Source organism: Candidatus Tachikawaea gelatinosa (genome assembly GCF_000828815.1).
GTDB lineage: Bacteria > Pseudomonadota > Gammaproteobacteria > Enterobacterales > Enterobacteriaceae > Tachikawaea > Tachikawaea gelatinosa.
Genome location: NZ_AP014521.1, coordinates 230686 through 461371, shown reverse-complemented (window position 1 = coordinate 461371; position 230686 = coordinate 230686). Strand labels below are relative to the sequence as shown.

Annotated in this window: 202 protein-coding genes, 13 tRNA genes, 3 rRNA genes, 1 other RNA gene and 2 pseudogenes (2 of these 221 running past the window's edge); 123 read left to right on the top strand and 98 right to left on the bottom strand. The window is 25.1% G+C overall.

What is annotated here, in order from left to right; genetic code table 11:
* From ffh to tyrA, 8 genes are all read left to right on the top strand, one after another.
* On the top strand, positions 1 to 734 hold the 3' portion of the coding sequence (ffh, locus tag TGUWTKB_RS02175; RefSeq protein ID WP_041063131.1) for a signal recognition particle protein. It extends 601 nt beyond the left edge of the window; the window shows 734 of its 1335 coding nt (coding positions 602–1335); its start codon lies off the left edge, out of view; the stop codon is at positions 732 to 734.
* A 40-nt stretch (positions 735 to 774) separates the two neighbouring features.
* Positions 775 to 1035 carry a 30S ribosomal protein S16 gene (gene rpsP / locus TGUWTKB_RS02170; RefSeq protein ID WP_041063128.1) on the top strand — a complete coding sequence of 87 codons (261 nt, stop codon included), beginning with the start codon at positions 775 to 777 and terminating at the stop codon, positions 1033 to 1035.
* Positions 1032 to 1211, top strand: coding sequence for a hypothetical protein (locus TGUWTKB_RS03395; protein WP_052459560.1), 180 nt, complete (start codon positions 1032 to 1034; stop codon positions 1209 to 1211). Before rpsP ends, TGUWTKB_RS03395 begins: the two co-directional genes overlap by 4 nt.
* Positions 1151 to 1579 (top strand): ribosome maturation factor RimM, encoded by a 429-nt coding sequence (gene rimM / locus TGUWTKB_RS03365; protein WP_082018169.1) that lies wholly within the window; start codon positions 1151 to 1153, stop codon positions 1577 to 1579. Before TGUWTKB_RS03395 ends, rimM begins: the two co-directional genes overlap by 61 nt.
* 27 nt (positions 1580 to 1606) lie before the next feature.
* Positions 1607 to 2353 (top strand): tRNA (guanosine(37)-N1)-methyltransferase TrmD, encoded by a 747-nt coding sequence (gene trmD, locus TGUWTKB_RS02160; RefSeq protein ID WP_041063609.1) that lies wholly within the window; start codon positions 1607 to 1609, stop codon positions 2351 to 2353.
* A 55-nt stretch (positions 2354 to 2408) separates the two neighbouring features.
* Positions 2409 to 2756: a 50S ribosomal protein L19 gene (rplS, locus tag TGUWTKB_RS02155; protein ID WP_041063607.1), complete on the top strand. Its 348-nt coding sequence runs from the start codon at positions 2409 to 2411 to the stop codon at positions 2754 to 2756.
* Between the two features lie 138 nt (positions 2757 to 2894).
* Positions 2895 to 3968 carry a 3-deoxy-7-phosphoheptulonate synthase gene (locus TGUWTKB_RS02150; RefSeq protein ID WP_041063125.1) on the top strand — a complete coding sequence of 358 codons (1074 nt, stop codon included), beginning with the start codon at positions 2895 to 2897 and terminating at the stop codon, positions 3966 to 3968.
* Positions 3969 to 3980: 12 nt separating this feature from the next.
* Positions 3981 to 5099 (top strand): bifunctional chorismate mutase/prephenate dehydrogenase, encoded by a 1119-nt coding sequence (tyrA, locus tag TGUWTKB_RS02145; protein WP_041063122.1) that lies wholly within the window; start codon positions 3981 to 3983, stop codon positions 5097 to 5099.
* A 10-nt stretch (positions 5100 to 5109) separates the two neighbouring features.
* Here tyrA and TGUWTKB_RS02140 read toward each other — a convergent pair whose 3' ends face one another.
* Positions 5110 to 6132, bottom strand: a complete 1023-nt coding sequence (locus TGUWTKB_RS02140; protein ID WP_052459558.1) for a prephenate dehydratase domain-containing protein — start codon at positions 6130 to 6132, stop codon at positions 5110 to 5112.
* A gap of 111 nt (positions 6133 to 6243) precedes the next feature.
* Positions 6244 to 6933: an outer membrane protein assembly factor BamD gene (gene bamD, locus TGUWTKB_RS02135; protein WP_052459557.1), complete on the bottom strand. Its 690-nt coding sequence runs from the start codon at positions 6931 to 6933 to the stop codon at positions 6244 to 6246.
* 122 nt (positions 6934 to 7055) lie between these two features.
* Here bamD and rluD point away from each other — a divergent pair, with 122 nt between their 5' ends.
* Together rluD and pssA are read left to right on the top strand one after the other, a co-directional pair.
* Positions 7056 to 8021, top strand: a complete 966-nt coding sequence (gene rluD, locus TGUWTKB_RS02130) for a 23S rRNA pseudouridine(1911/1915/1917) synthase RluD (RefSeq protein ID WP_041063119.1) — start codon at positions 7056 to 7058, stop codon at positions 8019 to 8021.
* Positions 8022 to 9671: 1650 nt separating this feature from the next.
* Complete coding sequence (gene pssA / locus TGUWTKB_RS02125) at positions 9672 to 11033, top strand: CDP-diacylglycerol--serine O-phosphatidyltransferase (protein ID WP_041063601.1); 1362 nt, start codon at positions 9672 to 9674, stop codon at positions 11031 to 11033.
* A gap of 20 nt (positions 11034 to 11053) precedes the next feature.
* On the opposite strand, the gene minE is transcribed toward pssA, so the two are convergent.
* Genes minE through minC form a run of 3 tightly spaced genes read right to left on the bottom strand, consistent with a single transcriptional unit; the run spans position 11054 to position 12827 of the window.
* On the bottom strand, positions 11054 to 11320 hold the full coding sequence (gene minE / locus TGUWTKB_RS02120) for a cell division topological specificity factor MinE (protein ID WP_041063116.1): 267 nt from the start codon (positions 11318 to 11320) through the stop codon (positions 11054 to 11056).
* Positions 11307 to 12137, bottom strand: a complete 831-nt coding sequence (gene minD, locus TGUWTKB_RS02115; protein ID WP_041063114.1) for a septum site-determining protein MinD — start codon at positions 12135 to 12137, stop codon at positions 11307 to 11309. Before minD ends, minE begins: the two co-directional genes overlap by 14 nt.
* Before the next feature lie 21 nt (positions 12138 to 12158).
* Positions 12159 to 12827, bottom strand: a complete 669-nt coding sequence (minC, locus tag TGUWTKB_RS02110; RefSeq protein WP_041063111.1) for a septum site-determining protein MinC — start codon at positions 12825 to 12827, stop codon at positions 12159 to 12161.
* A gap of 342 nt (positions 12828 to 13169) precedes the next feature.
* On the opposite strand from minC, the gene gndA reads away from it, so the two are divergent.
* Positions 13170 to 14576 (top strand): NADP-dependent phosphogluconate dehydrogenase, encoded by a 1407-nt coding sequence (gene gndA / locus TGUWTKB_RS02105; RefSeq protein ID WP_041063108.1) that lies wholly within the window; start codon positions 13170 to 13172, stop codon positions 14574 to 14576.
* 44 nt (positions 14577 to 14620) lie between these two features.
* Here gndA and tpiA read toward each other — a convergent pair whose 3' ends face one another.
* The 5 genes from tpiA to pepP form a co-directional block, all read right to left on the bottom strand.
* Entirely contained in the window at positions 14621 to 15400 is a 780-nt protein-coding gene (gene tpiA, locus TGUWTKB_RS02100) for a triose-phosphate isomerase (protein ID WP_041063106.1), read from the bottom strand.
* Positions 15401 to 15455: 55 nt separating this feature from the next.
* Positions 15456 to 16202 carry a ferredoxin--NADP(+) reductase gene (locus TGUWTKB_RS02095; RefSeq protein ID WP_041063104.1) on the bottom strand — a complete coding sequence of 249 codons (747 nt, stop codon included), beginning with the start codon at positions 16200 to 16202 and terminating at the stop codon, positions 15456 to 15458.
* A gap of 91 nt (positions 16203 to 16293) precedes the next feature.
* Positions 16294 to 17625 (bottom strand): HslU--HslV peptidase ATPase subunit, encoded by a 1332-nt coding sequence (gene hslU, locus TGUWTKB_RS02090; RefSeq protein ID WP_041063101.1) that lies wholly within the window; start codon positions 17623 to 17625, stop codon positions 16294 to 16296.
* A gap of 19 nt (positions 17626 to 17644) precedes the next feature.
* On the bottom strand, positions 17645 to 18169 hold the full coding sequence (gene hslV, locus TGUWTKB_RS02085; protein WP_041063099.1) for an ATP-dependent protease subunit HslV: 525 nt from the start codon (positions 18167 to 18169) through the stop codon (positions 17645 to 17647).
* A 426-nt stretch (positions 18170 to 18595) separates the two neighbouring features.
* A complete protein-coding gene (gene pepP / locus TGUWTKB_RS02080) occupies positions 18596 to 19882 on the bottom strand; it encodes a Xaa-Pro aminopeptidase (RefSeq protein WP_041063096.1) in 1287 nt (428 codons plus the stop codon).
* Between the two features lie 187 nt (positions 19883 to 20069).
* Between pepP and grxD the strand changes: the two genes are divergently transcribed.
* Entirely contained in the window at positions 20070 to 20414 is a 345-nt protein-coding gene (gene grxD, locus TGUWTKB_RS02075) for a Grx4 family monothiol glutaredoxin (protein WP_041063093.1), read from the top strand.
* Between the two features lie 5 nt (positions 20415 to 20419).
* On the opposite strand, the gene rnt is transcribed toward grxD, so the two are convergent.
* Positions 20420 to 21091 (bottom strand): ribonuclease T, encoded by a 672-nt coding sequence (rnt, locus tag TGUWTKB_RS02070; protein ID WP_041063090.1) that lies wholly within the window; start codon positions 21089 to 21091, stop codon positions 20420 to 20422.
* Between the two features lie 1575 nt (positions 21092 to 22666).
* On the opposite strand from rnt, the gene lepA reads away from it, so the two are divergent.
* The 6 genes from lepA (at position 22667) to acpS (ending at position 28157) form a co-directional block, all read left to right on the top strand.
* Complete coding sequence (lepA, locus tag TGUWTKB_RS02065) at positions 22667 to 24463, top strand: translation elongation factor 4 (protein WP_041063087.1); 1797 nt, start codon at positions 22667 to 22669, stop codon at positions 24461 to 24463.
* A gap of 10 nt (positions 24464 to 24473) precedes the next feature.
* Complete coding sequence (gene lepB / locus TGUWTKB_RS02060) at positions 24474 to 25385, top strand: signal peptidase I (protein WP_041063085.1); 912 nt, start codon at positions 24474 to 24476, stop codon at positions 25383 to 25385.
* A 77-nt stretch (positions 25386 to 25462) separates the two neighbouring features.
* Positions 25463 to 26149 (top strand): ribonuclease III, encoded by a 687-nt coding sequence (gene rnc / locus TGUWTKB_RS02055; RefSeq protein WP_041063083.1) that lies wholly within the window; start codon positions 25463 to 25465, stop codon positions 26147 to 26149.
* Positions 26146 to 27009, top strand: a complete 864-nt coding sequence (era, locus tag TGUWTKB_RS02050; RefSeq protein WP_052459556.1) for a GTPase Era — start codon at positions 26146 to 26148, stop codon at positions 27007 to 27009. The genes rnc and era overlap by 4 nt, the downstream gene beginning before the upstream one ends.
* A 33-nt stretch (positions 27010 to 27042) precedes the next feature.
* A complete protein-coding gene (gene pdxJ, locus TGUWTKB_RS02045; protein WP_041063081.1) occupies positions 27043 to 27777 on the top strand; it encodes a pyridoxine 5'-phosphate synthase in 735 nt (244 codons plus the stop codon).
* Entirely contained in the window at positions 27774 to 28157 is a 384-nt protein-coding gene (gene acpS / locus TGUWTKB_RS02040; protein WP_041063079.1) for a holo-ACP synthase, read from the top strand. The genes pdxJ and acpS overlap by 4 nt, the downstream gene beginning before the upstream one ends.
* 7 nt (positions 28158 to 28164) lie before the next feature.
* Here the strand turns inward: acpS and folB are convergent, their stop codons facing one another.
* Positions 28165 to 28503 (bottom strand): dihydroneopterin aldolase, encoded by a 339-nt coding sequence (gene folB / locus TGUWTKB_RS02035; RefSeq protein WP_041063077.1) that lies wholly within the window; start codon positions 28501 to 28503, stop codon positions 28165 to 28167.
* 295 nt (positions 28504 to 28798) lie between these two features.
* On the opposite strand from folB, the gene TGUWTKB_RS02030 reads away from it, so the two are divergent.
* A complete protein-coding gene (locus TGUWTKB_RS02030; protein ID WP_041063075.1) occupies positions 28799 to 29512 on the top strand; it encodes a Bax inhibitor-1/YccA family protein in 714 nt (237 codons plus the stop codon).
* A gap of 81 nt (positions 29513 to 29593) precedes the next feature.
* On the opposite strand, the gene rpoD is transcribed toward TGUWTKB_RS02030, so the two are convergent.
* From rpoD to rpsU, 3 genes are all read right to left on the bottom strand, one after another.
* Positions 29594 to 31423, bottom strand: a complete 1830-nt coding sequence (rpoD, locus tag TGUWTKB_RS02025; protein WP_041063073.1) for an RNA polymerase sigma factor RpoD — start codon at positions 31421 to 31423, stop codon at positions 29594 to 29596.
* A 202-nt stretch (positions 31424 to 31625) separates the two neighbouring features.
* Positions 31626 to 33440, bottom strand: coding sequence for a DNA primase (gene dnaG, locus TGUWTKB_RS02020; protein ID WP_052459555.1), 1815 nt, complete (start codon positions 33438 to 33440; stop codon positions 31626 to 31628).
* An 83-nt stretch (positions 33441 to 33523) separates the two neighbouring features.
* Entirely contained in the window at positions 33524 to 33739 is a 216-nt protein-coding gene (gene rpsU / locus TGUWTKB_RS02015) for a 30S ribosomal protein S21 (RefSeq protein WP_041063071.1), read from the bottom strand.
* A gap of 136 nt (positions 33740 to 33875) precedes the next feature.
* Here rpsU and tsaD point away from each other — a divergent pair, with 136 nt between their 5' ends.
* Positions 33876 to 34883 carry a tRNA (adenosine(37)-N6)-threonylcarbamoyltransferase complex transferase subunit TsaD gene (gene tsaD, locus TGUWTKB_RS02010; protein WP_041063069.1) on the top strand — a complete coding sequence of 336 codons (1008 nt, stop codon included), beginning with the start codon at positions 33876 to 33878 and terminating at the stop codon, positions 34881 to 34883.
* 15 nt (positions 34884 to 34898) lie between these two features.
* Here the strand turns inward: tsaD and bioD are convergent, their stop codons facing one another.
* Genes bioD through bioB form a run of 4 tightly spaced genes read right to left on the bottom strand, consistent with a single transcriptional unit; the run spans position 34899 to position 38492 of the window.
* Positions 34899 to 35579: a dethiobiotin synthase gene (gene bioD / locus TGUWTKB_RS02005; protein ID WP_041063067.1), complete on the bottom strand. Its 681-nt coding sequence runs from the start codon at positions 35577 to 35579 to the stop codon at positions 34899 to 34901.
* Positions 35576 to 36331, bottom strand: coding sequence for a malonyl-ACP O-methyltransferase BioC (gene bioC, locus TGUWTKB_RS02000; RefSeq protein ID WP_041063065.1), 756 nt, complete (start codon positions 36329 to 36331; stop codon positions 35576 to 35578). The genes bioD and bioC overlap by 4 nt, the downstream gene beginning before the upstream one ends.
* Complete coding sequence (locus tag TGUWTKB_RS01995; protein ID WP_041063062.1) at positions 36315 to 37469, bottom strand: aminotransferase class I/II-fold pyridoxal phosphate-dependent enzyme; 1155 nt, start codon at positions 37467 to 37469, stop codon at positions 36315 to 36317. The genes bioC and TGUWTKB_RS01995 overlap by 17 nt, the downstream gene beginning before the upstream one ends.
* A gap of 42 nt (positions 37470 to 37511) precedes the next feature.
* Positions 37512 to 38492, bottom strand: a complete 981-nt coding sequence (gene bioB, locus TGUWTKB_RS01990) for a biotin synthase BioB (RefSeq protein WP_052459554.1) — start codon at positions 38490 to 38492, stop codon at positions 37512 to 37514.
* A 77-nt stretch (positions 38493 to 38569) separates the two neighbouring features.
* On the opposite strand from bioB, the gene bioA reads away from it, so the two are divergent.
* The 3 genes from bioA (at position 38570) to panB (ending at position 41257) form a co-directional block, all read left to right on the top strand.
* Positions 38570 to 39865, top strand: a complete 1296-nt coding sequence (gene bioA, locus TGUWTKB_RS01985) for an adenosylmethionine--8-amino-7-oxononanoate transaminase (protein ID WP_041063060.1) — start codon at positions 38570 to 38572, stop codon at positions 39863 to 39865.
* A 75-nt stretch (positions 39866 to 39940) separates the two neighbouring features.
* Complete coding sequence (gene folK / locus TGUWTKB_RS01980; protein ID WP_041063057.1) at positions 39941 to 40423, top strand: 2-amino-4-hydroxy-6-hydroxymethyldihydropteridine diphosphokinase; 483 nt, start codon at positions 39941 to 39943, stop codon at positions 40421 to 40423.
* 39 nt (positions 40424 to 40462) lie between these two features.
* The gene (gene panB / locus TGUWTKB_RS01975; protein WP_041063054.1) at positions 40463 to 41257 is read left to right on the top strand and encodes a 3-methyl-2-oxobutanoate hydroxymethyltransferase; all 795 of its coding nucleotides are present in this window, start codon (positions 40463 to 40465) and stop codon (positions 41255 to 41257) included.
* Positions 41258 to 42082: 825 nt separating this feature from the next.
* Here the strand turns inward: panB and ychF are convergent.
* The 5 genes from ychF to TGUWTKB_RS03390 all read right to left on the bottom strand — a co-directional run bounded on the left by ychF (position 42083) and on the right by TGUWTKB_RS03390 (position 45777).
* Positions 42083 to 43174, bottom strand: a complete 1092-nt coding sequence (ychF, locus tag TGUWTKB_RS01970; protein WP_041063051.1) for a redox-regulated ATPase YchF — start codon at positions 43172 to 43174, stop codon at positions 42083 to 42085.
* Between the two features lie 43 nt (positions 43175 to 43217).
* A complete protein-coding gene (pth, locus tag TGUWTKB_RS01965) occupies positions 43218 to 43808 on the bottom strand; it encodes an aminoacyl-tRNA hydrolase (protein WP_041063593.1) in 591 nt (196 codons plus the stop codon).
* A gap of 89 nt (positions 43809 to 43897) precedes the next feature.
* On the bottom strand, positions 43898 to 44845 hold the full coding sequence (locus TGUWTKB_RS01960; RefSeq protein WP_041063048.1) for a ribose-phosphate pyrophosphokinase: 948 nt from the start codon (positions 44843 to 44845) through the stop codon (positions 43898 to 43900).
* Between the two features lie 69 nt (positions 44846 to 44914).
* The gene (gene ispE, locus TGUWTKB_RS03360; protein WP_232501634.1) at positions 44915 to 45493 is read right to left on the bottom strand and encodes a 4-(cytidine 5'-diphospho)-2-C-methyl-D-erythritol kinase; all 579 of its coding nucleotides are present in this window, start codon (positions 45491 to 45493) and stop codon (positions 44915 to 44917) included.
* A 32-nt stretch (positions 45494 to 45525) separates the two neighbouring features.
* A complete protein-coding gene (locus TGUWTKB_RS03390) occupies positions 45526 to 45777 on the bottom strand; it encodes a 4-(cytidine 5'-diphospho)-2-C-methyl-D-erythritol kinase (protein ID WP_052459552.1) in 252 nt (83 codons plus the stop codon).
* Between the two features lie 597 nt (positions 45778 to 46374).
* On the opposite strand from TGUWTKB_RS03390, the gene prfA reads away from it, so the two are divergent.
* The 7 genes from prfA (at position 46375) to TGUWTKB_RS03385 (ending at position 51627) form a co-directional block, all read left to right on the top strand.
* Positions 46375 to 47460: a peptide chain release factor 1 gene (gene prfA / locus TGUWTKB_RS01950; protein WP_041063045.1), complete on the top strand. Its 1086-nt coding sequence runs from the start codon at positions 46375 to 46377 to the stop codon at positions 47458 to 47460.
* On the top strand, positions 47457 to 48290 hold the full coding sequence (prmC, locus tag TGUWTKB_RS01945; RefSeq protein ID WP_041063042.1) for a peptide chain release factor N(5)-glutamine methyltransferase: 834 nt from the start codon (positions 47457 to 47459) through the stop codon (positions 48288 to 48290). The genes prfA and prmC overlap by 4 nt, the downstream gene beginning before the upstream one ends.
* A gap of 52 nt (positions 48291 to 48342) precedes the next feature.
* Complete coding sequence (cobA, locus tag TGUWTKB_RS01940) at positions 48343 to 49155, top strand: uroporphyrinogen-III C-methyltransferase (RefSeq protein WP_052459551.1); 813 nt, start codon at positions 48343 to 48345, stop codon at positions 49153 to 49155.
* A 142-nt stretch (positions 49156 to 49297) separates the two neighbouring features.
* Positions 49298 to 49370: transfer RNA gene (locus tag TGUWTKB_RS01935), tRNA-Lys, on the top strand.
* Positions 49371 to 49662: 292 nt separating this feature from the next.
* Positions 49663 to 50694: a UDP-N-acetylmuramate dehydrogenase gene (gene murB, locus TGUWTKB_RS01930; protein ID WP_041063589.1), complete on the top strand. Its 1032-nt coding sequence runs from the start codon at positions 49663 to 49665 to the stop codon at positions 50692 to 50694.
* Positions 50672 to 50908: an HTH domain-containing protein gene (locus TGUWTKB_RS03320; RefSeq protein ID WP_052459550.1), complete on the top strand. Its 237-nt coding sequence runs from the start codon at positions 50672 to 50674 to the stop codon at positions 50906 to 50908. The genes murB and TGUWTKB_RS03320 overlap by 23 nt, the downstream gene beginning before the upstream one ends.
* Complete coding sequence (locus TGUWTKB_RS03385) at positions 50902 to 51627, top strand: biotin--[acetyl-CoA-carboxylase] ligase (RefSeq protein WP_082018166.1); 726 nt, start codon at positions 50902 to 50904, stop codon at positions 51625 to 51627. Before TGUWTKB_RS03320 ends, TGUWTKB_RS03385 begins: the two co-directional genes overlap by 7 nt.
* 44 nt (positions 51628 to 51671) lie before the next feature.
* Here TGUWTKB_RS03385 and coaA read toward each other — a convergent pair.
* A pseudogene (gene coaA / locus TGUWTKB_RS01920) lies at positions 51672 to 52591 on the bottom strand (type I pantothenate kinase).
* Positions 52592 to 52869: 278 nt separating this feature from the next.
* On the opposite strand from coaA, the gene TGUWTKB_RS01915 reads away from it, so the two are divergent.
* The 13 genes from TGUWTKB_RS01915 to rpoC all read left to right on the top strand — a co-directional run bounded on the left by TGUWTKB_RS01915 (position 52870) and on the right by rpoC (position 66522).
* Positions 52870 to 52942: transfer RNA gene (locus tag TGUWTKB_RS01915), tRNA-Thr, on the top strand.
* Positions 52943 to 52948: 6 nt separating this feature from the next.
* Positions 52949 to 53031 (top strand) — tRNA-Tyr (locus TGUWTKB_RS01910).
* Positions 53032 to 53122: 91 nt separating this feature from the next.
* Positions 53123 to 53194: transfer RNA gene (locus TGUWTKB_RS01905), tRNA-Gly, on the top strand.
* Between the two features lie 19 nt (positions 53195 to 53213).
* Positions 53214 to 53286 (top strand) — tRNA-Thr (locus tag TGUWTKB_RS01900).
* 65 nt (positions 53287 to 53351) lie between these two features.
* A complete protein-coding gene (gene tuf / locus TGUWTKB_RS01895) occupies positions 53352 to 54536 on the top strand; it encodes an elongation factor Tu (protein ID WP_041062952.1) in 1185 nt (394 codons plus the stop codon).
* 81 nt (positions 54537 to 54617) lie between these two features.
* Positions 54618 to 55004 (top strand): preprotein translocase subunit SecE, encoded by a 387-nt coding sequence (gene secE, locus TGUWTKB_RS01890; protein ID WP_041063039.1) that lies wholly within the window; start codon positions 54618 to 54620, stop codon positions 55002 to 55004.
* Between the two features lie 3 nt (positions 55005 to 55007).
* Complete coding sequence (gene nusG, locus TGUWTKB_RS01885) at positions 55008 to 55553, top strand: transcription termination/antitermination protein NusG (protein ID WP_041063036.1); 546 nt, start codon at positions 55008 to 55010, stop codon at positions 55551 to 55553.
* Positions 55554 to 55605: 52 nt separating this feature from the next.
* The gene (rplK, locus tag TGUWTKB_RS01880; protein ID WP_041063033.1) at positions 55606 to 56037 is read left to right on the top strand and encodes a 50S ribosomal protein L11; all 432 of its coding nucleotides are present in this window, start codon (positions 55606 to 55608) and stop codon (positions 56035 to 56037) included.
* A gap of 2 nt (positions 56038 to 56039) precedes the next feature.
* Positions 56040 to 56744 carry a 50S ribosomal protein L1 gene (gene rplA, locus TGUWTKB_RS01875; protein WP_041063030.1) on the top strand — a complete coding sequence of 235 codons (705 nt, stop codon included), beginning with the start codon at positions 56040 to 56042 and terminating at the stop codon, positions 56742 to 56744.
* A 231-nt stretch (positions 56745 to 56975) separates the two neighbouring features.
* The gene (gene rplJ, locus TGUWTKB_RS01870; protein ID WP_041063027.1) at positions 56976 to 57467 is read left to right on the top strand and encodes a 50S ribosomal protein L10; all 492 of its coding nucleotides are present in this window, start codon (positions 56976 to 56978) and stop codon (positions 57465 to 57467) included.
* A gap of 73 nt (positions 57468 to 57540) precedes the next feature.
* A complete protein-coding gene (gene rplL / locus TGUWTKB_RS01865; RefSeq protein WP_041063023.1) occupies positions 57541 to 57912 on the top strand; it encodes a 50S ribosomal protein L7/L12 in 372 nt (123 codons plus the stop codon).
* Between the two features lie 269 nt (positions 57913 to 58181).
* Positions 58182 to 62216 (top strand): DNA-directed RNA polymerase subunit beta, encoded by a 4035-nt coding sequence (gene rpoB / locus TGUWTKB_RS01860; protein ID WP_041063020.1) that lies wholly within the window; start codon positions 58182 to 58184, stop codon positions 62214 to 62216.
* A 70-nt stretch (positions 62217 to 62286) separates the two neighbouring features.
* The gene (gene rpoC, locus TGUWTKB_RS01855) at positions 62287 to 66522 is read left to right on the top strand and encodes a DNA-directed RNA polymerase subunit beta' (protein WP_041063017.1); all 4236 of its coding nucleotides are present in this window, start codon (positions 62287 to 62289) and stop codon (positions 66520 to 66522) included.
* Between the two features lie 335 nt (positions 66523 to 66857).
* Here the strand turns inward: rpoC and purD are convergent, their stop codons facing one another.
* Positions 66858 to 68138 (bottom strand): phosphoribosylamine--glycine ligase, encoded by a 1281-nt coding sequence (purD, locus tag TGUWTKB_RS01850; RefSeq protein ID WP_041063014.1) that lies wholly within the window; start codon positions 68136 to 68138, stop codon positions 66858 to 66860.
* A 26-nt stretch (positions 68139 to 68164) separates the two neighbouring features.
* The gene (gene purH / locus TGUWTKB_RS01845; protein WP_041063012.1) at positions 68165 to 69730 is read right to left on the bottom strand and encodes a bifunctional phosphoribosylaminoimidazolecarboxamide formyltransferase/IMP cyclohydrolase; all 1566 of its coding nucleotides are present in this window, start codon (positions 69728 to 69730) and stop codon (positions 68165 to 68167) included.
* Between the two features lie 282 nt (positions 69731 to 70012).
* On the opposite strand from purH, the gene TGUWTKB_RS01840 reads away from it, so the two are divergent.
* The 8 genes from TGUWTKB_RS01840 (at position 70013) to TGUWTKB_RS01805 (ending at position 76197) form a co-directional block, all read left to right on the top strand.
* A 16S ribosomal RNA gene (locus TGUWTKB_RS01840) occupies positions 70013 to 71570 on the top strand.
* Positions 71571 to 71627: 57 nt separating this feature from the next.
* Positions 71628 to 71701: transfer RNA gene (locus TGUWTKB_RS01835), tRNA-Ile, on the top strand.
* A 4-nt stretch (positions 71702 to 71705) separates the two neighbouring features.
* A tRNA-Ala gene (locus tag TGUWTKB_RS01830) sits at positions 71706 to 71781 on the top strand.
* Positions 71782 to 71888: 107 nt separating this feature from the next.
* Positions 71889 to 74801 (top strand): 23S ribosomal RNA (locus TGUWTKB_RS01825).
* Between the two features lie 91 nt (positions 74802 to 74892).
* Positions 74893 to 75008: ribosomal RNA gene (gene rrf / locus TGUWTKB_RS01820) — 5S ribosomal RNA — on the top strand.
* The 16S, 23S and 5S rRNA genes sit together here with 4 tRNA genes alongside, the layout of an rRNA operon.
* A gap of 77 nt (positions 75009 to 75085) precedes the next feature.
* Positions 75086 to 75162 (top strand) — tRNA-Asp (locus TGUWTKB_RS01815).
* 9 nt (positions 75163 to 75171) lie between these two features.
* Positions 75172 to 75245, top strand: a tRNA-Trp gene (locus tag TGUWTKB_RS01810).
* A gap of 67 nt (positions 75246 to 75312) precedes the next feature.
* The gene (locus TGUWTKB_RS01805) at positions 75313 to 76197 is read left to right on the top strand and encodes a homoserine O-succinyltransferase (RefSeq protein ID WP_041063010.1); all 885 of its coding nucleotides are present in this window, start codon (positions 75313 to 75315) and stop codon (positions 76195 to 76197) included.
* Positions 76198 to 76209: 12 nt separating this feature from the next.
* Here the strand turns inward: TGUWTKB_RS01805 and plsB are convergent, their stop codons facing one another.
* Positions 76210 to 78630, bottom strand: a complete 2421-nt coding sequence (gene plsB / locus TGUWTKB_RS01800; protein WP_041063008.1) for a glycerol-3-phosphate 1-O-acyltransferase PlsB — start codon at positions 78628 to 78630, stop codon at positions 76210 to 76212.
* A gap of 376 nt (positions 78631 to 79006) precedes the next feature.
* On the opposite strand from plsB, the gene dnaB reads away from it, so the two are divergent.
* The 4 genes from dnaB to cspE all read left to right on the top strand — a co-directional run bounded on the left by dnaB (position 79007) and on the right by cspE (position 82089).
* A complete protein-coding gene (gene dnaB, locus TGUWTKB_RS01795; RefSeq protein ID WP_052459585.1) occupies positions 79007 to 80359 on the top strand; it encodes a replicative DNA helicase in 1353 nt (450 codons plus the stop codon).
* 110 nt (positions 80360 to 80469) lie between these two features.
* Positions 80470 to 81093, top strand: a complete 624-nt coding sequence (locus TGUWTKB_RS01790) for a YitT family protein (protein WP_041063002.1) — start codon at positions 80470 to 80472, stop codon at positions 81091 to 81093.
* Positions 81094 to 81220: 127 nt separating this feature from the next.
* Positions 81221 to 81730, top strand: coding sequence for a single-stranded DNA-binding protein (gene ssb / locus TGUWTKB_RS01785; protein WP_041062999.1), 510 nt, complete (start codon positions 81221 to 81223; stop codon positions 81728 to 81730).
* 149 nt (positions 81731 to 81879) lie between these two features.
* Entirely contained in the window at positions 81880 to 82089 is a 210-nt protein-coding gene (gene cspE / locus TGUWTKB_RS01780; RefSeq protein WP_041062996.1) for a transcription antiterminator/RNA stability regulator CspE, read from the top strand.
* 51 nt (positions 82090 to 82140) lie between these two features.
* Here cspE and tsaB read toward each other — a convergent pair whose 3' ends face one another.
* From tsaB to TGUWTKB_RS01760, 4 genes are all read right to left on the bottom strand, one after another.
* Positions 82141 to 82827, bottom strand: a complete 687-nt coding sequence (gene tsaB, locus TGUWTKB_RS01775) for a tRNA (adenosine(37)-N6)-threonylcarbamoyltransferase complex dimerization subunit type 1 TsaB (RefSeq protein ID WP_041062993.1) — start codon at positions 82825 to 82827, stop codon at positions 82141 to 82143.
* Between the two features lie 82 nt (positions 82828 to 82909).
* A complete protein-coding gene (gene sucB, locus TGUWTKB_RS01770; RefSeq protein WP_041062990.1) occupies positions 82910 to 84082 on the bottom strand; it encodes a dihydrolipoyllysine-residue succinyltransferase in 1173 nt (390 codons plus the stop codon).
* A 17-nt stretch (positions 84083 to 84099) separates the two neighbouring features.
* Positions 84100 to 86853, bottom strand: coding sequence for a 2-oxoglutarate dehydrogenase E1 component (locus TGUWTKB_RS01765; RefSeq protein WP_041062987.1), 2754 nt, complete (start codon positions 86851 to 86853; stop codon positions 84100 to 84102).
* A 315-nt stretch (positions 86854 to 87168) separates the two neighbouring features.
* On the bottom strand, positions 87169 to 87918 hold the full coding sequence (locus TGUWTKB_RS01760; protein WP_041062985.1) for a Nif3-like dinuclear metal center hexameric protein: 750 nt from the start codon (positions 87916 to 87918) through the stop codon (positions 87169 to 87171).
* Between the two features lie 1738 nt (positions 87919 to 89656).
* On the opposite strand from TGUWTKB_RS01760, the gene fldA reads away from it, so the two are divergent.
* Complete coding sequence (fldA, locus tag TGUWTKB_RS01755; protein WP_041062982.1) at positions 89657 to 90175, top strand: flavodoxin FldA; 519 nt, start codon at positions 89657 to 89659, stop codon at positions 90173 to 90175.
* Between the two features lie 29 nt (positions 90176 to 90204).
* Here fldA and glnS read toward each other — a convergent pair whose 3' ends face one another.
* The 4 genes from glnS to rpmE all read right to left on the bottom strand — a co-directional run bounded on the left by glnS (position 90205) and on the right by rpmE (position 94549).
* Positions 90205 to 91851 (bottom strand): glutamine--tRNA ligase, encoded by a 1647-nt coding sequence (gene glnS / locus TGUWTKB_RS01750; protein WP_041062979.1) that lies wholly within the window; start codon positions 91849 to 91851, stop codon positions 90205 to 90207.
* Positions 91852 to 91953: 102 nt separating this feature from the next.
* Positions 91954 to 92850 carry a methylenetetrahydrofolate reductase gene (gene metF, locus TGUWTKB_RS01745; protein ID WP_041062976.1) on the bottom strand — a complete coding sequence of 299 codons (897 nt, stop codon included), beginning with the start codon at positions 92848 to 92850 and terminating at the stop codon, positions 91954 to 91956.
* Positions 92851 to 92992: 142 nt separating this feature from the next.
* Positions 92993 to 94138, bottom strand: a complete 1146-nt coding sequence (gene metB / locus TGUWTKB_RS01740; protein WP_041062973.1) for a cystathionine gamma-synthase — start codon at positions 94136 to 94138, stop codon at positions 92993 to 92995.
* A 189-nt stretch (positions 94139 to 94327) separates the two neighbouring features.
* Positions 94328 to 94549, bottom strand: a complete 222-nt coding sequence (rpmE, locus tag TGUWTKB_RS01735; protein ID WP_041062970.1) for a 50S ribosomal protein L31 — start codon at positions 94547 to 94549, stop codon at positions 94328 to 94330.
* Between the two features lie 128 nt (positions 94550 to 94677).
* Between rpmE and TGUWTKB_RS01730 the strand changes: the two genes are divergently transcribed.
* A complete protein-coding gene (locus TGUWTKB_RS01730; RefSeq protein WP_041062967.1) occupies positions 94678 to 95100 on the top strand; it encodes a primosomal protein N' family DNA-binding protein in 423 nt (140 codons plus the stop codon).
* On the top strand, positions 95034 to 96692 hold the full coding sequence (gene priA / locus TGUWTKB_RS01725) for a replication restart helicase PriA (RefSeq protein WP_320408542.1): 1659 nt from the start codon (positions 95034 to 95036) through the stop codon (positions 96690 to 96692). Before TGUWTKB_RS01730 ends, priA begins: the two co-directional genes overlap by 67 nt.
* A gap of 370 nt (positions 96693 to 97062) precedes the next feature.
* On the opposite strand, the gene TGUWTKB_RS01720 is transcribed toward priA, so the two are convergent.
* Entirely contained in the window at positions 97063 to 97455 is a 393-nt protein-coding gene (locus tag TGUWTKB_RS01720; protein ID WP_041062964.1) for a ZapG family protein, read from the bottom strand.
* Positions 97456 to 97795: 340 nt separating this feature from the next.
* Between TGUWTKB_RS01720 and rplM the strand changes: the two genes are divergently transcribed.
* The 3 genes from rplM to TGUWTKB_RS01705 all read left to right on the top strand — a co-directional run bounded on the left by rplM (position 97796) and on the right by TGUWTKB_RS01705 (position 99040).
* On the top strand, positions 97796 to 98224 hold the full coding sequence (rplM, locus tag TGUWTKB_RS01715; protein WP_041062961.1) for a 50S ribosomal protein L13: 429 nt from the start codon (positions 97796 to 97798) through the stop codon (positions 98222 to 98224).
* 21 nt (positions 98225 to 98245) lie between these two features.
* Positions 98246 to 98638 (top strand): 30S ribosomal protein S9, encoded by a 393-nt coding sequence (rpsI, locus tag TGUWTKB_RS01710; protein ID WP_041062958.1) that lies wholly within the window; start codon positions 98246 to 98248, stop codon positions 98636 to 98638.
* A 72-nt stretch (positions 98639 to 98710) separates the two neighbouring features.
* On the top strand, positions 98711 to 99040 hold the full coding sequence (locus TGUWTKB_RS01705; protein WP_052459547.1) for a TusE/DsrC/DsvC family sulfur relay protein: 330 nt from the start codon (positions 98711 to 98713) through the stop codon (positions 99038 to 99040).
* Between the two features lie 149 nt (positions 99041 to 99189).
* Here the strand turns inward: TGUWTKB_RS01705 and TGUWTKB_RS01700 are convergent, their stop codons facing one another.
* The 13 genes from TGUWTKB_RS01700 to ftnA form a co-directional block, all read right to left on the bottom strand.
* On the bottom strand, positions 99190 to 99405 hold the full coding sequence (locus TGUWTKB_RS01700; RefSeq protein ID WP_041062955.1) for a TraR/DksA C4-type zinc finger protein: 216 nt from the start codon (positions 99403 to 99405) through the stop codon (positions 99190 to 99192).
* Between the two features lie 70 nt (positions 99406 to 99475).
* Positions 99476 to 100660, bottom strand: coding sequence for an elongation factor Tu (gene tuf, locus TGUWTKB_RS01695; RefSeq protein WP_041062952.1), 1185 nt, complete (start codon positions 100658 to 100660; stop codon positions 99476 to 99478).
* Between the two features lie 55 nt (positions 100661 to 100715).
* Complete coding sequence (gene fusA / locus TGUWTKB_RS01690; protein WP_041062949.1) at positions 100716 to 102824, bottom strand: elongation factor G; 2109 nt, start codon at positions 102822 to 102824, stop codon at positions 100716 to 100718.
* 47 nt (positions 102825 to 102871) lie between these two features.
* The gene (gene rpsG / locus TGUWTKB_RS01685) at positions 102872 to 103342 is read right to left on the bottom strand and encodes a 30S ribosomal protein S7 (RefSeq protein ID WP_041062946.1); all 471 of its coding nucleotides are present in this window, start codon (positions 103340 to 103342) and stop codon (positions 102872 to 102874) included.
* Between the two features lie 68 nt (positions 103343 to 103410).
* Positions 103411 to 103785: a 30S ribosomal protein S12 gene (gene rpsL / locus TGUWTKB_RS01680; RefSeq protein ID WP_041062943.1), complete on the bottom strand. Its 375-nt coding sequence runs from the start codon at positions 103783 to 103785 to the stop codon at positions 103411 to 103413.
* Positions 103786 to 103840: 55 nt separating this feature from the next.
* Positions 103841 to 104128 carry a sulfurtransferase complex subunit TusB gene (gene tusB, locus TGUWTKB_RS01675; RefSeq protein ID WP_041062940.1) on the bottom strand — a complete coding sequence of 96 codons (288 nt, stop codon included), beginning with the start codon at positions 104126 to 104128 and terminating at the stop codon, positions 103841 to 103843.
* A gap of 9 nt (positions 104129 to 104137) precedes the next feature.
* A complete protein-coding gene (tusC, locus tag TGUWTKB_RS01670; protein WP_041062938.1) occupies positions 104138 to 104515 on the bottom strand; it encodes a sulfurtransferase complex subunit TusC in 378 nt (125 codons plus the stop codon).
* The gene (gene tusD / locus TGUWTKB_RS01665; protein ID WP_041062935.1) at positions 104515 to 104916 is read right to left on the bottom strand and encodes a sulfurtransferase complex subunit TusD; all 402 of its coding nucleotides are present in this window, start codon (positions 104914 to 104916) and stop codon (positions 104515 to 104517) included. Before tusD ends, tusC begins: the two co-directional genes overlap by 1 nt.
* 13 nt (positions 104917 to 104929) lie before the next feature.
* Positions 104930 to 105931: a tryptophan--tRNA ligase gene (gene trpS / locus TGUWTKB_RS01660; protein ID WP_041062932.1), complete on the bottom strand. Its 1002-nt coding sequence runs from the start codon at positions 105929 to 105931 to the stop codon at positions 104930 to 104932.
* Positions 105932 to 106038: 107 nt separating this feature from the next.
* The gene (gene rpe / locus TGUWTKB_RS01655) at positions 106039 to 106707 is read right to left on the bottom strand and encodes a ribulose-phosphate 3-epimerase (RefSeq protein ID WP_041062929.1); all 669 of its coding nucleotides are present in this window, start codon (positions 106705 to 106707) and stop codon (positions 106039 to 106041) included.
* A 121-nt stretch (positions 106708 to 106828) separates the two neighbouring features.
* A complete protein-coding gene (gene aroB / locus TGUWTKB_RS01650) occupies positions 106829 to 107917 on the bottom strand; it encodes a 3-dehydroquinate synthase (protein WP_041062926.1) in 1089 nt (362 codons plus the stop codon).
* Between the two features lie 31 nt (positions 107918 to 107948).
* Positions 107949 to 108473, bottom strand: a complete 525-nt coding sequence (gene aroK, locus TGUWTKB_RS01645; RefSeq protein ID WP_041062923.1) for a shikimate kinase AroK — start codon at positions 108471 to 108473, stop codon at positions 107949 to 107951.
* A gap of 495 nt (positions 108474 to 108968) precedes the next feature.
* Positions 108969 to 109469 carry a non-heme ferritin gene (ftnA, locus tag TGUWTKB_RS01640; RefSeq protein WP_041062920.1) on the bottom strand — a complete coding sequence of 167 codons (501 nt, stop codon included), beginning with the start codon at positions 109467 to 109469 and terminating at the stop codon, positions 108969 to 108971.
* Between the two features lie 114 nt (positions 109470 to 109583).
* Here ftnA and TGUWTKB_RS01635 point away from each other — a divergent pair, with 114 nt between their 5' ends.
* Positions 109584 to 110438, top strand: coding sequence for a Cof-type HAD-IIB family hydrolase (locus TGUWTKB_RS01635; protein WP_082018164.1), 855 nt, complete (start codon positions 109584 to 109586; stop codon positions 110436 to 110438).
* 28 nt (positions 110439 to 110466) lie between these two features.
* Here the strand turns inward: TGUWTKB_RS01635 and folD are convergent, their stop codons facing one another.
* A complete protein-coding gene (gene folD / locus TGUWTKB_RS01630) occupies positions 110467 to 111327 on the bottom strand; it encodes a bifunctional methylenetetrahydrofolate dehydrogenase/methenyltetrahydrofolate cyclohydrolase FolD (protein WP_041062917.1) in 861 nt (286 codons plus the stop codon).
* 138 nt (positions 111328 to 111465) lie between these two features.
* On the opposite strand from folD, the gene TGUWTKB_RS01625 reads away from it, so the two are divergent.
* A tRNA-Arg gene (locus TGUWTKB_RS01625) sits at positions 111466 to 111539 on the top strand.
* Between the two features lie 797 nt (positions 111540 to 112336).
* Here the strand turns inward: TGUWTKB_RS01625 and argH are convergent.
* The 4 genes from argH to argC are packed head-to-tail and all read right to left on the bottom strand — an operon-like array spanning position 112337 to position 116812.
* Entirely contained in the window at positions 112337 to 113707 is a 1371-nt protein-coding gene (argH, locus tag TGUWTKB_RS01620; protein WP_041062914.1) for an argininosuccinate lyase, read from the bottom strand.
* A gap of 47 nt (positions 113708 to 113754) precedes the next feature.
* Positions 113755 to 114981: an argininosuccinate synthase gene (locus tag TGUWTKB_RS01615; protein WP_041062911.1), complete on the bottom strand. Its 1227-nt coding sequence runs from the start codon at positions 114979 to 114981 to the stop codon at positions 113755 to 113757.
* Positions 114982 to 115001: 20 nt separating this feature from the next.
* On the bottom strand, positions 115002 to 115790 hold the full coding sequence (gene argB, locus TGUWTKB_RS01610; protein ID WP_041063577.1) for an acetylglutamate kinase: 789 nt from the start codon (positions 115788 to 115790) through the stop codon (positions 115002 to 115004).
* Positions 115791 to 115804: 14 nt separating this feature from the next.
* On the bottom strand, positions 115805 to 116812 hold the full coding sequence (gene argC / locus TGUWTKB_RS01605) for an N-acetyl-gamma-glutamyl-phosphate reductase (RefSeq protein WP_041062908.1): 1008 nt from the start codon (positions 116810 to 116812) through the stop codon (positions 115805 to 115807).
* A gap of 133 nt (positions 116813 to 116945) precedes the next feature.
* Between argC and argE the strand changes: the two genes are divergently transcribed.
* Together argE and metC are read left to right on the top strand one after the other, a co-directional pair.
* On the top strand, positions 116946 to 118088 hold the full coding sequence (gene argE, locus TGUWTKB_RS01600; RefSeq protein ID WP_041062905.1) for an acetylornithine deacetylase: 1143 nt from the start codon (positions 116946 to 116948) through the stop codon (positions 118086 to 118088).
* A gap of 122 nt (positions 118089 to 118210) precedes the next feature.
* The gene (gene metC, locus TGUWTKB_RS01595; protein ID WP_041062902.1) at positions 118211 to 119401 is read left to right on the top strand and encodes a cystathionine beta-lyase; all 1191 of its coding nucleotides are present in this window, start codon (positions 118211 to 118213) and stop codon (positions 119399 to 119401) included.
* Positions 119402 to 119589: 188 nt separating this feature from the next.
* On the opposite strand, the gene TGUWTKB_RS01590 is transcribed toward metC, so the two are convergent.
* The 3 genes from TGUWTKB_RS01590 to rfaE1 all read right to left on the bottom strand — a co-directional run bounded on the left by TGUWTKB_RS01590 (position 119590) and on the right by rfaE1 (position 122458).
* Positions 119590 to 120312 carry a 1-acylglycerol-3-phosphate O-acyltransferase gene (locus TGUWTKB_RS01590; RefSeq protein ID WP_041062899.1) on the bottom strand — a complete coding sequence of 241 codons (723 nt, stop codon included), beginning with the start codon at positions 120310 to 120312 and terminating at the stop codon, positions 119590 to 119592.
* A 30-nt stretch (positions 120313 to 120342) separates the two neighbouring features.
* Positions 120343 to 120978, bottom strand: a complete 636-nt coding sequence (gene ribB / locus TGUWTKB_RS01585; protein WP_041062896.1) for a 3,4-dihydroxy-2-butanone-4-phosphate synthase — start codon at positions 120976 to 120978, stop codon at positions 120343 to 120345.
* 496 nt (positions 120979 to 121474) lie between these two features.
* Complete coding sequence (rfaE1, locus tag TGUWTKB_RS01580) at positions 121475 to 122458, bottom strand: D-glycero-beta-D-manno-heptose-7-phosphate kinase (protein WP_052459546.1); 984 nt, start codon at positions 122456 to 122458, stop codon at positions 121475 to 121477.
* A gap of 443 nt (positions 122459 to 122901) precedes the next feature.
* Between rfaE1 and TGUWTKB_RS01570 the strand changes: the two genes are divergently transcribed.
* Positions 122902 to 124140 carry a multifunctional CCA addition/repair protein gene (locus tag TGUWTKB_RS01570; RefSeq protein WP_041062890.1) on the top strand — a complete coding sequence of 413 codons (1239 nt, stop codon included), beginning with the start codon at positions 122902 to 122904 and terminating at the stop codon, positions 124138 to 124140.
* Between the two features lie 17 nt (positions 124141 to 124157).
* Here TGUWTKB_RS01570 and bioH read toward each other — a convergent pair whose 3' ends face one another.
* Entirely contained in the window at positions 124158 to 124934 is a 777-nt protein-coding gene (bioH, locus tag TGUWTKB_RS01565) for a pimeloyl-ACP methyl ester esterase BioH (protein ID WP_041062887.1), read from the bottom strand.
* A gap of 130 nt (positions 124935 to 125064) precedes the next feature.
* Between bioH and TGUWTKB_RS01560 the strand changes: the two genes are divergently transcribed.
* Together TGUWTKB_RS01560 and gap are read left to right on the top strand one after the other, a co-directional pair.
* Entirely contained in the window at positions 125065 to 125637 is a 573-nt protein-coding gene (locus TGUWTKB_RS01560) for a NifU family protein (RefSeq protein WP_041062884.1), read from the top strand.
* Positions 125638 to 125839: 202 nt separating this feature from the next.
* Positions 125840 to 126838 (top strand): type I glyceraldehyde-3-phosphate dehydrogenase, encoded by a 999-nt coding sequence (gene gap, locus TGUWTKB_RS01555; RefSeq protein WP_041062881.1) that lies wholly within the window; start codon positions 125840 to 125842, stop codon positions 126836 to 126838.
* 94 nt (positions 126839 to 126932) lie between these two features.
* On the opposite strand, the gene glyA is transcribed toward gap, so the two are convergent.
* From glyA to TGUWTKB_RS01535, 4 genes are all read right to left on the bottom strand, one after another.
* Positions 126933 to 128192, bottom strand: coding sequence for a serine hydroxymethyltransferase (glyA, locus tag TGUWTKB_RS01550; RefSeq protein WP_269763740.1), 1260 nt, complete (start codon positions 128190 to 128192; stop codon positions 126933 to 126935).
* A gap of 92 nt (positions 128193 to 128284) precedes the next feature.
* Positions 128285 to 132187, bottom strand: coding sequence for a phosphoribosylformylglycinamidine synthase (gene purL, locus TGUWTKB_RS01545; protein WP_041062875.1), 3903 nt, complete (start codon positions 132185 to 132187; stop codon positions 128285 to 128287).
* A gap of 155 nt (positions 132188 to 132342) precedes the next feature.
* The gene (tadA, locus tag TGUWTKB_RS01540; RefSeq protein WP_041062872.1) at positions 132343 to 132786 is read right to left on the bottom strand and encodes a tRNA adenosine(34) deaminase TadA; all 444 of its coding nucleotides are present in this window, start codon (positions 132784 to 132786) and stop codon (positions 132343 to 132345) included.
* 13 nt (positions 132787 to 132799) lie between these two features.
* Positions 132800 to 133450 (bottom strand): haloacid dehalogenase-like hydrolase, encoded by a 651-nt coding sequence (locus TGUWTKB_RS01535; RefSeq protein ID WP_041062869.1) that lies wholly within the window; start codon positions 133448 to 133450, stop codon positions 132800 to 132802.
* 461 nt (positions 133451 to 133911) lie between these two features.
* Between TGUWTKB_RS01535 and TGUWTKB_RS01525 the strand changes: the two genes are divergently transcribed.
* The 3 genes from TGUWTKB_RS01525 to queE are packed head-to-tail and all read left to right on the top strand — an operon-like array spanning position 133912 to position 137607.
* Complete coding sequence (locus TGUWTKB_RS01525; RefSeq protein WP_041062866.1) at positions 133912 to 135552, top strand: CTP synthase; 1641 nt, start codon at positions 133912 to 133914, stop codon at positions 135550 to 135552.
* A 39-nt stretch (positions 135553 to 135591) separates the two neighbouring features.
* Positions 135592 to 136893 carry a phosphopyruvate hydratase gene (gene eno / locus TGUWTKB_RS01520; protein ID WP_041062863.1) on the top strand — a complete coding sequence of 434 codons (1302 nt, stop codon included), beginning with the start codon at positions 135592 to 135594 and terminating at the stop codon, positions 136891 to 136893.
* A 48-nt stretch (positions 136894 to 136941) separates the two neighbouring features.
* A complete protein-coding gene (gene queE, locus TGUWTKB_RS01515) occupies positions 136942 to 137607 on the top strand; it encodes a 7-carboxy-7-deazaguanine synthase QueE (protein WP_041062860.1) in 666 nt (221 codons plus the stop codon).
* A gap of 48 nt (positions 137608 to 137655) precedes the next feature.
* Here queE and queD read toward each other — a convergent pair whose 3' ends face one another.
* Positions 137656 to 138009 carry a 6-carboxytetrahydropterin synthase QueD gene (gene queD, locus TGUWTKB_RS01510; RefSeq protein WP_041062857.1) on the bottom strand — a complete coding sequence of 118 codons (354 nt, stop codon included), beginning with the start codon at positions 138007 to 138009 and terminating at the stop codon, positions 137656 to 137658.
* 112 nt (positions 138010 to 138121) lie between these two features.
* Here queD and TGUWTKB_RS01505 point away from each other — a divergent pair, with 112 nt between their 5' ends.
* From TGUWTKB_RS01505 to ispF, 10 genes are all read left to right on the top strand, one after another.
* The gene (locus TGUWTKB_RS01505; RefSeq protein ID WP_052459545.1) at positions 138122 to 139942 is read left to right on the top strand and encodes an assimilatory sulfite reductase (NADPH) flavoprotein subunit; all 1821 of its coding nucleotides are present in this window, start codon (positions 138122 to 138124) and stop codon (positions 139940 to 139942) included.
* On the top strand, positions 139942 to 141648 hold the full coding sequence (cysI, locus tag TGUWTKB_RS01500; RefSeq protein ID WP_041062854.1) for an assimilatory sulfite reductase (NADPH) hemoprotein subunit: 1707 nt from the start codon (positions 139942 to 139944) through the stop codon (positions 141646 to 141648). The genes TGUWTKB_RS01505 and cysI overlap by 1 nt, the downstream gene beginning before the upstream one ends.
* A gap of 4 nt (positions 141649 to 141652) precedes the next feature.
* Complete coding sequence (locus TGUWTKB_RS01495) at positions 141653 to 142387, top strand: phosphoadenylyl-sulfate reductase (RefSeq protein ID WP_041063569.1); 735 nt, start codon at positions 141653 to 141655, stop codon at positions 142385 to 142387.
* Positions 142388 to 142463: 76 nt separating this feature from the next.
* The gene (locus TGUWTKB_RS01490; RefSeq protein ID WP_052459544.1) at positions 142464 to 143873 is read left to right on the top strand and encodes a siroheme synthase family protein; all 1410 of its coding nucleotides are present in this window, start codon (positions 142464 to 142466) and stop codon (positions 143871 to 143873) included.
* Positions 143874 to 144080: 207 nt separating this feature from the next.
* On the top strand, positions 144081 to 144986 hold the full coding sequence (gene cysD, locus TGUWTKB_RS01485; protein WP_041062851.1) for a sulfate adenylyltransferase subunit CysD: 906 nt from the start codon (positions 144081 to 144083) through the stop codon (positions 144984 to 144986).
* Positions 144987 to 145001: 15 nt separating this feature from the next.
* Positions 145002 to 146435 carry a sulfate adenylyltransferase subunit CysN gene (gene cysN / locus TGUWTKB_RS01480; protein ID WP_041062849.1) on the top strand — a complete coding sequence of 478 codons (1434 nt, stop codon included), beginning with the start codon at positions 145002 to 145004 and terminating at the stop codon, positions 146433 to 146435.
* Complete coding sequence (gene cysC / locus TGUWTKB_RS01475; RefSeq protein WP_041062846.1) at positions 146425 to 147021, top strand: adenylyl-sulfate kinase; 597 nt, start codon at positions 146425 to 146427, stop codon at positions 147019 to 147021. The genes cysN and cysC overlap by 11 nt, the downstream gene beginning before the upstream one ends.
* 78 nt (positions 147022 to 147099) lie before the next feature.
* Complete coding sequence (locus tag TGUWTKB_RS01470) at positions 147100 to 147297, top strand: septum formation initiator family protein (protein ID WP_052459543.1); 198 nt, start codon at positions 147100 to 147102, stop codon at positions 147295 to 147297.
* A gap of 58 nt (positions 147298 to 147355) precedes the next feature.
* The gene (gene ispD, locus TGUWTKB_RS01465; RefSeq protein WP_041062843.1) at positions 147356 to 148063 is read left to right on the top strand and encodes a 2-C-methyl-D-erythritol 4-phosphate cytidylyltransferase; all 708 of its coding nucleotides are present in this window, start codon (positions 147356 to 147358) and stop codon (positions 148061 to 148063) included.
* 7 nt (positions 148064 to 148070) lie between these two features.
* The gene (ispF, locus tag TGUWTKB_RS01460; protein WP_198407584.1) at positions 148071 to 148562 is read left to right on the top strand and encodes a 2-C-methyl-D-erythritol 2,4-cyclodiphosphate synthase; all 492 of its coding nucleotides are present in this window, start codon (positions 148071 to 148073) and stop codon (positions 148560 to 148562) included.
* A gap of 8 nt (positions 148563 to 148570) precedes the next feature.
* Here the strand turns inward: ispF and mutS are convergent, their stop codons facing one another.
* The 12 genes from mutS to TGUWTKB_RS01400 all read right to left on the bottom strand — a co-directional run bounded on the left by mutS (position 148571) and on the right by TGUWTKB_RS01400 (position 158715).
* Entirely contained in the window at positions 148571 to 151120 is a 2550-nt protein-coding gene (gene mutS, locus TGUWTKB_RS01455) for a DNA mismatch repair protein MutS (RefSeq protein ID WP_052459542.1), read from the bottom strand.
* 79 nt (positions 151121 to 151199) lie between these two features.
* Positions 151200 to 152486 (bottom strand): 16S rRNA (cytosine(967)-C(5))-methyltransferase RsmB, encoded by a 1287-nt coding sequence (gene rsmB / locus TGUWTKB_RS01450; protein WP_041063558.1) that lies wholly within the window; start codon positions 152484 to 152486, stop codon positions 151200 to 151202.
* A gap of 31 nt (positions 152487 to 152517) precedes the next feature.
* The gene (gene fmt / locus TGUWTKB_RS01445; protein WP_041062836.1) at positions 152518 to 153468 is read right to left on the bottom strand and encodes a methionyl-tRNA formyltransferase; all 951 of its coding nucleotides are present in this window, start codon (positions 153466 to 153468) and stop codon (positions 152518 to 152520) included.
* A gap of 30 nt (positions 153469 to 153498) precedes the next feature.
* Positions 153499 to 154014 (bottom strand): peptide deformylase, encoded by a 516-nt coding sequence (gene def / locus TGUWTKB_RS01440; protein WP_041062833.1) that lies wholly within the window; start codon positions 154012 to 154014, stop codon positions 153499 to 153501.
* Between the two features lie 103 nt (positions 154015 to 154117).
* Complete coding sequence (gene aroE / locus TGUWTKB_RS01435) at positions 154118 to 154945, bottom strand: shikimate dehydrogenase (RefSeq protein ID WP_041062830.1); 828 nt, start codon at positions 154943 to 154945, stop codon at positions 154118 to 154120.
* A gap of 10 nt (positions 154946 to 154955) precedes the next feature.
* Positions 154956 to 155492, bottom strand: a complete 537-nt coding sequence (locus TGUWTKB_RS01430; protein ID WP_041062827.1) for a Sua5/YciO/YrdC/YwlC family protein — start codon at positions 155490 to 155492, stop codon at positions 154956 to 154958.
* 109 nt (positions 155493 to 155601) lie between these two features.
* Positions 155602 to 156075, bottom strand: a complete 474-nt coding sequence (locus TGUWTKB_RS01425) for a DUF494 family protein (RefSeq protein ID WP_041062824.1) — start codon at positions 156073 to 156075, stop codon at positions 155602 to 155604.
* Positions 156076 to 156295: 220 nt separating this feature from the next.
* The gene (ybeY, locus tag TGUWTKB_RS01420) at positions 156296 to 156751 is read right to left on the bottom strand and encodes an rRNA maturation RNase YbeY (RefSeq protein WP_041062821.1); all 456 of its coding nucleotides are present in this window, start codon (positions 156749 to 156751) and stop codon (positions 156296 to 156298) included.
* A 158-nt stretch (positions 156752 to 156909) separates the two neighbouring features.
* On the bottom strand, positions 156910 to 158244 hold the full coding sequence (gene miaB / locus TGUWTKB_RS01415; RefSeq protein WP_041062818.1) for a tRNA (N6-isopentenyl adenosine(37)-C2)-methylthiotransferase MiaB: 1335 nt from the start codon (positions 158242 to 158244) through the stop codon (positions 156910 to 156912).
* Positions 158245 to 158462: 218 nt separating this feature from the next.
* A tRNA-Gln gene (locus tag TGUWTKB_RS01410) sits at positions 158463 to 158533 on the bottom strand.
* Positions 158534 to 158546: 13 nt separating this feature from the next.
* Positions 158547 to 158632 (bottom strand) — tRNA-Leu (locus TGUWTKB_RS01405).
* A gap of 9 nt (positions 158633 to 158641) precedes the next feature.
* Positions 158642 to 158715: transfer RNA gene (locus tag TGUWTKB_RS01400), tRNA-Met, on the bottom strand.
* Positions 158716 to 158888: 173 nt separating this feature from the next.
* Between TGUWTKB_RS01400 and nth the strand changes: the two genes are divergently transcribed.
* The gene (gene nth, locus TGUWTKB_RS01395) at positions 158889 to 159521 is read left to right on the top strand and encodes an endonuclease III (protein WP_041062816.1); all 633 of its coding nucleotides are present in this window, start codon (positions 158889 to 158891) and stop codon (positions 159519 to 159521) included.
* A gap of 8 nt (positions 159522 to 159529) precedes the next feature.
* Here the strand turns inward: nth and tyrS are convergent, their stop codons facing one another.
* The 4 genes from tyrS to TGUWTKB_RS01375 form a co-directional block, all read right to left on the bottom strand.
* On the bottom strand, positions 159530 to 160798 hold the full coding sequence (gene tyrS, locus TGUWTKB_RS01390) for a tyrosine--tRNA ligase (protein ID WP_041062814.1): 1269 nt from the start codon (positions 160796 to 160798) through the stop codon (positions 159530 to 159532).
* 60 nt (positions 160799 to 160858) lie between these two features.
* Positions 160859 to 161515: a pyridoxamine 5'-phosphate oxidase gene (gene pdxH / locus TGUWTKB_RS01385; protein WP_041062812.1), complete on the bottom strand. Its 657-nt coding sequence runs from the start codon at positions 161513 to 161515 to the stop codon at positions 160859 to 160861.
* Positions 161516 to 161568: 53 nt separating this feature from the next.
* Positions 161569 to 162387: an ammonia-dependent NAD(+) synthetase gene (gene nadE, locus TGUWTKB_RS01380; RefSeq protein WP_041062810.1), complete on the bottom strand. Its 819-nt coding sequence runs from the start codon at positions 162385 to 162387 to the stop codon at positions 161569 to 161571.
* 78 nt (positions 162388 to 162465) lie between these two features.
* Positions 162466 to 163062: a metal-dependent hydrolase gene (locus tag TGUWTKB_RS01375; RefSeq protein WP_052459540.1), complete on the bottom strand. Its 597-nt coding sequence runs from the start codon at positions 163060 to 163062 to the stop codon at positions 162466 to 162468.
* Between the two features lie 318 nt (positions 163063 to 163380).
* On the opposite strand from TGUWTKB_RS01375, the gene thrS reads away from it, so the two are divergent.
* The 7 genes from thrS to TGUWTKB_RS01340 all read left to right on the top strand — a co-directional run bounded on the left by thrS (position 163381) and on the right by TGUWTKB_RS01340 (position 171482).
* Complete coding sequence (gene thrS, locus TGUWTKB_RS01370; protein ID WP_041062807.1) at positions 163381 to 165303, top strand: threonine--tRNA ligase; 1923 nt, start codon at positions 163381 to 163383, stop codon at positions 165301 to 165303.
* Between the two features lie 16 nt (positions 165304 to 165319).
* Positions 165320 to 165859 (top strand): translation initiation factor IF-3, encoded by a 540-nt coding sequence (gene infC, locus TGUWTKB_RS01365; protein WP_041062804.1) that lies wholly within the window; start codon positions 165320 to 165322, stop codon positions 165857 to 165859.
* A 97-nt stretch (positions 165860 to 165956) separates the two neighbouring features.
* Positions 165957 to 166154 carry a 50S ribosomal protein L35 gene (rpmI, locus tag TGUWTKB_RS01360; protein ID WP_041062801.1) on the top strand — a complete coding sequence of 66 codons (198 nt, stop codon included), beginning with the start codon at positions 165957 to 165959 and terminating at the stop codon, positions 166152 to 166154.
* A 39-nt stretch (positions 166155 to 166193) separates the two neighbouring features.
* Entirely contained in the window at positions 166194 to 166556 is a 363-nt protein-coding gene (rplT, locus tag TGUWTKB_RS01355) for a 50S ribosomal protein L20 (RefSeq protein ID WP_041062798.1), read from the top strand.
* Between the two features lie 104 nt (positions 166557 to 166660).
* Positions 166661 to 167644: a phenylalanine--tRNA ligase subunit alpha gene (pheS, locus tag TGUWTKB_RS01350; RefSeq protein WP_041062795.1), complete on the top strand. Its 984-nt coding sequence runs from the start codon at positions 166661 to 166663 to the stop codon at positions 167642 to 167644.
* Between the two features lie 13 nt (positions 167645 to 167657).
* Positions 167658 to 170093: a phenylalanine--tRNA ligase subunit beta gene (gene pheT, locus TGUWTKB_RS01345; RefSeq protein WP_041062792.1), complete on the top strand. Its 2436-nt coding sequence runs from the start codon at positions 167658 to 167660 to the stop codon at positions 170091 to 170093.
* Positions 170094 to 170273: 180 nt separating this feature from the next.
* Positions 170274 to 171482, top strand: coding sequence for a cupin domain-containing protein (locus TGUWTKB_RS01340; protein WP_041062789.1), 1209 nt, complete (start codon positions 170274 to 170276; stop codon positions 171480 to 171482).
* Positions 171483 to 171603: 121 nt separating this feature from the next.
* Here TGUWTKB_RS01340 and speD read toward each other — a convergent pair whose 3' ends face one another.
* From speD to aceE, 5 genes are all read right to left on the bottom strand, one after another.
* Positions 171604 to 172443 (bottom strand): adenosylmethionine decarboxylase, encoded by an 840-nt coding sequence (gene speD, locus TGUWTKB_RS01335; RefSeq protein WP_041062786.1) that lies wholly within the window; start codon positions 172441 to 172443, stop codon positions 171604 to 171606.
* A gap of 30 nt (positions 172444 to 172473) precedes the next feature.
* A complete protein-coding gene (gene speE, locus TGUWTKB_RS01330; RefSeq protein WP_041062783.1) occupies positions 172474 to 173337 on the bottom strand; it encodes a polyamine aminopropyltransferase in 864 nt (287 codons plus the stop codon).
* 82 nt (positions 173338 to 173419) lie between these two features.
* A complete protein-coding gene (lpdA, locus tag TGUWTKB_RS01325) occupies positions 173420 to 174856 on the bottom strand; it encodes a dihydrolipoyl dehydrogenase (RefSeq protein WP_041062780.1) in 1437 nt (478 codons plus the stop codon).
* A 101-nt stretch (positions 174857 to 174957) separates the two neighbouring features.
* Positions 174958 to 176448, bottom strand: coding sequence for a 2-oxo acid dehydrogenase subunit E2 (locus tag TGUWTKB_RS01320; RefSeq protein WP_052459539.1), 1491 nt, complete (start codon positions 176446 to 176448; stop codon positions 174958 to 174960).
* An 18-nt stretch (positions 176449 to 176466) separates the two neighbouring features.
* The gene (gene aceE / locus TGUWTKB_RS01315) at positions 176467 to 179133 is read right to left on the bottom strand and encodes a pyruvate dehydrogenase (acetyl-transferring), homodimeric type (RefSeq protein ID WP_041062778.1); all 2667 of its coding nucleotides are present in this window, start codon (positions 179131 to 179133) and stop codon (positions 176467 to 176469) included.
* A gap of 692 nt (positions 179134 to 179825) precedes the next feature.
* Here aceE and serC point away from each other — a divergent pair.
* The 19 genes from serC to TGUWTKB_RS01225 all read left to right on the top strand — a co-directional run bounded on the left by serC (position 179826) and on the right by TGUWTKB_RS01225 (position 203843).
* Positions 179826 to 180914 carry a 3-phosphoserine/phosphohydroxythreonine transaminase gene (serC, locus tag TGUWTKB_RS01310; protein WP_041062775.1) on the top strand — a complete coding sequence of 363 codons (1089 nt, stop codon included), beginning with the start codon at positions 179826 to 179828 and terminating at the stop codon, positions 180912 to 180914.
* Between the two features lie 78 nt (positions 180915 to 180992).
* Positions 180993 to 182288 (top strand): 3-phosphoshikimate 1-carboxyvinyltransferase, encoded by a 1296-nt coding sequence (gene aroA, locus TGUWTKB_RS01305; RefSeq protein WP_041062772.1) that lies wholly within the window; start codon positions 180993 to 180995, stop codon positions 182286 to 182288.
* 55 nt (positions 182289 to 182343) lie between these two features.
* On the top strand, positions 182344 to 183054 hold the full coding sequence (gene cmk / locus TGUWTKB_RS01300) for a (d)CMP kinase (RefSeq protein WP_041063551.1): 711 nt from the start codon (positions 182344 to 182346) through the stop codon (positions 183052 to 183054).
* 65 nt (positions 183055 to 183119) lie between these two features.
* On the top strand, positions 183120 to 184835 hold the full coding sequence (gene rpsA, locus TGUWTKB_RS01295; protein WP_408605737.1) for a 30S ribosomal protein S1: 1716 nt from the start codon (positions 183120 to 183122) through the stop codon (positions 184833 to 184835).
* Between the two features lie 244 nt (positions 184836 to 185079).
* Positions 185080 to 186825 (top strand): lipid A ABC transporter ATP-binding protein/permease MsbA, encoded by a 1746-nt coding sequence (msbA, locus tag TGUWTKB_RS01290; protein ID WP_041062769.1) that lies wholly within the window; start codon positions 185080 to 185082, stop codon positions 186823 to 186825.
* The gene (lpxK, locus tag TGUWTKB_RS01285; RefSeq protein ID WP_052459537.1) at positions 186785 to 187810 is read left to right on the top strand and encodes a tetraacyldisaccharide 4'-kinase; all 1026 of its coding nucleotides are present in this window, start codon (positions 186785 to 186787) and stop codon (positions 187808 to 187810) included. Before msbA ends, lpxK begins: the two co-directional genes overlap by 41 nt.
* A gap of 61 nt (positions 187811 to 187871) precedes the next feature.
* Positions 187872 to 188039 (top strand): Trm112 family protein, encoded by a 168-nt coding sequence (locus TGUWTKB_RS03445; RefSeq protein WP_148310633.1) that lies wholly within the window; start codon positions 187872 to 187874, stop codon positions 188037 to 188039.
* A gap of 797 nt (positions 188040 to 188836) precedes the next feature.
* Complete coding sequence (locus TGUWTKB_RS01280; protein ID WP_041062766.1) at positions 188837 to 190054, top strand: acetylornithine/succinyldiaminopimelate transaminase; 1218 nt, start codon at positions 188837 to 188839, stop codon at positions 190052 to 190054.
* Between the two features lie 442 nt (positions 190055 to 190496).
* Positions 190497 to 193100 carry a leucine--tRNA ligase gene (gene leuS / locus TGUWTKB_RS01275; protein WP_041062763.1) on the top strand — a complete coding sequence of 868 codons (2604 nt, stop codon included), beginning with the start codon at positions 190497 to 190499 and terminating at the stop codon, positions 193098 to 193100.
* A gap of 142 nt (positions 193101 to 193242) precedes the next feature.
* Positions 193243 to 194196, top strand: coding sequence for a DNA polymerase III subunit delta (gene holA / locus TGUWTKB_RS01270; protein WP_041062760.1), 954 nt, complete (start codon positions 193243 to 193245; stop codon positions 194194 to 194196).
* A complete protein-coding gene (gene nadD, locus TGUWTKB_RS01265) occupies positions 194189 to 194836 on the top strand; it encodes a nicotinate-nucleotide adenylyltransferase (protein ID WP_041062758.1) in 648 nt (215 codons plus the stop codon). Before holA ends, nadD begins: the two co-directional genes overlap by 8 nt.
* A gap of 158 nt (positions 194837 to 194994) precedes the next feature.
* Entirely contained in the window at positions 194995 to 196875 is a 1881-nt protein-coding gene (mrdA, locus tag TGUWTKB_RS01260) for a penicillin-binding protein 2 (protein WP_052459536.1), read from the top strand.
* Between the two features lie 54 nt (positions 196876 to 196929).
* Positions 196930 to 198036 (top strand): rod shape-determining protein RodA, encoded by a 1107-nt coding sequence (rodA, locus tag TGUWTKB_RS01255; protein ID WP_041062756.1) that lies wholly within the window; start codon positions 196930 to 196932, stop codon positions 198034 to 198036.
* A 119-nt stretch (positions 198037 to 198155) separates the two neighbouring features.
* Entirely contained in the window at positions 198156 to 199379 is a 1224-nt protein-coding gene (locus tag TGUWTKB_RS01250) for a serine hydrolase (RefSeq protein ID WP_041062753.1), read from the top strand.
* Positions 199380 to 199471: 92 nt separating this feature from the next.
* Positions 199472 to 200128: a lipoyl(octanoyl) transferase LipB gene (gene lipB, locus TGUWTKB_RS01245; protein WP_070104513.1), complete on the top strand. Its 657-nt coding sequence runs from the start codon at positions 199472 to 199474 to the stop codon at positions 200126 to 200128.
* 80 nt (positions 200129 to 200208) lie between these two features.
* Positions 200209 to 201102, top strand: a complete 894-nt coding sequence (lipA, locus tag TGUWTKB_RS01240) for a lipoyl synthase (protein ID WP_041062747.1) — start codon at positions 200209 to 200211, stop codon at positions 201100 to 201102.
* Between the two features lie 160 nt (positions 201103 to 201262).
* Positions 201263 to 201757, top strand: a complete 495-nt coding sequence (locus TGUWTKB_RS01235) for an Hsp20 family protein (protein ID WP_041062744.1) — start codon at positions 201263 to 201265, stop codon at positions 201755 to 201757.
* A gap of 263 nt (positions 201758 to 202020) precedes the next feature.
* Positions 202021 to 202887 (top strand): protease HtpX, encoded by an 867-nt coding sequence (gene htpX, locus TGUWTKB_RS01230; protein WP_041062742.1) that lies wholly within the window; start codon positions 202021 to 202023, stop codon positions 202885 to 202887.
* Positions 202888 to 203087: 200 nt separating this feature from the next.
* Entirely contained in the window at positions 203088 to 203843 is a 756-nt protein-coding gene (locus TGUWTKB_RS01225; protein WP_052459535.1) for a TerC family protein, read from the top strand.
* A 63-nt stretch (positions 203844 to 203906) separates the two neighbouring features.
* On the opposite strand, the gene TGUWTKB_RS01220 is transcribed toward TGUWTKB_RS01225, so the two are convergent.
* The 4 genes from TGUWTKB_RS01220 to nadK form a co-directional block, all read right to left on the bottom strand.
* Complete coding sequence (locus TGUWTKB_RS01220) at positions 203907 to 205409, bottom strand: MFS transporter (protein WP_052459534.1); 1503 nt, start codon at positions 205407 to 205409, stop codon at positions 203907 to 203909.
* Between the two features lie 125 nt (positions 205410 to 205534).
* Positions 205535 to 205911: a transfer-messenger RNA gene (ssrA, locus tag TGUWTKB_RS03355) on the bottom strand.
* Positions 205912 to 205954: 43 nt separating this feature from the next.
* Entirely contained in the window at positions 205955 to 206425 is a 471-nt protein-coding gene (smpB, locus tag TGUWTKB_RS01215; protein WP_041062740.1) for an SsrA-binding protein SmpB, read from the bottom strand.
* Positions 206426 to 206588: 163 nt separating this feature from the next.
* Complete coding sequence (gene nadK / locus TGUWTKB_RS01210; protein ID WP_041062738.1) at positions 206589 to 207482, bottom strand: NAD(+) kinase; 894 nt, start codon at positions 207480 to 207482, stop codon at positions 206589 to 206591.
* Between the two features lie 124 nt (positions 207483 to 207606).
* Here nadK and grpE point away from each other — a divergent pair, with 124 nt between their 5' ends.
* Complete coding sequence (gene grpE, locus TGUWTKB_RS01205) at positions 207607 to 208191, top strand: nucleotide exchange factor GrpE (RefSeq protein ID WP_041062736.1); 585 nt, start codon at positions 207607 to 207609, stop codon at positions 208189 to 208191.
* Between the two features lie 116 nt (positions 208192 to 208307).
* Here the strand turns inward: grpE and ung are convergent, their stop codons facing one another.
* Positions 208308 to 208910: a uracil-DNA glycosylase gene (ung, locus tag TGUWTKB_RS01200; RefSeq protein WP_232501630.1), complete on the bottom strand. Its 603-nt coding sequence runs from the start codon at positions 208908 to 208910 to the stop codon at positions 208308 to 208310.
* A 199-nt stretch (positions 208911 to 209109) separates the two neighbouring features.
* Between ung and tusA the strand changes: the two genes are divergently transcribed.
* Positions 209110 to 209358: a sulfurtransferase TusA gene (gene tusA, locus TGUWTKB_RS01195; RefSeq protein ID WP_041062734.1), complete on the top strand. Its 249-nt coding sequence runs from the start codon at positions 209110 to 209112 to the stop codon at positions 209356 to 209358.
* A 74-nt stretch (positions 209359 to 209432) separates the two neighbouring features.
* Here tusA and asd read toward each other — a convergent pair whose 3' ends face one another.
* Positions 209433 to 210548, bottom strand: coding sequence for an aspartate-semialdehyde dehydrogenase (gene asd / locus TGUWTKB_RS01190; protein ID WP_041062731.1), 1116 nt, complete (start codon positions 210546 to 210548; stop codon positions 209433 to 209435).
* A gap of 165 nt (positions 210549 to 210713) precedes the next feature.
* Between asd and TGUWTKB_RS01185 the strand changes: the two genes are divergently transcribed.
* Complete coding sequence (locus tag TGUWTKB_RS01185; protein WP_041062729.1) at positions 210714 to 211304, top strand: YhgN family NAAT transporter; 591 nt, start codon at positions 210714 to 210716, stop codon at positions 211302 to 211304.
* A gap of 54 nt (positions 211305 to 211358) precedes the next feature.
* Here TGUWTKB_RS01185 and rpoH read toward each other — a convergent pair whose 3' ends face one another.
* Both rpoH and ftsY read right to left on the bottom strand, forming a co-directional pair.
* Positions 211359 to 212216 carry an RNA polymerase sigma factor RpoH gene (gene rpoH, locus TGUWTKB_RS01180; protein WP_041062727.1) on the bottom strand — a complete coding sequence of 286 codons (858 nt, stop codon included), beginning with the start codon at positions 212214 to 212216 and terminating at the stop codon, positions 211359 to 211361.
* Positions 212217 to 212294: 78 nt separating this feature from the next.
* Positions 212295 to 213230: pseudogene (gene ftsY, locus TGUWTKB_RS01175) on the bottom strand (signal recognition particle-docking protein FtsY); the annotation flags it as partial.
* Between the two features lie 249 nt (positions 213231 to 213479).
* Here ftsY and rsmD point away from each other — a divergent pair.
* Genes rsmD through lolE form a run of 4 tightly spaced genes read left to right on the top strand, consistent with a single transcriptional unit; the run spans position 213480 to position 217305 of the window.
* Positions 213480 to 214073 carry a 16S rRNA (guanine(966)-N(2))-methyltransferase RsmD gene (gene rsmD / locus TGUWTKB_RS01170; protein WP_041062725.1) on the top strand — a complete coding sequence of 198 codons (594 nt, stop codon included), beginning with the start codon at positions 213480 to 213482 and terminating at the stop codon, positions 214071 to 214073.
* Positions 214074 to 214131: 58 nt separating this feature from the next.
* Positions 214132 to 215328 (top strand): FtsX-like permease family protein, encoded by a 1197-nt coding sequence (locus TGUWTKB_RS01165; protein ID WP_041062723.1) that lies wholly within the window; start codon positions 214132 to 214134, stop codon positions 215326 to 215328.
* Positions 215321 to 216022, top strand: a complete 702-nt coding sequence (lolD, locus tag TGUWTKB_RS01160; RefSeq protein WP_041062721.1) for a lipoprotein-releasing ABC transporter ATP-binding protein LolD — start codon at positions 215321 to 215323, stop codon at positions 216020 to 216022. Before TGUWTKB_RS01165 ends, lolD begins: the two co-directional genes overlap by 8 nt.
* Before the next feature lie 20 nt (positions 216023 to 216042).
* On the top strand, positions 216043 to 217305 hold the full coding sequence (gene lolE / locus TGUWTKB_RS01155; protein WP_052459532.1) for a lipoprotein-releasing ABC transporter permease subunit LolE: 1263 nt from the start codon (positions 216043 to 216045) through the stop codon (positions 217303 to 217305).
* 27 nt (positions 217306 to 217332) lie between these two features.
* On the opposite strand, the gene TGUWTKB_RS01150 is transcribed toward lolE, so the two are convergent.
* From TGUWTKB_RS01150 to leuA, 5 genes are read right to left on the bottom strand one after another with little or no spacing between them, the layout of a single operon-like run.
* On the bottom strand, positions 217333 to 218418 hold the full coding sequence (locus TGUWTKB_RS01150; protein ID WP_041062719.1) for a D-alanine--D-alanine ligase family protein: 1086 nt from the start codon (positions 218416 to 218418) through the stop codon (positions 217333 to 217335).
* A gap of 59 nt (positions 218419 to 218477) precedes the next feature.
* Complete coding sequence (gene leuD, locus TGUWTKB_RS01145; RefSeq protein ID WP_041062716.1) at positions 218478 to 219104, bottom strand: 3-isopropylmalate dehydratase small subunit; 627 nt, start codon at positions 219102 to 219104, stop codon at positions 218478 to 218480.
* Between the two features lie 2 nt (positions 219105 to 219106).
* Positions 219107 to 220510, bottom strand: a complete 1404-nt coding sequence (gene leuC, locus TGUWTKB_RS01140) for a 3-isopropylmalate dehydratase large subunit (RefSeq protein ID WP_041062713.1) — start codon at positions 220508 to 220510, stop codon at positions 219107 to 219109.
* Positions 220503 to 221600, bottom strand: coding sequence for a 3-isopropylmalate dehydrogenase (leuB, locus tag TGUWTKB_RS01135; RefSeq protein WP_041062710.1), 1098 nt, complete (start codon positions 221598 to 221600; stop codon positions 220503 to 220505). The genes leuC and leuB overlap by 8 nt, the downstream gene beginning before the upstream one ends.
* Before the next feature lie 17 nt (positions 221601 to 221617).
* Positions 221618 to 223174 (bottom strand): 2-isopropylmalate synthase, encoded by a 1557-nt coding sequence (gene leuA, locus TGUWTKB_RS01130; protein ID WP_041062707.1) that lies wholly within the window; start codon positions 223172 to 223174, stop codon positions 221618 to 221620.
* Between the two features lie 340 nt (positions 223175 to 223514).
* Between leuA and ilvB the strand changes: the two genes are divergently transcribed.
* From ilvB to murF, 8 genes are all read left to right on the top strand, one after another.
* Positions 223515 to 225233: a biosynthetic-type acetolactate synthase large subunit gene (gene ilvB, locus TGUWTKB_RS01125; RefSeq protein WP_041062704.1), complete on the top strand. Its 1719-nt coding sequence runs from the start codon at positions 223515 to 223517 to the stop codon at positions 225231 to 225233.
* A 2-nt stretch (positions 225234 to 225235) separates the two neighbouring features.
* The gene (gene ilvN / locus TGUWTKB_RS01120) at positions 225236 to 225733 is read left to right on the top strand and encodes an acetolactate synthase small subunit (protein ID WP_041062702.1); all 498 of its coding nucleotides are present in this window, start codon (positions 225236 to 225238) and stop codon (positions 225731 to 225733) included.
* 168 nt (positions 225734 to 225901) lie between these two features.
* Positions 225902 to 226843 carry a 16S rRNA (cytosine(1402)-N(4))-methyltransferase RsmH gene (rsmH, locus tag TGUWTKB_RS01115; RefSeq protein WP_041062699.1) on the top strand — a complete coding sequence of 314 codons (942 nt, stop codon included), beginning with the start codon at positions 225902 to 225904 and terminating at the stop codon, positions 226841 to 226843.
* A complete protein-coding gene (locus TGUWTKB_RS01110; protein ID WP_041062696.1) occupies positions 226840 to 227133 on the top strand; it encodes a cell division protein FtsL in 294 nt (97 codons plus the stop codon). The genes rsmH and TGUWTKB_RS01110 overlap by 4 nt, the downstream gene beginning before the upstream one ends.
* A gap of 5 nt (positions 227134 to 227138) precedes the next feature.
* Positions 227139 to 228845, top strand: coding sequence for a penicillin-binding transpeptidase domain-containing protein (locus tag TGUWTKB_RS01105; RefSeq protein ID WP_052459531.1), 1707 nt, complete (start codon positions 227139 to 227141; stop codon positions 228843 to 228845).
* A gap of 24 nt (positions 228846 to 228869) precedes the next feature.
* Positions 228870 to 229133, top strand: a complete 264-nt coding sequence (locus TGUWTKB_RS03380) for a Mur ligase domain-containing protein (RefSeq protein ID WP_052459530.1) — start codon at positions 228870 to 228872, stop codon at positions 229131 to 229133.
* Positions 229121 to 230362: a UDP-N-acetylmuramoyl-L-alanyl-D-glutamate--2,6-diaminopimelate ligase gene (locus tag TGUWTKB_RS01100; protein WP_082018162.1), complete on the top strand. Its 1242-nt coding sequence runs from the start codon at positions 229121 to 229123 to the stop codon at positions 230360 to 230362. Before TGUWTKB_RS03380 ends, TGUWTKB_RS01100 begins: the two co-directional genes overlap by 13 nt.
* Positions 230359 to 230686: the 5' portion of a UDP-N-acetylmuramoyl-tripeptide--D-alanyl-D-alanine ligase gene (gene murF / locus TGUWTKB_RS01095; RefSeq protein ID WP_052459528.1), read on the top strand. The gene runs 1070 nt beyond the window's last position; 328 of the gene's 1398 nt are visible here — the first part of the coding sequence; it begins with the start codon at positions 230359 to 230361; the stop codon falls past the right edge of the window. Before TGUWTKB_RS01100 ends, murF begins: the two co-directional genes overlap by 4 nt.

The following is a 230686-nucleotide window of genomic DNA, read 5'->3' as shown; positions in this document are numbered from 1 at the left end:
TGATTGAAATTAAAGAAATTAGTAATGTATTAAAACCTATTGAAACTTTATTTATTCTTGATGCAATGACTGGACAAGATGCAATTAACACAGCAAAAGAATTTAATAGAATAATACCTTTTACAGGTATAGTACTTAATAAAACTGATGGAGATGCAAGAGGAGGATCAGCTCTTTCTGTACAACAAATCACAGGAAAACCTATTAAATTTATGGGAACAGGCGAATATATTGATGAAATAGAAATTTTTCATCCTAAGCGTATTGCTTCGCGTATTTTAGGTATGGGAGATGTGGTTTCATTGATTGAAGAAATTGAAAGTAAATTTGATCAAAATCAGGTAAAAAAACTAGCAAAAAAAATTAAGGATGGCAATAAATTTAATTTCAATGATTTTCTTATACAAATTAGACAAATAAGAAAAATGGGAAATATTAATAGTTTAATAAAAAAAATACCAGGCGTTAATAATTTATTTTCTTCTATGCAAGAAGATAATAGACAAATTATTAAAATGGAAGCTATTATTAATTCAATGACTCTAAAAGAAAGGAAAAAACCAGAAATAATCAAAAGATCAAATAAATGTCGTATTGCAGCTGGTTCAGGTTTGAAAATACAAGACGTTAATCAATTAATCAAACAATTTGAAATAATACAAAAAATGATTAAAAAAGGAGGATTTCAAAAAATAATAAAAAACTTTAATTTTATGAGTAAATTAAAAAGATAGTAAATAAATTATTTTAAAATTTTAAAAATGGAGTCAAGTTATGATTACTATTCGATTAGCACGTCATGGAGCAAAAAAAAAACCATTTTATCAAATTGTTATAGCTGATAATCGTTTTTCTAGAAATGGTCGTTTTATTGAACGTTTAGGATTTTTTAATCCTATTGCATCAATTAAAGAAAAAACAATCATAAAAATAGATACAGAACGTGTCAACTACTGGATAAAAAATGGTGCAAATATGACAAATCGTGTACGAACATTAATTAAAAAATTAACAAAAAACAATTTAAATAAATGAATAAAGAAATTTTTAAATTATATCCAAAAAAACCTATTGCATTAGGTGAAATAAAATCATCTTATGGTATTTATGGATGGGTAAAGTTATGTTCTTGGACTGAAAAAAAAAAAATATATTTTTTTATAAACCTTGGTTTATTAAATATAAGAATAAATGGAAAAATATACAAATAAAACAATGGAAAAATTATCTCAATTTTTTCATTATAAAGATAAAAGGATTTAACAATCCAGAAGATGTTAAAATTTTAACGAATGTTAAAATTTTTGTAGATTCAAAAGATATTGTTTCATTAAACGATAATGAATATTACTGGAAAGATATCATAGGTTGTCAAGTAATAAATTTACAAAACTATAATATGGGAAAAATTTATAAAATTATTGAAACTGGATCACATGATGTTCTTGAGATTACTTCTCAAAAAAATGATTTTTTTTTAAAAAAAAAAAGATTAGTACCTTTTATTTATAAAATAATTATAAAAAAAATTAATTTAAAAAAAAAAATTATTCAAATTGATTGGGATCCAAGTTTCTAACCTACTAATATAATGAATAAAAAAAAAATATGGGTTGGTATTATTAGTATATTTCCAGATATGTTTCAATCAATTACAAAATATGGCATAACTAGTCGAGCAATAAAAAATGGTTTTCTTAATATACAATTTTGGAATCCTCGTTTTTATACAAAAAATTTGCATCATACTATAGATGATCGACCATATGGCGGTGGCCCAGGCATGGTGATGATGTTTGATCCATTAAAAAAATCTATTATATCAGCAAAAAAAGTAATCGGAAAAAATAGTAAAGTAATTTATTTATCTCCTCAAGGAACAAGACTTACTCAAAAAAACGTTTTGAATATTTTACAATATAATAAATTGATTTTAATTTGTGGGCGATATAGAGGTATTGATGAAAGATTATGCCAACAATATATTGATGAAGAATGGTCAATTGGAGATTATGTTTTAAGCGGAGGAGAATTACCAGCAATGGTATTAATCGATACTATAGCTCGATTAATACCAGGTGTACTTAGAAGAGAAGAATCAACACATGATTCTTTTTCGCAAGGATTATTAGATTATCCATGTTACACTAGACCTCGAGTAATTGATAATCTAGAAGTTCCTAAAATCTTATTATCTGGTAATCATAAATTAATTGATTATTGGAGAAGAAAGCAATCTTTAGGTAGAACATGGACAAAAAAACCAGAACTTTTAAAAAATAAACTAAATTCGGAACAAGAACAATTATTGTATGAATTCCAAAAAGAAATAAAAGATTCTGAAAAAATATAAACAAACATCATTTAATATTTTTATTATATTCACTTTTATTTAGATAAAAACTATGATTAATTCTATTATAAAAAAAATTGAGCAAGAACAAATAAAAAAAGATATTCCTATTTTTCGTCCAGGTGATACTATAGAAGTTAAAGTATGGGTTATGGAAGGCTCTAAAAAACGGTTACAAAGCTTTGAAGGAACAGTTATTTCGATTCGTAAATTTGGTTTAAATTCTTCATTTACTGTTCGTAAGATGTCACATGGAGAAGGCATTGAAAGAGTTTTTCAAACACATTCTCCAATTATTGCAGATATTCAAATTAAACGCTTAGGTTCTGTACGTAAGGCAAAATTATATTATTTACGTGATAGAACCGGAAAGGCAGCTAGAATAAAAGAACGTACTCTTTAAAAAAGTTTTTTATAGAAAAATTTTATTAAATAATTCACAAGATAATGAGCTGACATTTTATGGCAGCTCTTTTTTTATTTATAAAAAAAAATTTCATAATTTTAAATATAAATAATACTTAAAAGGATTCATATTAATATGAAAAAAGACATGTTAAATAATGTTCATATCTCTAAAGAACAAGTTTTAATTACTCCTAAAAAACTAAAAAAGCATTTCCCATTAACAAAAAATCAAATCAACCAAATTTCAGACTCACGCAAAACTATCTCAAATATAATTTCTGGAAATGATTACCGTTTATTAATAGTCTGTGGACCATGTTCTATTCATGACCCTAAATCAGCAATAGAGTACGCACTTCTTTTAAAAAGAATCGCAAATGAATTAAAAGATCAAATTTATGTAGTTATGAGAGCATATTTTGAAAAACCAAGAACAACGGTTGGTTGGAAAGGTTTAATAAACGATCCATTTATTAATAATTCCTTTGATATGGAAAAAGGTTTACATATTGCACGAAAATTATTAATCAATATTATTAATCTTGGTTTACCTTTAGCAACAGAAACATTAGATCCAAATAATCCTCAATATTTAGGAGATCTTTTTAGCTGGTCAGCTATTGGAGCTCGAACAACGGAATCACAAACACATCGTGAAATGGCTTCTGGTCTTTCTACACCAGTTGGTTTTAAAAATGGTACAGATGGTAATTTAGAAACAGCTATTAATGCTATGCGGGCAGCTGCTATGCCTCATCGATTTGTTGGAATTAATCAATCAGGACAAGTATCATTATTACAAACAGATGGTAATCCTGATTGCCACATTATTTTAAGAGGAGGAAAAACACCTAATTATCAACCAGAAGATATTAAAAAATGTGAACATGCAATGATATCATCAGGATTAATACCAAAACTTATGATAGATTGTAGTCATGGAAATTCAAATAAAAATTTTTTTTTACAAAAAAAAGTAGCAAAGTCAATAGTAAATCAAATAAATCATGGCAACACTTCCATTATTGGTTTGATGTTAGAAAGCCATATTCATGAAGGCAATCAATCTTCTGAGCAACCATTTGAAAAAATGAAGTATGGAATATCTATTACAGATCCATGTATTAACTGGAAAACAACTGAAAAATTATTATATGAAATTTACAAAAATGTTAAAAATATTTTATCTTTACGCTTTTTAAAATAGGTAACATAAAATATGTTAGATGAATTAAAGAAATTAAGAAAAAACATTGATGTTTTAGATAAAAAATTTATTAAATTAATTACTAAACGCTTAAAAATAGTAACTGAAATTGGCAAAATTAAGAAAAAACATGGTTTGTCAATTCATGATCCTATACGTGAAAAAAAGATGTTATCTTCACGATGCGAAGAAGCTAAATTAAATGGAGTATCTTCTTGTTTAGTTAAAGATCTTTTAAAAAGAATCATGCGTGAATCTTATTTCAATGAAAACCAAGAAGGTTTTAAAAAAATTTGTTTGAATTTACGACCTATTATTATAATAGGCGGTTTAGGAAAGATGGGTCAATTATTTAATAAAATGCTAAAACTTTCTGGTTATAAAGTTCATATCTTAGAAAAAAATGATTGGCATAATGCAAAAAAAATATTAAATAACCCTATGATGGTTATAGTAAGTATACCTGTTCTCTTAGTAAAACCAATTATTTTAAAATTATCATCTTTACCTAAAGATTGTATTTTAATTGATTTAACATCTATTAAACATCGTCCTTTAAATGTTATGTTAAATGTACATTCAGGACCTGTTTTAGGATTACATCCTATGTTTGGTCCTGAATGTAAAAACTTAGTAAAACAATTAATTATTGTATGTCATGGTCGTTATCCGGAAAAATATGAATGGTTTTTAGAACAAATGCGCATTTGGGGCGTAAAATTATATGTAGTAAATGCTATTCAACATGATTATTATATGAATTTTATTCAAATATTACGTTATTTTATCACTTTTTCTTATGGATTAAATTTTTTAGAAGAAGATGTAAATTTAAAAAAAATGTTAGATTTATCATCACCTATTTATCATATTGAAATCGCTATGATAGGACGATTTTTTAATCAAAATCCAGAATTATATGCAGATATTATGATGTCTTCAGGTAACAATATTTTTTTTATTAAAAGATATTATAAAATTTTATCAAAATTAATTACTATTTTAGAAAAAAAAGATAAAGAAAAATTTATTGATTATTTTAAAAAAATTAAAACATGGTTTAAATCTTATGCAAAAAAACTTTCTAAAAAAAGCGATGATATATTAGGTCAATTAAACGATAACATTTAGTATTTTTTTGTTAAATTACTATGGATGTATTCGGATAACAACCTAATATTTTAATAAAATACACAAGGTTTTTTATTTTTTCTAATATATTTTTCATTAAATTTGAATGCATATTACTTTTTATATCTATGAAGTAAATTTTTTTTAACCGATTATTATGAATAAATCTTGAATCTATTATATGAAATATAATATTATATTTTTTAAAAATTAAAAATATCTTCAATAAAGTTTGTTTTTCTGAATCTGCAATAAACATAAAAGTTGTTTTTGCAGAAATTTTATAGGGTACTGAAACTGAATTACGAGAAAGTACAACAAATCTTGTAAAATTTTTGACATCGTTGTTTAAAAAACGTTTTAAAACTTTAAGTTTATAGATTTTTCCACCATATTCACTACCAATTGCAGCTATTTTCGATGAGTTTATTAATTTAATTTTTTTCATAGCAATTGCAGTGCTTTCTGTATATTTAATTTCCCAATGCGAAAAATTTTTAATAAAATTGCTGCATTGTTTAAATGGTTGAGGATGACTATAAATTTTTTTGATATTATTTAAATCACTATCCTGTGAAACTAAAATACAATGATTAATACACATATTAACTTCTGCGATAATAAAAAGTTTTGTTTTTCTTAATAAATGATAAACATCGTGAATTAAACCGGAATTTGTATTTTCTAAAGGGACAATACCGAAGTCAGATTCACCATCTTCTACGTTTTTAAAAATATCTTTAAATTTTAAAAATTTTTTTTCAGAAAAAGAAATGTTTTTAAAACAATTCATATAATGACGTGTTACTAAATGAGAATAAGTTCCTTCTGGACCAAGAAATGCTATTTTTTTAGTTTGTTGATGAAGTTTATTATTTTTTTTTTTAGAAAAAAAATTAATAGATTTTTTAGAAAAAAAATTATTAATCGAAAATAAAATATATGTTTTAAAAAAATTTTTATAATTAACAATAATATTTTTAGAAAAAAACAATACTCGCAAGATATCATATAAAAGAAAAAATTTATTCATAATCACTACTCATTGCAATGTAAAAAGAAAAAACCTCCAAAAAATCGGAGGTTTTTTGTTAAACTTTAAAAATGTTTTTTATATTAATAATTAACAAAAATCAATCATATTTTAATGTTTTTTTATTTCTAAATTAAATTCAAGTTTATCGTATGATTTTTTCATTAACTTAATCGCATATGTTGTTAATCTAATATTAGGATATTTTTTAATCATTTCTTTTACACGATTTATAACTGAACGATATTCTTTATGTTTATAATAAAAATTTATAATAGCATAATCATGCCTTGCTAACCTATATTCTAATAAACGTAAATAATTTTTTGCAATAGGTTTATAATTACTATATGGATAATTAGTAATTAAATAATGAAAATAAAAAACTGCACGTTTTGCATATTTTGGATCTGTTTCAAAGTTTTTTAAAAAAAATAACTTATGTAAAATGTTATTATCTAATGAAACATTAATTAAACCTTTCATGTAAAAAATGTAATCAATATTTTTATGTCCTTGATGAAATTGAATGAATTGTTTAATTAATTGTTGTGCTTTAAAAAAATTTTTTTTTTTATAATATTCGTTTATAAGACTGATTTGTATTTGATCGGAACAAGGATGAAAATAATTTTGATTGATTTGTTCTAATTCTGAAATGTTTATTTTTTTTATGTGTAATTTTTTTTTATTTAGACAAACAATTAATTGTTTATTCGTTATTGCTTCTTTTGAATAAACACAATTAGTTATTGTTATACTTAAAAGACTAATAATGAAATATTTAATAAATTTGATCATAGATAACATTTAATGTTTAAAAAAATTGATGTAAAATTAAAACTTATATAAATTTAACTGTCTATAATAACACTTTATATTAAATAATATAGAATTAAGTATTAAAAAATTGTTTATAATTTATGATAAAAAAAATAAGATTTACTACTAAAGTATTACATGAACATTCTGGTAAACGTTTGGATCATATTCTACATATATTAATGAATAATTATTCACGTTCTCTTATAAAACAATGGATTATTAAAAATTTCGTACAAATCAATAATAAAAATATTAGTAAGCCAAAAAAGACAGTTTTTAAAAATGATATTATTTTTGTTAAAGTAGACGTCGAAGAATATAATTATTATAAATCTCAAAATATTAGTATAAACATAGTTTATGAAGATAAAGATCTAATTATAATTAACAAACCGCCAAACTTAGTTGTTCATCCTGGAGCAGGAAATCAAGATGGTACTCTTTTAAACGCTTTGCTATATCATTTTCCGAAACTTATTCATGTTCCACGTGCAGGCATTATTCATCGACTTGATAAAGATACAACTGGACTCATGGTAATAGCAAAAAATATTCTTGCACAAACAATATTGATTAATGATTTAAAAAAAAGAAAAATTATACGTAAATACCAAGCAATAGTGAAAGATTCTGTTATAGTTAGCGGAAAAGTTAATCAACCGATAAAACGTCATTATTATAAAAGAACTCAAATGATGATTCATCCTATGGGAAAATCAGCAGTTACTTATTATAGTATCATTGAAAATTTTCATTTTTGTACTCGTTTAAGATTAGTTTTACAAACAGGAAGAACACATCAAATTCGTTTACATATGGCATCTGTTAATCATCCAATTATTGGTGATCCAGTTTATGGAAGAAATCATAAAGTTTTCAATAAAAAATTTTCAAAAATATTAAATCATTTAACAAATAACTTTAAGAGACAAGCTTTGCATGCTGATATACTAAGTTTTATTCATCCAATTACAAAAAAACTAATGGAATGGAAAATCTCTCTACCTAAAGATATAAAACTATTAATTGATTTAATAAAAATAAATTTTAAAAAAAAATCATGAATTCTAAAAATTATATATTATTTAGAATAAACCAAAGTAGATATTCAACAAAATAACTTTGATATAAAGTTTAGTATAAGAAATAATGAATTGAGGAGTATTATGAGTTTAAAAAAACTAATTAATATATATTAGTTTTTTAATATCTCAATTAAAATATCAGCAATATTTTGAAAAATAATTAAAAAATGTTAAATATATTAAAAAAAATTAAAAATTTTTGTTAATAAATTCAATATTGTTGTAGATAAGATAGACATCTCAGGAATTCTAAAAGAACGTAATGAACTCACTAATTGTGTCTAATCTCTAGACGTTATGATTTTTATTAATTCGATATATCTTTATAGAAAAACTTTAAAAAAACTTTGTTAATATAATTAATATGCAATATATTAAATAAAAATTGAAAAAAAACCATGTTTTTGGTTAAAATATTACAAATACTTATGAATTTATTAAAAATATTTAAGTTATAACATGAAAGAATTCTTGTTCTTAAAGAGAGTTAAAAGAATCTAGTATTTTAATAAACAATAAAATAAATCTTTTTAAAAGATTGCATTAATAATTTTAAAATTTGGAATGTTTTTAAAAAAACAAATATTTTAATTAGTAAAAGTCTTAAAAATAAAATATCAAAAAATCATAAAAATGAAAAATTTTTCAGATGAACGTATTTTAAAAAATATAAATTTATAAAAATTGCTTTAAATAAAATTACACGAGATAAATATGAATAATTTATTTTTATATCCCCCCTCATTAATTATTTTTTATTTTAGGTCTAATAGAAGAAGAAATAAAAAATTCTGTAAGTATTTAACAGATTTTTCATTGAAAAATGCTAATATAAATAACAATATAGAATATTAAAATTTATGAAAAAAATCTGATTTTTATTAATTAATTTCTTTTATAAGACAAATTATATTTGAAGAATGTAAACAATTCTAATTAATTCATTAAAAATTTTTAAAATAAATTTATTTTTATAAAATTCTTATATAGTATTTTTCATTAAATTTTTACTATATCAGTAACATATTACTTTTTATAGATGAAAACAAATAATTTATTAATACATTCAATAAATTCAGGAAATTAATAATTTGATATTTTGTTTAACATTAAATTATTAATTTTTTAATATTATAAATATTTAAAATTTTTTTTAAAAAATATTTAATTTAATACTAGATATAATTAGCCATAATGAAATTATGAAAATTTATTATTTTGTTGACAATTATAGATAAAATCACTAATTTTTTTAAAAATTACAATAACATTACTATAAATATTTTTATGTTCTGTATATTTATCTAACAAAATGATAAAAAAAAGATAATAATAAGTTAATTCAGTTAGATCTTGTAAAAAGATGAATACTATCTAATATATCAAAAAATATTATTAAAAATTTTTTTTAATAAAACTTAAAAAGTTTTTTGTTATAGAGACTTTATCAAGTTCTTTAGTTATCAATAAAATCATTAATATTAATAAGCAAATAAAAAAAACAATATTTTATTAGTAGATATATTTAACCTGATCAAAAATATGTATATATATAATATAACTAAATAATCTTCATATTAAAAACTATAATAACATATTAATCTTATTTCAAAGAGAAAATAAAAAGTGATACTTTCTAGATTTTATTTTAATCAAAATAAAATAAATTTATTAACATTACCAAAAATAAAACAATCTTCTTCTGATTTTTTGATTATTTACTCTGCATATAAATTTAAAAAAATTTTATTAAAAATGATTAACAAAGCTAAAAAAAGAATCTATATTGTGGCTTTATTTTTAGAAAATGATTCCGCCGGACAAACTATTCTTAATGCTCTTTACAAAAAAAAACATGATTTTCCAAATATCGAAATCATTATTTTAGTAGATTGGTATCGAGCTCAAAGAGGAAGAATTGGAAAAGAATCTCACGAAAACAATGCTTATTGGTATAGAGAAATGGCAATAAAAAATTCTAATATTGAAATACCTATTTATGGGATTCCTATAAATTTTATTGAAGTTTTAGGTATTTTTCATGTCAAAGGATCTATTATCGATAATACTTTATTATATACTGGTGCAAGTTTTAATAATATTTATTTACATGAAGACAAAATATATCGCTATGATCGATATCAATTAATTAAAAACACCTTATTAGCTAATAGTATGTCAAAATGGATTAAATCTTGTGCAAAAAAAATGAAAGATTTTAATCGTTTTGATAAAGAATCAATATTTAACAAAAAAAAAAAAAATGTAAGAAAAAAAATACGATATTTTCGTCATTATTTACGTAATTCCTCTTATAATTTTTGTAGCAATGGAAAAAATAATGAACTAACTGTTACACCTTTATTGGGATTAGGAAAAAAAAGTTTATTAAATAATACTATTTCCCAATTAATACAACATACAAGAAATAAATTAATTATTTCTACTCCTTACTTTAATTTTCCTAAAAAATTATCTAATTATGTTAATAATTTATTAAAACAAGGAAAAAAAGTAGAAATTATTGTTGGTGATAAACAAGCAAACGATTTTTATGCTGAATCAGAAAAAGATTTTCAAATGATCAACATTATTCCATATATTTATGAAATAAATCTTCGAAATTTTATGATTTCTTATCAATCTTATATAAATAATAATCAACTAACTATTTATGTTTGGAAAAATGGATCAAATAGCTTTCATTCAAAAGGTTTATGGATAGATAAAGAATGGATGTTGATTACTGGAAACAACCTTAATATTCGTGCTTGGAAATTAGATTTAGAGAATGGCATATTGATTCACGATCCATTATTAAAAGTTTTTAAAAAACGTGAAAAAGAGTTAAGCATGCTTCGATTATATACAAAAAAAATACAACACTTTTCGGAAATAGAAAACATAGACAGTTATCCTGTAAGAATAAAAAAAATAATTTATCGATTAAAACGTACATATATTGATTTTTTTATTAAAAAAATTCTTTAAAATAAAATAACGAGAGTATTTTATTTTTTATTATCTAATAAAATTATATTGAAATTCAATATACAGCTATTCTGTTTTTTTTTTTCTATTTGAAATGTAATTTTATGAGACTCCACTATAACATATTGATTTATTGCTTTTAAAATGTCTTTTTTAAAACTAGGGAGAAAATTTAAGAAATCTTTATTGTTTTTTTTTCTTTGTGTTACTATGCTTTGTAATCTTTTCTTTGCAATATCAGCAGTATTGCTTTTTTTACGGGATAAAAAAAAATTAATTAGTATCATATTTGTTCCCAAAAAAAAATCTTCTAAAAAATCCTTTTTTTTGTTTTTTAATAAAACGTAATGGAAGTTTTTTACCAAGCAATCGATCAACTGTATCAGAATAAGCTAATCCAGCTTCAGAATCTCTATTAAGTATCACTGGATCACCTTTATTAGAAGACCTTAAAATTGAGGAATCTTCTGGGATAACTCCAATTAAGGGGATATGCAATATTTCTGATACATCTTTTACGCTTAACATATCTCCTTTAAGAACGTGTTGAATGTTGTATCGAGTTAGTAATAGATGTTCTTTTACAGGTTCTAATGCATTAATTGATCGGAACGATTTAGAATTTATCATACCGATCATACGGTCAGAATCTCTTACAGAAGATATTTCCGGATTCGCAATTATGATTGCTTCATCCGCAAAATAAAATGCCATTAAAGCTCCTTTTTCAATACCTGCAGGTGAATCACAAATAATAAAATCAAATTTCATTTTTTTTAAATCATTAAAAATTTTTTCAATATTTTGACAAATCAATGAACTTTTATCACGAGTTTGCGAAGCAGGTAAAATATAAAGTTTTTCTATACGTTTATCTTTAATTAATGCTTGATTTAATTTTGCATCTCCTTGTATAACATTAACGAAATCGTAAACAACACGCCTTTCACAACCCATAACTAAATCAAGATTTCTTAATCCAATATCAAAATCAACTACAACGGTTTTTTTACCTTTTTGTGCTAAACCAGTTGCAATAGCTGCACTTGAAGTAGTTTTTCCTACACCTCCTTTACCTGACGTAATAACAATAATACGTGTCATAAATTTTTTTTACCTAATTATTCAGTTTAATTGTTGAATAGAAAGTATATCTTTTTTTAAAAAGATGCGTGCAGATTTTCCAAAAAAATCGATAGGTATATCGTCCATGCTCCAATATTTTCCAGCAATAGAAACTAATTCAGCTGATAAGTTAGTGCAAAAAATTTGACGTTCTTGATCGCCATTAGCTCCAGCTAAAGCTCGTCCATACATATTACCATAAATATGTATGTTACCATCAGCTATTAATTCTGCTCCAAAACTTACGTGTGTAGTCACAACTAAATCAGCATGTTTTGCGTATATTTGTTGTCCAGAACGAATAATATTATTAATAATATGTGATTTATTTTTATATATAATTTTTTTTTTGATAATTGACTCTTTTCCTTCTTTGAGTATTGCTATACCTCCTTCTAGGATCATATTTTTTAAACGTAAATTTTTACAACCGCTTACTCCAACAATACGTAACCCTGTAGAAATAAAAACATTTTTAATTTCTTTCCAATTTATTTGATTATCATTTACATTAGATATATTAATAACTACTGGTGCGTTTTTAAAAAAACTGGGCGCTTGATTAATTTTTTTTTTAATTGCTTGATATAATATTGATGGTTCTAAACGATTTAAATAAATAACAAAAAGAGTAAAATTACTACCTTTAAATTGTACTGGAATTTGCATATAGAATATTTCGAGTAACTTTTTTTAAAAAAATATTTATATATAATTAATTTTATTATATTTGTTTCTAACAAACTACTAGAAAAATTACGAAATTAACTAATTATATAAAATAAAAATTTTTCTCTACTAAAAAAATATTTTTTGAAAACAGAAAAATTAAATTATATAAATATAACACAAAAATTCATTAATATAGAATATATATATTTTTTATATTCATAAATTTTATTTTAAAATTTTTTTTTTAAAATTAACTAATTATAATATTAAAATAATAAATACATAGTCATTTCAAATATAAAAATATATAGAAACTAATTTTTCAAAATAGAGGAAAAAATGTTTAAACAACAAATAGGTGTAGTAGGAATGGCTGTTATGGGACGTAATTTAGCAATTAATATAGAAAGAAATGGATATACAGTGTCTATTTTTAATCGTTCAAAAGAGAAAACAATAGATATAATTAAAAAAAATTATGGAAAAAAACTTTTTCCTTTTTATTCTTTAAAAGAATTTGTAGAATCTCTTAATAAACCTAGAATTATTCTAATAATGGTAAAAGCTGGAAAAGCAACTGATTCAACAATTAAAGAATTAACATGTTATTTAAATAAAGGTGATATTTTAATAGATTGTGGAAATACATTTTATAAACATACTATAATTCGTAATGAAGAATTATCTAAAAAAGAATTTCATTTTATAGGAACAGGAATATCTGGAGGCGAAGAAGGTGCTTTAAAAGGTCCATCTATAATGCCAGGAGGAGAAAAATTAGCATATAAATTAGTTGAACCAATTTTTAAAAAAATAGCGGCATATAAAGGTTCAGAACCATGTGTTACTTATATTGGACCAAACGGATCAGGTCATTATGTAAAAATGGTTCATAATGGAATAGAATATGCTGATATGCAATTAATTGCTGAAGCTTATTTTCTATTAAAAAATTTTTTAAGATTGAATAATCAAGAAATTTCATTAGTTTTTGATGAATGGAATAATGGAGAATTAAATAGTTATCTTATAGAAATTACAAAAAATATAGTTGTTAAAAAAGATGAATGTGGTCATTATCTAATAGATTTAATTATAGATTCAGCAGATAATAAAGGAACAGGAAAATGGACTTGTCAAGATTCCTTAGATTTTGGAGAACCTATTTCAATTATTGCGGAATCTTTATTTACACGTTATTTATCTTCCATGAAAAATCAACGAATGATTGCTGCTAAAAATTTACATGGCCCTTGTATAAATAAGTTTTATGGCAATAAAACTAAATATATTGAAAAAATAAGAAAATCTCTTTATTTTAGTAAAATAATTGCATATGCACAAGGGTTTTCTCAAATGAGAACTGCCTCTAAATATTATAAATGGAACATAAACTGTGCAAATATAGCAAAAATTTTTAGAGCTGGTTGTATCATTCGAGCACAGTTTTTAGAAAAAATAATAGAAGCTTACGAAAACTGTAAGGATATTAAAAATTTATTATTAACTCCTTATTTTCGAGATATTTCTAGTAAATATCAAAAAGATGCTAGAGATGTTATTTCTAACGCAATTAAAAATGGAATTCCTGTACCGACATTTTCTTCTGCTATTACATATTACGATAGCTATCGTGCATCCTTTCTTCCAGCAAATCTTATTCAAGCTCAACGAGATTATTTTGGTTCTCATACTTATCGACGTATTGATAAAGAAGGAATCTTTCATACTAATTGGAAAAATTAGTTAAATAAAAGGCTTCTATTAGGAGCCTTTTTATAAAAAAAATATTAATTATTGTTTTTATTGTAATAAGAAATTTCATTAATTATTCTAGAAAATATTTTTGTTTCTAATGCAGCATTACCAACTAATAATCCATCTACATCTTGTTTTTCGAAAAATTTTATAGCATTTTTTTCGTTTATAGAGCCACCATATAGAATCTTTACTTTTTTTGCAGTTTGGCTATTTTTTTTAAAAATAAATTGACGAATAGATTCATGTATTATTTGTACTTCATTTGGGTTAGCAGCTTTTCCAGTTCCTATAGCCCAAATAGGTTCATAAGCAATTATTGAATCATTTAAAGATTCAACACCCATTTTTTCAATAATACTATTTAATTGTTTATAACAGATAACATCTATTGTTTTATCTTGTAGTTTTTCTGTTTTTGTTTCACCTATACAAATAATAGGAATTAATCCAATTTTTTTTAAAGATGAAAATTTTTTAGTGATAACTTGGTCATCTTCTTTATGATAAAAACGACGCTCTGAATGACCAATAATGACGTATTTTACACCAATATCTTTTAACATCAAAGGAGAAGTTTCTCCAGTAAAAGATCCGTAATTATTAAAATCAACATCTTGTGCACATAAACTAATTAAATTTTTATTAAATAATATATTTTTGAAAAAATCTAAATATATATTTGGTGGTGCAATAATGATATTGCATTTTTTAAAATTTGATAATTCTTTAAAAAAATTTCTAACAAATGTTTGAATCGAATACTTGCTTCCATTTAACTTCCAATTACCAATAATTATTGGTTTATTCATGATTTTCCTTATAAATATTATATATAATAATACATATACTCAATTTCTTAAAAGTTTACCAATACCGTTCAGTAGTAATATGACCTAATCTGTTTTTTAAATTTATTATCATATTTTTTTCATGTTCTAAAACTTTTTTTGTATCATAAACCATTTGAGGATTACCACATATCATTACATGACTGTTAGTATTATCTATAGGTAACTGAATTGCGTTTTCTAATTTTTTATTTTTTATTAGTTCTGGAATACGGCCAAATAAAGTATTATTAATTTTTTCTCGGCTAGTCACAATTTTTATATGTAATTTATTTTTGTATTGTTGTTCTATTTTTTTCATTAAAGATAGATAACTTAAATCTTCATAATAACGCACAGCATGAACTAAAATAATTTTTTTAAAACGATCCATGTTTTTTTTATCTTGTAAAATGGACAAATAAGGACCTATAGCTGTTCCTGTAGATAACATCCAAAGGTTATCGCAATGTGGTATATTATTTATTATAAAAGATCCTTTGGCATGTTTACTTATAAAAATTTTATCACCTTTTTTCATTTGATATAAATAAGGACTAAAAATACCATTTTTAATTAAAACTAGATAAAATTCTAAATTTTTGTTATTAGGTGCATTTACATAAGAATAAGCACGTTGTATAGATTTATTATTAATTTTTAATGATAACTTTGTAAATTGACCTGCAATAAATAAAGATATAGGTGCATTTATAATTAAAGTAAATAGTGAGTTATTCCACTTTATTACTTTCTTAACTTCTGCGGAAATCCAATCTGTCATATTTTTTCTTCTTATATATTTATTTTAATAAAATTATAAATTTTATACTAATTATGAGCAAGATGTTATCTTATAATATTTATATAATTTTTTATAAAATAAATCTGCTTAAATCTTCATCATCAACTAATTCATCTAAATGTTTTGACACATATTCTAAATCAATACTAATATTTTCTCCTTTTTTTTCATTAGCGTTATAAGAAATATCTTCCATTAGTTTTTCTAAAACAGTATGTAATCGTCTTGCTCCTATATTTTCAGTTGTTTCATTAACTTTCCATGCAGATTCTGCAATACGACGAATACCATTTTTTGTAAAATCAACTATTACTCCTTCAGTAGCCATTAGTGCTTTATATTGCATAGTTATAGAAGCGTTAGGTTCAGTAAGAATTCGTTCAAAATCATCAATAGTTAATGCTTGTAATTCTACTCGAATAGGAAGACGACCTTGTAGTTCTGGTATTAAATCAGATGGGCTTGTAACTTGAAATGCACCAGAAGCAATAAATAGGATATGATCCGTTTTAACCATTCCGTGCTTAGTTGATACTGTACATCCTTCGACTAGAGGTAAAAGATCCCTTTGCACTCCTTCTCTTGATACATCTAAACCAGTTTGCCCACTGTTTTTACAAATTTTATCAACTTCATCAATAAAAACTATACCGTTTTGTTCAACAGCGTCAACTGCAGAATGTTTTAATTCTTCTAAATTAATTAACTTAGCTGCTTCTTCTTCAATTAATAATTTCATTGCATCTTTAATTTTTAATTTTCTTGTTTTCTGTTTTTGACTTCCTAAATTTTGAAACATTGACTGTAATTGATTGGTCATTTCTTCCATTCCTGGAGGAGCCATAATTTCTATTCCCATAGGAGCAATAGCTAGATTAATTTCAATTTCTTTATCATCTAATTTACCTTCACGTAGTTTTTTTCTAAAAGTTTGACGCGCTAACGAAGGTTCTAAATTACTTTCAGATTTTCCCCAAGTATTTTTAACAGGCGGAATTAATACATCTAATACTCGTTCTTCTGCTATTTCTTCAGCTCTATATTTATTTTTTTCTATTGCTTGTATTTTAACCATTTTAACTGCTGCATCAGTTAAATCACGAATAATAGAATCAACTTCTTTACCAACATAACCTACTTCAGTAAATTTAGTAGCTTCCACTTTTATAAAAGGTGCATTTGCCAGTTTAGCTAATCTACGCGCAATTTCAGTTTTTCCAACTCCTGTTGGACCTATCATTAAAATGTTTTTCGGTGTAATTTCATAACGTAAATCTTCTGTTAATTGCATACGACGCCATCGATTTCTTAAAGCAATTGCTACAGCACGTTTTGCATCTTCTTGTCCAATAATAAAACGATTTAATTCATTAACAATTTCAGGTGGAGTCATTTTAGACATAATTAAAATCCTTGTGCTCTTAGAGTATTAGTTCTTCAATATTTACATTATAATTAGTATATATACAAATATCAGCTGCAATTTTTAATGATTTTTCGACAATTTCACGAGCATTTAATGCAGTATTTTCCAATAAAGCACGAGCAGCAGATTTCGCATAAGGTCCACCAGAACCAATAGCAAGGAGATTATTTTCGGGTTGTATTACATCACCGTTTCCACTGATAATTAAAGATGCAGATTTGTCAGAAACTGCCAGTAATGCTTCTAAACGACGTAACATTCTATCAGTACGCCATTCTTTAGCTAATTCTACTGCTGCTTTTGTTAATTGTCCTTTATGAATATCTAATTTTTTTTCAAATAATTCAAATAATGTAAAAGCATCAGCGGTACCTCCTGCAAAACCAGCAATAACTTTGTCATCATATAAACGACGAACTTTATTTACGTTATTTTTCATTACTATTTCGCCTAGTGTAGCTTGGCCATCGCCTCCAAGAGCAATGTGGTCTTCTCTTCGTACACTAATTATTGTTGTCACAAAAAGTTCCTTATTTTATTTAAAAACCTGTTATATGCATCTAATTTATTTTGATTTGTTTAAGCCGATATGGGGTATGATTATATAGTTTCAACCCCTTTTTATAGTTATACTTTTTTAGAAAATATTTTTATTTAATTTCTCTAAAAAATTATTAATAATAAAACAAACATAAAAAAATTATTCTTAAAAAAAGTAAATAAAAATTGTTTATTTCTTTGAAGAAAAGAGGATATAAATTAAATAATGCAATTTTTTGTAAAATTTTTTAAAAAGATTAATTAAATATAATGTTTTTCTATATTTTTTTAGATGAGTATAAAATATTTTTAAGATATTTTTATAAATATTAAATATCAGTAAAAACTTTAACATATAACTACTTTTTTTGAAATGATTCAATATATAATTTTAAATATAAGTATATTAACACATAATATTCTCAATATTTATTGGATCTTTTAAAAGATCAGACGTAAAGTTTTCATAACCACTTTCGTTAATTAATATTGTATCTTCAATTCTAATACCTATCCCTTGATATTCTTTTGGTACTTTTTTATTAAAATTAATATAAATACCTGGTTCTACCGTTAATACCATACCAGGTTTTAAAATATAGTCTTGTTTATTAAGATTATTACTATAAACATCATGAACATCTAATCCAATAAAATGACTAATATTATGCATATAAAATTCGCGATAATCATGATTTCTTATTAAAGAATTGATGTTACCATTTAAAATTCCTAACTTTATTAATCCAGTAACTATAACCTTAATTACTGCATTATTAATACTTTTGACAGTAACATTTGGACGAAACATTGAAAGTGCTTTATAAAGAGCAGACAAAACTATTTTATAAATAGATAATTGTACAAAATTAAATTTACCATTAGTAGGATAAGTACGCGTAATATCGCTTGCATATCCATAATATTCACATCCTGCGTCTACTAATACTAAATCTCCTGATTTTAATTTATTTTTATTTTCATCATAATGTAAAATGCACGCATTGTTTCCTGAAGCTACAATAGTACTGTATGATTGAAAACGTGCTCCTCTTTTATTAAATTGATAATGAATGATTCCTTCTAAATGATATTCAAAAAGTCCTGGCCGACATTTAATCATAGCTATTTGATGTGCTTTTGTACTAATTTTTGCAGCATGACGTAAAATTTTTATTTCTTCTTTACTTTTAATTACACGCATTTGATGTATCCATGATCTACAATCAAAAATTTTAGTAGGTGTTTTTAATTTGAATTTTTCTATTTTTTTTAACGTATCAAATAATATTTGATCTGCTTGAGAAAATAATCCTGTTGCATGATATATAACATCTAAACCACTTAAAAATTGATATAATGTATCATTAATAAGATTCCATGAAATAACTTGGTTTACTCCAGTTAAATCTAAAGCTGATTGACCTAAACAATTTCCGAAATAAATTTTTTCTAAATAGTTATAATCACGATTAAATAATATACTATAATTTTTATTTTTTATTAAAAGTAATAAAGAATTTGGTTCATTAAATCCAGTTAAATACCAAAAGTCACTGTTTTGGCGAAATGAATAATGTGTGTCATTGCTACGTATCATAGTAGAAGCAGAAAAAATCAAAGCAGCACTATTTCTCTGCATATGATTAAATAAAGTTTTTCTTCTTTTTATAAAAGTTTTTGCTTTAAACATATCGTTTTTATAAACAATTAAATTAGTGAGAAATTTTATACAAAAAATAAATCTTGAATTAACATAATTCTTAGTTTATATATGCTCAAAAAAGTCTTTTTAATGAATTTTAACTATTTATTATGTAAGATGATATAATATCATTAAAATTTAAAAAAAACATTCTTGAAGAGTAGAGAAAAATTTTATGAATCTTATTTTTAAAAAAATTGAATCACAAATTTTAAGTTATCCTGTTTTAATTTATATGAAAGGTTCTCCAAATTCACCAAGTTGTGGATTTTCTGCTCAAGCAATAAAAATATTATCAACTTGCATTAAAAATTTTAAATATATTGATGTATTAAAAAATACAGATATTCGAAAATCATTACCTCACTATGCAAAATGGCCAACTTTTCCTCAGCTGTGGGTTAATGGAAAACTAATTGGAGGATGTGATATAATGTTAGAAATGTTTCGCAAAGGGACATTACAAGAAATAATTAGAAACGCTGTAGAAAAAAAAAATAAAAAAATCAATAAAATTTGATATGATCAGTCACTGACTTTATTACTTTTATTATACGTATCGTTTTTTAATAATGGCCATCCTCCTAATCTTTTCCATTTATTTACTAATACACAAAAAAGATTAGCTGTTTGTTGTGTGTCATACAATGCTGAATGTGCTTTATTATTATCAAAGTTTATTCCAGCTGCTAAACATGCTTTTGAAAGCACTGTTTGCCCAAAAACTAAACCACTTAATGCAGCTGTATCAAAAGTTGAAAAAGGATGAAAAGGATTGTTTTTTATTTCACTACGCTGAGTAGCAGCCATTAAAAACTTATGATCAAATGCTGCATTATGAGCTACTATTATAGCTCGGTTACATTGATTTTTATCAATTTCTTGTTGTACCATTGCAAAAATTTTGTTAAGTGCATCATATTCTTGAATAGCGCTACGAAAAGGATTATATGGATCAATACCAGTAAAAGATAAAGCTTCTGATTGTAAAGACGCTCCTTTAAAAGGTTTTATATGAAAATGTAACATTTTTTTACAGTGTAACCATCCTTCTTCATCCATTTTTAATGTTATAATTCCAATTTCTAATAAAGCATCTGTAGTTTCATTAAATCCCGCTGTTTCAATATCAACAACTACAGGATAAAAACCACGAAATCTTTTATTCATTTTATTTAATTGAATTAACTGAGACATAAAATTCCTATGGGGGGATAAGATTTTTTGAGATTAATTCATTTTTATAAATAAATATTTATTAATATTTTTTTATAAAAATGAATTTTTCATCGAATTGTACTGCATTTTTAATTAATATTAAAGAACTAATTAGATTTGGATATTGAAAGCAAAGATTAAGAAATATGGTTATGATAATTGATAAAAACTATTTTTTACAAAAAATTTTTACAAACTTTTGGATAAACATGTTATTCAAAAATGAAATAAATAAATACATTAATACTTCTTGAGCGTTGATCAACATAATTTAAAAAAAATCATCAAATTTATACTTATAACGTTATTAATTTTTCTTGTAGATATGACAGATTTTGTTTTAATTTATTGTATATAAGCAGTTTTTTTAATTTTTTTAAAAATTTTATTTTACTTTTGTAAAAAGCTACTTTAGTTTTATTAGTTTATAACTATTAGACCTTTAATAACAAGATCAATTTTTAATTTTATTGAATGAAAATAAAGGATAGCTGCTTTTTTAATGTTTATATCTTTCTTTACGATCATTATAATAATAACATAAAAATACAATCATACTTTATTAATGAGAAGTGTTGTAGGGTTGTAATAATTTAATTTAACAGCAATAAGTGTAATCTATTTTATAATTCCAATACTTTACTATTTTTTATAAGATTATATATTAGCAGTAATTTTATTTAAAAAATTATTAGTTATATTTTAATTAATTTTTTAATTGATATTTTATCTTAGATAATTGCTTTTATTATAATTAATATATTGTCTTTTTTGGTTTTGTTTTTGTTTTAAAGATTTCACTGTAATTTAAAATTTTTAAATTAACTATATGAAAAATAAAAATTTTTTTATATTTTTATATCTTTATCTTTAAAAAAAATTTGTTCTTACTTTTTTTAGAAAAATTGTATTAATAGGATCTTTTTTTAAATTATTTAATTATATAAGTAATAGTTAATTATATAGTCTATAATTAGTACTTTTTAAAAAGTGATGTTTTTATCTTTATTTTGTTTACTTAGTTATTTGATTTCATCCAATATTAGCAAAACTATTTATGAATTTAGTCAAAAAAAACTATTAATTCCTTTAAAATTAACGATTTTTTTGAAAAATTGCTAACATTTTTTATAATATTACTAGCAATTTTTTAGGAATTATGATGTTGGTAATATCGCTTTTATCCACATATTATATCGCAAATATTTCTATTAGTATTATTAAATTGCATGCTAGATCACAAAAAAAATCTCTTATCTCTTGGTTGTTATATTGATTCAACATTATTTTTATAAAAAACAGTTCATCTTTTAATAAATACACAAAGAAAATTTTAAATTTAGTATTACTTTATTTTTTACTATTATATTAACTCTTAAATTAAATAAAGAAGAAAACTGTGTTATTAATAAATAGTCAATTTTTAATAAATTGTTCATTACATTGAATGTAGAGTGTAGTAAATAGTTTATTTATAATAATAAATATTTACTATAAAACTACAAAAAAATATATAATTAAATAAAAATTTTTTACTTAAAGAAATGCATGTTTATGAAGTATATAAGAAACTTTTCTATTATTGCACATGTTGACCATGGAAAATCAACGTTATCTGATCGTATTATACAATTATGTAACGGTATAGATAATTCTATAAAAGGTGTTTCACAAATTCTAGATTCTATGGATATTGAAAGAGAAAGAGGTATTACTATAAAAGCACAAAGTGTTACTTTATTTTATAAGTCATTAGATGGCTCTAAATATCAGCTGAATTTAATTGATACTCCTGGTCATGTTGATTTTTCATATGAAGTCTCTCGTTCTTTGTCTGCTTGTGAAGGTGCATTATTAATTGTAGATTCTAGTCAAGGTGTTGAAGCACAAACGTTAGCAAATTGTTATACAGCAATAGAAATGGATTTAGTTGTAATACCGGTTGTAAATAAAATTGATTTGTTATCTTCAGATCCTGAACGTGTAATTAAAGATATTTCTAATATCATAGGAATTGATGTAACAAATACAATTAAATGTTCTGCAAAAACAGGTATTGGTATTCGTGATATTTTAGAAAAAATAGTAAAAAATATTCCTATGCCTTTAGGCGATCCTCATAATCCTTTACAAGCTTTGATTATTGATTCTTGGTTTAATAATTATTCAGGAGTAGTTCTGTTACTTCGAATAAAAAATGGATGCTTAAAACAAGGCGACAAAATAAAAATTATGAGTACAAAAAAAATTTATACTGCAGAAAAATTAGGAATTTTTACACCTAAAAAAATTACTTGTAAACAACTTAGTTGTGGAGAAGTAGGATGGATTATTTGTTCGATAAAAGATATTCATGGAGCACCAGTCGGAGATACAATTACTCATTTAAAAAATCCAGCAAAAACTGCATTGATTGGATTTCAAAAGATAAAACCTCAAGTTTATTCTTCAATTTTTCCTGTTTCTTCTGAAGATTATAAATTATTGCAATGTTCTTTAGAAAAACTTTGTTTAAATGATTCATCACTTTTTTATGAAAAAGAAGTATCAGAAGCATTAGGTTTTGGATTTAGATGTGGATTTTTAGGTTTGTTACATATGGAAATAATTCAAGAAAGATTAGAAAGAGAATATAATTTAAACTTAATTGTTACTAATCCAACAGTAGTATATGAAATAAAAACTTTACAAGAAAAAATTATATATATAGATAATCCATCTAAATTACCATCAATAAATTATATTAAATATTTTAAAGAACCCATTGCTGAATGTTACATGCTTTTTCCAAAAAAGCATTTGGGAAAAATTATTCAATTGTGTATTGAAAGAAGAGGTATTCAAAAAGATATAAAATATTATGATAATCAAGTCGCATTAATTTATAATATTCCAATGGCAGAAATTATTGTTGATTTTTTTGATAAGCTTAAATCTTTTTCGCATGGATATGCTTCTTTAGATTATCAGTTTAAAAATTTTCAAAAAGCAGATCTAATACGTTTAGATATTTTAATCAATTCTATTAAAGTTGATGCTTTATCAATTATTTCTCATCGTTCAAACATGCGATATCGAGCAAAAAAAATTGTTGAAAAAATGAAGAATTTAATTCCACGTCAACAATTTGATATTGTTATCCAAGCAGCAGTACATAAAAATATTATTGCTCGATCTACTATAAAACAATTACGTAAAAATGTATTAGCTAAATGTTACGGTGGAGATGTTACTCGTAAAAAAAAATTATTACAAAAACAAAAAGAAGGAAAAAAACGCATGAAAAAAATAGGTAATGTAGAGATTCCTAAAACGGCTTTCTTAAGTATTTTACATATTAATAAAAATTAAGGAAAAATTTATGATTTATACATTTTCTATTATTTTAACAATTTTAACATTGTTAACAGGTATATTTTGGGGCATAAATTTTGTTAAATCAAAAATTTTTCTTCAACCAGAAAAAAACAGCGGGTTAATTACAATTAAATCAATTGGATCATTTTTTCCAGTTTTAATTACTGTACTTATTATACGTTCATTTTTTTTTGAACCTTTTCAAATACCATCTGGTTCTATGATGCCTACATTGTTAGTGGGAGATTTTATATTTGTTAAAAAATATTTATATGGAATTAAAGATCCAATTTTTAATAAAACAATAATAAAAACCGGACATCCAAAACGAGGAGATATTGTTGTTTTTCAATCTCCCACAGACAAACGAAGTAACTATATAAAACGTGTAATCGGTATACCTGGTGACAAAATAATTTATGACAATGAAAAAAAAGAACTAACTATTTTAAGAAAAAATAGTGCAGATGGTAAATTTTGTCAAATACCTATCAAATATTATGATATAAAAAATGAGAATAATCTCAATCAAAAGAAAAATAATGAAAAATTAAAAGATTTTTATGAATCTCCTCAATTTCAAAATTTAAAAAAATTTTTTGATGTTTCTTTAAAAAAAGAAAAGATAAATAAAAATATTAATCATAATATTTTGTTATTAAATCCACAGACAGATGATTTAAAGAAAATTTATAGTAATCAACAAACAAAAAAAATCACTACTTGGATTGTACCAGATAAACAATATTTTGTAATGGGAGATAATCGTGATGATAGTTTTGACAGTCGTTATTGGGGTTTTGTGCCAGAAAAAAATTTAATTGGCAAAGCTGTTACCATTTGGATGAGTTTTAAAAAACAAGATAAAAAATTTCCAACAGGAATTCGTTTAAATCGTCTTGGACGAATTTATTAAAATAGTAAATAATTACTAATTTTAGTAAACATTTTTTCTATAAAAATGTTCAAAAGTAGGAAAAGAGGTATGTTAACATGAATTCTATTCTGATAAATAGTCTTCAAAAAAAAATTGGATATACTTTTAATCATCAATCATTATTGCTACAAGCACTAACTCATCGTAGTGCTTGTAGTAAGCATAATGAACGTCTTGAGTTCCTTGGTGATTCAATTTTAAATTATGTAATAACCAAAACTTTATATGATAGATTTCCTTACATAAATGAAGGTAATATGAGTCGCATGAGATCATCTTTAGTTTGTGGTAGCACTTTAGCAGAAATAGCACGTGAATTTTCCTTAAGTAAATTTTTACGTCTAGGAATTGGAGAATTAAAAAGTGGGGGATTATATAGAGAATCAATTTTAGCTAATGCTTTTGAAGCTTTAATAGGCAGTATTTTTTTAGATAAAAATGCTGATATTAAAATCATTGAGCAACTTATTTTAATTTGGTATAAAAATCGTTTAGAGACAGTAGTTCCTGGTGATACACAAAAAGATCCAAAAACTAGATTACAAGAATATCTTCAGGGAGAATATCTTCCTTTACCTTCATATTCAGTTGCAGAAATTTCTGGAGAACCTCATGATCAAAAATTTACAATTAATTGTAAAATTAGTAAAATAAATTATCCAATTAACGGTGTTGGTTCTAGTAGAAGAAAAGCAGAACAAAATGCTGCTGAAAAAGTGTTAACAAAGTTAGGTTTAAAATGAATGAAAAATTATGTCAATGTGGTTTCGTTTTAATAGTAGGTCGATCTAATGTTGGTAAGTCTACTTTGTTTAATCGATTAATAGGAAAAAAAATATCTATTACTTCACATAAAATACATACAACTCAAAAACCAGTAATAGGTATTTATAATAAAAATGTATATCAATCAATATATATTGATACACCAGGTTTTTTTAATAAAAAATATATGGACACAAATTTTTTATTAAAAAAAAAAACAGATACTTCATTTAATGAAGTAAACTTAATTCTTTTCATCATTGAAAAAACAATTTGGACTGAAGAAGATGAAAATATGTTTGATACTTTAAATCATACTGATATTCCTACTATTTTAGTAATTAATAAAATTGATAAAATTCATGATAAAACTAAATTATTACCGTTTATTAAATATTTATCTAAAAAAAGTAAAAATGATATTATTCCTGTTTCAGCAAAAAAAAATGATAATATATCCTTATTATTTAATAGAATCTGTAAGTATTTATCTATAAAAAAACGTTTATTTTCTGGAAATAATGTTATTCATCAAACAAAAAAACACTTTATTTCGGAAATTATTCGTGAAAAAATAATGCGTTTTTTAAATAAAGAGTTACCTTATTTAGTTAATATAAAAATAAATTCATTTCTTTTTAAGAATAAACAAGATATTTTTTACATTAACAGTACTATTTGGATTAAAAAAAATAGACAAAAAAAAATCATCATTGGAGAACATGCAAATGTTATAAAATTAATTAGCAAAGCAGCAAGAAAAGATATAGAATTTTTTTTAAAGAAAAAAGTGTATTTAGATCTTTGGGTTCAATCAAAAGAATTTAAAAAAACATAATATTTATTATTGTATATAGACAGGAACGATTTTATGCAAAATTTATTATTAGGAGTCAACATAGACCATGTTGCTACATTAAGAAATGCTAGAAAAACAAGTTATCCTGATCCAATACAAGCTGCATATATTGTAGAACAAGCAGGAGCGGATAGTATAACTTTACATTTACGCGAAGATGAACGTCATATCTCTCAAAGAGATGTTTTTTTATTACGTGATACTATTCAAACAAAAATGAATTTAGAACTTTCTTTAAATGAAAGAATTTTAAATATTGCTTATCAAGTAAAACCTGATTTTTGTTGCTTAGTTCCTGAAAAACGTAATGAACTAACTACTGAAGGTGGATTAAATATTCTTATTCATAAAAAAAGAATTATTAGTGCTATAAAAGAATTTAATAAGTTAAATATTAAAACTTCTCTTTTCATTGAACCAACATTTGAACAAATTGAAGCTGCTGTTAGTGTCGGAGCTTCTATTATTGAGTTACATACAGGTAGTTATGCTCAAAAAATTATACAAAAAAAAGAAATAAAAGAACTAAAAAAACTTCAAGACATGGCAATTTATGCAAAAAAATTAGGATTAGTAGTCAATGCAGGTCATGGTCTGGATTATCATAACGTATGTGCTATTGCAAAAATAAAAGAAATTAATGAGTTAAATATTGGACACTCAATTATTTCACGTGCTATTTTTCATGGATTACATAATGCTGTAAAAGATATGAAATATTTAATGAAAGAAGCAAGAAATACATGACTATTATTGGCATAGGTAGTGATTTAATAGAAATTAATAGAATTGCTTACTTAATTAAAAAATACAATTCTAGATTAGCTAATCGTATTCTTCATGAGAATGAATTAAAAGAATATAAAAATAAGAAAAATAAACTAATATCATTCTTAGCTAAACGTTTTGCAGTAAAAGAAGCTGCATCGAAAGCGTTGGGAACCGGTATAAAAAATAATATTAGTTTTAAGCAATTTGAGTTGTTTCATGATAAACTAGGAAAACCTAAGTTAAATTTTTTTTTAGAAGCAAAAAAACTAGCAAAAAGTCTAGGTGTTAAGTCAATTCATGTTACATTAACTGATGATTCTTTGTACGTTTTTGCTATAGTTATAATTGAAAATTAAAAAAAATTTAAAAAATACCTCGTTTTATACGAATACCGGCGTTTTTTGCTTGAATTATTGCATTTGGTTTTCTAACTTTTATACATACTCCTAAAATTTTAAAAGACTGCATTAATAATGCAGCTATTTCTTCTGCAAAACTTTCTATTAAAGAAAATTTTTTATTAGCAATATAAATTAAAATTTTTGAAACAATATGTGAATAATTAATATATTTTCTATCTAATTCGTTTTTACGCCACGAAATTTTAATATCTAATATAAGTTTTTGTTGAATTTTTTTTTCCCATGCATATATACCAATTTTAGCAAACACAACAAGTTCTTCAATAAATATTATATCCATTTTTATCTTTAATATGTTAAAAAGTTATAAAAAATTAATGTTTATCTTATTTATATGAACACAATCCTAAAGATTGTGTTACAAATTTATTATAAAATAAGTGTACTAAAATATATAATCTTATTTAAGATATTCTTCACTAGAATTTTATTTCATTTATTATCATAAATAAAGTAACTACGCAAGTATTACTATGTATTCAATAATTTTTTTATATTTAATATTGAGAATAAAAATTATATATTATTGATATAAAATTAATTGTTTAAAATTTTATTGAACAAGGAAAAATTACATGAACTTCAAACAAATAATAAAAGATTCTATAATAGAACAAAATACTTCTTCAAACTTAAAAGTTTATTTAAATCAAGTATATGGATGGATGACTTGTGGTTTATTGCTTACTGCTTTTGTATCATTTTATTTAGCAAAGTATTCGTCCTTTTTACAAATTGTTTACACTCATCCTTATATTATAATTTCACTTGTTATTGTTCAACTGATTACTTTTATTATATTATCTAGCTTTATTACGAAATTAAATAGTACATTGCTTACTGCTGGGTTTATGTTTTATTCTTTCATTACTGGAGTTACTATTACTAGTATTTTTTCTGCTTATCACTACTATGATATTGCTAATGCTTTCTTTATTACTGCTAGTATGTTTGGTGTAACGAGTATTTATGGATATACAACAAAAAGTAATCTTGGACGATTTAGCAATACATTAATTATGGCTCTAACAGGAATAATTATAGCTTCAATTACTAACATCTTTTTAAAAAATTCAATATTATATTTAATTATTAATTATGTAAGTGTTGTTGTTTTTATAGTATTAATTGCTTATGATACTCAACTCTTGAAAAAAATTAGCGAAGAAGTTGATTTTCAGGATCCTAGTAGCATACGTCGTTACTCTATTTATGGAGCATTAAGATTATATCTTGATTTTATAAATCTATTTTTAACAGTATTAAAAATAACTGGAGACCGTAAATAAAGCAAAATAATAATAAGAAAAGACTAAAAAATAAAACCTCTTTTTCAAAAAAAAAGCGAGGTTTTATTTTTTAGTTAAAAATTAATCATCCAAAAAACTTCTAAGTAACTCTGATCGACTTGGATGTCGAAGTTTTCTTAAAGCCTTTGCTTCTATTTGTCGAATTCTCTCTCTTGTAACATCAAACTGTTTTCCAACTTCTTCTAAAGTATGATCGGTGCTCATATCAATTCCAAAACGCATTCGTAAAACTTTTGCTTCCCTTGCTGTTAATCCTGATAGAATGTCATGTGTTGCAGATTTTAAATTTTCAGAAGTAGCTGAATCTAAAGGTAAATCAAGTGTTGTATCTTCAATAAAGTCACCTAAATGTGAATCTTCATCCTCACCAACTGGTGTTTCCATAGATATTGGTTCTTTTGCAATTTTTAAAACTCGACGAATTTTTTCTTCTGGCATTAGCATTTTTTCTGCTAATTCTTCAGGAGTTGGTTCTCTTCCTATTTCTTGCAAAATTTGTCGAGAAATACGATTTAGTTTATTAATTGTTTCAATCATATGTACAGGAATACGTATAGTTCTTGCTTGATCAGCAATTGATCTTGTAATTGCTTGTCTAATCCACCATGTTGCATATGTAGAAAATTTATATCCACGTCGATACTCAAATTTATCTACTGCTTTCATTAAACCAATATTACCTTCCTGAATTAAATCTAAAAACTGTAGTCCTCTATTTGTATATTTTTTAGCAATAGATATAACCAAACGTAAATTAGCTTCTACCATTTCTTTTTTTGCTCTTTTAGCTTTGGCTTCACCAATAGACATTCTTCGATTTATATCTCTAACTTGATTAATAGTTAAACCAGTTTCTTTTTCAATTTGAATTAATTTTTCTAAGCAAAAATGCATATCTTTTTTTACTTCATATAGTTTTTTTGACCAAGATTCATTCATTTCTAGTGCACTTTTAAACCAACTTAAGTTTGTTTCATTACCTGTAAATGAATTAATAAAAATTTTTTTTGGCATTTTACTTTTTTCAATGCATAATTTCATTATAATACGTTCTTGAAAACGTACTCTATCCATCATTTTACGCATATTATTTACTAAATAATCAAATTGTTTTGGAATTAATCTGAATTGCTTAAAAATATTAGATAAATCTTGAATAGCTGATAAAGCATCAACGTGATTACGTCCCTTTTTTTTAATACAATCACATGCAATTTCATAATAATTACGTAATTCAAGAAACTTTTCTCTTGCTAATTCTGGATCAATAGAATTATCTTCTTCATCGTTTTCATCTGAATTTTCATTAATATTATCTTCTTCAGAAATCTCTGTAATGATTTTTCCGTTTATAGAATTTAAATTTTGAGGAATATTAGAATCAACGAAACCAATAATTAAATCAGATAATTTTGATTCTCCTAATTGCACTTTTTCATATTGATTCAATAAATAGGTAATTGCTTCAGGATATTCAGCAACGGAACATTGAACTTGATTAATACCATCTTCAATTCTTTTTGCAATATCTATTTCTCCTTCACGAGTTAATAATTCTACAGTACCCATTTCTCTCATATACATGCGTACAGGATCTGTTGTTCGTCCAATTTCTGATTCAACACTAGACAATACTTGAGCCGCTACTTCAGCTGCATCTTCATCAGAAGTTTCTGTGTTATTTTCGTTTAACATTAAATCATCAGAATTAGGTGCATCTTCTAAAACCTGAATTCCCATATCATTAATCATTTGAACAATGTCTGAAATTTGATCAGAGTGTACAATATCATCAGGAAGATGATCATTAACTTCTGCATAAGTCAAATAACCTTGTTCTTTTCCACGAGAAACAAGCATTTTAAATTTTGATTGCGGGTTTTGTTCCATAAGAAATAATCCCACATTTCTGTTAATTAGTTTAAATTGTATATTTATTCATAAAATTGTAATGTCTTTTAAAATAAATAGTGGTGATTTTTTAGTAATTTTTTAAATTTATTTTTTAAAATATGCTTTTTTAGAACTCCTTTTTAATCAAAGGATTAATTTTTTATTAATATATCTATAAAAAAAAAAATCAATATTTATTTTATAATAAATCTATATAACTATTATTTTTCAATAAATTTTTTGAATCTTTTGTAATCCAATTTTTAATTTTGTTGTTTAATAGCATTTGTTTTAAAACCCAAAATTTTTGTTTATCAGATGCATTTAAACCATATTTTCGATCATTAGCAATTAAAATCTCAAGATGACGATTAATTAATAAATGTAAAATGTTTACTAATGAATCTTGAAACACAGTTTTTATTTTTTTTTTATCAATCATATGATCATAAATAGAAAGTTTTTCAATAGTTTTTTTTAAATTTGTTTGACGATATAGTTCTAATAAATTAGCTGTTTTTAAATTATCATTATCTTTACAATGTTTTACTATTTGCATAAATAAAGATAAACCAACAATTTTTGAAGTATCAATTATATTTAATGATGGAACTATTTTTGATAAATATGGATTCTGTATTAATAAAGCTACTAATAAACGTATAGTATTAGATTTAATATCAGAATTCTCTTTAATTTTTTTTTCATAATTTTTTTTGATATTTAAGGTATTAAGTTTATTTTCATCAAAAATACCCAGTTTATTTTTTAACGTTTGATATAACAAATTATATAATGTTTTTGATTGTACTTGATCAATTAAAGGTTGAGCTAATGTACTTAAACGCATTTTTCCTTCATCCGTACTCAAGTCTATTTTTGATAATAACGAATCAAAAAAGAATTTTGTTAAAGGAATAGCTTGTTTAATTCTTTTTTTAAAAATTTTATTTCCTTCTTGATGTATAAGACTATCGGGATCTTGACCAAGTGGCAAAAAAACAAAATACATTTGTTTAGTATTTCTAATATAAGATAAAGCTAACGTTAATAATCTCCAAGCTGCTTTCTTTCCAGCAAAATCTCCATCATAACAACAAATAACTTTGTCTACAACTTTAAAAATATTTTGAATATGGTTTACTGTAATCGAAGTTCCTAAAGACGCAACAGAGTAATTTATTCCAAATTGATTTAAACTTATAACATCAAAGTATCCTTCCACAATTATTAAACAATTTTTTTTTATGTAATTTGTTTTTTGTTCAAAAAAACCATATAACTGTTCCTTTTTATGAAAAATACAGGTTTCTGGAGAATTTAAATATTTTGGAAAATTCTTGTTAATTACACGACCACCAAAACCTATGATTTTTCCATATTGATCTCTTAATGGAAACATAATTCTGTTTCTAAAACGTTCATAATATTGATTTTTTTTATTTTTTATTAAAACTCCTGTTTTTACTAGTAAATTGCATTCTTCTATGTTTAATTTTAAAAAATGTCTTATATGATTCCAATTTTCAGGAGCATAACCAATAGAAAACGTTTGAATACTTTTTTTATTAATGCCACGTGTTTCAAGATATCTATAAGCATGATGTGATTTATTCTTTATAAGAAAAAGTTGATAAAAATTTTTGACTTTTTCCATTAATTCATAAAGTTTTTGACGTTCTTCAAGTTGTTTATTATAAAAATCATTGTTTTTTTCATAAATTACTGATTTTCCTTGTATGCTAGCTAGTTCTTGAATAGCTTCAACAAAATTAATATGTTCATATAACATTAAAAAATCAATAACGTTTCCATGTACACCACATCCAAAACAATAATAAAATTGTTTATCTTCATTAACAGTAAAAGAAGGGTTTTTATCATCATGAAAAGGACAACACGCTAAAAAATTTTTTCCTTTTTTATTTATTGGAATTTTGTTCTTTATTAAATCTATAATATTCGTTTGAGAAATTAAATCATTAATAAATGAGCTTAAAATTCTTTTAGCCATATCGATAACGTATATATAAAAAATATATTGTTTGTTAAAATTTTATTATATCCTCAATTATTTCTTTATTACGTAATATATTATTAATATAATCTTGTTCTTTTTGTATTATCTCGAGCTAATTTTTTTATATGTCTTTTTATTGCTGATGCTTTAGCTCTTTTACGTTCAGTCGTAGGTTTCTCATAGAATTCACGTCGACGAACTTCTGCTAAAATTCCTGCTTTTTCACAAGCTCGTTTAAACCGTCGTAAAGCAACTTCGAATTGTTCGTGTTCACGTATTTTGATGATTGGCATTTTTTTTCCTATATATAATAAATTGGTATTTTTTTATTAAAAATAACTTTAAAACAAATATTGAAATTAAATATTCAATTAAGAACTTATATAGTATAATTTTAAAAAAGTAAATATATGACTAAAAATATGAGTTATGCAAATTTTAGGAATTGAAACATCTTGCGATGAAACAGGTATTGCTGTTTATGACGATAATGTTGGTATTATATCAAATAATCTTTATAGTCAAAAAAAAATTCATAATAAATATGGTGGTGTTGTTCCCGAGTTAGCATCAAGAGATCATATAAAAAAAATAATTTTTTTAATGAAAAAAACTTTAAAAGATATTAATTTTGATATTAGTAAAATAGACGCTATTGCTTATACTGCAGGCCCAGGTTTAGTTGGATCTTTATTAGTTGGTGCTACTTTTGCAAATGCTTTATCTTTTGCCTGGAACATTCAGTCAATTCCTATTAATCATATAGAAGGACATATATTATCACCAATGTTAGAAAAAAAAAAACCATCTTTTCCTTTTTTAGCGTTATTAGTGTCTGGTGGTCATACGCAACTTATTCTTGCAAAAAATTATGGTCAATATTTGTTACTTAGTGAATCTTTAGACGATGCCGTTGGTGAAGTATTTGATAAAATTGCTAAATTATTAGGATTAAATTATCCAGGTGGATCTTTGTTATCAAAATTAGCAAAAAATGGTAATCCTAAACGGTTTTTTTTTCCTCGTCCTATGACTAATAAATCTGGGTTAGAATTAAGTTTTTCTGGTCTTAAAACTGCGGTTATGCAATCTTTTAAAAAAATTAATACTCATGATCAACAAACATATGCAGATATAGCATGTGCATTTGAAGATGCTATTATAGATACTTTAATAATAAAATCTGAAAGAGCTTTAAATATAACAGGATTATCAAATTTAGTTATTTCTGGAGGAGTTAGCGCTAATCATAAATTACGTAAAAAAATGAAAAAAATGATGTCTGATCGTGGTGGTTATGTATTTTACCCTCGTAAAGAATTCTGTACAGACAACGCAGCTATGATAGCTTATGCTGGAACATTTAAAAAACAACGTACTGTTAAAAATTTAAAAATTAATGTGTATCCACGATTACCTATTAATAACACATTTTAATTGTTAAAAAATTATCTATTTAAACTGAAAATTAATATATTTAATATTTTCTGCTATATTTTTTTTGTTTTTTAAAAACGGAACTATTCCTAATAGTTTTGTAGGCAATAATCTTTTCTTTAAATCTATAAGGTATTCTTTATGATAGAGTTTTTTTTTTTGGAAATTATTAGCAATCCATCCTACTAAATTTAAATTATCATTTTTAATAGCTTTTTTAGTTAAAATAGCATGATTTATACATCCAGTTTTTAGATATACTATTAATATAATTGGTAAATTTTCAGTTTTTACCCAATCAGCAAAAGTTTTTGTTTTTGTGATAGGAGTATACCATCCACCGACACCTTCTATTATTATTAAATTTGCTTTTTTTTTTAAAAAATTAAAATGTTTTGAAATAGTTTTAGTAGAAATTTTTCTATTATTTATTATACTTGCAATGTAAGGAGATGTTTCTTCTGTAAAAGAAAAAACATTAACTTCTTTTTCCGTTAATTCAATTGAGCTATTTTTTTTTAAAAATAATACATCTGAATTATATATTTTACCCCCCTTTTTTTTTTTAATACCTGAAGCGATAGGTTTAAATCCAGCCGTTTTATATCCCATAGAACTAGCTAAATTTAATAGTATTCCACTAATAAACGTTTTTCCAACTGATGTGTCTGTTCCCGTAACTAAATAACATTTCATTTTTTTTTAATTAAACCATATATTATATAATAACTTAGACGATATCCAAAACTATCATACGCCCAATATTTTTTTAAATCATTAATTCTTTTTTTAGTAAGAAAAACATAATTTTTTTTATAAAGATATGTAGCACCAACATTTTTTATAGATTTCATCGCATCTAAAGGCGTAGAAAAATAAAAAACAATTTTTTGATATTGAAAAAAAGTATTTAAATTAGCACATGAATTAATTATTGTACATTTTTTAGTAAAATTATTAGTATGATAATTTCTATTTAATTTTTTCCAAGCGTTTTTCATTTCTTTTAAAGAACCATCAATTAAGGTAGAAAACATTATATATCCTTGTGGTTTAGCAACACGCATAAATTCTTGTAAGACATTTTGAAAACTATAACTCCATTGTATTGATAAATTACTCCATATCAAATCAATACTACTAGTAGTAATCGGTAAAAAATCAATATCTCCAATTAGATAATAATCAGCAGTTTTTAACTGACGCGCTTTTAATAACATTTTTTTAGATATATCAAGTGCTATAACTTTATTACCAATACTTAACCATTTTTTGCTATATAATCCAGTACCACAACCAGCATCAAGAATATTTTTTCCTGAAATTTTTGGTTTAAATTTCCATAATGTATCTCCAGTTTTCTTTTGTAACTTTGCATATTCATTATATGAATTAGCTACACGATCAAATGATTTTGCAATAGCTAATTTATCAAAATTTTGTTGCATAATGTAATGCCTTAATTAGATGTAAGATATCTTTTTTTTTGTGAGCAGCAGTAATTGTAATACGTAAACGAGATGTTTTTTCAGGAACAGTAGGTGGTAATATTGGTGTAACCCAGCAATCTAAAGATCTTAAAATAGATGCTAACTGAATTGTTTTATCTTTTTTTCCTATTATTAAAGGCTGAATAGGACTATCATATCCATATAATTTTATTGGTAATTTTTTTAGCATATTTTTAAAAAAATGAATGTTATTGTAAAGTTTTTTACGTAAACTACCGCTTTTTTTTATCATAGATAATGACTTTAATAATGTATATACATGTGCTGGAGAAATAGCTGTACTATATATTAAATGTCTCGAGAACTGTAAGAAATAATCTGCGACATCGTTATCGCATAATAAGGCTGCTCCACTAAGCCCAAACGCTTTTCCAAAAGTAATAATTTGTAATTCAGGTTTTACTTTTTGTAAAAAACAACTACCTCTTCCTTGTTTTCCAATTATTCCAATTCCATGTGCATCATCAACTAATAACCATTCTTTATTTTTTATTTTTTTTACTATATCTTTTAGTGGAGAATAATCTCCATCCATACTAAATAATCCTTCAGTAATTATTAAAGTATTATTTGTATTATTGTTTTTTTGAATTAATTTTTCTAAACTATTCACATCATTATGTAAAAAACGATATAATTTAGCTTGACTATTTTTTGCCGCTTCTAAAAAAGAAGCATGTATTCGTTTATCTGCTAATATACAATCTGATTTTTTCATCAATAGTTGAATAACAGCTTGATTAGCAGAATATCCCGAATTAAATAATAAAGCACGCGAATATCCTAACCATTTAGCTATTTTTTTTTCTAATTCTGCATGTAAATAACTATACCCAATCATATGAGTAGATGCAGATGCACCTACTCCTGTAATTAGGCTACCTTTTTTCCAAGCATGAATAATTTTTTTATTTTGACTAAATCCTAAATAATCATTACTTGAAAAATTATAGTAACGCTTTCCTTTAATGGTTAAAAAACGTGTATTATTATTTTCTACTATTGTACGATTACGCCATAATTGTAAATTTTTTTGTTCTTTTAATTTGTTTTTAATTTGTTCTTTCCAATTCATTAAACTACCGTAGTTTCTTAAAATAAACAATTATTATTAATTTTATATATATTTTTCTTGAGTTTTTTTATCAAAACATGAAAATATTGTTTTTATATTTAATTTTTTAAATAAAATTAGATCTTTACTTTTTTTAGAATTTAATGTTGTTAGTAGTTTGTTACCATAAAAAATAGAATTTGCACCTGCCATAAAACATATAGCTTGCATTTCTTCACTCATTTTATTACGTCCTGCAGCAAGACGAATATACGATGTAGGCATTATAATACGTGCTACTGCAACTGTTCGAATAAATTCAAAAACATCTATTTTTTTTACAGTATCATTATTTAATGGAGTGCCTTTTATTTTTACCAACATATTAATAGGCACACTTTCTGGTGGTACAGAGAGACTAGAAAGTTCTAGTAATAAATCAATACGATCTTTCATATTTTCACCTAATCCTAGAATTCCTCCAGAACAAACCTTTATGCCTGCTTTTCTAACAATATTAATTGTATTGATTCTATCTTGGTATGTGCGTGTAGTGACGATTTTTTTATAAAAATTAGGAGAAGTATCAAGATTATGATTATAAAAATTTAGTCCTGCATCAGCTAAAACTTTTGCTTGTTTTTCGTTTAAAAAACCTAATGTCATACAGGTTTCCATCCCTAAAGATTTTATTTCTTTTATTAATTTTTGTAGATATAATAAATCTTTATCTTTTATATTTCTCCAAGCTGCTCCTATACAAAATCGACTAACACCTTCTTGTTTAGCAATTTTAGCTGCTTTTAATACTATGTCTATATCTATTAACTTTTTACTTTTTAATTTAGTGTTATATTTTGCACTTTGAGCACAATATTTACAATCTTCTGCGCATAAACCAGTTTTAATTGAAAACAAACTACTAATTTGTAAAAAATGTGGATTAAAATTTTTACGATGTACATTTTGTGCTTTAAACATAAGATCAAAAAAAGGTGTTTGAAACAAATCTTTTATTTTTTTGTATGTCCACTTTTTTTTCATATATTTTTTCTCATTTTTAGAAGATTATAATTACTTCTATACTATTAAAAACTACATAATTTTTGGTAAAAATATAAATGTTTACTAACAAAGATTACAATTTTGATCGAAACCATATATGGCATCCTTATACTTCAATAAAAAAACCTTTACCATGTTATCCTGTAAAAAAAGCTTATGGTTGTAAACTAGAACTATTTAATGGTAAATTGTTAATTGATGGTATGTCTTCATGGTGGACTGCTATACATGGATATAACCATCCAAGATTAAATAATGCTTTAAAAAAGCAAATAAATAACATGTCTCACGTAATGTTTGGAGGAATAACTCATATCCCAGCTATTCATTTATGTAAAAAAATTTTAAGTATTATGCCAAAACCGCTTTCATGTATTTTTCTTGCAGATTCAGGTTCAATAGCTATCGAAGTATCTATGAAAATGGCGTTTCAATATTGGATGGGTAAAAAAAGAAATAAAACACGTCTTTTAACTATTAAAAATGGATATCATGGTGACACGTTTGGTGCTATGTCTATATCAGATCTTAATAATTCAATCCATTCATTTTGGAATAAATATTTTCCCTGTCATATTTTTGCTGAATCTCCGAAATCTGCATTCCATAAAAAATGGAAAAATTCTGATATCGATGATTTTTTTAGACTAGTTAAAAACAATCATTCGGAAATAGCAGCTGTAATTTTAGAGCCTATTTTCCAAGGTATTGGTCGTATGTATTTTTATCATCCAAATTTTTTAAAAAAAGTACGTGAAATATGTAATGATTATGATCTTTTATTAATTTTTGATGAAATTGCAACTGGTTTTGGAAGAAGCGGGAAAATGTTTGCTTATCAACATGCTGATAATGTAATACCAGATATTATCTGTATTGGAAAAGCTTTAACAGGAGGTAACTTGACTCTTGCTGCAGTTGTCTGTAAAAAAGAAATATCTGATGGTATTGATGCAAGTATACCAAAAAGTTTTATGCATGGTCCTACTTTTATGGGAAACCCTTTAGCTTGCGCAGTTTCACTAGAAAGTATTAATTTGTTAATAGAAACAAATTGGGAAAAAAAAGTCAAGCATATTGAAAATATATTACAAAAAGGTTTGATTCCTTTATTAAAATATCCTCAAGTTAAAGATATACGTGTATTAGGTGCTATAGGAATAGTTGAATGTAAAAAAATAATAAATATAGCTAAAATACAAAAATTTTTTGTAGAAAAAGGTGTGTGGATTCGTCCATTTTTTAAATTTATTTATCTTGTTCCTCCCTATATAATCACTACACAAGAACTTTTAATATTGATTGAAACTATTGAAAAAGCAGTAGAAAGAAGAGATTTTTTTGCAATATAAAATATTGTATTTTAATTATATTGAATACATAAAATATTTAATGAAAAAATGTTTTATTTTTAATACATTAATATTATGACATATACATACATTGCTCTTGGTAGCAACCTTAATAATCCATTACAACAAATAAAAAAAGCTATTAAAAGTATAGATCAAATTTCTTTAACTAAAAGAATAAAAACATCCTCTTTTTATCAAACTAAACCATATGGTTTTCTTAATCAACCAGACTATATTAATGCTGTTGTTCTATTAAAAACCGAAATAAATGTATATCATTTCATGCAAAAAATTCAAACTATTGAACTTAAACAAGGACGTGTAAGAAATTTATCAAATAAATGGCATTCACGTATTATTGATATTGATATTTTATTATTTGGAGATTTAAAAATTTGCACATCATATTTAACAATACCGCATTATGATATTTATAATCGTAATTTTTTTTTGATACCTTTGTATGAAATCACTTCAAATTTAGTTTTTCCAGATGGAAATAAGCTTTCAGAAATTTTAAAAAAAACTAGTACTAATGATATTAAAATAATTTAGTATTATTTTTATATATATAATAATTAATAAGAGAAAATAATGGATAATATAACAATTTCAAAAATATATCAGTGGAAAAAAGAAAAAATTAAGTTTGCTGCTCTCACTGTATATGATTTTAGTTTTGCTCGACTCTTTTTTGAAGAAGGTATACAAGTAATGTTGGTAGGCGATTCATTAGGTATAACTATACAAGGGCATAATTCTACTATTCCAGTTACAGTAAAAGATATAGTATATCATGTTCGTGGTGTTAGAAAAGGAGCTCCTAATTCGTTAATTATTGCTGACTTACCTTTTATGAGTTATACTTGCCCTAAAAAGGCTTTTAAAAATTCTAAAAAAATTATACAAGCTGGTGCTAATATAATCAAAATAGAAGGTGGCCATTGGTTAAAAGATATTGTATCTTTGTTAACAGAACGATCCATTCCAGTATGTGGACATATCGGTTTAACCCCACAATCAATTAATTTATTTGGAAAATATAAAGTACAAGGACGTGCCCAAGAGCAATTCCATCAAATTTTATCAGATGCAATTATCTTAGAAAAATCTGGACTAAAAATGATAGTAGTTGAATGTATTACTTCTGAACTTGCAAAACAAATGACAAAGGAACTAAAAATTCCAATAATTGGCATTGGATCTGGTAATAAAACTGATGGACAAATTTTAGTTATGCATGATGCATTAGGAATTACTAGCGGGAATATCCCAAAATTTGTAAAAAACTTTCTTATAAAAAATAATAATATACGTTCTGCTATTCGTGCTTACGTTTATGAAGTAAAAAATAGTATATTTCCTTCTTTAGAACATACGTTTTTATAAATTTAACCGTTAAAATTTTTTATTATTAATAATATATTAGTATTAAAACAATTAATTATTAATTAGCATAAAGAAAATAAGGATATTGGTCTAGTTCCTAGAATAGAAAAATATTTATAACAGATATTTACAATTAAATTAAAAAACTCATTAATATGTTAACATCATTTTTTTTTAAACTTTTATGAATCTAATTCAATCTAGTTCCTTTTACGGTTTTTAATGATACTCAAAACTCTATAAAGAAGATTATAAACATTGAAAACTTAAAAATATTGATTTATTTTTTAAGTTTTTTATTAATAAAATATTCTTTTAAAATTTAATAAAATCTTTATTAGAAACCTTTTATTCAATTCTTAAAGTTAAAAATTGTCTTATTTTTGAAAATTGTTACTACTCTTATAATTAAGTTATTTAATACTCCCAATTTTTTTTGGAGAAAAAGACTTTCAACAATTATGAATAATTCTTAAAATAATCATGGACCTAAATGATGATGTTAAAATTATTACTGTGCCTACAGTACATAATCAAGATATTTTTAAATTAAGTTCAAAAAAACTAATTTCTAACAAAATATGAATTAACATATGCTAAAAATTTGTATAAAACAATTAATTAAATAAAGTAATAGTACTTTAAAAAAAATAAAAAAAATTGTTACTTTTTATAAAAAAAACTAAAAATAAAAGAATTTATTTTATATTATTCAAATATTTATGACATAAAAAATCTAAAAAGTTTATTTCTAGTGAAAAAAAATATATTATATTAGTTTTAATGTAAACGAGTTAAATTATATTAACCGATCATCTAAAATAATTAAATATTAAATAGAAATCTAACAATATCACCATCTTTTATAATATATTTTTTACCTTCTAATTTCATTTTTCCTAATGATTTTATTTTATTTTCACTTTTATATAAGATAAAATCTTGATAAGCAATAATTTGAGCTCTAATAAAACCTTTTTTGAAATCGCTATGAATTTTTCCAGATGCTTCTAAAGCATTTGTTCCAATTGGTACTGTCCATGAATGAATTTCTTTTTTACCTACAGTAAAATATGTATGTAAGTTAAGCATTTTATAACTAGCTTGTATAATTTTATCAAGACTTGATCTTTGAGTGTCAAAAGATTGGCTTAATTTTTTATATTCTTTAGAATTAAATTGCATTAAGTCAGATTCTTTTTTTATGCATAATTTTAAAATTTTTGAGTTTTCTTTTTCTATAAAACATAAAACTTTTTGATAATAATCACTATTTTTTTGATTATCTTCACTAATATTAGCTAAATAAATAACAGGTTTAAGAGTTAAAAAGTTCCAACGAGATATAATATTTTTTTCATCTGCACTTAAATTTAAAATACGTAATGGAGAGTTTTTTATTAAATGTTTTAAGCATTTGTCTAATGTTATTAATTCTAAATTAGAAATGTTTTTTTTATTTCTATTTTTTTTTTGTATTTGATTAATAGCTAATTCACATATTTCGAAATCTGAATAGATCAATTCAGTATTCACTATTTTAATATCTTCTATTGGATTTACATCTCCTGTAATATGTGTAATTTTTCTATCATTAAAACAACGTACTACATGAATAATAGCAGTTGTCTCACGGATATTATGTAAAAATTGATTTCCCAATCCTTCACCTTTATGAGCTCCCTTAACTAAACCTGCAATATCTACAAATTTTATTGTGCTATGTATAACTTTTTTAGAATTTACAATGTCTTTAAGTTTTTGTAATCTATTGTCAGGGACAGGAATAATGCCAATATTTGGTTGTATAGTACAAAATGGAAAATTTTTTGCTTCAATATTTAAGTTAGTTAATGAATTGAATAGACTAGATTTACCAACATTAGGAAGACCAATAATACCTACTTTTAGTTCCACATTTTCCCTCTCTTATAAATAAATTGTAATAATAATAATAAATTCAGTCAATTGAAGCTTTAAAAGCGTGTAATTTATCCATTGCTTTTAATGGATTATTTAAAAAATCTTCAGTACAATTTATAGCTTTATCAATAGATTTATCAATTAATTTCTTTTCAAAAAAAGATGGTTTATTTAATACAAATTTGTTAATTTTTTCATTATTAATGGGTCTGCCTATACCAATTCTTAATCTATAAAATTTAAAAGATAAACCTAATTCTGTACTTATATTTTTTATGCCATTATGACCGCTATAGCTGCTTTTTATTTTAAATTTTGCAATACCTGGAACAAAATCTAATTCATCATGAACGATTAGTACTTCTTCTGATTTAATATGATAAAAATTTACAATTTTAGCTACTGATTGTCCGCTAAAGTTTATAAAAGTAGAAGGAATTAAAAGATGTAATTTGCTGTCGCAGCAATTAATTATTGTAGTATATCCTAGGAATTTTTTTTCTTCTTTTAAAATTTGATTGTATTTTTTTGCTAATTTTTTTAAATACCAAGAACCTACATTATGCCTGGTTTGGGTATATTCTTTTCCTTTATTAGCTAGTCCTACTATTAGTTTAATTTTTTTCACAGTAAATTTTTTGATAAAATACATATATTATTGTAAAAACATTTTAAACTAAAAAAAAAAATATTAAATCAAAATTTAACATTTTTATATTAATGTTCAAACATTACTGAAATGGATTCTTCATTACTAATACGTCGAATAGTTTCTGCTAACATTGCTGAAAGAGTTAAAACTCGTACCTTTTTTAAAGACATGATTTCATTAGATAACGGTATTGTATCACATATAACAACTTCATCAATCACTGATTGAGACAAATTATTAATAGCATTTCCAGAAAAAACTGGATGTGTTGCATATGCAAATACTCTTTTTGCGCCATTTAATTTTAGAGCTTCAGCAGCTTTATATAAAGTACTTGCAGTATCAATCATATCATCTACTAATACGCAATCACGATCTTTAACATCTCCAATAATATTCATTACTTGCGCTATATTAGCACGAGGGCGTCTTTTATCAACAATTGCCATATCAGTATCATTTAATAATTTAGCTATTGCACGTGCACGCACTACTCCTCCAATATCAGGGGAAACAACTACTGGATTTTCTAATCCAATTTGTAACATATCTTCTAATAATACTGGACTACCAAAAACATTATCAACGGGGACATCAAAAAATCCCTGTATTTGTTCAGCATGTAAATCTACTGTTAATACTCTATCTATACCTACACTAGAAAGAAAATCAGCAATTACTTTTGCGCTAATTGGTACACGAGCAGATCTTACACGTCTATCTTGACGTGCGTATCCGAAATAAGGAATTACAGCAGTAACACGTGCAGCTGAAGCTCTTCGTAAAGCATCAACCATAACTATTAATTCAATTAAATTATCATTAGTTGGAAAACAAGTGGATTGAATAATAAAAATATCATCACCGCGAACGTTTTCATTAATTTGGACGCTTACTTCTCCATCACTAAAACGGCTAATTTTAGCATTTCCTAAATTAGTATATAGTTTACTAGCAATACGTTTTGCTAATTCTGGAATAGCGTTTCCAGCAAAAATTTTCATTTCAGGCATAAACCCTCACTATCTGATAATAAAATAATTTTTATTAAAAACTTTATATTTTCATGAATCTCAAAAAAATTAAAATGTATTTTTTTGTGAATTACATAATTTTTTTAAAGGAGAAGCATTAATACCCTTGCTAATAAAACCCTCTGTCCATTTTGGAATTAATAAAAGTACATTTTCAGCATGTTTTTTTTTATTAAAAATAGCAAAAACACACGAACCAGTACCAGTAAGATTTGGAGTAGCATATTGAGATAACCATAAAAAGAGTTTATTAATTAAACTATATTTTTTTCTTACTATTTCTTCACAATCATTTTTAAATGGTTTATTAAATAACGAAGATAATGAAGAAAAACTTTTATTATGATTTTTGATCGAATATTCTTGAAAAATTTCTTTAGTAGATATTTGAATATTAGGATATAAAATTAAATACCATTTTGTTTTTAATAAACAAAATGGTTTTAATCTGTCACCTTTACCTTCTCCAAAAGAGGTATGTCCTCTAATGAATAATGGAATATCACATCCTAAATTTGCCCCTATTTTTTCTAAAAAATTACTAGAAAAATGAATTTTACATAAATAATTCAAAGCAACTAAGGTCGTAGCTGCATTAGATGACCCACCTCCTAATCCACTTCCAATTGGAATTTTTTTTTTTATTTTAATAGTAGCTCCTAATTTAAATATTTTTTTTTTTCTGCGAAAAAAAATAATATTTTTGCTGCATGCAAAATTAAATTTTTTTCTAATGGAATTTTGTTAGATTTATCAATTATATTTATTTTTTCACTATGATTTACTGAAATAGATAAAGTATCATTGTAATCTAATATTTGAAACAATGTTTTTATATTATGATAACCATGTTTTTTATTATTAATATAAAAAAATAAATTTAGTTTTGCTGGAGATAACCAATTTTTCATTATATTTCTTCAAATTTTGAGATAAATTATTTTTTCTTTATTGCAAAATATATACATTATAGAATAAAATTACTAATTTTATTAACAATTCATTTTATTTAAGGTATAAAATTTTATAACAAAATGTATAACTAATCTTTAATACGAATTATAATTTTATAGTTAACATTATAAATATTTTAAAAAAATATTTTTATGAAATAAAAATTTTATTCTAATAAAATTAGAATAGTATAAAAAATTATGTAACACTATAATTCTTATAAAGAATAACTTATATTAACTAACCATTCACTAATCACAAACGTTGATTATATAAAAATTTGTGCAATGTATATTATTTACGAAAAATTATTTAAAAATTTTTTATAAAAAATATTATATATCTAAAAAATAAAAAATTAATTTTTTATTTTTATAAAAAAATATATTAAAAATATCAGAAAAATTAACATAAAAACTTATAAAATGTTTAATATATGTATCAATTATATTAACGTTTAATTTAATGTTTTTAAGAAAAGATAATAGTTACAAAGTTTTTATAAAATAATTTAATAAAATAAAATTCACTAATTTACCTATAAAAAATCAAATATGAAAAAAGCTATTATCGAAAAATTAAAACAAATAGAGCTAAGACATAAAAAACTAGAAAAATTATTAAGCAAACAAGAAATTATTTTAAATAATGAATTATTTTATAAATATTCTAAAGAATATACAAAAATTAGCAAAATATATAACTTTTTTGTTAAGTGGCAAAATCAACAAAATAATATTGATGAAATAAAATCGCTTCTGCAAGATTCAGAAATTTATGAGATAGCACAAGAAGAATTAAATAAAGAATTAAAAAAAACTAAATTATTAGAAAAACAAATTCATTATTTACTTTTACCTAAAGATGATGATGATAAACGTAATTGTTTTATTGAAATTAGAGCTGGTATTGGAGGAAATGAAGCTGCTATATTTGCAGGTGATTTATTTAAAATGTATACAAAATATGTCGAAAATAATACATGGAAAATAGACATAATGAGTTTTCATGAAGGAGAACATGGAGGTTTTAAAGAAATAATTGCTAAAATAATTGGTAAAAAAGTATATGAAAAACTAAAATTTGAATCAGGAGGACATCGTGTGCAACGTGTCCCAGAAACAGAATCTCAAGGAAGAATACATACCTCAACATGTACAGTTGCAGTTATGCCTATCTTACCTAAATCTAATTTGCCTGAAATAAAATCTAACGATTTAAAAATAGATACTTTTCGTTCATCAGGTGCTGGTGGACAACATGTAAATACTACAGATTCTGCTATACGTATAACTCATTTACCTACTGGTATTGTTGTTGAATGTCAAGCAGAAAGATCACAACATAAAAATAAAGCAAAAGCTCTTGAAGTACTTGTTATGCGTATTAATGCTGCAGAAATTAAAAAACGTCAATCTATAGAAACTTCTATAAGAAGAGAATTATTAGGTAGCGGTGAACGATCAGATAGAATTCGAACATATAATTTTCCAAAAAATAGAATTACTGATCACCGAACAAATTTAACTTTATATCAATTATATGAAATTATGAATGGAAAACTTGATTCCTTAATTAATCCTATTATTCAAGCATATCAAGAAAAACAGTTATTAAAACTAATAAATCAAAAGATATGAAAATCTATATATGGCTTAAAAACGCTATTAAATTTTTAAAAAATGTAGAAAATCCAAAATGCGAAGCTTTATATTTACTTTCCCAAGTGACTGGAAAGAAATATAGTTGGTTAACTGTTTTTGATGATAAAATATTAACCAATAAACAAATTAAAAATCTTAATTATTTATTAAAAAAAAGGATAAAAGGAATACCTCTTCAATATATATTGAAAAAATGGGATTTTTGGTCATTAACTCTTCATATGAATAATAAAGTATTTATTCCAAGGCAAGATACAGAAATTTTAGTAGAAAATACTTTAAATAATATACCAAAAAAACCATCTTCTATATTGGATTTAGGTACAGGATCTGGTGCAATAGCTTTAGCTATTGCTCACGAAAGACCAGATTGTAAGATTTTTGGTATTGATTGTTCAAAATATTCAATAATGTTAGCTCGTAAAAACGCATATACTTTAAATATTAAAAATGTTTTTTTTTTTTTAAGTAATTGGTTTTCTAATGTTCCTTATATGTTATTTGATGTTATTATTAGTAATCCTCCTTATATTGACAAAAATGATCTTTTTTTTAAAAAAAATAATTTTGAACCATTGCATGCATTAATATCTAAAAATAATGGTTTTCAAGACTTATTTTTTATAATACAAGAATCAAAAAAATGGTTAAAATCACATGGATTATTATTTTTAGAACATGGATTTCAACAAGGAAAAAAAATCAATAGTTTTATAAGAAAACAAGGTTTTACTAATGTACAGACCATAAAAGATTATAATCAACTACCTAGAGTGACATTTGGAAAATTTTTTAATATAAAATAAAATTTTATAAAAATATATATATAACAATAATATTTAAAAAAAATGAGATTACATATGCTTTTTCTTAAAAAAGAAAAATATAAAAAAAAAAATAAAAAAAGGATGTGTTTGGTTAGTTGGAGCAGGTCCTGGTGATGCAGAACTATTAACTTTAAAAGCTTTAAAAATATTAAAAAAATCAGACGTAATACTATTTGATAATTTAATTAGTTCAGAAATTTTAAAAAAAATTTCAAAAAAAACTATTTGTATAAATGTAGGTAAAAAATTCAATTATCATGAATTTAAACAAAATAATATTTATAATATTATTAAACATTTTGTGTTAAAAGGATATGTTGTTGTCCGTCTAAAAGGAGGTGATCCTTTTATATTTGGAAGAGGGGGAGAAGAAATAGAAAATTTGAATAAAATAGGAATTAGTTGTAAAATAATTCCAGGTATAACTGCGGCAATTGGATGCGCTGCTTCCATTGGAATTCCGTTAACTCACAGAGAACTAGGCCAATCTGTTTGTTTTATTTCCGGTTATAATAAATCAGGACAACCTAATTTAAAAAACTATATCTATGCAAAACAGAACCAAACATTAATTTTTTATATGTGTATGCATTGGATTAAATCTATTAGTATACAGTTAAAAACTTATGGTATGTGTCTAGACACTCCTATTGCTATTATAGAAAACGGAACACGAATTAATCAAAAAGTTATTATTACTAATTTAAAACGTTTGATAAAAACAATAGAAAAAGAAAAACCAAAATCTCCAACTTTATTAATTGTTGGAGAAGTAGTAAATATATATAAAAATTTTGTTTCCAATACAAAAAAAAATGATATTAGTTGTTCATTCAAAAAATAATTAGTTATATAATATGTGTTGAAATAAATACTGAATTTTATTGTTTTATAAAATTTCAATCTTTTTAAAACTATAAAAATTTTTATAAAAATATGTAATTAATTATTTTTAAGAATATAAAAAAACATTAATTAATAAAAAAGGGTTGTTAGCTCAGTTGGTAGAGCAGTGGACTCTTAATCCATCGGTCAAAGGTTCAAATCCTTTACAACCCATATATAAAAAATATTTATTTACAAAAAAAAATCACTAATGATTTAGGGAACAACTATAATTTTTTTTACACTTTTAATATTAAAAAAAGATATTTTTTTATAAAAGTTAATATATCTAAAAATATTAGTAATAATTTTTTATATATTGTTTTTTAGTTAAATAAATATTAAAAATATTATTTAATAGTATGTGTTTATTGAAAAAAATTATATTTTTATTTTTAAGAAAAATTTTCTAGAAATAAATTTTTACATAAAAAATAGTTTTTTATTTTATAAATATTTCACAAAAATGTCTTATCAATCATTAAAATATTTTAATACTTTCAAACTGAAAGTTTATGCTAAATCTATTGTTTTTGCTAAAAGTTGTAAAAAACTGCAAAAATATTGGGATTATAGTCAGGAAAATAATCTTCCTTTTTTAGTTCTTGGACAAGGGAGTAATGTTTTTTTCTTAGAAAATTTTTTAGGATTAATTGTAATTAATAAAATATGGATGTTAAATATTAAAGAAGAATATAAATATTGGCGTTTACATGTTGGAGCAGGAATTAATTGGCATAATTTAGTAAAATTTACTATATATAAAAAAATACCAGGTCTAGAAAATCTTGCAATGATTCCAGGTGTAATTGGTGCCGCACCAATACAGAACATTGGTGCTTATGGAGTTGATTTTAATAGTATTTGTGAGTATGTTGATATTTTAAATTTTAATAATCATAAAAAAACTCGATTATATCGAGAAGAATGTAAATTTGGATATAGAAATAGTATTTTTAAAAACGAATATCATAAAAATTATGCTATAATATCAGTTGGTATAAAGCTATATAAAAATTGGCAACCTAAATTAAATCACTATGCCTTAACACATATGAACAAATATGTTCAACCTATTAAGATATTTAATACAATTTGTTCTATAAGAAAAAAGAAATTACCAGACCTATCTACTTATGGAAACGCTGGAAGCTTTTTTAAAAATCCCTTAATTAAAAATGATAATAACTTTAAAAATTTACTTAAAAAATATCCTAAAATTTCTTATGTTTTTTATAAAAATAAACAAATTAAAATATCTGGAGCTTGGTTAATTGATCAATGTAATTTATCCTCCTACATGATAGGAGGAGCAAAAATTTATCATAAACAACCTTTAATTTTAATTAATAAGAAAAATGCTAGTCCTAAAAATATTCTTGATCTTTCGCGTTATGTTTATAAAACAGTAGGAAATAAATTTAATATATGGTTAGAACCAGAAGTTCATTTTATCGATAGAAAAGGTGAATTCAATGCAATTGATGCATTCATATAAAAGATATATTTTTTTAATAAAATTAATAAATATACTTGCAGATGGAAAAAAACATTCTATATCATTTTTACAAAAACGATTCAAAATTAATAAAAATCAAATTGATTCATATATAAAAATTATTCATTCTTTAGGACTAAAATTATATTCTATAAATAAAAAATTTTATTATTTATTTGATAAAATACAGTTATTAAATAAAAAAAAATTCTAAAAAACTTAAAATATCCTCAATTAATTTTTGTACCAATTATTAATTCTACAAATCAATATCTCATCAATAATGTTAGCGCGCTAAAAAATGGCGATATTTGTATAACTGAATACCAATATTCTGGTCGCGGAACATATGGAAAAAAATGGTTTACATCTTTTGGATGTAATATTTGTTTATCTATATATTGGAAGTTTAAGAAAAAAAACATTGATGGATTTAGCTTAGTTATAGGCATAGTAGTAGCTGAAGTTTTAGAAAAATTTGGTGTAAAAAACATTAAAGTAAAATGGCCTAATGATTTGTATTTTAACAAATATAAACTTGGCGGGATATTAATAGAAGCTATTAATACAAAAAAAATAATATTAGGACTTGGTATTAATTTAAAAAAACAAAATTTTTTATACACATCTGTCGCTAACAAAGCTATTTCTTTAGAAGAAATTATTAATAATTTTGATAGAAATACACTTACAATTAAAATAATAAATAAAATTCATGCTACTTTAATTGAATTTGAAGAGCATGGTTTTAATTTTTTTTTTCATAAATGGAAAAGATTTGATTATTTCATAAATAAATCAGTGAAATGTATGATTGGAAATGAAAAAAAAATTGGTATTGCTAGAGGTGTTGATTTAAAAGGAAAATTTATATTAGAAGAAAAGAACAAAAAAATAAAATCATGGATGATTGAAAAAATTTATTTAACATAGATAACCTTTAAATATAAGGATACATTAAAAAAACTGTTATTTTTTTATATTCTTAATCGAATAAGCTTTATTATATGATTAAAGCTTTTGGTTAAAATTAAATTTGCTCTTTTTTTTGTTGGTAAAATGTTTTTTTTTAAATTTTTTACATTAATATTTTTCCAGAATTCATTAGCAATGATGATAAATTTTTCATCTGAAAGTAAAGAAAAATTGTAAAAATATGCAGCAGGGTTAGTAAAATCTTGTTTTTTAAATTTTAACAAACGATCAATATACCATTTTTTTAAAAGTGATTCAGATGCATCAATATATATTGAAAAGTCTACAAAATCTGAAATAAAAACATGATGAGGGTCATGTAAGTAATCCATACCACTTTGTAAAACATTTAATCCTTCTATAATAACAATATCTGGGGTTTTCATAGTTTTATAAAAAGGTAAAATATCATAAAAAACATGAGAATAAACTGGAATTTTTATTTTTTTTACACCTGATTTTAAATCAGAAACAAATTTAATTAATTTATGAATATCGTAAGATTCAGGAAATCCTTTTTTGTCCATTAATTTTTTTTTTTTCAGCAATTCATTAGGAAAGAGAAAATTATCAGTTGTAACTAATCCAACATTTCTTTTATGAGGGTAATTGCTTAATAATACTTGTAATAAGCGACCTGTAGTACTTTTTCCAACAGACACGCTACCTGCAATACTTATAATATAAGGAATTTTTTTTTATTGCGGAAAAAATTAGCAATGGATTGTTGTTTTTTTAAATAAAAACTTATTAAATTATTTAAAAAAACTAATAACGGTAAATATATTTCCGTAATTTCAGTCCAAGGAATAGTTTTCTTAAAAAAATTAATCTTATTAAAATCTTTTTCTGTAAATTTTATTGATGTAGCATTATTTAAAGATATCCATTTTTTACGATTAAAATGTAGATAGGTTTGCATAATATTTTTTTATTTTAAAAAACAAGAAGTTATAATAACATTTTTAATTAAAAATGATACAATTTTTATGAGTTTTTAAAATAAAAAAGTATTATTAAATTTTTTTAAAAAATTTTATAGAAAAAACATAAAAATAATGTATTATGTTAATTAATAATGTTTTTTATATACAATACATACTTATATGTACTATATATGATATTTTATCAAAAATCTTTCTTGACGAAAGCAAGAAAATAAGAAAGAATTAAAACAATATAAGTAGTAGATAGTAAAATGCCGGCTTAGCTCAATAGGTAGAGCAACTGACTTGTAATCAGTAGGTCACCAGTTCGATTCCGGTAGCCGGCAAAAAAAGGTGGGGTTCCCGAGCGGCCAAAGGGGGCAGACTGTAAATCTGTTGTCATATGACTTCGAAGGTTCAAATCCTTCTCCCACCATATATTTATAAATAATAAATATCTTATAATAGAGTTTACAAAAAAAACTACTGTTTTTAAAACTTTTCATCTGTTCTTAATCTTTTAAAAAGCGGATATCGTATAATGGTTATTACCTCAGCCTTCCAAGCTGATGATATGGGTTCGATTCCCATTATCCGCTCATTTTTTTTATAGATTTTGCTGATATAGCTCAGTTGGAAGAGCACATCCTTGGTAAGGATGAGGCCCCCAGTTCAATTCTGGGTATCAGCAACTTTAATTTATAAGAAAAATTATAGTTAATAATTAAGAATCTCTATTTTTTAGAGGATAAAGTTATGTCTAAAGAACAATTTCAAAGAAATAAAATACATATTAATGTTGGAACGATAGGTCATGTAGACCATGGTAAAACTACTTTAACTTCAGCAATAACTACAGTTCTTGCAAAAAAATACGGTGGACAAGCTCGTGCATTTGATCAAATAGACAATGCACCAGAAGAAAAAGCAAGAGGTATTACTATCAATACTTCTCACGTTGAATATGAAACGATGAAACGGCACTATGCTCATGTAGATTGCCCTGGACATGCTGACTACGTAAAAAACATGATAACAGGGGCTGCTCAAATGGATGGTGCGATTTTAGTTGTTGCTGCAACAGATGGTCCAATGCCTCAAACAAGAGAACATATTTTGCTTGCCAGACAAGTTGGAGTTCCTTATATTATTGTTTTTTTAAATAAATGTGATGCAGTAGATGATGAAGAACTATTAGAACTGGTAGAAATGGAAGTAAGAGATTTATTATCACAATATGATTTTCCAGGAGAAACTGCTCCTATAATACGTGGTTCTGCACTTAAAGCTCTAGAAGGACAACCTGAATGGGAAGAAAAAATAATTAAACTATCAGAAATACTAGATAGTTATATTCCTAATCCAGAACGTGCTATTGATCAACCTTTTTTACTACCTATAGAAGATGTATTTTCTATTTCTGGTCGTGGTACAGTCGTTACTGGTCGAGTAGAACGAGGAATTGTAAAAGTAGGAGATGAAATTGAAATTATCGGTATCAAAGATACTGTTAAATCTATTTGTACAGGAGTAGAAATGTTTAGAAAGCTTCTTGATCAAGGACAAGCGGGTGAAAACGTAGGCGTCTTGTTAAGAGGAATAAAAAGAGAAGACATTGAAAGAGGACAAGTATTAGCAAAGCCGAGTTCGATTACACCTCACACTAAATTTGAAGCAGAAGTTTACATTCTTTCCAAGGATGAAGGAGGACGTCATACTCCATTTTTTAAAGGATATCGTCCACAATTTTATTTTCGTACCACTGATGTTACTGGTTCAATAGAATTATCAAAAGATATTGAAATGGTTATGCCTGGTGATAATATTAAAATGATTGTGAATTTAATTCATCCCATTGCGATGGATAAAGGTTTAAGATTTGCAATTCGAGAAGGAGGACGTACTGTTGGTGCAGGTGTGGTTGCAAATATTATCGACTAATTGAAAACTATGATTAGTATTTTATAATTTTTTTATAATAAGTATAATTTTTTATATTCAAATAAATTTTATAGGAAATCTATGAATGTGAATACTGACGCGAAAAAGAATAAACGCCACAGTATAGAAATCATAAAATGGATAGTTATTGTTGTTCTTTTGATATTAGCAATAATAAGTAATTATTATTATAGAAGTACTTCTTTAGTCATGCGTTCTTTAACGCTCTTTTTTTTCATGACTTTTTCAAGTATTATTTTTCTTTTTACAAAAAAAGGAAAAAAATTTGTATTCTTTTTAAAAGAAGCAAAAAAAGAAATATATAAAATTTCTTGGCCAACTCATAAAGAAACTTTTAATATTACACTAATAGTAATAGTGATTACTATTTTAACATCATTAATTTTATGGGGATTAGACAGTTTTTTAGTGCGTGTAGTTACTTTTTTTACTAACTTGAGATTCTAAAAAATGTCAAAAATTCTAAGAAAACGCTGGTTCGTAATACAAACTTTTTCTGGATTTGAAAATCGTGTCGTGCAATCACTACATGAACGTATTAAATTAAAAAAAATGGAAGAAATGTTTGGTGATATTGTTGTTCCAACAGAAGAAGTTGTTGAAATAAAATTAGGTCAACGTCGTAAAAGTGAAAGAAAATTTTTTCCAGGTTATATTTTAGTTCAAATGATTATGAATGAGATTAGTTGGCATTTAGTACGAAATATTTCACGTGTTATGGGTTTTGTTGGTGGTACTTCTGATCATCCATCTCCTATTAGTGATCAAGAAGTAGAAAAAATAATTAATAGGTTACAAAAAGCTGGAGATAAACCAAGACCAAAAAGATTATTTGAACCAGGAGAAACAATACGGGTAAATAATGGTCCTTTTGCAGATTTTAATGGAATAGTTGAAGAAGTTGATTATGAAAAAAGTCGTTTAAAAGTTTCAGTTTCTATTTTTGGTCGTGCTACTCCAGTAGAGTTAGATTTTAGTCAAATAGAAAAAAACTAATGAATAATAATCATACTTAATGAATATCAATATAAACTGAAAGAGAATTTTTATGGCAAAAAAAATACAAACTTATATAAAATTACAAATACCTGCTGGTATGGCTAATCCTAGTCCTCCTGTTGGACCTGCATTAGGTCAAAAAGGAGTGAATATTATGGAGTTTTGTAAAGAATTTAATAAAAAAACTGAACATTTAGAAAAAAGCATACCTATTCCAGTTATTATTACTGTATACAATGATCGTTCTTTTAGTTTTTTAACAAAAAATCCACCTGCATCAATTTTATTGAAAAAAGCAGCTGGTATTACAAATGGTGCTAAAAAACCAAAACAAGAGCAAGTAGGTAAAGTTAATCGTTTACAAATACGTGAAATTGCGGAAAAAAAAATTTCAGATATGAATAGTAGTGATTTGAATTCAGTAATAAAATCAATAGAAGGCACTGCACGTTCTATGGGTTTACTTATAATGGATAACTAATAATGATTAAGTTAACAAAACGCATGCGCGATATTCATAAAAAAGTTGATTATTCTGTTCAGTACGCAATTGATGATGCTATTTCACTTCTTAAAGATACTGCTTCAAATAGATTTGTAGAAAGCGTTGATATAGCAGTTAATTTAGGTATTGATTCACGTAAATCAGATCAAAATGTTCGCGGTTCAAGTTTTTTACCTCATGGTTTAGGTCGAACAACACGAATAGCTGTTTTTGCTGAAGGAAATAATGCAGATTTAGCAAAATCAGCAGGAGCTGATATAGTGGGAATGGAGTCTTTGTCTAATCAAATAAAAAAAAATGAAATAAAATTTGATGTATTAATTGCATCTCCTGATGTTATGAGTATTGTTAGCGGTTTAGGACAAATTTTAGGTCCAAAAGGGTTAATGCCTAATCCTAAATTAGGTACTGTGACTAATAACCTGAAAGAAACTATTAAAAATATAAAATTAGGACAAGTAAGGTATCGTAACGATAAAAATGGTATAATTCATGCAACAATTGGAAAAATTAATTTTGATATTAATAAAATTAAAGAAAATTTAGTATCTTTATTGAAATCTTTAAAAAAAAATAAACCAAGTAATTCAAAAGGTACTTTTTTTAAAAAGATAACTTTGTCTACTACTATGGGTGTAGGATTAATGGTTGATCAAAATAGCTTAAATCTATCAAAAAATTAATTTTTATTTAAAAAATTTTTTATTTTAAAAATTAATCTATTTTTATAAATTTTATAAATAAAATTTTATATAAAAAATTATATAATAGCTATTATGATATTTTTTAAAGAATCAATCTAATTTATTTGATTCTTAGGTTCTATTGATTATATTTTTACATATCTATATTTTATATCAATAGATTAGTTAGATCATTAATAAATTCTAACCAAAATCTAGGAGCAAAATCTGATGGCATTAAATCTTCATGACAAACAAAAAATTGTTGTTGAAGTAAGCAAAGTCGCCAAAAAAGCGTTATCCGCAATTATTGCAGATTTACGTAATATCAATGTTGAAAAAATTAATGAATTACGAAAAATCAGTCGAAAATCAAATGTGTATATACGAGTTGTTCGTAACACACTATTAAACCGAATAATTATTGGTACTCAATTCGAATCTTTAAAATCAAAACTTTTTGGTCCCACTATTATTGCTTATTCTATGGAACATCCAGGATCAGCTGCTAGAATCTTTAAAGAATTTGCAAAAAATAATACACAATTTCAAATAAAAGCAGCATGTTTTGAAGGAAAGTTGATTACAGCAGAGAATATTGATGAATTAGCAATGCTGCCAACTTATGAAGAAGTATTAATAAAATTTTTATTTATTATACAAGAGATTTCAATAGGAAAATTTGTCAGAACATTATCTGCTATTCGAGATATAAAAAAATAAAAATCTCAATTCCTTTCTTTTTATCATTGCTAAACATATATTTTACTTATCGTAACTCTCAGGATTAAGTGTCATGTCTAACATCACTAAAGATCAAATTTTAGAAACTATTGCTAGTATGTCAATAAATGAAATATCAGAATTGGTTACTGCTATGGAAAAAAAATTTGGTGTTTCTGCTTCTGCTCCTATGTCTAATGCAAGTAATAATACGAACGAAAAAATCGAAGAAAAAACAGCATTTGATGTTATGTTAAAAGCAATTGGACCAAATAAAATTGCAGTTATCAAAGCAGTTCGTAGCGCAACTGGTTTGGGTTTAAAAGAAGCTAAAGATTTAGTTGAATCTGCTCCAATAGTTATTAAAGAAGGACTTAATAAAGATGATTCATCTGCATTAAAAGCAATTTTAACTGAAGCTGGTGCCGATATTGAAATTAAATAACAAAAATTCAACATCTTTTTTTATAAAAAATTAATTGCTGGTGATTATATAAAAATAAATCACCAGCGTTTTTATGTTAAATTTATTATTTGACTATTGTTTATGGTTCCTTAGATTTTTCGAAAAATAAAAAATTATTTACTAACTAAAACATTAATTATTTTACATCAAATATTCTTTTCTTTTCAGAAGAAAAGAATAATTTTAAAACACCGTCTGATTAATCAAACGGATAAGATAAGTTAACTTTAATTTAATAAAGGAATCCTATGATTTACTCCTATACTGAGAAAAAAAGGATTCGTAAAAATTTTGGAAAACGTCCCCAAGTTTTAGACGTCCCTTATCTTCTTTCTATTCAATTGGATTCTTTTCAAAAATTCATTGAAAAAGATCCAAAAGGTCAATATGGATTAGAAGCTGCATTTCTTTCAATTTTTCCAATTAAAAGTTATAACGGTAATTCTGAATTACAATATGTTAGTTATCGTTTAGGAGAGCCTGTTTTTGATGTACGAGAATGTCGTATTAGAGGGGCTACATATTCTGTACCTCTTCGGGTAACTTTACGTCTTGTAATTCATAATCGTGATATTATAAGTCATTCAAAAAAAGAAATAAAAATTCAAGAAGTATATATGGGTGAAATTCCTATTATGACTGATAATGGTACATTTGTTGTTAATGGAACTGAAAGGGTAGTTGTTTCTCAGTTACATCGTAGTCCTGGGGTATTTTTTGACAGTGATAAAGGAAAAACTCATTCTTCTGGAAAAGTTCTTTATAATGCTCGTATTATTCCTTATAGAGGTTCTTGGTTAGATTTTGAATTTGATCCGAAAGATCATTTATTTGTTCGTATTGATCGTAGAAGAAAGCTACCAGTAACAATTCTTATGCGTGCATTAGGCTATACGAGTGAAGAAATTATTGATATATTTTTTGAAAAAGTAAAATTCGAAATATGTCAAGATAATCAATTAAAAATGCAGCTATTACCAGAAAGATTACGCGGAGAAACAGCATCTTTTGACATTCAAGTTAAAAACAAAGTGTATGTAGAAAAAGGACGCCGTATTACTGCTCGTCATGTGCGAGAATTAGAAAAAGATCAGATAGATCATATAGAAGTTCCAGTTGAATATATATTAGGCAAAGTTTCTGCAAAAAATTATATTGAAAAAAAAACAGGTGAAATAATTTTATCAGCAAATTCTAGTATTTCTTTAGAAATTTTTAATAAATTAAAATCAGTGGGTTATAGCATTATTGAAATAATTTTTACTAACGATCTTGATCATGGATCTTATATGTCAGATACATTACGTATTGATCCTACAAATGATAGAATGAGTGCTTTAGTCGAAATTTATCGTATGATGCGTCCTGGAGAACCTCCTACGAGAGAAACAGCTGAAAATTTATTTAAAAATCTTTTCTTTTCAGAAGAACGTTATGATTTATCTGCTGTTGGACGTATGAAATTTAATCGATCTTTGCAACGAAAAACTATTGAAGGTTTAGGCACGTTAAATAATATCGATATTATCGATGTCATAAAAAAATTAATTGATATTAGAAACGGAAAAGGTGAAATTGATGATATTGATCATTTAGGAAATCGTCGTGTACGTTCTATAGGAGAAATGGCTGAAAATCAATTTCGTATTGGTTTAGTTCGTGTTGAAAGAGCAGTGAAAGAAAGATTGTCATTAGGGGATTTTGAAAATTTACTACCTCAAGATATGATCAATGCTAAACCTATATCTGCAGCTATCAAAGAATTTTTTGGTTCAAGTCAATTATCACAATTTATGGATCAAAATAATCCATTATCTGAAATAACACATAAACGTCGTATTTCTGCATTAGGACCAGGTGGTTTAACTCGAGAACGTGCAGGATTTGAAGTTCGTGACGTTCATCCTACACACTATGGGCGTGTTTGTCCTATAGAAACTCCAGAAGGTCCAAATATTGGCTTAATAAATTCTTTAGCAGTTTACGCTCAAACTAATGAATATGGTTTTTTAGAAACACCTTATAGACGTGTAATAAATGGTAAAGTATCTAGCGAAATTCGTTACCTTTCTGCTATTGAAGAAGGTAATTACGTTATAGCTCAAGCAAGCGCTAAAATGGATGATAATAGTTTTTTTGTTGATAATTTATTAATATGTCGTCATAAAGGAGAATTTAACTTATTTAATCGTGATCAAATTAATTATATGGACGTTTCTACTCAACAAATCGTTTCTGTTGGTGCATCTTTAATTCCATTTCTTGAACATGATGATGCTAATCGTGCTTTAATGGGAGCAAATATGCAACGTCAAGCCGTTCCAACACTAAAAGCTGACAAACCATTAATTGGTACTGGTATGGAACGTGCTGTAGCAATTGATTCCGGTGTAACATTAATAGCAAAAAGAGGAGGCATTATAAAATTTGTTGATTCATCAAATATCGTTATTAAAGTTAATGAAAATGAAATATCTCCTGGTGAAGCAGGAATTGATATTTATAACTTAACAAAATATATTCGTTCTAATCAAAATACTTGCATAAATCAAAAACCATGTATTTCTTTAAACGAAATAGTTGAGCGTGGTGATGTTTTAGCTGATGGTTCTTCCACCGATCTTGGGGAATTAGCACTAGGACAAAATATGCGTGTAGCTTTTATGCCTTGGAATGGTTACAATTTTGAAGATTCTATATTAGTTTCTGAAAGAGTGGTGCAAGAAGATCGCTTTACTAGCATTCATATTCAAGAATTAGCTTGTATATCAAGAGATACTAAATTAGGAGCTGAAGAAATTACAGCTGATATTCCAAATGTAGGTGAATCTGCATTAGCTAAATTAGATGAAAGCGGTATTGTTTATATTGGAGCAGAAGTAATTGGTAGCGAAATTTTAGTAGGAAAAGTCACTCCAAAAGGAGAAACACAACTCACCCCAGAAGAAAAACTTTTACGTGCTATTTTTGGAGAAAAAGCTTCTGATGTGAAAGATTCTTCATTAAGAGTACCTAATGGGGTATCAGGTACTGTAATTGATGTACAGATTTTTACTAGAGAAGGAGTTCAAAAAGATAAAAGATCTCTTGCTATCGAAGAAATGAAACTCAATAAAATTAAAAAAGAACTACTTGAAGAACAAAAAATATTAGAAATAGGTCTATTAGATCGCATAAAACATATTTTGATTAAAAATTCAATAAAACTTGATACGATAATAACTAATTTTCCTTCAGATGAAACAATAAAAAAAAACATTAAAAATATTAAAGAACTACAGAATGTTCAACAATTAATAAAACAATATCACGATATAAAAAAAGAATTTAAAAAAAGATTAGAAGTACAAAGCAAAAAAATAGTTCAAGGGGATGATTTAGCTCCAGGAATATTAAAAATTATAAAAGTCTATCTTGCTGTAAAACGTCAAATTCAACCAGGTGATAAAATGGCTGGTCGTCATGGTAATAAAGGAGTAATATCTAAAATTAATCCAATAGAAGATATGCCGTATGATAAAGATGGAATTCCAGTTGATATTGTTTTAAATCCATTAGGTGTTCCTTCCAGAATGAATATTGGACAAATTTTAGAAACTCATTTAGGAATGGCTGCTTACGGTATTGGAGAAAAAATTAACAAAATTTTAAAAGAACAACAAAAAGTAATAAAATTACGAAAATTTATTCAACGTGCATATGAATTAGGAAATAATATCAGACAAAAAATCAACTTTAATTCTTTTTCAGATAATGAAATTCTTCAATTAGCTAAAAATCTACGAAAAGGTTTACCAATTGCCACACCAGTTTTTGATGGTGCAAAAGAAAACGAAATAAAAGAATTACTAAAATTAGCTGATTTGCCTACTTCAGGTCAAATAAAACTTTTTGATGGACATACAGGAGAAGAATTTGAACGTCCTGTTACAGTTGGCTATATGTATATGTTGAAACTTAACCATTTAGTAGATGATAAAATGCATGCACGCTCTACCGGTTCATATAGTTTAGTTACTCAACAACCTTTAGGTGGAAAAGCACAATTTGGTGGTCAAAGGTTTGGTGAAATGGAAGTTTGGGCACTAGAAGCATATGGTGCAGCATATACACTACAAGAAATGTTAACTGTTAAATCTGATGATGTTAGTGGTCGTACTAAGATGTATAAAAATATTGTAGATGATCGTCATCAAATGGAACCAGGTATGCCAGAATCTTTTAATGTTCTTTTAAAAGAAATTCGTTCTTTAGGTATTAATATTGAATTAGAAGATAATTAAAATTATTTATTTTTTATATGTTGATTTATTATTAAAATTAATAAAATTAAACTCCGAATGGAACTAATCAGTGAAAGACTTAATTAAGTTTTTAAAAGCACAAAACAAAAATGAAGAATTTAATGCAATAAAAATTGCTTTAGCTTCACCAGATATGATCCGATCTTGGTCTTTTGGAGAAGTAAAAAAACCAGAAACAATTAATTATCGTACTTTTAAACCAGAACGAGATGGTTTATTTTGTGCAAGAATTTTTGGACCAGTAAAAGATTATGAATGTTTATGTGGAAAATATAAAAGATTAAAACATAGAGGAGTAATTTGTGAAAAATGTGGGGTAGAAGTAACGCAAACAAAAGTACGCAGAGATCGTATGGGACATATTGAACTTGCTTCTCCAACTGCTCACATTTGGTTTTTAAAATCCTTGCCCTCACGTATTGGTTTATTATTAGATATGCCGTTACGTGATATAGAACGTGTTTTATATTTTGAATCTTATGTTGTAATAAATAGTGGAATGACTAATCTTGAAAAATGCCAAATTCTTACTGAAGAACAATATCTTGATTCTTTAGAAGAGTTTGGTGACGAGTTTAGCGCAAAAATGGGTGCTGAAGCAATACAAGATTTATTAAAAAATATTGATTTGAAACAAGAATCGCAAACTTTACATGAAGAACTTATTGAAACTAATTCAGAAACTAAAAGAAAAAAAATAGCTAAACGTATCAAAATATTAGAATCTTTTATTTATTCTGGAAATAAACCTGAATGGATGATTCTTGCAGTTTTACCTGTTCTTCCTCCTGATTTAAGACCTCTAGTTCCATTAGATGGAGGACGTTTTGCAACCTCTGATCTTAACGATCTATATAGACGCGTAATAAATCGTAATAATAGATTAAAACGTTTACTAGATTTAGCTGCACCAGATATTATAGTTCGTAATGAGAAACGTATGTTACAGGAAGCTGTAGATGCTTTATTAGATAATGGGCGTCGTGGACGTTCAATTACTGGTTCTAATAAGCGACCTCTAAAGTCTTTAGCAGATATGATTAAAGGTAAACAAGGAAGATTTCGTCAAAATTTATTAGGAAAACGTGTTGATTATTCAGGACGTTCTGTTATTACAGTTGGTCCGTATTTACGTTTACATCAATGTGGTTTACCAAAAAAAATGGCTTTAGAACTTTTTAAACCATTTATTTATGGAAAACTTGAATTAAGAGGTATAGCTACAACTATTAAAGCAGCTAAAAAAATGGTTGAAAGAGAAGATGCAATAGTTTGGGATGTTTTGGATGAAATTATTAAAGAACATCCTGTTTTGCTTAATCGTGCTCCAACTCTTCATCGTTTAGGTATACAAGCATTTGAACCAATTTTAATAGAAGGAAAAGCTATACAACTTCATCCTTTGGTATGTGCTGCTTATAACGCTGATTTTGACGGTGATCAAATGGCCGTCCATGTTCCGTTAACATTAGAAGCACAATTAGAAGCTCGTGCTTTAATGATGTCTACTAATAATATTCTTTCTCCAGCAAATGGAGAACCTATTATTGTACCATCACAAGATGTAGTATTAGGTTTGTATTATATGACACGTGAAAAAGTTAATGCACAAGGAGAGGGTATGATATTAAATGGATCGAAAGAAGCAGAACGTGTTTATCGTATGCATATAGCTGAGTTACACGCACGTGTTACAGTACGTATTAATGAATATAAATATATAGCAAATAGTAAATCTTTTTTAAAAACAAAAAAATTAGTAAAAACTACTATAGGTCGTGCAATTTTATGGATGATTGTTCCTAAAGGTTTACCATATCATCTAGTAAATCAAACTTTAGGAAAAAAAGATATTTCTAAAATGTTAAATACTTGTTATCGTATTTTAGGATTAAAATCTACCGTTACTTTTGCTGATAAAGTAATGTATACCGGATTTAGTTACGCAGCACGTTCAGGAGCTTCTGTTGGAATAGATGATATGGTTATACCTCATAAAAAAACAAGTATTCTTTTCGAAGCTGAAAAAGAAGTAAGAGAAATTCAAAAACAGTTTCAATCTGGATTAGTAACTGCTGGTGAAAGATATAATAAAGTTATTGATATTTGGGCTTCTGCAAATGAATGTGTAGCATCAGCAATGATGAAAAATTTTTCTAACGAAATAGTGATCAATGCTAAAAAAGAAAAAGAAAAACAAGTTTCTTTTAATAGTATATTTATGATGGCAGATTCTGGTGCACGTGGTTCAGCTGCTCAAATTCGTCAACTAGCTGGAATGCGTGGTTTAATGGCAAAACCTGATGGATCAATTATTGAAACACCGATTACTGCTAATTTTCGTGAAGGATTAAACGTCTTACAATATTTTATTTCAACACATGGTGCAAGAAAAGGATTGGCAGACACAGCGTTAAAAACTGCTAATTCTGGTTATTTAACTCGCCGTTTAGTTGATGTTGCACAAGATTTAGTTGTTACCAAAGATGATTGCGGTACCCACGAAGGCATTATGATGACACCGTTAATTGAAGGTGGAGATGTAAAAGAATCTTTAAGAGAACGTGTTTTAGGAAGAATGACTGCAAAAATTGTTGTTCATCCAATTAATCATAAACATGTTCTCATTGAAAGAAATGTTTTATTAGATGAATACTGGTGTGATGTTTTAGAAAAAAATACTATTGATAGCGTTTTTGTAAGATCAGTAGTTAGTTGCGAAACTAGTTTTGGAGTTTGTGCTTATTGTTATGGTCGTGATTTAGCGCGAGGGCATATTATTAATAAAGGTGAAGCAATAGGAGTAATCGCTGCACAATCTATTGGAGAACCTGGAACACAATTAACTATGCGTACTTTTCATATAGGAGGTGCTGCTTCAAGATCTGCGGCTGAATCAAGCATTCAAGTAAAAAATAAAGGGAAAATAAAACTTATAAATGCTAAATCAGTTATCAATTCTGATGGAAAATTTGTTATTACTTCTAGAAATGTTGAATTAAAAATGTTAGATGATTTTGGTAGAACAAAAGAAAGTTATAAACTTCCATATGGTGCTATTATGGAAAAAGGTGATGGAATGCATAGTTATGCAGGTGAAATTATTGCTAATTGGGATCCTCATACTATGCCAGTGATTAATGAAGTAAACGGTTTTATTAAATTTGTAGATATGATTGATGGTCAAAGTATTGTACGTCAAACTGATGAATTAACTGGATTATCTTCATTAGTTATTTTAGATACATCAGAAAGAACTGCTTTAGGTAAAGATCTTCGACCTGCTCTAAAAATTGTTAATGATCTGGAAGAAGATATATGTTTTACTGGATCAGATATGCCCGCTCAATATTTTTTACCTGGAAAAGCAATTGTTCAATTAGAAAACGGTTCAAAAATTAGTGCTGGTGATACATTAGCAAGAATTCCTCAAGAATCAGTTGGAACTAAAGATATTACAGGTGGATTACCAAGAGTTGCTGATTTATTTGAAGCACGTCGACCAAAAGAACCAGCAATTTTAGCAGAAATTAGTGGTTTAATATCTTTTGGAAAAGAAACGAAAGGAAAAAGAAGATTAGTTATTACTCCATTGAACAATGATGAACCATATGAAGAAATGATTCCAAAATGGCGTCAATTAAATGTTTTTGAAGGGGAGCGTGTAGAAAAAGGTGATATAATTTCTGATGGACCAGAATCACCTCATGACATTTTACGTTTAAGAGGAGTACATGCAGTTACACGATATGTTGTTAATGAAGTACAAGATGTATATCGTTTTCAAGGCGTAAAAATAAATGATAAACATATTGAAGTAATTGTACGTCAGATGTTAAGAAAAGCTACAGTAATTAGTTCAGGTAATTCTAGTTTACTTGAAGGAGAACAGGTAGAAGTTTCTCGCGTAAAAATTCTTAATAAAGAACTTAAAGAAAACAATCAAGTACCAATCACTTATAAACGAGATTTATTAGGTATTACTAAAGCATCTTTAGCAACTGAATCGTTTATTTCTGCAGCGTCATTTCAAGAAACAACTAGAGTTTTAACTGAATCAGCAGTAGCTGGAAAATATGATGAGTTAAGAGGTTTAAAAGAAAACGTTATTGTTGGTCGTTTAATTCCTGCAGGAACAGGATATTCATATCATAAAAATAGAAAAAAACGTAGATTAAACAAAGAAAAAAAATCTTTTACAAAACAACCAATAACTGTCGACGAAGCATCAAGTAATTTATCTGAATTGCTTAACGCTAATATTGCTATAGATAAGCCTGAATAATAAAAATAACAGAACCCCCCTGTTCAAGGGTTCTGTTAATAAATAGATAAAAGTTTAATATAATCTTATAATCCTGTACAAAACACTTTTATTACTCATATGTTTTATTGAAAAAAATTAGTAGATATAAAATTTATTTTTATAAAAATCTAGTGCTTATTAGTAATATAAAATTATAACTTTAATTTAACATTATAAATTAATTTATAATAATTTTTACCAAAATTTTAGTTATTTTTCATATAATATTTAGCAAAAGTTAGATTTTTACTGAAATAAAATTTTATTCATTTATTAAATACTCATTTTTTATAAATAAAATTTTTTAAAAAATATTAATTTTTAATTATACGAAATCCAATATCTCTTCTAAAAAAACTGTTTTCCCAATAAATTTTTTTTAAAAAAATATCAACGTTTTTTTTTGCTATTATAATATTTTTTCCTAAAGCTGTAACACATAAAACTCGTCCTCCAGTAGTTACCAATAAATTTTTTTTATTTATCATTGTACTGGAATGAAAAATCTTTATATCATTAGGGGTTTTTTGAGGATATCCTTGAATAATTTCACCAACATGAACTTTATTTGGATAGTCCCTACTTGCAATAATAGTACAAATTGCTACTTTATAATTCCAAACTAAAAATTTTTGATAAAGATTATGGTTAATAGCTTCTATTAATATTTTTAATAAATCTGAACGAAGTCGTATTAAAATAACTTGAGTTTCAGGATCACCTAATCGACAATTAAACTCTACTACTTTTGAATAACCAAATTTATTAATCATTAAACCTATATATAAAAAACCAGTATAAAAAATTTTTTCTTTACGTAATCCTTTAAGAGTAGGTGTTAATATATTTTTTATAATATTTTTATAAATTTTTTTTGTTACAAAGGGTACAGGAGAATAAGCTCCCATACCTCCGGTATTTGCGCCAGAATCGTTCTCTCCAATTCTTTTATGATCTTGACTCATTGCTACAGGAAGAAAAACCTTACCGTCAATTATACCAATAAAACTAACTTCTTCTCCCAAAATAAATTCTTCTATAAGAATTATTTTGCCAGCATTACCAAATATTTTATGAACCATGATTTTTTCAATTGTATTTTTTGCTTCATGAATTGAATGAACAATCATTACACCTTTTCCAGCAGCTAATCCATCTACTTTTATAACAATAGGGCAACGTATCTTTTCTACAAAATTTATAGCAGATTTTGGTTCATCAAAAAACTTATAACGAGCAGTGGGAATTTTATATTTTAATAGAAATTTTTTTCCAAATAATTTAGAACTTTCTAGTTGTGCAGCTTTTTTAGTAGGGCCAAATATTTTTAAACCATGTTTAACAAAAGCATCAACGATACCCATATTTAGTGGTATTTCTGATCCTACGATAGTTAAATGTATTTTTTCTCTTTTTGCAAACATAACTAGTGCGTTAATATTTGTTACAGGAATATCTATATTAAAAATTTTTTTTTCTAATTGAGTCCCTCCATTACCCGGAGCAATAAAAACTTTTTTTGCTAAATATGATTGTTGTATCTTCCATGCTAAAGCATGTTCTCGGCCACCGTTACCAATAATTAAAATTTTCATTTCTATATTTGTATTTTATTAAAATATCAATGTTTAAAATGACGAATATGTGTAAAAATCATAGAAATATTATGTTCATTTGCAGCATTAATTATTTCATTATCTCGTATAGAACCCCCAGGTTGTATAATACAAGTGATACCAAAAGATGCTGCCAAATCTATACTATCTCTAAAAGGAAAAAAAGCATCAGAAGCCATAATTGATTTGTCAAAATTAAAACCTGCATCTATTGCTTTTAAATTTGCAATCTTTATAGAAAAAACACGACTTGTTTGTCCTATACCAATACCTATTGTTTGTAAATTTTTAGCACAAACAATAGCATTAGATTTTACAAATTTTACTATTTTCCAAGAAAAAAAAGCGTTTTCTATTTCATAATCGCTAGGTTTTTTCTTAGTTACTATATTAATATCATTAAAATTTATTTTTTTATTATCAATATCTTGAATTAAAATACCTCCATTAACTTTTTTATAATCAAATGCTTCTGCAATATTATTATCTGTCCAAAATCCATAAACTAATAAACGAATATTATTTTTTATTTCTATAATTTGTTTGGCTTCTTTAGTTAAACTAGGTGCAATAATAACTTCAACAAATTGTTGTTTTAGAATGCATTGTGCAGTTTCTTTATCTAATTCTCGATTAAACGCAATTACCCCTCCAAATGCTGAAACGGGATCTGCTAAATAAGCATTTTTATAAGATTCTAAAATTGTTTTCCGTGTTGAAACACCGCATGGATTCATATGTTTAACAATTACGCAGGTAGGTTCTAAAAATTCTTTTACACATTCTAATGCAACATTAACATCTGAAATATTATTATAGGAAAGTTTTTGTCCTTGAACTTTTTTTGCTGTTACTATAGAAGGCAAAATATAATTTTTCTCTATATAAAGTGCAGCTTTTTGATGAGGATTTTCACCATATCTAAGATCTTGTTTTTTTGAAAAATTTAAACTAAAATCCTGGGGAAATTTTTTACTATTATTGATCGAATATAAATAATTTGAAATATTATAATCATAATTTGCAGTACATTGAAAAGCTTTTTTAGCAAATTCAAAACAAACATCTTGTTTTATAAAATTGTTAGAATCTATTTCTAACATAATTTTATCGTAATCGTTACAATTAGTTACTACTAATACGTGTTCATAATTTTTTGCTGCAGCACGAATTAGGCTCACACCACCAATATCAATATTATTTATTATATTTTCTAGAGTAGATGTTTTAATTTTACTTATTTGTGAAAAAGGATAAAGATTCACTATAACCATATCGATTGGAATAATAGAATATTTTTTTATGATATGATCGTCATAACCTTTTCTACATAATATTCCTGCATGTATTTTAGGATGTAACGTTTTTACTTTGCCATTTAAAATTTCAGGAAATTCTATATATTTAGAAATTTCTTTTACTTTTAAACCTTTTTTTTTTAAGTAAGAAAAAGTACCACCAGTTGACATTAAATTAATATTTTTTTTAAAAAGAAAATTTGAAAGTTCAAAAATATTTTTTTTATCAAAAACACTAATTAATGCATTACGTATTCTTAATATTTTTTTCATATTATTCTCATATTATATAATAAATTTATTATAAATAAAAATATAACAGATTTATAAAAATCTTACCAAAATAATAAAAATAAATTGACTCTTTAAAAAGAGCGTGTAATATAAGTTGTTTATATTTAAATAATCTAATATTTTGTTCTTTTATAATTAACTAAATAATTTGTGTGGGCATTTTTCAAGGAAATATCTTCATAAAAACAGATATTTTTAATGCATGTTAAAGTTACGTTATATAGTAAGTTTAAAAACATGAATTAAAAGAAAAGTCAATAAAAATTGAAGGGTTTGATCATGGCTCAGATTAAACGCTAACGGTAAGCTTAACACATGCAAGTCGAACGGCAACGAAAAGAAGCTTGCTTCTTTGTCGGCGAGTGGCGAACGGGTGAGTACAATCTGGGGATCTACTTAATAAAGGGGGATAACCATTAGAAATGATGGCTAATACCGCATAATGTCGTTTAGACCAAAGTAGGGGATTATTATTTTAACAAATAATAACCTTATGTTATTAAATGAACCCAGACGAGATTAGCTAGTAGGTGGGGTAAAGGCTCACCTAGGCGACGATCTCTAGCTGGTCTGAGAGGATGATCAGCCACACTGGAACTGAGACACGGTCCAGACTCCTACGGGAGGCAGCAGTGGGGAATCTTGCACAATGGGCGCAAGCCTGATGCAGCTATACCGTGTGTATGAAGAAGGCCCTCGGGTTGTAAAGTACTTTCAGCACGAAAGAAAAATATCAAATATAATACGTTTGATACATGACGTTACGTGCAAAAGAAGCACCGGCTAACTCTGTGCCAGCAGCCGCGGTAATACGGAGGGTGCGAGCGTTAATCGGAATTACTGGGCGTAAAGAGCACGTAGGCGGTTTATTAAGTCAGATGTGAAATCCCTGAGCTTAACTTAGGAATGGCATTTGAAACTGATAAACTAGAGTCTCATAGAGGGGGGTAGAATTCCAGGTGTAGCGGTGAAATGCGTAGATATCTGGAGGAATACCAGTGGCGAAGGCGACCCCCTGGATGAATACTGACGCTCAGGTGCGAAAGCATGGGGAGCAAACAGGATTAGATACCCTGGTAGTCCATGCTGTAAACGATGTCGACTTGAAAATTGTGGGCATGACCTGTAGTTTTCGAAGCTAACGCATTAAGTCGACCGCCTGGGGAGTACGGCCGCAAGGTTAAAACTCAAATGAATTGACGGGGGCCCGCACAAGCGGTGGAGCATGTGGTTTAATTCGATGCAACGCGAAGAACCTTACCTGGTCTTGACATCCACGGAATTTTATAGAGATATAGAAGTGCCTTCGGGAACCGTGAGACAGGTGCTGCATGGCTGTCGTCAGCTCGTGTTGTGAAATGTTGGGTTAAGTCCCGCAACGAGCGCAACCCTTATCCTTTTTTGCCATCGGTTCGGCCGGGAACTTAAAGGAAACTGCCGGTGATAAACCGGAGGAAGGTAAGGATGACGTCAAGTCATCATGGCCCTTATGACCAGGGCTACACACGTGCTACAATGGCGTATACAAAAAGTAGCAATCTCGTAAGAGCTAGCAAATCTTATAAAATACGTCTTAGTCCGGATTGGAGTCTGCAACTCGACTCCATGAAGTCGGAATCGCTAGTAATCGTGGATCAGAACGCCACGGTGAATACGTTCCCGGGCCTTGTACACACCGCCCGTCACACCATGGAAGTGGATTGCAAAAGAAGCAAGTTACTTAACCTTCGGGATGGTGCTTACCACTTTGTGATTCATGACTGGGGTGAAGTCGTAACAAGGTAACTGTAGGGGAACCTGCGGTTGGATTACCTCCTTAACTTTGTTAAAAGGTATTCCTGAAAAGTGCTCACAACAAATTATTTAGTAAATGTTCAGGCTTGTAGCTCAGTTGGTTAGAGCACACCCCTGATAAGGGTGAGGTCGGTGGTTCAAGTCCACTCAAGCCTAATTTGGGGCTATAGCTCAGCAGGTAGAGCACCTGCCTTGCACGCAGGAAGTCGGCGGTTCGATTCCGCCTGGCTCCACCACAATGATCTTTAACATTTTTGGCAAATCAAAATATTCAACAAAAAACGCTGTATAGATAAATGTTGAATAGCATACAACATATTAAAAAGAAATTTTTGAGTTGTAAGATTAAGCAATTAAGCGTATACGGGGGATGCCTTGGCAATCAGAGGCGATGAAGGACGTGCTTATCTACGAAAAGAATCGGTAAGGCGATAAGATCCGTTAATAACCGGTAGTGTCCGAATGGGGAAACCCGATGTAGTAACATACATCATCATTATACGAATATATAATATAATGAAGCAAACCAGGAGAACTGAAACATCTAAGTATCCTGAGGAAAAGAAATCAATTGAGATTCCCTTAGTAGTGGCGAGCGAAAGGGGAAAAGCCCAGAGTTTTATCAAATTATTTTGTTAGTAGAAGTGTTTGGAAAATCACACGATACAGAGTGATAGTCTCGTATATAAAAACATATAATTTGTGTACTCAATGAGTAAAACGGGACACGTGATATCCTGTTTGAATACGGGGGGACCATCCTCCAAGGCTAAATACTCCTGATTGACCGATAGTGAACTAGTACCGTGAGGGAAAGGTGAAAAGAACCCCTAAAGGGGAGTGAAAAGATACTGAAACCGTATACGTACAAGCAGTAGGAGCATTTTTTTTATAATGTGACTGCGTACCTTTTGTATAATGGGTCAGCGAGTTATATTCTATAGCAAGGTTAACTGTATAAGGGAGCCGTAGGGAAACCGAGTCTTAACTGGGCGTTAAGTTGTAGGATGTAGACCCGAAACCCGGTGATCTAACCATGAGCAGGTTGAAGGTTAGGTAATACTAACTGGAGGACCGAACCAACTAATGTTGAAAAATTAGTGGATGACTTGTGGTTAGGGGTGAAAGGCCAATCAAACCGGGAGATAGCTGGTTCTCCTCGAAAGCTATTTAGGTAGCGCCTCGTAAACTCATCTTTGGGGGTAGAGCACTGTTTTGGCTAGGGGGCTACTCCAGCCTACCAATCCAATGCAAACTCCGAATACCAAAGAATGTTATTACGGGAGACACACAGCGGGTGCTAACGTCCGTTGTGGAAAGGGAAACAACCCAGACCGCCAGCTAAGGTCCCTAAGTCATAATTAAGTGGGAAACGATGTGGGAAGGCTTAAACAGCCAGGATGTTGGCTTAGAAGCAGCCATCATTTAAAGAAAGCGTAATAGCTCACTGGTCGAGTCAGCCTGCGCGGAAGATGTAACGGGGCTAAATTATGTACCGAAGCTGCGGCAACAAATAATTTTGTTGGGTAGAGGAGCGTTCTGTAAGCTGAAGAAGGTAAGTTGTGAAATTTACTGGAAGTATCAGAAGTGCGAATGCTGACATGAGTAACGATAAAATGGGTGAGAAACCCATTCGCCGAAAGACTAAGGTTTCCTTTTCGATGTTAATCAGAAAAGGGTAAGTCGAATCCTAAGGTGAGGCTGAAAAGCGTAATCGATGGAAAAACAGGTTAATATTCCTGTACTTTATATTATTGCGATGAAAGGACGGAGAAGGCTAGATTAGCCGAGTGTTGGAAATCTCGGTTTAAACATGTAGGTTAATTTTTCAGGAAAATCCGAAAAATAAAAACTGAGGTGTGATGACGAAATTCTTAGGAATTGAAGTAATTAATGCCATGCTTCCAAGAAAATCTTCTAAGCTTCAGATAATATAGAACCGTACTACAAACCGACACAGGTAGTTAGGTAGAGAATACTAAGGCGCTTGAGAGAACTCGGGTGAAGGAACTAGGCAAAATGGTGCCGTAACTTCGGGAGAAGGCACGCTAGAAGTAAGTAAAAAGACATGCTCTTTAAGCTGAAACTAGCCGAAGATAATAGCTAGCTGCAACTGTTTATTAAAAACACAGCACTGTGCAAACACGAAAGTGGACGTATACGGTGTGACGCCTGCCCGGTGCCGGAAGGTTAATTGATGGGGTTATCTTTTTTTTTTCTAAAAGAAAAGCTCTTGATCGAAGCCCCGGTAAACGGCGGCCGTAACTATAACGGTCCTAAGGTAGCGAAATTCCTTGTCGGGTAAGTTCCGACCTGCACGAATGGCGTAATGATGGCTAGGCTGTCTCCACCCGAGACTCAGTGAAATTGAAATGGCTGTGAAGATGCAGTGTACCCGCGGCAAGACGGAAAGACCCCGTGAACCTTTACTATAGCTTGATATTGAAGATTGAACATCGATGTGTAGGATAGGTGGGAGGCTATGAAGTATAAACGCTAGTTTATATGGAGCCGTCCTTGAAATACCACCCTTTAATGTTGAATATTCTAATGTTACTCCGTCATCCGGAGTGCAGACAGTGTCTGGTGGGTAGTTTGACTGGGGCGGTCTCCTCCTAAAGAGTAACGGAGGAGCACAAAGGTCAGCTAATTACGGTCGGAAATCGTAAGTTTAGTGCAAAGGCATAAGCTGGCTTAACTGCGAGCGTGACAACGCAAGCAGATGCGAAAGCAGGTCTTAGTGATCCGGTGGTTCCGAATGGAAGGGCCATCGCTCAACGGATAAAAGGTACTCCGGGGATAACAGGCTAATACCGCCCAAGAGTTCATATCGACGGCGGTGTTTGGCACCTCGATGTCGGCTCATCACATCCTGGGGCTGAAGTAGGTCCCAAGGGTATGGCTGTTCGCCATTTAAAGTGGTACGCGAGCTGGGTTTAGAACGTCGTGAGACAGTTCGGTCCCTATCTGCCGTGGGCGTAGGAGAATTGAAGGGGGTTGCTTCTAGTACGAGAGGACCGAAGTGAACGTACCGCTGGTGTTCGGGTTGTCATGCCAATGGCATTGCCCGGTAGCTAAGTACGGAAAAGATAAGAGCTGAAAGCATCTAAGCACGAAACTTGCCCTAAGATGAGTTCTCCCTGACTCTAAGAGAGTCCTGAAGGGACGTTGAAGACAACGACGTTGATAGGCTAGGTGTGTAAGCGTAGCGATACGTTGAGCTAACTAGTACTAATGACCCGTGAGGCTTAATCTTACAACATCAAAAATTTTTTATGTTATTTTGATTTGCAGAAATGTTGTTCGCTTACTATAAATGATATAGATAAGAATCTATTTATGTTTTACTTGGTAAAAATAGCGTAGTGGTACCACCTGATCCCATTTCGAATTCAGAAGTGAAACACTATGGCGCCGATGGTAGTGTGGGGTCTCCCCATGTGAGAGTAGGAATTTGCCAAGTAAAACTAATTCTTGTTTTTTATTGATTTTATGGTTTAAAACAATACTTTATTCCTGTATAATTTAGCAGTTTTAAAAGGTGCGGTAGTTCAGCTGGTTAGAATACCGGCCTGTCACGCCGGGGGTCGCGGGTTCGAAACCCGTCCGCACCGCCATTAAGTAATAGGGGTATAGTTCAATTTGGTAGAGCATCGGTCTCCAAAACCGAAAGTTGAGGGTTCGAGTCCCCCTGCCCCTGTTTTTTTATAGTTAAAAATTTAAACAGATTTAGTAAAAACTATAATTTTTAAGGTAAATAAAAAAATATGTCAGTAAGAGTGCTAAAAAATTTACCAGCTATAAATTTTTTAAAAAAAGAAAATATTTTGATAAAAACTATTTGTGACAAAAATATAAAAAAATTTTCTGTAATAAAAATATTAATTTTAAACCTAATGCCAAAAAAAATAGAAACTGAAAATCAGTTTATTCGTTTGTTATCTAATTTTCCTTTAGATATAAATGTAAGATTTTTATATATTGGAAATAGAACGTCAAAATATACATCAATAGAACATTTTCATAATTTTTATGATAAATTTGAAGACATTAAAAGTTATTTTTTTGATGGATTAATTATTACAGGTGCTCCCTTTGGTTTATTAGACTTTAGTGAAGTTAGTTATTGGAAAGAAATAAAACTTTTTTTTAAATGGATAAAAAAGCATATAAAATCAACATTGTTGTTTTGTTGGTCAGCACAAGCTGCATTGAAAATTTTATATAATATACCTAAGAAGATTAGAAAAAAAAAATTATTTGGTATCTATAAACATGTAATAATTCACCATAATCATTTATTAACTAAAGGGTTTGATGAATATTTTTTCGTACCTCATTCTCGTTATGCTGATTTTTCAAAATCACATATTATTAAAAATAAGAAACTGAAAATTATTGCAGAAGTAGAAAATAAAGAAATATATTTAATGACTAGTCAAGATGATCGTTTTATTTTTGTAACTGGTCATCCTGAGTATGACTCTTTAACATTGTTTAATGAATATCGTCGTGATATTGAAAATAAAATACCTTCTGAAATTCCATGTAATTATTTTCCCCAAGATAACCCTAAACTTTCTCCTTACATTACATGGCGCAGTCATGGTCAATTATTATTAAATAATTGGTTACAATATTATGTAATTTAGTTTGAGTATATACTAAAAATAACTTTTTATAGATTTCTGTACGTTTTTATTTATTAACTTTTTTAGAATAAAAAACATGTTTTTCATTTTTAATAAATCAATAATTTCATAATTATTATTAATATATTTTTCTTCACGTAATGTCGTCATTAAAGTTGAAAATGTTGTTTTATCAAAAACTTTTTTTACAAGAGTAAAATTATGATATAAAAAAAACACGTTTTGAGCTATTAAAAAAAATTTTTTTTCTATTTCATAACGTTTTCTTAAAGAACTATTTAGAAAAATATAAAAAACAATGAAATAGAAGTCTAATATATCTGAAATATTTTTTGAAAGAATGTTTGCTGTATGATAATGCAAAATGTTAATTTTTATTTTTTTATTTTTATTTAAAAAAACTTTTTTTTTAAAAAATTTATTATTTAATTCTTTTAATAATTGAGGAATTTCATTTATATTCCAATGTAAGAATAACTGATTCTTTAAAAAAGGATACATTAAACATATCTGATAAATTAGTTTTGTTTCATCTACTTCAAAATTTTTTTTAATAATTAAAGCAAGTAATGATGGAATTGCTAATATATGATATATATTATTTTTGTAATATAACATTGATTTTTTTTGTTTTTCAGATAAAAAAATTGTTTCTTCTTGTTGATTAATATTTTTTTTTATGGTTATTTTATTTCTTGATAAAAAATAAAATAACAATTTTTCTCCTGAATAATATTTATTAATAATTTTTTGATTAATGTTATTAGGTGAGATTGTACAAAAAATATATATATAAAAATTTAATTGATTAATAATAATTGTTTTATTTAATTCATTTTTGTTAGCAGTTAATAATATTGTTGCACAAAAATTTACTGGATTAATGATACATGCTTGATTTATACGTATTGCTAAGACTTTTGCAATATATTGAGTAATAGATGTTAGTGAGATAGGTTCTTGTTGATTTAAAAGTTTATTGTGCCAATTAGGAAAATGTTTATTTAAATACGTTATTAACAGTAATGGTTTTCCAAAATTTATATAAACGTTTCCTAAATTACGTAATTGAAAAAAACTATGAACAGTTTTTTTTAATCCTTCTTTCTCTTTTTTGTTTCCTTTTAGTTCATTTAGATAAGATTCTGTTTCTAAAATATCTTCATATCCAATATATATTGGTACTAAAGCTATAGAATTATTATTACTTGATAAAATAGCTTGTATAGTCATGTTTAACATACCGGTTTTAGGATTTAAAAAAAACCCGGTTCGCGAACGTTTTCCTTCTATAAAATACTGAATGGAGTGACCTTTTTTTAATAAAATATTTAAATATTCCTTTACAATCGAAAAATATAATTTATTGCTATTAAATGTGCGACGTATAAAAAATGCACCTAATTTGCGAAAAATAGTTCCTGCAGGCCAAAAATTTAGATTAATTCCTGCAGCAATATATGGGATAGAAAGTCCTTCATGATATATTACATAAGAAAGCAATAAATAATCCATATGACTACGATGACATGGAATATAAATAATATTATATCTATTGTGCGCTAATTTTCTTAATTGATTAGAATTGTAAATATAAATTTTTTTATATACTTTTGTAAAAAAAAAGTTTAATAAAATATCTATCAGACAAATAAAAGTATAAGAAACATTAGCAGAAATTTCCTGAACAATTTTTTTTATTTTTTTTATATTTACTTTGTTTTTATTACATTCATTAATATTTTTAATTGCTTTTTTAACTTTTTTAGAGGACAATATTTTTTTTAATATTTGTGATTTTTTAACTGGAGTAGGTCCTATTAAAGCAATTTTTTGACGAATAAAAAATATATTTGCTAACTTTTGCAGTTTTTCATACATCATTTTATTTTTTGAGTAACGGCAAAAAATATCACTTAATAAAATACCAGACGAATAATAAACAAAAGTGTTTCTTCCATTTTTAATAACATTTATTAAATTTTTTATTATATTGAAAGTATTTTTCAATTTAGATGTATGATTTAAAAAATTTTTTATATTTGGGTTGCGTCCAAAATTTATTAAAACAGGTACAATTTGTATATTAATCTTTGGATAAATTTTTTGCAATTTTAAAAAATCTTGTACAATATTATTTATTTTTTTTATTTTATTTTTGAAACATTTATAGTAAATTTTTTTTTTATACAAAAAAAAATAACGTGGAAAAATTTTATTATTAATTAATAAAGGATCTAAAGGATCCGGTAATTTATTTTTTATGCATGTAGCACGCAAAATTAACAATTTAAATTTTGATTGAGATGGTAAAATATAAACTGTTGGTAAGGAATTATTTACTTTAAAAGTAGACGGAACAATTTTACTACGTATAAATAAAAAAGCTAAAAATTTTAAAAATTTAAAAACATATTTATATCTAAGTGACATAAAATTTTTCCACGTTATTTTAAATAAAGATAATTATTAAATTTTAATTATACAACTAAGTTCTTTTTTTTATTAAAAATATTAGTTATTTTAAAATTAAAATATTATATAGTAAAATAAAATATTTTTTTATTTTTATCATTTATATCAGTAATAAATTATTTAAAACGTTTTGTATATATTATTGATTAATTGATATCATCAATTAATGTACATTATTTTCTCAAAAAAGATTAACTCTAATTTATTTTATTAAGTAAAATTAGATATTATATAATCTAGTTATTAACAATTAATATTTAACAAATTTGTTTTTATGTTAAAAAAAAAACATTCTAGTGACTTAACAAAAAATAATTTTTTTTTAAAAAAAAATATGAATCAACTTCCTTATTCTTTAGAAGCAGAACAATCTATTTTAGGTGGGCTAATGCTCAACAATGAAAAATGGGATGTTGTGATTGAACATATAGTAGAAAAAGATTTTTTTAGTTTTCAACATCAATTTATTTTTTCTGAAATGCAAAAACTTTTAGATCAAAATAAACCCATTGATTTAATTACTATTTCTGAATCATTAGATAAATGTGGAAAATTAGATATAATCGGTGGCTTTTCATATCTTGCAGAATTAGCAAAGAACATACCTAGTGCTGCTAACATAGATACTTATGCTAAAATAGTAAGAGAACGTTCACTTATACGTGAAATGATATCTGTATCTCATAAGATTATAGAATCTGGGTATCATCCGAAAGGAAAATCTGTCGAAGAGTTACTTGATTTTGCGGAATTAAGTATTTTTAATATTGCTGAAAATAGTGCAAAAGGTTTAAGAAAAGAAGGTCCTAAGAATATTCAACAAATTTTAGAAAAGACTGTATCTAAAATAGAATTTTTATTAAAAAATCCTAATAATGGAATTACTGGTATTGATTGTGGTTATCCTGATATAAATAAAAAAACAGGAGGTTTACAGTATTCTGATTTAATTATAGTTGCAGCGCGACCATCAATGGGAAAAACAACTTTTGCTATGAACTTATGTGAAAATATAGCCATGTTATATGATAAACCTGTGTTAATTTTTAGTCTTGAAATGTCTAGCGAACAAATTATGATGCGTATTTTATCATCACTTTCTCGTGTTGAACAAACAAGAATTCGTACTGGACAATTAGATGACGAAGATTGGTCAAGAATTTCTGCAACTATTAATATTTTATTAGAAAAAAAAAATATATATATTGATGATTCTTCTAGCTTAACTCCTATAGAAATTCGTACCAGATCACGAAGAATTTATAGCGAAAATAAAGGATTAAGTATAATCATGGTGGATTATTTACAACTTATGCATGTCCCTTCTTTATCTGAAAATAGAACAAGAGAAATCACTGAAATATCACGAGCTTTAAAAGCTTTAGCAAAAGAATTAAATGTTCCGATTGTAGCGTTATCACAACTTAATCGTTCACTTGAACAAAGATCAAATAAACGTCCTGTAAATTCTGATTTAAGAGAATCTGGGTCTATAGAACAAGATGCGGATTTAATTATGTTTATTTATCGTGATGAAGTTTATCATGAAAATACTGACTTAAAAGGTGTTGCAGAAATTATTATTAGCAAACAAAGAAATGGTCCTGTGGGAAAAATTAATCTTACTTTTAATGGTCAATGGTCACGTTTTGATAATTATGTTTCAATGTCTCAATATATTGATTGATTTTTATTCATAAATATTCAACAAAAATTATAAATATATTAAAGTAATCTATATAACTTTTTTTATATAAATTATATTTTTGCATAAAATATGTTAATGTTGGAAATTTTATGCAAAATCTTGTTAAGAATCATTATCAATTTTCTTATATAGAAGATTTTTTAGCTATTTTTTTAGGCGCGATAATGATTTCCTTAGGAATTACTTTTCTAAAAGAAGTTGGTGCAATTATTGGAAGTATGGCTGGAATTGCTTTTATTTTTAGCAAGTTTAGTTCTTTTTCTTTCAGTAAAATTTTTTTTATTATTAATTTACCTTTCTATATTCTTGCACTACGATTTATGGGAATAGAATTTATATTAAAAACTTTTTTTTCTGTTGGGTTAGTTTCAATTTTTGTTCATTTTCATTTATTTTTTTTTCGTTTTTATATAATAAATCCTTTTTATGCAATTATTTTAGGAAACATATTAATAGCAGTGGGTCTAATTATTTTATTTCGTCATAAATCTAGTTTAGGTGGTATAAATATTTTATCATTATTTTTACAAGAAAAAATAGGATTACGTGCAGGTGCTGTACAGATATTTTTTGATATTTTAGTTTTAATAGGATCATTAAGTGTATTTTCTTTCCGTATTTTATTTATATCATTATTAGGTGCATGCATAATGAATTTAATAATTTTTATTAATTATCAACCAGAAAATAAATCGCATTATATATTAAAATAATTTTAATAAATTCATTCATTTTATGAATGTATCAAGTATTAAAAAAAAGAAAACTAGATTAAAAATAAAAAAATTATATAAAATATAATATTTCTAATATTTAAAATATAAACTTTAGGACAACTAAATGGGTAGAGGTATAAATAAAGTTATTTTAGTGGGTTATTTAGGACAAGATCCTGAATTGCGTTATATGCCAAATGGAAATGCTGTAATTAATTTAAATGTTGCAACATCTGAGAATTGGCGTGATAAACAGACAGGAGAAAATCGTGAAACAACGGAATGGCATCGTGTAGTTATTTTTGGTAAACTTGCAGAAATTGCTGGAGAATATTTAAAAAAAGGATCTCAAGTATATATTGAAGGACAACTACGTACAAGAAAATGGCAAGATCAAAATAATCACGATCGTTATATAACAGAAATTATTATTAATAGTATTAATGGTAGTACTATGCAAATTTTAGGAGGAAATAGACAAAATAATTCTCAAGATAAGTCTCATTTTAGTAATAATGAAAATTGGGATAAGTTATCAAAAAAAGAAAAAAGTTCTGAACAAAACAAAATTAAGGATGAATCGTCTTCTTTAGAAAAAGAATCTATAGATTTTGATGATGATATTCCATTTTAGTATAGAAAAAAAAAAAAATATTGTTTTTTAAGCTTTTTTTCTTAAAAGTTAATAAAAATTATTAATTTTACTAGACAAAACTTAATAAAATTGATTTACTATATGTTGACATATTTTTCAGTGTCTATTTTCATGTAAAGGTAATATAGATGTCCAAAATTAAAGGTAACGTTAAGTGGTTTAATGAATCAAAAGGATTCGGTTTCATTACTCCGGAAGATGGTAGTAAAGATGTTTTTGTACATTTTTCTGCTATCCAAAGCAATGGTTTCAAAACTCTATCCGAAGGACAACGTGTTGAGTTTGAAATTACTGACGGTGCAAAAGGTCCATCTGCTGCTAACGTTATCAGTTTGTAATAACTTAACAGTCAGAATAATAAAAAACCCGCATCTGCGGGTTTTTTATTATTACTTTAATAAATTATTATTTAAATAAACTGGTAATATTTTCTCTAACGTTATAAATTGACCTAATTTAAATTTTCTTTTTGCTATAGTTAAAGAATCAAAAGCATCAGGAAATTTAATATCACTTTGTTGGAAAGTAATATTATTTTTTTTATTTTTTTTAAAAATTTCAATTAATTTTTGCCATGAATTTCCAACTATTACCCATGTCCCTGTTAATGTTTTTAACCAATTTAACAAATCATGTATAGTTATTAATTGTTCTTTTTTATTAAAACTATGTAATTTATTGCTATAGCGATATTGTGATAAATAAAATTGGTTCATTTTTGCATCAATCATTGCTAATATTTTTTTAGCTTTTAAAATTCTTTTAGCTGATTCAGCCATCGTTTCTAATGCAGAAATGCCAATAACTGGAACATTGGATCCTATGCTTAATCCTTGTGCTACTGCTGCACTAATACGAACCCCTGTAAAACTACCAGGCCCTTGGCTAAAAGCTATAGCATCTAATTCTGTCAATTTGAGATTTGATTTTTTTAAAACATAATTGATTAAAGGCAAAATAAATTGATTATGATCGTAATTAGTTATTACTGATCGATAATAAACTTTTGTTTTATTCAAAATAGCTACTGAACAAAGTTCAGTTGAAGTATCAAAAGATAGAATTCTAAAACACATACATAAATATATCATTTAGTTTTAGTTGTAATACAATTATATCTTTTTTTTTATTCATTTACTTTTATAAAATAAATAATACTTAAAAATTCATTAAAAGTTGAATAGGGTCTTCTATCATTTCTTTAATAGTCATTAAAAATCCGATAGATTCTTTTCCATCCACAATTCGATGATCATAAGATAAAGCAATATACATCATAGGTAAAATATGAATTTTTTTTTCTTTTACTACCGGACGATCTTGAATAGCATGCATTGCTAAAATTGCGCTTTGTGGAGGATTAATAATAGGAGTAGACATTAAAGATCCAAAAACGCCTCCGTTAGTAACGGTAAAGTTTCCACTAATTAAATCTTCTATATTTAACTTATCTTCATGTGCTTTATTAATGATCTCTTTTATGCTTTTTTCTAGATCTACTAAATTTAATAAATCTACATTTTTTAAAATAGGAACAACTAAACCATTTTTTGTAGAAATAGCAAAATTAATATCAAAATAATCATAAAAAATTATATCTGATTTATCAATAGATGCATTTATTTTAGGAAAACGTTTTAAAGCAATAACTGAAGCTTTCATAAAAAAAGACATCAATCCTAGCTTTATTTCATATTTTTTTTCAAAAACTTTTCTGTATTTCTCACGAAAATTCAACAGAGGTTCCATATTAACTTCATTAAACGTTGTTAAAATTGCAGCATTTTTTTGAGCACTTAATAAACGTTCTGCTATACGTTTTCTTAAAAACGTCATTGGAATACGCCGTTTCTTTCTATTATTCTCTTTACAAGAAATTTCTTTTTCTAACAAATATTCTCTTATATCAGTTTTTGTTATTCTATTACTTTTATTTTTTTGATTTATTTGATTTATATCTATTTCATTTTTACTAAGCATTCTTCGTACTGAAGGACTATCAACGTTTTTTATTTCTTTTGTTAAAACTTTATTATTTTCTTTTTTTTTAATGTTTTTTAAATTTTTATATTGATTTTTTTCTACAAAATTTTCATTTGTAAGAAATCCTATGATTTCTTTCGCAGTAACATTGTCACCTTCTTTTTTTACAATTTCCTTTAAAAATCCATTACAATCTGCAGATATTTCCAAAATAACTTTATCTGTTTCAAGAGAAACTAAAATATCTTCACTTAATATTTTTTGTCCTACTTTTTTATACCATTTGATAATTTTGGCAACGTTAATAGATTCTGGAAGATCAGGAACTAAAATCTTTTTGAGACTCATTATGTTGTTTTTTCCTTTTAGTAATTGATATTTAACGCTTTTACTAATATTTCTTTCTGTTGAATAGTATGAATTAAAATAGATCCAGTAGCTGGAGAAGCGGATGAATATCGACCTATATAACGCAAAGAACATGACGTTTTTAGAAAAAATTTTTTTAAGATATTTTGAATATAATACCATGCTCCTTGGTTCTTTGGTTCTTCTTGGCACCAAATATAATCGTGAATATGTATATATTTCTTAAATAAATTATTAATTATCTGTAATGGAAAAGGATATAATTGTTCAATTCGAATAATAATAATATTTTTTTTATTTTGTTTTCTACGCTCTTCTAACAGATCATAATATATTTTTCCAGAACAAAAAATTATTCGTTTTACTTGATTAATAGTTAAATTATCTACTTCGTCAATAACCATCTGAAAACTATCTCTTGATAGTTCATGTATTGAAGACACTGATAAAGGATGTCTAAGTAGAGATTTAGGTGATAAAACAATTAACGGTTTATATTTTTTTTCAATAATTTGACGACGTAATAGATGATAAAATTGAGATGGTGTTGATGGAAAACATACAATAATATTATTTTCAGCACAAAGTTGTAGATAACGTTCCAAACGAGAAGAAGAATGTTCTGGGCCTTGTCCATCATAGCCATGTGGTAATAAAATAACTAAATTAGATAGTTTTCCCCATTTTTGTTCTCCAGAGCTAATAAATTGATCAATAACTACTTGAGCCCCATTGGAAAAATCTCCGAACTGTGCTTCCCAAATAGTTAAACTTTTTATCATACTCAATGAATATCCATATTCAAATGCTAATACAGCTTCTTCAGATAAAATAGAGTTCCATATTTGAAATTTTCCTTGTTTTTTTTTAATGTTTTGTAATGGTATATATTTTGTTTCTTGTTTTTGATCATAAATTACTGCATGACGATGAAAAAAAGTTCCTCGACAAGAGTCTTCTCCTGATAAACGTATAGAAATACCACAATCTAATAAAGTAGCATAAGCAAGAGCTTCAGCTGTTCCCCAATCAAACATTCTTTTTTCTTCTACCATTTTATATCTACTTTGATATATTTTAGCAACTAAAGGATGTATTTTTAACGTATGAGGTAAGGAAAAAATAGATTTACCTAGTTTTTTTAAATATTCTTTCGATAAATTTTGTTCAATACCATCTGAAACTTGATTAAATGATTTCTTTAATATTGTTTTTTCAATATTACTTTTTTTTACAATACATGATTCATCTAATAATTTTTTTTTATAATTATTTTTAATTTGATACATTTTATGTTGATCAATTACATTTGTTTGTTTTAAATAATTAAAATAAATTTCACATACCGTAGGATGTTTTTTTATTTTTTCATACATTATCGGTTGAGTAACACTAGGTTCATCTGCTTCGTTATGTCCATATCGACGATAACATACTAAATCTATAAAAACATCACATTTAAAAAACATACGATATTCAATTGCCCATTTAGTTGCTAAAACTACTGCTTCTGGGTTATCTGCATTAACGTGAAAAATAGGTGATTGAAGCATTTTTGCTATATCAGTACAGTATAGTGTAGAACGTGTATCATTTACGTTAGAAGTAAAACCTAATTGATTATTTATTACTATGTGGATAGTACCCCCTACTTTATAACCTTCTATTTGTGACATATTTAAAGTTTCTTGTACTACTCCTTGAGATATTATAGATGCATCTCCATGAATATTAACAGGTAAGACATTAATAACTTTTCCAGTATTCATAAAAAAATCTAAACATGCACGTGCAGAACCTATAACAACGGGATTAACTATTTCTAAATGCGAAGGATTATAAGCAAGATTAACACGTATTTTTTGATCGTATTCTTCAATAGAAGATGTAAAACCCATATGATATTTAACGTCTCCACTACCAAAAAAATTATTTTTCCCCTTGAACTCTTTTATTAAATCTTCTATTTCTTTTCCTAATACATTAACCAAAACATTTAATCTGCCACGATGTGCCATACCTAAAAATATTTTATAAATATTATATTTATGTGAACTTTTAATTATTTCATGTAAAATAAGCATTATTGATTCTCCACCTTCAATTGAGAATCTTTTTGCTCCTGGAAATTTATTATTTAGATATTTTTCTAGTTCTTCTGTTTCAATTAGTTTTTCTAAAAAAAATATTTGTTCTTCAGAAGAAAAAAAATTATTTTTATATGATCCTTCAATTTTTTTTTGGATCCATTCTTTTTGTTCTTCATCAAGAAGATGCATATATTCTATGCCAATATCTTTACAATAAACTTTTTTTAAAATGTTATAAATATCAATAATATTTATTTTTTTTTCTTGATTAGAAAATATATTAATATTAAGTTTTTTTTTTAAATCTTCTTCTGAAAATTGATAAAAAGATAAATCAAGAACATTAATATTTTTCTGTTTTAATAAATTTAATGGATCAATATTAGATATTAGATGTCCAAAAATACGAAAATTGTTAATCATTTTAAAAATTTTTTCTTTTTGTAATAAAATATTATTAGCAGGTAATGAAATATTTTTTTTTTCTTCATAACATTTATTTTTCTTTAAAATATAATTAAGAAAAACGTTCCATTCTCTTTTTACAGAATCTGGATTCTTTAAAAAATTTTGATAAATTTTTTCAACATATGATATATTACAATTAGCAATACTATTATAAAACTTTAAAAAATAATGCATTTTATCTTTATCTGACATTTGCAGTTCCTGTGTGATCATTAAAGTAAAACTTATATTAATAAGAATAGTATAAAAGTTATCATTTTTGACAAATTTAAAAAAAAATGAAATGCAAACTATATAAAATTAACTGTTTTTTATATTTTATATTGTTTTATAATAAAATTTTTCTTTCTAATATTTTAAAAAAAATATAAATTTTCAATATATATTAAATTAAAAAATAAAAAATTTTCATAAAAATATGAAGTATTTTCTTTCTAAAATTAGTGAATATCGCTTACAAATAGTATTAAAGACACATTTAATATTTTTGTAAAAATCTAATATTTTTTAAAAAGGATTAGAAATATTAATAAAAGTAATATCAAGCTTATACTTTCTAGATAACCATTGACCTAGTGCTTTAATCCCGCCTACTTCTGTTGCATGGTGACCTGCTGAAAAAAAATGTAAATTACTTTCACAAACACTATGAAAAGTTTGTTCTGAAACTTCACCAGTTATAAATGCATCGATGTTTCCAAAATTGATTACAGTATCAATAAAATTTTGTCCTTTCCCACAACACCATGCAACTTTTTTTATCAATTTTGAAGCATTTTTACTTTTACAATGTAACGGAATACGCATTAATTTTTCTTTAATTAATTGTAAAAGTTGATTATCATCCATTGCTTTTTTAAAAGTGCCCCAGTTTACAAAAGTGTTAATATTTCCACCTATTTTTATATTAAGTAAATTTGCTAATTGTTTATTGTTCCCTAAATAAGGATGTATATCTAATGGTAGATGCCAACTGTATAAATTAATATTATTTTTTAATAAATCTGTTAGTCTTTTTTTTTTCATTCCTTTGATAATAGGACATTCATTTTTCCAAAAAAAACCATGATGCACTATTATAGCATCAGCATTTAATTCAATGCTTTTGTTAATTAATTCTTGATTAGCAGTAACTCCAGTGATTATTTTTTTAATCGTTTTTCGTCCTTCTATTTGCAGTCCATTAGGAAGATAATCTTTTATACAATCTTTATTAATTTTTTGATTAATAATTTTCTCTAATTGTAAATTATTCATAAATTTTCTCAAAAAAATTATTTCATGTTAAATAATTTTAAAATTTTTATATATGTTATATATGTTATATATGTACAACACAAAAAATTTTATAGTATTATAAATATATTTTTAATATTTTTTTAAAAAATTTTTATGTAAAATATAAATAGGTTATATAGATGTTTTTTTTGAAGTTAAGAGTGAAGGAAAGATAAAAAACGTATAAATGAAAAAATAATATATTTTTATATGATGCAATAGAAAATAATGATAAATTGTAGTTTTTTTTTCGTTTTTTTACTGAAATTTTATAGTATAAATTTCTTTAGTAACGATAGAAGTTTCAAATATTAATATAAAAAAATATTATCTTCATCTATTGATGAATACCATTAAATTTTAAAAAAGAAGAGTTAAAAATTTTTTATCACAAAATTTTAAATTTTTATTATATAAAATGATCAAAAAATTGTTTGAATCCAATTAAATTTTTTTCTAAAATTATGATCTAAATTATAAAATACTTTGGTAGTATTTAATTAGAAAAATTTTTTTCTATAATAATTTTTATATTCTAATTTTTTATAATTGTTAAAAAGATAATTAATAATAATTGTAAGATAATAATTAGATTAAATCACTGATCTAGGTGTTTTAATATCTTCGTAAAAATCACTATTCTAAATATTACTTTAAATTAGTTTAAAAATTTTTTATATTAATATTAATTAAAAAACTATATGTTTAGAAAAATAATCAATGTTTAATAATCCATTATAATATAAATTTATAAAACAAAAACTTTGATTAATATCATTATTTAACAATTTTAAAATGTAATTTATAATATTTAATAATATATTTTCAATCTTTAAGATTAGCATAACCTTTCAGATTAAGACATGTTTTTATCTTTAATTTTTTATACTATCTAGATTAATTATTTTTCATAAATTCTTAATATAAGGTTTAATGAGATGAATTTCTTTAATAAGATTATAAAAAAAAAATTCTCGATAAAGCACAATTTTTTTATTTTCTATAAAAAAATTTGTGCAATGTTCTATATCTTTTTTACAAAAATATTTATTTTTTTATCACGTGATAGATTATATTTTATTTCCATATATTCTGAAATATTATAATGTGATATTAATAATTATACTGTGAATTAATTTTTTGTTACATTCAAAAATAAAATAAGAAATTACTAGAATACGTTAGTATAACGTTTTTTTTGTTGAAAAATAAATGTAATATTGTTAGCAACAAGTGCACTAATTAAAGAAATAATTACAGTGTTTAATATTGTGTATACTTTTTTTTATAATAAAAAAAAATTTTGAGTATTATTTTTTATAGCATCGATATAGATTTTGTAATTAATAAAATATATGTTTTATTGAGATTATTTTTATGAACTACTGTAATGTTTTGATATGTGAATTTTTATTAAATTGTCTAGATTATTAATATATAATTTTAAAATATAATGTTGTGATATTAATCAAATGATGTTCATTAAATTGAAATCTTTAGTTTTTGCTTTCTTATAAAGTAATATTTTTTATATATATATTTTTTATAAAATTTTAGTTATAAACAAATAAAAAACAATAATTTTTCAAAAATCTTTGATCACATATCAAAATTTTTATAAAATATTGTTAAAAATAATAATTAACTAATAAATATGTAGAATAATACAAATTAATACTAATAATATATATTATATAATTAATAAGGATATAGCTTTATGGAAAAAATAGGTATTTTTTTTGGTAGCGATACCGGTAATACAGAACATATTTCAAAAATAATACAAAAAAGAATAGGCAAAGAAATTTCTAAAGTATATGATATTTCACAAAGTACAAAAAAAGATTTAGAAAAATTTAACATTCTTTTATTAGGCATTCCTACTTGGTATTATGGCGAAGCCCAAGGTGATTGGGATGATTTTTTACCAACTTTAAAAAAAGCAAATTTAAAAAAAAAAATAATAGGAATATTTGGTTGCGGTGATCAAGAAGACTATACAGAATATTTTTGTGATGCTATGCGTATTATTTATGATATTTTAGAAAAAAAAGAAGTGACTTTCATTGGAAAGTGGAGTACAAAAGGTTATCATTTCGAATCGTCAAAAGCATTAATAGATAACTATTTTTTAGGATTAGTGATTGATGAAGATCGTCAACCTGAATTAACTGATATCAGAATTAATCAATGGGTAGAACAAATTTTAGAAGAAATCAATAAAATCAATATTTAATTGGTTAATAAAATTCGTATTTAATTTTTTTAAAAACTTTTTTTTAAAGTCACTGTACGATTAAAGATAATATTTTGAGAAAAATTAGTATCCTGATAAAAATAACCTTCACGTTCAAATTGCAAGGCAGTCCCCAATTTTAAATTTTTAAAATGAGGTTCTATGAATCCCTTTTTAATTATCAAAGATTGGGGGTTAATAGATTCTTTAAAATTATCTTCTAAATTTGGATTTTTTGTCATAAAAAGTTTATCATAAATATGAAATATTGCTGGTAATCCATGTTTAATAGATACCCAATGAATTACTCCTTTTATTTTACGTCCATCTTTTGGATGCTTATTTAATGTATCAAAATCGCAACTACAGTAAACACAAATAATTTCTCCTTTTTTATTTTTTTCTATTTTATTTGCACGAATAATATAGGCATTACGTAAACGTACTTCATTATTCAATGTTAAACGTCTATATTGATCGCTTGCTTTTTCCAAAAAATCAGATTTTTCTATCCATAATTCTCGATTAAAAAACACTTTTTTCATACCAAAATTTTTATTTTGAGGATGATTAGGCATAAAAATAATTTCTTCATAATCTTGAGGAAAATTCTCAATTACTATTTTTAATGGATTAATAACAGCCATTAATCTATAAGCTTTTTTGTTTAGTTCGTCTCGAATACAAGATTCTAAAAAAGATAGTTCTATTAAATTTTCTTGTTTTGTCACACCAATTTTTTCACAAAAATTTCGAATAGCTAGAGGAGTATAACCTCTACGTCGAAGCCCAGAAATAGTTAAAATACGTGGATCATCCCAATTATTAACAATTTTTTCTTCTATTAGCTTTATTAATTTTCTTTTAGAAAGTATTGAATATTCAATATTGAGTCGAGAAAATTCATATTGTTTAGGATGAAATTTAAAATTAAGTTTATCTAATATCCACTCATAGAGACGTCGATTATCTTGAAATTCTAATGTACAAATTGAATGTGTAATACCTTCTAAAGCATCTGAAATACATTGTGCAAAATCATACATTGGATAAATACACCATTTTTTTTTAGTTTGATGATGTTCAATGTATTTAATCCTATAAAGTATAGGATCACGCATTACAATAAAATTTGATTTCATATCAATTTTAGCACGAAGACAAGCTTTTTTTTCTAAAAATTCTCCATTTTTCATTTTTTTAAATAATAATAAATTTTCTTCAATCGTTCTATTACGATAAGGACTATCAATGCCAAGACTAGTCCTAGTACCCCTATAAAACCTAATTTCTTCTGGTGATAATTCATCTACATATGCTAAATTTTTTTTAATCAATTGAATTGCGTATAAATAAAATTGATCAAAATAATCAGAAGAATATCGTATTTTTCCATTCCATTGATACCCTAACCATTTAATATCTTTTATAATTGATTTAATAAAATTTACATTTTCTTTTGTAGGATTAGTATCATCAAAACGAAGATAACATTTTCCTTTGTATTCTCTAGCAATTTCAAAATTTAAACATATAGATTTTGCATGTCCAATATGAAGATAACCATTAGGCTCTGGTGGAAAACGAGTACATATATTTATATTTTTTCCTTTCATTAAATCTTTTTGAATGATTTGACGAATAAAATTTCTTTTTTTTTCTTTGAATTTATCCATTTTTATACCAAACATCTCATAAAAATAATTTTATATTTGAAATTTTCAATTATTAATTTTTTATTATTCTACATAAAAAATTAATGTTTAAAAACTAATTTTTCAATAAGATTGAAAATTTATAATACGACAAATAGCATAAGTAATTTCACTACGATTTAGTGTATAAAAATGAAAATTTTTTACACCTTCTTTTGACAAAATTTTTATCATTTCTATTGCAATATTTGCGCTAATAATTTTTTCTATTTTAGGTTCTTTTTCTAATTTTTCAAAACTTGAGTATATCCATTTTGGAATATGTACTTTTGTAAAATTAGCAAACTTACATAATTGTTGAAAATTTAATATAGGTAAAATACCAGGAACAATATCAACATTAATACCAATAGCAGCGCATTCATCTCGAAAACGCAGATAAATATCTGTATCAAAGAAAAATTGAGTAATTGCACGATTAGCTCCGCAATCAATTTTTCTTTTTAAATAAATAAGATCTTGATAAGCATTTTTTGAATTTATATGTGATTCTGGATAAGCTGCAACTGAAATTTCAAAATTACCTACCTCTTTTAACAAAGAAACTAAATCGCAAGCATACATTTTGGAATTTATACTATGTTCATTTTGATCACCACGAAGTGCAACAATATGTCGAATACCTTGATTCCAATAATTATGAGCAATATTTAACAATTCTTCACGGTTAAAATTAATACACGTTAAATGAGGTGCAATGTTATTAATTTTTTTATGATTTTTTAATTTTTTTACTATAGAATGCGTACGATTATTTTTTCCTATTTTATTATTATATGTAATAGAAATAAAATTAGGACTTAATGTATTTAATTTATTAATAGAAATCCAAAACATATCTTCCATTTTTTGATTTACTGGAGGAAAAAATTCAAAAGAAATATTTATAGATTTATTTATTTCTAATAGATATTTATTGAATGATTTCACTTTATTTTTATGAAGTGCAAATGAATTCATTTTTTCGCCTTACAAATTAAGATTTAATTGATAGTACTTTTAATAGAAAAATATTTTTTGAAAAAAAATTTGATTTTATATAGAAGAATTGAATGGAAGATCTATGAGGAAAGGAAAAATAATTACTATAATAACTGATTATTTAAATTTTTTTAAAGGCATTTTCTAGATCATTAATTAAATCTTTATAATTTTCTATACCAATAGATAATCTAATAAGTTGATTAGAAATTCCAGATTTAATACGTACTTCTTTTGAAATACTAGCATGGGTCATAGTAGCTGGATGTGCAACTAAACTTTCTACACCTCCAAGTGATTCTGCTAGTGTAAATAATGTTAAAGATTTCAAGAAAATTATGATATTTTTCATTGAGGAGTTTATTTCAAAACTTAACATTGAACCAAACCCTTTTTGTTGAATTAATGCATACTTATGTCCAATATTATCTGATAAAGAAGGGTGATATATCTTTTTAACAATGGATTTTTTCTTAATATATTCAATAATTTTTAGAGTATTTGTTTGTGCTATATCAATTCTTAAAGAGAGAGTACGTAATCCTCTAGTTAATAAATAACTATCAAATGCACTATTTGTTACACCAATGTTATTGGCCCACCAAGACAATTCATTAAAAATTTCAATATCTTTAGCGATAATTGCTCCTGCAACTATATCAGAATGACCATTTAAATATTTTGTACAAGAATGCAAAACTAAATCTGCACCTAACTTTAATGGATTTTGTAAAATTGGACTAAGAAAAGTATTATCTACTACACTAATTATGTTCATTGATTTTGCAAGGTTACAAATCTTAGAAAGATTAACTACACGTAATAAAGGATTACTAGGACTTTCTATTAATATTAATTTGGGTTTTTGATTAAAAGATTTTTTTATTTGATTCATGTTATTTTGATCAATAAATTTTACAGTAAAATTTTTTTTATCATGTAAACTTTTTAATAAACGATAAGTACCTCCATAACAATCATAAGGAGCTATTATTAAATCTTGAGTAGATAAAAACATTGTTGTTAGAAGATATATTGCTGACATACCGCTATTTGTTAAAATAGCTCCTACTCCTTCTTCTAATTCAGCTAATAAATTTTGAGCTATATCACGTGTGGGATTAGATCTTCTGGAATAATCATGTAAACGAGGTTGATTAAACTCTAAAAAATTATAAGTAGTAGATAAATAAATAGGGTGAACTACTGAGCCATATTGTCTATCGATATTTAATCCACTATGTACTACTATTGTATTTTTTTTCATAAAATTTTATATATTAAAAAATAATTTGATATATATATTGCAATAAAATTTATCACAATATATAAATAGAAAAATTTTTAAAAAAAAGTTTAAATAAAAACACATATTATTTTTATTGAAATATGTTGTTTTATATTTCATGTCAAAATTTGATAAGAATTTTTCGAAGAAAATTAAAAAAACTAAAAATTATAGATAAATCTTTTTTTTTGATAAATCAAACTTTTTATTAAATCGATCAACACGACCAGTAGTGTCTATTATTCTTTGCTTTCCAGTATAAAATGGATGACAATTACTACAAACTTCTAAGTTTATATTATGTCCAATTGTTGATCGAGTATGAATAATATTACCGCAAGAACAAGTAACAGTTATTAATTCATATTTTGGATGAATATTTTTTTTCATTAAAAATAACCTTATAAAAATTTTTAAGTATAAAATATAAAAATTATATTGTATGTTTTATTGTTTTCACAATATTATAAAAATAATTTTTAGTACATAAATAATATTAAAATTATAATAACAAAATTATGAAAATTGCTCAAATTGCATTACCTGTTCCTTTACTACAAATTTTTGATTATCTTATTCCATTTAAAATAAAACCAGTTATTGGTAGTAGAGTAAAAGTAGTTTTTGGTCATCGTATTATGATAGGAATTGTAGTTAATTTATGTAAAAATAGTGCTTTGGATCCTTTAAAACTAAAATATATAAACACTATCTTAGATCAAGAATCTTTATTTTTTCCAGGATTATGGAATATGTTACTTTTTTCTGCAAATTATTATCATTACCCTTTAGGGTTAATGTTAACTAATTCTTTACCTAATATCCTTAAAAAAGGAAAAGAAAAAAAATATCAATTTTTATATAAAAAAAAAAAATATGTAGCAATAATACAAAAGACTTTTCTTCATTATATCAAAAAGAAGATACTATTTTACATATAGAAAAAATTAAAGAAATTAATAAGATTATTAAAAATATCAATAAATTTTTTGCATACGTAATAACTGGAATTGAAAACGAAAAAAAAATGGAGTTATATTTATATTTTTTAAAAAATATTATAATAAATAAAAAACAAATACTTATTTTAGTGCCAGAAATTAAATTAATATCTAAAATAGTTAAACACTTTTATAAAAAAATAAATATTAAAATTGACATACTTCATTCAAAATTAAGTCAAAAAGAAAAATTAAATATTTGGTTAAAAATAAAAAACAACAAAACGTCGTTAGTGATTGGTACAAGATCAGCAATATTTTCTCCTTTTCCTTGTTTAGGTTTAATTATTCTTGATGAAGAACATGATACTTCATATAAAGAGCAAAAAGGTTGTAGATATCATACACGTGATCTTGCCATATTTCGTGCAAAAAAAGAAAATATTCCTATTATCATTAGTTCATTAACACCTACGTTAGAAACATTATATAATGTGCACTGTGGAAAATATTATTATTTAAATTTTCAATTATGTTCTTCCAATAAAAAAAAAAATATATTTAATAAAATTATTAATATTAAAAATATAAAGAATAATTGCTATTTATCGTCACAACTTATTAATAGCATGAAAACACATCTTAATAATAATAATCAAGTTTTATTATTTTTAAATAAACGTGGTCATTCCTCAACAATTATTTGTGATATTTGTGGTTGGATATCAAAATGCTATATTTGTAATCGTCACTATACTTTTCATTATTTTTTATTACAATTACGTTGTCATTATTGTAATAAAAAAAGTTCTGTACCTTTATATTGTATGAAATGTGGATCTAATTTTTTAAAGTTTTTAGGAACAGGTATTGAACAATTAGAAAAGCAATTAAATGTTTTATTTCCTGGTATACCTATATTACGTATTGATAGCGACAGCTCTAAAGAAAATAATATATTAAATAAAAATATTAATAATTATAAAAATTCTTATATTTTTATTGGAACCAAAATGATTTTAGAAAAAAATTGTTTTTCTAACATAACATTAATTGGATTACTCAATATTGATAATTTTTTATTATCTCCTAATTTTAGATCTATAGAACAATTTGCTCATTTTTATATAAAAATTATGAAATATATCAAAAACTATGATAAAAACAATGAAATATTTATACAGACTCACTATCCTAAAAATAATTTTTTACAAACTTTAATTTATGAAGGATATTTCAAACTAGCTAGAAAAATCTTATTAGAAAGAAAAATAGCGTCTTTACCACCATTTACAAAACATGTGGTTTTTTTTGCAAAAGATATAAATATACAGAAAGTGGAAAAATTTCTTATATACATTCGTCAAAATTTAGAAAAAAAATTTATAAAAGATAAGTTTTTATGGATAATGGGACCTTGTCCAGCATCAAAATATAAAAGCTATCGAGATTTTCAATATGTATTATTAATACAACATTTTTCTAGGAAAAAACTATATATGATTATCAAGAATTCATTAATTTTTATTAAAAATTTATCATTTAAACTAAAAGTTAAATGGTTTCTTGATATTGATCCTATAGAATTTTAACGTTTATTTATTTCATAAAATAAAAAATACTATAATAGATATTTGTATATATATTTTTATAAAAATTTTCAAAAAAAAACTAGTATATTTGTAATTAATTTAAAAAAAATTTAAAAAAATATTTAATTTTTATAGATATTGAATTAATTAATAATTTTTATAAATAAGTTAATGATAAAAAAAAACAATTGTATTATTCTGTAATAATATTTGATCATAGACTAAAAAATCCAATAAATTTATTTATAAAAGATGTATTGTGAAGTATATCTTTTTTAATAAAATTAATATTAAATATCTTTTCTATATAACAAGAACATTTTTTCAATTAATACACATTAATAATTTTTAATAACACTTTATTATCTTATTAAGAAATATCTTCTGGATAATCAAGTGGAGTTTTTATTGATTGTTCTATTTTATATTTTTCTCGAGAAGTATCTTGATTCTTATTCATTGAAGAATGAAAAAAACGAGTATTTTTTTCGTGTTCCTTATTTTTTATTTTACTTGAAACATGTAACATATTCTGATATATTTTGGAATAGTTATTAGATATTTTATTAACTAAATCAATATTATTTAATAAATAATAGTTCCATACTTTATGATATTCTTCTATTTCTTTTTTTGTTTTCTCTATTGATGCAAGAACGGCAATTCTTTTTTCTATTTTTCTGTTATTAAAAAAAACTATTATTAATCCAATTAATATACCCATAAAAAAAGAAGAAACTATATAAATCCATATCCAGTTCATTTTTTTTCCTATTTTCCATATTAAAATTTTTTGTATTTTATATATATTAATTTTTATTAAAAATTTTTATTCTATATTGATACTTTTTTAGATTATTCGTTTAGTATATTTTATATAAATTTAATACATAGTTTTAAGTATTTTAAAATACTTTTAAAATTATAATAGTGTTCATGATTTAAAAAAATAAACAAATAAAATTTTGTTATATAAAAAAATTTATTTAATATAAAAAATAATTAGCAGTTATATATAATAGAGCATAAAAGCAAAAATTCATAAAATATTTTTTCATTAAAATATTTTTTAAAGTTGTTAACATATATTTTAGGTATTTTCTATGAAAACTTTTTCAATTAAAAAAAATGATATTAAACATAACTGGTACATTATAGATGCCACTAACAAAATCTTAGGAAGGTTATCTACTTTGATATCTTCTTATCTACGTGGTAAACATAAAGCAGAATATACACCGCATATGGACGTTGGTGATTATATAATAGTTTTAAATGCAGATAAGATAGCAGTTACTGGAAAGAAATTTGAAAAAAAAATATACTATCAATACAGTGGATATGTTGGTGGAATGAAAAAACGCAGTTTTAAAGAAATTTTTTCTCGATCCCCCGAAAAAATTATTGAATATGCAGTAAAAGGTATGTTACCTAAAGGTATTTTAGGAAGGGAATGTTTTAAAAAATTAAAAGTGTATAAAGGAAACTTACATAATCACATAGCACAAAAACCAAAAACGATAAATTTTTAAAAAGAGTATAAAATAAAATTTATGAATAACAAACAAAATTACGGAACAGGTCGCAGAAAAACCGCTTCAGCAAGAGTTTTTATAAAAAAAGGACAAGGAAATATGATTATTAATAAACGTAAAATTAATAATTATTTTGGTCGAGAAACAGCACGAATGATAGTGCATCAACCTTTAGAACTCATGCAAATGAAAGAAAAATTAGATTTATATATTACAGTAAAAGGTGGAGGAATTTCAGGACAAGCAGGAGCAATACGTCATGGAATTACTCGTGCTTTAATTGATTATGATGATACTTTTAAAAAAGAATTAAGAAAATCTGGATTTGTTACACGTGATTCTCGTCAAGTAGAACGTAAAAAAGTAGGATTGAGAAAAGCACGTAAACGTTCACAATTTTCTAAACGTTAATTATTATTTAATTTTAAAATGTTTTGTTTCATATAATCAATTTTTAAAATTGCAAAATTTTTGAAAAAAATCGTGAATATTAAAAATAAAGAAAAAAAATTTGATAAAGAAGGATATCTAAAAAGTTATATAAATTGGGACGAAGAAATAGCAAAAGAAATTGCTAAAAAAGAATCCATTATTCTAACAGAAATACACTGGGAAATTATCAAATTTATACGTAATTTTTACTTAAAGTTCCATATATATCCTAAAATGCGATTTTTAGTGCAAGAAATTAAAAAAAAATATGGACCAAAAAAAGGAAACAGTCGTTATTTTTTATATCTTTTTCCTAAAAATCCAAAAAAACAATCTGCTAAAATTGCAGGTCTACCGAAACCAAATAAATGTATTGAATAAAAGTTTGTCGGTCGAAAATCAAAAATATTCAGTATCTTATACTATTAAAAATATAAAAAATTTCAATATATGAGCGAAAAATTAATAAACATAAATCGACCGACAATTTTTACATTTTTAAAAACTTTACATTATTTATTAATAAAAAATTATACATCTCTAAGAATTCTTTGTTTTTTTTCTCTTTCAAATTTGTGATAATCTTCTCCACATTCTGCAGAACAAAAAGCTGTACTTGGAACAACTCGTTCATCACGACACCATATACAAACACCATCTGGACTTTGAATTTTTTTTCTACGTGATGAAAGTGCAGCAGTAATTATAGCTTCTTCTCTTTCTTGTGCTAAATCTGCAATATCCATGATTTTTCCTCCAAAAAAAATATGTGTGTCTCGTATAAAAAAATTATAAAATATTAATCATAATTTTCAATTAGTCGATAATATTTGCAACCACACCTGCACCAACAGTACGTCCTCCTTCTCGAATTGCAAATCTTAAACCTTTATCCATCGCAATGGGATGAATTAAATTCACAATCATTTTAATATTATCACCAGGCATAACCATTTCAATATCTTTTGATAATTCTATTGAACCAGTAACATCAGTGGTACGAAAATAAAATTGTGGACGATATCCTTTAAAAAATGGAGTATGACGTCCTCCTTCATCCTTGGAAAGAATGTAAACTTCTGCTTCAAATTTAGTGTGAGGTGTAATCGAACTCGGCTTTGCTAATACTTGTCCTCTTTCAATGTCTTCTCTTTTTATTCCTCTTAACAAGACGCCTACGTTTTCACCCGCTTGTCCTTGATCAAGAAGCTTTCTAAACATTTCTACTCCTGTACAAATAGATTTAACAGTATCTTTGATACCGATAATTTCAATTTCATCTCCTACTTTTACAATTCCTCGTTCTACTCGACCAGTAACGACTGTACCACGACCAGAAATAGAAAATACATCTTCTATAGGTAGTAAAAAAGGTTGATCAATAGCACGTTCTGGATTAGGAATATAACTATCTAGTATTTCTGATAGTTTAATTATTTTTTCTTCCCATTCAGGTTGTCCTTCTAGAGCTTTAAGTGCAGAACCACGTATTATAGGAGCAGTTTCTCCTGGAAAATCATATTGTGATAATAAATCTCTTACTTCCATTTCTACCAGTTCTAATAGTTCTTCATCATCTACTGCATCACATTTATTTAAAAAAACAATAATATAAGGAACTCCAACTTGTCTGGCAAGCAAAATATGTTCTCTTGTTTGAGGCATTGGACCATCTGTTGCAGCAACAACTAAAATCGCACCATCCATTTGAGCAGCCCCTGTTATCATGTTTTTTACGTAGTCAGCATGTCCAGGGCAATCTACATGAGCATAGTGCCGTTTCATCGTTTCATATTCAACGTGAGAAGTATTGATAGTAATACCTCTTGCTTTTTCTTCTGGTGCATTGTCTATTTGATCAAATGCACGAGCTTGTCCACCGTATTTTTTTGCAAGAACTGTAGTTATTGCTGAAGTTAAAGTAGTTTTACCATGGTCTACATGACCTATCGTTCCAACATTAATATGTATTTTATTTCTTTGAAATTGTTCTTTAGACATAACTTTAATAAAATTATTTTTAAATAATTTTCCTATGATATATTAAACGTTTTTATTAAACACGAGATGTAATAATATTTTGTGTAATATTGTGCGGAGCTTCTTCATATTTTAAAAATTCCATTGAATAAGATGCTCGTCCTTGTGTTTGAGATCTTAAATCAGTAGCATAACCAAACATTTCAGATAAAGGAACTTTTGCACGAATAATTTTACCCATTGCATTATTATTCATGCCTTCAATAATACCTCTTCTACGATTAATATCACCGATGACATCTCCCATATTTTCTTCTGGCATTTCTATTTCTACTTGCATAATAGGTTCAAGTATTACTGGTTTAGCTCTTTTAAAAGCACTTTTAAATGCAATAGAAGCAGCTATTTTAAATGCTAATTCAGAAGAATCTACGTCATGATAAGAACCAAAATGTAAACGTATTCCTATATCCAATACTGGATATCCAGCAAGTGGGCCAGATTTTAACTGTTCTTTTATACCTTTATCAATAGCAGGAATATATTCGTTAGGAATGATACCACCTTTAATGTCGTTAATAAATTCATAATTTTTTTTACTATTTGTAGGTAAAGGATACATGTCAATCATCACATGACCATATTGTCCACGTCCCCCAGATTGTTTTATATGTTTTCCTTCAACATTTTTAACAATCTCTTTAATTGTTTCACGATATGCGACTTGAGGTTTTCCTATATTAGCTTCAACATGAAATTCACGCTTCATTCGGTCAATAATAATGTCAAGATGAAGTTCACCCATTCCTGCAATAATAGTTTGATTTGATTCTTCGTCAGTCCAAACACGAAACGAAGGATCTTCTTTTGCTAATCTATTTAAAGCTAAACCCATTTTTTCCTGATCCGCTTTTGTTTTTGGTTCTACAGCAATAGATATCACTGATTCAGGAAACTTTATTCTTTCTAAAATAATTGGAACGTTAGGATCACAAAGTGTATCACCAGTAATCACATCTTTTAAACCAATTGCTGCTGCAATATCACCAGCACGTACCTCTTTAATTTCTTCTCTCTTATTTGCATGCATCTGTACTATTCTGCCAAATCTTTCACGTTGTGATTTTACAGAATTTAAAACAGTATCACCAGAATTAACAATCCCAGAATAAACTCTAAAAAATGTTAAGTTACCTACAAATGGATCGTTGACTATTTTAAATGCTAAAGCAGAAAATGGCTCTTTATCATCTGATAAACGTTGTACAGGAGTATTGTTTTCAATATCTAATATTCCCTGTGTAGCTGATATATCTGTAGGTGCAGGTAAGTAATCTACTACTGCATCTAACATCGCTTGGACTCCCTTATTCTTAAAAGCTGACCCACAAGTAACTAAAACAATTTCATTATTTAAAACACGTTTACGCAAACATTTTCTAATTTCTTTCTCAGATATATGTTCTCCTGATAAATATTTTTCCATCAAATTATCCGATGCTTCTGCAGCAGATTCAATAAGATTTTGTCTCCATTTTATAGATAAATCAAGCATATCTTCAGGAATTTCTTGATACTCAAAAGTAGTTCCTTGATCAATTTCGTTCCATTTAATTGCTTTTAATTTAATTAAGTCTATAATCCCAGTAAATTTATCTTCTTTACCAATAGCTAATTGTAATGGAACTGGATCAGCTCCTAAACGTAATTTTATTTGTTCAATAACTTTAAAAAAATTTGCTCCAATTCGATCCATTTTGTTAATAAAAGCAATGCGTGGTACTTTATATTTATTTGCTTGACGCCAAACGGTTTCAGATTGTGGTTGAACACCACCTACTGCGCAGTAAATCATAACTACTCCATCTAAAACACGCATTGAACGTTCTACTTCTATTGTAAAATCAACATGTCCAGGAGTATCAATGATATTAATACGATGAGGTTCAAATTGATTTGCCATACCAGACCAGAAAGCAGTAGTAGCAGCAGAAGTAATTGTAATTCCGCGTTCTTGTTCTTGTGCCATCCAATCCATTGTAGCTGCTCCGTCGTGAACCTCTCCAATTTTATGGTTAACACCAGTATAAAAAAGTATACGTTCAGTAGTAGTAGTTTTGCCAGCATCAATATGTGCACTAATTCCAATGTTTCGATAATTTGTAATAGGTGTTATACGAGACATTTTACTCCTCTAATTTTAATTACCAAAAAAATTAATAGTTTTTTACTTTACCAACGATAATGAGCAAAAGCTTTGTTTGCTTCAGCCATACGGTGTACTTCTTCACGTTTCTTTACAGAAATTCCTTTATTTTCTGTTGCATCAATAAGTTCATTAGCTAAACGTAATGCCATAGATTTATCATTTCTTTTCCTTGCTGATTCAACAATCCAACGCATAGCTAATGCATCTCTGCGAATTGGTCGGACTTCTACTGGAACTTGATAAGTAGATCCACCAACTCTGCGTGATTTTACTTCAATAGATGGTCTAACATTATTTAAAGCTGCTTCAAAAGCATCTAATTCTGTTTTTTTAGAGCGCTTTGATAAATTATTTAAAGAGGTATATACAATTTTTTCTGCAATTGATTTTTTTCCATCTACCATTAAAATATTGATGAATTTTGCTAATAACTCTGAACAAAATTTTGGATCTGGTAAAATTTTACGTTGTCCAATAACGTGACGGCGTGGCATATAATATCTCCATTAATAAAGACTTATTTTAAAGTATTTGTGTAATAATTTATATTACTGAAATAGTATTAATTTTTTGATTTTTTTAATCCATATTTTGATCTACTTTTCTTTCGATCTTTTACTCCTGCGCAATCTAATGCTCCTCTTATAGTGTGATATCGTACACCTGGAAGATCTTTAACACGACCTCCTCTTATTAAAACTACTGAATGTTCTTGTAAATTATGTCCTTCACCGCCTATATAAGAGGTAACTTCATAACCATTAGTTAAGCGTACACGACATACTTTTCTTAAAGCTGAATTTGGTTTTTTGGGTGTAGTAGTATAAACACGAGTGCAAACACCTCTTTTTTGTGGGCATGATTCTAATGCTGGAACGTTGCTTTTAATAACTTTTTTTATACGCGGTTTTCGAACTAGTTGATTAATTGTAGCCATTTTTTTATTCCTTAACGATAATATCATCTATGATTTTAAGTATTTAGGGTTTATTTTACCAAGCTATTTGTTGCTTATTTTTTATAGTAAGGTTAACAAAACCATGATAATCTATTAATATAGGTATAGGTGATATTTTTTTTTTTAATCCTCTTGCTTCAAGATCTTCCTTTAAAACCCATGTTTTTACTTTTTTTAAAATTAGTTTTTTCAAGATAAGACTATTTTTTAATGCTCCTAAAACACCGTCTTGAAAAAATAATAAATCATCTTCTGAATGTACTAAATCAAGCATACTTTGAAAAGTATACTCCCAAGGTGATTTGCTGACAGTATGTAACATATGCTTTCTCTAAAAATTTATAACAAAACTAAATTTTGATATTTTTTGATAAATTCTGCTTTGACAAATAATGTTGTTTGCTTTGATTGGATTTAATAAAATATCTTTTTCTTCTATTCCTCTTATTTTTAAAGATTTCTTACAAAGATAATATTTTTTGATATCATATAAGGGAAGCACATTAAAAGTAGATGAATAATTTTTTGTAAGAATTAAAACTGGATTTTGATGTGTGATTAATTGTAAAACACCATCACCAATAAAAAAAATTCCAATTGTATTGATTAAGGAGATAGCAGATAATATAATATCTAAACCTTCACAACCACGACTTGTACCGTGTGGACCGCTTGAAAAAATAAAAGCAATACCTTTTTTTTTATACATTAGAATTGTACCATACGATCACAATGTAACATACTTTTAAATAATGTAGTTAATCCACTTAATTGAAATCCTTGTATTACATTTGTTTTAATATCTTTTTTATATTGGTTTACATGATTTTTTTTATTAAAAATTCCTCTTTTTAGTGCTGATGAAATACATATATTAAGTTTTACATCAAATTTTTCGGATAATTCTTTCCAATAAAGGACTAAATTATGTTCATCATGAGGAAGAGATAAGAAATAATTTGCGTTAGTTGTTCCTTCACGATAAAAAAAAATACTATCTAGTTGACAGCATTTCATAAATAATATTGTTTTTGCAAATAAATAAGCACTACTCGATTGTTGAGTACCATAAGGTGGGCCAGTTACTAAAATTATGTATCGTGTTATCATAGTAAAATTTTTTTTATGTAATTAATCCAATAGTATCAAAAACTTTTTTTATAGTTTTTTTTACATGATTTTTTGCTTTCTTCGCACCTTCTAATATAATTTGATTTAAAAAATCTTTATTATCATAATAATAATAATATCGTTTTTGAAAATCTGATAAAAAATCAGCAAGCGATTCTGACATCGATTTTTTAAAAAAACTGTATGTTTTATCTTTAAATTCTTCTTCTAAATCTAGAATACTTTGCCCACTAATTTCAGAAAATATGCTTAATAAATTGGAAATACCTTTTTTGTGTATATTATCATAATTTATAATAGCTGGAGAATCTGAATCAGTTAATGCATTACGAATTTTTTTTATAACAATGTTAGGTTCATCCAATAAATAAATAACATTTTTTTTATTAACATCTGATTTAGACATTTTTTTATTAGGATCTAACAAAGACATAATACGTGATCCTTTTTTTTGAATAAATGGTTGGGGAATTTTAAAAATTTTTCCATAACGCATATTGAATTTTTTTGCGATATTTTGGACTAGTTCTAAATGCTGTTTTTGGTCTTCTCCAACAGGAATTTTGCTAGCTTGATACAGCAAAATATCAGATGCCATTAGTACTGGATAATTTAAAATACCAACGTTAACTTGACCAGAAAATTGTTGAGATTTTTCTTTGAATTGCGTCATGCGACACAATTCTCCATAAGAGGTATAACAATTTAATATCCAATTTAATTGAGTATGTTCTGGAATATGTGATTGAATAAAAATAGTACTTTTTTCAGGAGAAAGTCCACATGCTAAATAAGTAGCTAGCGTAGTAAAAGTCATTTTTTTTAAAAATTTAGGTTCTTTAAAAGAAGTGATAGCATGTAAATCAACGATACAATAAAAGCAATTATTATCATCTTGCATATTTACCCATTGTTTAATAGCTCCTATATAATTTCCAATAGTTAAATAACCTGAAGGTTGTGCACCACTAAAAACAGTAGGTTTTTTTAACATTTATATGTTCCTTAATTAGTACTGTTAAATTAATAAGATAAAAAATTTTTATTAATTAATACCATGTTATAATATGATTTTTCAAAAAAAATTAATATTTTTTTTAGTTATACATGTGATATTGCATGTTTTATTGCATGAATAGTTTTTTTATAGTTTAAACTGTTAAAAATAGTTGAACCAATCACAAAAATATCAACTCCAGTTTTAGCAACATCAGCAATATTTTTTATGTTTATCCCCCCGTCTATTGATAAAGGAATATCAAAATTGCTTTTATTAATTTTTTCGCGAACTTGATATAATTTTTCAATAGTATTATATATAAATTTTTGTCCACTATATCCAGGATTAACAGACATAATTAATATCATATCAAGCTTATCTAAAACATAATCTAAATAAAACAAAGGAGTAGCAGGATTAAAAGCTAAACCTACTTTACATCCATATAATTTAATAAGATTTATTGTACGATCAATATCGTATTCACATTCTGGATGAAAAGTAATAAAATCAGCACCAGCTAAAGAGAATTGTTGAATAAGATATTCTACAGGTTTTATCATTAAATGAACATCAATAGGAGCATTAATGCCATAATTACGTAGCGATTTTAAAACTATTGGACCAAATGTTAAATTAGGAACGTAATGACCATCCATTACATCAAAATGTATCATATCGCTGCCTGCTTCTAACACATTTTTAACATCTTTCCCTAAGCATGCAAAATTTGCGGAAAGAATAGACGGAGCTAACAAATATTTTTTCATCAATTGCTCTTTTTCTAGAATATGTTAAAAAATATTATAAATAAAAAATAAGTTCGGTTAGATGACAACATAAAATATCATAGCAGTTATTATTTATATTTTTAAGTAGTTAAAATAGTTATCATAACTCTTGGCTATTTTGAATAGCGTTTAATATACATGAATGATCAATATCAGAGTATATCTTTGCATGACCGATAGATGTTGGAAGGATTAATCTTAATTTTTCATTTATAACTTTTTTATCACGCATAATATATGGTATATATGTCGAAGATTGCATATTTTTTGGCGCGTAAATCGGTAAGTTTGTGAGCTGTAATAATTTAATAATACGTACAATATTACTTTCACAAAAATTGTTCATTATTTTAGCTATACGTGAAGCAATAATCATTCCTATAGCAACTGCTTCTCCGTGTAAACATTTACCATATCCAATGTGTGTTTCAATTGCATGAGCAAAAGTATGACCAAAATTTAATAAAGCACGTGAGTTTTTTTCTGTTTCGTCTTGATTTACTATTTTTGCTTTAATTTCGCAACAACGACGAATTAAATTAACCATAGTTAGTTTGTTAATTTTCATAATTTTATTAATATTTTTTTCAATCCATAAAAAAAAGTTTTGATCAAAAGTAATTCCATATTTAATAACTTCTGCCATACCTGATGAAAGTTCTCTAGCTGATAATAATTTTAAAAAATTAATATCAATAATTACTAAAATAGGTTGATGAAATGAACCTATCATGTTTTTTCCTAAATCATGATTAACCCCAGTTTTCCCGCCAATTGATGCATCTACTTGAGCAAGTAATGTAGTTGGTATCTGAATAAAATTTATGCCTCTTTGATAAATAGAAGCAGCAAATCCTGTAATGTCACCTATAACTCCACCACCTAAAGCTATTAATGTTGTATCACGTCCATAATTTTTTTGTATTAACGTTGTTAAGATTTGATTAATAGTTGATAAGTTTTTATATTTTTCTCCATCTGGTAAAATAATGTAATCTATTTTTTCGTTTACTTTCTTTAAGAAAAAAATAATTTTTTCTAAAAAAATAGGAGCTAAAGTTTTATTTGTAATGATCATTACTTTATCTCCTTTTTTTAGAGGCCAAAAATTTTTTAAATATTGAAATAATCCTTTTCCGATAATAATCGGATAGCTATTTTTCGTTAACTTAACAGTTATTGTCTCCATATTGTTGACCTATCGATTTGTAAATAAAAAATTAATTATTTTTTAACATATGAATGATTTGATTTACGACAAATCGAGCACTTTGATCGTTAGTTCTAATAGTAATATCGGCAATTTCTTGATAAAAAGGGTTTCTTTCATTAGCTAGTTTTTCTAGTACTTTTATAGGAGATATATCTGTTTTGTTTAAAAGAGGGCGTTTTTTATCACGTTGTGTTCTAATGATTTGTTTTTCAATTGTAGTTTCAAGATAAATAACAGTTCCCCTAGCTGCAAGATATTTACGTGTATTTTTTGATGTAACAGATCCGCCACCAGTTGCTAAAACTATTCCTTGCTTCAAGGTTAGTTCGTTGATAATTTTTTCTTCACGTTCACGAAAACCTATTTCACCTTCAACGTCAAAAACCCAGCTAATGTCAGCTCCAGTTCTTTTTTCAATTTCTTGATCAGAATCATAAAATTCTATATTAAGCTGTTGTGCTAATTGTCGACCTATCGTGCTTTTTCCTGCACCCATTGGGCCAATAAGAAATATATTGCGTTTTTCTAACATTTTATTAATTTATTAAAAATATATTAAAGTTTATTAATCTTTAATATTTATTTTATATAAAATAAAAATTTAATAAAATTTAAATTTTAAAAATTTTTATTCATTTGATTGTTGTTTATTTTTAAATAAAAACAAATTTATAATTTATTTTGATGAAAAATAAATTGTGAAATATATATAGTTTTTATATAATTTTAAATTATAGTCTTTTATTACATGTTTAATACGAGACAATTTTTTATTATGATAAAATTTCATTAATATTTTATATTATAAACTGGACTTTTAAAAAATTTTATTAATTTCTTTATAAAAGAAAAGGACTATATCATATTTTAAACATCTTGAACAATTTTTCTTCCTCATAAGATAAAAAAAAATTTTGTATATGTTATAGTTTTTTGTGCTAATTATTTTATGACAAAATATTCAATTAATATGATTATTTTAACTATATAAAAAACTATTATATTATTTTAAATAAAACATTTTATACTAAATTTCATTTTTTTTATATGAATATAAGTATTTATCAATAAAAAATAAATTTTTTTCATTATCGCCTATTAAATTTATTTTATCTAATATTTTTTGAAATAAATTTTCTTCTTCACGTTGTTCAGATATATACCATTGCAAAAAATTAAATGTAGAATAATCTTGATTATTCATTGATAAACAAGTAATCTCATTAATTTTTTTTGTAATATATTTTTCATGTTTTAATATTTTTTTAAATAATTCGTATAAAGAATTACAAGAAATTTTAGGTGAAGGTATACTATTAATAATAGGAGGTGTTTTAGTATTATTTAAATAATCAAAGATTTTATACATATGATTCATTTCTTCTAATGATTGTTTTTTTAAAAAAATACCCGTTCCTTCATAATTTTTATTATGAGCCCATGAACTCATTTGTAAATAAATATTTGCAGAAAAAAGTTCTAAATTTAATTGTTCATTTAAATGTACAAAAATGTTCTCTTTTAACATAAATATTCCCTATTACTTTGCTACATCATTAATTAATATATTATTTAATAAAAAACACAATATATTCATTTTTTACAAAGATAATGATTTTTTTTTCATATATTGATATCATATATGGTTTTTATTAAATTACAATTAATGTTATTATTAATAGGATTTTTTATCATGTATGAAGTAGTAGTATTTGATTTAGATGGTACTTTACTTTCACCTCAACACAGTTTAACACTTTTTTCAAAACAAGTAATTAGAAAAATTTATAAAAATCATCAAATAATTTTTGTTATTGCTACAGGACGTAATTATATTGATGTAGAAAACATTAAAAATAAAATAAATATTCCTATATATTCAATCACTTCTAATGGTGCAATGATACATAATACAAAAAATCAAATGCTCTTTAGAGCAAATCTAAAAAAAAATATTGCACGTGATCTTTTTACATTTTTATATAACAATAATAAAATATTTACTAATATTTATAAAAATGATAAGTGGTTTATTAATGATCATAATTTTTTAGAAAAAAAGTATTTCTGTGAATCACATTTTGACTATAAAATTTTTTCACCTGAAAAATTTTCATCAGACGGTATAACAAAAATTTTTTTTACTACTAACCATAAAAAAAAATTAATAATTTTGAAAAAAAAAATAAAAGATCGCTGGAAAAAAAAAATCAATATAACTTTTTCTCGCTCGAACTGTTTAGATATAACGGCAAAAAATATTTCTAAAGGAAATTCTTTAAAAATGTTATTAAACAAAGTACTAAAAATATCTTTAAAAAGATGTATTGCTTTTGGCGATGGTATGAACGATAAAGAAATGCTAAATATAGTTGGTAAAGGTTATATAATGGATAATGCCGATAAAAATTTAAAAAAAATTTTACCTCATATAGAAAAAATTGGTAGCAATTTTGAAGATGCGGTTGCTCAAACATTAAAAAAAATTTTTTATTAAATTATTAATTTTTTAATGTATAAACTTTTTATTTAAAATCATAATCAAAATTATAATATGCATACATAGTATTTTGCATTAATGTTGCAACTGTCATAGGACCTACTCCTCCTGGAACAGGAGTAATCCAAGAAGCTTTTTTTTTAGCGTCTTTAAAAACGACATCTCCAACAATATTCCCATTTTCTAATCGATTAATCCCTACATCTATTATAATAGCTCCAGGTTTAATCCATTCATCTGTTAAAAAATTTGGTTTACCAACTGCGACAACTATTACGTCAGCATTTTGTAAATAAAAAGATATATTTTTAGTAAAACGATGAACAATAGTTGTTGTACATCCTGCTAATAAAAATTCCATATTCATTGGACGTCCTACAATATTCGACGCACCTATTATTACAGCATTTAATCCATGTAAATTAATATTATTTTCTTTAAGTAATGTAATAATTCCAAAGGAAGTACAAGGCCGTAATTTTGGTGTACGTTGACAAAGACGACCAATGTTATATGGATGAAAACCATCTACATCTTTATTTGGCAGTATATTTTCTAATATAGAAAAATTAATTGTTTTAGGCAAAGGTAATTGGACTAAAATACCGTTAATTTTTTTTGCTTTATTTAATTTTTTTATAAGTTTTTTAAAACTATCTTCTGAAACATTTTTTTCAAGTTGATAACAATATGATATTATTCCTATTTCTTTACAAACTTGATGTTTTCTATTTACATAAATTTTAGAAGAAGGATTATCTCCAATAATTAGCACTGCTAACCTAGGAGGTTCTTTACCTACTTTTACTATTTCATTTATTCTTTTTTTAATTTTATCGCATATTTTTTTTGCGGTTTTTCTACCATCAAGAATTTTAGCTATCATTATAAATATAGTCCAGTTAGTAATTTCGCTATAAAATACTTATTTTTTTTAATATATTATAGTTAAAATTATTTTGTAATCAAAGTTATTGACTTAATCTATTCTATTTGTATAAAATGCAAAATTAAATAATTTTTTGCGCCCTTAGCTCAGTTGGAAAGAGCAGCGGCCTTCTAAGCCGTAGGTCACAGGTTCGAATCCTGTAGGGCGTACACTTGTAATAAAGTATAAAATATTTAATAAAATTTTATTATTTCATAAAAAATAATTATATCAGCACTACTATATATATAAATTTTATTTCAATTGCTGACATACTAAACACAAAATATCATACATCCCAAACACTTATATTTAATAAAAATTTTACTGTAAAGTTATTAGCCAATATCTAATTATATTTTGAAAATTATTTTTTTTAGAGAAAAATTTTAATATTTTTATTAAAAAGTATATATTATAATCACATATAAAAAATTTTCTAATGAATTTTTTTATCATTAAAAGATAAAAAAAAATATTTTTGTTATTGCCATATCATTTGTTTTATTTTATCTAGAAATCGTTTACATTATTAATATATAAAGTATTCATAGAAACTTGTTTTTGCATCATATATATTTATATTAAAAAATAGATTATCTTTTAATAGATACTAAGTTTAAAACTATATTAAAATAAAAAAATAATACAATTAAGATCATAGAAAAATTTGAAATCAAAATACATCATACAAGTTTTGCATTATTTATAAAATACTAATTCAAATTAGAAATAACTGCATCACTAATTCATAATAAATTATAAGAAAAATAGCTCAACTTTAAAAAATGTTAAAAACATAAAAATAGCTAGGATTTTTATGTTTTTAATTAACAGATTGATGGTAAGTTTTATTATAAACTTTATAAGTTTTTACTTTAAAAAAAAATTGTATATTTAATTTCAGTGAATATAAAAATATGCTTTACATATTAAAAAATATTTATATAAAACTTATAATTTTTTTCTAAATAGAATTTTTTGCATTTATAATAGCTTGTTTAGTTTGTTTAAACGATACCCCTCCTTTAACAGCTCTTTTATTAATGCAAGCTTGTAAAGATAAATTTTCATAAATATCTCTATCAAAATTATGATTAATATTTTTTAATTCTGATAATGATAAATCTTGCAAAGATACATTTTTGTTAATTGCTAATAAAACTACTTTTCCTGCAATATTATGAGCATCTTTAAAAGATATTTCTTTTTTTACTAAATAATCTACTAATTCAGTAGCATTTGCATAACTTTTTTCTGCAGATTCTTTACAATTCGATTCATTAATTTTAATATTATCAAACATAATAACCAAAATATCTAAACAATTATTCCAAGTATTAACAGCATCAAACAAACCTTCTTTATCTTCTTGTAAATCTTTATTATATGATAATGGTAATCCTTTTAATATTATTATCATAGAAATTAACGCTCCTTGAACACGTCCACATTTCCCTCTAATTAACTCTAAAACATCTGGATTTTTTTTTTGAGGCATTAATGAAGAACCGGAAGTTATTTTATCAGAAAAACTTATAAAACGTGCTTCAGATGTATTAAAAAAAATTAAATCTTCAGCCATTCTAGATAAATGTAACATCCCAATAGAAATATTTGAAAGTAATTCTAAAACATAATCTCGATCAGACACTGCGTCTAAACTATTGTTAGTTGCTTTTAAAAAACCTAATTTATGCGCTAATTTTTCACGATCAATATCGTATGTTGTTCCTGATAAAGCTCCACTGCCAAGTGGGCTAATATTTAGACGTTTTAATGTATCATTTAATCTATCTTTATCACGTTCTAACATTTCAAAATAAGCTAAACACCAATGTGCAAAAGTAATGGGTTGAGCACGTTGTAAATGAGTATACCCAGGCATAATGACATATTCATTGTTTTCTGCAATTTCAATTATTTTTCTTTCTAAATGAACAATTGATTTTATTAAAAAATTAATTTTATTTTTACACCATAATTTTAAATCTGTAGTAATTTGATCATTTCTACTGCGTCCAGTATGCAATTTTTTACCAACAACACCAACATTTTTTATTAATTGAGTTTCTACCCAACTGTGAATATCTTCCTCACTACTCCTTAATATTTCTTTTGGATTATTTTTAATAGTTTTTAGTAGATTTTTTAGTCCATCCTCAATGGTTTTTTGTTCTTCAATACTTAATATTTTTACTGTGAGCAATGCATGAGACCATGCAATAGAACTAATAATATCTTGTTCTACTAAGCAGTAATCAAAACATAGAGAATCGTTAAATTTTTTAAAATGTTTATCTGTTTTTTCTATAAATCTTCCACCCCATAATGTCATAAAAATACTCCATATTTTTTAATATAATAAGTTTTGAGATGAATAAATTATTTTTTTCTTAAAGAAGAAATTTTTTCTTTTTTTATTGTTCTTATACGTGAAGATAATGAAAAAAGTCGAATAAAACCAGTGGCATGACTTTGATCATAAACTTCATCTTTACCAAAAGTAGAAAATTCTTCAGAATATAAACTATTTTTTGATTTTTTTCTAATAGCTATCGCTTGTCCTTTATATAGTTTAATAATTACTTCTCCATTTACTTCTTTTGCTAATGAATCTGTTGCTGACTGTAAAGACTCTCTTAATGGAGTAAACCAACGTCCATCATATATAACATATGACATTTCTAACCCAATTTGTTGTTTCCATTTAAAACTTTCACGATCTAAAACCAATTGTTCAATAGAACGTAATGCAATATTCATAATTGTTCCTCCTGGAGTTTCATAACATCCTCGAGATTTCATACCAACTAATCTATTTTCTACTATATCTACGCGACCAATACCATGTTTTGCACCTAAAACGTTTAGTTTTTGTAAACATTGAAAAGGTGTTAAAGATTCTCCATTAATTGATTTGATACATCCTTTTTCAATTTTTATTAAAATATTCTCTGGTAAATCTGGTGCTTTACATGGATCTGTTGTCCAAACCCAACAATCATCGTTTGGGGAATTCCATAAATTTTCTAGATCTCCTCCTTCTGTTGAAATATGCCAAGCGTTTTCATCTCTACTATAAATTTTTTCTATAGAAACTGTAGTTTTAATGTTTTTGTTTTTTAAATATTGTAAAAGAGATTCTCGAGAACGTAAATTCCATATTCTCCAAGGTGCAATGACGTTTAAATGAGGTGCTAATGAAGTATAAACAGTTTCAAAACGTACTTGATCGTTTCCTTTACCTGTTGCTCCATGAGATAAAGTATCAGCATTGATTTGAATTGCTAACTCTACTTGTGCTTTAGCAATAATTGGACGAGCTACGGCTGTTCCTAATAAATAATTTCCTTCATATATAGCCCCAGTTTTTAAAAAAGGATATATATAATCTTGAACAAATTCTTCACGTAAATCAACAACATAACATTTAGATGCTCCAGATTTTAAAGCTTTTTCTTCAATATTTTCTAAACTTTCACGGTCTTGACCAATATCAGCTACAAAAGCAATTACTTCACAACTTTCATAATTTTCTTTTAACCAAGGTATGATTACTGAAGTATCTAATCCTCCAGAAAAAGCTAAAACAATTTTTTTTACTTTCATAACAGTTCCTTATAATAAAATTAAACCAGTATTTTTGTACCTATAAATTTTTTATCAGAAAATATTGATAAATTTTTTATGTAACGCCAACCAGCAATACCCACTATAAGTCCCTTATTTTTTAATAAATTTGCTGCATGAAAAGCAGCATTGACCTTAACTACCATGCCATTTTTAATTATTTTTCTGTTAATTAAATCATTAGCTTGATCTAAAGTTAATTGGCATATAGGTTTATTTTTTGCATCTAGTACACTTTCTGCATCTGAAAGAAAAATTAAATTTGTATTTAATGTTAAAGCTATAGCAGTAGCTGCTTCATCTGCATTAACATTAATTAGTTCTCCTTTATAATTAATACCAATAGAACTAATAATCGGTGTATAATCATTTTTTAATAACATATTTAAAAAATTTGGAGAATAAGGTGACGCATTTCCTACATATCCTAAGCTATTATTAGTACGTTTTATTTTTACTGTATTTCCATCACTTAAACAAAGTCCAATACCATTAATATTATTTTTTTTAGCAGATGCTAATAAAATTTTGTTAGCAGTTCCTGATAAAGCTCCAACAATTAAGTTAATTTGATTTTTTGGAGTAATACGAATTCCATTCTTTTTTTCTATAGGAAATTTTAATTTTTTAATTAGATTATCTACTAAACACCCTCCACCATGTACTATAATAATAGAAAAAGAAGGATCAGAACAATAATGTACAAGTTCTTGAAATATGTTGGAAAGAACATCTTTATTATCTAATAATGTTCCTCCAATTTTTATTATAAATTTATTTTTTATCATTATGTTAAAATTTTTTATAAAATTGATTCTGTTTCTAAAAATCCAAATCGGATATTTAAACATTGTATAGCTTGAGTTGCCGCCCCTTTTAATAAATTGTCTTCAGCAGCAATAATAATTAAATATTTACCTTTTATTGAAAAACCTATATCAATAAATGGCAAATTTATTACAGATTTTAATGCCGGTGTTTTTTTGTTATCATATATACGAATTAATGGTTCATTTGAATAAAACTTTTTGAATATTGTTAATATATCTTCATACAACATATCTGATTTTACTTTGCAAGTAATTGTAGATAAAATACCTCTTGAAAAATTACCAATATGTGGTGTAAAAATTATTGGGATACCAAGATAATAAGAAATTTCTGGTTCATGACGATGTTTAAAAAGGTTATAAGCATTTAAGCTTACTTCACAAAAATTGTTATTTAATATATTTTTTCTTCCTGCCCCACTTATACCACTAATTGCATTGATAACAGGATAATATTTTTTATCAAGATATTTAGACTCAATCAATGGTTTAAGCGATAAAAGTGCAGCTGTAGGATAACAACCTGGCACTGCAATTAATTGCGCTTTAGATATATTTTTTTTATTCCATTCTGCCAATCCATAAGTTGATTTTTTTAACAAATCAGTATAGTTATGCACAAAACCGTAATATTTTTTATAAAAATTTACATTGTTAATTCTAAAAGCACCGGATAGATCTAAAACTACACATTTCTTTTTTATAAAGAAATGAACAAGATTATGACTAGTTACAGGATCAGTAGCTAAAAAAACAACATCAATTTTTTTGTTTGTTTTCATTGCTTGATCTAATGATTTTAACTTTAAATTTATTATTTTTTTCATTTGTGGATATAATTCATCAATAGATTTTCCTAAATCTTGACTATTTGATGATACTACTAAATCTAATATTTTAACATATGAATGTTTATTTAAATAATAAACTAATTCTATTCCAGCATAACCACTAGCGCCTATAATTAATGTATTAAGCATCAATTTCATACCTTTATTTAAAATTATTAGTATTTATATTCTTTTAAATTTTTAATATAAAATATCGTAATATTTTATATTAAAAAAAAATAATTTAAATTATCTCATAACTTTTAAAAAATATGTGATTCCCATGAAAAAATTACCAAAATTTATTGAAATGCTTCGTCAATTAATTGCTATACCATCAATTAGTTCAACAGATAAAAAATTTGATATAAGTAATAAAAAAATGATAGATTTGTTATCTGAATGGTTTGAAAGCGTTGGTTTTTCAATTGAAATACAAGTAGTCTCTGAAGAACATAAAAAATTTAACATGATAGCATATAAAGGAAACAAAAAAGGAGGTTTATTACTATCAGGTCATACTGATACTGTTTCTTTTAATGAAAAATTTTGGAAATTTAATCCTTTTAAATTAACTGAAAAAAATCATAATTTATATGGATTAGGTGTTGTAGATATGAAAATATTTTTTGTTATAATTCTTAGTATACTTAGTAAAATAAATTTAAAAAAAATTAAACATCCATTATATATACTTGCTACTAGTGATGAAGAAACTACAATGTTTGGTATTAAACATTTTGTTAAAAATAAAAAATTTTTTCCAAAATACGCTATAATTGGAGAACCTACTTCTCTAAATATTATTAGAGGTCATAAAGGTTATTTTTCTGCTATTATTCAAGTTTTTGGAAAATCTGCACATTCTAGTAATCCTGCAAAAGGAATAAATGCAATTGAAATAATGCAAAAAATTATTGATTTATTAAAAATTTTACGTGAAAATTTAACAAACAAATATAAAAATATAAATTTTAATGTTCCTTATCCTACTATCAATATAGGAAAAATTCATGGAGGTGATTCCACTAATAAAGTTTGTGATTTTTGTGAATTACATATAGATATTCGTCCTACTCCAAATATATCAATAGATAATATCTATTATGAATTAAATTCAATGTTTTCTATAAACAAAAAAATTCTTAAATATACAAAAATTAAAGAATTATATCCATGTATTCCTAGTTATGAATGTAAAAAGGATAATTTTTTAGTAAAAAAAGTAGAAAGTTTAATTCAAAAACCATCAAGTTTTGTTAATTACTGTACAGAAGCATCTTTTCTTCAAAAATGTTGTCCAGTAATAGTGTTAGGTCCAGGTTCAATTGAACAAGCACATAAAGCAGATGAGTTTATTAGTATAAATGATACATGTAAAGGTATAAATTTTTTTAAAAAAATTATAAAATATTTTTGTTTATAATTTTTTTATTTTATAGATTTATTTAAAATAAAAAAATATAATTTATTTTCAGTGATTTTTTTTTTACAACGTTATAGTACAATTGATATTTAACATACATTTTATAAAAAGGTAAAATTCATATGACTACTAACAAAATGAACACGACTTTAGTAACAGCAGGACGCAAAAAACGTTATACACAAGGAGGAGTAAACACTATTATTCAACGTGCTTCTTCTCTGATTTTTGAGACAATAGAACATAAAAAATATGCAACAGCTCACCGCCATCAAAAAGAATTATTTTATGGTCGTCGAGGAACTTTAACTCACTTTTCTTTACAAGAAGCTATGAGTGAAATAGAGAACGGTGCCGGTTGTAGTTTATATCCATGTGGAGTTGCAGCAATTAGCACTTCTATTCTTGCTTTTGTTCAGTCTGGAGATCATGTTTTAATAAGTGGTTCAGTCTATGAAGCAACAAGATTTTTTTGTGAACAAGTTTTAAACAGATTTAATGTTAATGTTACTTTTTTTGATCATTCTATGGGTGTTGATGTTGTTTCTCTTTTACAACAAAACACAAAAGTTATTTTTTTTGAATCTCCAGGTTCTTTAACAATGGAAGTTCAAGATATTCCTAATATTATTAAAAAAATACGTGATAAAAATAAAGAAATAGTTGTTATAACTGATAACACTTGGTCAGCAGGAATTTTTTTTAATGCTTTAGAAAAAGATGTAGATATTTCTGTCCAATCCGGTACTAAATACCTTGCAGGTCATAGCGATATTATGATGGGTACTAGTGTTGCTAATAAACGCTGTTGGGATCAATTACGTGAATATTCTTATTTACTAGGGCAAACAATAGATTCAGATACAGCATATATAATTAGCCGAGGCTTGCGTACATTAGGAGCACGTTTGAATCAACATCAAGAAAGTGCTTTAATTATAGCTAAATGGCTACAAGATAGACCTGAAGTTGAATGTGTAAACCATCCAGCTTTAAAAGGATCACCTGGTCATAATTTTTGGAAACGCGATTTTACTGGAAGCAGTGGTTTATTTTCATTTTTTTTAAAAACAGTGCTTACTGAAGAACAATTATCTAATTACTTAAATTCTTTTAAATTATTTAAAATGGCTTATTCATGGGGAGGGTATGAATCATTGATTATTCCTAATCAACCTAATGATTTAAAAAAGATACGTCCAAAAGAAACAGTTTATTTCGATGGTACATTAATTAGATTACATATTGGGTTAGAACATGTTCAAGACTTAATAAACGATTTATCTGCTGGATTCGATCGATTAAAAATTTAAAAATTTTTATAAAAAGTAGTGATATATAATTAAAAATTTTATATTAAAGATGTGATAGAAATTAAAATAATTATATTATAATAAATTAATGTTTACATATTGTTTTAATGTTTTCATATGTTTATAAAACAATGTTGTTTAGGCTAAATATTTTTAGTTATAAAATATATCCTATTAAAATAATTATTCTATAATTTTTTTATTTCTATTGCTTCTTTATTGATTTTTTCTAATGCTGAAGCCATTAATTTATGACAAAAATATGCTAGTTGACGTTCTGATTGAATATTCATTTGTTTATAATAAATTGGTTTTAATACTTTAACTATTATTGTTCCATTGTTTAATTTATTTAATCTAATTTTGTTAGTATTCGAAATAACAATTGGAATAATAGGTACATTAGCTTTAATTGCAGCATAAAAAGCACCGGTTTTAAAAGGCAACAATTTGCTACTATAGCTTCTTTTTCCTTCTGGAAAAATCCAGAAAGATACATGTTTCTTTTTTAAAGCAGTAATTACTTGATTAGAAATAACATGATAAGATTTAATAAAGTTTTTTCGATCAATGAAAATATTTCCCGTTAACCAATATAATTGGCCAAACAGTGGAATCCATTTTAAACTTTTTTTTCCAATGGTTAATGTTCTTTTTTGAACAATTTTAGCTGCAATAATTAAATCATAATTATTTTGATGATTTGAAATATAAATTGCATTTTTTTTAAAAAAATAATGTTGTTTTAACTTAATTGTTAATCCTAAAACATGTGTTAAAATACCAAATATCTTACCGAAAATTATAATATTTTTAGGATTTTTTGGTGAAAACAAACACCAAATGCTTCCAAAAAAACACACTATAATAAAGAAAACTGCTGAAAATAATACGCGCAATATTAAAATCATTTCTGTAAAAAAACGCTAATAATAAAAACATTACCACTTATTATACATCATTAAATCTTTTACAGTTATAATAGACATATTGTTTTTTTTTGCAAAAATAATTATTTCTTTTAATTTAGCCATTGAACCATCATCATTTGTTAACTCGCATAATATACCTACTGGTTTTAATTTAGCTAATTTTAATATTTCAATTGTAGCTTCAGTGTGTCCTCTTCTACTTAATAAACCACCTGAATTAGCGCATAAAGGAAAAACATGACCTGGTCTATTTAAATCGCTTGGTTTTGCATTATCTGCAATTGCAGCGTGAACAGTAGTTAATCTATCATGAGCAGAAACTCCAGTAGTAATACCTTTAGCTGCTTCAATAGTAATAGTAAATTGAGTTTTGAAAAAACTAGTGTTTTTTTTAACCATCATTGGTAGTTTTAATTTTTTACGATGTTTTTCTGTTATACACAAACATACTATTCCGCTTCCATGTCTAATAGTTAAAGCCATTTGTTCTATAGTTATATTTTCAGCAGAAAAAACTATATCTCCTTCATTTTCTCTATTTTCATCATCAAGAATAATGATACCTTTTTTTTTTTTAAGTGAAATTATTGCGTTTTTAACACGTTGTTTGAATGTACCAAATTCAAGTAAAAGAGTATTCTTCATATATAGATCTCATTAAATTTTTATAAATCTAAAAATACACATTATTAACATGATACTTATATAAAATATTAGTTAATTAAAATATACATTTATAAAATTATAAAACAATTATAAATTCAATAATTAATATGTTTAGTGAAAAATAAATTTTAAAACATGCAAAATATATTATTTAATATATTATAAGTTCTATGCATATATTTATATATAATATTCACTATTTTATCTAAAATATTCAGTACGCTACTATTCATACAAAAACAATAATATTGTTATATTAAATTTTAAAAATATTATTTATAAATAAAATAAATCAATTAACTAATATTCACTCAATTTTTTCGCTATACTAATATAATTAGTTTTTATTTCTAGGATTTTTTATAAAAAAAATTAAAAAATATCTAAATTTAAAATATTGTTTAAGAAAAATAGAAATTTAATTTATCAAAAACAAAATAATAATCAATTTTTGTCTATCATTTTTATTTTATAATTAAAAATATGTAGAAAAATTGTCGTTACTTTTTTGATACAAATTTATTGCTTCTTGTAATTCAACAAGAGTTATAGTAGATGTTTTTACTTTATTAACAACTATACCAGCAGCTATATTAGAGAAAAAACATGCTTCTTCTAACGAAGATCCTGTTGCTAATATCGCTGCAATAACACTAATTACAGTATCACCTGCACCAGTTACATCAAGAACCTCTTGCGTTTGTGCTGGATAGTACACAGGCATTTTATGTTTTTGTAGCAAAGTCATTCCAGATTCTGCTCTTGTTATAAGTAATGCTGAAAGTTTACAATTAAAAATGATTTCCATGCCACGATTTATTAGTTCTTTTTCTGTTTTACATTTACCAGATACAATTTCAAATTCAAATAAATTAGGTGTTAAAATAGTTGCTCCACAATATTTATTAAAATCGTTTCCTTTTGGATCAATTAATATTGGAACATTCATTATCTTGGCAATTTTTATAATTTCTTGAACATTTAAGAGAGTTCCTTTATCATAATCTGACAAAATTAAAACATCAGTTTTTTTTAGAATTTTTATCAATTTTTTATTTATTAACTGTAAATTATTTGTATTTTCAAATTTTTTTTCAAAATCTACACGAATTAATTGTTTGTCATTTGCAATGATACGTAATTTTTTAATAGTAGAATTACTTTTAATATTAATATAGTCAAAAAAAACATTATTTTTTAAAAGCTTACTTTTTAAAATTTCTCCTGAATCGTCATCACCAATAATTCCTATAAGATGTGATTTAGCGTTTAAAGAAGCAATATTCATTGCAACATTTGCAGCTCCTCCAGGTCTTTCTTCTACATTTTTTATTTTTACTATAGATGAAGCTGTTTCTGATGATTTATTTTTTATATTTCCAGACCAATAAAGATCTAATATTATATCACCAATAGTTATAATTCTAATGTTATGAAATGAAGGTAATTTAATAGGCATTTTATATACTTTAAAGATTATATTTATTATTTATATAACATTTTTGTAAAAATTTTAAAAAACTTAGAAATTATTCTTAAGAACAAATATAAAAAAAAATAAATAAATTTTTCAATAGCATGTAAATTATTTCTTATATACAAAAAAAATAAAGTGTTTGATTTTTATAGTATAAAATACAATTTATTAAAACTTATAATTCATATAGTTATTTTTTTATTTATTCTTAAAACATTATCGTTATTTAATAATTTTTACATTAAATATTATTTATTTTTAATAAATATTTATATAAAAACATTTATTTTACTTGATTATACCAAAAAAAAATTGTTATAAGATGTGTATCAAATTGTTTATTTATATTTAAATAAAATTAATTTATTAATATGTATTATTAATAATATAGATATAAAAAACTTTGTTTTTGGAATATAAAAATAATGAAAGTTTTTTTAGTTGGTGGTGCAGTAAGAGATATGCTTCTCAAACAACCAATAAAAGATAAAGATTGGGTAGTAATTGGTAGTACATCAGAAATTATGTTATCAAAGGGATATCAAAAAGTTGGTAGTGATTTTCCAGTTTTTTTACATCCTAAAACAGGAGAAGAGTACGCTTTAGCAAGAACTGAAAAAAAATCGGGGCAAGGATATAATGGTTTTATTACTTTTGCTCATCCTGAAGTAACATTAAAAGAAGATTTACAACGTAGAGATTTAACAATTAATGCTATTGCATATGACGATGTTAATCATAAATTAATTGATCCTTTTAATGGTCAACAGGACATTAAAAATCGTGTTTTGAGACATGTTTCTCACGCATTTATTGAAGATCCTTTGCGTGTTTTACGTGTAGCAAGGTTTGCAGCACATTTTTTTCATCTGAACTTTAAAATATCTCATGAAACGATCTTATTAATGTATAAAATTACAAAAAATGGAGAATTGCAATACTTAAAACCTGAAAGAATATGGAAAGAAACTGAAAAAGCTCTCAAAACATTGAATCCACAAGTTTATTTTGAAGTATTACGTCAATGTAATGCATTAAAAGTGTTATTTCCAGAAATTGATAATTTATATAATATTTCTTTAAATCAATATACTTCTAAAAATCTTGCAAATCATACGTTAATGACATTAAAAAATGTGTCAAATATTTCTAATAGAATTGATATAAGGTTTGCAACTTTATGTCATAATTTTGGAGAAAAGAAAACAATTATCTTTAATAAATTTAAAACATTTAATAACAAAACTACTAATATATTTATTGTAAAAAAATTTTGTCACCGTTTACATGTACCTAACGAGCTTCGTGATTTAGCATTAATAGTAATAAAATACTATGAAATGATTCATGCTATTAAAAGACAATCCATTTATAGCATAATATCTTTTTTTAATAACATTGATGCTTGGAGAAAACCACATAGAATAAGTGCTTTAGAAATTATTTGTTCAGCAGACGCAAAAGGAAGGACATTGTATATAAATAATACAGAATATAAACAAGGAAAGTATATAAAATATTTATTTGAAGTAGCAAAATCAATTTCCAATAAAGATGTTATAAGAGATGGTTTTAATGGTAAAGAAATTAAAAAAGAATTAATGCGTAGAAGAACGATTGCATTAATACAAAAAAAAGAAAAGCAATTAATGAAATTTATATAAATTAATTTCACATAAACTTACATTAAAATTAAATTAGAAAAATCAACTAAATGCTTACAAAACAATTGAGGATTAGAGATAAATGGAGCATGAGCTGCACTTTTGATTATAATTGATTGAGTATTCATACAATTCTTATCTAAGATATTACTTATTCGATAAGGAACAAGTACATCTAGTGCACCATATATTTTTAAAGACGGAACTTTTATAGTATTAATTTTTTTTCTTAAATCACTTTTTTTAATAATATTTAATCCATTGCTTAATGTTTTTATACTTGGTATAGAATTCTTAACTAAAGTTTTTTCTAAAATATTCATATCTTTATATAAAATATTTGTATTGAATGTTTGTATTTTTAAAAAATTTTTAAGAGTTTTTATAAAATTTTCAGTAAGTTGTTTTAAAAAATCATTTAATAGCTTTTTTTTAATTCCTGGCCAATTTTTTTTTTCAATAAAACAAGGAGAAGACGATACTATAATCATTCCATAAAATCTATTAGGAAAATTTAATGTTAATTGTGTAGCTATCAAACCTCCTAAAGACCACCCCAAAATAATAGATTTTTTTGGCAAAAAAGGTATTATATAATTCATTATTTCATTTAAATTTTTAGCTAAACATTCTTTACTACGACCGTAACCCGGTAAATCAATTAAATGTAATTTAAAATGATTATTTAATAAGGGAACAATGTTTCTCCAAACTTTGGAGTTTAAAGCCCATCCATGTAATAAAACAAGATCTAGTGATCCTTTTCCAATAATTTTCCAATATAATGGTTGCATGATTTTAAAATCCTTTAATAAAAATTTTTAAATATGTATATAATATTTTAATTATTTTTGAACGTTTTTTAAAAAAATAATATTTAATTATCAATAATATAAAATAATCTTTTTAAGAAGTTAAAAATATATGATTACTATTACAAAAAATGCTCAAGAATATCTTTTCAACTTATTGCTTAAAAAAGAAAAAGGTACTCAAATTCGTGTATTTGTTTTTAATCCAGGTAGTGAAAATGCAGAATGTGGCATTTCTTATTGTCCACCTAAAAAAATCAAAATAACAGATTATGTTTTACGATTTAAAAAATTTTTTGTATACATTGATCAAGAAAGCTTGCCTTACCTTAAAAAATCAAAAATAAATATTATTGAGGATCAATTAAGTTCAACTTTAACTCTTGATGCTCCTTACGCAAAAATTCTACAATATCCTAGAAATTCAACATTAAAAGAAAAAATTCAATACTTTATTCAATTAAAAATAAACCCAAAACTTGAAAGTCACGGTGGTAGTATTAATCTTATAGATATAAAAAATAATTATGCTATTTTAGAGTTTAAAGGGGGTTGTAGCGGTTGTTCTATGGCAGAAATAACTTTTAAAGAAAATATTGAAAAACAATTAAAAAAAGAATTTAAAGAACTACAAGGAGTTCTTGACAAAACTGAACATATTCATGGAAAACATTCTTATTATTAATTTTAAAAAATAATTGTTTGTAACAAGTGTTATATTACAAACATATTAAACATCAAAAACATTATTTTTTTATTAATTTATTATAAAATATTTTAATTTTTATAATATATATACAAATATACATAATATTATAGTAACATTCAGCTAAAAATGCTACAAAGAATTATAAATTTTAATCAATTTTAACTGTTGGTAGAAAAAAATGAGTATTAAAGTAGGTATAAACGGTTTTGGAAGAATCGGACGAATTATTTTTCGTATAGCTCAAAAACATCCTACAATAGAAATTGTAGCTATTAACGATTTAATGGATATTAATTATATTGCTTATATATTGAAACATGATTCAACGCATGGTTTATTTAAAGGAACAATAAACATAAAAAATAACATACTTATAGTAAATGGTAAAAATATTCGTATTACCTCAGAAAAGAATCCAAAAAATTTAAAATGGAATGAAGTTAACGCAGAGATAGTAGCAGAAGCTACTGGAATATTCTTAACAGAAGAGACTGCAAATCAACATATAATAGCAGGGGCAAAAAAAGTAGTTATAACTGGCCCATCTAAAGATCATGTTCCCATGTTTGTGCGTGGAGCAAATTTTCATACATATGCTAATCAAAAAATTGTTTCTAATGCTTCTTGTACAACTAATTGTTTAGCTCCATTAGCAAAAGTTATTCATAGTAACTTTGAAATTATTGAAGGGTTAATGACAACAGTGCATTCTGTAACAGCTACACAAAAAACCGTTGATAGCTTTTCAAATAAAGATTGGAGAGGGGGCAGAGGAGCTTTCCAAAATATTATACCTTCTTCTACAGGAGCTGCAAAAGCAGTCGGTAAAGTATTACCAGAATTAAACGGAAAACTAACAGGTATATCTTTTCGTGTACCTACACCAAATGTATCTGTAGTAGATTTAACTGTTAGAATAAAAAAATCAGCAAGTTATATAGAGATTTGTGAAGTGATTAAAAATGCTTCAAAAAATGAGTTACATAATATTTTAGGATATACAGAAGATGAAGTAGTATCTAGTGATTTTAATGGAGAAACTTTAACTTCTGTTTTTGATGCAAAAGCTAGTATCGCATTAAATAAAAATTTTATAAAACTTATTACTTGGTATGATAATGAAACTGGTTATTCGAGTAAAGTTCTTGATTTAATTTCTTTAATTGCTAAAAAATAATGTTTTTAACAATTATATTTGTTATATATAACGATTTTTCCTTCATTCTTTAAGTACATTTTATCAAAGGATGAAGGAAAGAATTTGTTTTAATTTATTGATAAACAGGAAATGATAGACATAATTCAATTACTTGATTTTTAAGATCATTCGCAACTTTTTTGTTATTGATATTTTTTAATATTTGTATTATCCATTCTGTTACCATCACAGATTCTTTTTCTTTAAAACCTCTACGTGTAATAGCAGGTGTACCAATGCGAATACCAGAAGTAACAAATGGACTTTTTGAATCGTTTGGTACACTATTTTTGTTAACAGTAATATTTGCAAGACTTAACATAAAATCTGCTTCTTTTCCAGTAATCTTGTTTTTAGTTAAATTTAATAAAAAAAGATGATTATGAGTACTACCTGAAACAATATCATAACCATTTTTTATAAATGTAGAAACCATTTCTTTTGCATTTTTAATAACTTGTATTTGATATTTTTTAAAATCTAATGTCATCGCTTCTTTAAAAGCAATAGCTTTTGCTGCAATAACATGCATGAAAGGACCACCTTGACCACCTGGAAAAACAGATGCATCTATTTTTTTGTATAAATCTTCACTACCTTTTTTTGCAAGTATTAAACCACCTCGAGGACCTGCTAAAGTTTTATGTGTTGTAGTGGTAACTACATGAGCATAATGAATAGGATTTGGATATACATTAGCAGCGACTAAACCTGCTACATGTGCCATATCTGCTATAAACCATGCGTTAACAGTGTCTGCAATTTCACGTATCTTTTTCCAATCACAAATACCAGAATATGCAGAAAAACCTCCAATAATCATTTTAGGGCGATATTTATCTGCTAAATTAAATAAATTTTCATAATCAATTTCTCCGTTTTCTTTAATTTTATATGAAATTACTTTATATAACTTACCTGAAAAATTAACTGAAGATCCATGTGTTAAATGCCCTCCATGTTTTAAATCTAAACCCATAATAGTATCACCTGGTGTTAACAAAGCAGTATAAACAGCAAAATTTGCTTGAGAACCAGAATGTGGTTGAACATTTGCATAATCTGCATTAAATAAAAATTTTGCACGATTAATAGCAATTTTTTCTATTTCATCTATATATTCACATCCACCATAATAACGTTTACCAGGGTATCCTTCTGCATATTTATTAGTTAATTGAGAACCTTGTGCTTCCATGACTGATAAACTCGCATAGTTTTCTGATGCTATTAATTCAATATGTTCTTCTTGTCTGTTTTTTTCTTTTTCTATAAATTTCCACAAATCAGGATCAAAATCTAAAATATTTGTTTTTTTAATTAGCATTTTTATTTCTCATCTTAATTTAATATTCAATTATAGTAATAATTACTTTCATTTAAATATCATCAAAAAATTATATAAAAATTTAATTTTTTATAAAATTAACATAATTGTTTACGTGAATTTCTAAAAAGACGCATCCAAGGACCATCTTCTCCCCACTCTTCAGGATACCAAGAGTTATTTATTGTTCTAAAAACACGCTCAGGATGAGGCATCATAATTGTCACTTGTCCATTTTTATTACTAATAGCAGTGATACCGTTTGAAGAACCATTTGGATTAAATGGATATTTTTCTGTAATTTTTCCATAGTTATCAATATAACGCAAAGCTATTAATCCACTTGACTCTAATGATAATAAATGTTCATGATTTTTAAATTTCACATATCCTTCGCTATGTGAAACAGGAATTGGAATATGTGAGTCAACCATGTCATTTAATATAAGCGATGGACTTTTCATAACTTTTACTAAAACAAAACGTGATTCAAAACGACCAGATTTATTTAAACAAAAATTTGGCCATAAACTACTGTCTGGTATTAAACTGGACAAATGTGAGAACATTTGACATCCATTGCATACACCTAAAGATAAAGTATCTTTACGATGAAAAAAATCTTTAAAATTTTTCTTTAAAATTTTATTTGATAAAATAGAATGCGCCCATCCCATTCCTGCTCCTAGTACATCACCATAAGAGAAACCACCACAAGCAACAATCATATGAAAATCTTCCAATTTAAAACGAGCAGATAATAAATCATTCATATGTACATCTATTGCTTCAAAACCTGCTCTATGAAAAGCTGCTGCCATTTCTATATGAGAATTAATACCTTGTTCACGTAATACTGCTAATTTTGGGCGTATACCGGTAAGAATAGCAGGTGCTGCAATATCTTCATTAACTTTAAAAGTTAGATATGCATGTAATCCAGGGTTTTTTTCATCTTTTTTATTATAAAATTCTTCATCTGCACATTTTTCGTTATCTCTTAATCTTTGTATTCTCCAAGATGTCTCTGCCCATAACATTCGTAGTATATTACATTTTTCTTTATAAATAGTTTGTTTATGAAAATTTATAGTAAAGTCATTATTTTTTGATGTTGCATAACCAATAACGTGTACACAATCTAATATATTATAGCGCGAAAAAATTTTTTTTATACTAGAAAGGTTCTCATAATTAATTTGAATGACAGCACCTAATTCTTCATTAAATAATATTTTATATAAATCTTTTCCTAACTCAGAAACGTCAATATTTAATCCACAATGACCAGCAAAAGCCATTTCTAATAAAGTTACAAATAAACCTCCATCAGATCGATCATGATATGCTAAAATTTTTTTTGTGGAGCATAAATACTGAATTGCACTAAAAAATTTAGCAAGATCTTGAACATTTCTAATATCAGCACTTTTATCACCAATTTTATTATACACTTGTGAAAAAGAAGTAGCTCCTAAAGCATTATGACCTCTTCCAAGATCAATTAATAATAATAAATTTTTATTATTTAATTGTAATTCAGGTGTAACAACATTACGAACATCTTCCACTCGTGCAAAAGCAGTAATAACAATTGATACAGGAGATATCATTTCATAAGATTCATTCTTAGTTTTCCAATATGTTGTCATTGACATAGAATCTTTACCAACAGGTATAGTGATTCCTAATTTTGGGCAGATATCTTCGCTAATTGATTTAATAGCTTCATAAAGTTTTTCATCTTCTCCATCGCGTCCAGATGCAATCATCCAATTAGCAGAACATTTAATACGATTAATTGATCCAATATGAACTGCAGCAATATTAGTAATTGCTTCTCCTAATGACATACGAGCAGCAGCACTTGCATTAATTAATGATATTGGAGAACGTTCTCCAATGGAAAAAGCTTCTCCATAATAACTATCAAAACTTGAGGTAGTAACTGCACAATTTGAAACAGGAATTTGCCATGGACCTATCATTTGATCACGAACAACCATTCCAGTCACTGTACGATCAGCTATTGTAATTAAAAAACTTTTTTCTGCAACAGAAGGTAAATATAATATACGTTTTATAGTTTCATTTAAAGTTATATTACTTAGAGATAATGGTGGATTTTTACTATTTAAACTTCTCACGTTATGTTTTTTTCTAGGAATTTTTTTTAAAAATTTATAAAGTGGTATATTAACTGGTAAATTATTGAATGTTTTATCAAAAATTACTAAATTTTTATTATTTGTAATTTCGCCAATAACAGCATAAGGAGCACGTTCTCTTTTACAAAAATTAAAAAAAATTTCAAGATTTTTAGAATCTATAGCTATTGCATAACGTTCTTGAGATTCATTACATAACAATTCTAAGGGATTCATACTATCTTCACTAGTAGGAATTTTACGTAAATCAATTAATCCGCCATATCCACTACTCATAATTAATTCTACTATAGCATTAGCTATACCTCCTGCTCCTATATCATGAATAAAAAGTATAGGATTCATCTTACCTAATTGCCAACATTTATCTATAACTTCTTGACAACGTCTTTCCATTTCTGGATCATCGCGCTGTACAGAAGAAAAATCTAAATCAGGATTAGAAATATAAGAATTTGATGAAGATGCTGTGCTACCTCCTAATCCAATCTTCATACTTGGGCCACCTAGTATTATTAATTTATCACCTACTCTTAAGTTCATTTTTTTTGAATTAGCATTAATAATACTTCCTATCCCTCCAGATAACATAATAGGTTTATGATATCCGTATATTTTTTTTAAAGATTTTTTGCTATTTTTGAAGGGTTCTTCATATGTTCTAAAATAACCATTAATAACTGGTCTGCCAAATTTATTATTATATGATGAACATCCTAAAGGCCCTTCAATCATAATATTTAAAGCACTAGCTATTTTTTTTGGTTGATTATATTTTTTTTCCCAAGGATGTATAAACTTTGGAATAAATAAATTTGAAACAGAAAATCCAGATAAACCAGCTTTAGGTTTAGCTCCTTTTCCTGTGGAAGATAAATCTCTAATTTCACCTCCAGCTCCTGTTGCTGATCCTTCCCATGGAGATATAGATGTAGGATGGTTATGTGTTTCTACTTTAATAGCTATATTTATTTTTTCTTGTTGATACTCATAAATTCCGTTTATATAATTAGATTGAAAAATACTGGTATCAGAACCTTCCATAATAGCAGAATTATCTATATAAGCAGAAATTATATGATTTGGAATCATTTTAAAAGTATTTTTGATCATACTAAATGGGGATTTATGTTTTTTAATCCCATTAATGATCCATTTAGCATTAAATATTTTATGCCGACAATGTTCAGAATTTATTTGAGCAAACATATAAAACTCAACATCAGTTGGATTACGTTTTAATTTATTAAAAACAGTAAAAAAATAATTAATCTCATCAATTGATAAATTTAATTGCATCGACAGATTTTTTATTTTTAATATATCAATTCCATTACTACAAATATCAATTTCTCTAAAAGAAGATGGATGCTGTTTTTTAAATAAATATTGAACTTTTTCAAAATCTTCAGTAATTGTTTCTGTCATACTATCATAAAGATGTTTAGCAATTGTTTTCCATTTTTTATCAGTTATTTCGTTATTTTTAACATAAAATAAAACACCTTTTTCTAAACGTTTAATAGAATCTATTTGACAATTCTTAACAATATCTGTAGCTTTTGATGACCATGAAGATATAGTACCAATTCTTGGAAGAACTAAAAATTTATGCTTAAAAAAACTTGTTTCTTTTTCATAAAAACTATCTATTTGTAAAATTTTTTTTAAACGTTTTTTTTCGTTTGTATTCAGCGATTTTTTTAAATCTAAAAAATACAAGTACTTAGCATAAATATTTTTTACTGAAATATTAGTTATTTTAATGCGATTCAGTATTTTTTTTATGAAAAAATGAGATAAAACTGGCAAACCATGTAGAATTTCTATCATAAAAATCTCGTATTATTTTAATTATAAAAAAGATTATTTTTTTACATTATCTATTGTTTAATAATTAACGTTATTTTATATAATTATTTAAAATTTTATCATAAATATCTGCATGTTGAATTTTAAAAAAAAATAATTTATTTATAGTATATAAACTACTTTTTTCGACGATCTTGAAAAAAATTTTTTAATAAATCTGAGCAATCTTTTTCTAAAACACCAGAAAAAACTTTTATATGATGATTTAATTTAGGATATAATAAAATTTTTGTTGCATTAATTTGTTTATTATGCGCACCATAAATTAATTTAGAAATACGACTGTGTAAAATCGCTCCAACACACATTATGCAAGGTTCTAATGTTACATAAAGTGTTGTATGTAATAATCGATAATTATTTAATTTTTTAGATGCTTTTTGTAAAGTTAATATTTCTGCATGGGCAGTGGGATCGTTTTTTTTTATAGTTTGATTCCATCCTTGTCCAATAATTATATTATCTTTAATTAAAATAGCTCCTATAGGAATTTCATTTTTTTTGTGTGCTTTTTTAGCATTGAAAATAGCAAAACGCATCCAATATTCATCATCTTTCATTTTTTAATAGACGTTAATAATTTTTTTTGATATTACCATTACGTGTAACTTTCCATTTATATTTACAATAAAACAATAAAGGTTTATCATTTTTGCTATCGCTGTAACCACTATAAAGACTTAATGGTTTTCCTATTTTTTTTTCTAATTGTGAAACTTTTTCTAAACCAATACAACGTGATGTTAATATATAACCAAAAAAAAATGGCTCTATTTTGCTACCTATTAAATTTATTTTATTAAAAAATTTCGCATCATAATATACTTTTTTTATTAAAGATTCTGGTGATCCACTAATAATCCAAACTGCAGTGTTTTTTTTATTAAGATATTGAATAAGTCTATTATGTACTAGTGGAAAAGGTTTAATTCTTTTACGAAACCAATATGAAAAATTTTGTTCAAATTTTAATAAACGTTTTTTACTACACCCAAAAGTTATAGCCCATAATAATAAGCTTATTGGTTGACGTGCTGTTTTTTTTGAAAACAATAACGTAAGAATAATAATCGGTGATATTATAAAAACTAATAATATACTCCAAAATCTATATATTAATAAATAGAAAATAAATAGTCTAAACATATCTTGCTTATGTAAAGTTCCATCAAGATCAAAAAAAATTAATTTTTTTTTCAGTATATACTCCTTTGAAAAAAACATTGTATTGTATAATAAAATAATATCTATTTTCTAAAAAATAATCAATAATCATTTTTTATAAATTTTCTAAAAAATAAAAAATTTATTTGAAATTAGTATCCCCTTAGTTAAAAAGGATATAATAAACCCCTCCTAAGGGTTAGTTATGGGTTCAAATCCCATAGGGGATGATTTTTATTATAAAAAAATTAATATAAAACCACTTTGAATATAGCGGCAATTATTTTTATAATAAAATAACTGTTAATATATAATAATTATAAACATTTTACACATACAAATATTCATATTGTAAAAGATTGTATTTTTTCTTAAAATTTTTATAAAAAATATATATATTCTTTTAATAATTAGTACAATATTTTATAGTAAAATTTTTAAAATTTATTAAAAAAAGCTATTTTAAAATTATAAAATAATAATTTTTTATTATAAGGATAATGAAGCTTTTTAGGTTAAATATGATAAAAAAATATATTTTTATAACAGGAGGAGTTGTCTCTTCTTTAGGAAAAGGTATTACTACTGCTTCATTAGCTTCTCTTTTAGAAGCACGTAATTTAAATGTTACTGTCATGAAGTTAGATCCTTACATTAATATTGATCCAGGAACTATGAGTCCAACAGAACACGGTGAAGTTTTCGTAACAGAAGATGGTGCAGAAACTGATATGGATCTTGGTCATTATGAACGTTTTATAAGAACCAAAATGTCTCGTAATAATAATGTTACAACTGGATCTATTTACTCTGAAGTAATTTCAAAAGAACGACGTGGTGATTTTTTAGGTGCAACTGTCCAAGTAATTCCTCATATTACTAATGCTATTAAAAATCATATTATTAAATGTGGAAAAAATTTTTTAATTACTTTAGTTGAAATAGGTGGAACGGTCGGAGATATCGAATCTTTACCTTTTCTTGAAGCAATTAGACAGATGGCTGTAGATATCGGTCGACAACATGTTTTATATATACATCTCACTTTAGTTCCATATCTTTTAACATCAAAAGAATTAAAGACAAAACCAACACAACATTCTGTAAAGGAACTACTTTCTATTGGTATACAACCTGATATTTTAATTTGTCGTTCACATTATGTAATGAATACTTATGATCAAGCTAAAATTTCATTATTTTGTAACGTACCAGAGAAAGCTGTTATATCTTTAAATGATGTTAATTCTATTTATGAAATTCCAAAAATTTTAAATAATCAAGGATTAGATGATTACATTTGCAAATATTTTAATTTATCTGTGCCATTAGCTAATTTAAATGAATGGGAAAAAGTTATTAGTTCTCTAAATAATTTAAAAGGTACAATCAATATTGGTATAGTCGGTAAATATGTAGTTTTACCTGATGCTTATAAATCTATTGTTGAAGCATTAAAACATGGAAGTCTAAAAAATAATATCAAAGTTAACATAGTATTCATTGATTCACAAGATTTAGAAAAAAATGGTATAGATTTATTACAAAAAATAGATGGTATTTTAGTTCCAGGAGGTTTTGGTTATAGGGGAGTGTGTGGAAAATTAATCGCTATTAAATATGCAAGAGAAAAAAGAATTCCTTTTTTTGGAATTTGTTTAGGTATGCAACTAGCAATTATAGAATATTTTCAAAATGTTTTAAGGATAAAACATGCTCATTCCACTGAGTTTTTTCCAAATTGTATATATCCAATAATAGCATTAATTGATGAATGGCAAAATTTTCCTAAAAAAAAGATCATCAAAAAGCAAGATTGTAATTTAGGTGGAACTATGCGCCTAGGAAATCAAAAATGTTATTTAACGCGCAATAGTTTGTCATATAAAATATATCATAAAGATTTTATTTTTGAACGTCATCGTCATAGATATGAAGTTAATTCTCATTTATTAAGAAAAAATAATTTATTACAGTTAATTATTGCTGGATATTCTGTTGAAAATCAATTAATTGAAATTATAGAATTAAAAAATCATCCATGGTTTATTGGATGTCAATTTCATCCTGAGTTTAGTTCTACACCACGTGATGGACATCCTTTATTTTCTTCTTTTATTAAAGCAGCTTATAAATATCAAATTAGTTCAAAAATATTGTAATACACTTAAAATATATCAAAAACTTTAATGGAAAATTTTATGTCTAAAGTTAAAAAAGTCATTGGTCGTGAAATAATTGATTCTAGAGGGTACCCTACTGTAGAAGCAGAAGTGCATCTATACAACGGATTATTTAGTTTAGCATCTGTACCATCTGGGGCATCTACTGGATCTCGTGAAGCATTAGAATTAAGAGATAATAATAAAAATAGATTCTTAGGAAAAGGAGTGATAAAAGCTGTTAAAAATATTAATCAACTAATTTCCCCAATGCTGCAAGGGAAGGATGTAACAAATCAAGAAGATATTGATAAATCTATGATTTATTTAGACGATAAAAAAGATAAATCTTATCTCGGTGCTAATGCAATTCTTGCTGTTTCTTTAGCTGCTGCAAAAGTTGCTGCCTTACATAAAAAAATGCCACTATATCAGCATATTTCTGAAATAAATGGAAATTTTAATGATTTTTCTATGCCTTTACCGATGGTTAATATTTTAAACGGGGGATTACATGCTAATAATAATATAGATTTTCAAGAATTTATGATTCAACCAGTAGGCGCTAAAACTTTTAAAGAATCTGTTCGCATAAGTGCAGAAATTTTTCATCAATTAGGGATTATTTTAAAAAATAAAAAAATGAATGTGAGTGTTGGAGATGAAGGTGGATATTCTCCGAATTTAAATTCTAATACTGATGCATTGCAATTGTTACAAGATGCAGTGAATAAAACTCCCTATAAATTAGGAACAGATGTTTTATTTGCAATAGATTGTGCAGCATCAGAATTTTATTTAAATGGAAAGTATATTTTAAATAATGAAACAAAAAAAACTTTTGATTCTAAAGCTCTTACAAACTTTTTAAAATCATTAACTGAACTATATCCGATTTCTTCTATTGAAGATGGTTTAGATGAATCCGATTGGGAAGGATTCATTTATCAAACTAAAATTTTAGGTAATACTATACAAATAGTAGGTGATGATTTATTTGTAACAAATATTGAATTTTTAAAAAAAGGTATTGAAAAAAAAGTTGCCAATTCAATTTTAATAAAACTCAACCAAATTGGTTCATTAACTGAAACTTTAGAAACCATTCGTTTAGCTAAAGATTTCGGATATTCTACAATTATTTCTCATCGATCAGGAGAAACAGAAGATACTTTTATTGCCGATCTAGCAGTAGGAACAAAATCTGGTCAAATAAAATGTGGATCTATGAGTCGTTCAGAACGTATTGCTAAATATAATCAATTAATCAGAATCGAAGAACAATTAGGAAATAAAGTTTTTTTTCATGGCATAAAAGAATTAAAAAAATTTAAGAAATAAAATAATCTACTATATTAATTATTAACTTTATTATGTATTTATAAATATATGAATTATCCAATAAATGAAGTATTTCAAACCCTTCAAGGAGAAGGGTTTTATACAGGTACACCTGCTATTTTCATTCGTATGCAATATTGTCAAATTAAATGTAATTGGTGTGATACCAAATATACATGGAACAAAAAAAATGAAAAAAAAATATCCATTAATAATATTTTAAAAAAAAAAAAGAAGGATCAATGGTGTTTAGCAAATCCTCAACAGTTATTAAATATAATTTTAAAAAAAAAATGGACTGCTCGTCACTTAGTAATTACTGGAGGTGAACCAACTAAATATGATCTTCGTCCATTAATATATGTCTTTGAAAAATTTGGTTTTTTCTGTCAAATAGAAACTAGTGGTGCATATCCAATTTATTGTTTTAAAAATACTTGGGTAACAGTTTCACCAAAAAAAAACATCAAAAAAAAATCCATTCTAACTGATTCTTTATTGCGTGCTAACGAAATTAAATATCCTGTTTTTTCTGAAAAAGATATAAGCGATCTTGATTTTTTACTTTCTATTTTAAAAAATAGAAAAAAGTACATTGTATCATTACAACCTATAAATCAAAATAATATCGCAACAAATATTTGTATTAAAACTTGTATTGCTCGAAATTGGCGATTATCAGTTCAAATGCATAAATATTTAAATCTAAAATAGTACTAATTAATATAAAAAAATTATATAGCAATCATTAAAATTATGTTTTTATTTTTTATAAATACATCCTGATGTGCACGTTTCTTTTATTGTAACAGACAATAATTCTGGCAGATGAGGTTTTATTTTATTCCAAATCCATTTTGCTAATATTTCACTAGTAGGATTTTCTAATCCAGGTATTTCATTTAAAAAACGATGATCAAGCTGATTATGTACGGATTTAAAAATATTTTTTATTTTCTTAAAATCCATAACCCAACCTGTTTTTTTCTGTGTTTCTCCAAATATTTCTAACCGCACTTTAAAAGAATGACCGTGTAAACGACTACATTTATGTTCTTTCGAAACATAAGGTAATTGATGTGCTGCTTCAAATTGAAAATCTTTAAAAATTATCATTGATTTATTTAATAATATTTTTATGCTACAAAATTAAAATTAGTATAGCTTTTAAAAAATATATTACATTATTTTAATATTTATTAAACTGATATTTTATAGGTTAAAAAAAATGGAAATTGATTTTATAAAATTAAAACAAATATTTGATTTTTTAAAAAATGATCAAATTGATCAATTAAAAGAAATAATAAAAGAACTATCTACTGTTCAAATTGCCTGGATATCTGGCTATTTATATTCCATTGCAGAAAAACAAAAAAATACTTGTAATACAAAAAAATTTATAAATAATGATGAACCTGTAAAAGTTACATTAATTTCTGCTTCTCAAACAGGAAATGCTAGAAGTATTGCTAAAGATATATATAAAAAATTTTTAAAAGAAAATATTAACGTTCAATTATTTAATTCAAATGAATATAATTTTAAAAAAATTGATAAAGAAAAAATTTTATTGATAATAATATCAACATATGGAGAAGGTGAGCCACCAGAAGAAGCAATATCTTTTTATAATTTTTTAATGTCAAAAAACGCTCCAACAATAAAAAACTGCTTTTTTTCTATATTTGGTTTAGGTGATACTTCGTATCAATTTTTTAATCAAGCAGGGAAAGATTTAGATAAACGTTTAGAAGAACTTAAAGGAAAAAGAATTATTGATCGTGTTGATGCAGATATAGAATATTTAAATTTATTTGAAAATTGGAGCTCTAAAATAATTAGTTTCATTAAAAAAAAAATGTCAGAAATATTGCTTCATAATAAAAAAAAATATTTAAAAAACTCTTACATAATAAAGAAAGAAGAAAAAAAATTTTCAAAAGATAATCCTTTTAATGCAAAATTAATTATGAATAAAAAGATAACTGGTCGATATTCAAAGAAAGATGTACGTCATCTAGAAATATCTTTAGGTGATTCTACTTTAAAATATTCACCAGGAGATTCTTTAGGAATTTGGTATAAAAACGATGAAAATTTGGTTTATGAATTTCTTGATATTTTTAATTTACAAGCAACTGATTTAATAAAATTTAATGAAAAAAATTTAACCATATTTAAAATATTAAAAAATTACTGTGAAATTACTGTTAATACCATTAATATTGTAAAAAAATATGCAAGTTTATCTAACAATATTTTTTTAAAAAATCTCTTGAAAAATGAAAAAAAGCTGCAAAGATATGTCAAAGATATAACTATTATTGATATGTTTAAAGAATTTCCAACATCTTTACAAAAAGAGCAATTAATTAGTATATTTCGTCCTATTACGCCTCGTTTTTATTCTATTTCTTCTTCCCAAAAAGAGTTTGAAAATGAAATACATATTACTGTTAATGTATTAAGTTATAAAATTAAAAATAAAATACGTATGGGAGGAGCATCTAGTTATTTAGCATATCGTTTAAAAACAAATAAAAATTTACGTATTTTTATAGAAAAAAATAATAATTTTCGTTTACCATCTGACGCAAAAATTCCAGTTATTATGATTGCTGCTGGTACTGGTATAGCTCCTTTTCGTGCTTTTATGCAAGAAAGAAATCAAAGTAATGAAAAGATTACTAAAAATTGGTTATTTTTTGGCAACCAAACATTTTCTGAGGATTTCCTTTATCAAACAGAGTGGCAATATTTTTTTAGAAAAAAAACATTAACTTATATTGATCTTGCTTGGTCCAGAGATGATAAAAAAAAAATATATGTACAAGATAAACTTTATCAAAAAAAAGAAAAAATATGGTCTTGGATTCTAAAAGGAGCACATCTATATGTATGTGGTAATGCAAAATTTATGGCAAAAGAAGTGAATAATACATTGTTAAAAATATTTATGGAATCTGGAAAAATGAACAGCGAACAATCTCATATTTTTTTAAATAAACTTAGAATGAACAATCGTTATCAACGAGATATTTATTAATGATTAACAATATTCAAGATTTAATTATTAAAGGTAAACCTTCTGAAGAAGAAAATATTAAAGAACAAAGTAACTATTTACGAGGAACTATAGTTAATGATATAAAAAATAAACTAACAGGTTCTTTTGATGAAAAGAACTCTTTTTTAATTCGTTTTCATGGCATGTATCAACAAGACAACAGAGATATTAGAAAAGAACGAAATATACAACTGTTAGAACCAAATTATTCAATGATGTTAAGAGTTCGTATTCCTGGTGGTAGAATTACTCCGAAACAATGGTTAGCTATTGATGAATTTTGTGATGAATATACTTTATATAAAAATATACGTATAACAGATCGTCAAACTTTACAAATTCATGGTATTTTAAAAAAAAATGTAAAATTAATACACAAAATACTTCATAAAGTAGAACTTGATTCTTTTGCAACAGCTAATGATGGTAATCGTAATGTTATTTGTTCTACAAATCCTAATATAAAATCAGATTTACAGGAAATTATTTATCTTTTTTCAAAAAAGATTTCTGATTATTTATTACCAAAAACTAATGCTTATTCTGAAATTTGGTTAGATAAAAAAATTAATACAGAAGATCATGAACCTATTCTTGGAAAAACATATTTACCTAGAAAATTTAAAATCAGTATTGTGGTTCCACCTTACAATGATGTTGACTTACATGCTAATGATCTAAATTTTATTGCTATAGTAAAAGATAATCAATTAATTGGTTTTAATTTATTAATAGGTGGAGGACTTTCTATTGAACATAATAATAAATTAACTTATGCGAGATTAGCAAGTGAAATAGGTTATTTTCATGTTGATAAATTATTTGAGGTTACAAAAGCTGTTGTTACAATACAAAGAGATTTTGGTAATCGTGTTAATCGCAAGAACGCTAAAACAAAATATACAATAGATCGTCTTGGAATCAATTTTTTTAAAAAAGAAATTGAAAAAAGAGCTTTATTAAAGTTCGAAAAAATAAAAAGTTATCAACTTTCAATGCGATATGATGATATTGGATGGGTAAAAAACGACAAAAAAGAGTGGTATTTTACTTTGTTTGTCGAAAATGGACGAATTATGAATAAAAATAACTATGAATTAAAAAACGGAATTAAAGAAATTGCAAAAATTCATAAAAGTTTTTTTTATTTAACAACAAATCAAAATTTAATCTTTGCTAAAATTGATAACAATGAAAAAAGTAAAATTAATGAGATTTTAAATTATTATTCCTTAACAAAAGAAATTAGTGCTCAAAAAAAGAATTCAATGGCATGTGTATCTTTTCCAACATGTCCATTAGCTATGAGTGAAGCAGAAAGATTTTTACCCAGTTTCATAAAAAAGATAGAAAAAATATTATATAAGTGTAATCTTGGAAATGATTATATCACTTTGCGTATTAGCGGTTGTCCTAATGGATGTGCTCGTGCTTTGCTTTCTGAAATAGGATTAATTGGAAAATCACTTAATTACTATAATCTTTATATAGGAGGAAATAGATTAGGAACTCGTATTCCTCGTCTTTATAAAGAGAACATAAATGAAAAAGAAATAATTAATATACTTGAAAAATTAATTATATTATGGTCAAAAAATCGTAATTTTAATGAAATTTTTGGTGATTTTGTTATTAGAACAAAAATTGTAAAACCTGTAATAAATTCTACATATGACTTTTGGTAAAAATATGCGCTTATTATGTTTAAATGAAATTAATACGTTATCGCAAAAAGAACATATAAAAATATTTATGAAAATTAATCATATTTTACAACCTTTTAGTGCAGAAAAACGTATTAATTGGGCATTAAATAATCTAGAAAAAAAATTTGTTATTACTTCTAGTTTTGGAATTCAATCAGCGGTTTTATTACATTTAATTATTAGTCAAAATCCCAAAATTCCAGTGATTTTTATTGATACAGGTTATCTTTTTAAAGAAACTTATCTATTTTTAGAAGAGCTAAAAGAAAAGTTAGATATTAATTTATATGTTTTTCGTTCTAATAAATCTCCTGCATGGCAGGAAGCATGTTATGGAAAATTATGGAAACAAGGAATAAAAGGCATAAAACTTTATAATAAAATTAATAAGATTGAACCTATGAATAAAGCTTTAAAAACTTTAAAAGTAAAAACTTGGTTTGCTGGATTACGTAGAACACAATCAAAAAGTCGAAAAAATTTATCTATATTATCTATTCAAAAAAAAATATTTAAATTTTTACCTATTATTGATTGGGATAATAAAAAAATATTTTCTTATATTAAGAAAAATAATTTAAAGTATCATCCCTTATGGGAAAAAGGTTACTGTTCAGTAGGTGATATACATACAAGTAAACCATTAGAAACAGGAATGAAAGAAGAAGAAACACGTTTTTTTGGTTTAAAAAGAGAATGTGGATTACATGAAGAATAGTTTTTTTATTACAATTTTTTGTGATACTCATTTATTTTTTATATATTTTTAATAAAAATACGTTGAATAATTTAATATGAAATATTTTCCTCTTTTTATTGCTTTAAAAAAATGCCCTATACTAGTAGTAGGAGGTGGTAAAATTGCTACTAGAAAAATAAAATTATTGTTAGATTTTGGCGCTCAAATACAAGTTGTCTCAAATACTTTATGTCAAGAATTAAAAGAACTCAATGAACAAAAAAAAATTTTTTGGATATCAAAAAATTTTCATAAATCACAGTTAAAAAAAGTTTTTTTAGTTATTGCAGCAACTAATAATAATATTTTAAACGAAACAGTTTTTAAAAATGCCAATGAATCTTATCGTTTAGTAAACGTTGTTGATGATAAAAAAAAATGTAGTATTATCTTTTCATCAATTATCGATCGATATCCTTTAATAATTGCAATTTCTTCAAACGGGATAGTACCAATTTTAACTCGTTTATTACGTGAAAAAATTGAATCTTTAATTTCGTTTAATATTGGAAAATTAATTACAATTATTCAAAAATGGAAAACAAGAATCAATCAAAAGTTTAAGAATATTTTTTATAGGCGTCGTTTTTTTGAAGAAATATTAAATGGAAATTTTTCTAGTTTAATAAAAAACGGTAATATAAAAGAAGCAGAAAATCTTCTTTCAAAGGAAATAAAAAATAAAAAAGTATATAAAGGAGCAGTTATTATATTAGAATCTACTCAAGGAAGTAAAAACTTATTAACACTACGTGGTTTACAAGCTTTACAAGAAGCAGACATAGTGTTATATGATTCAGTAATTGATAAAGAATTATTAAATTTAATAAGAAGAGATGCACAGATTATTAGTGTTAATTTTCATAAATTAGACTGTTTTTATTATAAAAAAAACATTGATGATAGATTAATAAAATTAGCACAACAGAATAAAAGAGTAGTAAGATTAATTTTTGGAAATTTCATTATTTCAATAGAAAACTTTTATTTAAATTTTAATCAACTAAAAAAATCAAATATATTTTTTGAATTTATCCCAGGTGTTTCTATCTTTAATAAATATATAACTTCTTCTTTATTACACATTGCTTTAACAAATCGTTATTTTAAAAACGATTTTCTTTTCATAAATAATGATCATAATAATTTTTATTTGTCATCTTATTTTAAAAACAAAACATTAATAATACCTAATGTTAATAAAAAAAATATATTTGTTATAATACATACACTAATATCTGTCGGATATAATTTTAAAAAAGAAAATTTTATTTTAATTAATTCTATCTCAATGAAACAAATAATTTTTCTTAAAAATTTAAAAAATTTAAAAAAAATATCAAGTTTTTTATCAAAACCTATATTTTTAATTGTAGGAAAGATTATTAATAATAAAAAAAACGTTCAATATCTTCAAAAAGTTTATAACCCCTCAATTAATTTTTCTCTAGTTCAATTAAATTAAACAACTTTATAAAATATTATATTTTTTACCAAAATTAGATACGAAAATTAGCTAAAAATTTTATATTTTTATTAAAATTTTCATATGTTAACTTCAAAAAAAAGGACAAATGATGAAAGTTTATATGAATATTATTTAACTATTGAAAGTACTTAAATCTAAAAGAAAATAATATAAATTATATTAAACAGGAAACATTTGCATTATATGTATTTAAAAAACAATCATTTGCAACAACTAGAATCAGAAAGCATTTATATTATACGTGAAGTAGCGGCAGAATTTAATAATCCAGTTATGTTGTATTCAATAGGAAAAGATTCTTCTGTAATGTTACATTTGGCAAAAAAAGCATTCTATCCTGGTGAATTACCTTTTCCTTTATTACATATTGATACAGGATGGAAATTTCAAGAAATGTATAAATTTAGAGATATTGTTGCAAAAGAGATGAAATTAGAATTGTTAATATATTGTAATAAAGAGGGATTAAAAATGAATATCAATCCATTTATACATGGAAGTTCACAATATACAAATTTAATGAAAACAGAAGGATTAAAACAAGCACTAAATAAATATTGTTTCGATGCCGCTTTTGGAGGAGCAAGACGTGATGAAGAAATATCACGTGCAAAAGAACGCATTTATTCATTTAGAGATCAATTTCATCGATGGGATCCAAAAAATCAACGTCCTGAATTGTGGAAAAATTATAATGGTCAAATTAATAAAGGTGAAAGTATTCGTGTTTTTCCATTATCTAATTGGACAGAATTAGATATTTGGCAATATATTTATTTAGAAAATATTAAAATTGTTTCATTGTATTTTTCTTTAATTAGGCCAGTAATAAAACGTAACAATTTACTAATTATGGTAGACGATAATCGTATCCATTTAAAAAAAGATGAAATAATAAAGAAAAAAAGAATAAGGTTTAGAACTTTGGGTTGTTGGCCTTTAACTGCAGCAATTCAATCAAAAGCAAAAAGTTTGTTAGATATTATTGAAGAAACATTAATAACTAAAAACAGCGAACGTCAAGGACGAGTTATTGATTACGATCAAAAAAATTCAATGGAATTTAAAAAACGTCAAGGATATTTTTAGCTTAGGATATTAAAAATGAATAATAATTTTGTAAAAGAAAATGAAAAATTAAATATTAAAAATTGGATTATCAATCAACAAAAAAAAACTTTATTACGATTTATTACATGCGGTAGCGTAGATGATGGTAAAAGCACATTAATTGGTCGATTGTTATATGATACCTCTCAAATATATGAGGATCAATTATCTTTATTAAATAAAAATAGTAAACGTTATGGTAACAAAAAATTTAATTTAGCTTTTCTAGTGGATGGGTTACAAGCAGAAAGAGAACAAGGTATTACTATTGATGTTTCTTATAGATATTTTTCTAGTGAAAAAAGAAAATTTATCATTGCAGATACTCCTGGTCATGAACAATATACTAGAAATATGGCAACTGGAGCTTCCAATTCTGATGTTGCGATTTTATTAGTAGATGTTAGAAAAGGATTATTAGATCAAACACGTAGACATAGTTTTATTTGTATATTACTAGGCATAAAAATTTTGATTGTAACAATTAATAAAATGGATTTGGTATCTTATAAAGAAAGTGATTTTCTTAATATAAAATTAGAATATTTAAAATTTATTAAAAAATTTGAAAAAAAAATAAAAATTTATTTTATTCCGATATCAGCTTTAAAAGGAGATAATGTTGTATTTTCAAGTAAAAATATGCTCTGGTATAAAAATAAAACGTTAATTAATATATTAAACACTATTGAACTATTGTCTTCTTTAAATAATCAGCCTATGCGTTTTCCTATACAATATGTAAATTATTCTCAATCAGATTTTAGAGGGTACTCTGGTACTGTTGCTTCTGGATCAATAGAAGTTGGCAATAAAGTTAAATTTTTACCATCTTCTAAAGAATCTATGATTAAAAAAATTGTTACTTTTGATGGTGATAAAAAAAAAGCATATGCAGGAGAATCTATCACTATAGTATTAAAAGATTATCTTGATATTAGTCGAGGAGATATTTGCATTGCTCTCAATGAAAAAAAAATTAGTGGAACAAAACATGTTATTTTTGATTTAGTTTGGATGTCTGAAAAACCGTTAACATTAAATCAAACATATTATATTAAATTTTGTCATAAAAAATTGAAAATACATATAGAAAAAATACTTTCAAAAATTAATATTAATACACTAAAATCTTTAAATACTGACAGTTTACAATTAAATGAAATTGGATCAGTATTATGTTTTTTTGAAGAAAAATTATATATGGAAGAATATTGTCAAAATAAGACCACTGGAAGCATAATTTTAATTGATTCTATTAATAATTTAACGGTTGGCGCTGGTATGGTTAAAAAAATTATATATAAAGAAGATAAAAAAATTTTAAAAAAAGATGATCTTTTTGAATTAGAATTAAATAAACTTATTAGACAATATTTTCCTCATTGGAATGCATGTGATTTATTAAAAAATAAATATGAAAAATAATAAAAACATTATATGGCATAATCATAAAATTAAACGCAGAGATCGTGAAAATAATCATGGTCATTTGTCAAAAGTGTTATGGTTTACTGGTTTATCAGGATCAGGAAAATCTACCATAGCTGGAATGTTGGAACGAATATTTTTTAAAAAAAAATTAAGTACTTATTTATTAGATGGTGACAATATACGTTATGGACTATGTCGTGATTTAAGTTTTGATAAAAAAGATCGTAAAGAAAACATTCGTCGTGTAGGAGAAATAGCAAAAATAATGATGGATGCAGGTATTATAGTTTTTGTTGCATTAATTTCTCCTTATCGAGAAGATAGAGAAAGTGTTAAAATTTTATTTAAAAAAAATGAGTTTATTGAAATTTTTGTAGATACTCCGTTATCTGTTTGTCAAAAACGTGATGTTAAAGGTTTATATAAATTTGTACAATTAAAAAAAATTAATAATTTTACTGGTATTAATGATGATTATGAAAAACCTTTATCTCCAGATATTTGGTTAGATGGAACCAAATCACTTATCAATACTATGCGTGATTTATTAAAAAATTTACGTAGATATAATTTAGTATAAAAAATGCAGCATTATTAGATTTTTATTTATTAAATATAATGTTATATTAAAATTTTAAAATATTTTTTATATAAAAACATGTTTATAAAGAAATTGGTTGCAATACTTTTAATTGCTTGGTTACAGTATTCTTTGTGGTTTGGAAAAAATGGCATACATGATTATAATAAAATTAAAAAAAAAATGACACAAAAAAAAATAGAAAATATTATGTTAAAGCAAAAAAGAAAATCTCTTGAACAAGAGTTAGAAGATATAAAAAATAATTACAAATAAATGTTATTATTTTAAGTATTATAACATCATGAAATAATTAAAAATTAATATATTTAAAATGTTAAATAAGAACTCTCAAGATATTATTGCAATTATTCCTGCAGCTGGTATAGGGAAAAGAATGAATATAGATTTACCTAAGCAGTATTTGCTATTAGATAATTTGACTATTATTGAACACAGCATTTTGCGATTATTATCTGTTTCAGATATTAAAAAAATATATGTAGTTATTAGTTCTAATGATGTTTTTTTCAAAAAATTACCAATATCAAAAAATCATAGAGTTTTTACTGTTATTGGCGGTAAAACACGATTTGAATCAGTTTTTTCAGGGTTAAAAGCAATTAATGCACATATTAATTGGGTATTAATACATGATGCTGTGCGTCCTTTTTTAAATAAAAAAGATTTAATTCGCTTACTTGCAATACGTTGTTATAGTAAAGTCGGTGCTATATTAGCAAGTCCAATCACTAATACTATAAAAATTAGTAATAATTTATACAAAAACAAAATTTTAAAAACACTAGATCGTGAAAGATTATGGAATGCTATGACACCTCAACTATTTCCTTATAAAGTTCTTTTATATTGTTTTAATCAAGTATATAAAAAAAAAATATGCGTGACAGATGAATCATCTACATTAGAAATTTTTGGATATTTTCCAGAAATAATTGAAGGGAATAGCACTAATATAAAAATTACAACAATAGAAGATTTATTGTTCGCAAATTTTTATTTACAACATAGAAAAAAATAAGAAAATGATTCGCATTGGACATGGTATAGACGTTCATCGTCTTAGTAAAAATAAAAAATTAATACTTGGGGGCGTATTAGTGCCTTTTTCTAAAGGATGTGTTGCTCATTCTGATGGTGATGTAGTGCTACATTCTTTAATGGATGCACTCTTAGGTGCTGCATCAATAGGTGATATTGGAACAATTTTTCCTAATACTAATCCTATTTATAAAAATATTAATAGTCGTATTTTATTAAAAATAGTTTTCGAAAAAATTAAAAAAATTGAGTTTTTCGTTGGTAATATTGATATTACAATTCTACTAGAACGTCCAAAATTAAGAAATTACATATCTAAAATGTGTATGAATATTTCTGAAGATTTATCTTGTGATATTAAAAAAATTAATATTAAAGCAACAACAACAGAAGAATTAGGATTTATTGGTAGAGAAGAAGGTATATTTTGTGAAACAAACGTTTTAATTTTTGATAAAAAGTATTTTAAAAAAAAATAATTTTTTTATTATTTAATTATTAACTGTAATAATAGTATTAATTTTTTAATTTTTTTTAGATCGAGCATATTTACATCTATTTTTTTTAAAACTTTTAAAATATTTTGATATTTTTTTGAAATACTATTAAAAGATTTTATATCATAAAAATTATTTAGTTCTTTCATTTTTGTTTTTGCAGTATTTATAACATTTCTTGAAACACCTGCTAAAGAAGCAACACGTAACCCATAACTAATATTAGTGCATCCTTTTTGAATTTTATACATAAATGCAATAGTATTTTTGTATTCATATGAATTAAAACACATGTTTTCTATAGAACAAATAATTTGAGATAATTTTGTTAATTCAAAATAATGAGTAGAAAATAAAGTCATTGATTGTATATTTTTTGCTAAATTTTTTGCACATGCCCAAGCTATTGATATACCATCTTTAGTAGATGTACCTCTACCAATTTCATCCATGATTACTAAGCTTTTTTCTGTAGCATTATTTAAAATATTTGCTGTTTCTACCATTTCTACCATAAAAGTAGATTGACCTGATGCAAGATTATCAGTAGCTCCAATGCGAGTAAAAATACGATCAATCAAACCAATTTTTGCTTGTTCAGCTGGAACAAAACTACCAATCCAAGCCATGATTACAATCAAAGCTGACATTCTCATATACGTACTTTTACCACCCATATTTGGACCAGTAATCATTAACATATTTTTATTTTTATTTAAAACAATAGAGTTTGCAATAAATGGTTTATTTTTTATAGATGCTTCTATAACTGGATGACGTCCATTAATAATTTCTATATTTTGAATACTTTCACATAAAGTAGGGAGACAATAATTTAATGTTTCTGCGCGTTCAGCTAAATTATTTAATACATCAAGTTCTGATAAACCTAGTGCACTTCTTTGTAAATCAGATAAAAAATTTAGTAAAAAATCTAATAATTCCTCATATATTTTTTTTTCTAAAACGAGTATTTTATCTTTTGCTAAAAACACTTGTTTTTCATGTTCTTTCATTTCTGTTATGGTATAACGTTCTACATTTTTTAATGTTTGAAGCCTAATATAATTGTTTGGAATTAAATGATTTTTGCTACGTTTAATTTCGATGTAATAGCCATGTATAGTATTAAAACCTATTTTAAGATTATCAATTTTCAATCTTTTACGTTCGCGAACTTCTACAGTAGTTAAAAAATCTTGAATACCTAAAGAGAACTTACGCCAATAATCTAATTCTACATTATAACCAGATTTAATAACTCCACAATCTCTTATAGAAAGAGGTGGTTGATCAACTATTGATTTTTCAAGTAATTCTTGAATATTTGAAAAACACCCTATTTGAGATTTTAATGCTGATAGTTTTACTGATTTTGTTTTTGATAAAACATCATGTAATTTAGGTAACTGATATAAAGATTTACGAAAAGAGATAAGATCTCTAGGTTTAATTGTTCTTAGTGATAAACGACCTAATATTCTTTCTATATCACTTATAGTAGATAATATTTTTTTTATTTCTTTATGAAAGATTTTTAATTCACAAACAGCTTCTTGGCGAAGTTTTACTATTTTTATATCTTGTAAAGGCATATGTAACCATCTTTTTAGCATCCTACTACCCATGGTTGTAGCTGTTTTATCCAGTATATGAGCAAGCGTATTTTCAGTATTACCTAACAAGTTTTTAGTAATTTCTAAATTTTGATGAGTCGTTGCGTCCATGATAATGGTATTTTTTGTAGAATGTATACTTATTGATTTAATATGCGGTAAACATGATAATTGTGTATCTTTAACATATTGCAATAAACATCCAGCAGGAGGTAATCCAATAAAATTTGAAGTTATTCCAAAACCAGATAAATTATTAGTTTGAAACTGTATATTTAGTTGTTGATTAGCAGTATCTAAATCAAATTCCCATACAGGACGACGACATAAATTTTTTCTATTATTAATTAAGTGATATTTAGTAAAATTTTCTGGATAAAGCAATTCAGTAGGATTAGTTCTAGTTAATTCTGCTAGCATCATATTTTCGTTATCTAATTCGCTAGTTCTAAATTTTCCAGAAATAATATCTAAGGTTGCATATCCAAATTTATTAGATTTTTCAAAAATTGCAGCTAATAAATTATCTAAACGATCTGGAAGAAGATTTTCTTCACTGATAGTTCCAGGAGTTATAACACGAATAACTTTTCTTTCAATTAATCCTTTTTTGTTAAAAGATCTTTCATTTATTTGTTCACAAATAGCAACAGATTTTCCTAACTTCATTAATTTAGATAAATAATTTTCTAATGAATGATACGGGAAACCTGCCATTATAATTGGTTTATTAAAAGATACCCCTTTTTTTGTTAAAACAATATCTAAAATTTTTGATGCATGTTTTGCATCATCATAGAATAATTCATAAAAATCTCCCATACGATACAATAATAGCGTTTTTGGATATTTTTTTTTAATTTTTAAATATTGTTGAATCATAGGTGTATGTTGTAAATTTTTTTCTTTTAGTTTTTTTTTCATTGTACAATTTTGTAATAGAATTAATAAGTAATTAAAAAGAAATAAATTCTAAAATATTATTAATATTGTAATTATAAATTTAATAGATTTTTTTTATTTTTGCATAAAAAAAACCATCTCCTCCTTCATTTGTAGGAAACATCTGCAAACCTATTGATTTATTATCAGTCGATAAATAAATTTCTTTTGCGTTTTTATTATTTTTTAAAAAATGAGTTATTTGATTTTGATTTTCTTCTTTTAAAACAGAACAGGTAGAGTATAATAAAATTCCTTCTTTCTTAAGTAGAGGCCAGATTCCATTTAAAAGATCCCTTTGTAAAACAACAAATTTTTTTATATCTGTTGAGAGCCTTAACCATTTTATATCAGGATGTCTTCTGATTATTCCTGTTGCTGAACAAGGAGCATCTAAAATGATGCGATCAAACTTTTTTTTAGATTTATACCATTCTTTAGGTTTTCGTCCATCTCCTTGTTGAATAATTATATTTAAAGATAATCGATCCATGTTTTTTTTGAATTCTATAATTCGTTTTTTATTTATATCTATTGATAAAATATTAACTTTAGGTGCAATTTCTAGAATATGTGATGTTTTCATGCCAGGAGCAGCGCAAACATCAAGAATGTTTTCATAATTTTTGGGGTCTAATAAAATAGCACAATATTGCGAAGAAACATCTTGAATACTAACAAAACCTCTTTCAAAACCAAACAATTTTTTTTTAGATATTGGAGGTTTGATAAGAATTGCATCATTTACTGTTCTAGATAATATTATATTTTTTTTTAAATTTGATAATTTCAACCATTCTTTTCGAGTAAAATATTGACGATTTACTCTTATCCAAAAAGGTGGTTTTAGATTGTTATTTTTTACTATACTTTTCCAATTTTTAGGCCAATCTTTTTTGAAAGTTTTTATCATCCATGATGGATGATAATAATCATACATACTTTCACTTAACGAAAAATTTTCATGATTTAATATAAATTTACGTAAAACTGCATTAACTAAACCTTTAAAAGATGAACGGTTACACCATAATACTCCATTAACTGTTTCTGATAAAACAGCGTAATTAGGAATACGCATATATTGTATCTGATATAAACCAACCATTATAAGATAATTTATAATTTTATTTTTATTATCTATAATAGGTCTATACATTAGCTTTTTTATGATAAATTGTAGTTGAGGTAACACACGTATAACACCAAAGCAAATTTCTTGTAATAAAGATTGATCGTTTTCTTTTTTTAAAGAATTTATTGATAATACTGTATCAAGTGATTTTTTTTTTTCAAGTACTATACTTAATAAATTTGCTGCAATACCTCTTATATTTTTTTTTTTCATAAAATAAAAATCAACCATTTAGTAACATTTTTTAAGGAATAACAAAACCTTGAGATATCCAATTGTGATAAGCGTTTATAAAATCTTTGACTAACATAGGTTTTTTATTAGGTGGTTGTATGATTTCTAAATTTAATATTCCTGAATTAGTTTCAACTTGTATTCCTTGTTTATTAACTAAAATAACTTCTCCAGGATTTGGATTTTTATTAAAATGTTCTAATACACTAGCTTTTAATACTTTAATTAATTTATTGTTTATTAAAAAATAGCTAGATGGCCATGGATGAAAAGCACGAATACATCGTTCTAACTCTATAGCAGTGAGATTCCAATTGATACGAGAATCTTTTTTTGTAAATTTTTTAGCGTAAGTTGAAAAAATATTATTTTGTTTTTCTATATGAATTTCATTGTTTACTAGTTTATTTAAAAAGTAAATTAAAGATTTTGATCCTAATAAAGCAAGTTTTTTATATAAGGATGGATAGTTATCTTTTCCGTGAATAGGTAATGATTTTTTATATAAAATATCTCCAGTATCAATACCTGCATTCATTTTTATAATACTAATACCAGTTTCTTTATCACCAGATAATAATGCATGTTGAATAGGTGTTGCACCTCTCCATTTAGGTAATAATGAAGCATGAACATTTATACCTCCTAACGGAAATAAAGATAATATTTCTTCAGATAAAATATATCCATAAGCTACAACTATCATAATATCTGGATTTAATGAAATAATAATTTTCTTCATTTCATTATTAGATAATAAGTTTTGGTAAAATACTGGAATTTTTTTTGACTGAGCTAAAAGTTTTACTGGACTTGATTTATTTTTCTTTCCTCTTCCAGATTTGCGATCTGGTTGTGTAAATATACCTACAATTTTATGATGAGAGTTACATAAAAGAGATAAATGATTAGCAGAAAAATCTGGTGTGCCTGCAAAAATAATTTTTAATAATTTAGACACAAATAAATTACCTAATTTTATAAACTGTTGTTAAGAAAATAAACTATTTCGTGCCAATTTTTCAAATTTTTTTTTAATTCTTTGACGTTTTAATATTGACAGATAATCAATAAAAAGTTTACCGTTTAAATGATCAATTTCATGTTGAATACAAATAGATAATAATCCATCAGTAGTCAGTTCAAAAACTTTCATATGATAATTTATAGCACGGATTTTAATTAATTTTTTTCGTTCAATAAAAGCACGTTGTGTAGGAATAGATAAACATCCTTCTTCAGTAGTATTTTTTCCTGATTTTTCTAAAATTTGAGGATTAATTAATACATGTTTACTATTATTTTGTTTTAAAAGATCAATTACAATAATACGTTGATGAATATTCACTTGAGTAGCAGCTAAACCAATACCTTCCATTGCATACATTGTATCAAACATATCATGAATTATTTTTTTTATATTAGTAATATTATCATTAATTTTTACAGGTAAAGCAACATTACGAAGTCTTTTATCTGGATAATATAAAAGATTTAAAATTGACATAAGTGTTTTTATTTTTTATTTTTTTCGTAACATCTTTAAAATTTCATAAGGTTTTTAATTGTAACATATTATAATAATATTTACATCATTGTGTTCAAAACCTCTATATTTTGTAATTTTTATTTTTTTTAAGGTATTCTATAACTGGTTTTGTTTTTGGAAAAATATTATGCCAAAAATAAAAAGACTCTGCTGCTTGTTCTACAAGCATACCTAAACCATTAGAATATTTTTTAACTCCTAAATTTTTGCACCATAATAAAAAAGGGGTAATTTTATTTTGATAAAATAGATCATAGCAACGTAAATTTTTATAAAAAATTTTTTCAGAAATTTCAGGAACCTTTCCTTGTATACCACTAGATGTAGCGTTAATTAATAAATTAAAATGATAATTTTTCACTTTATTTAGCGGTAAAACTTTGATTTTATTTTCTAAATTCATAGATTTAACTAATTTTTCTGCACGACTAAGAGTACGATTGGTAATACTCAAAGAACATCCAAATTTTAATAATGGTAAAATTATTCCTCTTGTTGCACCTCCTGCTCCTATAATTAGTATATTGTCTTGAAAATAAATCATATTTAATCTTTTAAGATCATTTAATAAACCAATACCATCTGTATTATCTCCTATAATGAAATCATCAACTCTTTTTAAAGTATTTACTGATTTTGCAAGTTTTGCTCGTTTGCTAAGTTTATCAGCAATTGTCCATGCTTCTTCTTTAAAAGGAACAGTAACATTTGCTCCTATCCCATTATTTTTTTTAAAAAAAGTATCAATTGATTCAGAAAATTTGTTCAATAGAGGACATATTTTTACATATGTACATTTTATATCATTTTGTATTGCAAACAATTTATGAATTAATGGAGATTTACTATGTTGAATAGGGTTACCAAAAACTGCAAATTTTTTATTCATAAATTTTTTATTATCCTTTTCTAATAATTTTGTTAGTCATTAAATCACGTATTTCAGAAGGTAATTTCCTGTTACCTACATGACCTATTAAAATAGGAAATTTTTTACCAAATTTTTTTTTAACCTCTTTAACTGAACGACATGGTTTCTGTCCAGATATATTTGCACTAGTTGATATTATTGCTTTACCAAAAGATTTACAAATTTTTTTTACATCAGGATGTTGACTCAGACGTATTGCTAATGTATGAAAATTTCCTGTAATCCAATACGGAACATTTAATGCAGCAGGTACAACATAAGTAATAAAATTAACAGAAGACAAAATTATTTTTTTATATTGAAATAAAGATATTTTTTTTTGATTGATATATGGAACTAATTTCATATAACTATCTGCAATTAAAATAAATCCTTTATTAATAGAACGTTTTTTAATTGATAAAAGGGACATAACAGCATCTTTACTATTAGGATCACAACCTAAACTAAAAATTGCTTCAGTAGGATATGCTATAATTTTTTTTTTTGGAGTATTTTTACACAATAATTTATTGTTTTAACTTTTTTATTTTTATGCATATATTTTATCATATAATGAAAATAAATTTTAATATGTAAGAATTTTATTCAATACTATAAAATTTATTTTTAAATTAATGTACAGTTTCTAATGTTTGATGAAAAACTAATTCTTCCATTTTTTTATAAGAGCTATTATATCCAGAAACATTAAATAAAACTATTAACACAATCCATTGTAAATAATTTACACTAAACTCCAATATATCTAAAGACATCACACTATCAATTACCATTTCTCGTGTTTCTATATTTAATATTTTTATTCGTTCTAAAAATAAAAGAAATTCTTGACATTTAACATCTAGACGTTGATTTTCTTTATGAGTATATATTCTTATAGAAGGATTTTTTGGGGTATTTTTTAAAAAATTTTTTTTTAAAAAATTTTTTTGATAAATTGTTAATTGTTCTAACCATTCCAAAGCACTTAGTATATCTTTATAAGAAAAACCTGCTTCAGTAAGATCATTAGTGATTTTTTTATAGTTAATATTGGTTTCATTATATATATATGTTTCAAATAAATACAATAGTACATCTAACATAATATGCTTTCCTTTATTGAATACATACCATACGTTATAAATATTATAATTTTATTCGTTTTTTTAATTAAAAATATCCTAAAAAATTAATATTTTATTAACAAAAAATTTTATTTTATTAAATAGCTTAATTTATATTTAAAAAAATTATTTCTATTGTGTTGCATAAAGGTTATTAACAATTTTATAAAAAATATAAATGTAATATATGAATATATATTCAAAAATAAGGGTTACAATAACCTAAAGACATCATGATTTTTTTTTCAAGATTTTCCATAATTTTTTTTTGATGATTAGATACATGATCATATCCAAACAAATGTAAAGTTCCATGAATTATAATATGTGCCCAGTGTTCCTTAATTTTTTTTTTTTGATAATATGCTTCATTTTCAAGTATTTCTGCACAAATAACTAAATCACCAATTAATGGAATATGATTAAGATTTGTTTCTAGAAATGAAAAAGATAATATATTAGTCGGATTTTTTTTTCCTCGATATTTGAAATTTAATTCACTACTTTCTTTTTTATTCACTACTCTTAATGTTATTGATTTTTTATATTTTAGAGAAGGAATAGTAGCATTAATCCAATTATATATATCTTTTTTTTTAGGTAAGTATTTTGGTGTTGAACAAGCGATTTGTATATTTAAAACTAAATTTTTCATTAATTAACATTTAAATATTATTTTTGAAGTGATTTATATAAATATTATTTTTTAAACAATTAATATTAATAATTTACAAAAAATATTCAGCTATTTTTCTAAAATAAAGTTTTTTAATAGCAGTTAAAAATAAAATTATGTTATTATTTTCTTTATTATTAAAAATTTTTTACTGTTCCTCGTAAAGAATGAGCATAAATATCAGTAATTTTGATATTAATAAATTTTCCTATCATTGTTGGATCACCTTCAAAATTAACAATTCTGTTATTTTCTGTTCTGCCAAATAGTTCCATGATATTATTTTTTGAAGGTCCTTCTACGAGAACGTTTTGTACTGTACCTAACATTCTACGACTCCATTGTAATGCTTGTTGATTAAGAATTTTTTGTAAAAAATATAAGCGTTCTTTTTTTTTGTCGATAGAAATGTTGTCGTTTAAGCGATAAGCAGGTGTACCTGGTCTAGGAGAGTAAATAAAACTAAAACTCAAATCAAAATTAATTTCAGAAAGCACAGTTATAGTTTTTTCAAAATCTTCATCCGTTTCTCCTGGAAAACCTACAATAAAATCAGAACTAATATGAATATTAGGACGAACGTTGCGTATTTTTCGAATAATATTTTTATATTGTTCTACTGTATAACAGCGTTTCATTTTTTTTAAAATCTTATCTGAACCACTTTGAATAGGGAGATGTAAAAAATTAACTAATTTTTTAGTGTTTTTATACATATTTATTATATCATCTGTAAACTCTAAAGGATGACTAGTAGTAAAACGAATACGATCAATGCCATTAATTTCAGATACAAGTTTTAATAAATCTGAAAAATTATGTTGTTCATTAGTACTAGCGTTTTTTGTGGAATAAGCATTTACATTTTGACCTAATAAATGAATTTCACGTGTCCCATTTTTAGATAATTGTTTTATTTCAAATAAAATATCATCAATAGATCGACTGAACTCACGTCCTCTCGTGTATGGTACAACACAATAGCTACAGTACTTGTTACATCCTTCCATAATAGAAACAAATGAACTGATTTTTTTATTATAATTAATAAATTTTTTTTTAAATTTTGCTTTATTGTTAAATGTTATATCAATTATTTTCTTTTGATCTTTAATAACAGATAAAATCATTTCAGGGATACGATGTAATGTTTGTGGTCCAAAAACAAAATCTACATAGTTTGCACGTTTAAATATAGATTTTCCTTCTTGTGAAGCAACGCAACCCCCTACTCCAATTATTATATTAGTATTGTTTTGTTTTAATTTTTTCCATCTACCTAATTGATGAAAAAGTTTTTCATGCGCTTTTTCACGAATAGAACAAGTATTTAATATTAAAATATCTGCTTTTTCAGGAAATTTAGTTAGGTTATACTTACGAGTATTTTTTAATATTTCTTCTATTTTAGAAGAATCATACTCATTCATTTGACAACCCCAAGTTTTTACATAAAATTTTCTATTTGTCATCTCTATTAAAGATACTTGATAAAATGATATCGTGCAAAAGCGATTATGATATATATATAAAAATATGTATAAATTAGCCATCCTAATGGTAATAACTTTTTTTTAAAAAGTTAAATTTATTTTATAAAATTACTAAAGTTTACACAATATTATAATTGTCATTATTTTAATACATTTTTTATAAACATGGGATATTTAAAATATTGTATTAATCTTTTCTGGGGTACCTGGATTCGAACCAGGGATGCCGGTATCAAAAACCGGTGCCTTGCCGCTTGGCTATACCCCACTATTTTTCAAAATGCGGAAGGCGAGATTTGAACTCGCATACTTTGCTTAAGTGCCAGAACCTAAATCTGGTGCGTCTACCAGTTTTCGCCACTCCCGCATAATAATGTAGCTACGACAGGAATTGAACCTGTGACCCCAGCGTTATGAGTGCTGTGCTCTAACCAACTGAGCTACGTAGCTATAAAATTCATTATCTCTTTTTAATATTCAAGCGTCAATAAATTTTATTGTTTTAGCTAATTTTTTTTTTAGTATAATGTATTTTTATGATAATAAAAAATAATTAATGTATTTTTTTGTATATTATATTTAATAGATTTTTTTTTATAAGTTATTTTAACTATAAGATATATATGAATAAAAAAAAATGTATCAAAATTTTTGAAAAATTACAAAATTGCTACAACATTGAAACAATGACACTGGAATTTAATTCACCGTTTGAACTATTAATATCTGTTATGCTTTCTGCACAAACTAGAGATATAAATGTTAACAAATCAACTAAAAAATTATATGCTATAGCTAATACTCCAGAAAAAATGTTAAATATTGGATTAGATCAAATAAAATTTTTTATTAAAAACCTTGGATTATTTAATATAAAATCTAAAAATATTATATCAATATGTAAAATACTAATATATAAATATAATAGTGTAATTCCAAATAATAGACAAGATCTAGAAAGTTTACCTGGAATAGGTAGAAAAACAGCAAATATTATTCTTAATTATGTTTTTAACTTTCCAACTATTGCTGTAGATACTCATGTATTTCGCATAGCTAATAGAACAGGATTAGCTATAGGAAATAATGTAAACATTGTAGAAAAAAAATTACTTCAAATAGTCCCAAAAGAAATGAAAAAAAAATGTCATTTTTTGCTAGTAAAACATGGACGTATAAGATGTAAAGCAAAATTTTTTAATTGCAGTTTATGTATAATACAAAATTTATGTGAATATAAAGAAAAACGTTTATAAATTTAACGTTAAATCCACTGTATTAAACAATATTTTTTTTTACCTCGGCATAATAAAGTAAAACGATTAAAAATTTTATCATGGTTGTTAAATATGTAATTAATATTGTTGATTTTTTTGCTATTAATTGAAATAGCATTAGATTTTATCAAATTTTTTGCTTGAGTGCGCGATGAAATGAATTGACAATGAATTAAAGTTTGTTGTAGATCTAAATTGTTAAAAAGATTTATTGTAGGTATTCCATTTTTTATTAAATTTTCAAAATCTTTTTCTTTTAATTGATACAATGAATCCGTAAATAATATTTTGCTAATTTTTCTCACAAAAGATAATATCTTTTCTCCATGAACTATACGTGTCATTTCATTAGCCAATTTTTCTTTCGCTTTTTTTAATGTATACACATCATTTTTTTTCTCCATTTCTTGAATTTTGTGTATATCTATAAACGTAAAAAGTTTCATAAACTTATAAACATCTGTATCGCTGGTATTTATCCAAAACTGATAAAAACTGTATGGAGTAGTTTTTTCTTTATCAATCCATATATTGCCTTCTTCAGTTTTGCCAAACTTTTTACCATCAGATTTTGTAAGTAAAGGTATGGTTAAACCCAAAACCTTTTTCTTATAAAAACGATATGTTAAATCAATGCCGGCAGTAATATTGCCCCATTGATCCGATCCTCCAATTTGGAGCATAACATTATAATTTTTGTAAACATAAGTAAAGTCATATGCTTGTAATAAACTATAAGAAAATTCCGTAAAAGAAATACCTTTATCTTTTCTAAAAAATCTTTTTTTTACAGATTCTTTATTAATCATTTGATTTACAGAAAAATACTTACCAATATCTCGTAAAAATTTTAAAATATTTATATTTTTAAACCAATGATAATTATTTATTATAATTGCGCTATTTTCTCCACAATTAAAATTTAAAAATTTTTTAATTTGTGAACAAATTTTTTCAGTCCATTGCTCAATATCTTTATGAAGATTTAAGATTCTTTCACCTTCTTTAAAACTTGGATCACCTATTAAACTTGTTGCACCTCCCAATAAAATTATTGGTTTACATCCTATATTTTGAAAACGTTTTAAACACATTAAAGGTAACAAATGTCCTAAATGTAAACTATCAGCAGTAGGATCAAAACCACAATAAAGAGAAAAATTTTTTTTTAATAACAAATTTTGTAAAAATTTTTCATCAGTAATTTGTGAAATAATCCCTCTATTTTTTAAATTATCAATGAATTGAATATTCATATTAATTACTCTTTTATGTATTATTATACCTAAATAAAATAATTTTAACCTAAAATATATTTAAGGAGATAAACGATTAATAGTCCACTTTTTATTTTTTTTTTTATAAATAAAACGGTCATGCAATCTATAAGATCGTCCTTGCCAAAATTCAACTATATTATAAATAACAAAAAATCCTCCCCAAAATAAAGGATATGGTACTTCATTTTCTTTAAATTTTTTTTGATATTGTAGAAATTTTTTTTCTAAAATATTACGACAAGATATATAATTAGATTGATTAGATACCCAGGTACTAATTTGGTTTAAATAAGGTCTAGAATAAAAATAATTACTACTTTCTTTAAAAGATAATTTTTTTATTTTTCCTAAAAACATCACTTGACGTTCAAATTTATTCCAAAAGAAATGCAGGGAAACATTATCATTATTGCATATATGATTAGCTTTACGACTATTGAAATTAGTATAGAATATTAATTTATTAATGCTATATTTCTTTAAAAGAACAATTCTTTGATAAGGATAACCATTTTTATTTACTGTAGCTAGTGTCATAGCGTTAGGCTCTAAAATTTTTGATGCATATGCCTCTTTTATCCAAGAATCAAATAAAAAAAATGGATCTTTAGGTAAATTTTTAAAATTTAATGTATCTCTAAGATATTCTTGACGTAAGTGATCTATTCGAAAATAGGACTTATTTTTTTTCATGGTATTTACTTTTTTTACAGAGATTGTTAATTAAATATTATTTGAATGTATTTTCATAATTTTTGAAAAATTGTTAACGGTAACATATATTTATGAAAATTTTTTAAATATAAATTTTCAATAATATTTGCATAAAATTTATCTACTTTTTTACCCTCTAAATAATTGTCAATTAAATTATAAGTTACACCAAGAATGCTTTCATCTTTTAAATTTATTGCATTATCTTCTAAACCAGGTTTAGGATTTTTAAAATAAATATGAGCAGGACATCCTAAAAACTTTAATAATTGTTTACCTTGCCTTTTATTTAAATGAGCAATCGGGTTAATATCAGATGCTCCATCACCATATTTTGTATAAAAACCTGTAACTGCTTCTGCCGCATGGTCAGTTCCTAAAACAATACCAGAAAACAAATTAGCAATAGCATATTGTATTTTCATTCTTTCACGTGCCTTCATGTTACCTTTAACAAAATCTGAAATTTTTATTCCTGCTTTATGAAGAGATTTTTCAGATGCTGTGATAGTATTTTTTATATTAATTGTAAAAACACGATCAGGCTGAATGAAGTTTAGTACGTCTTGACAATCTTTTTCATCATTTTGTTTGCCATATGGCAGCCGTATAGCAAAAAATTTATAGTTTTTATCTAAAGTTTTCTTACGTATTTCATTAATTGTAATTTGTGCTATCTTTCCTACTAAAGCTGAATCTTGTCCTCCACTAATTCCTACAATTAGTTTTTTAATTTTGCAATGTATCATTAAATAATTTTTTAGATAATTAATTATTTGATATAATGTTGTTATGTTATTAATAAATGGTTTAACATTTAATTTATTTATAATTTCTTTTTGTAAAGACATAAAATATTCATTAATAATTTTTTAAAAAGAAGGTTAATTAATATTTTTAAAGTATTTTAAAAAAATACATTATTATTTTTAAGTACTAAAATATAAAGTAATTAAATATTTCAAGTAAAATATTTTTGTTTTTATAAAAAAAATAACAAATTTTAACCAACGATTATGATAGTATAAAGAATATTTCATTGGATACCAAGTAACATAACTTATAATTAATATACAAAAAATTTTTTCTGATTGATAATTTTTATAATTTTTTAAAAAAGGAATACGAAAACGATATTTTAATGGCCAAAATAATTTTACTCCATGTGGTGTAAAACTATCAGCTAATATGTGGCTTAAGTATCCTAAAAAAAATCCTTGACCGATATCGTATGGAATTATTGATAAATTTGTTATTATTTTTTGTAAAATAAAAATATTTAATAGACAAAATAAACTATGAGTAAAACCTCTATGTCCAAAAATACGTGAAATTGATTTAGATAAAAATTTTAATTTTTTACCAATAAAAGATTGAGTATGATCAATATCTGGAAGTAGACAAGTCAAAAAACTTGCAAAAACTAAATGCCAAAAATCGGCATTTTCTATAGATTTAGTTAATTCAGCACGTTTAACAAAAATAATTGTAGCAAGAGAAAAAAAAACATGTCCGTTTGATGTCATAAATACATCCAAATTTTCTATTATTTTTATGAACAATCTTCTAAAAAACTCATTTTTTTTTAAAAATATACTATATTTAAAAAACTTTTTATTTTTTTATAAAAAACTAAAATTAAAAAAATATTATAAAATAGAATATTTTTTAATTTTAGTTTTTAGTAATATTTTTTAGCTCATTCTATTGTTATAAATTTTATATAAATTTTAAAAATTAATAAAAATATATATAATGAATTTTACTTATATAAATTTTAAAATTTTTAATACACACAAAATATTTTTTTTAAAGATTTTTTATTTTAAAAGCAAGGATATAAAATGCCTATCGTTACTTTTCCTTGTGGAAATAAATTAAAATATGACTCTAAAATTCAAATATTAGACATAGTAAACAATGTTAATTTCGTTCCATATGAAAATTGTGTTACGTTTAAAATAAATGGTAAACTATCAGATATAACAGATTATATTGAAAAAGATTCTTTTTTAGAATTTATTTTATTAGAAAATGACGAAAGTATTAAAATAATACGTAATTCCTGTGTTTATCTGCTAGGTTATGCTATTAAAAAAAGATGGCCAACAAGTAAAATGGCTACATATTCAATTACAGAAAACGGTTTCTACTATGATATTGATTTAGATTACTCTATCAATGTAAACGATCTTTTATTTTTAGAGCAGTATATAAATACTTTTATAAATAAAAAACGTTTAATTTCAAAAAAAACAGTAACTTGGCAAAATGCATATAATATATTTAATGAAAGAAAAGAATCATATAAAATACAAGTATTAAAGAAAAATATCTCAAAAGATACTCTTATAAATCTTTATTTTTGTAAAAATTATGTAGATATGTGTTTTAGCCCTTTAGTATCAGATATAAATTTCTGTAACTATTTTAAATTAGAAAAAATTTCAGGTGCTTATTGGCAAAATAATAGTAACAATAAAATGTTACAACGAATACATGGAGTATGTTATAAAAATAGAAAAGAATTAAATAACTATTTACTTAAAATAGCAGAAATAAATAAACGTGATCATCGAAAATTAGGGAAACAATGTAATCTTTTTCATGTACAAGAAGAAGCTGCAGGATCAGTTTTTTGGCATAATAATGGTTGGATAATATTTCAAGAGTTAAAAAATTTAATTAGACATAAATTAAAAAAATACAATTATCAAGAAGTAAAATCTCCTCTTATTTTAGACCAAAATTTATGGAAAAAAACGGGACATTGGGAAAATTATAAAGATTCAATGTTTACAATAGTATCAGAAAATCGTAATTTTTGTATAAAGCCAATGAACTGTCCAGGACATGCACAAATTTTTAAACAAAATATTAAATCATATCGAGATTTACCTATAAGAATGGCTGAATTTGGTAGTTGTCATAGAAATGAATCATCAGGATCTTTACATGGATTAATGCGTTTAAGAAACTTTACTCAAGATGATGCACATATTTTTTGTACAGAAAAACAAATATCTAATGAAGTAAATCATTGTATTCATACAATATATGATATATATAAAATTTTTGGTTTTAAAAAGATTGATGTAAAACTTTCAACAAGACCTAAAAAACATATTGGAGATATAGATGTTTGGAATAAATCAGAAAAAATATTAGCTGATTTATTAAAAAAAAACGACATTGATTTTCAATACCAAATAGGCGAAGGAGCGTTTTATGGCCCAAAAATTGAATTTATTTTACATGATTGTTTAAATAGAGAATGGCAATGTGGAACTATTCAATTAGATTTTTCTCTTTCAAAAAATTTAAATATTACATATATTAATGAAAAAAACTGTCGAGAAAAACCGATTATAATTCATAGAGCTATTCTTGGATCAATTGAGCGTTTTATTGGAATTTTAATTGAAGAATTCGCTGGTTTTTTACCTACTTGGATTTCTCCAGTACAAGCAGTTTTAATAAATATCAACTCTAATCAAATAGAATATGTTAAAAATTTAAAAAAAAAATTATGTTTACAATATCCAAAACTTCGTATAAAAACTGATCTGAGAAACGAAAAAATAGGATTTAAAATTCGTGAATATATATTATTACGTGTTCCTTATTTACTGTTTTTTGGAGAAAAAGAAATAAAAAATAAAACAGTGACTGTTCGTACATATCGTGGTAAAAATCTTGGATCAATAAATATTGATTTATTTATTAGTCAATTAATGCAAGAAATTTCTGATAGAAATATTTCTTAAAAGGAGGAAATAAAGTATTAAAGGTGGAAAAAAAATACAAATAATGCGTCCAAATCGTATTAATTATGAAATTCGTGCAACGGAAGTCCGTTTAACAGATGAAAACGGAGTTCAATTAGGTATTATGAGTTTACGTCAAGCTTTAGAAAAATCAACAGAAGCAGGTGTTGATTTAGTAGAAATTAGCTCAAATGCTAACCCACCTGTTTGTCGTATTATAGACTATGGTAAATTTCTTTATGAGAAAAATAAATCTTCTAAAGAACAGAAGAAAAAACAAAAAATTATTCAAATAAAAGAAATTAAGTTTCGTCCAAATACAGATGAAGGTGATTACAAAATTAAGTTACGAAACCTCATAAAATTTTTAAATTTAGGAGATAAAACTAAAGTAACTATACGTTTTAGAGGACGAGAAATGGCACATCAACAAATTGGAATAGATATGCTTAATCGTATTAAAAATGATTTAATTGAATTATCAACAGTAGAATTTTTTCCTTCAAAAATTGAAGGTCGACAAATGATTATGATGCTTGCACCGAAAAAAAAATAAGATATCTCGAAAACAAATTTTATATCCGTATAGCTTTAAGCTGTACGGATAATTGTATATTTTGATAAATTTTTCATAAAATTGGATAAAATTTAATATGCCTAAAATAAAAACAATTAAAAGCGCAGCTAAAAGATTTAAAAAAACGTCTTCTGGTAATTTTAAATATAAACATGCCAATTTACGTCATATTCTTACTAAAAAAAATACAAAACGAAAAAGATCATTACGCTCTAAAGGAATTATATCAAAAAGTAATAGAAATTCAGTAATAATGTGTTTACCATATGTATAATAATATACTTAAGTTACAATTAAGAAAAAGGAGACAATTATGCCTCGTGTAAAACGTGGTGTATCTGCTCATGCACGTCACAAAAAAATTTTAAAACGCGCGAAAGGATATTATGGAGCACGTTCTCGATCTTATCGAGTAGCTTTTCAAGCAGTTATGAAATCTGAGCAATATGCTTACCGTGATCGAAAACAAAAAAAACGTCAATTTAGAAAATTATGGATTACTCGTATAAATGCTGCTGCACGACAAAATGGATTATCTTATAGTCATGTTATTAACAGATTAAAAAAATTATCAATTCAAATCAATAGAAAAGTTTTAGCAGATATAGCTGTTTTTGATAAACCTGCTTTTAATACACTAATTGAAAGAACAAAAATTTTACCAAAATCTGTATAAAATATACCATTGCTGAAAATAATTTTTCAGCAATATTTAAAACATAAATTTTTATTGTTTCATGAATTGAATAATATAAAAATTATTATTTTTTTATTAAAAAAATGTATCAAATTGAAGAATTAACAACAATTATATTAGAAGCTATTAATAAATCAGATAATATCAAAAATTTAGAAAAAATACGTATTCAATATTTAGGAAAAAAAGGAATATTAACAAAAAAAATACAACTATTGCATAGTATGCCAATTAATGAACGTCGTATATTAGGTCAATTAATCAATATATCAAAGAAAAAAATAATAATTGAATTAACAAACCGCAAAATTTTTTTGGAGAAAGAAAAAACTAATGATTTTTTAAACAACGAAAAAATGGATATAACACTTCCTGGAAGGAACACAAGATGTGGTAAGTTGCATCCAATTATTCAAACTATTTACGAAATTGAATTATTTTTTAATAACTTAGGTTTTAATATAGTAAATGGTTTAGAAATAGAAAATTCTTATTATAATTTTGATGCTTTAAATATCCCTGAAAATCATCCTGCACGCACAGAACATGATACATTTTGGTTTGATGAACATCGATTATTACGTACTCAAACATCTAGTATTCAAAATAGAATAATGAAGAAATATAACCCACCTCTACGTTTTATTACATCAGGTCGTGTATATCGTAACGATTACGATCGTACCCATACACCTATGTTTCATCAAATAGAAGGTTTAATGGTAGAAAAAAACATTAGTTTTGCAAATCTTAAGTGGATATTAAGTTCTTTTTTAAAACTTTTTTTTGAAAAAGATATAGAAATACGTTTTCGTCCTTCTTATTTTCCTTTTACAGAACCTTCTGCTGAAGTAGATATAATGCGCAGTGATAAAAAATGGCTAGAAGTATTAGGTTGTGGCATGGTACACCCAAAAGTGCTAAAAGAAGGTAACATTGATTCCAATCTTTATTCTGGAATAGCATTCGGAATGGGAGTAGAAAGATTAACAATGTTAAGATATAAAATCACTGATTTGCGTATTTTTTTTGAAAATGATGTACGTTTTTTAAAGCAATTCCATTAATACAGGACATTACATGAAATTTAGCGAATCTTGGTTATGTGAATGGATCAATAATTTATCTTTAGAAAATACAGTAATTAAAAAATGGGTTATGTATGGATTAGAAATTAATTCTGTTGAACCTATATTAAATAAATTTGAGAATGTTATTATTGGAGAAATTGTTGCTTCTGAAAAAAATAAGAATACATTATTAAATACTGTAAAATATTTAATAACAATCAATGTAGGAAAAAACAAAAAAAAAATTTTCAAAGTTGGATATCATAAATCATGCCAAGTAAATAATAAAGTAGCTATAGCTATTTTAGATGAACATTTTTTTAAAAAAAAGATTCATAATGATCATATAAAACCAACACTTTCATTTAAAATGAAAATTTGTTCATATAATGATTTACAAATAAAAAATTTTAAAAAATCTGCAAACACATTTCAAATATCTAATCATGCAATTGTTGGTAGTAACATAATTAATTATCTTAATTTAAAAGATCATATAATTGATTTTAGTATTCCTTATAATCGTCCTGATTGTTTAAATATTCTTGGACTTTCTAGAGAAATTTCTTTAATTCATAATACAACTTTTAGCATTCCAAAAATAAATCCAATACTATCAGAAATAAAAGATGTTCTTCCAATAAAAATTATTGATAAAAACATTTGTCCTACATATTTAGGAAGAATTATCAAAAATGTTAATACTAACTTTATTACACCAATATGGATGCAAGAAAAACTAAAAAATAGTGGAATGCATCCAATAAACTTATTAACAGATATTAGAAATTATATTATTTTAGAATTAGGTCACTTTATTAGTTTTTTTGACTATAATTCAATTAAAAATGCTATTATTATACGCAAAGCCTCTGATAAAGAAAAAACTGAATTAATTAATAATAAAATAAACATTTTAAAAAAAAATGTATTGGTTATATCAGATGAAGAAAAAATACTTGAAATTATTGGATCAATTGAAAACTTATCTTTTTTTACGCAACAAAAAAAAACAAATCTATTTCTAGGTTGCGGTTTTTTTATTCCTTCTGAAGATTATATAAATCCAGAATGCTATAAATCAAAAAATAATTCTATTGTACAATATAAACAAGAAATAGATTATCACTTACAAAGTTATGCTTTAGAGAAAGCATCAAAGCTAATTTTATCAATTTGCGGCGGACAAGCTAAAGCTAGTCCTATTTTTAAAAAAACTTATAAAAAATATCTTCCCTTACCTAAAAAAATAATATTATTTCGTAAACGTTTAGATTCTTTTATAGGAAAAAATCTTATAAAAAACGAAAAAATTAACGATATATTAATTCGTATTGGGTTAAAAATTATTAGTAAAGATTCAAAAAAATGGGTAATAAAAATACCAAGTTGGAGATACGATTTATCTTATGAAGAAGATATAATAGAAGAAATTTTACGTATTTATGGTTATTCTAATATTCCTAATATTCCTATAAAAACATGTTTAAAGATTGTTAATAATGATCAATCTTATAATCTTTTAAAAAACGTTAAAACTTTATTAACAAATAAAGGATTTCAAGAAATAATTACTTATAGTTTTATTTCTCCATTAATGCAAAAATTAATTAGTCCAGATCAAAATATCTTATCTTTAAAAAATCCTATTTCGAAAGATTTGTCTACAATGCGTTGTTCTCTTTTATATGGATTACTAAGTACAGTAGCTTATAATCAAAACAGACAGATATATAATTTATATTTTTTTGAACATGGATATTGTTTCTTTCCTAAAGATAATCAAGATTTAGGAGTAGAGCAAAAATTTATGTTATCTGCTGTAATTACTGGCGAACGACATGAGGAACATTGGGACTATAAAAAAAAAAATGTAGATTTTTATGATTTAAAAGGAATTTTAGAGTCAATATTTCAATTATTAGGACATACAAAAAACATTGAATTTCGTAGAGGGAACCATCAAATACTAATTCCTGATACAAGCACAAATGTTTATTTAGCAAATAAAAATGTTGGTTATATTGGATTATTGCATCCAATTTTAAAAAATAAATTAAATTTGCACGGTACTATTGTGGTTTTTGAGCTGTTTATTAATGAAATTTTAAAAAGAAAAAAAATTAATAAAATACATAACATTTCAAAATATCCTTTTAATTCTCGAGATATATCAGTTATTGTTCCATATACAATATTATCAATGGATATTATAAAAGAGTGTGAAAAATCTATCAAAAACTTGATAAGTATAAATGTTTTTGACGTATATTACGGAGAAAAAATAAAAAAAGGATACAAAAGCATATCTCTTCGTATAACTTTACAAAGTTTTACACATACTCTTACAGAAAAAGATATATCACAAACAATAAATGCTTGTGTATATAATTTGAAAAAAAAATTTAATGCTTTTTTAAGAGATAAAGATATAACGAAACTATAAAAACTTACATATAATAGATTTTATCAACTTATTTATATAAATATAATATTAAATTTAATTTTTTAAATTTTTTATTAAACTTATATCAATAAAGTATTATATTTCTTGATAAGAAGAATTATTTATTATTTTTTTAGTTTTATAAAGTTTCTTTTCAATTTTTTAAAAAGGAAAAATTTAATGAAATCTTCCATTTCTAGAAGAAATTTCATAACATTAGCAGCAAGTAGTGCGTTAGCTTTGACATTAAATAATGTTCATGGAAAAAATATTAATAATTTTGATGATCAACAAAAATCTAATAATTTTCAAAAATTTAACAAAAATCAAACATTAATTAATTCTGAAAAAACAGATAATGGAACTTTACCTAACTTAAAATTTTCTTTTAAAGATGCACATATTCGTTATGGAAGTGGAGGATGGACTAGACAAGTTACTAAAAGAGAAATAAAAATTTCACATACCATTGCTGGTGTTAATATGCGGTTATATTGTGGAGGAATACGTGAACTTCATTGGCATAAAGAAAGTGAATGGGCATATATGATTTATGGAAAAGCTAGAATAACAGCTTTAGACGTTGAAGGAAAATTTTTTATTAAAGATATTCAAGCTGGTGATTTATGGTATTTTCCATCCGCAATTCCTCATTCTATTCAAGGTATGGAGCCTGATGGCTGTGAATTTTTATTAGTATTCGATAACGGAAATTTTGATGAAGATAGTACCTTCTTATTAAGTGATTGGTTAAAACATGTTCCTATTAAAATTTTGTCAAAAAATTTTAATTTACCTGAACATATATTCTATAACTTACCCACTACAAAAAATAAATATATTTTTTCTGGAAAAATATCTAACTATAACGAAATATCTAATAATATAAAAAAAAAAGATAAGTCTGCAACAAAATTTTATCATAATTTGTATAAACAGAATCCGATAGCGCTTTCAGGTGGAACAGTAAGAATAGCTGATAGTTCTAATTTTTTTATATCTAAAACTATATCAGCAGCTTTAATAGAACTTCAACCAAAAGCTATTCGTGAGTTACACTGGCATCCGAATAATGATGAATGGCAATATTACATTTCAGGAACAGGAAAGTTAGGAATTTTTGCTTCTTCTAATGAGTCTAGAACTTATAATGTTAAACAATATGATGTAGTTTCTATTCCATATGGTATGGGTCATTATATTGAAAATATTGGGAATACTTTATTAATTTTTCTTGAAATTTTTAAAAGCAGCTATTATTCAGATATATCTTTAAATCAATGGTTATCTAATACCCCAAAGTTTTTGCTTGAGCAACATCTAAATATTAACAAAAAATTTATTAAAAATATTTGTTTACAAAAAAATAAACAATTAATTATTAGTTAATAAAATCTATCAAAAAAGCCTGTTGATATAAACTCAAACAGGCTATTTTTTCTATAAATGATCATCTTTATAAAATTTTTGTGTTTTAAATTATAATATTTATGATTAAATTAAATGTTTTTTATGAAGAAAAATTTTGGCTTTGATAAATTTCGTGTATTTCTTTCCATAATAAAGTTGAAACTCTTTGGTATTCCTTATTAGTAAAATCTTTTTTTGTAGTTTGAAAGAGATGATTTTTTAAATCAAAATTTTTTGACACCATTTTTGTATGATAAGTGTTTTCCTTATAAAAATTTACATCTGTAGTATCATACATTGACAAAATATCCATTGACATAAAATTCTGAATAGAATAAATTTTATGATCAATAAAATGCTTTTTTCCATTAATATCTCGAGTAAAACCACGAATACGATAATCAATAGTAATAATATCTGAATCTAAATGATTAATTAAATAATTTAAAGCTTTTAAAGGAGAAATTAAACCACAGGTTGAAATATCAATATCTGCACGAAAACTACAAATACCTTCTTTTGGATGGATTTCAGGATAAGTGTGTACACAAATATGACTTTTATCAAGATGAAAAACTACAGAATTTGATAAATTTTTTAATTTTTTGGATGCAATATTGTTTACTGAGGGAGTAATATTTTTTACTGAGGGAGTAATATTTTTTACTGAGGGAGTAGTAATAGGACTTTCGCCAACTAATAAGTTCACACTTGCACCTTGAGGTGTATAATCTTGACGAGAAATATTTAAAATATTTGCTCCAATTATAGAACATACTTTTACTAAAATTTCTGTAAAAGAGCTAGTGTTATATTTTTTATCGATATAAGTAATATAATTATGACATGCTTTTTTTGTGTTTGCATAACAAATATCATAAATACAAAAGTTTAAGCTTTTTGTTAAATTATTAAAACCATATAATTTCGGCTGTTGCAATTTTTTATACTCCTTTTTATAAAAGACTAATCAGCTTATATCTGATAACATTTTAAAAAAGTATTGTGGTAAACAAAAACTATTAATATGAATATTATGATTATAATAAAGACAATGTAATTTAAAAAAATCTAAACGTTTTTTTAAAGTTAAAGCACTAATTTTTTTTAACATTATATTATCAGTTGCCCAAATAAAATTCATATTACCGCCATAATAACTAGGAATTGCAGCTTGATAAAATCTGACATCTTGAAATATTTTTTTTAAAATTGCATAAGAACTAACAGATTCATCATATTGTAAAAAACAAACACCATTTTGAGCAATAAAAATACCATTTTCTTTTAATAATTTCTTGCAACCCATATAAAAATCATAAGTAAAAAGATTTTTTCCTGGACCAATTGGATCAGTACAATCAGAAATGATTACGTCAAATTTTTCACTAGAAGTTTTTAAAAAATTTAAACCATCATCAATAATGATATTTAAACGTTTATCCTTATAAGCTCCTAAATTATGTTTAGGTAAATATTTTTGAGAAGCTTTAATAACATCAATATCAATTTCAACCATAAATATTTTTTTTATGCATTCATATCGTAATACTTCTCTAACAATACCTCCATCACCACCTCCAAAAATTAAAACTTTTTTAACTTCTCCATGTGCTAATAATGGAACATGAGTCATCATCTCATGGTAAATAAACTCATCGGATTCGGTAGTTTGTACAATTCCATTTAAAGTCATAACACGTCCAAAATTTTCATTTTCAAAAATTAATAAATCTTGATATTTTGTTTTTTTAGAATAAATTTTTTTATTAATTTTAAAATATTGTCCAAAATTGGAGTAAAGAGATTCATACCAAATGTTATTTAAAATCACAATTTAAATTTCTCATATTTTTTTTTAATTAGTAAGAAATACACTAATATAGATCAGCTAAATTTAAAATTTTGAAAAAATGCTAATTAATATCTTTATTTTTGACATTTAGCAAATCGGTTATAGTTCCTTCAAATATTTCCGCTGTTAATCCAATAGATTCATATAAAGTAGGATGTGCATGAATTGTTAAAGCGAGATCTTCAGCATAACAGCCCATTTCAATAGCTAGAGAAATTTCTCCTAATAATTCTCCACCATTTGTACCTACTACAGATCCTCCAATAACTCTATGATTATCTTTATCAAAAATTAGTTTGGTTATTCCAGTTTCACAACATGAAGCAATTGCACGTCCTGATGCTTTCCAAGGAAAAATAGCAGTTTTATAATTTATTTTTTCTTGTTTTGCAACTTTTTCAGTTATTCCTACCCAGCCAATTTCAGGTTCAGTATAAGCAATAGATGGTATAACTTTAGGATCAAAATAATGTTTTTTTCCGGCAATAACTTCAGCTGCAATGTGACCTTCGTGTACTCCTTTATGTGCTAACATTGGTTGTCCTGTAACATCACCTACAGCATAAATATTATCGTTTGTTGTCTTCATTTGTTTGTCAACAATAATAAATCCTTCAGAATTAATATTGACATCTATTTTCTCTAACCCTATGTTTTTAGTATTAGGTGACCTTCCAATAGCAGAAAGGATAACATCATAAAATTTATTTTCAATAACTCCATTTTTTTTTTGAATACATACATCTATTCCATTTTCTTTAATTTCTAAAGAACTGATTTTAGTTTCTAACATGAAATTAACTTTTTTTTCAAAAACTTTTTTAAAAAAAATAGCTACATCTCTATCTATAATAGGAATTATTTGATCAGTTGTTTCAACAATATCAATATTAGTGCCAAAAGTTTGATAAATTGTACTCATCTCTAAACCAATAATTCCCCCACCTAATACTAACATTCTTTTTGGTATCAATGGAACATTTAAAGCATCAGTAGAATCCCACATTCGTGAATTTTTTATATTACTATCTAAAAATGGACATTTTACTGGTTTAGATCCAGTTGCAATTATAGCGTAATCAAAAAAAATAGTTGTTAAAGAATTATTACTATTAATAGTTAAAGATTCATTATTAGAAAATTTTCCTAAACCATTAATAATATTAATGTTACGTTTTTTTGCCATTATAGAAAGATTTTTTGTTAAATAATCAATTTTTTTTGTTTTAAAAGGAACAATTTTTTCTAAATTAATAGATGGAATTTTTGAAAAAACATCTAACTTTTGCAATTTTTTTATTTCTTCGAAAACTTTAGAGATGTGTAATAAAGTTTTTGAAGGAATACATCCTACATTTAAACATACACCACCTAATGTATCATATTTTTCAACAATCAATGTTTTTAGACCTAAATCCGAACATCTAAAAGCTGCAGAATATCCAGCTGGTCCCGCTCCTAAGACTAATACTTGAGTCTTAATTTCTTTATTTTTCATATAAATAGTTCCTATATGTATACTTTTTAAAATACAATTTTATTTAGTTATAATAACAAACATTTATACGGTTAATAATTATAAATGGATTACAAAACTATTTACATAATTAAATAACGAATATCTGAAAGCATTTTATTGATATATTTTATAAAGCGTACTCCATCAGCACCATCAATTACACGATGATCAAAAGATAACGATAAAGGAAGAATTAATCGTGGAATAAATTCTTTACCGTCCCAAAGAGGTTTTATTGAAGCACGTGATATTCCTAATATTCCTACTTCTGGTGCATTAATGATAGGAGAAAATGCAGTTCCTCCAAGATTGCCTAAACTTGAAATTGTAAAACAACCTCCATTCATTTCAGATGTTTTTAATTTACATTCTCGTGCTTTTAAAATTATTTGCAATATTTCACTAGATAAATCTACAATTCCTTTGTACAAGACATCTTTAATAACTGGTACAATCAATCCTTTTTTTGTTTCAACTGCAATTCCTATATTGTAATATTTTTTTAAAATTATTTTATTTTTATCAATTGATAATGAACTATTAAATTTAGGAAATTTTTTTAAAGTTTTAGATAATGCTTTTATTATAAAAGATAAAAGTGTAACTTTTGTTTGTAATTTTAACTCAAGATTTTGTTTTTTACGAAAATTTTCTAGATCTGTAATATCTACTTCATCATATTGTGTGACATGTGGAATATTTTTCCAATTATTACTCAAACGCATACCAGAAATTTTTTGAACACTAGTTAATTTTAACTCTTCTACCTCACCGAACTCTTGAAAATTATAGTTAATAGATTTTTCAGTATGGTGAGATATTATTTTATCATTTAAGTGAAAATTATCTTTTGTTTTAGAAAGATCAGCTATATTTGCAATATGTTTTTGAATATCTTCTTTTAATATTCTATTTTTTCTACCAGTTGCTTTTACTTTTTCTAAATTAATACAAAATTTTCGAGCAATTCGACGAATCAAAGGAGTGGCATGAACATATTTATTTTTTTTAATATTAATATCTTTTTTTAATTCTTTTGATAAGATAACTTTATCTACGATAGATTTTATTACTTCTTCAAGTATTAAAATTTCTGTACCTTCTGTTATTTTTTCTCCTACGTTTATTAATATTTTATTAACAACACCTTCAAAAGGAGAAGGTATTTCTATAGATGCTTTATTCCCTTCAACGCTTATTATAGATTGTTCTTTTTTAATTATTTCTCCTTTTTTTACAAAAATATCTATAACTTCTACTGATTCATTAGAAATATTAGGTAATACAATTGTTTGATATTTTTTACTATCATTTTGTTTTTTCTTTTGTACTTCATTCGTTAATAAATCTAAAACCATAATTATTGATCCAGTTTTAATTTTTTCTCCAATATTAACATTAATGTGTTTTATAATACCTGATTGAGGAGAAGGCACTTCAATAGAAGCTTTATTGTCTTCAATAATTATTAAAGATTGTTCTTGCTGAATATGATCCCCGACTTTTACTAAAATTTCAATAACTTCAGCAATATTATGTCCAATATCTGGTAATTTAATTTCGTAATCCATTATTTTTATTTCCTTATTTTATGCTAGACGTGGATTTCTTTTTTTTATATTAATATTAAATCTGTCAATAGCTTTTTCTACTATACTTTTTTCTATAAAATTTTCATATGATAATTCATACAAAGCAGCAACAACGATATAATATTCATTAATTTCAAAATAAGTACGTAAATTTTCTCGACTATCAGATAAACCATATCCATCTGTTCCTAAAACTTTATATCTTTTAGTAGGAATATAATCACGTATTTGTTCACAAAATAATTTCATATAATCTGTACACGCAATAGCAGGAGCATCATTCATAATTTTACTTATATAAGGACATCGTGGTTTTTTTGTTGGATTTAACATGTTCCAACGTTTACAATCTTGACCTTCTCTTGCTAATTCAGTAAAGGAGGTAACGCTATAAACATCAGAACTAATATTATATTCTTCTGAAAGAATTTTTGCAGCTTTTCTTAAATTTTGCAAAATTGAACCTGATCCTAAAAGTTGAACTTTACCTTTTTTACCATCTAATGATTCTAATTTATATATACCTTTAATGATACCTTCTTCTATATTTTGTAATTTTTCTGGCATATAATAATTTTCATTATTAGTAGTAATATAATAATAAATATTTTCTTGTTGTTCGCCATACATTCTAATTAATCCATTATGAATAATAATAGCTAGTTCATAAGCATAAGCAGGATCATAAGAAATACAGTTTGGTACTGTTAATGATTGAATATGACTATGTCCATCTTCATGTTGCAAACCTTCCCCGTTTAATGTAGTTCTTCCCGAAGTTCCTCCAATTAAAAAACCTCTAGCTTGTTGATCTCCAGCTGCCCATAAAAGATCCCCGATTCTTTGAAAACCAAATATTGAGTAATAAATATAAAAAGGAATCATAGGAAAATTATTAGTACTATAAGAAGTTGAAGCGGCAAGCCACGAAGCACCAGCACCTAGTTCATTTATACCTTCTTGCAATATTTGTCCTTTTTTATCTTCTTTATAGTAAGCAAGTTGATCAAAATCTTGAGGTACATATTTTTGACCATGAGAATTATAAATACCAATTTTTCTAAACAATCCTTCCATTCCAAAAGTACGTGCTTCATCAGCTAAAATAGGTACTAATCTATTTTTTATATCAGATTTATTTATTAAGATGTTTAAAATACGCACAAAAGCAATAGTTGTTGAAATCATCTTATTTTGTTTCACAAAAAGTGATTCAAAAATTTCTAAACTAGGTAATACTAATTTTTCTTTAAAATATTGGCGACGATAAGGTAAATATCCTCCTAATTTTTTACGTTTATTATGTAAATATTCGTATTCTTTTGATTGAGGATCAAATGTAATATAAGGTAATTCATCTATTTTGCTATCTGGTATAGGAATATTAAAACGATCACGAATATATCGAATATTATTGCTATCAATATCCTTAATTTGATGAGCAATATTTTTACCCTCTGCAATATCACCCATACCATAACCTTTAGTTGTATGAATTAAAATAACCACAGGTTTATTGTTAATACTTTTTGCTTTTTTGAAAGCAGCATAAATTTTTTTAGAATCATGTCCTCCAAGATTCAAAGAAGATATCTCTTTATCTGTTAAATCTTGTACTAATTTATAAACTTCAGGGTATTTACCAAAAAAATTTTCACGTATATAAGCTCCATCTCTAGATTTTAAATTTTGATAATCACCATCTAAAGTTTCATTCATCAACTTAATTAATTTTCCGCTAGTATCTTTTTGTAATAATACATCCCATTTATCGCCCCAAATAACTTTTATAATTTTCCATCCAGCTCCTTTAAAAATTTCTTCTAATTCATTTATGATTTTTCCATTTCCTACAACTGGACCATCTAAACGTTGTAAATTACAGTTAATAATAAAAATTAAATTATCAAGTTTATCGCGTGTTGCTATATTAATAGCACCTTTTGATTCTGGTTCATCCATTTCTCCATCACCTAAGAAAGCGTAAACAGTTTGTTTCGATGTTTTTTTTAATCCTCTATGTTCTAAATATTTTAAAAATTTTGCTTGATAAATAGCAGAAATTGAACCCAAACCCATAGAAACCGTAGGAAATTGCCAAAAATTAGGCATTAATTTAGGATGCGGATAGGATGATAAACCTTGGCCATTTACTTCTTGACGAAAGTTATTAAGCTGATCTTCTGTCAATCTTCCCTCAATAAAAGCACGAGCATAAATTCCAGGAGCAATATGACCTTGAAAATAAACTAAATCTCCTATATCTGTATCATTACTTGCACGAAAAAAATGGTTAAAACAGACTTCATATATTGTTGCAGATGATTGAAAAGAAGATATATGACCGCCTAATTCTAACTTTTTTTTTGATGCTCTTAAAACCATCATAATTGCATTCCAACGAATGGCTGAACGAATACGATATTCTATTTCTAAATCTCCTGGATACTTTGGTTCATTTTCAGCAGGTATAGTATTAATATATTCACTGTTATTAATTGTGGTATTTATTTTTATATTATTTTTAAGAGCAGTGATTAAAATTTTATTTATTAAAAATTGTGCACGTTGAGATCCTTCTTCATAAATAACTGATTCAATAGCCTGTATCCAATCATTTGTTTCAATTGGATCTACATCTTTATTATACAAAATCTCTGACATGAGATATTCCTTTTATGTAAATAGTTTAAATTTTTACATTTTATTTATAGTTTAAAATAATTAATTTAAGAATAAGCTCATTGATATAGATGTCCTATTATTGTAATTTTAATAAAATTTTAAAAATGAGATATTAATAATGAGATATTTTGTGTATTTAACGTATTTATATATTTTAAATTTTTTAAAATAATTGAATTATTTATTTTAGTTATTTTGTATAAAATCATATAAATAGTTACTTTAACTAGAAATAAATATTATCCGTTATAAATATTATGATACAATTCTAAATCTATTTTTTTAGTTTTTTTAATTTTTTAAAAATTTCTACGAATACACATTTTTCTAAAAATGTTTTTTATTAATAATTTGAATTATATTATATTTTTTTACAATATTTGTACTTTTATAAATCTACAATATAAATTTTTTACAATATAATATTTATCAGATAGTTATCATTCTTTATAATTTTTATAAAAAGTTAAATTAAATGTTTGTTATTTTTAAATAAAGGTGTGATGTGAATTTTTTTATTTAAAAAAAAATTAATAATAATATAGGTATTTTTATAGAAATCATATAAAAAAACCCACTAATAATAACATATTATATTTAATAATAGTTAAAAAAGATAGTTTTCAGCTATTTTTTGCAATTTATAAAACTTAAATTTTATGGTAAAAATAATGAAAAAAATATATAATTTTAGTGCTGGTCCTTCCATGATTCCATTTGAAGTAGTACAAACAATAAAAAAAGAAATACCTAATTGGCATTCACTAGGTGTATCTGTTATGGAAATCAGTCATCGTAGTAAAGAATTTATAGAAATGTCAAAAACTATTAAACAAGATTTGCGCGAACTTTTAAATATTCCTAAAAATTATAAGATATTACTTTGTCATGGTGGAGCACGTGCTCAATTTTCAGCTGTTCCTGGAAATCTCTTATCAAAAGAGAATATGACTGCTGATTATATAAATACTGGATATTGGTCATTATCTGCAAAAAAAGAAGCAGAAAAATATTGTCTTCCTAATAAAATAGATGCAAGAATTATAAATAATAATATTTGTTCAATTCTTCCTATGAAAGAATGGATTTTAAGCAAAAATTCAAAATATTTACATTATTGTCCAAATGAAACAATTGAAGGAATAGCAATTTATGAAGAACCAAAATTTGAAAAAAAAATAGTAGTAGCTGACTTTTCTTCAATAATTTTAGCATATCCTATTAATATTAATAATTATGATCTTATTTATGCTAGTGCTCAAAAAAACGTAGGCATTGCTGGATTAACGATCGTTATTATACGAGAAGAACTTTTAAATATAACAAATAAATATATTCCATCTATTCTTAATTATAAAACACTCTATGAAAACGAATCTATGTTTAATACTCCATCTACTTTTTCATGGTATGTAGCTGGATTAGTTTTAAAATGGTTAAAAAAAAATGGAGGTATCCATACAATAAATTATATTAATAAAAAAAAATCTGAATTATTATATAAAACTATTGATAATAGTGATCTATATATCAATCATATTTCTAATAATAATCGTTCATTAATGAATATTTCTTTTCAATTACTTAATAAAAAATTAGAGAAAAAGTTTTTAAAAGATGCACAAAAAATTGGTCTTTATGGTTTACAAGGCCATCGTATAATTGGTGGGATAAGAGCTTCTATTTATAACGCTATGCCTATTGAAGGAGTAGAAAAACTAGCTAAATTTATGATAGATTTTCAAGAAAATATGTATTAAATACAAAAAAATTATATTAATGTTAATAGATTAATAAACCATTTTTATTATAGTTATAAATTTTTGGAGATTTTTTATATGCACGAAAGTCTAACTTTAAAACCTATAGATTATGTTAATGGTAATATTAATTTACCTGGATCAAAAAGTATTTCTAATAGAGTATTACTTTTATCTTCTATAGCAAATGGAAAAACTAATATTGAAAATCTTTTAAAAAGTGATGATGTTGAACATATGTTAAATGCTCTAAAAATTTTAGATGTAAAATACGAATTTTCTGAAAATTTAAATATTTGTAAAATGTTTGGTCAAGGAAAAAAAATAAATCCCAAAAGTAATAATTTAATTACATTATTCCTTGGTAATGCTGGTACAGCAATGCGTTCTTTAACCGCAATGCTATCATTAGCAAATAAAAATATATTATTAACTTGTGAACAAAGAATGACTGAAAGACCTATTTTTCATCTTGTTGATGCTTTAACTCAAGGTGGAGCAAAAATTGATTATGTTGGCAAAAAAAATTATCCACCCTTATTAATAAAGGGAGGTTTTACTGGAGGAGATATTCAATTAAATGGAAATTTATCTAGTCAATTTTTGAGTGCTTTATTAATGATGGCACCTTTAGCAAAAAAAAATACTACAATTTATATAAAAAATGAATTAGTTTCGAAACCTTATATTGATATCACGTTAAATTTAATAAAATATTTTGGTATAACAATACAACATGATTCTTATAAAAAATTTATTATATTAGGTAATCAGCAATACATTTCTCCTAAAAATTATTTAATCGAAGGAGACGCGACGTCAGCGTCTTATTTTTTAGCAGCAGGAGCAATAAAAGGTGGAATAGTAAAAGTCAGTGGTATAAATAAAAATAGTTTGCAAGGTGACATTTTTTTTGCAGATGTTTTAGCGAAAATGGGAGCCAATATTTATTGGGGTAAAAATAATATTACTTGTAAAAGAAATGGTCAATTAAGGGCAATTAATATGGATGTAAATCATATTCCAGATGCTGCAATGACTTTAGCTATAGTAGCTGTTTTTGCAAAAGGAACAACTATACTAAAAAATATTTATAATTGGCGCATTAAAGAAACAGACCGTTTAAAAGCAATGACAACAGAACTAAGAAAAATTGGAGCGTGCATAGAAGAAGGACAAAATTATTTAATAATTACTCCGCCTAAAAAATTTCATCATGCTAAAATTAATACATATAATGATCATCGTATGGCAATGTGTTTTTCTTTAATAGCTTTATCTAATAAATCAGTTACTATTGTTAATCCAAAATGTGTTTCAAAAACTTTTCCAAACTTTTTCAGAGTTTTTAAAGAAATTAGTTATACTACCTAATTCTTACTCAAGAATTTATATACCTTTTTTTACTCTTGTTTATTTAATATATATTATGAATAAAATTCCCGTAATAGCTATTGACGGTTCAAGCAGTTCTGGAAAAAGTACTTTATCTAAATATATTTCTAATTATTTGAAATGGCATTTATTAGATTCTGGTATTTTTTATAGATCTTTAGCTTTAGTTCTTTTAGAAAATCAAATAAAATATGAACCTAATTCTTATGAGTATGAAAAAAAAATAGCCAGTATTGCTTTAAATTTAAATATTACTTGTATCAAAAAGTATGATATTTTAATAACCATGTTAAATAACAAAAACATAACTAATGATATAAATACCCCAAATATTTCTGAATTAGCATCTATTTTGGCAACTTATCCTCAAGTCAGATATAATCTTTTAAAAAAACAACGAAATTTTCGTCAATATCCTGGATTAATTGCAAACGGTCGTGATATGGGATCGGTTGTTTTTCCAGATGCAAAAGTTAAAATATTTCTTGATGCAAATATAAAGATTCGTGCAAAACGTCGTATTTTACAATTAAAAAAAAAAGGATTTTTTATTCGTAATCAAGATATTATCAAAGAAATAAAAAAGAGAGATAATCGTGATACAGAACGTCTAATTTCACCATTAAAACCAACTAAAAATGCTTTAATTATAGATTCTAGTAATATATCTATTGAGCAAATAATTGATACTACATTGCAATATATATGTCATAGGTTTAATATAAAATATAAAAAAAATAAATAACTCATTCCTAGCTTTGGAAATAAGCAGGTTTTCATTCAATAAATTTCATTTAATATGGAAAATAGATGGATTTTAACTTAAAATTTTTAAAAATTATTAATATGACTGAATCCTTTTCTCAACTTTTTGAAGAGTCTTTAAAAGAAATTGAAATTCGTCCAGGTGCTATTATTCGCGGGGTAGTTGTTTCTATAGATAAGGATATTGTTGTTGTAGATGCTGGATTAAAATCTGAATCTTCTATTCCCTCTGAACAATTTAAAAATTCGCAAGGTGAAATAGAAGTTTCTATTGGTGATAAAGTAGATGTTGTATTAGAAGCTATTGAAGATGGCTTTGGTGAAACATTGCTATCGAGAGAAAAAGCAAAAAGACATGAAGCTTGGGTATCGTTAGAAAAAGTTTATAATGAATCAACAAAAATATTTGGAAAAATAAATGGTAAAGTAAAGGGTGGGTTTACTGTTGAAATAAATGGTGTACGCGCATTTTTACCAGGTTCTTTAGTAGATATTCGTCCTGTAAGAGATGGTTTAAATTTAGAAGGTAAGGAATTAGAATTTAAAGTAATAAAATTAGATAAAAAAAGAAATAACGTAGTTGTATCTCGTCGTGCTGTCATTGAATCTGAAAATAACACTGAAAGAGATCAAATATTATCAAGTTTAGAAGAAGGAAAAGATATTAAAGGTATTGTAAAAAATCTTACTGATTATGGTGCATTTATTGATTTAGGTGGTGTAGATGGATTGTTACATATAACTGATATGGCATGGAAACGTGTTAAACATCCTAGTGAAATTGTTAACGTAGGAGAAGAAGTTATCGTTAAAGTTCTTAAGTTTGATAAAGAAAGAACACGTGTTTCTCTTGGATTAAAACAAATGGGAGAAGATCCATGGTTAGCTATTGCTAAACAATATCCTGAAAATACAAAACTAACTGGTCGTGTAACAAATTTGACAGATTATGGTTGTTTTGTTGAAATAAAAGAAGGAGTAGAAGGTTTAGTACATGTTTCTGAAATGGATTGGACTAATAAGAATGTTCATCCATCTAAAGTTGTAAATGTTAACGATTTAGTTGAGATTATGGTTTTAGATATTGATGAAGATCGCCGTCGTATTTCTTTAGGTCTCAAGCAATGTAAGATAAATCCATGGCAGGAATTTTCCGATCGTTATAAAAAAGGTGATCATGTTGAAGGAAAAATTAAATCAATCACTGATTTCGGAATATTTATTGGACTTGATGGAGGAATCGATGGATTGGTACATTTATCTGATATTTCATGGAGCGTCAGTGGCGAAGAAGCTGTTTCTAAATATAAAAAAGGTGAAAAAATCACTGCAGTTTTGTTACAAGTAGATGCTGAACGTGAACGTATTTCTTTAAGTATTAAACATTTATCAGAAGATCCATTTAATACATATCTTATAAAAAATAAAAAGGGATCAATTGTCGATGGAAAAATAAAAAAAATATCAAGTAAACACTTAATAATAGCACTATCAGATAGTGTTGAAGGATATATTCGTTTCACTGATAATGATGAAAATGATCAAAATAATGATAATTTATATTTAAAAAGTTTAAAAATTGGAGAAAAAGTCAATGTTAAATTAGTTAATATTGATAGAAAAAATAGAATTATTAATCTTATCATTAATAAAAAAAATCGTTTATCTGATAAAAAAAATGTTAAAAATACTAACAAAAAAGATGAAAATCGTTTTTTAAATACTATGGCTGAAGCATTTAAAGCTGCAAAATCAGAATAGAATATATTTTATTAGATATTTATTTATAATTTTTTTAAAAAATGTTGTTTATAATTTTTATGAGAGATAATGAGATACAAATGAAAAATTATTAATTTTTTATTAGGTTATCTCTCTTCTATAAAAAATAAAAAATATTGCGTCTCTATTAATAACTGTATAGAAAAAATTGATAACTTTATTAAATTCATAGTACTTTTATTAAAATTATTCAAAATAATACTATGTTCTATAAAAATTTTTAATAAAAAAGTATGAAAAAAAAAAATCTACTCTCCAAACTTTTCGGAGATTATGGCCTGTTATATCTCCTTATAAAATTGGTTTATTTATAGCTGCAATCAATTTAATATTAAACGCCGGTTGTGATACTTTATTGATTTCACTTTTAAAACCAATTTTAGATAATGGATTTAGTAAAAAAAATGAAATTATTTTATGGATATCATTAGAGATTGTTTTTTTAATATTTTTTCGAGGAATTACTAGCTATATTTCTAGTTGTTCTATTTCTTGGGTTTCTAGTAAAGTTGTTATGACTATTCGTCGTCGTTTATTTGAGCATATTATGCAAGTACCTGTAGCATTTTTTGATCAGCAATCAATAGGGACTTTATTAACACGTGTTACTTATGATGTAGAACAAGTTGCTGATGCTTCATCTAATGCTTTAATTATTTTAATTAGAGAAACTACTTCTATTATTGCTTTATTTATTACGATGTTTTATTACAGTTGGAAGCTTTCTTTAATTTTACTTTTATTTTCTCCTATAGTTTTGATAACTATTCATTTTTTTTCAAAAAAACTTCGTAATTTTAGTAAAAAAATGCAAAATAATATGGACCAAGTGACAAATAGTACAGAAGAAATGTTAAAAGGTCATAAAGAAATTTTAATATTTGGAGGACAAAAGTTAGAACAAAAAAGATTTGAAAAAATTAGTAATCGTACTCGTCAACAAAATATGAAGTTGGTTTCTTCATTATCAATTTTTGATCCTATAATACAATTTATTCTATCTTTAGTATTAGCTTTTATTTTATATATATCTAGTTTACCTAAAATTATATGTACTCTTTCCCCAGGAATAATCACTGTAATATTTTCATGTATGATTGCTTTAATGCGTCCTTTAAAATCTTTAACTAACATAAATACTCAATTTCAAAAAGGTATGATTTCTTGTCAAACGATCTTTACTATTCTCGATCAGAAAAAAGAAAATGATAATGGAAAAAAAGTTATTGAGTGTGCTAAAGGATATTTAGAATTTTATAATGTTAACTTTACTTATCCGGGATCTAATTCACCAGTTTTACATAAAATTAATTTAAAATTATCTCCGGGTAAAATGGTTGGTCTTGTTGGGAAATCTGGTTCTGGAAAATCCACTTTAGTAAAATTATTAACCCGTTTTTATGATATAAAAAATGGATCTATTTTTTTAGACGGTTATGATTTACGTAAATATCAATTGCGTTATTTACGTAACCAATTTGCGTTGGTATCGCAAGATATTTATTTATTTAATGATACAATTGCAAATAACATTTCTTATGCATTTGATAAAAGATACAATCGTAATGATATTGAAAAAGCAGCAGAAATGGCACATGCAATAGATTTTATAAAGAAGATGAAAAATGGTTTTGATACTATTATAGGTAAAAATGGAGCAATATTATCAGGTGGTCAAAAACAACGTATTGCAATTGCACGAGCATTATTTAGAAAATGTCCTATTTTAATTCTAGATGAAGCAACATCAACTCTTGATAACGAATCAGAATATTCAATTAAATTAGTTTTAAATAAAATTTGTAAAAATCGTACATTATTAGTAATTGCACATCGATTGTCTACTATTGAAAAAGCTGATGAAATTATAGTTTTAGAAGATGGACTAATTATAGAAAAGGGTACTCATAATAGTTTATTAAAAAAAAATGGCAAATATTCTCAACTATATAAAATGCAATATAATTAAAAATTATGAGGTTTGGAAAAGACATCGTTTATTCTCTTTTTTATTCCTGTTTCCTTTAAGTTTAATATATAGGGCAATCACATATATTATTCGTATTCTTTATAAAAAAAGATGGTTGAAAAAATGGAAAGCACCTGTTCCAGTTATTATCATAGGTAATTTAACGGTTGGTGGAAATGGAAAAACTCCGCTAGTAATTTGGTTAACAAACATATTGAAAAAAAAATTTTTTGTAGCTGTAATATCTAGAGGATATAGTGGAAAATCTAAAAATTATCCTATTTTGGTAAATAATAATACTTCTTATCAAGAAGTAGGAGATGAACCAATATTGATTTTTAAAAAAACTTCTGTACCAGTTGCTGTAGCTCCAAAACGTTCTGATGCTGTTAAATTAATCTTAAAAAAACATAACGTCGATCTCATTATTTCGGATGATGGTTTACAACATTATGCATTAGCACGAGATTTTGAAATATTAATGATAAATAATGATATACACCGTTTTGAAAATAGATCTTTCTTACCTTTAGAACTAATGAGAGAAGGAACTCAACGTTTAAGAAGTGTAGATGTAGTTATTATAAATCAAGGAGTTCCTAAAAAAAAAGAACTATGTATGAGGGTTAAAACAAAATTTGCAATAAATATAATAGATGAATCTAAAGTTTTTCCCAAACAATTAAACAAAATTGTTGCAATTTCTGGTATAGCTAACCCTGATCGTTTTTTCTCTATATTAAAAAAAAATGGTGTAATTCCTATAAAAAAAATTATATTTCCTGATCATTATTTTTTTTTAAAAAAAGAATTATACAAAATGATTAAAAATGATGAGTCTTTGATTATGACAGAAAAAGATGCAATTAAATGTCAAAGTTTTGCACGAAAAAACTGGTGGTTTTTACCGATAGATATTGAATTTGATAAAAAATCACAATCTTTTTTATTAGAAAAAATTCAAAAATTATTTAAAGCTAGATAAATTTCACCACATAAAATATAACTTTTTAATATCGATTTTAACAAAGTAGAAAGAGAAAGAAATGAATCGTTTTTTTTTAAATTTTTTGAGTTGCCCTGTATGTCAAGGTCAGCTTCTTTTGTATAAAAGAGAGTTTCTAATATGTCATAAAGAACAACTAGTTTACCCTATATGCAGTAAAATTCCAATTTTATTAAAATCTGAAGCAATTAATATATTAGAAAAATAATATAAAATTTAGAATAACTATTTTTATAGTTTTATATTTTATTTTCTGAAAAATTGTTTTTTAAAGTTAATATAAATTAATAATTTTTTTATTAAATTGTAATAAGATTACATTTTGTAGTATTATTTAGTTATTATTACGATATTTCAAAAAAAAAAGACCAATATAATACTTAAGGTACGCGTTGTTTTGTAAAAATTATATTATCGAAATAACATTAAAAATATTTTGAAAAATATATATTTCATCATAAAAATATTATTATAAGATTCTAATAAAATAATTCATATATTGTGTATACAATAAAATAGCAAAAATCTTATAAATTATACAAACAATTATTTTAAATATAGTTATTTATTCTATTTTTAATATTTTTATATTTAAAAGTTAACAAAAGTTTAATTAATTATTAAGATTAAAATTTTTATTTTATGTATTTGTTAGTATATTAACATATATAATCATTAATAATAAAACTACAAAAAAATATTTATCTTAAAATTTTTAAATTATATATTTATTATATTAAATACATGAAAAATTCATGTGATATAGACATTTATATAATATAAAAAGTAAAAAATCTAAAAAAATTACATATGCTATCTTATAGAAGATCATTCATATCTTAATTTATAATAAAATATCTATAATTATTAATATAGACGGAAAAATATTTTAAATACATAATAAAAATTTTTAAAGCGATATAAAGATATATGTTCTATATAGTAAAAAATTTAATAATTTTTTAACTTAATTTAAATATTTATAAAACTTTAATGGGAATTTTAATGATATTAAAAAAAAACATAATAACGCGTAAAACTTTTGATGAAGTAATGCTACCAATCTATCACCCTGCTTCTTTTATTCCAGTAAAAGGATTAGGTAGTCGAATATGGGATCAGGAAGGTAGAGATTATATTGATTTTGCTAGTGGAATAGCTGTAACTGCGCTAGGACATTGTCATCCAGATTTAATAAAAATCATTACAAAACAAAGCTGTATGATTTGGCATACAAGTAATTTATTTACTAATGAACCAGCTTTACGTTTAGCAAAAAAACTTGTAGATACTACTTTTGCTGAACGAGTTTTTTTTGCAAATTCTGGAGCTGAAGCTAATGAAGCCGCTTTTAAGTTATCACGTTATTATTCTATTAAACGTTTTTCTAATAAAAAAACAAAAATAATTGCATTTAAACAATCATTTCATGGTCGCACTCTTTTTACTGTATCAGTAGGTGGTCAAAAAAAGTATTCCAATAATTTTGGTCCAAAAGTACCTGATATTTTACATGTAAATTTTAATGATTTAAATGCCGTACAATCAGTTGTTGATAAAAATACTTGTGCTATTGTAGTAGAACTTATTCAGGGAGAAGGAGGTGTTAGACCTGCAAATTTTCAATTTATAAAAGGATTGCGTGATATTTGTAATAAATATAATGCGCTTTTAATTTTTGATGAAGTACAAAGTGGTATGGGAAGAACTGGAAAATTATTTGCATATGAACATTATAAAATAATTCCTGATATTTTAACCACAGCAAAAGCTTTAGGCGGAGGTTTTCCAATTAGTGCTATGCTTACTACTAATAAAATTTCCGAATTAGTAGAAATTGGTATTCATGGAACAACTTATGGAGGAAATCCTCTTGCATGCGCAATTGCAGAAAAAGTGTTTGATATCGTTAACAATAAAAATTTTTTGCAAAAAGTTATTGATAAAGGTCACTTTTTTTTTAAAATTTTATATAAAATTAATAAAAAATTAAAAATTTTTCAAGAAATTAGAGGAAAAGGTTTATTAATAGGAGCTGTATTAAAGCCAAAATATATCATAAAAATTCATGATATTTTAAAAGAAGTATCAAAAGGTGTAGTTGTTTTAAGCGCAGGAAATAAAGTCATTCGTTTTGCACCTTCATTATTAATTACAAAAGAAGAAATTGAAGAAGGATTAGAGCGTTTTTTTCAATTAACAAAGGAATTTATTTCTCGTTAGAAAACATAATATTTTTTTATATTAAAATATGTTTTTATAATATAGCTATTATGACCATAATTATGGTTACAGTTTATATAAATTTTACTATAAATTTTTTTATCTATTGAATGATGCAATTTATCTATTAAAAATTTCATCCTAATTTTTAATAAATAATTCATTTAAAATGAATATGATATTTTTAAAAAAATTGAATATATTCGCTTTAGATTAATTATTTATTAAGAATTTTTTTTTAAATTTTTTATTATATGCAAATTAACTTTTTTATTATATTAAAAATAATTTATTAACGATTATTTAAAATAAAAAAAATATCTTTAGTAATAAAATTTTTATGTTTTTTTACTAAGTTTTTAGATAAGATTTGCTATTAAGAATAACTAAATTTTGTATATAATATTACAGTACGCATTTTTTATAAGGTTATAAAGTATTTATGAAAGAAGAATATTTTGCAAAAAATGTAGAAAGTTTTGTTCAAAATATATGGCATAAAAAAAAAACCTATAAAGTTTTAGAAAATCAAAAAGAAAAAAAATATTATTGTCTTTCTATGCTGCCATATCCTTCTGGAAGCTTACATATGGGACATATTCGTAATTATACGATTGGAGATGTTATTTCTCGTTATCATCGTATGTTAGGAGAAAATGTTCTGCAACCCATCGGTTGGGACGCTTTTGGTCTGCCTGCAGAAAATGCAGCATTAAAAAATAATATACCACCTGCTGTTTGGACTAAAGAAAACATCAATGTAATGAAAAGGCAATTAAAATCCATGGGTTTTGCTTACGATTGGAGTCGTGAAATAACTACTTGTTCGCCTGATTATTATAAATGGGAACAATGGTTTTTTATTAAAATTTTAAAAAAAGGTTTAGTTTATAAAAAAAAAACTTCAGTAAATTGGTGTCCTAATGACAAAACAGTTTTAGCTAATGAACAAGTTATTAATGGTTTATGTTGGCGGTGTGAAGCAAAAACAGAAAAAAAAAAAATTAATCAATGGTTTATTAGGATAACAAAGTATGCAGAAGAATTATTAAATGATTTAAAAGAATTAGATTGGCCAGATAAAGTAAAAAAAATGCAAAAAAACTGGATTGGTCGTTCTGAAGGAGTAGAAATTTTTTTTGATATAATATTTGATAACAAAAAAAAAGAAAAAATTGCAATTTATACTACGAGACATGAAACCATTATGGGTGTAACTTATATTGGTTTATCTATTGATCATCCTTTAACAAAAAAAATATTTTTTAAAAAAAATCAATTATTTAAAGATTTCATTAAAGAATGTAATTCTATAAAAGTATCGGAATCTGATTTTTCATCAATTGAAAAAAAAGGAATAAACACTGGTATTTTTGCTATTCATCCTATTTCCAAAAAAAAAATACCGGTATGGATAACAAATTTTGTATTGAAAGAATATGGCACAGGCGCAATAATGGGAGTTCCTGCTCATGATCAAAGAGATTGGGAATTTGCTAAAAAATATGGTATTAAAATTAAATCTGTTATTTTAAATAACGATGGCAGTATACCAAATATCAAATATAATGCTCAAAAAAATATAGAAAAAAATAATATATTATTTAACTCTGATCATTTTAATGATTTGAACTGTACTGAGGCTGCTAAAAATATTTTTGATATTCTTTCTAAAGAAAATATAATTTTTCGTAAAATTAAATATCGTTTACGTGATTGGAGTATATCTAGACAACGATATTGGGGTGCTCCTATTCCTGTAATATATTTAAAAAATGGTAAAATTGTTACTGTTCCTGAAAGTGAATTACCCGTTATTTTACCTGAAAATATTTTTTATTCATCTAAAAATTTTTTAAAAACTAATTATAAATGGCAAAAAATTTTTTTTAATGGAGAACCTGCATTACGTGAAATTGATACATTTGATACGTTTATTGAATCATCTTGGTATTATATTCGCTATACTTGTGCTAATTATAAAAACGGGATGGTAGATACTAAAAAAGCAAATTATTGGTTACCAATAGATCAATATATAGGAGGAATAGAACATGCTATTATGCATTTAATGTATTTTCGTTTTTTTCATAAAATGTTACGTGATATAGGATTAGTTTGTTCCAATGAACCTGCTAAAAAATTATTGTGTCAAGGTATGGTATTAAATCATGCTTTTTATTATAAAGATATTAATGGACAACGGAACTGGATTTCTCCATCAGAAGTACATGTTAAATATGATCAAAAAGGTAACATAATTAAAGCTTATGATAATAAAAATAATCAATTAATTTATGATGGCATAAGTAAAATGTCAAAATCAAAAAATAATGGAATTGATCCAAGTTTAATTATACAAAAATATGGAGCTGACACTTTACGTTTATTTATTATGTTTGCTGCTCCTGTAGAACTGAGTATAGAGTGGAAAGAATCAGGAATTATAGGTGCTCATCGTTTTTTAAAAAAAATTTGGAGCTTAACGTATCAATACAAAGAACATATAAAAAAAGAAAAAAAATCAATTAATTTAAATAACTTAAATGATAGTGAGCAACTATTTCGTTTTAAAATACATAAAACCATTGAAAAAGTAACTCATGATTTTCATAAACGTCAATCTTTTAATACTGCTATAGCATCAATTATGGAATTAACTAATGAGGTTGTTCAACAAATAAAGAAAAAAAACATAAATCATTTATTAATTAATGAAGCTTTATCATCGATAATTCTTATGCTTTATCCTTTTACACCTCATATTTGCTATGTTTTATGGCAATCTTTAGAAAATGAAAAAAGTATTGATTATGTATCATGGCCTACTGTTGATAAACAAGCATTACAGCAAAAAAAATATATTTTAATAGTTCAAATTAATGGAAAAATGCGTTTTAAAATAAACGTAAATATTCATGATACTAGAGAAACAATTACTAAAAAAATTTTTGATGAAAAAAAATTAGAAAAATATTTTATTAAACATAAAATTAAAAAAACTTTTTATTTACCTAGAAAAATTATTAATTTTGTTTTAGAATAGTCAGTGCTAATTTTATTAATGCAATTATCTTGTAAATTACATGAAATAAAACATATTATATTTAATAAAAACTATTTTTATTAAATTTAGTTTTTATTAAAAATTTCATAACATATTATTAAATAAATGTTTGATAGAATTAATGAAAATTTCTTTTCAAGAATTTAATTCATTTTTTTTTAAAAAAAATGCTAAAAAAAATTATTTATTATTTGGCAATGAATCTATTTTAATAAATAAATATAAAAAATACTTTAAAAGTATTGCTATAAATGCAGGATTTACTCAACATTTTTCTTTTGATTTAATCACAGAAGATTCTATAAAAAATATTATATTAGAATGTAAAACATTAAATTTATTTAATGAAAAAAAGCTTTTCATAATCAACTATAATGATAAAAAAAAACATATAAATATTGATAATGATCTAATAAAAATTATTCAAACCTATACAAATATATTATTTCTTTTAATAAAAGATCAAAGAAAATCATCATATAATGATAAATTAATTCAATTTTTTCAAAAAAATAATGTATTAATTAATTGTAACATATATAAACAAGATAATATTTCAAGTTTTATTTTATTTATTGCTAATCAAAAAAAACTAATTTTAGATCAAAAAACTTTAGATTTATTCAAACAATATTATGAAAATAACATAGAAGATTTATATAACACATTGGAAATTTGTACACTATTATTTCCAAACAAAAAAGTTTCTTATTTAAAGGTTAAAAATACATTTAAAAATTCATCTTTTTTTATGCCTTTTCATTGGATTAATGCTATTTTTTCTCAAAATGTTCGAAAAACTATTTATATTTTACGAGTGATGCAAAGTAATAATATAGAAATTTTACTTTTATTGCGTATTTTACAAAAACACATGTTATCTATAATGAAAGATGTATCTTTTTACAAAAAATTTAATAATTTTATAAAAAAAGATTTTATTAAAATTTTTCAACAATTAATAATAATTGAAAAAAATATTAAAACAAATGATAATAAAAATACTTGGATAACTTTAGAAAGAATTTCATTATTTTTAGCTAATATAAAAATTTTTAAACCTGGTTATGCTTAATTTTTATGCTTTTTTTGGTGGAACTTTTGATCCCATACATTATGGGCATATTAATTCTGTTAAAGCTCTAGCAAATGAGTTAACAATAAAAAAGATAACATTTTTACCTAATCATTTACCTTCTCATCGAATACCTTCAAAAACACCTAGTTATCATAGATTAAAAATGTTAAAATATGCTATAGATAATGATCCGTTATTTGATATCGATTTTCGTGAATTTGAAATAAATCATGTATGTCAAACTGTTAAAATTTTAAAAAAAATTCGTATGGAATTAGGAAAAAAAACATCTATTGCATTTATTATTGGAAAAGATGCTTTATTTGACATACACTTATGGTATAAGTGGCAAGATTTATTAAAACTATGTCATCTATTGGTATGCCCGCGTTTAAATTTTTCTCATAAAAATTATGAGCATTCTACTAAAATATGGATTGATAAAAATCGTATCTATAATAAAGATATTATATTTAATAAATCACATGGTTATATTTGGTTCTCAAAAATTCCATTATATAATATATCTTCGACTGATATTCGATTAAGAATTAATCAAAAGATATCATGCAAAAATTTATTACCTGATAATATTATTCAGTATATCGATCGTTTTAATTTATATTGCAATTCATAGCGATTAACTAGTGATTGTTTTTTTTTAAATTTTTTTTGATAATTATAATGCATATATTTGCATAAATTCGTTGCCAATTAAAAAAAATATATTATTAATACATAATTTAAAAAAAATTAGGTATATTTGATTACTACATAGTTATTTAAAAAAAAAGAATGATGTTTTATAAAAAATTTGTACAAAATGATATAGAAGAAACAAACACTTTTATACGACGTGTTTTTTTTGCTTTATTTATAGTTTTTTTTCTTTCTTGCTTACAAATAGTAAATTTTTATTATTTACAAATACTACAATTTAAACATTATTCTAACCAATCAAATAAAAATCGTTTAAGAATAAAATCTATTCCATCTTTAAGAGGAAATATATATTCACGAGATGGATTTTTATTAGCAAAAAATTGCGTTTATTACCAGGCCAAATTTATTCCTTATAAAAACAAAAAATTATATTTAAAATCAAAATTCACAGATGAAAAATTTAATAAAATTAAAAAAATTTTTAATTTTAACTCAACAGAAATAAAAATTTTAAAAAAAAAGTATTATAAAAATTCATATTTTCATTCATTTATTATTAAAAATTATATAAATTTTGTACAAATGGCAAAACTTATTGTCAATCTTTATGATTTTCCAGAAATAGTAATTACTTCTCACCAATATCGTTATTATCCTTATGGATCTTTAACATCACATACTATAGGTTATGTTTCTGGAAATAATAGACCAGATACTATACCAATTACTTCAGAAAAAAACATAGAAAAATATGTATCTCCTCATTATTTTGGTAAAACAGGTATTGAAAAACAGTATAATCATAATTTAAAAGGTAAATTAGGATATAAAAAAATTGAAATTAATAGTCTTGGACAAGAAACTAAGATATTATACAAAAAAATGCCAGATATTGGAGAAGATTTGCATTTATCTATTGATATTAAATTTCAAAGATATATTGAAAGTTTAATTAATAATTACTGTGCAGCAGTTATTATAAGCGATCCTAAAAATGGAGAAGTTTTATCCTTAGTTTCTACCCCAAGTTATGATCCTAATAATTTTATTCATAATATAGCTAAGCATAGTTATTTTTTATTATTAAATAATTTACATAAACCTTTATATAATCGTGTAACTCAAGCACTATATCCACCTGCATCTACTATAAAACCATATATTGCTTTTGCAGCACTCAGTTCAAAAATAATTAATAAAGATACTATTTTACGCGATAGTGGTTATTGGATATTACCAACTTCAATGAAATTATTTCATGATTGGAAAAAATATGGACATGGAGATTTAAATATAACTCAATCAATAGAAGAATCTTCTGATATATTTTTTTATGAAATATCTTATAAAATGGGTATTGATAATCTTTCAAAATGGATAAAAAAATTTGGATATGGTAAAAAAACAGGTATAGATTTGCCTACAGAAAGTTTAGGTATTGTTCCTACACGTGAATGGAAAAAAAATAAATTTAAAGAGAAATGGTATCAAGGAGATACTATTCCTGTAGGAATAGGACAAGGATATTTATCATCTACATTAGTTCAAATGAATAAATCACTTGTTACTTTAGTTAACAATGGTGTTAGTAAAACTCCTCATATTGTGAATTCTATATCAAAAAAAAATCGTTTATATAAAATTCAAGAAGAGCATAAAAAAGATTTTATTTTAGATGACAAAAATTATGAATATTGGAAAATTATAAAAAATGCAATGTATGGTGTTGCACATCGAAAAAGCGGAACTGCGTATAAAAATTTTGTTAACGTACAATATAAAATTGGAGCAAAATCAGGAACAGCACAACTTTTTAATCTAAAAAAAAATCAAAGCTATACTGATATTCCTAAAAATCTTCGTGATCATAAAATCATGATAGCGTTTATGCCTTATAATAAACCTAGATTTGTTATTTCTATCATTATAGAGAATGGTGGACGTGAAGTTAATATTGGAAAGATTATGAAAAAAATTACTGATTATATTGCTTTACAAAAAATATATAAATAGTTTGTCATTGCATAATATGGATTAATTATAATATCCAAATATGGAAAAAAAAACATGGTTTTTTCTCAAAATTTATTAAAAAAAACAATATTTAGAAAATTAAATTTTGATTTTTTATTCTTATTCATTATATTTACATTATTAATTTATAGTGTAATAATTATTTGGAGTGCTGCAACACAAAATGTAACAATAATCTATAATAAAATTTTTCAAATTATTATAGGAACATTTATTTTATTTATAACAGCGAACATTTCACCTAAAAGTTATCAAAAGTATGCTTTTTATTTTTATATAATATGTATTTTTTTATTAGTTTTTGTAAATATTTACGGATATATGAGTAAAGGATCGCAACGTTGGATTAATTTAAAAATTATTCAGTTTCAACCATCTGAAACATTAAAAATAGCTGTACCATTATTGATAACACAAATAGTTAATCATACTGGTTTTCCTATAAAATTTAAAAATTTTTGCGTCTCATTAATTTTAATTGCAATTCCTGCCATATTAATAGCAAAACAACCTGATTTAGGAACAGCATGCATTATTTTATTATCGGGATTTTTAGTGCTTTTTCTTGCAGGTATAAATTGGAAGATAATTTTAACATTCATTTTAACATTACTAATTTTTTCATTAATATATTGGTTTTTTTTTATGCATGATTATCAAAAAAATCGTATATTGACACTATTTAAACCTGATAGTGTATCTTTAAAAGCAGGTTATCATATTATTCAATCAAAAATTGCAATTGGTTCTGGTGGATTGTATGGTAAAGGATGGAAAAATGGCACTCAATCAAAATTGCAGTTTTTGCCAGAGCCTTATACAGATTTTGTTTTTTCAGTCATTGCTGAAGAGTTTGGTTTAATAGGAGTTATAGTTCTTATCATTTTATATTTGATATTAATTTTTAGAGGATTATTTATTGCAATACAAACAAATGACAGATTCGCAAGAATTTTAATTAGTGGGTTAATGTTAACGTTATTTTTTTGTGTTTTTATTAATATTAGTATGGTTAGTGGTATACTACCAGTAGTTGGATTACCATTACCTTTAATCAGTTATGGAGGTTCTTCATTAGTTACATTAATGGCAGAGTTTGGTATTATTATGTCTTTATATTCGCATAAAAATAAGTTATAAAAATAAATTTATTACATTTTCTTATTACTTTTGTAGTATATTTATATAAAAATAAGAAAGTAGCATACTTTACAATCATCCTATCGTTCAAAACAATAGTAAAATTAGACGTTTTCAATATGAATAAATTTAATATTCTCATATCATTTTTAAAAAATTTTCATAAATTTTTTTTAATTTTTTGTTTTAGTTGTAATTTAGCAATTGCAAATACAAATAATATAAATTTTATACAATCTGATTTACCTAAATTAAAAGCTAAAGCATTCATTTTAATAGATTATGACTCGAACAAAGTATTAGCAGAAAAAAATGCTGATGTCCGACGAGATCCCGCAAGTTTAGTAAAAATTATGACAAGTTATATTATTGGAAAATCTATTAGTGCAGGAATTATTCATCGTAATGATTTAGTAAAAATTGGGAAAGATGCATGGGCAAAAGAAAATCCTATTTTTAAAGATTCTTCTTTAATGTTCTTAAAACCAGGCGATAAAGTAACAGTAGAATCTTTAATTAAAGGTATAGTGTTGCAATCTGGAAATGACGCTTGTGTAGCAATAGCTGATCATATATATGGCACACAGAAAGAGTTCATAAAAATTATGAACGATTGTGCTTTATCTTTAGGTTTAAAAAATACTTTTTTTAAAACAGTTCATGGACTTGATTCAAAAGGACAATATATCTCAGCAAGAGACATAGCTCATATTAGTCGATCTTTAATAAAAGAATGTCCTTTAGATTATTCAATATATAAAGAAAAATATTTTACTTTCAATAACATTAAACAAAACAATAGGAATAAATTACTTTGGGACAAAGATTTAAATGTAGATGGAATCAAAACTGGCCATACAAAATTATCTGGATATGATTTAGTTACTTCTGCAAAAAAAAATTCAATGCGCTTAATTGCTGTGGTTCTAGGTGAACCAGATGATATAACAAGAGATAAAGAAAGCAAAATTTTATTAAATTGGGGTTTTAATTCGTATAGAACTATTTTAGCCTTAAAAAAAAACGTAGTTTTAACAAAAAAACCTGTTTTATATAGTGGGAACAAAGATGTATATCTCGGCGTTAATGAAAATGTTTATTTAACAGTTCCTTATAATAAAATTAAAGATATTAAAATGCATTATAATTTATTAATTAAAAATGAGCACTTTTTAGCTCCTTTAAAAAAAAAACAAAAAATAGGGATAATAAAGTTTTCATTAGATAGCGAAGTTATTAAAAAACAACCTCTTATTGTTCTTGAAGATGTTTTACAAGGAAATTTTTTTAATTATATGATTGATTATATCCGATCAATAATTTTCTTAATTTTTAAGAAATAGTATTCGTTGAATAACTTTGAAAAAATATTAAATGTTAATTTATATTTTTATAATTTATTTTTAATTTATTTTAACTAATTTTATATTTCATTTTGAAAAATAATATACTTTTTGTTCGTGAACATAAATTTTTATCTTGGGATGTAAGTTATCAAGCTATGCATGATTTTACCGAAAATCGTCATAATTATACACCTGATGAGATTTGGTTACTTGAACATCCATCTATTTTTACTACAGGTCAATCTTTAATAAAAGAAAAAAATTTTAAAAATATCAAAAATATTCCAGTAACACAAAGTGATCGTGGAGGTAAGATTACTTACCATGGTCCAGGACAGCAAATTGTTTATTTTTTATTAAATTTAAAACGTATTAATCTTAATATACGTCAATTAGTTTCTCTTTTAGAGAACACTATAATTTCAACTTTATTATATTTTGATATTAAATCTGTTTCTAAAATTAATGCACCAGGTGTTTATATTAAAAAAAAAAAAATCTGCTCAATAGGACTAAAAATTCGTAAAGGATATTCAATGCATGGTTTATCTTTAAATGTTAAAATGGATTTATCTCCTTTTTCTTTTATTAATCCTTGTGGATATAATGGATTAAAAATGACACAAATTAGTGATTTCAACAATACAGTTACTATGCAAGATATACAGCCAATTCTAATAAGAAATTTTTTGAGTCTAGCAAAATTATGCTATAAAAAAACATATTGGTTACCCTTTGAAAGGTAAATGTTCTTTTAATAAAAAATAGTGAATATTTATTTTTCTATTTTTTTTTAAACACTTTTTACTTAAAAAGAAGATAATATATGACGTATATTCCAGTAAAAATAATCAATAAAAGTGTTCAAAAAACATTACAAAAACCAGAATGGATAAAAATTAAATTACCAAAAGATTTTTCACGAATAGAAGAAATAAAATTAATAATGCGACAAAATAAATTGCATTCTGTTTGTGAAGAAGCTGCTTGTCCGAATTTACCAGAATGTTTTAATCGTGGCACTGCTACTTTTATGATTCTCGGAAACATTTGTACTCGTAAATGTCCATTTTGTAATGTAATACATGGAAGACCTCATAAACCATCTGATGATGAACCTAAAAAATTAGCAAAAATTATTCAAAAAATGTCATTAAAATATGTAGTAATAACTTCTGTAAATCGTGATGATTTAAAAGATGGAGGAGCAAACCACTTTTCTCAATGCATTAAAGTTATTCGAAAAAATAATTCTTTAACAAAAATAGAAATATTAGTACCTGATTTTAGAAATTGTGTTGATATTGCAATTAAAGCTTTTAAAATAGCTACCCCAGATGTATTTAATCATAATATAGAAAATGTTAATCGTCTTTACAAGATAATTCGCCCTGGAGGAAATTATAAAAATTCTCTAAATTTATTAAAAAAGTTTAAAAAAATATATCCTCATATTCCAACAAAATCTGGGATTATGGTTGGACTTGGAGAAAAACTATCAGAAATTTTTGAAACTATGCATGATTTACGTTCAAGTGGTGTTACAAGATTAACAGTGGGTCAGTATATGCAACCAAGCGCTGAACATTTACCAATTAAGCGATACTTTAGTTTAGATGAATTTCAAAAAATAAAAGAAAAAGCTATAGAAATGGGATTTCAGCAAGCTACATGCGGTCCTTTTGTTAGATCTTCTTATCATGCTGACAAACAAATTTAAATATTTTTCTATTATTAATAGATATATGCATATTTTAATTAATAAAATTTTGTGCAAAGACTTGAAAAAAGAAATTTTACCCCCATTATCGCTACTGTGGATAGAAATTTTTTAAATCTTAAAAATTTTTTAGTTTATTAAAATTAGAGAGGTAGTAATTATGATGTATCGTCCTCTTTCTATTATACCAGAGCTGACTGATAATTTATTTTCAGATAGATTTGAGAAAATTGATAAGCTTTTTAGTAAACTAACTGGAGATGTTCCTTTGTCTGATTCTCCGTTATATAATCTAATAAAAAACGATGAAACTCACTATGAGTTAGTGGTTAGTGTACCAGGATATCAAGAAAGTGATCTTAATATTTCCTTAAAAAATAATCAACTAACAATCATTGGAAAAAATGAAGACATTGTAGAATCTGAAAAAGAAAGTAATAAAAAATGGTTACATCAAGGAATCAAAAAAAATAGCTTTCACTTAGATTTTAATTTAAATAACAAAATCAAAGTTCAGTCTGCAAGTTTGCATTTAGGTCTTTTAAAGTTATTATTAGAATATGAAATACCAGAAGAAGAAAAACCAAAAAAAATTACAATTAATACTTGTGAATCTAAGGATAATCGAAGGAAAAATGTTGAATATTCGCAATAAAGGATTTCATATTAATGCCTCTGATTTTTGGAGGCATTAATTTTTTGTTTAGTAGAATTAAAAATTATAAAAATACTTTATCCTATCTTATTTTCTTCATAAAAATTTTAAGATTATATTAAATATAAATTACTATAAAAAATATTGATGAAATTTATATTATTTTTTTATTAGCATAATTTTATTTATCTAAAAATATTTTTTATTTTTTATGTTTTTTATTAAAAAGTAATTATTATCATTTATATTTAGGAATAAATTTTATGACGCGTACTTTTTTGTTTTTAATGACTAATTTAGCAGCAATGTTTACTATGGGAGTTGTTTTAAAAATAATTGGAGTACAATCAGTTAATATTGTATTTTCCGTTATTATAGCAGGGATATCAGGTTTTTTAGGATCTTTTATTTCTCTTGTTCTTGCAAAATGGATTGCTTTATTTACAGTTAATGGAAAAATAATAGAGTTTCCTTTAAATGAACGTCAATATTGGTTATTTGATGCGATGAAATATCAATCTCAACTTAAAGGAATTAAAACACCTCAACTAGTAATTTATAATAATGATGAAATTAATGCCTTCGCAACTGGTCGAAGTCGTAATTCTGCTATTGTAGCATTATCTTCAGGTTTATTAGAAAGATTAAATAATGATGAAATAAAAGCAATTTTAGCGCATGAAATTAGTCATATCTCTAGCGGAGATATGGTTACCATGACATTAATACAAGGTATCATTAATACTTTTGTAATATATATTTCACATACTGTTACACATATAATATCTACATTTTTTTCAGAAAAAAAAGGCATACAAAATAATTTTCATATTCCTTATGCAGTTATTTATACTGTTCTTACGTTTTGTTTAGGTTGTTTATCCAGTATGATTGTAATGTGGTTTTCTCGTAAAAGAGAGTTTTATGCAGATGCAGGAGCAGCAAAAATTGTGGGAGTTAATCAAACTATTGCAGCATTGCAAAAATTAAAAATTAGCATCGAACCTCAAGAACAAGACATTATTAGAACTTTTTGTATTCATGGAAGATTCTCTTTAAGTAGATTACTTGCATCTCATCCACCTATTGATGAAAGAATTAATGCTCTTATTCAAGGAACATATTTATAAAAATTTTTTTATTATTAAGCAATTCTTATTTTTTTTGATTTATACTTTTTAGTCGAAAATATAACCGCATTAATATAATATAATTATATTGAAATTTTTTAAAAAATTTAATTAACATCGTTTTTTATTATTAAATCATTAATAATAAAATATATTTTATAAATAAAAAACAACTATTATTTTATAAGGAGAGCAAATTGGTGGATTTAACTACTGATCCATCAATACTAGTTGGCTTATTGACTTTACTAGCCATTGAGATTTTTTTAGGTATTGATAATATAATTTTTATTTCTATTATAGCTAATAAGCTTTTAATTAAGGAACGTGAAAAAGCAAGGGTATTAGGTTTATTTTTTGCTTTTATTATGAGATTAATTTTATTGACGTTAATTTCTTGGAGTACTCATTTAACAAAACCGTTATTAAAATTCAGCTATTTTACATTGACAATTCGTAATATAATTTTTATTGTAGGTGGTTTTTTTTTGTTTTTTAAAGGAATTATAGAATTATATGAACGATTAAAAAACTACAATACAACAAAAAACTATACATATAATCAAAATTTTTCTAATTTTTGGGTAATAGTTTTTCAAATAGTTGTTATAGATGTATTATTTTCATTAGACGCTATTATTACTGCTGTTGGTATAGTCAATAATTTATTTGTAGTAATATCAGCAATAATAATATCAATGATTATTACTTTAATTGCTTCAAAAGCATTAATAAAATTTATCAATACTAATCCTAATGTTTTAATTCTTTGTATCAGCATTATATTAATGATTGGATTGAATTTAATTGTAGAAGGATTTGGATTTTTTATTCCTAAAGGATATATTTATACGAGTATAATTTTTTCCATCTTTGTTGAAATGTTGAATCAAATTTCACATCGCAATATACAATATAAAAAAAAAATATATTTATCCAGCAAAAATAAAAAATAATTTTATAAAATTTTTAGTTATCTTTTTTATAAAAGACTATGTTTTATTTTTGATAAATTAAGATTAGTTATTTATTTGTATTTTTTTTTCCTTTATGAGGTTGTTATTTTTTTTTAAATTACATGGAATAGCCCATGTTAAAAAAATACTTAATGATGCAATTATCATTGTTATTAAAAAAACAGAGTGCAATGAAAAAGAAATTTGATCAACAATATGATGTAACACTTTTTCTGAAAAATTTTTTTTATTTTGATGAGACATTACTATATTTAAAGGATTAATTAAATTTGGTAATCTTTTTTCTAAATTGAAATTAAAAATTTCTCCCATCATAGCAATACCAAAAGATGATCCTAACATTCTACTAAACATAATTAAAGAGGTACATGTACCTATCATGCTTTTATGCATATAATTTTGAACTGACATTAAAAAAGCAGTGCTAGTCATCCCCATTCCTATACCAATAATAAAAGTTCCTATTCCAATATATACTAATGAACTTTTTATTTTTAATAATAATAAGAATATACTACCTAAAGTTAAAAGCAGCGAACCTATTTGTGCAGTTAGTCTATAAGACGTACTTAATATTAAATAACTGCTAAAGAAACTTGCAATAGCCCATCCAACAGACATCATGGAAAGTATTATACCTGCTTGTAATGGTGTTCCTTTTTCAACAAATTCTATCCAAGTAGGTAAATATGCACTAATACCAATTATAATTGCGCCAATAATTATATTACCTAAATTGCTAATCAACAGTATATTATTTTTCCAAAAATATTTTGGAAATAAAGGAATATTCGAGTTATTTTCTTTTTTTCTAAAAAAGTACACAGATGTTATAAAAATCAAAAAAAATAGTAACGTCCAAAATTTTAATTGTTGTATTTGTAAAGATATAATTAAGCTAGCATTCATAATAATCAATAAAAATATCTTAGAGCAAAAATTTTCTACTTCATATTTACTATCAATATTCCAATCAGGCAAGTACGTCATGAAAATTAATATTGAAAAAATACCAATTGGTATATTAATCCAAAAAATTAATGACCAATGAAAGTATTTAATTATCCAAGCACCAAAAAAAGGGCCAATCACTGCAGCTACTGCCCAAACACTAGATAAATAGCCCTGCATATGTGTACTATCTTTTTTCGAATAAATGTCTGAAACTATAATAGAAGTAATAGGAATAATTGCTCCTGCTCCTAAACCTTGAAAAGCTCTAGAAATAATTAAACCTAAAATTGTATGAGTTATACCACAAAATAACGATCCTAATAAAAATAAAACGATACCTATGAAAAAAATTTTTTTTCTTCCAAAGATATCTGATAACTTTCCATAAATAGGTGTAGTAACTGCTTGTATGAGTAAATAAATAGAAAATATCCAACCAATATAGTAAAAACCACCAAGTTCAGAAATTATTGTTGGAAGAGCTGTTGAAATAATGGTCATTTCTATTGCAGTCATAAAAATAGCTAATACACATGAAAAAAAAACAAAAAAACGTTGTTTTTTTGTTAAACGTGTATAAAATTCATTCATATTTATCCTTTTTTTAAAAAAGCATTTTTATTTATGATAATCAAGAATGAAAAAATTTTGAATTAAAAACTATGCATAATTTTTTGTAAAAAATTACGATTGAATAAAAGCATATGATTTAATTTTTTTGGAGCTGGCGGGAGTCGAACCCGCGTCCGAAATCTCTATTCCCTTCAGTACTACATGTTTAGTTTAATCTTAAAATTTTTGTCTGTTATAAAAGATAAAACAGATCTACAACAAACTAGCCTAAATTGATCACATGTGTTTATCTTAGGCAATATTCACATGGTGCTCTTTTTGATGTGACCTTTTTTATTTCAAATCTTTAGAGCAAAAAATCTTTGAAAAAAAGGGCTTTAAAAAAACAGTTTTTAAGCTGCTAAAGCATATTTCCTGTCGTTATTTGCGACTATTTAATTGCGGTTTTTTAACGAGGACCTACCGCACCCCGACATGCACTTTAGGTCTTATAAAATTCGTCGAATCCATAATCAGCCCCTTTAAAACTACTCAAAAGAAAGACTTTAACATAAAAATTAGGTTTAATCTAATATTTTTTTGCTTAATATACGAGATTGAGAAATCTTCCATTCACGATTTTTAATGTTTTCTCGTTTATCTATTGTTTTTTTTCCTTTTGCTAATCCAATTTCAATTTTACACCAAGCCTTTTTCCAATATAAAGATGTAGCTACTAGAGTATATTTTTTTCTATTTACATATCCATATATAGAAGATATTTCATGTTTATGAAACAACAATTTTTTATTTCTTTGTGAATCTTCTAGTATTTTATTGGATGAACAAATTAGGGGTTTAATTGTCATTCCAACAATATATGCTTGAGCATTATGTAAAAAAACGTAGCTATTAGTAATGTTAACTTTTCCAGCTCTAATTGATTTTATTTCCCATCCATTCAATACAATGCCCGCTTCAAACTTTTTTTCTATAAAGTAATCATATTGTACTTTTTTATTATATAAAATAATAGAATTGTTTTGTTTTGACATGTTATATTTATTTTTTTATTTATATGTTAAGATATACTATACTAGTATTAGTAGTTTTATAAATTTTTATATAAAAATTATTTATAATTAATATTTTAAATAACTATTATATAAAATACTAAATTTATTTTACATAAATCATTTTATAAAAAAACTACAAAATTTATGTGTATAATTTTTTGTTATTTTTACTCCAATTCAATTTAGAACTTAAAATATTAAAATAGTTATATTCTTTTGGATGTACTAATTTAAAATAACTTTTCGAACGTTGAATTACGATATCTTTTCCAGTCTTATAAGGAATTATAATATGACTATCGCAACTAATTTCTAAATTAGATATTAATTTAGAAAACTGTAGTCGAATAATACTATTATTATTTATAACTAATGGACGTGCTGATAAAGTATGAGGAAACATTGGAATAAGAATAATACCGTCAATAGACGGATCAACAATGGGGCCTCCTGCAGAAAGTGCATACGCTGTTGATCCTGTTGGAGTTGAAATAATTAAGCCATCAGCTCTCTGAGAAAAAGCAAATTTCTCATCAATATATACTGCAAACTCAATCATTTTTGCAACTTTATCAAGATGTAAAACGATTTCATTGATAGCAGTACCTAATTGTACCAGACGTTCTTTTTTTTGTTCTTTTATTTCTAATAAAAAACGGTTTTCAGTTAAATAGTCACCTTTTAGTATTTTATTTAGTTGTTTATACATATTTTTATGATCAAGATCAGTTAAAAAACCTAGATTTCCACGATTTATTCCAATTATTTTTATATCAAAATTTGATAGAAAACGAGCTGCGTTTAACATATTTCCATCTCCACCAATAACAATAGCTAAATCTGCTGTTTTTCCTATATCTTCTAATGTTCCTATACAATTCAAATTTTTTATATTTAATTTGTTAAATATTTCTTTCTCTACTATTACTTGATATCCTTTTTTTTGTAACCAAAAAAATAATTCTTTGTGAGTTTTCATAGCATAAAAAAAACGAGGTTTTCCTAATATACCAATACAATTAAAGTGTTTTTGCATAAAATTTAATATCTCTTAAAAAATCTAAGATAATCTATATAATTTTTTCTCTTGAAAAGATTAAATTGATCCCCCATACTTTTATAAAACAAATAATCTATAAATATAATACGTGGATAAATTAATGAATGATCAAAAAAAAAAAAAAATAAATGAAGAAAACTTAGAAAATTCTTGTCAAGAAACACAACATGATAATAATAATAAAGAATTAAACTCAAATCCTATAAGAAATAAAAGTGATAAAAAACGTATTTTTGAATTGGAATCTGAATTAATAGAAATTCAAGAATCTTTAAGAGATATACAACTACGAGCTCAAGCAGAAAACGAAAATCTTCGTAGAAGAAGTGAATTAAATGTAGAAAAAGCACACAAATTTGCATTAGAAAAATTCGCTCATGATCTATTACCTGTTATTGACAGTCTTGAACGTGCTTTAGAAATATCTGATAAAAATAATGTTCAACTAAAATCAATGATTGAAGGAATTGAATTAACATTAAAAGCTTTTATTAAAACTATAAACAAATTTGGCATAAGCATAATTAATGAAGAAAATGTACCTTTTAATCCAGAGATACATCAAGCAATATCAGTAATAAAATCTGAATCAAAGTTGTCAAATCAAATTATTAAAGTTATTCAAAAAGGTTACAAACTTAATGGACGCTTATTACGACCGGCAGTTGTTTCTGTATCTGAATAAACAATTATAAATAAAAATATATAAAAAATATATTTTTATTTACTTAATAGTTGCATAACAATATGCAATAAAATTGCATTGTTATGCAATTTTTCCTCTTTAATAACCATGTTATTTTAAAACCATTGAATAGGTTTTTTTCCTAATTTTTTAAGTAATGTATTGATTTTTATAAAATGTTCACAACCAAAAAATCCATGATTTGCTGAAAAAGGAGAAGGATGCGACGATTTTAATAAAAAATGCTGAGTATTATCTATTATTTTTTCTTTTCTTTTTGCATAGTTACCCCATAAAACAAAAATAACTTTTTTTTTATAATGATTAATTATTTTAATTATTGTGTTTGTAAAAATTTCCCATCCAATATTTTTATGAGAATTTGGTTTACCTGATTCCACTGTCAAAACACTGTTTAATAATAATATTCCCTGATCTGCCCATTTTTTTAAATATCCATTATTAGGAACGTTTACATAATTAAAATTATTTTTTATTTCTTTATAAATATTTTTTAAAGATGCTGGAATAGGTTTATACGTAGGTAAAACTGAAAATGCTAATCCATGGGCTTGATTATAATGATAATAAGGATCTTGACCAATAATGACAACTTTAATTTTTTCAAATGGTGTAAATTTAAAAGCATTGAAGATATCATTTTTTTTAGGATAAATTGTTTTTCCTAGAGAAAGTTCTTTGTTAAGAAAAATAAAAATATTTTTGAAATATTTTTTTTTTTTCTAACGAAAAAAAATACCCCCAATTTTTTTCATTCATTATTCAAACCTTTCTTTTATAAGATGAAAATATGTTTTATATTATTTTAACTTTTTTTTGATTTATATATAAAGATAACATTAAATGTTGTATCTGTTAATAAATTAATATTTTTATAAATTTTTTATAAAAAAAACAATGAGCAAAAAAATAAATAAAAAGATTATTAATCTTAGTGGATTACGCTGTCCAGAACCTATATTGCAAGTACGTCGTACAATACGTAGTATGAAGAAAAACGATACTTTAATAGTTATAGCAGATGATCCTGCAATAATTTGTGATATTGAAAATTTTTGTTATTTTATGCAACACTATTTATTAGAAAGTTATATAGATTCTAAACCTTACAAATTCTTTATTAGAGTTGGACAATCTTTTAAATAAATAATGAAATCATACAATCCCTTATTAAATACTCTTTCTATTTTTGATAAGGGATTATATAAAATTTATATATTTTATGTGAGTTTAATTAATATTTGTAGTATACGACGTATTGGTTCTGCAGCTCCCCAAAGAAGCTGATCTCCAACAGAAAAAGCTGATAAATATTTCTTTCCCATATTTAACTTTCTTAATCTTCCAATTGGAATTGTTAGCTTACCTGTTACAGCTACAGGGGTAAGTTGATTAATAGTTGATTCTTGATTATTTGGAATTATTTTAATCCATTGATTATTATTTAATAAAATTTTTTCAATATCTTTTAGATCAATGTCTTTTTTTAACTTTATTGTGAAAGCTTGACTATGACAACGAATTGATCCAATTCTGACACACACTCCATCGATAGGAATTATTTTTTTTGAATTAATTATTTTATTTGTTTCTTCCTGACCTTTCCATTCTTCCTTAGTTTGTCCATTTTTTAATAATATATCAATCCAAGGAATTAAGCTACCAGCTAATGGGACACCAAAAACATCAGTTTTTAATCTTCTTGAATTGATCAAATTAGTCACAATCTTTTCTATATTAAGAATCGACATCTGAGGATCATTTAAACTTTTTGCAACAGAATTATATATTTGTCCCATTGTCACTAATAATTCATGTATATGTTTTGCTCCACCTCCTGAAGCAGCTTGATAAGTTGCAACTGAAATCCAATCGATTAAATTTTCAGAAAATAATCCCTTTAATGCCATTAGCATTAAACTAACTGTACAGTTTCCACCTACAAAAGTTTTTATTCCTTTATTTAAAGAATTAATAATTAAATCATAATTAATTGGATCTAATACTATTATCGATTCACGTTTCATTCTTAGAGTAGAAGAAGAATCTATCCAATAACCTTTCCATCCAGTTTTTAAAAGTTTTTTATATATTTTATTTGTATATAATCCTCCTTGACAAGTAACAATAATATCTAAACTATTTAATAAATCAATATTATATGCATCTTTTAATTTTTCATTTGTTTTATTACTAAAATTTGGTGCAAGATTGTTGTATTGTGATGTTGTAAAAAAAATAGGATTGATCATATCAAAATCTTTTTCTTCTTGCATTCTATCAATAAGCACGGACCCAACCATGCCTCGCCAACCTATAAAACCTACATTTTTCATATTTTTTTGTTGCTCTTATATTAATGTATATAAAATAAAACAAATAATAATATTAAAAAAGTTTGTCAAGCGTAATGTTTTTTAAATTTAAAATAAACTTAATAATATTAATTCATCAAGTTATATTAATAATAATTAATAATTGATAAAAAAATGGATATAAAAATGAATCAAATAATTTCTGCAACAATATTATTATTATTAATAATGGATCCTTTAGGAAATCTTCCAGTTTTTATATCAATGCTAAAGAAAATTAATCCAAAAAGAAGATATATTATTTTAACTCGTGAAATGTTCATTGCATTGATATTAATGTTAATTTTTCTTTTTTTTGGAGAAAAATTTTTAATATTTTTAAACTTAAAAACTGAAATAGTATCTATTTCAGGAGGAATAATTTTATCTTTGATTGCCATAAAAATGATTTTTCCTATCATAGAAGAAAAAATAAGTTCTTCAACAAAAGAAGAACCTTTTATCGTACCATTAGCAATACCCTTAATTTCTGGTCCTTCTTTACTTGCAACTTTAATTTTATTATCACATCAATACGTAAAACATATACGTTATTTAGTTTTAGCATTATTAATTGCATGGAGTATAACAGTTTGTATTTTATTATTATCTAATTTTTTTTTACAATTCATAGGAGAAAAAGGGGTTAATGCTTTAGAAAGATTAATAGGATTGATTTTGTTTATGTTATCCACTCAAATGATTCTTGATGGAATTAAAGTATATTTAAAAACTTAATTTAAAAGATACTTTAAAAAGGCAACTTCTCAGTCGCCTTAAAAATATAAGGATCTAATTTTCAATTGCAATACGAAGTTTTCTCATAGCATTTTTTTCAAGTTGTCGTATTCTTTCTGCAGATACTCCGTATTCGTTTGCAAGTTCTTGTAACGTTACTTTTTTTTCTTCATCTAACCAACGTAATTTAATGATATTTTGACTACGTTGATCAAGGCATTTCATTGCATCACTAAGCTTATCAACCGCATGTGATTCCCAATTATTCTCTTCAATAAAATCTGCAAAATCAGAACTTTTATCTTGTAAATACAAAACTGGAGCTAAATTTTTGCTTTCGTAGTTTTCATCATCGGAAGAAAGATCAAACGTCATATCTTGAGCAGACATTCGTGATTCCATTTCAAGTACATCTTTACTACTTACACCTAACTCTTTTGCTACAATTTCTACTTCATCTTTATTAAACCAACCTAAACGCTGTTTAGTTTTTCGAAGATTAAAAAAAAGTTTACGTTGTGCTTTTGTAGTAGCAACTTTTACAATACGCCAATTTCTTAAAACATATTCATGAATTTCAGCTTTAATCCAATGTACCGCAAATGAAACTAAACGAACACCTATTTCTGGATTAAAACGACGAACTGCTTTCATTAAACCAATGTTTCCTTCCTGAATTAAATCTGCTTGAGGTAAACCATATCCAGAATAACTACGTGCAATATGAACAACAAAACGAAGGTGAGATAAAATAATTTTTCTAGCAGCATTTAAATCACTATGATAACGTAAACGTTTAGCTAAAATTTTTTCTTCTTTTGCAGATAGCATAGACCATGCATTAACAGTGCGAATATAAGATTCTAAATTACCAAGAGAAGCATTAGCTAAATTTGGTATATCTTTGATCATTAAGATCCTCCAATTTTATACGAAAACATTATCCTTATATTACATATTTATATTAACATTTTTTCTAAAAAAGAACTTTTAATTAAAAAGTGCATTAACAAAATCTTTCGCATTAAAAGAACGTAAATCATTAATTTTTTCGCCTATTCCTATATATCGAATAGGTATATTAAAATTTTCTGCAATAGAAAAAATAACACCGCCTTTTGCTGTTCCATCTAATTTAGTTAAGATTATTCCATTCACTCCTATTTTTTCTTTAAATATTTTTGCTTGAATAATAGAATTTTGACCATTGTTAGCATCAATTGTCAACATAACTTCATGAGGAGCATTTGGATCAATTTTTTTTATAACGCAAATAATTTTTTCTAGTTCTTTCATTAAAGAATTATTATTGTGTATTCTACCAGAGGTATCAGCAATTAAAATATCTGACTTTTTTTTCTTTGCAATTTGTATTGCTTCAAAAATTACTGCAGCAGAATCACGACAGTCATTTTTTTTTACTACTAGTATATTGTTACGTTTTCCCCATACTTCTAATTGTTCTTTAGCAGCTGCTCTAAAAGTATCACCTGCCGCTAGAATTACAGATTTATTTAACGATTGATAATAATGAGCTAATTTACCAATTGTTGTAGTTTTTCCAGATCCATTCACACCTATTATTATTATTATAAACGGATTTTTTTTTGAAATTTTAATAGGTTTTTCAACTTTTTCCAAAATTGAAATCATTTCTTTTTTTAACAGACTATAAACAATTTCAGCATTATCTAGTTCTTTTTTACTTAATTTTTTAGTTATATTTTTAAGTATTTTATTTGTAGTATTAATACCAACATCTGCAATTAATAACTGTTCCTCTAATTCTTCGAAAAGAGCATCATCAATTTTACGATTAAAAAACAATTTTTTTAAACCTGATCCAATATTTTTGCTTGTTTTTAATAAACTTTTTTTTAAACGATAAAAAAAACCATCATTTGTTTTTTTTTGAGATTTATCTAATGCAAAAATATTTTTTTTTAATGTTTGATTTTTTTCTTCATTAAAATTAACATGTTGTAGATTTTCTTTATTTTTTTTTTTAAAATTAAAAAGATCAAAGAAATAATTTTTTTTTTCTTTTTTCATTTTTTAGTAAATTTCCTATATTATATATGAATGAGTAATATTAAACTGAATAATAAAAAAAGATACAATAAAATTAATGTTCTTTGAACAAAGTTATTTATGTTTTATTTCTAATAAAAAGTAATGAAAAAAAATATTAATACAAAAAAAAAATTTGGGAAAATTAGAATTATTGGAGGTAAATGGAAAAATAAAAAAATATCTGTTATAAACAATCAAGAATTACGTCCAACAAGCAATCGAATGCGTGAAACTCTATTTAATTGGTTAATGCCTTATATAGATAAGGCTTTTTGTTTAGATTGTTATGCTGGAACTGGTGCTCTCGGTTTGGAAGCTATATCTAGAAATGCTCAACATGTTACTTTTCTTGAATTACAAGAAAAAATTTTTAAAATTTTAATTGAAAATATAAAAGAAATTAAAGCAGAAAAATACATTATTGCAAATAAAACAGACACTATATATTGGCTTTCTAATAAATCTAACTATCGATATGACATAATTTTTATAGATCCTCCATTTTTAAAAAATTTATTAAAAAAAACAATTGATTTTTTAGAAAAAAATCATTGGTTATCAGATAAAGCAATTATTTATATTGAAAGTAAAAAAGAAAAAATAAATGAATATAATTTTAATATTCCAAAAAATTGGCTTCTACAACATAAAAAAAGTATGGGTAATGTTACATGCTTTTTATACGAAAAAATTTAAATTAATATAAATATAATTTAAAAAATTTTACATATTAACTAACTTTTAAAAAAAATTTATGTATTATCCTCTTTCTTTATTTATTGGTATACGCTATATATATAGATCTACATCTGATTTTTTCAATTTTTTTGTTTCTAGTTTATCTGTTATTGGTATAGCATTAGGCGTAATAGCATTAACAGTTGCTTTATCTATTATGAACGGTTTTGAAAAAAAGTTTACAAATAATATATTAAAATTTGTACCTCACATATTAATAGTAGATAATAAAAATCGTTCATATATAGATCATGACTTAATTTCTACATTTAACTTAAAAGATGTTAGATATATTGCTCCTGTTATTACTACTGAAGTAATTTTACAAAGTGCTAAACATGTTTCAACTGGTTTAATGATAGGTATTCAATTAAAAAATAATCAAAATTTTCCATATTTTAGTAAAATTTTGAGCAAAAAATTAATTAAAAATCAATATAATGTTATTTTTGGAAAACATTTGTCATCTCTTCTTAATATCAAAAAGAATGATAAAATACGTATTATTATTCCTTCTATTCAAAATTTTAGTCCAATAGGAAGAATACCTAGTCAACGATTTTTTAATGTCGTTGGAATTTATGGTTCTAAAAATGAAACAGAAAATAATCAAATTTTTGTAAATATTAAAGATGCATTAAATATTTTACATCTTCATAAAGGTGTAAAAAAATCATGGAGAGTATGGTTAAATAATCCTTTAAAAATTTCTGATGTTTTAAAAAAAACAGTACCTAACGATCTGGTTTGGACAGATTGGAGAGAGATTAAAGGTGATTTATTTCATGCTATAAAAATGGAAAAAAATATTATGGGATTATTATTAAGTTTAATTATTATTACAGCTTCATTTAATGTTTTAACTTCTCTTGGGCTAATCATCATAGATAAAAAAAGAGAAGTTGCAGTGTTAAAAACTTTAGGAATGAATAATACAAACATCATGTTAATATTTATGATTATCGGGATGATTATAGGAATATTAGGAACTAGTTTAGGAATATGCTTAGGATTATTAATAACATATTATCTAACTTATTTTTTTCCATTTACAAAATTTATTTTAAATAGCGACAGCGCTATTATTAATATAAGTGTTTTACAAATCGTAATAATTATAACTATTTCTATGATAGTGACACTTTTATCTACGCTTTATCCTTCTTGGTATGCAACTAAAATTCAACCTGCTAAGGCTCTTAGATATGAATAATACTAACTTTTTGCCATTAGTAAGTTGCAAGAAATTATATAAAAGCTATTATGACGGAGATAACTATACTGATGTTTTACATAATATCACTTTTGATATAAAATCAGGACAGATGATAGCTATTGTTGGTAGCTCAGGATCTGGTAAAAGTACATTATTACATTTATTAGGAGGATTAGAATTACCTAGTAAAGGTGATATTGTTTTTAATGGGCAATCAATTATAACTATGAACTCTAAAGAAAAATCAATATTACGTAATCGAGATATTGGATTTATATACCAATTTCATCATCTTTTGCCAGATTTTAATGCACTAGAAAATGTTGCTATTCCATTATTAATTGCTAAAAAAAAACGCAAAGAAGCAACGAGTCAAGCATTAGAAATGCTATCAATAGTAGGATTAAAAAATCGTGCAGAATATAAACCTTACGAATTATCCGGAGGAGAAAGACAACGAGTAGCAATTGCACGTGCTTTAGTTAATTCACCCAGATTAATAATGGCTGATGAACCAACTGGCAATCTTGATATACGTAATGCTCGATTAATTTTCGATTTAATTCAAAAAATAAATGAAAAAAAGGGAACAACTTTTTTAGTTGTTACACATGATTTATCTTTGGCTCAGTGTTTAACATTTCATATAGAAATGAATAATGGTCGTTTAAACTTTTCAAATTTTTTTTAAAAGGTTAAAATTATATAATAATGACTAATATATTACTATCTTTTAATTTTGCAAAGCGATTTATTCGTGGTTGTCATCACCGCGCTTCTTTAACGTCGTTTATATCTTTTATTGCCGTTATTTGTGTTGCCTTAGGAGTAGCAGTATTGATTATTACTTCTAGTGCAGTTAATGGTTTTGAACATGAGCTTAAAGAAAGATTTCTTGCAATAATTCCGCATGAAGAAATTGAAACTACAAAAAAATCGTTTTCTAATTGGGAAAAAATTATTAATATTGTTAAAAACGTACCAAATGTTCAAAACGCTACACCTTACGTTAAGTTTGTTGGTTTATTAGAAAAAAACCATAAATTAAAAGCTATTCAATTAACAGGAATCGATTTAAAAAGAGAAAAAGATTCTTTGTTGTTAAAAAAACTAGCAATAAATAAAGACTTAGTTTCACAATTTAAATCTGGAAAAAAACAAATAATTTTAGGATATGGTGCTGCAAAAACGTTAAATATAAAAAATAATCAATGGGTTACGTTAGTATATCAAACAAATAATGATGAAAAAAATATGCTGTTATATCCACAATATCTTCAACTGAAAGTTATAAAAATATTAAAATTAGGTGGAGTTCTAGATTCAAATCTAGCAATTATTCCTCTTGAAGATGCTCAAAATTATTTAAATATGAAAAAAAATAGTATTACTGGTATTGCATTGAAAATGAACAATCCATTTTATGCAGAAAAAACAACTAAACAAATAACTCAAACTATCAACAATACTGATTTTCATATAAAAAATTGGACTTATACTTACGGTAATATATATAAAGATATTCAAATCATACGTTCTATTGTTTATGTAGGTATGATCTTAGTAATTAGCGTTGCTTCTTTTAATATTGTTTCTACACTAATTATTACTATTAAGAAAAAAAATAATGATATTTCTATACTAAAAATATTAGGAGCAGAAGATAAATTAATTGCTTTAATTTTTGTTTGGTATGCTATTCTTATAGGTCTCACAGGAAACATTATTGGAATAATCATTGGTATAATAACTTCTCTAAATCTTACTACTATTTTTAAAATAATAGAAAATATTATTGGCTTTAAATTTATATCTAATAATATTTATTGTATTGATTTTTTGCCTTCTGAATTACATTCAACAGATATTATTAATGTTGTTATTATAACTATAATGCTAAGTTTAATAGCTAGTTGGTACCCATCTAGACAAGCAACTTTAATTAATCCTATTTCTTTATTAAAGAAAAAATAACACAAAGTTTTAGCAGATAAATTTTAACTAAACTTTATTATTTTGATATCGTTTTAATGATATATATATGATTTTTGTAATTAAGTCAGTATAACTTATATCACTAAAATTCCATAAATTAGGATACATACTATTTTTTGTGAAACCAGGTAATGTATTAATTTCATTGATAACAACAGTATCTTCACCTTTTAAAAAGAAATCAATACGTGCAAAATCGTCACATTCTAAAACTTTAAAAGTTTTTTTTATAACGTTTGTTAATATTTTTTTTTGTTTTTCTGTAATTTTTGCAGGAATGATTAATTGTATATTTTTTGTATTACCATATTTTTCATCATAAGAATAAAACCTGTTTTTTGAAATAATTTCACCAAAAACACTTACTATTAATTTATGGTTTCCTAAAACTGCACATTCAATTTCGCGGCCATTAATTGCTTTCTCAATAAGTATTTTTTTATCATATTGAAAAGCTAAATCTATAGCTTTCTTTAACTCAACAATACTATTAACTTTACTAATACCTATTGAAGATCCTTGACTGTTAGGTTTAACAAATAATGGAAAACCAAGATGAGAAAAATCTTGGCTAATATTAAAATTTTTTAATTCATAATTGTTTATAGTAATAAAAGAAGCAGTTTTTAGACCTGCATGAAATAAAATACGTTTCATAACATCCTTATTCATATTAATTGCAGAACCAAGAACACCTGTTCCCACAAAAGGAATTTTTAAAAAACTTAACATTCCTTGTAAACAACCGTCTTCTCCAAATGTTCCATGTGTTATAGGAAACATAATATCCATATTGGGAATTTTTTTTTCTATCAATGAATCTTTAACTATAAAAAATTTGTTTTTACCTGGAAAAAACATTATTTTTTTAAAAAAATGTGAATTTTTTAATAAAAATAACGTTTTTTTATTTACATTATCATCATTAAAATTTTCAAAAAAAAACCAAAATCCATCTTTATCGATTTTAAATAAATGTACTTCAAATTTTTTTTTATCAATAAAGTTAATAATAGTCACTGCAGATTTTAAAGATATATTATGTTCAACAGATTGACCTCCAAAAATAATTCCTACCTTTAATTTTTTCATGTTTTGTCCTATTTATTTAAAAATAAAAGAATTATTATTGAATACAATGTAATATATTTTTAATATTTTAAATACTTTTTTAATGAAAAATCAAAACAATTTTTTTCATATTTTTTAATCATTTCTTGATCTTTTAGAGTAATATCGATTTCATCGATATTATTTATAATACAATAAAGATAAAAACTATCAAGTGTAAAATTATAGATTTTATTATGAAAATTCAGTGTCTGATTTTTTAAATTAACTATACATGTTAATACATCTTTTGTATTATTAAGTATTTTAAAACATTCATTAATTTCTTCTGTTGTTAGTTTTATTGGTAAAAGATAGTTTTTTAAACTATTAGTATAAAAAATATCACTGAAACTTGAAGCAATAACAACCTTAAATCCAAAATCTATTAGAGCCCAAACAGCATGCTCTCTAGAAGATCCACAGCCAAAATTTTCTCGGGTTAACAAAATGCTAGATTTTTTATATTTAGGTTTATTTAAAATAAAGTCATCATTGATGATTTTGTTTTTGTTAGCAACATATCTCCAGTTATAAAACAAATAATCACCAAAACCACACCTAGTAATTTTTTTTAAAAACTGTTTAGGAATAATAATGTCTGTATCAATATTAGATATATCAAAAGGCACAACAGTTCCTGTATATGTAATCTTTTTATTATTCATATTTAAATACCTAGTTTACGAATATCAAAAAAACGACCTTTTATAGCTACTGCTGCAGCCATAGCAGGACTCAGTAAATGAGTTCTTCCTTCTCTTCCTTGTCTTCCTTCAAAATTACGATTACTAGTAGAAGCACAACGTTCTTTTGATTTCAAACGATCTTTATTCATTCCTAAGCACATAGAACATCCAGAAAAACGCCATTCAAAACCTGCTTGAATGAAGATTTCATGTAACCCTTCATATTCTGCTTGTTTTTTAACAAGTGAAGAACCAGGCACTACGATAGCAGTAATGTTTTTAGCTATTTTTTTTCCTTTGATAATACTTGCAGCTATACGTAGATCTTCAATTCGTGCATTAGTACATGAACCAATAAATACTTTATCAACATAAATATCAGTTAAACAAACATCAGAATTAAGACCCATGTATATTAATGCTTTTTTTGCTGCATTTCTTTTATTATTATCTTGAAAATAAGAAGAATTAGGAATTAGTTGATTAATGCCTATAACTTGATCAGGATTAGTTCCCCAAGTTACTTGGGGTGCAATGTCTGTAATATTAATTGTTACTTTTTTATCAAATTTCGCATTAACATCAGATTTTAAAGTTTTCCAAAAATTTATTAAATTTATCCATCCATCATTATTTTTAAAAAAAATTTTATTTTTTAGGTAAGAAAAAGTTACTTCATCAGGGGCGATTAATCCAGATTTAGCTCCCATTTCAATTGACATATTACATAAAGTCATTCTTTCCTCCATACTTAATTTTTCGGTAACAGAGCCACAATATTCAATAACGCAACCATTTCCAAAGGAACTGCCATATTTACCGATTAAAAATAATGCAATATCTTTTGCTGTAATATATTTTTTTTTCTCACCTTCAATACATATTTGAATTGTTTTTAAACGTTTTTGTTTTAAAGTTTGAGTCGCTAAGACATGTTCTACTTCTGATGTACCAATACCAAAAGAAAGAGTACCAAATGCACCATGAGTACTTGTATGAGAATCTCCACATACTACAGTCATACCAGGTAATATCATACCTTGCTCTGGAGCAACTACATGTATGATACCTTGAAAAGGATGATGTATATCATATAATTTAATATTAAAACGGCGACAATTTTTTATAAGTGTTTCCATTTGTAAACAAGCAGTCTTTCCAGAATCGTTAATATCTTTTTTCAATGTAGAAACATTATGATCCATTGTCGCAAAAGTTTTTAATGGACAGCGTACTGTTCTATTTTTTTTTAATAAATTTTCAAAAGCTTGGGGAGAAGTCACTTCATGTATTAAGTGAAAATCGATATAAATTAGAGGTGTTTTTTTGAACTTTTCATGTACGATATGATTATCAAATATTTTTTGATATAAGTTTTTAGCCATTATTAATTTCCATTTTTAATTCTTCAAGGATAAGAGATCCAATTTTTTCAGTAGTGACTAATGTAGTATTTTTTTCTTTTATAAATAAATCTTGAGTACGATATCCTTTTTTTAATACTGAATATATCGATTTTTCAATAATTTTTGCTTCTTTATTTAAACGTAAGCTATACTTTAGAAGTAAAGCTAGTGATAAAATTTGAGCAATTGGATTAGCAATATTTTTACCAGCAATATCCGGAGCTGATCCTCCTGCTGGTTCATATAGTCCAAAATTTTTTTTATTTAAACTTGCGGAAGGTAACATGCCAATAGACCCAGTAATCATTGCGCATTGATCAGATAAAATATCTCCAAATAAATTAGAACAAAGCAATACATCAAATTTTGATGGATTTTTCATTAATTGCATAGTAGCATTATCAATATACATATGTTCTACATAAACATCAGGATATTTTTTAGAAACTTCTATAACAATTTCTCTCCAAAAATTTGATGTTTGCAAAACATTAGCTTTATCTATTGAAACAACTTTTCTTTGACGTTGTTGTGCTAATTTAAAAGCAATATGTGCAATACGTTCTATTTCAAAACGATAATAAATGGCAGTGTCAAACGCATATTCTTTTTTTCCTTTTCCTTTTCTACCATTAGGTTTTCCAAAATAAATGCCACTAGTTAGTTCACGTAAGCAAAGAATATCCACTCCTTTAGAAATAATATTTTTTTTTAAAGATGAAAAATTTTCTAATCCTTTATATATTTTAATTGGTCGAATATTCATAAATAAATTAAAATGTTTTCTTAATGATAATATTGATTTTTTTTCTATAGATAAATTTTTCCATTTTGGACCTCCTACTGAACCAAATAAAATAGCATCAGAATTTATACATCCTGAAAGAGTTTTTTTAGGTAAAGCATCTCCATAGCGATCTATTGCAATTCCCCCTATGTCATACTCAAAAGTATTTATTTGTATATTAAAATTTCGATTAATAAATTCAATCACTTTTATAGCTTCTTTCATGACTTCGGGTCCGATTCCATCTCCAGGTAAAACTGCAATGTTAAAAGATTTAGACATGTTATTAGACCTTAATTTTATTTGTTTTTTATAAACTTTTTTTGTAATTCTTTTTCTACTTCTTTAGCACGCCAAATATTATTTAAAGCATTAATGATTGCTTTTGTAGAAGATTCAACAATATCTGTATCTAAACCAATACCATGAAATTTTCTATTTCTATAATCAACTACTATGTCAGCTTGTCCTAGCGCATTTTTTCCGTGTCCTTTCGCAATTAATTTATAAGTAAGAAGATTAGTATTAAGTTTTGTAATACGATTAATTGCATGATATATTGCATCAACTGGACCATTACCAGTAGCAGATTTTGAAATTAAATTATTTCCACATAACAAAGTTACTAACGCTTTTGATTGGACAATTGATCCTGAATGTATTTCAAATTTTTTTAATTGATAAAATTCGAGATCTTCATTTTGTTTATTAATAAATGCTAAAGCTTCTAAATCATAATCAAAAATTTGTCCTTTTTTATCTGCAAGCTTAAGAAATGCTTCATATAGCTTATCTAAATTGTAATCAACTTCTTCTGTATATCCCATTGCTTCCATTCTATGTTTAACAGCTGCACGTCCAGATCGTGAAGTTAAGTTTAATTGTATTTTGTGAAATCCAATTGATTCAGGCGCAACTATTTCATAGTTTTCTCTATTTTTAATTACTCCGTCTTGATGAATTCCAGAGGAATGAGAAAAAGCATTTGCTCCAACTATTGCTTTGTTAGATGGAATAGGCATATTACAAATTTGACTGACAATTTGACTAGTTTTATAAATTTCAGATAAATTTACGTTAGTAGATAACTTAAAAAACGATTCGCGTGTTTTAATTGCCATAATAATTTCTTCTAACGCACAATTACCAGCACGTTCTCCTAATCCGTTAATTGTACCTTCCACTTGTCTTGCTCCTGCTTGTATAGCATTTATAGCATTACCTACAGCCATTCCAAGGTCATCATGAGTATGTATTGAAAGAATAGATTTACTAATATTTGGTACTTTATTTAAAAGCTGAGTAATAATATTTGAATATTCGTTAGGAAATGTATAACCTACAGTATCAGGAATGTTAATTGTGTTTGCACCTGCTTTAATTGCTGCTTCAACTACATAACAAAGATCGTTTATAGGTGTTCTGCCGCTATCTTCGCAAGAAAATTGTACATCATTGGTGTAATTACGTGCTAACTTTACCATTTTTATTATTCGACTAACAATTTCTTTAAGATTAGTACGTAGTTTCGTTACAATGTGTATAGGAGAAGTAGCAATAAAAATATGAATACGAAAGTTCCTTGCTTTTTTTAATGCAGAATATGCTGTAGTTATATCTTTTTCAACACAACGAGCTAAACCACAAACACAACTTTTTGTAATTTTTCTAGAAATTATTTTTGCAGATTCAAAATCACCTGGCGAAGACGCTGGAAAACCTATTTCGATAATATCAACTCCAAGACGTTCTAAAGCTAAAGCAATTTGCAATTTTTCTTTTACATTTAGACTTGCTTGTAATGCTTGTTCACCATCTCGCAAAGTAGTATCGAAAACAATAATCTTTTGATTCATTTTTGTTTATATCCTATGATGGCAGCTTTTTGAGAAAGAAAATAAAAACCCGCATGTATGCGGGTTTTTGAAATGTATTTATTTCACTAAAAATTAAATGATAGCTACATTATTTTTAAATAAAAGTCAACAAAAACAACTTTTGTTTTTACTACTAATAATTTTATATAAATTAATATTTAGTATGTAAGTATTTGTTAATATTTTTAAAATTAAAAAAAATATATTTTTAAAAAAAAAAATATAATAAATTTAAGTTTGTATTTATTAAAATTTTATCTTATATAGTTTTTTTTATTTTAAACGTAATTTTAAATATTATAAATTCTAGAGGAATAAAATGAACATGTTATCAGGAGCTCAAATAATTGTACAATTTTTAATTGATCAAGGGATCAAAAAAGTTTTTGGTTACCCAGGAGGGTCGATACTAGATATTTATGACGTTTTACATAAAACGAAAAACATTCAACATATATTAGTACGTCATGAACAAAGTGCAGTACATATGGCAGATGGATATGCTAGAGCAACTGGTGAAGTAGGAGTTGTTTTAGTTACTTCTGGACCAGGAGCTACTAATTCTATTACTGGAATTGCTACTGCTTATATGGATTCTATTCCAATAATTATCTTATCAGGACAAGTTGCTTCTTCTTTAATTGGATTTGACGCTTTTCAGGAATGTGATATGGTTGGCATTTCAAGACCAATAGTAAAACATAGTTTTTTAGTAAAAAAAACAGAAGATATTGCTATAATTTTAAAAAAAGCATTTTGGTTAGCTACTACAGGAAGACCTGGGCCAGTTGTAGTAGATCTTCCAAAGGATATTTTACGTTCAGAATATAAATGTCCATATTTTTGGCCAGATAAAGTTAATCTTCGTTCATATAATCCAATAATACGTGGAAACCAAAGACAAATTCAACGTGCTTTACAAACTTTAATAAAAGCTAGAAAACCAGTTGTATATGTAGGAGGTGGTGCGACATATTCAAATTGTTATGTTGAACTAAGATGTTTAGTTGAAAAATTAAATCTTCCTGTAACAAATTCATTAATGGGATTAGGAGTTCTACAAGGTAAACATCCACAAAATTTAGGGATGTTAGGCATGCATGGTACTTATGAAGCTAACATGGCTATGCATAATTCTGATTTAATTATGGGGATTGGAGTGCGTTTTGATGATCGTACTACTAATAATTTAAAAAAATATTGTCCAAATGCTAGTATAATTCACATTGACATAGATCCTTCATCTATTTCAAAAACTGTTATTGCAGACATTCCTGTAGTAGGTGACGCAAAAAAGATTTTAAAAAAAATGTTGGAATTATTAAAAGAAAACAAAATATTATTGTTATCATTAAACGATTGGTGGAAATCTATTAATAATTGGAAAAAACGAAAATGTTTAAATTTTTCTCGCAATAGCAAAAAAATAAAACCACAATTAGTAATAGAAAAAATATGTGATTTCACTAATGGTGACGCTTTTCTCACATCTGATGTAGGACAACATCAGATGTTTACGGCGCTCTATTATTCTTTTAATAAACCTCGTCATTGGATTAATTCTGGAGGATTAGGAACAATGGGTTTTGGTTTACCAGCTGCTTTAGGAGTTAAAATTGCATATCCAAAAAAAACTGTGATTTGTGTTACAGGTGATGGTAGCATACAGATGAACATTCAAGAATTATCTACTGCTTTACAATATCGTTTACCAATTTTGATTATTAATTTAAACAATCAATTTTTAGGTATGGTAAAACAATGGCAAGATATGGTTTATTCTAGTCGTTATTCTCAATCTTATATGCATTCTTTACCTAATTTTGTTAAGCTAGCAGAAGCTTATGGTCACTTTGGAATATTAATTAATAATCCAAATGATTTAGAAAAAAAATTAATTTTTGCATTAAAAAAATTACAAGATGGTCATTTAGTGTTTGTTGACATTATTATTGATCATGAAGAGAACGTTTATCCAATGCAAATTCGTAATGGAGGTATGAATGAAATGTGGTTAAATAAAATGGAGAAAACTTAATTATGCGTCGTATTTTATCAGTACTTTTAGAAAATGAATCTGGAGTTTTATCTCGTGTTATTGGATTGTTTTCTCAGCGTGGTTATAATATAGAAAGTTTAACAGTAGCACCTACTGATGATCCCTCTTTATCACGAATGACAATTCATACTGTTGGTAATGAACAAATTTTAGAACAAATTGAGAAACAATTACATAAATTAATTAATGTTTTACGTGTTAGTGAATTAAGACAAGGCGCTTATATAGAGCGTGAATTAATATTAATTAAAGTACAAGCTTTACCTGATAAACGTGAAGAAATAAAACGCAACATTGATATTTTTAGAGGTAATATTATTGATGTTACGCCTTCTTTATATACAATTCAATTAATTGGCAAAAGTGATAAGCTAAACGCTTTTCTTGCTATATTACATAGTGTATCAGAAATTATAGAAGTTGTTCGTTCTGGAATCGTTGGTATTTCTCGTGGTAGCCGCACTATACGTCAATTATGAAAGTATGTATTGAACAAAATAATTATTAAAATATGTAGGCAGCTATTCATATAAGTAAAAAATATGATTTAAAAAAAATCAATTATGTGATAGTTTATTAAAAAACGAATTTTTTGTAATTTTTTAACAACTAATCATATTACGTTTGAATTAATAATCTAAAAAAAAATGGAAAAAAAAATTCAACATATTCCTGTTCTATTACAAGAATCTATTACTGCATTAAATATAAAAAATGATGGTTTTTATGTTGATGCAACATTTGGAATGGGTGGACATTCTAAAGCAATTCTTTCTTGTTTAGGCAAAAAAGGTAAACTTATTGCAATTGACTGTGATCCTTACTCAATTGATTTTTCTAGAACTATAAAAGATTCTCGTTTTAGTATTATTCATGGACAATTTTCTTCTATAGAAAATTATTTATTAAAAAGAAAACTACATGGAAAGATTAATGGTATTCTTTTTGATTTAGGAATGTCATCCATGCAAGTAGATGATCCATTAAGAGGTTTTTCATTTTTAAATAACGGCAATTTAGATATGAGAATGAATCCATCTTATGGGTTATCTGCTAAAGAAAAATTAAAATATGCTAAAGAAGAAGAGATTTGTTGGATTTTAAAAACATATGGAGAAGAAAAGTTTGCTAAAAAAATTGCACGTGAAATTTTTTTATATAACCAAAAAAATACTATCTCTACTACAAAGGAATTAACAAATATTGTTATTAAAAGTATACGTTTTAATAAAAAGCTATTAAGACATCCTGCTACTCGTACATTTCAAGCCATTCGAATTTGGGTCAATAATGAACTTAATGAATTAAAAACAGCATTAAAAAAAACAAGTGCAATATTAGCTCCTTATGGCAGACTTGTAATAATTAGTTTTCATTCATTAGAGACTCGTATAATAAAAGAAATAATTTTAGAAAAAAATAATATTGTTAATATTCCTAAAAATATTCCATTATATTCAAAACAGTTAATATCATTAGAAAAAAACTTTAAAATATTACCGAAAATTAAACCTTCTAAACAAGAAATTGCAAACAATCCACGTTCGAGAAGTGCAATTTTACGTATCGCAGAAAAATTAAAAAAATGAAAAAACATAAAAAAAATAGTTTATCAAAAAGTATTATTACTGATTTTATTTGTTCTAATAAGTTTTCATTAATATTGTTATTTATTAGTCTTGTTTCTGCATTATATGTAATTGATATTACATATAAAACAAGAAAACTTAACAAAGAAATTGATAAACTCATCACAAGAAACAAAAAAACATTAAGTGAATGGAGTAATTTAGTTGTAGAATATAATCAAATAAAACAAGAATATGCAGAAAGCCATAAGATTCTCGTAAAAAAACGTTATATTTCTTTAGATTCATAAAAAACATGATTTTTTTTCCTTATGTAAAAAACATTAAGAAAAAAGATACTTTCGCTGCAAAAAAAAAAAGAGCATTATTAATATATAGTTTTGTTATATGCATAATAATCGCTTTATTATTGAGATTAACTTGGGTTCAGATTCATGATTTTGAATTTTTAATACATCAATCAAATATTCGATCATCAAGAATTCAGTTGATATCTACAAGACGTGGAAATATTATAGACAGAAATAATAATTTACTTGCAATTACTTTTCAAGTATATAATATTTTTGCTGATCCAAAATTTTTATTAAAATATAATGATATTAAAAATGATCAAAAAATAAAAAAATTATCTTATATAATAAATTTACCGTTATCTGAATTATTAAATTTAATTTATAAACATAGGAATAAACGTTTTTTTTACTTAAAAAAAGATATTAATAAAAAAACATCTATAGCTATTAAAAAACTAAATATACTAGGTATAAAAATACAAGAAAAATCAAGACGTTATTATCCATATAATAAGATTACTTCACATGTTGTTGGTTTTGCTGATGATAATGGACAAGGATTAGAAGGTATAGAAAAAAGCTTAAATACACTTTTATCTGGAAAACATGGAAAAAAAATTGTTTATAAAGATCCATATAACCAAGTTTTTGAAGAGAAAATTTTAACAAAAAATATACCATCTCAAGATATACAATTAAGTATTGATCAAAATTTACAAAAAATTATGTATGAAAAATTAGATATGGCTATTTCTTCTAGTAAAGCAAAATCTGGATCTGCAGTATTAATTAAAATAGATACTGGAGAAATTTTAGCAATGGCAAATATTCCGTCTTATAATCCTAATAATATAAATGAAGCAAAAAAAGATGCGATTAGAAATCGTGCTATTACAGATATTTTTGAGCCTGGTTCAACGATTAAACCTATTGTTATAATGGCTGCTTTACAACAAGGCACAATTAAAGAAAATAGTATTATTAATACTTTACCTTTTAACATAGGAAAGCATACCATTAAAGATGTGAAAACATATCAACAATTAAATATTATTGATATATTAAAAAAATCAAGTAATGTTGCTATTTCAAAAATAGCATTAAAAATGCCTATTTCAAAAGTAATAGACACATATTCTAAATTTGGTATCGGTAAAATAACTAATATAGGAATGATTGGTGAAAATAAAGGATTTAATCCAATTAATAAAAAAAAATGGTCTAAGCTAGAAATAGCAACATTTTCTTTTGGATATGGATTAATGCTAACACCATTACAACTTGCACAAACTTTTTCAATTATTGGAAACCATGGGTGTTTTAAACCTCTTTCTATTATTAAAGTAAATCACCAAGTTTTGGGAAAACAAGTTTTCCCACAAAAATATGTGGATATTGTACTTAAGATGATGGAAAAAGTTTCTTTACCCGGAGGAAGTGGATTTCAAGCTGCAACTAAAGATTATAGAATCGCCATAAAAACAGGTACAGTTAAAAAAATAAATAAAAAGAAACGTTATGTTAATAAATATATTGCTTATGCAGCTGGTGTAGCTCCTGTTAGTAATCCTTACCTTGCTTTAGCAATTGTTATAGATGAACCAACGTCTGAAAAATATTATGGAGGATTAGTATCTGCACCAATATTTGGACAAATAATGCAAAGATCATTAGAAATATTAAACATTAAACCAGATATTTTTTAAAAAAATAACTTTTATAAAAAACATATGAAAAACTATAATCTTCAACAATTTCTTCTCCCTTTAAAAATATCTGCACCAGATATTAGCTTTAATCGTTTAGAAACAGATAGTAGAAATGTTCGACCAGGTAATTTATTTTTAGCAATTCTAGGAGAAATAAATGATGGACGTAATTATATTTCAGAAGCTATAAAAAATGGTGCGGTTGCAGTAATCGCAGAAAAAAAAAACTTAATAACTGCAATTATTTACAAAATAAAAATTGCTTTGTCCCAATTATCTATGTAACTAATTTAAAAAAAAAATTATCTGTTTTATCTAAAATGTATTATAACTATCCGGATAGAAACTTAAGAGTTATTGGTATTACAGGAACTAATGGAAAGACCACTATTACGTATTTAATAGCTCAATGGATGTATTTAATAAATGAAAAAACTGCAATAATTAGTACTATAGGAAACGGGATATATAATCATAAAATATTAACTTCAAAAAATACTACAGATTCTGCAATAGATATACAAAAATTTTTACATTACTTCTTAAAGAAAAAAGTAAAAAATGTAGTAATGGAAGTTTCTTCACATGGTTTAATACAACATAGAGTATTATCTTTAAATTTTTTAGCTGCTGTTTTTAGTAATTTAACTCACGAACATCTTGACTATCATAAAAATATAAAAAATTATGAAGCAGCTAAATGGTTATTGTTTTCTCGACATACCGTTCAACATAAAATAATTAACGCAGATGATGAAATAGGAAGAAAATGGCTTAAAAAAATACCTGAAGCAGTCAGTGTATATATAAATAAACAATTGAATCCTATTCTTAATAAAAGATTTCTGACAGTTCTTTCAATAAAAATTAAAAAAAATAGTACTGATATTAATTTTAATTCTAGTTGGGGTCCAGGCACTATAAAAAGTAAATTGTTTGGAACATTTAATATAACTAACATAGTTCTTGCTCTTACTACTTTATTAGTTATAGGTTTTCCATTAAAAAAATTGCTTATTTATACTAAGCAACTAAAATTACCTTTAGGAAGAATGCAAAAGTTTCAATTATTAAATAAGCCTACCGTTATAGTAGATTATGCACATAATCCTAAAGCGTTAGAAAAAGTATTAAAAAATTTAAAAGATATTTGTAAAGGAAAAATTTGGTGTGTTTTTGGATGTGGTGGAGAACGTGATAAAGAAAAAAGAGCTATCATGGGTATAATAGCAGAAAAATTTTCTGACAAAATAATAATAACTGATGATAACCCGAGAAGAGAAAAATCAATTGATATTGTAAATGATATTATCAGCGAAATAAAAATTTTTAAAAAAATATCAATTATTTTTGATAGGAAAAATGCAATTAAATATGCTATTTTTTCTGCAAAAAAAGAAGATATTATTCTTATAGCTGGAAAAGGACATGAAAATTATCAAATAATTAATAACAAATATGTTGATTATTCAGATTTAATAATTGTTCAAAACATTTTAGGAATAAAACAATGACTTCTTTTTCTTTAAAAGCTTTATCTACTGTGACTTATGGTAAATTAATTGGAAAAAATTTAGTACTAGATAATATTATAACAGATACTAGAAAAATAGTAAGAAACAGTTTATTTATTGCATTAGTTGGAAAAAATTTTGACGCTCATACGTTCATTAATAATATGTTTTTGAAACAAGTAAATGCAATACTAGTTCATAAAGAAATAAAAAATTGTTCAATACCACAAATTATTGTTTATGATACTTACATAGCACTTGGAAAAATTGCTCACTGGTTTAGAAAGCAATCTCAAGCAAAAGTAATTGCTATTACTGGATCTT

Bases quoted from the DNA above. Each gene is read 5' to 3' on its own strand.
- rpsP (WP_041063128.1), top strand. From the start codon at position 775: ATGATTACTATTCGATTAGCACGTCATGGAGCAAAAAAAAAACCATTT.
- TGUWTKB_RS03395 (WP_052459560.1), top strand. From the start codon at position 1,032: ATGAATAAAGAAATTTTTAAATTATATCCAAAAAAACCTATTGCATTA.
- TGUWTKB_RS02150 (WP_041063125.1), top strand. From the start codon at position 2,895: ATGAAAAAAGACATGTTAAATAATGTTCATATCTCTAAAGAACAAGTT.
- tyrA (WP_041063122.1), top strand. From the start codon at position 3,981: ATGTTAGATGAATTAAAGAAATTAAGAAAAAACATTGATGTTTTAGAT.
- TGUWTKB_RS02140 (WP_052459558.1), bottom strand. From the start codon at position 6,132: ATGAATAAATTTTTTCTTTTATATGATATCTTGCGAGTATTGTTTTTT.
- bamD (WP_052459557.1), bottom strand. From the start codon at position 6,933: ATGATCAAATTTATTAAATATTTCATTATTAGTCTTTTAAGTATAACA.
- rluD (WP_041063119.1), top strand. From the start codon at position 7,056: ATGATAAAAAAAATAAGATTTACTACTAAAGTATTACATGAACATTCT.
- minE (WP_041063116.1), bottom strand. From the start codon at position 11,320: ATGATACTAATTAATTTTTTTTTATCCCGTAAAAAAAGCAATACTGCT.
- minD (WP_041063114.1), bottom strand. From the start codon at position 12,137: ATGACACGTATTATTGTTATTACGTCAGGTAAAGGAGGTGTAGGAAAA.
- minC (WP_041063111.1), bottom strand. From the start codon at position 12,827: ATGCAAATTCCAGTACAATTTAAAGGTAGTAATTTTACTCTTTTTGTT.
- gndA (WP_041063108.1), top strand. From the start codon at position 13,170: ATGTTTAAACAACAAATAGGTGTAGTAGGAATGGCTGTTATGGGACGT.
- tpiA (WP_041063106.1), bottom strand. From the start codon at position 15,400: ATGAATAAACCAATAATTATTGGTAATTGGAAGTTAAATGGAAGCAAG.
- TGUWTKB_RS02095 (WP_041063104.1), bottom strand. From the start codon at position 16,202: ATGACAGATTGGATTTCCGCAGAAGTTAAGAAAGTAATAAAGTGGAAT.
- hslU (WP_041063101.1), bottom strand. From the start codon at position 17,625: ATGTCTAAAATGACTCCACCTGAAATTGTTAATGAATTAAATCGTTTT.
- pepP (WP_041063096.1), bottom strand. From the start codon at position 19,882: ATGTTTAAAGCAAAAACTTTTATAAAAAGAAGAAAAACTTTATTTAAT.
- grxD (WP_041063093.1), top strand. From the start codon at position 20,070: ATGAATCTTATTTTTAAAAAAATTGAATCACAAATTTTAAGTTATCCT.
- rnt (WP_041063090.1), bottom strand. From the start codon at position 21,091: ATGTCTCAGTTAATTCAATTAAATAAAATGAATAAAAGATTTCGTGGT.
- lepA (WP_041063087.1), top strand. From the start codon at position 22,667: ATGAAGTATATAAGAAACTTTTCTATTATTGCACATGTTGACCATGGA.
- lepB (WP_041063085.1), top strand. From the start codon at position 24,474: ATGATTTATACATTTTCTATTATTTTAACAATTTTAACATTGTTAACA.
- rnc (WP_041063083.1), top strand. From the start codon at position 25,463: ATGAATTCTATTCTGATAAATAGTCTTCAAAAAAAAATTGGATATACT.
- era (WP_052459556.1), top strand. From the start codon at position 26,146: ATGAATGAAAAATTATGTCAATGTGGTTTCGTTTTAATAGTAGGTCGA.
- pdxJ (WP_041063081.1), top strand. From the start codon at position 27,043: ATGCAAAATTTATTATTAGGAGTCAACATAGACCATGTTGCTACATTA.
- acpS (WP_041063079.1), top strand. From the start codon at position 27,774: ATGACTATTATTGGCATAGGTAGTGATTTAATAGAAATTAATAGAATT.
- folB (WP_041063077.1), bottom strand. From the start codon at position 28,503: ATGGATATAATATTTATTGAAGAACTTGTTGTGTTTGCTAAAATTGGT.
- TGUWTKB_RS02030 (WP_041063075.1), top strand. From the start codon at position 28,799: ATGAACTTCAAACAAATAATAAAAGATTCTATAATAGAACAAAATACT.
- rpoD (WP_041063073.1), bottom strand. From the start codon at position 31,423: ATGGAACAAAACCCGCAATCAAAATTTAAAATGCTTGTTTCTCGTGGA.
- dnaG (WP_052459555.1), bottom strand. From the start codon at position 33,440: ATGGCTAAAAGAATTTTAAGCTCATTTATTAATGATTTAATTTCTCAA.
- rpsU (WP_041063071.1), bottom strand. From the start codon at position 33,739: ATGCCAATCATCAAAATACGTGAACACGAACAATTCGAAGTTGCTTTA.
- tsaD (WP_041063069.1), top strand. From the start codon at position 33,876: ATGCAAATTTTAGGAATTGAAACATCTTGCGATGAAACAGGTATTGCT.
- bioD (WP_041063067.1), bottom strand. From the start codon at position 35,579: ATGAAATGTTATTTAGTTACGGGAACAGACACATCAGTTGGAAAAACG.
- bioC (WP_041063065.1), bottom strand. From the start codon at position 36,331: ATGCAACAAAATTTTGATAAATTAGCTATTGCAAAATCATTTGATCGT.
- TGUWTKB_RS01995 (WP_041063062.1), bottom strand. From the start codon at position 37,469: ATGAATTGGAAAGAACAAATTAAAAACAAATTAAAAGAACAAAAAAAT.
- bioB (WP_052459554.1), bottom strand. From the start codon at position 38,492: ATGAAAAAAAAGTGGACATACAAAAAAATAAAAGATTTGTTTCAAACA.
- bioA (WP_041063060.1), top strand. From the start codon at position 38,570: ATGTTTACTAACAAAGATTACAATTTTGATCGAAACCATATATGGCAT.
- folK (WP_041063057.1), top strand. From the start codon at position 39,941: ATGACATATACATACATTGCTCTTGGTAGCAACCTTAATAATCCATTA.
- panB (WP_041063054.1), top strand. From the start codon at position 40,463: ATGGATAATATAACAATTTCAAAAATATATCAGTGGAAAAAAGAAAAA.
- TGUWTKB_RS01960 (WP_041063048.1), bottom strand. From the start codon at position 44,845: ATGCCTGAAATGAAAATTTTTGCTGGAAACGCTATTCCAGAATTAGCA.
- TGUWTKB_RS03390 (WP_052459552.1), bottom strand. From the start codon at position 45,777: ATGAAAAATTGGTTATCTCCAGCAAAACTAAATTTATTTTTTTATATT.
- prfA (WP_041063045.1), top strand. From the start codon at position 46,375: ATGAAAAAAGCTATTATCGAAAAATTAAAACAAATAGAGCTAAGACAT.
- prmC (WP_041063042.1), top strand. From the start codon at position 47,457: ATGAAAATCTATATATGGCTTAAAAACGCTATTAAATTTTTAAAAAAT.
- murB (WP_041063589.1), top strand. From the start codon at position 49,663: ATGTCTTATCAATCATTAAAATATTTTAATACTTTCAAACTGAAAGTT.
- TGUWTKB_RS03320 (WP_052459550.1), top strand. From the start codon at position 50,672: ATGCAATTGATGCATTCATATAAAAGATATATTTTTTTAATAAAATTA.
- tuf (WP_041062952.1), top strand. From the start codon at position 53,352: ATGTCTAAAGAACAATTTCAAAGAAATAAAATACATATTAATGTTGGA.
- secE (WP_041063039.1), top strand. From the start codon at position 54,618: ATGAATGTGAATACTGACGCGAAAAAGAATAAACGCCACAGTATAGAA.
- nusG (WP_041063036.1), top strand. From the start codon at position 55,008: ATGTCAAAAATTCTAAGAAAACGCTGGTTCGTAATACAAACTTTTTCT.
- rplK (WP_041063033.1), top strand. From the start codon at position 55,606: ATGGCAAAAAAAATACAAACTTATATAAAATTACAAATACCTGCTGGT.
- rplA (WP_041063030.1), top strand. From the start codon at position 56,040: ATGATTAAGTTAACAAAACGCATGCGCGATATTCATAAAAAAGTTGAT.
- rplJ (WP_041063027.1), top strand. From the start codon at position 56,976: ATGGCATTAAATCTTCATGACAAACAAAAAATTGTTGTTGAAGTAAGC.
- rplL (WP_041063023.1), top strand. From the start codon at position 57,541: ATGTCTAACATCACTAAAGATCAAATTTTAGAAACTATTGCTAGTATG.
- rpoB (WP_041063020.1), top strand. From the start codon at position 58,182: ATGATTTACTCCTATACTGAGAAAAAAAGGATTCGTAAAAATTTTGGA.
- purD (WP_041063014.1), bottom strand. From the start codon at position 68,138: ATGAAAATTTTAATTATTGGTAACGGTGGCCGAGAACATGCTTTAGCA.
- purH (WP_041063012.1), bottom strand. From the start codon at position 69,730: ATGAAAAAAATATTAAGAATACGTAATGCATTAATTAGTGTTTTTGAT.
- TGUWTKB_RS01805 (WP_041063010.1), top strand. From the start codon at position 75,313: ATGTCAGTAAGAGTGCTAAAAAATTTACCAGCTATAAATTTTTTAAAA.
- plsB (WP_041063008.1), bottom strand. From the start codon at position 78,630: ATGTCACTTAGATATAAATATGTTTTTAAATTTTTAAAATTTTTAGCT.
- dnaB (WP_052459585.1), top strand. From the start codon at position 79,007: ATGAATCAACTTCCTTATTCTTTAGAAGCAGAACAATCTATTTTAGGT.
- TGUWTKB_RS01790 (WP_041063002.1), top strand. From the start codon at position 80,470: ATGCAAAATCTTGTTAAGAATCATTATCAATTTTCTTATATAGAAGAT.
- ssb (WP_041062999.1), top strand. From the start codon at position 81,221: ATGGGTAGAGGTATAAATAAAGTTATTTTAGTGGGTTATTTAGGACAA.
- cspE (WP_041062996.1), top strand. From the start codon at position 81,880: ATGTCCAAAATTAAAGGTAACGTTAAGTGGTTTAATGAATCAAAAGGA.
- tsaB (WP_041062993.1), bottom strand. From the start codon at position 82,827: ATGTGTTTTAGAATTCTATCTTTTGATACTTCAACTGAACTTTGTTCA.
- sucB (WP_041062990.1), bottom strand. From the start codon at position 84,082: ATGAGTCTCAAAAAGATTTTAGTTCCTGATCTTCCAGAATCTATTAAC.
- TGUWTKB_RS01765 (WP_041062987.1), bottom strand. From the start codon at position 86,853: ATGTCAGATAAAGATAAAATGCATTATTTTTTAAAGTTTTATAATAGT.
- TGUWTKB_RS01760 (WP_041062985.1), bottom strand. From the start codon at position 87,918: ATGAATAATTTACAATTAGAGAAAATTATTAATCAAAAAATTAATAAA.
- fldA (WP_041062982.1), top strand. From the start codon at position 89,657: ATGGAAAAAATAGGTATTTTTTTTGGTAGCGATACCGGTAATACAGAA.
- glnS (WP_041062979.1), bottom strand. From the start codon at position 91,851: ATGGATAAATTCAAAGAAAAAAAAAGAAATTTTATTCGTCAAATCATT.
- metF (WP_041062976.1), bottom strand. From the start codon at position 92,850: ATGAATTCATTTGCACTTCATAAAAATAAAGTGAAATCATTCAATAAA.
- metB (WP_041062973.1), bottom strand. From the start codon at position 94,138: ATGAAAAAAAATACAATAGTAGTACATAGTGGATTAAATATCGATAGA.
- rpmE (WP_041062970.1), bottom strand. From the start codon at position 94,549: ATGAAAAAAAATATTCATCCAAAATATGAATTAATAACTGTTACTTGT.
- TGUWTKB_RS01730 (WP_041062967.1), top strand. From the start codon at position 94,678: ATGAAAATTGCTCAAATTGCATTACCTGTTCCTTTACTACAAATTTTT.
- TGUWTKB_RS01720 (WP_041062964.1), bottom strand. From the start codon at position 97,455: ATGAACTGGATATGGATTTATATAGTTTCTTCTTTTTTTATGGGTATA.
- rplM (WP_041062961.1), top strand. From the start codon at position 97,796: ATGAAAACTTTTTCAATTAAAAAAAATGATATTAAACATAACTGGTAC.
- rpsI (WP_041062958.1), top strand. From the start codon at position 98,246: ATGAATAACAAACAAAATTACGGAACAGGTCGCAGAAAAACCGCTTCA.
- TGUWTKB_RS01700 (WP_041062955.1), bottom strand. From the start codon at position 99,405: ATGGATATTGCAGATTTAGCACAAGAAAGAGAAGAAGCTATAATTACT.
- tuf (WP_041062952.1), bottom strand. From the start codon at position 100,660: ATGTCTAAAGAACAATTTCAAAGAAATAAAATACATATTAATGTTGGA.
- fusA (WP_041062949.1), bottom strand. From the start codon at position 102,824: ATGTCTCGTATAACACCTATTACAAATTATCGAAACATTGGAATTAGT.
- rpsG (WP_041062946.1), bottom strand. From the start codon at position 103,342: ATGCCACGCCGTCACGTTATTGGACAACGTAAAATTTTACCAGATCCA.
- rpsL (WP_041062943.1), bottom strand. From the start codon at position 103,785: ATGGCTACAATTAATCAACTAGTTCGAAAACCGCGTATAAAAAAAGTT.
- tusB (WP_041062940.1), bottom strand. From the start codon at position 104,128: ATGTTACATACTGTCAGCAAATCACCTTGGGAGTATACTTTTCAAAGT.
- tusC (WP_041062938.1), bottom strand. From the start codon at position 104,515: ATGTATAAAAAAAAAGGTATTGCTTTTATTTTTTCAAGCGGTCCACAC.
- tusD (WP_041062935.1), bottom strand. From the start codon at position 104,916: ATGATAACACGATACATAATTTTAGTAACTGGCCCACCTTATGGTACT.
- trpS (WP_041062932.1), bottom strand. From the start codon at position 105,931: ATGTTAAAAAAACCTACTGTTTTTAGTGGTGCACAACCTTCAGGTTAT.
- rpe (WP_041062929.1), bottom strand. From the start codon at position 106,707: ATGAAAAAATATTTGTTAGCTCCGTCTATTCTTTCCGCAAATTTTGCA.
- aroB (WP_041062926.1), bottom strand. From the start codon at position 107,917: ATGGAGACAATAACTGTTAAGTTAACGAAAAATAGCTATCCGATTATT.
- aroK (WP_041062923.1), bottom strand. From the start codon at position 108,473: ATGTTAGAAAAACGCAATATATTTCTTATTGGCCCAATGGGTGCAGGA.
- ftnA (WP_041062920.1), bottom strand. From the start codon at position 109,469: ATGTTAAAAGAGAACATTTTTGTACATTTAAATGAACAATTAAATTTA.
- TGUWTKB_RS01635 (WP_082018164.1), top strand. From the start codon at position 109,584: ATGGTTTTTATTAAATTACAATTAATGTTATTATTAATAGGATTTTTT.
- folD (WP_041062917.1), bottom strand. From the start codon at position 111,327: ATGATAGCTAAAATTCTTGATGGTAGAAAAACCGCAAAAAAAATATGC.
- argH (WP_041062914.1), bottom strand. From the start codon at position 113,707: ATGACATTATGGGGTGGAAGATTTATAGAAAAAACAGATAAACATTTT.
- TGUWTKB_RS01615 (WP_041062911.1), bottom strand. From the start codon at position 114,981: ATGAAAGTAAAAAAAATTGTTTTAGCTTTTTCTGGAGGATTAGATACT.
- argB (WP_041063577.1), bottom strand. From the start codon at position 115,790: ATGATAAAAAATAAATTTATAATAAAAATTGGAGGAACATTATTAGAT.
- argC (WP_041062908.1), bottom strand. From the start codon at position 116,812: ATGCTTAATACATTAATTATAGGCGCTAGTGGTTATGCTGGAATAGAA.
- argE (WP_041062905.1), top strand. From the start codon at position 116,946: ATGAAAAAATTACCAAAATTTATTGAAATGCTTCGTCAATTAATTGCT.
- metC (WP_041062902.1), top strand. From the start codon at position 118,211: ATGACTACTAACAAAATGAACACGACTTTAGTAACAGCAGGACGCAAA.
- TGUWTKB_RS01590 (WP_041062899.1), bottom strand. From the start codon at position 120,312: ATGATTTTAATATTGCGCGTATTATTTTCAGCAGTTTTCTTTATTATA.
- ribB (WP_041062896.1), bottom strand. From the start codon at position 120,978: ATGAAGAATACTCTTTTACTTGAATTTGGTACATTCAAACAACGTGTT.
- rfaE1 (WP_052459546.1), bottom strand. From the start codon at position 122,458: ATGCCTATTAAATTACCTTCATTTCATAACATTAGAATTATAACTATT.
- TGUWTKB_RS01570 (WP_041062890.1), top strand. From the start codon at position 122,902: ATGAAAGTTTTTTTAGTTGGTGGTGCAGTAAGAGATATGCTTCTCAAA.
- bioH (WP_041062887.1), bottom strand. From the start codon at position 124,934: ATGCAACCATTATATTGGAAAATTATTGGAAAAGGATCACTAGATCTT.
- TGUWTKB_RS01560 (WP_041062884.1), top strand. From the start codon at position 125,065: ATGATTACTATTACAAAAAATGCTCAAGAATATCTTTTCAACTTATTG.
- gap (WP_041062881.1), top strand. From the start codon at position 125,840: ATGAGTATTAAAGTAGGTATAAACGGTTTTGGAAGAATCGGACGAATT.
- purL (WP_041062875.1), bottom strand. From the start codon at position 132,187: ATGATAGAAATTCTACATGGTTTGCCAGTTTTATCTCATTTTTTCATA.
- tadA (WP_041062872.1), bottom strand. From the start codon at position 132,786: ATGAAAGATGATGAATATTGGATGCGTTTTGCTATTTTCAATGCTAAA.
- TGUWTKB_RS01535 (WP_041062869.1), bottom strand. From the start codon at position 133,450: ATGTTTTTTTCAAAGGAGTATATACTGAAAAAAAAATTAATTTTTTTT.
- TGUWTKB_RS01525 (WP_041062866.1), top strand. From the start codon at position 133,912: ATGATAAAAAAATATATTTTTATAACAGGAGGAGTTGTCTCTTCTTTA.
- eno (WP_041062863.1), top strand. From the start codon at position 135,592: ATGTCTAAAGTTAAAAAAGTCATTGGTCGTGAAATAATTGATTCTAGA.
- queE (WP_041062860.1), top strand. From the start codon at position 136,942: ATGAATTATCCAATAAATGAAGTATTTCAAACCCTTCAAGGAGAAGGG.
- queD (WP_041062857.1), bottom strand. From the start codon at position 138,009: ATGATAATTTTTAAAGATTTTCAATTTGAAGCAGCACATCAATTACCT.
- TGUWTKB_RS01505 (WP_052459545.1), top strand. From the start codon at position 138,122: ATGGAAATTGATTTTATAAAATTAAAACAAATATTTGATTTTTTAAAA.
- cysI (WP_041062854.1), top strand. From the start codon at position 139,942: ATGATTAACAATATTCAAGATTTAATTATTAAAGGTAAACCTTCTGAA.
- TGUWTKB_RS01495 (WP_041063569.1), top strand. From the start codon at position 141,653: ATGCGCTTATTATGTTTAAATGAAATTAATACGTTATCGCAAAAAGAA.
- TGUWTKB_RS01490 (WP_052459544.1), top strand. From the start codon at position 142,464: ATGAAATATTTTCCTCTTTTTATTGCTTTAAAAAAATGCCCTATACTA.
- cysD (WP_041062851.1), top strand. From the start codon at position 144,081: ATGTATTTAAAAAACAATCATTTGCAACAACTAGAATCAGAAAGCATT.
- cysN (WP_041062849.1), top strand. From the start codon at position 145,002: ATGAATAATAATTTTGTAAAAGAAAATGAAAAATTAAATATTAAAAAT.
- cysC (WP_041062846.1), top strand. From the start codon at position 146,425: ATGAAAAATAATAAAAACATTATATGGCATAATCATAAAATTAAACGC.
- TGUWTKB_RS01470 (WP_052459543.1), top strand. From the start codon at position 147,100: ATGTTTATAAAGAAATTGGTTGCAATACTTTTAATTGCTTGGTTACAG.
- ispD (WP_041062843.1), top strand. From the start codon at position 147,356: ATGTTAAATAAGAACTCTCAAGATATTATTGCAATTATTCCTGCAGCT.
- mutS (WP_052459542.1), bottom strand. From the start codon at position 151,120: ATGAAAAAAAAACTAAAAGAAAAAAATTTACAACATACACCTATGATT.
- rsmB (WP_041063558.1), bottom strand. From the start codon at position 152,486: ATGAAAAAAAAAAATATAAGAGGTATTGCAGCAAATTTATTAAGTATA.
- def (WP_041062833.1), bottom strand. From the start codon at position 154,014: ATGTCAATTTTAAATCTTTTATATTATCCAGATAAAAGACTTCGTAAT.
- aroE (WP_041062830.1), bottom strand. From the start codon at position 154,945: ATGAATAAAAAATTTGCAGTTTTTGGTAACCCTATTCAACATAGTAAA.
- TGUWTKB_RS01425 (WP_041062824.1), bottom strand. From the start codon at position 156,075: ATGTTAGATGTACTATTGTATTTATTTGAAACATATATATATAATGAA.
- ybeY (WP_041062821.1), bottom strand. From the start codon at position 156,751: ATGAAAAATTTAGTTTTAAATATACAAATCGCTTGTTCAACACCAAAA.
- miaB (WP_041062818.1), bottom strand. From the start codon at position 158,244: ATGACAAATAGAAAATTTTATGTAAAAACTTGGGGTTGTCAAATGAAT.
- nth (WP_041062816.1), top strand. From the start codon at position 158,889: ATGAATAAAAAAAAATGTATCAAAATTTTTGAAAAATTACAAAATTGC.
- tyrS (WP_041062814.1), bottom strand. From the start codon at position 160,798: ATGAATATTCAATTCATTGATAATTTAAAAAATAGAGGGATTATTTCA.
- pdxH (WP_041062812.1), bottom strand. From the start codon at position 161,515: ATGAAAAAAAATAAGTCCTATTTTCGAATAGATCACTTACGTCAAGAA.
- nadE (WP_041062810.1), bottom strand. From the start codon at position 162,387: ATGTCTTTACAAAAAGAAATTATAAATAAATTAAATGTTAAACCATTT.
- TGUWTKB_RS01375 (WP_052459540.1), bottom strand. From the start codon at position 163,062: ATGACATCAAACGGACATGTTTTTTTTTCTCTTGCTACAATTATTTTT.
- thrS (WP_041062807.1), top strand. From the start codon at position 163,381: ATGCCTATCGTTACTTTTCCTTGTGGAAATAAATTAAAATATGACTCT.
- rpmI (WP_041062801.1), top strand. From the start codon at position 165,957: ATGCCTAAAATAAAAACAATTAAAAGCGCAGCTAAAAGATTTAAAAAA.
- rplT (WP_041062798.1), top strand. From the start codon at position 166,194: ATGCCTCGTGTAAAACGTGGTGTATCTGCTCATGCACGTCACAAAAAA.
- pheS (WP_041062795.1), top strand. From the start codon at position 166,661: ATGTATCAAATTGAAGAATTAACAACAATTATATTAGAAGCTATTAAT.
- pheT (WP_041062792.1), top strand. From the start codon at position 167,658: ATGAAATTTAGCGAATCTTGGTTATGTGAATGGATCAATAATTTATCT.
- TGUWTKB_RS01340 (WP_041062789.1), top strand. From the start codon at position 170,274: ATGAAATCTTCCATTTCTAGAAGAAATTTCATAACATTAGCAGCAAGT.
- lpdA (WP_041062780.1), bottom strand. From the start codon at position 174,856: ATGAAAAATAAAGAAATTAAGACTCAAGTATTAGTCTTAGGAGCGGGA.
- TGUWTKB_RS01320 (WP_052459539.1), bottom strand. From the start codon at position 176,448: ATGGATTACGAAATTAAATTACCAGATATTGGACATAATATTGCTGAA.
- aceE (WP_041062778.1), bottom strand. From the start codon at position 179,133: ATGTCAGAGATTTTGTATAATAAAGATGTAGATCCAATTGAAACAAAT.
- serC (WP_041062775.1), top strand. From the start codon at position 179,826: ATGAAAAAAATATATAATTTTAGTGCTGGTCCTTCCATGATTCCATTT.
- aroA (WP_041062772.1), top strand. From the start codon at position 180,993: ATGCACGAAAGTCTAACTTTAAAACCTATAGATTATGTTAATGGTAAT.
- cmk (WP_041063551.1), top strand. From the start codon at position 182,344: ATGAATAAAATTCCCGTAATAGCTATTGACGGTTCAAGCAGTTCTGGA.
- rpsA (WP_408605737.1), top strand. From the start codon at position 183,120: ATGGATTTTAACTTAAAATTTTTAAAAATTATTAATATGACTGAATCC.
- lpxK (WP_052459537.1), top strand. From the start codon at position 186,785: ATGGCAAATATTCTCAACTATATAAAATGCAATATAATTAAAAATTAT.
- TGUWTKB_RS03445 (WP_148310633.1), top strand. From the start codon at position 187,872: ATGAATCGTTTTTTTTTAAATTTTTTGAGTTGCCCTGTATGTCAAGGT.
- TGUWTKB_RS01280 (WP_041062766.1), top strand. From the start codon at position 188,837: ATGATATTAAAAAAAAACATAATAACGCGTAAAACTTTTGATGAAGTA.
- leuS (WP_041062763.1), top strand. From the start codon at position 190,497: ATGAAAGAAGAATATTTTGCAAAAAATGTAGAAAGTTTTGTTCAAAAT.
- holA (WP_041062760.1), top strand. From the start codon at position 193,243: ATGAAAATTTCTTTTCAAGAATTTAATTCATTTTTTTTTAAAAAAAAT.
- nadD (WP_041062758.1), top strand. From the start codon at position 194,189: ATGCTTAATTTTTATGCTTTTTTTGGTGGAACTTTTGATCCCATACAT.
- mrdA (WP_052459536.1), top strand. From the start codon at position 194,995: ATGATGTTTTATAAAAAATTTGTACAAAATGATATAGAAGAAACAAAC.
- rodA (WP_041062756.1), top strand. From the start codon at position 196,930: ATGGTTTTTTCTCAAAATTTATTAAAAAAAACAATATTTAGAAAATTA.
- TGUWTKB_RS01250 (WP_041062753.1), top strand. From the start codon at position 198,156: ATGAATAAATTTAATATTCTCATATCATTTTTAAAAAATTTTCATAAA.
- lipA (WP_041062747.1), top strand. From the start codon at position 200,209: ATGACGTATATTCCAGTAAAAATAATCAATAAAAGTGTTCAAAAAACA.
- TGUWTKB_RS01235 (WP_041062744.1), top strand. From the start codon at position 201,263: ATGATGTATCGTCCTCTTTCTATTATACCAGAGCTGACTGATAATTTA.
- htpX (WP_041062742.1), top strand. From the start codon at position 202,021: ATGACGCGTACTTTTTTGTTTTTAATGACTAATTTAGCAGCAATGTTT.
- TGUWTKB_RS01220 (WP_052459534.1), bottom strand. From the start codon at position 205,409: ATGAATGAATTTTATACACGTTTAACAAAAAAACAACGTTTTTTTGTT.
- smpB (WP_041062740.1), bottom strand. From the start codon at position 206,425: ATGTCAAAACAAAACAATTCTATTATTTTATATAATAAAAAAGTACAA.
- nadK (WP_041062738.1), bottom strand. From the start codon at position 207,482: ATGCAAAAACACTTTAATTGTATTGGTATATTAGGAAAACCTCGTTTT.
- grpE (WP_041062736.1), top strand. From the start codon at position 207,607: ATGAATGATCAAAAAAAAAAAAAAATAAATGAAGAAAACTTAGAAAAT.
- tusA (WP_041062734.1), top strand. From the start codon at position 209,110: ATGAGCAAAAAAATAAATAAAAAGATTATTAATCTTAGTGGATTACGC.
- asd (WP_041062731.1), bottom strand. From the start codon at position 210,548: ATGAAAAATGTAGGTTTTATAGGTTGGCGAGGCATGGTTGGGTCCGTG.
- TGUWTKB_RS01185 (WP_041062729.1), top strand. From the start codon at position 210,714: ATGAATCAAATAATTTCTGCAACAATATTATTATTATTAATAATGGAT.
- rpoH (WP_041062727.1), bottom strand. From the start codon at position 212,216: ATGATCAAAGATATACCAAATTTAGCTAATGCTTCTCTTGGTAATTTA.
- rsmD (WP_041062725.1), top strand. From the start codon at position 213,480: ATGAAAAAAAATATTAATACAAAAAAAAAATTTGGGAAAATTAGAATT.
- TGUWTKB_RS01165 (WP_041062723.1), top strand. From the start codon at position 214,132: ATGTATTATCCTCTTTCTTTATTTATTGGTATACGCTATATATATAGA.
- lolD (WP_041062721.1), top strand. From the start codon at position 215,321: ATGAATAATACTAACTTTTTGCCATTAGTAAGTTGCAAGAAATTATAT.
- lolE (WP_052459532.1), top strand. From the start codon at position 216,043: ATGACTAATATATTACTATCTTTTAATTTTGCAAAGCGATTTATTCGT.
- TGUWTKB_RS01150 (WP_041062719.1), bottom strand. From the start codon at position 218,418: ATGAAAAAATTAAAGGTAGGAATTATTTTTGGAGGTCAATCTGTTGAA.
- leuD (WP_041062716.1), bottom strand. From the start codon at position 219,104: ATGAATAATAAAAAGATTACATATACAGGAACTGTTGTGCCTTTTGAT.
- leuC (WP_041062713.1), bottom strand. From the start codon at position 220,510: ATGGCTAAAAACTTATATCAAAAAATATTTGATAATCATATCGTACAT.
- leuB (WP_041062710.1), bottom strand. From the start codon at position 221,600: ATGTCTAAATCTTTTAACATTGCAGTTTTACCTGGAGATGGAATCGGA.
- leuA (WP_041062707.1), bottom strand. From the start codon at position 223,174: ATGAATCAAAAGATTATTGTTTTCGATACTACTTTGCGAGATGGTGAA.
- ilvB (WP_041062704.1), top strand. From the start codon at position 223,515: ATGAACATGTTATCAGGAGCTCAAATAATTGTACAATTTTTAATTGAT.
- ilvN (WP_041062702.1), top strand. From the start codon at position 225,236: ATGCGTCGTATTTTATCAGTACTTTTAGAAAATGAATCTGGAGTTTTA.
- rsmH (WP_041062699.1), top strand. From the start codon at position 225,902: ATGGAAAAAAAAATTCAACATATTCCTGTTCTATTACAAGAATCTATT.
- TGUWTKB_RS01110 (WP_041062696.1), top strand. From the start codon at position 226,840: ATGAAAAAACATAAAAAAAATAGTTTATCAAAAAGTATTATTACTGAT.
- TGUWTKB_RS01105 (WP_052459531.1), top strand. From the start codon at position 227,139: ATGATTTTTTTTCCTTATGTAAAAAACATTAAGAAAAAAGATACTTTC.
- TGUWTKB_RS03380 (WP_052459530.1), top strand. From the start codon at position 228,870: ATGAAAAACTATAATCTTCAACAATTTCTTCTCCCTTTAAAAATATCT.